The sequence below is a fragment of the Streptomyces sp. NPDC111802 genome (assembly GCF_055634335.1).
The window spans coordinates 96,302-325,520 of sequence record NZ_JBVKCZ010000001.1 but is presented as its reverse complement, the minus strand read 5'-3'; the positions used below and the strand labels follow the sequence as shown (position 1 = coordinate 325,520).

199 protein-coding genes, 7 pseudogenes and 1 riboswitch (2 of these 207 cut by a window edge) are annotated in these 229,219 nt (G+C 69.9%); of the genes and pseudogenes, 81 read left to right on the top strand and 125 right to left on the bottom strand.

The genetic code is table 11. From position 1 onward, the window contains the following. From argG to ACZ7NC_RS01480, 3 genes are all read left to right on the top strand, one after another. On the top strand, positions 1–40 hold the 3' end of the coding sequence (gene argG, locus ACZ7NC_RS01490) for an argininosuccinate synthase (RefSeq protein WP_471483887.1). The gene continues 1,415 nt to the left of window position 1, outside the view; only the last 40 of its 1,455 coding nucleotides appear in the window; its start codon lies off the left edge, out of view; its stop codon occupies positions 38–40. Positions 41–182: 142 nt separating this feature from the next. Continuing rightward, on the top strand, positions 183–380 hold the full coding sequence (locus tag ACZ7NC_RS01485; protein ID WP_471483885.1) for a DUF4236 domain-containing protein: 198 nt from the start codon (positions 183–185) through the stop codon (positions 378–380). A gap of 64 nt (positions 381–444) precedes the next feature. Continuing rightward, positions 445–1,974, top strand: coding sequence for a helix-turn-helix domain-containing protein (locus tag ACZ7NC_RS01480; RefSeq protein WP_471483884.1), 1,530 nt, complete (start codon positions 445–447; stop codon positions 1,972–1,974). Between the two features lie 122 nt (positions 1,975–2,096). Here the strand turns inward: ACZ7NC_RS01480 and ACZ7NC_RS01475 are convergent, their stop codons facing one another. The 4 genes from ACZ7NC_RS01475 to ACZ7NC_RS01460 form a co-directional block, all read right to left on the bottom strand. Then, complete coding sequence (locus ACZ7NC_RS01475) at positions 2,097–2,342, bottom strand: hypothetical protein (protein WP_471483882.1); 246 nt, start codon at positions 2,340–2,342, stop codon at positions 2,097–2,099. Positions 2,343–2,577: 235 nt separating this feature from the next. Next, positions 2,578–3,879: an MFS transporter gene (locus tag ACZ7NC_RS01470; RefSeq protein ID WP_471483881.1), complete on the bottom strand. Its 1,302-nt coding sequence runs from the start codon at positions 3,877–3,879 to the stop codon at positions 2,578–2,580. Next, complete coding sequence (locus ACZ7NC_RS01465) at positions 3,876–5,027, bottom strand: PLP-dependent cysteine synthase family protein (protein WP_471483879.1); 1,152 nt, start codon at positions 5,025–5,027, stop codon at positions 3,876–3,878. Before ACZ7NC_RS01465 ends, ACZ7NC_RS01470 begins: the two co-directional genes overlap by 4 nt. A 1,449-nt stretch (positions 5,028–6,476) precedes the next feature. Beyond that, entirely contained in the window at positions 6,477–6,965 is a 489-nt protein-coding gene (locus ACZ7NC_RS01460; protein ID WP_471483876.1) for a flavin reductase family protein, read from the bottom strand. Positions 6,966–7,099: 134 nt separating this feature from the next. Between ACZ7NC_RS01460 and ACZ7NC_RS01455 the strand changes: the two genes are divergently transcribed. Continuing rightward, positions 7,100–7,435: a YnfA family protein gene (locus ACZ7NC_RS01455; RefSeq protein ID WP_471483875.1), complete on the top strand. Its 336-nt coding sequence runs from the start codon at positions 7,100–7,102 to the stop codon at positions 7,433–7,435. A 23-nt stretch (positions 7,436–7,458) separates the two neighbouring features. On the opposite strand, the gene ACZ7NC_RS01450 is transcribed toward ACZ7NC_RS01455, so the two are convergent. Genes ACZ7NC_RS01450 through kdpF form a run of 4 tightly spaced genes read right to left on the bottom strand, consistent with a single transcriptional unit; the run spans position 7,459 to position 12,030 of the window. Further along, positions 7,459–8,127: a potassium-transporting ATPase subunit C gene (locus ACZ7NC_RS01450; RefSeq protein ID WP_471483874.1), complete on the bottom strand. Its 669-nt coding sequence runs from the start codon at positions 8,125–8,127 to the stop codon at positions 7,459–7,461. Between the two features lie 5 nt (positions 8,128–8,132). Next, positions 8,133–10,256, bottom strand: coding sequence for a potassium-transporting ATPase subunit KdpB (kdpB, locus tag ACZ7NC_RS01445; protein ID WP_471483873.1), 2,124 nt, complete (start codon positions 10,254–10,256; stop codon positions 8,133–8,135). Beyond that, entirely contained in the window at positions 10,256–11,932 is a 1,677-nt protein-coding gene (gene kdpA / locus ACZ7NC_RS01440; RefSeq protein WP_471483871.1) for a potassium-transporting ATPase subunit KdpA, read from the bottom strand. The genes kdpB and kdpA overlap by 1 nt, the downstream gene beginning before the upstream one ends. An 8-nt stretch (positions 11,933–11,940) precedes the next feature. Then, positions 11,941–12,030, bottom strand: coding sequence for a K(+)-transporting ATPase subunit F (kdpF, locus tag ACZ7NC_RS01435; protein WP_334450194.1), 90 nt, complete (start codon positions 12,028–12,030; stop codon positions 11,941–11,943). A gap of 302 nt (positions 12,031–12,332) precedes the next feature. Between kdpF and ACZ7NC_RS01430 the strand changes: the two genes are divergently transcribed. Both ACZ7NC_RS01430 and ACZ7NC_RS01425 read left to right on the top strand, forming a co-directional pair. After that, on the top strand, positions 12,333–13,313 hold the full coding sequence (locus tag ACZ7NC_RS01430; RefSeq protein WP_471483869.1) for an ATP-binding cassette domain-containing protein: 981 nt from the start codon (positions 12,333–12,335) through the stop codon (positions 13,311–13,313). After that, positions 13,310–14,104, top strand: coding sequence for an ABC transporter permease (locus ACZ7NC_RS01425; protein WP_471483868.1), 795 nt, complete (start codon positions 13,310–13,312; stop codon positions 14,102–14,104). The genes ACZ7NC_RS01430 and ACZ7NC_RS01425 overlap by 4 nt, the downstream gene beginning before the upstream one ends. Here ACZ7NC_RS01425 and ACZ7NC_RS01420 read toward each other — a convergent pair. Together ACZ7NC_RS01420 and ACZ7NC_RS01415 are read right to left on the bottom strand one after the other, a co-directional pair. Beyond that, positions 14,082–17,219, bottom strand: coding sequence for an ATP-binding protein (locus tag ACZ7NC_RS01420; protein ID WP_471483866.1), 3,138 nt, complete (start codon positions 17,217–17,219; stop codon positions 14,082–14,084). The genes ACZ7NC_RS01425 and ACZ7NC_RS01420 overlap by 23 nt on opposite strands. A gap of 432 nt (positions 17,220–17,651) precedes the next feature. Then, positions 17,652–19,841: an ATP-binding SpoIIE family protein phosphatase gene (locus ACZ7NC_RS01415; RefSeq protein WP_471483865.1), complete on the bottom strand. Its 2,190-nt coding sequence runs from the start codon at positions 19,839–19,841 to the stop codon at positions 17,652–17,654. Between the two features lie 93 nt (positions 19,842–19,934). On the opposite strand from ACZ7NC_RS01415, the pseudogene ACZ7NC_RS01410 reads away from it, so the two are divergent. After that, positions 19,935–20,159, top strand: a pseudogene (locus ACZ7NC_RS01410) (4-hydroxy-2-oxovalerate aldolase); the annotation flags it as partial. 49 nt (positions 20,160–20,208) lie between these two features. Here ACZ7NC_RS01410 and ACZ7NC_RS01405 read toward each other — a convergent pair. Next, a complete protein-coding gene (locus ACZ7NC_RS01405) occupies positions 20,209–20,661 on the bottom strand; it encodes a DUF6299 family protein (RefSeq protein ID WP_471483864.1) in 453 nt (150 codons plus the stop codon). A gap of 238 nt (positions 20,662–20,899) precedes the next feature. On the opposite strand from ACZ7NC_RS01405, the gene ACZ7NC_RS01400 reads away from it, so the two are divergent. Next, a complete protein-coding gene (locus tag ACZ7NC_RS01400; RefSeq protein WP_471483863.1) occupies positions 20,900–21,094 on the top strand; it encodes a DUF5999 family protein in 195 nt (64 codons plus the stop codon). Between the two features lie 69 nt (positions 21,095–21,163). Here ACZ7NC_RS01400 and ACZ7NC_RS01395 read toward each other — a convergent pair whose 3' ends face one another. Together ACZ7NC_RS01395 and ACZ7NC_RS01390 are read right to left on the bottom strand one after the other, a co-directional pair. Continuing rightward, positions 21,164–21,562, bottom strand: a complete 399-nt coding sequence (locus ACZ7NC_RS01395) for a RidA family protein (RefSeq protein WP_471483861.1) — start codon at positions 21,560–21,562, stop codon at positions 21,164–21,166. Further along, positions 21,559–22,749 carry an acyl-CoA dehydrogenase family protein gene (locus ACZ7NC_RS01390; RefSeq protein ID WP_471483860.1) on the bottom strand — a complete coding sequence of 397 codons (1,191 nt, stop codon included), beginning with the start codon at positions 22,747–22,749 and terminating at the stop codon, positions 21,559–21,561. The genes ACZ7NC_RS01395 and ACZ7NC_RS01390 overlap by 4 nt, the downstream gene beginning before the upstream one ends. 159 nt (positions 22,750–22,908) lie before the next feature. On the opposite strand from ACZ7NC_RS01390, the gene ACZ7NC_RS01385 reads away from it, so the two are divergent. Together ACZ7NC_RS01385 and ACZ7NC_RS01380 are read left to right on the top strand one after the other, a co-directional pair. Next, complete coding sequence (locus ACZ7NC_RS01385) at positions 22,909–24,522, top strand: AMP-binding protein (RefSeq protein ID WP_471483858.1); 1,614 nt, start codon at positions 22,909–22,911, stop codon at positions 24,520–24,522. A gap of 15 nt (positions 24,523–24,537) precedes the next feature. Next, positions 24,538–25,350, top strand: coding sequence for a PaaX family transcriptional regulator (locus tag ACZ7NC_RS01380; protein ID WP_471483856.1), 813 nt, complete (start codon positions 24,538–24,540; stop codon positions 25,348–25,350). 74 nt (positions 25,351–25,424) lie between these two features. Here the strand turns inward: ACZ7NC_RS01380 and ACZ7NC_RS01375 are convergent, their stop codons facing one another. After that, positions 25,425–27,791: a bifunctional salicylyl-CoA 5-hydroxylase/oxidoreductase gene (locus ACZ7NC_RS01375; RefSeq protein ID WP_471483854.1), complete on the bottom strand. Its 2,367-nt coding sequence runs from the start codon at positions 27,789–27,791 to the stop codon at positions 25,425–25,427. Between the two features lie 2 nt (positions 27,792–27,793). Then, positions 27,794–28,621 carry an enoyl-CoA hydratase family protein gene (locus ACZ7NC_RS01370; protein WP_471483852.1) on the bottom strand — a complete coding sequence of 276 codons (828 nt, stop codon included), beginning with the start codon at positions 28,619–28,621 and terminating at the stop codon, positions 27,794–27,796. Positions 28,622–28,925: 304 nt separating this feature from the next. Here ACZ7NC_RS01370 and ACZ7NC_RS01365 point away from each other — a divergent pair, with 304 nt between their 5' ends. Beyond that, on the top strand, positions 28,926–29,378 hold the full coding sequence (locus tag ACZ7NC_RS01365) for an ATP-binding protein (RefSeq protein ID WP_471483850.1): 453 nt from the start codon (positions 28,926–28,928) through the stop codon (positions 29,376–29,378). A 1-nt stretch (position 29,379) separates the two neighbouring features. On the opposite strand, the gene argF is transcribed toward ACZ7NC_RS01365, so the two are convergent. Together argF and ACZ7NC_RS01355 are read right to left on the bottom strand one after the other, a co-directional pair. Beyond that, on the bottom strand, positions 29,380–30,387 hold the full coding sequence (gene argF / locus ACZ7NC_RS01360; RefSeq protein WP_471483847.1) for an ornithine carbamoyltransferase: 1,008 nt from the start codon (positions 30,385–30,387) through the stop codon (positions 29,380–29,382). 57 nt (positions 30,388–30,444) lie between these two features. Then, the gene (locus ACZ7NC_RS01355) at positions 30,445–31,671 is read right to left on the bottom strand and encodes an arginine deiminase (protein WP_471483846.1); all 1,227 of its coding nucleotides are present in this window, start codon (positions 31,669–31,671) and stop codon (positions 30,445–30,447) included. A gap of 140 nt (positions 31,672–31,811) precedes the next feature. Here ACZ7NC_RS01355 and ACZ7NC_RS01350 point away from each other — a divergent pair, with 140 nt between their 5' ends. After that, the gene (locus ACZ7NC_RS01350; protein WP_471483979.1) at positions 31,812–32,843 is read left to right on the top strand and encodes an SPFH domain-containing protein; all 1,032 of its coding nucleotides are present in this window, start codon (positions 31,812–31,814) and stop codon (positions 32,841–32,843) included. Further along, complete coding sequence (locus ACZ7NC_RS01345; RefSeq protein ID WP_471483845.1) at positions 32,840–33,739, top strand: diacylglycerol kinase catalytic domain-containing protein; 900 nt, start codon at positions 32,840–32,842, stop codon at positions 33,737–33,739. The genes ACZ7NC_RS01350 and ACZ7NC_RS01345 overlap by 4 nt, the downstream gene beginning before the upstream one ends. 3 nt (positions 33,740–33,742) lie before the next feature. Here ACZ7NC_RS01345 and ACZ7NC_RS01340 read toward each other — a convergent pair whose 3' ends face one another. Beyond that, positions 33,743–36,292, bottom strand: a complete 2,550-nt coding sequence (locus ACZ7NC_RS01340; protein ID WP_471483844.1) for a polynucleotide kinase-phosphatase — start codon at positions 36,290–36,292, stop codon at positions 33,743–33,745. After that, on the bottom strand, positions 36,289–37,779 hold the full coding sequence (locus ACZ7NC_RS01335; RefSeq protein ID WP_471483842.1) for a 3' terminal RNA ribose 2'-O-methyltransferase Hen1: 1,491 nt from the start codon (positions 37,777–37,779) through the stop codon (positions 36,289–36,291). The genes ACZ7NC_RS01340 and ACZ7NC_RS01335 overlap by 4 nt, the downstream gene beginning before the upstream one ends. A gap of 143 nt (positions 37,780–37,922) precedes the next feature. Between ACZ7NC_RS01335 and ACZ7NC_RS01330 the strand changes: the two genes are divergently transcribed. Then, complete coding sequence (locus ACZ7NC_RS01330) at positions 37,923–38,666, top strand: hypothetical protein (RefSeq protein ID WP_471483841.1); 744 nt, start codon at positions 37,923–37,925, stop codon at positions 38,664–38,666. 7 nt (positions 38,667–38,673) lie between these two features. Continuing rightward, positions 38,674–39,675: a nucleotidyl transferase AbiEii/AbiGii toxin family protein gene (locus ACZ7NC_RS01325; RefSeq protein ID WP_471483840.1), complete on the top strand. Its 1,002-nt coding sequence runs from the start codon at positions 38,674–38,676 to the stop codon at positions 39,673–39,675. A gap of 91 nt (positions 39,676–39,766) precedes the next feature. Here ACZ7NC_RS01325 and ACZ7NC_RS01320 read toward each other — a convergent pair whose 3' ends face one another. Next, positions 39,767–40,690, bottom strand: a complete 924-nt coding sequence (locus ACZ7NC_RS01320) for an LLM class F420-dependent oxidoreductase (RefSeq protein WP_471483839.1) — start codon at positions 40,688–40,690, stop codon at positions 39,767–39,769. Positions 40,691–40,934: 244 nt separating this feature from the next. Between ACZ7NC_RS01320 and ACZ7NC_RS01315 the strand changes: the two genes are divergently transcribed. Then, a complete protein-coding gene (locus ACZ7NC_RS01315; RefSeq protein WP_471483838.1) occupies positions 40,935–41,111 on the top strand; it encodes a hypothetical protein in 177 nt (58 codons plus the stop codon). 149 nt (positions 41,112–41,260) lie between these two features. Here ACZ7NC_RS01315 and ACZ7NC_RS01310 read toward each other — a convergent pair whose 3' ends face one another. The 4 genes from ACZ7NC_RS01310 to ACZ7NC_RS01295 all read right to left on the bottom strand — a co-directional run bounded on the left by ACZ7NC_RS01310 (position 41,261) and on the right by ACZ7NC_RS01295 (position 43,924). Next, on the bottom strand, positions 41,261–41,731 hold the full coding sequence (locus ACZ7NC_RS01310) for a DUF6099 family protein (RefSeq protein WP_471483978.1): 471 nt from the start codon (positions 41,729–41,731) through the stop codon (positions 41,261–41,263). Positions 41,732–41,919: 188 nt separating this feature from the next. Beyond that, on the bottom strand, positions 41,920–42,246 hold the full coding sequence (locus ACZ7NC_RS01305; protein ID WP_471483837.1) for a nucleotide pyrophosphohydrolase: 327 nt from the start codon (positions 42,244–42,246) through the stop codon (positions 41,920–41,922). Next, positions 42,243–43,448 (bottom strand): AAA family ATPase, encoded by a 1,206-nt coding sequence (locus ACZ7NC_RS01300; RefSeq protein ID WP_471483834.1) that lies wholly within the window; start codon positions 43,446–43,448, stop codon positions 42,243–42,245. The genes ACZ7NC_RS01305 and ACZ7NC_RS01300 overlap by 4 nt, the downstream gene beginning before the upstream one ends. A gap of 86 nt (positions 43,449–43,534) precedes the next feature. Then, a complete protein-coding gene (locus ACZ7NC_RS01295; RefSeq protein WP_471483833.1) occupies positions 43,535–43,924 on the bottom strand; it encodes a cell division protein SepF in 390 nt (129 codons plus the stop codon). Positions 43,925–44,161: 237 nt separating this feature from the next. Here ACZ7NC_RS01295 and ACZ7NC_RS01290 point away from each other — a divergent pair, with 237 nt between their 5' ends. Beyond that, the gene (locus tag ACZ7NC_RS01290) at positions 44,162–48,190 is read left to right on the top strand and encodes a molybdopterin-dependent oxidoreductase (protein WP_471483832.1); all 4,029 of its coding nucleotides are present in this window, start codon (positions 44,162–44,164) and stop codon (positions 48,188–48,190) included. Further along, positions 48,171–49,824 (top strand): annotated as a pseudogene (locus ACZ7NC_RS01285) (hypothetical protein). The gene ACZ7NC_RS01290 and the pseudogene ACZ7NC_RS01285 overlap by 20 nt, the downstream one beginning before the upstream one ends. Here the strand turns inward: ACZ7NC_RS01285 and ACZ7NC_RS01280 are convergent. Continuing rightward, the gene (locus ACZ7NC_RS01280; protein WP_471483831.1) at positions 49,802–50,320 is read right to left on the bottom strand and encodes a YceI family protein; all 519 of its coding nucleotides are present in this window, start codon (positions 50,318–50,320) and stop codon (positions 49,802–49,804) included. The pseudogene ACZ7NC_RS01285 and the gene ACZ7NC_RS01280 overlap by 23 nt on opposite strands. A 90-nt stretch (positions 50,321–50,410) precedes the next feature. Here ACZ7NC_RS01280 and ACZ7NC_RS01275 point away from each other — a divergent pair, with 90 nt between their 5' ends. The 3 genes from ACZ7NC_RS01275 (at position 50,411) to ACZ7NC_RS01265 (ending at position 51,859) form a co-directional block, all read left to right on the top strand. Further along, on the top strand, positions 50,411–50,899 hold the full coding sequence (locus tag ACZ7NC_RS01275; RefSeq protein WP_471483829.1) for a MarR family winged helix-turn-helix transcriptional regulator: 489 nt from the start codon (positions 50,411–50,413) through the stop codon (positions 50,897–50,899). 68 nt (positions 50,900–50,967) lie between these two features. Next, positions 50,968–51,420, top strand: coding sequence for a DUF6174 domain-containing protein (locus ACZ7NC_RS01270; RefSeq protein WP_471483828.1), 453 nt, complete (start codon positions 50,968–50,970; stop codon positions 51,418–51,420). A gap of 163 nt (positions 51,421–51,583) precedes the next feature. Continuing rightward, complete coding sequence (locus tag ACZ7NC_RS01265; protein ID WP_471483826.1) at positions 51,584–51,859, top strand: hypothetical protein; 276 nt, start codon at positions 51,584–51,586, stop codon at positions 51,857–51,859. A 71-nt stretch (positions 51,860–51,930) separates the two neighbouring features. Here the strand turns inward: ACZ7NC_RS01265 and ACZ7NC_RS01260 are convergent, their stop codons facing one another. From ACZ7NC_RS01260 to ACZ7NC_RS01240, 5 genes and pseudogenes are all read right to left on the bottom strand, one after another. Then, a complete protein-coding gene (locus ACZ7NC_RS01260) occupies positions 51,931–52,284 on the bottom strand; it encodes a DoxX family protein (protein ID WP_471483825.1) in 354 nt (117 codons plus the stop codon). Next, positions 52,281–54,253 (bottom strand): annotated as a pseudogene (locus tag ACZ7NC_RS01255) (acetoacetate--CoA ligase). The gene ACZ7NC_RS01260 and the pseudogene ACZ7NC_RS01255 overlap by 4 nt, the downstream one beginning before the upstream one ends. Further along, positions 54,250–55,842: a bifunctional 3-(3-hydroxy-phenyl)propionate/3-hydroxycinnamic acid hydroxylase MhpA gene (mhpA, locus tag ACZ7NC_RS01250; protein WP_471483824.1), complete on the bottom strand. Its 1,593-nt coding sequence runs from the start codon at positions 55,840–55,842 to the stop codon at positions 54,250–54,252. The pseudogene ACZ7NC_RS01255 and the gene mhpA overlap by 4 nt, the downstream one beginning before the upstream one ends. A gap of 19 nt (positions 55,843–55,861) precedes the next feature. After that, positions 55,862–56,800, bottom strand: a complete 939-nt coding sequence (locus ACZ7NC_RS01245; RefSeq protein WP_471483823.1) for a fumarylacetoacetate hydrolase family protein — start codon at positions 56,798–56,800, stop codon at positions 55,862–55,864. Continuing rightward, positions 56,797–57,942, bottom strand: coding sequence for a VOC family protein (locus tag ACZ7NC_RS01240; protein ID WP_471483821.1), 1,146 nt, complete (start codon positions 57,940–57,942; stop codon positions 56,797–56,799). Before ACZ7NC_RS01240 ends, ACZ7NC_RS01245 begins: the two co-directional genes overlap by 4 nt. A 137-nt stretch (positions 57,943–58,079) precedes the next feature. Between ACZ7NC_RS01240 and ACZ7NC_RS01235 the strand changes: the two genes are divergently transcribed. Both ACZ7NC_RS01235 and ACZ7NC_RS01230 read left to right on the top strand, forming a co-directional pair. Next, positions 58,080–58,715, top strand: coding sequence for a TetR/AcrR family transcriptional regulator (locus tag ACZ7NC_RS01235; RefSeq protein ID WP_471483820.1), 636 nt, complete (start codon positions 58,080–58,082; stop codon positions 58,713–58,715). Positions 58,716–58,770: 55 nt separating this feature from the next. Beyond that, entirely contained in the window at positions 58,771–59,199 is a 429-nt protein-coding gene (locus tag ACZ7NC_RS01230; RefSeq protein ID WP_471483819.1) for a glutaredoxin domain-containing protein, read from the top strand. 33 nt (positions 59,200–59,232) lie between these two features. Here ACZ7NC_RS01230 and ACZ7NC_RS01225 read toward each other — a convergent pair whose 3' ends face one another. Both ACZ7NC_RS01225 and ACZ7NC_RS01220 read right to left on the bottom strand, forming a co-directional pair. After that, positions 59,233–59,586: an ankyrin repeat domain-containing protein gene (locus tag ACZ7NC_RS01225; protein WP_471483817.1), complete on the bottom strand. Its 354-nt coding sequence runs from the start codon at positions 59,584–59,586 to the stop codon at positions 59,233–59,235. 117 nt (positions 59,587–59,703) lie between these two features. Further along, complete coding sequence (locus ACZ7NC_RS01220) at positions 59,704–61,383, bottom strand: serine/threonine-protein kinase (RefSeq protein ID WP_471483815.1); 1,680 nt, start codon at positions 61,381–61,383, stop codon at positions 59,704–59,706. Positions 61,384–61,669: 286 nt separating this feature from the next. On the opposite strand from ACZ7NC_RS01220, the gene ACZ7NC_RS01215 reads away from it, so the two are divergent. From ACZ7NC_RS01215 to ACZ7NC_RS01205, 3 genes are all read left to right on the top strand, one after another. Continuing rightward, positions 61,670–61,954 carry a polyprenyl synthetase gene (locus ACZ7NC_RS01215; RefSeq protein ID WP_471483813.1) on the top strand — a complete coding sequence of 95 codons (285 nt, stop codon included), beginning with the start codon at positions 61,670–61,672 and terminating at the stop codon, positions 61,952–61,954. Further along, positions 61,944–62,999, top strand: coding sequence for a polyprenyl synthetase family protein (locus ACZ7NC_RS01210; protein WP_471483812.1), 1,056 nt, complete (start codon positions 61,944–61,946; stop codon positions 62,997–62,999). Before ACZ7NC_RS01215 ends, ACZ7NC_RS01210 begins: the two co-directional genes overlap by 11 nt. 94 nt (positions 63,000–63,093) lie before the next feature. Further along, positions 63,094–64,251 carry an oxygenase MpaB family protein gene (locus ACZ7NC_RS01205; protein ID WP_471483811.1) on the top strand — a complete coding sequence of 386 codons (1,158 nt, stop codon included), beginning with the start codon at positions 63,094–63,096 and terminating at the stop codon, positions 64,249–64,251. A 1,195-nt stretch (positions 64,252–65,446) separates the two neighbouring features. On the opposite strand, the gene ACZ7NC_RS01200 is transcribed toward ACZ7NC_RS01205, so the two are convergent. The 4 genes and pseudogenes from ACZ7NC_RS01200 to ACZ7NC_RS01185 form a co-directional block, all read right to left on the bottom strand. Continuing rightward, positions 65,447–65,680: a hypothetical protein gene (locus ACZ7NC_RS01200; RefSeq protein ID WP_471483810.1), complete on the bottom strand. Its 234-nt coding sequence runs from the start codon at positions 65,678–65,680 to the stop codon at positions 65,447–65,449. A gap of 85 nt (positions 65,681–65,765) precedes the next feature. Then, positions 65,766–65,971, bottom strand: a pseudogene (locus ACZ7NC_RS01195) (transposase); the annotation flags it as partial. A 25-nt stretch (positions 65,972–65,996) separates the two neighbouring features. Then, positions 65,997–67,325, bottom strand: coding sequence for a class I SAM-dependent RNA methyltransferase (locus tag ACZ7NC_RS01190; RefSeq protein ID WP_471483809.1), 1,329 nt, complete (start codon positions 67,323–67,325; stop codon positions 65,997–65,999). A 109-nt stretch (positions 67,326–67,434) separates the two neighbouring features. After that, on the bottom strand, positions 67,435–69,483 hold the full coding sequence (locus tag ACZ7NC_RS01185) for an APC family permease (protein WP_471483805.1): 2,049 nt from the start codon (positions 69,481–69,483) through the stop codon (positions 67,435–67,437). A 484-nt stretch (positions 69,484–69,967) separates the two neighbouring features. On the opposite strand from ACZ7NC_RS01185, the gene ACZ7NC_RS01180 reads away from it, so the two are divergent. Both ACZ7NC_RS01180 and ACZ7NC_RS01175 read left to right on the top strand, forming a co-directional pair. Then, positions 69,968–70,639: a potassium channel family protein gene (locus tag ACZ7NC_RS01180; RefSeq protein WP_330356570.1), complete on the top strand. Its 672-nt coding sequence runs from the start codon at positions 69,968–69,970 to the stop codon at positions 70,637–70,639. Further along, positions 70,639–71,316: a potassium channel family protein gene (locus ACZ7NC_RS01175; protein WP_471483803.1), complete on the top strand. Its 678-nt coding sequence runs from the start codon at positions 70,639–70,641 to the stop codon at positions 71,314–71,316. The genes ACZ7NC_RS01180 and ACZ7NC_RS01175 overlap by 1 nt, the downstream gene beginning before the upstream one ends. A gap of 81 nt (positions 71,317–71,397) precedes the next feature. Here ACZ7NC_RS01175 and ACZ7NC_RS01170 read toward each other — a convergent pair whose 3' ends face one another. From ACZ7NC_RS01170 to ACZ7NC_RS01135, 8 genes are all read right to left on the bottom strand, one after another. Then, a complete protein-coding gene (locus ACZ7NC_RS01170) occupies positions 71,398–72,129 on the bottom strand; it encodes a DUF3159 domain-containing protein (RefSeq protein ID WP_471483801.1) in 732 nt (243 codons plus the stop codon). 3 nt (positions 72,130–72,132) lie between these two features. Beyond that, positions 72,133–72,531 carry an OB-fold nucleic acid binding domain-containing protein gene (locus ACZ7NC_RS01165; protein WP_471483799.1) on the bottom strand — a complete coding sequence of 133 codons (399 nt, stop codon included), beginning with the start codon at positions 72,529–72,531 and terminating at the stop codon, positions 72,133–72,135. Positions 72,532–72,608: 77 nt separating this feature from the next. Beyond that, on the bottom strand, positions 72,609–73,325 hold the full coding sequence (locus ACZ7NC_RS01160; RefSeq protein WP_471483797.1) for a response regulator: 717 nt from the start codon (positions 73,323–73,325) through the stop codon (positions 72,609–72,611). Then, on the bottom strand, positions 73,319–75,892 hold the full coding sequence (locus tag ACZ7NC_RS01155; protein WP_471483796.1) for a DUF4118 domain-containing protein: 2,574 nt from the start codon (positions 75,890–75,892) through the stop codon (positions 73,319–73,321). Before ACZ7NC_RS01155 ends, ACZ7NC_RS01160 begins: the two co-directional genes overlap by 7 nt. 136 nt (positions 75,893–76,028) lie before the next feature. After that, on the bottom strand, positions 76,029–77,195 hold the full coding sequence (locus ACZ7NC_RS01150) for an alginate lyase family protein (protein WP_471483793.1): 1,167 nt from the start codon (positions 77,193–77,195) through the stop codon (positions 76,029–76,031). A 188-nt stretch (positions 77,196–77,383) separates the two neighbouring features. After that, positions 77,384–78,142 carry a DUF3710 domain-containing protein gene (locus ACZ7NC_RS01145; RefSeq protein WP_471483791.1) on the bottom strand — a complete coding sequence of 253 codons (759 nt, stop codon included), beginning with the start codon at positions 78,140–78,142 and terminating at the stop codon, positions 77,384–77,386. A 1-nt stretch (position 78,143) separates the two neighbouring features. After that, positions 78,144–78,695 (bottom strand): dUTP diphosphatase, encoded by a 552-nt coding sequence (gene dut / locus ACZ7NC_RS01140; protein ID WP_471483790.1) that lies wholly within the window; start codon positions 78,693–78,695, stop codon positions 78,144–78,146. Next, a complete protein-coding gene (locus ACZ7NC_RS01135; RefSeq protein ID WP_471483788.1) occupies positions 78,692–79,276 on the bottom strand; it encodes a PaaI family thioesterase in 585 nt (194 codons plus the stop codon). The genes dut and ACZ7NC_RS01135 overlap by 4 nt, the downstream gene beginning before the upstream one ends. A gap of 58 nt (positions 79,277–79,334) precedes the next feature. Here ACZ7NC_RS01135 and ACZ7NC_RS01130 point away from each other — a divergent pair, with 58 nt between their 5' ends. Continuing rightward, complete coding sequence (locus tag ACZ7NC_RS01130; RefSeq protein WP_471483786.1) at positions 79,335–79,796, top strand: DUF3093 domain-containing protein; 462 nt, start codon at positions 79,335–79,337, stop codon at positions 79,794–79,796. Between the two features lie 98 nt (positions 79,797–79,894). Here ACZ7NC_RS01130 and ACZ7NC_RS01125 read toward each other — a convergent pair whose 3' ends face one another. From ACZ7NC_RS01125 to ACZ7NC_RS01110, 4 genes are all read right to left on the bottom strand, one after another. After that, positions 79,895–80,821 carry a hypothetical protein gene (locus ACZ7NC_RS01125; protein ID WP_471483785.1) on the bottom strand — a complete coding sequence of 309 codons (927 nt, stop codon included), beginning with the start codon at positions 80,819–80,821 and terminating at the stop codon, positions 79,895–79,897. Positions 80,822–80,834: 13 nt separating this feature from the next. After that, positions 80,835–81,131, bottom strand: coding sequence for a DUF4193 domain-containing protein (locus ACZ7NC_RS01120; protein WP_005481602.1), 297 nt, complete (start codon positions 81,129–81,131; stop codon positions 80,835–80,837). 405 nt (positions 81,132–81,536) lie between these two features. Then, positions 81,537–82,787: a sensor histidine kinase gene (locus tag ACZ7NC_RS01115; RefSeq protein WP_471483784.1), complete on the bottom strand. Its 1,251-nt coding sequence runs from the start codon at positions 82,785–82,787 to the stop codon at positions 81,537–81,539. A 6-nt stretch (positions 82,788–82,793) separates the two neighbouring features. Continuing rightward, positions 82,794–83,447, bottom strand: coding sequence for a response regulator transcription factor (locus tag ACZ7NC_RS01110; RefSeq protein WP_007385219.1), 654 nt, complete (start codon positions 83,445–83,447; stop codon positions 82,794–82,796). A 418-nt stretch (positions 83,448–83,865) separates the two neighbouring features. On the opposite strand from ACZ7NC_RS01110, the gene ACZ7NC_RS01105 reads away from it, so the two are divergent. Continuing rightward, complete coding sequence (locus tag ACZ7NC_RS01105; protein ID WP_471483782.1) at positions 83,866–84,039, top strand: hypothetical protein; 174 nt, start codon at positions 83,866–83,868, stop codon at positions 84,037–84,039. A 112-nt stretch (positions 84,040–84,151) separates the two neighbouring features. On the opposite strand, the gene ACZ7NC_RS01100 is transcribed toward ACZ7NC_RS01105, so the two are convergent. Both ACZ7NC_RS01100 and ACZ7NC_RS01095 read right to left on the bottom strand, forming a co-directional pair. Next, positions 84,152–84,967: an inositol monophosphatase family protein gene (locus tag ACZ7NC_RS01100; protein WP_471483781.1), complete on the bottom strand. Its 816-nt coding sequence runs from the start codon at positions 84,965–84,967 to the stop codon at positions 84,152–84,154. A gap of 8 nt (positions 84,968–84,975) precedes the next feature. Then, positions 84,976–86,103, bottom strand: a complete 1,128-nt coding sequence (locus tag ACZ7NC_RS01095) for a ferrochelatase (RefSeq protein WP_471483780.1) — start codon at positions 86,101–86,103, stop codon at positions 84,976–84,978. Between the two features lie 187 nt (positions 86,104–86,290). Here ACZ7NC_RS01095 and ACZ7NC_RS01090 point away from each other — a divergent pair, with 187 nt between their 5' ends. The 3 genes from ACZ7NC_RS01090 to sepH all read left to right on the top strand — a co-directional run bounded on the left by ACZ7NC_RS01090 (position 86,291) and on the right by sepH (position 90,314). Further along, positions 86,291–87,529 carry an MFS transporter gene (locus tag ACZ7NC_RS01090; RefSeq protein WP_471483778.1) on the top strand — a complete coding sequence of 413 codons (1,239 nt, stop codon included), beginning with the start codon at positions 86,291–86,293 and terminating at the stop codon, positions 87,527–87,529. Continuing rightward, positions 87,489–88,808 (top strand): D-arabinono-1,4-lactone oxidase, encoded by a 1,320-nt coding sequence (locus ACZ7NC_RS01085; RefSeq protein WP_471483777.1) that lies wholly within the window; start codon positions 87,489–87,491, stop codon positions 88,806–88,808. The genes ACZ7NC_RS01090 and ACZ7NC_RS01085 overlap by 41 nt, the downstream gene beginning before the upstream one ends. A gap of 468 nt (positions 88,809–89,276) precedes the next feature. Continuing rightward, entirely contained in the window at positions 89,277–90,314 is a 1,038-nt protein-coding gene (gene sepH, locus ACZ7NC_RS01080; protein WP_471483775.1) for a septation protein SepH, read from the top strand. A 292-nt stretch (positions 90,315–90,606) separates the two neighbouring features. Here the strand turns inward: sepH and ACZ7NC_RS01075 are convergent, their stop codons facing one another. Continuing rightward, on the bottom strand, positions 90,607–91,458 hold the full coding sequence (locus ACZ7NC_RS01075) for a sulfurtransferase (RefSeq protein WP_471483774.1): 852 nt from the start codon (positions 91,456–91,458) through the stop codon (positions 90,607–90,609). Between the two features lie 296 nt (positions 91,459–91,754). Here ACZ7NC_RS01075 and ACZ7NC_RS01070 point away from each other — a divergent pair, with 296 nt between their 5' ends. Beyond that, positions 91,755–92,558 carry a VOC family protein gene (locus ACZ7NC_RS01070; RefSeq protein WP_471483772.1) on the top strand — a complete coding sequence of 268 codons (804 nt, stop codon included), beginning with the start codon at positions 91,755–91,757 and terminating at the stop codon, positions 92,556–92,558. Positions 92,559–92,590: 32 nt separating this feature from the next. Here ACZ7NC_RS01070 and ACZ7NC_RS01065 read toward each other — a convergent pair whose 3' ends face one another. From ACZ7NC_RS01065 to ACZ7NC_RS01050, 4 genes are read right to left on the bottom strand one after another with little or no spacing between them, the layout of a single operon-like run. Next, a complete protein-coding gene (locus tag ACZ7NC_RS01065) occupies positions 92,591–93,238 on the bottom strand; it encodes a thymidine kinase (protein ID WP_471483770.1) in 648 nt (215 codons plus the stop codon). A 46-nt stretch (positions 93,239–93,284) separates the two neighbouring features. Beyond that, positions 93,285–94,529, bottom strand: coding sequence for an alkaline phosphatase family protein (locus ACZ7NC_RS01060; protein WP_471483769.1), 1,245 nt, complete (start codon positions 94,527–94,529; stop codon positions 93,285–93,287). After that, positions 94,529–95,116, bottom strand: coding sequence for a DUF5998 family protein (locus ACZ7NC_RS01055; protein WP_471483767.1), 588 nt, complete (start codon positions 95,114–95,116; stop codon positions 94,529–94,531). The genes ACZ7NC_RS01060 and ACZ7NC_RS01055 overlap by 1 nt, the downstream gene beginning before the upstream one ends. Before the next feature lie 52 nt (positions 95,117–95,168). Further along, on the bottom strand, positions 95,169–98,015 hold the full coding sequence (locus ACZ7NC_RS01050; RefSeq protein ID WP_471483766.1) for a bifunctional acetate--CoA ligase family protein/GNAT family N-acetyltransferase: 2,847 nt from the start codon (positions 98,013–98,015) through the stop codon (positions 95,169–95,171). A 177-nt stretch (positions 98,016–98,192) separates the two neighbouring features. Here ACZ7NC_RS01050 and ACZ7NC_RS01045 point away from each other — a divergent pair, with 177 nt between their 5' ends. After that, complete coding sequence (locus ACZ7NC_RS01045; protein WP_029382363.1) at positions 98,193–98,474, top strand: HPr family phosphocarrier protein; 282 nt, start codon at positions 98,193–98,195, stop codon at positions 98,472–98,474. 189 nt (positions 98,475–98,663) lie between these two features. On the opposite strand, the gene ACZ7NC_RS01040 is transcribed toward ACZ7NC_RS01045, so the two are convergent. The 4 genes from ACZ7NC_RS01040 to ACZ7NC_RS01025 all read right to left on the bottom strand — a co-directional run bounded on the left by ACZ7NC_RS01040 (position 98,664) and on the right by ACZ7NC_RS01025 (position 103,465). Further along, complete coding sequence (locus tag ACZ7NC_RS01040; protein WP_471483764.1) at positions 98,664–99,359, bottom strand: GntR family transcriptional regulator; 696 nt, start codon at positions 99,357–99,359, stop codon at positions 98,664–98,666. A 183-nt stretch (positions 99,360–99,542) separates the two neighbouring features. Beyond that, complete coding sequence (locus ACZ7NC_RS01035; protein WP_471483763.1) at positions 99,543–100,328, bottom strand: M23 family metallopeptidase; 786 nt, start codon at positions 100,326–100,328, stop codon at positions 99,543–99,545. A gap of 13 nt (positions 100,329–100,341) precedes the next feature. Next, a riboswitch (cyclic di-AMP (ydaO/yuaA leader) is annotated at positions 100,342–100,504 on the bottom strand. 223 nt (positions 100,505–100,727) lie between these two features. Next, positions 100,728–102,116, bottom strand: coding sequence for a M16 family metallopeptidase (locus tag ACZ7NC_RS01030; protein ID WP_471483762.1), 1,389 nt, complete (start codon positions 102,114–102,116; stop codon positions 100,728–100,730). Continuing rightward, positions 102,113–103,465, bottom strand: a complete 1,353-nt coding sequence (locus tag ACZ7NC_RS01025; protein ID WP_471483760.1) for a M16 family metallopeptidase — start codon at positions 103,463–103,465, stop codon at positions 102,113–102,115. The genes ACZ7NC_RS01030 and ACZ7NC_RS01025 overlap by 4 nt, the downstream gene beginning before the upstream one ends. Between ACZ7NC_RS01025 and ACZ7NC_RS01020 the strand changes: the two genes are divergently transcribed. Both ACZ7NC_RS01020 and ACZ7NC_RS01015 read left to right on the top strand, forming a co-directional pair. Further along, positions 103,464–103,766: a hypothetical protein gene (locus ACZ7NC_RS01020; RefSeq protein WP_471483758.1), complete on the top strand. Its 303-nt coding sequence runs from the start codon at positions 103,464–103,466 to the stop codon at positions 103,764–103,766. The two genes, ACZ7NC_RS01025 and ACZ7NC_RS01020, sit on opposite strands and share 2 nt — an antisense overlap. A gap of 316 nt (positions 103,767–104,082) precedes the next feature. Continuing rightward, complete coding sequence (locus ACZ7NC_RS01015; protein WP_471483757.1) at positions 104,083–106,539, top strand: DNA gyrase/topoisomerase IV subunit A; 2,457 nt, start codon at positions 104,083–104,085, stop codon at positions 106,537–106,539. On the opposite strand, the gene ACZ7NC_RS01010 is transcribed toward ACZ7NC_RS01015, so the two are convergent. After that, entirely contained in the window at positions 106,536–107,666 is a 1,131-nt protein-coding gene (locus ACZ7NC_RS01010) for a CobW family GTP-binding protein (protein WP_471483755.1), read from the bottom strand. The genes ACZ7NC_RS01015 and ACZ7NC_RS01010 overlap by 4 nt on opposite strands. 377 nt (positions 107,667–108,043) lie before the next feature. On the opposite strand from ACZ7NC_RS01010, the gene ACZ7NC_RS01005 reads away from it, so the two are divergent. From ACZ7NC_RS01005 to ACZ7NC_RS00985, 5 genes are all read left to right on the top strand, one after another. Then, positions 108,044–108,541, top strand: coding sequence for a DUF6082 family protein (locus ACZ7NC_RS01005; protein ID WP_471483754.1), 498 nt, complete (start codon positions 108,044–108,046; stop codon positions 108,539–108,541). 218 nt (positions 108,542–108,759) lie between these two features. Then, positions 108,760–108,996: a hypothetical protein gene (locus ACZ7NC_RS01000; RefSeq protein ID WP_031486357.1), complete on the top strand. Its 237-nt coding sequence runs from the start codon at positions 108,760–108,762 to the stop codon at positions 108,994–108,996. A gap of 288 nt (positions 108,997–109,284) precedes the next feature. Next, positions 109,285–110,229 (top strand): sucrase ferredoxin, encoded by a 945-nt coding sequence (locus ACZ7NC_RS00995; protein ID WP_471483752.1) that lies wholly within the window; start codon positions 109,285–109,287, stop codon positions 110,227–110,229. Positions 110,230–110,392: 163 nt separating this feature from the next. Then, positions 110,393–112,069 carry an ATP-binding protein gene (locus ACZ7NC_RS00990; protein WP_471483751.1) on the top strand — a complete coding sequence of 559 codons (1,677 nt, stop codon included), beginning with the start codon at positions 110,393–110,395 and terminating at the stop codon, positions 112,067–112,069. Further along, positions 112,066–112,746 carry a response regulator gene (locus tag ACZ7NC_RS00985; RefSeq protein WP_471483750.1) on the top strand — a complete coding sequence of 227 codons (681 nt, stop codon included), beginning with the start codon at positions 112,066–112,068 and terminating at the stop codon, positions 112,744–112,746. Before ACZ7NC_RS00990 ends, ACZ7NC_RS00985 begins: the two co-directional genes overlap by 4 nt. Positions 112,747–112,895: 149 nt before the next feature. Here the strand turns inward: ACZ7NC_RS00985 and ACZ7NC_RS00980 are convergent, their stop codons facing one another. The 3 genes from ACZ7NC_RS00980 to ACZ7NC_RS00970 all read right to left on the bottom strand — a co-directional run bounded on the left by ACZ7NC_RS00980 (position 112,896) and on the right by ACZ7NC_RS00970 (position 117,300). Then, positions 112,896–114,488, bottom strand: coding sequence for a solute symporter family protein (locus ACZ7NC_RS00980; RefSeq protein ID WP_471483749.1), 1,593 nt, complete (start codon positions 114,486–114,488; stop codon positions 112,896–112,898). Then, entirely contained in the window at positions 114,485–114,949 is a 465-nt protein-coding gene (locus ACZ7NC_RS00975; RefSeq protein WP_471483748.1) for a DUF485 domain-containing protein, read from the bottom strand. Before ACZ7NC_RS00975 ends, ACZ7NC_RS00980 begins: the two co-directional genes overlap by 4 nt. Positions 114,950–115,176: 227 nt before the next feature. Continuing rightward, positions 115,177–117,300: a DNA gyrase/topoisomerase IV subunit B gene (locus ACZ7NC_RS00970; RefSeq protein WP_471483745.1), complete on the bottom strand. Its 2,124-nt coding sequence runs from the start codon at positions 117,298–117,300 to the stop codon at positions 115,177–115,179. Positions 117,301–117,743: 443 nt separating this feature from the next. Between ACZ7NC_RS00970 and ACZ7NC_RS00965 the strand changes: the two genes are divergently transcribed. Next, the gene (locus tag ACZ7NC_RS00965) at positions 117,744–117,974 is read left to right on the top strand and encodes a DUF7455 domain-containing protein (protein WP_383408983.1); all 231 of its coding nucleotides are present in this window, start codon (positions 117,744–117,746) and stop codon (positions 117,972–117,974) included. 110 nt (positions 117,975–118,084) lie between these two features. Here the strand turns inward: ACZ7NC_RS00965 and ACZ7NC_RS00960 are convergent, their stop codons facing one another. The 7 genes from ACZ7NC_RS00960 to ACZ7NC_RS00930 all read right to left on the bottom strand — a co-directional run bounded on the left by ACZ7NC_RS00960 (position 118,085) and on the right by ACZ7NC_RS00930 (position 130,323). Next, on the bottom strand, positions 118,085–118,942 hold the full coding sequence (locus ACZ7NC_RS00960; RefSeq protein ID WP_471483743.1) for a S1 family peptidase: 858 nt from the start codon (positions 118,940–118,942) through the stop codon (positions 118,085–118,087). Positions 118,943–119,100: 158 nt separating this feature from the next. Further along, positions 119,101–120,639 (bottom strand): RNA polymerase sigma factor, encoded by a 1,539-nt coding sequence (locus ACZ7NC_RS00955; protein WP_471483742.1) that lies wholly within the window; start codon positions 120,637–120,639, stop codon positions 119,101–119,103. A gap of 427 nt (positions 120,640–121,066) precedes the next feature. Continuing rightward, on the bottom strand, positions 121,067–121,954 hold the full coding sequence (locus ACZ7NC_RS00950) for a FadR/GntR family transcriptional regulator (protein WP_471483740.1): 888 nt from the start codon (positions 121,952–121,954) through the stop codon (positions 121,067–121,069). A gap of 163 nt (positions 121,955–122,117) precedes the next feature. Beyond that, complete coding sequence (locus ACZ7NC_RS00945) at positions 122,118–124,088, bottom strand: ABC transporter ATP-binding protein (RefSeq protein WP_471483738.1); 1,971 nt, start codon at positions 124,086–124,088, stop codon at positions 122,118–122,120. A gap of 256 nt (positions 124,089–124,344) precedes the next feature. Continuing rightward, positions 124,345–125,103, bottom strand: coding sequence for an NUDIX hydrolase (locus ACZ7NC_RS00940; RefSeq protein ID WP_471483736.1), 759 nt, complete (start codon positions 125,101–125,103; stop codon positions 124,345–124,347). Between the two features lie 502 nt (positions 125,104–125,605). Next, positions 125,606–127,531 carry a glycogen debranching N-terminal domain-containing protein gene (locus tag ACZ7NC_RS00935; RefSeq protein ID WP_471483977.1) on the bottom strand — a complete coding sequence of 642 codons (1,926 nt, stop codon included), beginning with the start codon at positions 127,529–127,531 and terminating at the stop codon, positions 125,606–125,608. Between the two features lie 1,055 nt (positions 127,532–128,586). Beyond that, entirely contained in the window at positions 128,587–130,323 is a 1,737-nt protein-coding gene (locus tag ACZ7NC_RS00930) for a DUF4192 domain-containing protein (RefSeq protein ID WP_471483734.1), read from the bottom strand. A gap of 143 nt (positions 130,324–130,466) precedes the next feature. Between ACZ7NC_RS00930 and ACZ7NC_RS00925 the strand changes: the two genes are divergently transcribed. Further along, the gene (locus ACZ7NC_RS00925) at positions 130,467–132,632 is read left to right on the top strand and encodes a RecQ family ATP-dependent DNA helicase (protein WP_471483733.1); all 2,166 of its coding nucleotides are present in this window, start codon (positions 130,467–130,469) and stop codon (positions 132,630–132,632) included. Between the two features lie 309 nt (positions 132,633–132,941). Further along, on the top strand, positions 132,942–133,577 hold the full coding sequence (locus ACZ7NC_RS00920) for a hypothetical protein (protein WP_471483731.1): 636 nt from the start codon (positions 132,942–132,944) through the stop codon (positions 133,575–133,577). 353 nt (positions 133,578–133,930) lie between these two features. On the opposite strand, the gene ACZ7NC_RS00915 is transcribed toward ACZ7NC_RS00920, so the two are convergent. The 3 genes from ACZ7NC_RS00915 to ACZ7NC_RS00905 all read right to left on the bottom strand — a co-directional run bounded on the left by ACZ7NC_RS00915 (position 133,931) and on the right by ACZ7NC_RS00905 (position 136,048). Continuing rightward, positions 133,931–134,572: a hypothetical protein gene (locus ACZ7NC_RS00915; protein WP_471483729.1), complete on the bottom strand. Its 642-nt coding sequence runs from the start codon at positions 134,570–134,572 to the stop codon at positions 133,931–133,933. Positions 134,573–134,640: 68 nt separating this feature from the next. Further along, complete coding sequence (locus tag ACZ7NC_RS00910) at positions 134,641–135,342, bottom strand: ribonuclease HII (protein ID WP_471483728.1); 702 nt, start codon at positions 135,340–135,342, stop codon at positions 134,641–134,643. An 82-nt stretch (positions 135,343–135,424) separates the two neighbouring features. Then, the gene (locus ACZ7NC_RS00905; RefSeq protein ID WP_471483726.1) at positions 135,425–136,048 is read right to left on the bottom strand and encodes a TetR/AcrR family transcriptional regulator; all 624 of its coding nucleotides are present in this window, start codon (positions 136,046–136,048) and stop codon (positions 135,425–135,427) included. A gap of 185 nt (positions 136,049–136,233) precedes the next feature. Here ACZ7NC_RS00905 and ACZ7NC_RS00900 point away from each other — a divergent pair, with 185 nt between their 5' ends. Beyond that, positions 136,234–137,781 carry an MFS transporter gene (locus ACZ7NC_RS00900; RefSeq protein WP_471483725.1) on the top strand — a complete coding sequence of 516 codons (1,548 nt, stop codon included), beginning with the start codon at positions 136,234–136,236 and terminating at the stop codon, positions 137,779–137,781. Between the two features lie 422 nt (positions 137,782–138,203). Here ACZ7NC_RS00900 and ACZ7NC_RS00895 read toward each other — a convergent pair whose 3' ends face one another. From ACZ7NC_RS00895 to ACZ7NC_RS00885, 3 genes are all read right to left on the bottom strand, one after another. After that, positions 138,204–139,109, bottom strand: coding sequence for an ADP-ribosylglycohydrolase family protein (locus ACZ7NC_RS00895; protein ID WP_471483724.1), 906 nt, complete (start codon positions 139,107–139,109; stop codon positions 138,204–138,206). A 12-nt stretch (positions 139,110–139,121) separates the two neighbouring features. Continuing rightward, positions 139,122–139,781, bottom strand: a complete 660-nt coding sequence (locus ACZ7NC_RS00890) for a histidine phosphatase family protein (protein WP_471483722.1) — start codon at positions 139,779–139,781, stop codon at positions 139,122–139,124. A 119-nt stretch (positions 139,782–139,900) separates the two neighbouring features. Continuing rightward, positions 139,901–140,506 carry a YdbC family protein gene (locus ACZ7NC_RS00885; RefSeq protein ID WP_471483720.1) on the bottom strand — a complete coding sequence of 202 codons (606 nt, stop codon included), beginning with the start codon at positions 140,504–140,506 and terminating at the stop codon, positions 139,901–139,903. Positions 140,507–140,662: 156 nt separating this feature from the next. Here ACZ7NC_RS00885 and ACZ7NC_RS00880 point away from each other — a divergent pair, with 156 nt between their 5' ends. Further along, the gene (locus tag ACZ7NC_RS00880; protein WP_471483719.1) at positions 140,663–141,196 is read left to right on the top strand and encodes a TerD family protein; all 534 of its coding nucleotides are present in this window, start codon (positions 140,663–140,665) and stop codon (positions 141,194–141,196) included. 149 nt (positions 141,197–141,345) lie between these two features. Here the strand turns inward: ACZ7NC_RS00880 and ACZ7NC_RS00875 are convergent, their stop codons facing one another. Beyond that, positions 141,346–144,240 carry a vitamin B12-dependent ribonucleotide reductase gene (locus ACZ7NC_RS00875; protein WP_471483718.1) on the bottom strand — a complete coding sequence of 965 codons (2,895 nt, stop codon included), beginning with the start codon at positions 144,238–144,240 and terminating at the stop codon, positions 141,346–141,348. Positions 144,241–144,405: 165 nt separating this feature from the next. After that, positions 144,406–144,975, bottom strand: coding sequence for a transcriptional regulator NrdR (gene nrdR / locus ACZ7NC_RS00870; RefSeq protein WP_471483716.1), 570 nt, complete (start codon positions 144,973–144,975; stop codon positions 144,406–144,408). A gap of 565 nt (positions 144,976–145,540) precedes the next feature. On the opposite strand from nrdR, the gene lexA reads away from it, so the two are divergent. Continuing rightward, complete coding sequence (gene lexA, locus ACZ7NC_RS00865) at positions 145,541–146,320, top strand: transcriptional repressor LexA (RefSeq protein ID WP_093911680.1); 780 nt, start codon at positions 145,541–145,543, stop codon at positions 146,318–146,320. 180 nt (positions 146,321–146,500) lie between these two features. Here the strand turns inward: lexA and ACZ7NC_RS00860 are convergent, their stop codons facing one another. From ACZ7NC_RS00860 to ACZ7NC_RS00845, 4 genes are all read right to left on the bottom strand, one after another. Then, on the bottom strand, positions 146,501–148,522 hold the full coding sequence (locus tag ACZ7NC_RS00860; RefSeq protein WP_471483714.1) for an ATP-dependent DNA helicase: 2,022 nt from the start codon (positions 148,520–148,522) through the stop codon (positions 146,501–146,503). Between the two features lie 513 nt (positions 148,523–149,035). Continuing rightward, positions 149,036–149,857: a GNAT family N-acetyltransferase gene (locus tag ACZ7NC_RS00855; protein WP_471483712.1), complete on the bottom strand. Its 822-nt coding sequence runs from the start codon at positions 149,855–149,857 to the stop codon at positions 149,036–149,038. 38 nt (positions 149,858–149,895) lie between these two features. Continuing rightward, positions 149,896–151,998 (bottom strand): IucA/IucC family protein, encoded by a 2,103-nt coding sequence (locus ACZ7NC_RS00850; protein ID WP_471483711.1) that lies wholly within the window; start codon positions 151,996–151,998, stop codon positions 149,896–149,898. A gap of 278 nt (positions 151,999–152,276) precedes the next feature. Further along, positions 152,277–153,956 carry a diaminobutyrate--2-oxoglutarate transaminase family protein gene (locus ACZ7NC_RS00845; RefSeq protein ID WP_471483710.1) on the bottom strand — a complete coding sequence of 560 codons (1,680 nt, stop codon included), beginning with the start codon at positions 153,954–153,956 and terminating at the stop codon, positions 152,277–152,279. Between the two features lie 582 nt (positions 153,957–154,538). Between ACZ7NC_RS00845 and ACZ7NC_RS00840 the strand changes: the two genes are divergently transcribed. Further along, a complete protein-coding gene (locus ACZ7NC_RS00840) occupies positions 154,539–155,759 on the top strand; it encodes a trypsin-like serine peptidase (protein ID WP_471483709.1) in 1,221 nt (406 codons plus the stop codon). Positions 155,760–155,986: 227 nt separating this feature from the next. Further along, on the top strand, positions 155,987–157,192 hold the full coding sequence (locus ACZ7NC_RS00835) for a trypsin-like serine peptidase (protein ID WP_471483707.1): 1,206 nt from the start codon (positions 155,987–155,989) through the stop codon (positions 157,190–157,192). Between the two features lie 107 nt (positions 157,193–157,299). Here the strand turns inward: ACZ7NC_RS00835 and hflX are convergent, their stop codons facing one another. The 6 genes from hflX to miaA form a co-directional block, all read right to left on the bottom strand. Continuing rightward, complete coding sequence (hflX, locus tag ACZ7NC_RS00830) at positions 157,300–158,793, bottom strand: GTPase HflX (protein WP_471483706.1); 1,494 nt, start codon at positions 158,791–158,793, stop codon at positions 157,300–157,302. Positions 158,794–158,979: 186 nt separating this feature from the next. Beyond that, entirely contained in the window at positions 158,980–160,587 is a 1,608-nt protein-coding gene (locus ACZ7NC_RS00825; protein WP_471483705.1) for a M1 family metallopeptidase, read from the bottom strand. A 188-nt stretch (positions 160,588–160,775) separates the two neighbouring features. Next, positions 160,776–162,965, bottom strand: a complete 2,190-nt coding sequence (locus ACZ7NC_RS00820) for a RelA/SpoT family protein (RefSeq protein WP_471483703.1) — start codon at positions 162,963–162,965, stop codon at positions 160,776–160,778. A 299-nt stretch (positions 162,966–163,264) separates the two neighbouring features. Then, a complete protein-coding gene (gene dapF / locus ACZ7NC_RS00815) occupies positions 163,265–164,134 on the bottom strand; it encodes a diaminopimelate epimerase (protein WP_471483702.1) in 870 nt (289 codons plus the stop codon). 45 nt (positions 164,135–164,179) lie between these two features. Next, the gene (locus ACZ7NC_RS00810) at positions 164,180–164,683 is read right to left on the bottom strand and encodes a hypothetical protein (RefSeq protein ID WP_471483975.1); all 504 of its coding nucleotides are present in this window, start codon (positions 164,681–164,683) and stop codon (positions 164,180–164,182) included. Between the two features lie 108 nt (positions 164,684–164,791). Continuing rightward, the gene (gene miaA, locus ACZ7NC_RS00805) at positions 164,792–165,730 is read right to left on the bottom strand and encodes a tRNA (adenosine(37)-N6)-dimethylallyltransferase MiaA (protein ID WP_471483700.1); all 939 of its coding nucleotides are present in this window, start codon (positions 165,728–165,730) and stop codon (positions 164,792–164,794) included. 182 nt (positions 165,731–165,912) lie between these two features. Here miaA and ACZ7NC_RS00800 point away from each other — a divergent pair, with 182 nt between their 5' ends. Further along, entirely contained in the window at positions 165,913–166,188 is a 276-nt protein-coding gene (locus ACZ7NC_RS00800) for a hypothetical protein (RefSeq protein ID WP_471483698.1), read from the top strand. Between the two features lie 23 nt (positions 166,189–166,211). Next, positions 166,212–166,481: an antitoxin gene (locus tag ACZ7NC_RS00795; RefSeq protein ID WP_471483696.1), complete on the top strand. Its 270-nt coding sequence runs from the start codon at positions 166,212–166,214 to the stop codon at positions 166,479–166,481. Between the two features lie 131 nt (positions 166,482–166,612). Here ACZ7NC_RS00795 and ACZ7NC_RS00790 read toward each other — a convergent pair whose 3' ends face one another. The 3 genes from ACZ7NC_RS00790 to ACZ7NC_RS00780 all read right to left on the bottom strand — a co-directional run bounded on the left by ACZ7NC_RS00790 (position 166,613) and on the right by ACZ7NC_RS00780 (position 169,337). Next, positions 166,613–167,335 (bottom strand): class III extradiol dioxygenase subunit B-like domain-containing protein, encoded by a 723-nt coding sequence (locus ACZ7NC_RS00790; protein WP_471483693.1) that lies wholly within the window; start codon positions 167,333–167,335, stop codon positions 166,613–166,615. A gap of 83 nt (positions 167,336–167,418) precedes the next feature. Continuing rightward, positions 167,419–168,948: a tRNA (N6-isopentenyl adenosine(37)-C2)-methylthiotransferase MiaB gene (gene miaB, locus ACZ7NC_RS00785; protein ID WP_471483690.1), complete on the bottom strand. Its 1,530-nt coding sequence runs from the start codon at positions 168,946–168,948 to the stop codon at positions 167,419–167,421. Between the two features lie 89 nt (positions 168,949–169,037). Beyond that, the gene (locus ACZ7NC_RS00780) at positions 169,038–169,337 is read right to left on the bottom strand and encodes a MarR family winged helix-turn-helix transcriptional regulator (protein WP_471483688.1); all 300 of its coding nucleotides are present in this window, start codon (positions 169,335–169,337) and stop codon (positions 169,038–169,040) included. A 157-nt stretch (positions 169,338–169,494) separates the two neighbouring features. Between ACZ7NC_RS00780 and ACZ7NC_RS00775 the strand changes: the two genes are divergently transcribed. Together ACZ7NC_RS00775 and ACZ7NC_RS00770 are read left to right on the top strand one after the other, a co-directional pair. Further along, on the top strand, positions 169,495–169,791 hold the full coding sequence (locus ACZ7NC_RS00775; RefSeq protein ID WP_471483686.1) for a DUF2218 domain-containing protein: 297 nt from the start codon (positions 169,495–169,497) through the stop codon (positions 169,789–169,791). Positions 169,792–170,034: 243 nt separating this feature from the next. After that, on the top strand, positions 170,035–170,802 hold the full coding sequence (locus ACZ7NC_RS00770; protein ID WP_471483974.1) for an NADP-dependent oxidoreductase: 768 nt from the start codon (positions 170,035–170,037) through the stop codon (positions 170,800–170,802). A gap of 10 nt (positions 170,803–170,812) precedes the next feature. Here the strand turns inward: ACZ7NC_RS00770 and ACZ7NC_RS00765 are convergent, their stop codons facing one another. After that, complete coding sequence (locus tag ACZ7NC_RS00765; protein ID WP_471483684.1) at positions 170,813–171,217, bottom strand: pyrophosphohydrolase domain-containing protein; 405 nt, start codon at positions 171,215–171,217, stop codon at positions 170,813–170,815. A gap of 141 nt (positions 171,218–171,358) precedes the next feature. On the opposite strand from ACZ7NC_RS00765, the gene ACZ7NC_RS00760 reads away from it, so the two are divergent. Then, positions 171,359–172,354 (top strand): TAXI family TRAP transporter solute-binding subunit, encoded by a 996-nt coding sequence (locus tag ACZ7NC_RS00760; protein ID WP_471483682.1) that lies wholly within the window; start codon positions 171,359–171,361, stop codon positions 172,352–172,354. Positions 172,355–172,524: 170 nt separating this feature from the next. Here ACZ7NC_RS00760 and ACZ7NC_RS00755 read toward each other — a convergent pair whose 3' ends face one another. Both ACZ7NC_RS00755 and ACZ7NC_RS00750 read right to left on the bottom strand, forming a co-directional pair. After that, positions 172,525–173,916 (bottom strand): sensor histidine kinase, encoded by a 1,392-nt coding sequence (locus ACZ7NC_RS00755; protein ID WP_471483680.1) that lies wholly within the window; start codon positions 173,914–173,916, stop codon positions 172,525–172,527. Positions 173,917–173,925: 9 nt separating this feature from the next. Next, entirely contained in the window at positions 173,926–174,612 is a 687-nt protein-coding gene (locus tag ACZ7NC_RS00750) for a response regulator transcription factor (protein WP_471483678.1), read from the bottom strand. A gap of 288 nt (positions 174,613–174,900) precedes the next feature. Here ACZ7NC_RS00750 and ACZ7NC_RS00745 point away from each other — a divergent pair, with 288 nt between their 5' ends. The 4 genes from ACZ7NC_RS00745 (at position 174,901) to ACZ7NC_RS00730 (ending at position 178,271) form a co-directional block, all read left to right on the top strand. Continuing rightward, positions 174,901–175,677: an amino acid ABC transporter ATP-binding protein gene (locus ACZ7NC_RS00745; protein WP_471483676.1), complete on the top strand. Its 777-nt coding sequence runs from the start codon at positions 174,901–174,903 to the stop codon at positions 175,675–175,677. Positions 175,678–175,782: 105 nt separating this feature from the next. Then, positions 175,783–176,625, top strand: a complete 843-nt coding sequence (locus tag ACZ7NC_RS00740) for a glutamate ABC transporter substrate-binding protein (RefSeq protein ID WP_471483674.1) — start codon at positions 175,783–175,785, stop codon at positions 176,623–176,625. Positions 176,626–176,700: 75 nt separating this feature from the next. Further along, positions 176,701–177,366 carry an amino acid ABC transporter permease gene (locus ACZ7NC_RS00735; RefSeq protein WP_471483973.1) on the top strand — a complete coding sequence of 222 codons (666 nt, stop codon included), beginning with the start codon at positions 176,701–176,703 and terminating at the stop codon, positions 177,364–177,366. Continuing rightward, positions 177,363–178,271 carry an amino acid ABC transporter permease gene (locus ACZ7NC_RS00730; protein WP_471483673.1) on the top strand — a complete coding sequence of 303 codons (909 nt, stop codon included), beginning with the start codon at positions 177,363–177,365 and terminating at the stop codon, positions 178,269–178,271. Before ACZ7NC_RS00735 ends, ACZ7NC_RS00730 begins: the two co-directional genes overlap by 4 nt. 84 nt (positions 178,272–178,355) lie before the next feature. Here the strand turns inward: ACZ7NC_RS00730 and ACZ7NC_RS00725 are convergent, their stop codons facing one another. Together ACZ7NC_RS00725 and ACZ7NC_RS00720 are read right to left on the bottom strand one after the other, a co-directional pair. Then, a complete protein-coding gene (locus ACZ7NC_RS00725; protein ID WP_471483671.1) occupies positions 178,356–178,814 on the bottom strand; it encodes a hypothetical protein in 459 nt (152 codons plus the stop codon). A gap of 44 nt (positions 178,815–178,858) precedes the next feature. Further along, positions 178,859–179,299, bottom strand: a complete 441-nt coding sequence (locus ACZ7NC_RS00720; RefSeq protein WP_471483669.1) for a hypothetical protein — start codon at positions 179,297–179,299, stop codon at positions 178,859–178,861. A gap of 443 nt (positions 179,300–179,742) precedes the next feature. On the opposite strand from ACZ7NC_RS00720, the gene ACZ7NC_RS00715 reads away from it, so the two are divergent. The 5 genes from ACZ7NC_RS00715 (at position 179,743) to ACZ7NC_RS00695 (ending at position 183,940) form a co-directional block, all read left to right on the top strand. Next, entirely contained in the window at positions 179,743–180,390 is a 648-nt protein-coding gene (locus ACZ7NC_RS00715; protein ID WP_471483667.1) for a response regulator transcription factor, read from the top strand. Positions 180,391–180,850: 460 nt separating this feature from the next. Then, positions 180,851–182,482: an FAD-dependent monooxygenase gene (locus ACZ7NC_RS00710; protein ID WP_471483666.1), complete on the top strand. Its 1,632-nt coding sequence runs from the start codon at positions 180,851–180,853 to the stop codon at positions 182,480–182,482. Between the two features lie 157 nt (positions 182,483–182,639). Continuing rightward, positions 182,640–182,726, top strand: a complete 87-nt coding sequence (locus ACZ7NC_RS00705; RefSeq protein WP_313960178.1) for a putative leader peptide — start codon at positions 182,640–182,642, stop codon at positions 182,724–182,726. A gap of 90 nt (positions 182,727–182,816) precedes the next feature. Next, the gene (locus ACZ7NC_RS00700; protein WP_471483665.1) at positions 182,817–183,389 is read left to right on the top strand and encodes a cupin domain-containing protein; all 573 of its coding nucleotides are present in this window, start codon (positions 182,817–182,819) and stop codon (positions 183,387–183,389) included. Positions 183,390–183,502: 113 nt separating this feature from the next. After that, positions 183,503–183,940 carry a rhodanese-like domain-containing protein gene (locus ACZ7NC_RS00695; RefSeq protein WP_471483972.1) on the top strand — a complete coding sequence of 146 codons (438 nt, stop codon included), beginning with the start codon at positions 183,503–183,505 and terminating at the stop codon, positions 183,938–183,940. Between the two features lie 319 nt (positions 183,941–184,259). Here ACZ7NC_RS00695 and recX read toward each other — a convergent pair whose 3' ends face one another. The 6 genes from recX to ACZ7NC_RS00665 form a co-directional block, all read right to left on the bottom strand. Further along, positions 184,260–185,126, bottom strand: a complete 867-nt coding sequence (gene recX, locus ACZ7NC_RS00690; protein WP_471483664.1) for a recombination regulator RecX — start codon at positions 185,124–185,126, stop codon at positions 184,260–184,262. Between the two features lie 8 nt (positions 185,127–185,134). Beyond that, positions 185,135–186,262, bottom strand: a complete 1,128-nt coding sequence (gene recA / locus ACZ7NC_RS00685) for a recombinase RecA (protein ID WP_471483663.1) — start codon at positions 186,260–186,262, stop codon at positions 185,135–185,137. Between the two features lie 236 nt (positions 186,263–186,498). Next, on the bottom strand, positions 186,499–186,627 hold the full coding sequence (locus tag ACZ7NC_RS00680; protein ID WP_471483661.1) for a hypothetical protein: 129 nt from the start codon (positions 186,625–186,627) through the stop codon (positions 186,499–186,501). 30 nt (positions 186,628–186,657) lie between these two features. Further along, a complete protein-coding gene (locus ACZ7NC_RS00675) occupies positions 186,658–187,977 on the bottom strand; it encodes an AI-2E family transporter (protein WP_471483659.1) in 1,320 nt (439 codons plus the stop codon). Between the two features lie 60 nt (positions 187,978–188,037). Further along, complete coding sequence (locus ACZ7NC_RS00670; RefSeq protein WP_471483657.1) at positions 188,038–188,232, bottom strand: DUF3046 domain-containing protein; 195 nt, start codon at positions 188,230–188,232, stop codon at positions 188,038–188,040. Positions 188,233–188,295: 63 nt separating this feature from the next. Continuing rightward, the gene (locus ACZ7NC_RS00665) at positions 188,296–189,549 is read right to left on the bottom strand and encodes a site-specific integrase (RefSeq protein ID WP_471483655.1); all 1,254 of its coding nucleotides are present in this window, start codon (positions 189,547–189,549) and stop codon (positions 188,296–188,298) included. Between the two features lie 271 nt (positions 189,550–189,820). Here ACZ7NC_RS00665 and ACZ7NC_RS00660 point away from each other — a divergent pair, with 271 nt between their 5' ends. Beyond that, positions 189,821–190,105 (top strand): helix-turn-helix transcriptional regulator, encoded by a 285-nt coding sequence (locus ACZ7NC_RS00660; protein WP_390664256.1) that lies wholly within the window; start codon positions 189,821–189,823, stop codon positions 190,103–190,105. A gap of 643 nt (positions 190,106–190,748) precedes the next feature. Here ACZ7NC_RS00660 and ACZ7NC_RS00655 read toward each other — a convergent pair. From ACZ7NC_RS00655 to ACZ7NC_RS00635, 5 genes and pseudogenes are all read right to left on the bottom strand, one after another. After that, positions 190,749–191,750, bottom strand: coding sequence for a DUF4238 domain-containing protein (locus ACZ7NC_RS00655; protein WP_471483653.1), 1,002 nt, complete (start codon positions 191,748–191,750; stop codon positions 190,749–190,751). 302 nt (positions 191,751–192,052) lie between these two features. Further along, a complete protein-coding gene (gene tcmP, locus ACZ7NC_RS00650; protein ID WP_471483651.1) occupies positions 192,053–193,201 on the bottom strand; it encodes a three-Cys-motif partner protein TcmP in 1,149 nt (382 codons plus the stop codon). 95 nt (positions 193,202–193,296) lie between these two features. After that, positions 193,297–194,049 carry a DUF5131 family protein gene (locus tag ACZ7NC_RS00645; protein ID WP_471483650.1) on the bottom strand — a complete coding sequence of 251 codons (753 nt, stop codon included), beginning with the start codon at positions 194,047–194,049 and terminating at the stop codon, positions 193,297–193,299. A gap of 250 nt (positions 194,050–194,299) precedes the next feature. Beyond that, a pseudogene (locus tag ACZ7NC_RS00640) lies at positions 194,300–194,491 on the bottom strand (MFS transporter); the annotation flags it as partial. A 7-nt stretch (positions 194,492–194,498) separates the two neighbouring features. Next, positions 194,499–194,627, bottom strand: a pseudogene (locus tag ACZ7NC_RS00635) (glyoxalase/bleomycin resistance/dioxygenase family protein); the annotation flags it as partial. Positions 194,628–194,878: 251 nt separating this feature from the next. Here ACZ7NC_RS00635 and ACZ7NC_RS00630 point away from each other — a divergent pair. From ACZ7NC_RS00630 to ACZ7NC_RS00615, 4 genes and pseudogenes are all read left to right on the top strand, one after another. Beyond that, complete coding sequence (locus ACZ7NC_RS00630; RefSeq protein WP_471483648.1) at positions 194,879–198,196, top strand: hypothetical protein; 3,318 nt, start codon at positions 194,879–194,881, stop codon at positions 198,194–198,196. A 295-nt stretch (positions 198,197–198,491) separates the two neighbouring features. After that, on the top strand, positions 198,492–199,631 hold the full coding sequence (locus ACZ7NC_RS00625) for an NUDIX hydrolase (protein WP_471483646.1): 1,140 nt from the start codon (positions 198,492–198,494) through the stop codon (positions 199,629–199,631). A gap of 107 nt (positions 199,632–199,738) precedes the next feature. Continuing rightward, positions 199,739–200,263, top strand: a complete 525-nt coding sequence (locus ACZ7NC_RS00620) for a hypothetical protein (protein WP_471483644.1) — start codon at positions 199,739–199,741, stop codon at positions 200,261–200,263. An 80-nt stretch (positions 200,264–200,343) separates the two neighbouring features. Next, a pseudogene (locus ACZ7NC_RS00615) lies at positions 200,344–200,562 on the top strand (MerR family DNA-binding protein); the annotation flags it as partial. Between the two features lie 81 nt (positions 200,563–200,643). Here ACZ7NC_RS00615 and ACZ7NC_RS00610 read toward each other — a convergent pair. From ACZ7NC_RS00610 to ACZ7NC_RS00600, 3 genes are all read right to left on the bottom strand, one after another. After that, positions 200,644–201,711 carry an MFS transporter gene (locus ACZ7NC_RS00610; RefSeq protein ID WP_471483971.1) on the bottom strand — a complete coding sequence of 356 codons (1,068 nt, stop codon included), beginning with the start codon at positions 201,709–201,711 and terminating at the stop codon, positions 200,644–200,646. A 148-nt stretch (positions 201,712–201,859) separates the two neighbouring features. Next, on the bottom strand, positions 201,860–202,318 hold the full coding sequence (locus ACZ7NC_RS00605; RefSeq protein WP_471483643.1) for an ArsI/CadI family heavy metal resistance metalloenzyme: 459 nt from the start codon (positions 202,316–202,318) through the stop codon (positions 201,860–201,862). 35 nt (positions 202,319–202,353) lie between these two features. Then, positions 202,354–203,727 carry an NAD(P)-binding domain-containing protein gene (locus ACZ7NC_RS00600; RefSeq protein WP_471483969.1) on the bottom strand — a complete coding sequence of 458 codons (1,374 nt, stop codon included), beginning with the start codon at positions 203,725–203,727 and terminating at the stop codon, positions 202,354–202,356. A gap of 112 nt (positions 203,728–203,839) precedes the next feature. Between ACZ7NC_RS00600 and ACZ7NC_RS00595 the strand changes: the two genes are divergently transcribed. Then, a complete protein-coding gene (locus ACZ7NC_RS00595) occupies positions 203,840–204,910 on the top strand; it encodes a flavin-containing monooxygenase (RefSeq protein WP_471483641.1) in 1,071 nt (356 codons plus the stop codon). An 83-nt stretch (positions 204,911–204,993) separates the two neighbouring features. Here ACZ7NC_RS00595 and ACZ7NC_RS00590 read toward each other — a convergent pair whose 3' ends face one another. Continuing rightward, the gene (locus tag ACZ7NC_RS00590; RefSeq protein ID WP_471483638.1) at positions 204,994–206,127 is read right to left on the bottom strand and encodes an MFS transporter; all 1,134 of its coding nucleotides are present in this window, start codon (positions 206,125–206,127) and stop codon (positions 204,994–204,996) included. Further along, positions 206,124–206,480, bottom strand: a complete 357-nt coding sequence (locus tag ACZ7NC_RS00585; protein ID WP_471483636.1) for an ArsR/SmtB family transcription factor — start codon at positions 206,478–206,480, stop codon at positions 206,124–206,126. The genes ACZ7NC_RS00590 and ACZ7NC_RS00585 overlap by 4 nt, the downstream gene beginning before the upstream one ends. 104 nt (positions 206,481–206,584) lie before the next feature. Between ACZ7NC_RS00585 and ACZ7NC_RS00580 the strand changes: the two genes are divergently transcribed. Both ACZ7NC_RS00580 and pstS read left to right on the top strand, forming a co-directional pair. After that, positions 206,585–206,953, top strand: coding sequence for an ArsR/SmtB family transcription factor (locus ACZ7NC_RS00580; RefSeq protein WP_471483634.1), 369 nt, complete (start codon positions 206,585–206,587; stop codon positions 206,951–206,953). A 105-nt stretch (positions 206,954–207,058) separates the two neighbouring features. Then, positions 207,059–208,195, top strand: a complete 1,137-nt coding sequence (gene pstS / locus ACZ7NC_RS00575) for a phosphate ABC transporter substrate-binding protein PstS (RefSeq protein WP_471483631.1) — start codon at positions 207,059–207,061, stop codon at positions 208,193–208,195. A 12-nt stretch (positions 208,196–208,207) separates the two neighbouring features. On the opposite strand, the gene ACZ7NC_RS00570 is transcribed toward pstS, so the two are convergent. The 3 genes from ACZ7NC_RS00570 to ACZ7NC_RS00560 are packed head-to-tail and all read right to left on the bottom strand — an operon-like array spanning position 208,208 to position 210,359. Further along, entirely contained in the window at positions 208,208–209,272 is a 1,065-nt protein-coding gene (locus tag ACZ7NC_RS00570) for an ArsO family NAD(P)H-dependent flavin-containing monooxygenase (RefSeq protein WP_471483630.1), read from the bottom strand. Next, positions 209,269–210,054 (bottom strand): aquaporin, encoded by a 786-nt coding sequence (locus ACZ7NC_RS00565; protein WP_471483628.1) that lies wholly within the window; start codon positions 210,052–210,054, stop codon positions 209,269–209,271. The genes ACZ7NC_RS00570 and ACZ7NC_RS00565 overlap by 4 nt, the downstream gene beginning before the upstream one ends. Next, positions 210,051–210,359, bottom strand: a complete 309-nt coding sequence (locus ACZ7NC_RS00560) for an ArsR/SmtB family transcription factor (RefSeq protein WP_426540845.1) — start codon at positions 210,357–210,359, stop codon at positions 210,051–210,053. The genes ACZ7NC_RS00565 and ACZ7NC_RS00560 overlap by 4 nt, the downstream gene beginning before the upstream one ends. A gap of 92 nt (positions 210,360–210,451) precedes the next feature. On the opposite strand from ACZ7NC_RS00560, the gene ACZ7NC_RS00555 reads away from it, so the two are divergent. The 4 genes from ACZ7NC_RS00555 (at position 210,452) to ACZ7NC_RS00540 (ending at position 213,698) form a co-directional block, all read left to right on the top strand. Continuing rightward, complete coding sequence (locus ACZ7NC_RS00555) at positions 210,452–210,865, top strand: arsenate reductase ArsC (RefSeq protein WP_471483626.1); 414 nt, start codon at positions 210,452–210,454, stop codon at positions 210,863–210,865. Next, positions 210,862–211,839 (top strand): thioredoxin-disulfide reductase, encoded by a 978-nt coding sequence (trxB, locus tag ACZ7NC_RS00550; RefSeq protein ID WP_471483624.1) that lies wholly within the window; start codon positions 210,862–210,864, stop codon positions 211,837–211,839. Before ACZ7NC_RS00555 ends, trxB begins: the two co-directional genes overlap by 4 nt. Positions 211,840–211,872: 33 nt before the next feature. Further along, entirely contained in the window at positions 211,873–212,196 is a 324-nt protein-coding gene (gene trxA / locus ACZ7NC_RS00545) for a thioredoxin (RefSeq protein ID WP_471483623.1), read from the top strand. Positions 212,197–212,264: 68 nt separating this feature from the next. Next, entirely contained in the window at positions 212,265–213,698 is a 1,434-nt protein-coding gene (locus tag ACZ7NC_RS00540; protein WP_471483622.1) for an FAD-dependent oxidoreductase, read from the top strand. Positions 213,699–213,709: 11 nt separating this feature from the next. Here ACZ7NC_RS00540 and ACZ7NC_RS00535 read toward each other — a convergent pair whose 3' ends face one another. Beyond that, entirely contained in the window at positions 213,710–214,105 is a 396-nt protein-coding gene (locus tag ACZ7NC_RS00535; RefSeq protein ID WP_471483620.1) for an ArsR/SmtB family transcription factor, read from the bottom strand. A gap of 166 nt (positions 214,106–214,271) precedes the next feature. On the opposite strand from ACZ7NC_RS00535, the gene ACZ7NC_RS00530 reads away from it, so the two are divergent. Continuing rightward, positions 214,272–214,955, top strand: a complete 684-nt coding sequence (locus ACZ7NC_RS00530; RefSeq protein WP_471483618.1) for an arsenate reductase/protein-tyrosine-phosphatase family protein — start codon at positions 214,272–214,274, stop codon at positions 214,953–214,955. Between the two features lie 26 nt (positions 214,956–214,981). On the opposite strand, the gene ACZ7NC_RS00525 is transcribed toward ACZ7NC_RS00530, so the two are convergent. Genes ACZ7NC_RS00525 through ACZ7NC_RS00500 form a run of 6 tightly spaced genes read right to left on the bottom strand, consistent with a single transcriptional unit; the run spans position 214,982 to position 219,883 of the window. Then, entirely contained in the window at positions 214,982–215,272 is a 291-nt protein-coding gene (locus ACZ7NC_RS00525) for a hypothetical protein (protein WP_471483616.1), read from the bottom strand. 15 nt (positions 215,273–215,287) lie between these two features. Further along, complete coding sequence (locus ACZ7NC_RS00520) at positions 215,288–216,082, bottom strand: winged helix-turn-helix transcriptional regulator (RefSeq protein WP_471483614.1); 795 nt, start codon at positions 216,080–216,082, stop codon at positions 215,288–215,290. A gap of 57 nt (positions 216,083–216,139) precedes the next feature. Continuing rightward, positions 216,140–217,045 (bottom strand): phosphate ABC transporter ATP-binding protein PstB, encoded by a 906-nt coding sequence (pstB, locus tag ACZ7NC_RS00515; protein ID WP_471483612.1) that lies wholly within the window; start codon positions 217,043–217,045, stop codon positions 216,140–216,142. Between the two features lie 5 nt (positions 217,046–217,050). After that, entirely contained in the window at positions 217,051–217,956 is a 906-nt protein-coding gene (gene pstA, locus ACZ7NC_RS00510; RefSeq protein WP_471483610.1) for a phosphate ABC transporter permease PstA, read from the bottom strand. Further along, positions 217,953–218,909, bottom strand: a complete 957-nt coding sequence (gene pstC / locus ACZ7NC_RS00505; protein WP_471483608.1) for a phosphate ABC transporter permease subunit PstC — start codon at positions 218,907–218,909, stop codon at positions 217,953–217,955. The genes pstA and pstC overlap by 4 nt, the downstream gene beginning before the upstream one ends. Next, entirely contained in the window at positions 218,906–219,883 is a 978-nt protein-coding gene (locus ACZ7NC_RS00500; protein WP_471483606.1) for a PstS family phosphate ABC transporter substrate-binding protein, read from the bottom strand. Before ACZ7NC_RS00500 ends, pstC begins: the two co-directional genes overlap by 4 nt. Positions 219,884–220,333: 450 nt before the next feature. Here ACZ7NC_RS00500 and ACZ7NC_RS00495 point away from each other — a divergent pair, with 450 nt between their 5' ends. Next, positions 220,334–222,406 carry a PhoX family protein gene (locus ACZ7NC_RS00495; RefSeq protein ID WP_471483604.1) on the top strand — a complete coding sequence of 691 codons (2,073 nt, stop codon included), beginning with the start codon at positions 220,334–220,336 and terminating at the stop codon, positions 222,404–222,406. A gap of 86 nt (positions 222,407–222,492) precedes the next feature. Here the strand turns inward: ACZ7NC_RS00495 and ACZ7NC_RS00490 are convergent, their stop codons facing one another. Both ACZ7NC_RS00490 and ACZ7NC_RS00485 read right to left on the bottom strand, forming a co-directional pair. Next, entirely contained in the window at positions 222,493–224,025 is a 1,533-nt protein-coding gene (locus ACZ7NC_RS00490) for a substrate-binding domain-containing protein (protein ID WP_471483967.1), read from the bottom strand. A gap of 507 nt (positions 224,026–224,532) precedes the next feature. After that, positions 224,533–224,970, bottom strand: a complete 438-nt coding sequence (locus tag ACZ7NC_RS00485) for a pyridoxamine 5'-phosphate oxidase family protein (RefSeq protein WP_471483603.1) — start codon at positions 224,968–224,970, stop codon at positions 224,533–224,535. 701 nt (positions 224,971–225,671) lie between these two features. Between ACZ7NC_RS00485 and ACZ7NC_RS00480 the strand changes: the two genes are divergently transcribed. Genes ACZ7NC_RS00480 through ACZ7NC_RS00470 form a run of 3 tightly spaced genes read left to right on the top strand, consistent with a single transcriptional unit; the run spans position 225,672 to position 228,526 of the window. After that, positions 225,672–226,196: a hypothetical protein gene (locus tag ACZ7NC_RS00480; protein ID WP_471483601.1), complete on the top strand. Its 525-nt coding sequence runs from the start codon at positions 225,672–225,674 to the stop codon at positions 226,194–226,196. A 3-nt stretch (positions 226,197–226,199) separates the two neighbouring features. Then, positions 226,200–227,315, top strand: a complete 1,116-nt coding sequence (locus ACZ7NC_RS00475; protein WP_471483599.1) for an MAB_1171c family putative transporter — start codon at positions 226,200–226,202, stop codon at positions 227,313–227,315. Between the two features lie 23 nt (positions 227,316–227,338). Next, a complete protein-coding gene (locus tag ACZ7NC_RS00470; RefSeq protein ID WP_471483597.1) occupies positions 227,339–228,526 on the top strand; it encodes an amidohydrolase family protein in 1,188 nt (395 codons plus the stop codon). Positions 228,527–228,581: 55 nt separating this feature from the next. On the opposite strand, the gene ACZ7NC_RS00465 is transcribed toward ACZ7NC_RS00470, so the two are convergent. After that, positions 228,582–229,219, bottom strand: partial view of a helix-turn-helix transcriptional regulator gene (locus ACZ7NC_RS00465; protein ID WP_471483594.1) — the 3' portion only. 211 nt of this gene lie beyond the right edge of the window; 638 of the gene's 849 nt are visible here — the last part of the coding sequence; the start codon falls outside the window, past its right edge — the gene reads right to left on this strand; it ends in the stop codon at positions 228,582–228,584.

Genomic DNA, 229,219 nt, shown 5'->3' with positions numbered 1-229,219 from the left:
CGCGCTGGACCGCGCCGCGATGGAGTCCGGCACGGACTGACCGGACACCGGGGACGGACGCCGGAAGGGCCGGCTCAGCGCCATGTGCGCCGAGCCGGCCCTTCCGGCGTCTGCGACATGCCATCAGTTCGCCAAGTCGGGGTAACCGAGAGGGACGTACCACGACCCGACGGGAGGCATCCATGCCCCTGACATTCCGCAAGAGCTTCCGGATCCTGCCCGGAGTGCGGCTGAACATCAACCGGCACTCCTGGTCCATCACCACCGGCGGCAAGAACGGCCCCCGGCGCACACACAGCAGCACCGGACGTCGTACGACATCGATGGATTTGCCCGGACCTTTCGGATGGCGTCGCACCCGTAGCGCCAGGCGGCGTTGACGGCATGTCACCCGAATGGCCCCCCTAGGATGTGCCATCTCATATTTGAGATAACCTCAACCTCATGGCAGACGATTACCTCGTACGCATCGGCAAGCTCATCCGTGACGCCCGGCAACACCGAGGCTGGACACAGACCCAGCTCGCCGAGGCGCTCGGCACCTCTCAGAGCGCCGTCAATCGCATCGAGCGCGGCAACCAGAACATCAGCCTTGAGATGATCGCCCGAATCGGTGAAGCCCTGGACAGCGAGATCGTGTCGCTGGGGTACGCCGGTCCGATGCATCTGAGGGTCGTCGGCGGACGTCGGCTGTCCGGTTCGATCGACGTCAAGACCAGCAAGAACGCCTGCGTGGCACTGCTGTGCGCCTCGCTGCTCAACAAGGGGCGCACCGTGCTGCGCCGGGTCGCCCGCATCGAGGAGGTCTACCGCCTTCTGGAGGTGCTCAACTCCATCGGCGTACGCACCCGTTGGATCAACGGCGGCGTGGACCTGGAGATCGTGCCGCCGGCCGAGCTGGACCTGGGCGCCATCGACGCCGAGGCAGCCGTCCGCACCCGCTCCATCATCATGTTCCTCGGCCCGCTGCTGCACCGTATGGACCGCTTCAAGCTGCCGTACGCCGGCGGTTGCGATCTGGGCACCCGGACCATCGAGCCGCACATGATCGCGCTGCGCCGGTTCGGTCTGGAAGTGGCGGCGACCGAGGGCCAGTACCACGCCACCGTCGACCGGTCCGTGCGCGTCGGGCGACCGATCGTGCTGACCGAACGCGGCGACACCGTGACCGAGAACGCGCTGCTGGCCGCCGCGCGGTACGACGGTGTCACGGTCATCCGCAACGCCTCCTCCAACTACATGGTCCAGGACCTGTGCTTCTTCCTGGAGACGCTGGGCGTGCGGGTCGAGGGCATCGGCACGACGACACTGACCGTGCACGGTGTGCCGAACATCGACGTCGACGTCGACTACTCGCCGTCCGAGGACCCGGTCGAGGCGATGAGCCTGCTGGCCGCGGCGGTGGTGACGGAGTCGGAACTGACGGTGCGCCGCGTGCCCATCGAGTTCCTGGAGATCGAGCTGGCGGTCCTGGAGGAGATGGGCCTCGACCACGACCGCACGCCCGAGTACTTCGCCGACAACGGCCGTACCCGGCTGGTGGACCTCACCGTCCGGCCCTCCAAGCTGGAGGCGCCGATCGACAAGATCCACCCGATGCCGTTCCCGGGCCTGAACATCGACAACGTCCCGTTCTTCGCGGCCATCGCGGCCGTCGCGTCGGGCAAGACCCTGATCCATGACTGGGTCTACGACAACCGCGCGATCTACCTCACCGACCTCAACCGCCTCGGCGGCCGACTCCAGCTCCTGGACCCCCACCGCGTCCTGGTCGAGGGCCCGACCCGCTGGCGCGCCGCGGAGATGATGTGCCCGCCCGCGCTGCGACCGGCCGTGGTCGTGCTGCTGGCGATGATGGCGGCGGAGGGCACATCCGTCTTGCGCAACGTCTATGTCATCAACCGCGGCTACGAGGACCTCGCCGAGCGGCTGAACTCCGTCGGGGCGCAGATCGAGATCTTCCGGGACATCTGAATGGCGGATACCGCCGCACCCCTTCCTGGCCTGGACGAATAACGGTCAGGAAGGGGTGCGGCGCCGCCTCTGGACTTCTCTGGGACTGTGGGCCCGGACCGGACTTCCGCCGACCGTCCTGGCTACGCGAAGACCGCGTCGACGGCGGTGCTGCCGCGTGCGTCCGCGCGGGGCAGGAAGTACGGGTACTTCCGCAGCGTGAACCCGAGGTCAGAGTGGCCGAGCCATTCGGCCAGGGAGACGAACGACTCGCCGGGCTCCAACTGCTCGGAGGCGTAGAAGTGGCGCAGGGCATGGCAGCCGTGTTCCCGGAATGGCTCCCATACGCGAGCCCCGTCCAGAGCACTCTCCTCCAACGTGGCGATCACGCAGACCGCGAGCCTCGCCCGGACGCAGCGCCTGCTCGACCACGGTGAGCATGAAGGGGTACACCGAGCGATCGGCACCCGCGTGCCCACTTATCCGCTGACGCCGCATTCCGGATCAAGCTTCCCTACGGCACGCACATCGACGAGGACCTGACGGACCGTCATATCACCAGCGGCCTCGGGTAAGGGCGGGGCATCGCGCGATGCCCCGCCCCTGGGCCGGAGGGCCGATGGGTCAGACGGTGGCCGGCAGCGGCTCGGAAGTGGGCGGCGGCGCCAGTCGGCCGGTGCGATGGAGGCTGTACAGGGCGGCCGCGCACGCCAGGCCCAGCGCGCACAGCGTGATCCACGGCAGTGCGGGCATTCCAGCCGCGCGGGCGGCGTCGAGTGCGGCACCCGTGCCCAGGTTCCCGACGGTGATGCCGATGCCGCAGATCGTGTTGTACAGCCCGTAGTGGGTGGCGACGAGGCGGTCACCGGAGAGGCGGACGATGGTGTCCATCTCGAAGGGGTAGGCGATCATCGTGCCGACGGCCAGCAGCAGGGCGGCGAGCGTCGGCGGAGCCGCCGCGAGCAGCCACAGCCCGATCCCGGACTCCGGTACGGGCACCGCGGTGGCCCCCAGCAGGGGAACGAAGGCCAGCCCCATCAACGCCAGCCCGCGCACGAGTGCCTGCCCGGGCTCGTACCGCGCCTTGCACCACGCCGTCACCCGGGTCTGGCCGAGGATCGTGCTCAGCCCGGACACGGCGAAGAGCACCGCCACCGCCGCAGTACCGAACTCCCCGTCGCCGCCGAGCCGACGTACCTCCAGCGGCAGCGCCAGATAGACCTGGAACGACAGGACGTACGACCCGATCATGGCGACGGAGAAGAGCAGGAACGGCCGGTTGGCGAGGATGCCGCGCCACTGGGCGAACACGCCCTGACCGCCGGCGCTCTCCTGCCGCTCGGTGTCCTCGGCCCGCCGGGCGGGCAGCGCGCGGATCTGGACGACGCTCAGCAGCGCGAAGATCCCGGCCGCGACCAGGCAAGTGATGCGGAAGTCCACGCCGGTCAGCACCATGCCCACCAGCGGGCCGAGCAGGATGCCGGCCTGGTAGAACACGTTGAACAGGGCGAACGCCTCGACCCTGCGCTCCCCCGCGTCGGCCGCGAGATACGCCCGTACGGCCGGGTTGAACAACGCCCCGGCCAACCCGGTGGCCGCGGACGCGGCCAGCAGCGCGGGCAGTGAATCCACCAGCCCGAGCGTCGCGAAACCGAGGGTCCGCAGCACACACCCGGCAACGATCATCGGCTTGTAGCCGAGTCGGTCGGCGAGGGTGCCGCCGACCAGGAACATGCCCTGCTGGCTGAAGTTCCGTACGCCGAGGACGAGTCCGACGATCCAGCCGGCCAGGCCGAGGGTGCCGGAGAGGTGGGCGGCCAGGTAGGGCATCAGCATGTAGAAGCCGAGGTTGATGGTGAACTGGTTCACCATCAACAGCTGGACGCTGCGTTCGTACGACCTCACCTGCGTGAGCAGCCCCTTCACCGGCCCTCCTCCGGCACGTCCGACACGGCGCCCAGTGTGTCCGCGGCGTCCTCGGCGAGGTCCTGCGCTGTGTCCCGCAGGGTGAGGGGATCGACGACGGTGGTGCACCGGGTCCAGCGAGCGACCTCCTTCTCGTCCAGACGGCCGATCAACTCCGGTTCGGGCGCCGGTGGTGAGTCCAGCAGGCCGTGGGCGGCGCAGTAGTCGTCGTCGTAGACCGTCCCCAGGTAACGCTGCGGGCCATCGGGGAAGATCGCGACGATCCGCGCGTCCGCGGGCATCGTCCGGGCCAGCCAGCCGGCCACCAGTGCAACCGCGCCCACGCTCCAGCCGCCGGTGGCGTAATGGGAGGCGGCCAGCTGGCGGCAAGTCCACACCGCCTCGTGCGGGGCGACCCAATGCACCTCGGAGAACCGCTCGTAGGCGACGTTGCGGGGATGGATGCTGGAACCGAGTCCGCGCATCAGGCGGGGCCGCGCGGGCTGACCGAAGATTGTCGAACCGGTCGTGTCCACGCCGACGACGGTCAACTCCGGATAGAGCTGGCGCAGCACCCGTGAGATGCCGGCCGAGTGGCCGCCGGTGCCGACGCTGCACACCAGCACGTCGATGTGGCCCATTTCGGAGGCGAGTTCAAGAGCCAACGGGGTGTACGCGGCGACGTTGTCGGGGTTGCTGTACTGGTCCGGGCACCAGGAGTCGGGGTGCTGCTCCAGCAGCCGCTGTACGCGTTCGCGGCGGGCCTGCTGCCAGCCGCCCGTGGGATGCGGCTCGGAGACGACGTTGACCTGGGCGCCGTAGGCGGTCAGCAGCCGGGTCATGGACAACTCCAGCCCCGGGTCGGTGACCAGGGTGACCGGGTGGCCGTACACCATTCCGGCCAGGGCCAGCCCAAGACCCAGGGTTCCGCTGGTGGACTCGATGATCCGTCCGCCGGGCCGCAGGTCGCCACGGGCGCGGGCCCGCTCCACCATGTGCAGCCCCGGACGGTCCTTGATGCCGCCCGGGTTGAACCCCTCAAGCTTCGCCCAGAATCCGCGCCCGGCCGGGGTCAGCGGCTCCGATACCCGCAGCAGGGGGGTGTTGCCCACCAGCCGGGACAGGGCCGACTGGCCGAGGGCGGCCGCGGTCTTGGTCAATGAAGGCATGTCTGTGTGTTCACTCTCGCTCGATGAAGGCACGGGTGCGGGTTCATCTCGCGCCCCAGGGCGACAGGGCGGACCACAGGTCCGCGTTCAGGCCCATGGGTGCGCGGCAGCCGGTGAAGTCGGTCGGCTGCGGGCGAGTGGTCTAGATCCGCCACCGCGACGTGCGCACGAGCGCCACGCGGCCGGTACGTGCGCCGCGACGTCTGCGAGATTCATGCCGTACGAGGGGTCTCGCCGGCGCCACGGTCACGGCGACGAGTACGACCACGGTCAGCGCGGCGAGGGAAAGATCCTCCGTTGACTGCTCCGCTGTACGGATGATCAGGTCCGTGGCGCAGTCCTCGACGCTGTGGGGGGCGTGGGGCCCGTGAGGCTCCCCGCCGACAGCCGTTGCCGAAGAAGCGGCATGGAGTGACACCGGCCCGTGCGTCTCGTCCGGCACACCATGCATGACGGCGCACAGCATGAGCGCCATCATCAGGCTGCCGCGGATCGCCGAGACGAGTCGGGACCACCACGATGAGCCGCATCGCGCCCACGGCGCGTGTGCGGGTGTACGGGAGAGTGTCGGCACAGGTCCTCCGCACTGCTGCCACCTTTCCGACGTGGACGGAGGGAGGCGCAGACATGGGTGGGGGGCAGGACGGCATCGACGAACGTGATCGGCCCATCATGGGCATGGAATCCGGAGCTCGTCGCGCGTGATCAGCCGAACCGGTGACAACCGGCAGGCCGGTTGGAGGACTCTGTCTTTCTAGACCTGCTGCACCACGGATGCTGCTCTCAGGGTCGCGCGTGACGCCCCGCCCATTGACTCATCGGCGGCAGGCGCACGCACGGCCGAGGCATCTCCGGCACTGGTCGATTCGCGAACCGACGCTGCAAAGCAGGGCGTTGCCAGGACAGGACCCTGCTGAGGCTGCCCGGAAGCGCACTGCTCAGCAGGATGCGACGACTCGTGGCCACCATGGTGCTCGTCCGCTCCCGCGGCGAACTGCGGGGCAGGCTCGACGGCAGCATGGCGAGTGCCGTCGAACGGCGCTGCGGCAGGGGTCGTTGCGCTGATGGAGAGATGCCCCTGGACGCTCTCGACGTGCACGCCGTGTGTCACGAGAACAGCGAACAGGAGCACGGCCAGGGCCAGCACGCGCGGCAACGGACCCGCACCGGAGCGGGTCCTCGCTATGCGCCAGGGCGACCAAGCCGTAACCATGCCGTGATCCTAGCGGCTTGTCGGCGTTGATCGACCACCAGCCCGGAAACGTCGGGTTAACTCGCCAGTCGAATGGCTGGTTTGCTACGGCGAGTGTGCAGGCGCCTCCCCTGACGCCTGCGCCGGCCTCGTTTGAGCCGCTTTCTCAGCGGGCTCGGCCTTCCCGGACTTCTCGGACTCGTCCACTACGCCGCCCGCATGCACCGCCGAGCTTGCCCACGGTCTGACCACCCGGTTCAGTCCACCGGGTGACCGGGCGAGATCGTTTTGGCGTCCTCCAGGCGCAGCAGTGGACCGTCGTGCGTCTCGTGCTCGCCCCAGTCGACCGGGTCGAGGACGAAGCCGATGTGGTCGCCGCCGCCGACGCGCGTGACCACTCGGCCGACGAACCAGACCGGCGCGTCCTGAAGAATGACGGCCCCGCCGTGGCCCTCCCGCCAGGGGACGTGCTGGAACTTGTCCTCCCGGTCGCCGGTGTGCCCGCCGAACAGTTCCGCCAGGGCATGCTGTTCGCGGGTCACCAAGTGCACGGCCAGGAACTGCGCGGACCGTGCCACCCGGAAGGTGTGGTTGGCCTCCGAGAGCCACACCACGAACCGCACCGGCCGGATGGAGCACTGCGAGGCGAAGCCGACCAGGCAACCGGCCCGTTCGCCGCCCGCCGCGGCGGTGACCAGGCACATGTCGGGGTTCAGCCGTCCGATGAAGTCGTCCATGCCCGCCATGCCCAAGCCGCTCCCGTCACCCGTGACTCCGCCTCTCGGCATCACCTCACCACGGAGCCCAGGTCCATGCCATCCCGAGGTGGCGGCACGATCCGCTCGGGGTCACCCGTAGCCCGCGGGTACGCTCACCGATCATGACCGTCGCGCGTTCCGTTGCCCTGTTCGCCGCCGCCGCTCTGTTCGAGATCGGCGGTGCCTGGCTGGTCTGGCAGGGCATCCGGGAGCACAAGGGCTGGATCTGGGTCGGCGGCGGGGTCATCGCTCTCGGCCTGTACGGGGTGGTGGCCACCTTCCAGTCGGACGACAACTTCGGACGCATCCTCGCCGCGTACGGCGGGATCTTCGTCGCCGGGTCCATCGCCTGGGGCATGGTCGCCGACGGTTACCGCCCTGACCGCTGGGACGTGATCGGCGCGCTGGTCTGCCTCGCCGGGATGGCCGTGATCATGTACGCGCCCCGCGGCAACTGAGCCGCTCGGTTCGCACCACGCCATCAGCTCTCGGCCACCAGTGCCTTGAGCGCGATGTTGAGCTCCAGGACGTTCACCCGGGGCTCGCCGATGAAGCCGAGCGTGCGGCCTTCGGTGTGCTCGTCGACGAGCTTCTGCACCTGCTCGGCGGGGAGCCCGTGCTTCTCGGCGACCCGGTGGACCTGGATCTCCGCGTACTCGGGCGAGATGTTCGGGTCGAGGCCGGAGCCGGAGGACGTCACCGCGTCGGCGGGCACATCGGACGGCTTGACCTTGTAGTCGGCGGTCGAGTTGTCCTTGATTACGGCGGCCTGGGCGTCCTTCACCCGCCGGATGAGCTCCTCGTTGTCGCCGGACCGATTGGTCGCGCCGGACAGGATGAGCTTGTACCGGGTGTTGACGCTGTTGGTGCCGAGGCCGTTCTGCGGGCGTCCCTGGAACCACTTGAGGTCCGGCGCCGGAGTCTCCTCGCCCTCCTTCAGCGGCAGGTTGTACGACTGCCCGATGAGGGACGAGCCGACGACCCTGCCGTCCGCCTTGATCTCGGAGCCGTTCGCCTTGTCACTGAACAGCCCCTGGGCTATGCCGGTGATCATCAGCGGGTAGATGACGCCGGTCACCAAGGTCAGCACGAGAAGGGCGCGCAGGCCCGCCCCGAGCAACCGGGCGGTATTGGTTACCGAGTTGTTCATGGCCTTCAGCCGATCCCGGGGATGAGAGAGATGAGCAGGTCGATGAGCTTGATGCCGATGAACGGGGCGATCAGGCCGCCGAGTCCGTAGATCGTGAGGTTGCGCCGCAGCAGGCGATCCGCGCTCACCGGCCGGTACCGCACGCCCTTCAGCGACAGCGGCACCAGCGCGATGATGATCAGCGCGTTGAAGACGACCGCGGACAGGATCGCGGAGTCCGGCGAGGACAGGCCCATGATGTTGAGCTTGTCCAGGCCCGGGTAGACGGCCGCGAACAGCGCCGGGATGATCGCGAAGTACTTCGCGACGTCGTTGGCGATGGAGAACGTCGTCAACGCGCCCCGGGTGATGAGGAGTTGCTTGCCGATCTCGACGATCTCGATGAGCTTGGTCGGGTTGGAGTCGAGGTCGACCATGTTGCCGGCCTCCTTGGCGGCCGACGTACCGGTGTTCATGGCCACGCCGACGTCCGCCTGCGCGAGCGCGGGCGCGTCGTTCGTGCCGTCGCCGGTCATCGCGACCAGCTTGCCGCCGGCCTGCTCCCGCTTGATGAGCGCCATCTTGTCCTCGGGAGTGGCCTCCGCGAGGAAGTCGTCGACGCCCGCCTCCTCGGCGATCGCCTTGGCGGTCAGCGGGTTGTCACCCGTGATCATGACGGTCTTGATGCCCATGCGGCGCAGTTCCTCGAACCGCTCCCGCATACCGTCCTTGACGACGTCCTTGAGGTGGATGACACCCAGGACGCGAGCGCCGTCCGCGTCCTCGACCGCGACGAGCAGCGGCGTACCGCCCGCCTCGGAGATGCGGACGGCGACGGTGTCCGCGTCGTCGGCGACCGTGCCGCCCTGCTCCTGGACCCAGGCGATGAGCGAACCGGCGGCGCCCTTGCGGATCTTGCGGCCGTCGACGTCCACACCCGACATCCGGGTCTGGGCGGTGAAGGCGATCCACTCGGCGCCGGCCAACTCGCCCTGGTGGCGCTCGCGCAGACCGTACTTCTCCTTCGCCAGTACGACGATGGAGCGGCCCTCCGGGGTCTCGTCGGCCAGCGACGACAGCTGGGCGGCGTCCGCGACCTCGGCCTCGGTCGTCCCGCTCACCGGCACGAACTCGGCGGCCTGACGGTTGCCGAGCGTGATGGTGCCGGTCTTGTCGAGCAGCAGCGTGGCGACGTCGCCGGCGGCCTCGACCGCACGGCCCGACATCGCCAGGACGTTGCGCTGCACGAGCCGGTCCATGCCCGCGATGCCGATCGCGGAGAGCAGGGCGCCGATCGTGGTCGGGATGAGGCAGACCAGCAGGGCGACCAGCACGACCATGGTCAGGTGGGTGCCCGCGTAGTCCGCGAACGGCGGCAGGGTGGCCACGGCCAGTAGGAAGACGATCGTCAGGGACGCCAGCAGGATGTTCAGCGCGATCTCGTTCGGCGTCTTCTGCCTTGCCGCGCCCTCGACCAGATTGATCATCCGGTCGATGAAGGTCTCGCCGGGCTTCGTCGTGATCTTGATGACGATGCGGTCGGAGAGGACCTTGGTGCCGCCGGTGACGGCCGAACGGTCGCCGCCGGACTCCCGGATGACGGGGGCCGACTCACCGGTGATCGCCGACTCGTCGACGGAGGCCACACCCTCGACGACGTCACCGTCACCTGGGATGATGTCGCCCGCCTCGCAGACGACCAGGTCGCCGATCCTGAGCTCGGTGCCCGGAACACGCTCTTCGACAGAACCGTTGAGCCGTCGCGCCACCGTGTCGGTCTTGGCCTTGCGCAGGGTGTCGGCCTGCGCCTTGCCGCGGCCCTCGGCGACGGCCTCCGCCAGGTTGGCGAAGATCACGGTCAGCCAGAGCCAGACGCTGATGGTCCAGCCGAACCAGTCGCCCGGGTCCTTGAAGGAGAAGGCGGTGGTCAGGAGGGAGCCGATCCACACCACGAACATCACGGGGGACTTGATCATCACCCGTGGGTCGAGCTTGCGGAAGGCGTCCGGCAGCGACTTGACCAGCTGCTCGGGCTCGAAGAGGCCGGCGCCGACACGGCCCTCCGGGGCCTTGTGCCCGGTGGGTGCGTCCTGGTGGGGCGCGAGGGTGGGAGTGGACATGGAGTCCTGTTTCTCTACGTCGGTGGTCATCACGCCAGCCCTTCGGCGAGCGGGCCCAGCGCGAGGGCCGGGAAGTACGTCAGACCGGTGATGATGAGTACGGCGCCCACCAGCAGGCCGGTGAACAGCGGCTTCTCGGTGCGCAGGGTGCCCGCGGTGGCCGGGACCGGCTTCTGCTCCGCGAGCGAGCCGGCCAGCGCCAGCACGAACACCATCGGCAGGAAACGGCCCAGCAGCATGCACAGGCCGAGTGTGGTGTTGAACCACTGCGTGTCCGCGTTCAGACCGGCGAAGGCCGAGCCGTTGTTGTTGGAAGCGGACGTGTAGGCGTACAGGATCTCGGAGAATCCGTGCGCCCCGCTGTTGGTCATGGAGTTCGCGGGCGTCGGCAGCGCCATCGCGAAGGCGGTGAAGACGAGCACCAGCGCCGGGGTGACGAGGATGTAGCAGGCCGCCAGCTTGATCTCGCGGGTGCTGATCTTCCTGCCCAGGTACTCGGGGGTACGGCCGACCATAAGACCGGCGATGAACACCGCGATGATCGCCATGATCAGCATGCCGTAGAGGCCGGAGCCCACACCACCGGGCGCGATCTCGCCCAGCATCATGCCGAGCAGGGTGATACCGCCGCCGAGGCCGGTGAAGGAGGAGTGGAAGGAGTCCACCGCGCCGGTCGAGGTGAGCGTGGTCGACGTCGCGAAGATCGACGAGGCGCCGACTCCGAAGCGGACCTCCTTGCCCTCGTACGCCCCGCCCGCGATGTCGAACGCCGGGCCGTGGTGGGCGAACTCGGTCCACATCATCAGGGCCGTGAAGCCGATCCAGATGGTGGCCATCGCCGCGAGGATCGCGTAGCCCTGCTTGACCGAGCCGACCATGAGGCCGAAGGTGCGGGTCAGTGCGAACGGGATGACAAGGATCAGGAAGATCTCGAAGAGGTTCGAGAACGGGGTGGGGTTCTCGAAGGGGTGGGCGCTGTTGGCGTTGAAGTAGCCGCCGCCGTTGGTGCCCAGCTCCTTGATGGCCTCCTGCGAGGCGACCGCACCGCCGTTCCACTGCTGCGAACCGCCCATGCTGTGCCCATTGAGGAATTGCCCGACCTCATGGATGCCGGAGAAGTTCTGGATCGCACCGCAGGCGACCAGCACGACCGCGGCGACGGCCGCCAGCGGCACGAGAATGCGTACGACACCCCGCACCAAGTCGGCCCAGAAGTTACCGAGTTCACCCGTACGCGAGCGCGCGAAGCCCCGTACGAGCGCCACGGCGACCGCGATACCCACAGCCGCAGAGACGAAGTTCTGCACCGCAAGACCGGCGGTCTGCACGACGTGGCCCATGGCCTGCTCGCCGTAGTACGACTGCCAGTTGGTGTTGGTCACGAACGACACGGCCGTGTTGAACGCCTGGTCCGGGTCGATGGAGGAGAAGCCGAGCGAACCGGGCAGGACGCCCTGGAGCCGCTGGAGGGCGTAGAGGAAGAGGACGCCGATCACGGAGAAGGCGAGGACGCCGCGCAGGTACGCGGGCCAGCGCATCTCGGTGTCGGGGTTGGCACCGATGCCCTTGTAGATCCACTTCTCGACCCGCCAGTGCTTGTCGGAGGAGTAGACCTTGGCCATGTGGTTGCCAAGGGGGACGTAGGCGAGCGCCAGGGCTGCGATCAGGGCGAGCAGCTGGAGCACGCCCGCGAGGACGGGACCCATGTCTTGGCTCAGAACCTCTCCGGGAAGATCAGGGCGAGGACGAGATAGCCCAGCAGGGTGACGGCCACGACAAGGCCGACGACGTTCTCGGCGGTCACAGCTTCGTCACCCCCTTGGCGACGAGAGCCACCAACGCGAAAGCCACGATCGTGACGACGACGAAGGCCAGATCGGCCATCGCGAACTCCTGGAGTGAGGTTCGAAGTAGACGGACGCTTCGAGGAAAGCGCCTCTTTGGCCGGATCCGACCGCCCTTGACGGCTCTCTTACGGCGCCGCTCACACCCTTGACGGGACCCTTACGGCACATGATCCGCACCCGCGTGCGCCTGAAACTCTCCCCTCGGGACTGAAACCCCGCTGAAGCCGTTCTGAACCGCCTCGGTCGCAAGCTCTGCGGCATGACGACGACGCATCACGAACCCGCGATCGCAGCCACCGGACTGCGCAAGTCGTACGGGGACAAGACCGTCCTCGACGGCATCGACATCCACGTGCCCGCGGGCACGATCTTCTCCCTGCTCGGGCCGAACGGCGCCGGCAAGACCACGGCGGTCAACATCCTGTCCACCCTGATCTCCGCCGACGGCGGACAGGCGAGGATCGCCGGGCACGACCTGACCGGCGAGGCCCAGGCGGTGCGCGCCGCGATCGGTGTCACCGGTCAGTTCTCCGCCGTGGACGGCCTGATCACCGGCGAGGAGAACATGCTCCTCATGGCCGACCTCAACCACCTCTCGCGGAGCGAGGGGCGGCAGGTCACCGCCGACCTGCTGGAGCGCTTCGACCTCGTCGACGCCGCGAAGAAGCCCGCCTCCACCTACTCCGGCGGAATGAAACGCCGCCTGGACATCGCCATGACTCTCGTCGGCAGCCCCCGGATCATCTTCCTCGACGAGCCGACCACCGGCCTCGACCCCCGCTCCCGGCACAACATGTGGCAGATCATCCGCGAGCTGGTGTCCGGCGGCACGACCGTCTTCCTCACCACCCAGTACCTGGAAGAAGCCGACCAACTCGCCGACCGCATCGCGGTGCTCAACGGCGGCAGGATCGTCGCCGAGGGCAGCGCCGAGGAGCTCAAGCGGCTCGTCCCCGGCGGTCATGTGCGGCTGCGCTTCTCCGACCCCGGGCTCTACGAACGGGCGGCGACCGCGCTGCGCGAGACCACCCGGGACGACGACGCACTCACCCTGCAGATCCCCAGCGACGGCAGCCAGCGCGAACTGCGCGCCATCCTCGACTGGCTGGACGCCGCCGGCATCGAGGCCGACGAGCTGTCCGTGCACACCCCCGACCTGGACGACGTGTTCTTCGCCCTGACCGGCAGTTCCGTACCCGCTCGGCCCACCGGTTCCACCGACAAGGAGACCGTCCGATGAGCACCGCCGGCTACGCGTTCCGCGACAACCTCACCATGCTGCGGCGCAACCTCCTGCACGCCCGGCGCTACCCCTCCCTCACCCTGAACCTCCTGCTCACGCCGGTCATCCTGCTGCTGCTCTTCGTCTACGTCTTCGGCAACGTGATGAGCGCCGGCATCACCGGCGGCCCCGCGGACCGGTCCGAGTACGTCGCCTACCTCGTCCCCGGCATCCTCTTCCTGACCGTGGCCATGACTTCGCTCGGCACCTCGGTGTCCGTGGCCACCGACATGACCGAGGGCATCATGGCCCGGTTCCGCACCATGGCGATCTCGCGCGCCTCCGTGCTGATCGGTCATGTGATCGGGACCGTGATCCAGACGCTGATGGCCCTGGTGCTCGTCCTGGGTATCGGACTGGCCATCGGTTTCCGGCCCGACGCGACGCCGGTGGAGTGGATCGCGGCGGCCGGGCTGATGGCGCTGGTCAGCGTCGCGCTGACCTGGATCGCCGTCGGCCTCGGCCTGGCGAGCCCCAATGCCGAGGGGGCCAGCAACATGGCGCAACCGCTGGTCATGCTGCCGTTCCTGTCCAGCGCGTTCGTGCCGGTGGACGCCATGCCGGGCTGGTTCCGCTGGTTCGCCGAGTACCAGCCGTTCTCGCCCTTCATCGAGACCCTGCGCGGGCTGCTGCTGGGCAACGGGATCGGTACGGCGAACGCGGTACTGGCCGTCGGCTGGTGCCTGGGGCTGACCGTGCTCGGCTACCTGTGGTCCAAGGCGCAGTTCAGCCGCGAGCCACGGCAGTGAGCTCGTGCAGGGCCGCGACCCGCAGTTGATCCCGCCCCAGGGCCGCGTACCTCGACCTCGCGTCGGCGTACGCGGCCCGATCCGCGTTCTCCCCCGCCTGCCGGGACCGGGACGAGGACAGTGTGGGGAACTCCCGTACCACCGGCATCCGTTCCGCGAGCGCGATCAGCCGTACGGCCGTCGGGTCACCGTCGGCCAGCGCGGCGTATCCGAGGGCGAGCAGGACGGTGCCGTACACCGGAAGCTCCAGGGGGGACCCCTCGCCCGATTCGTCGGACAGCATCCCGAGCAGCCGTTCCCGCAGCTTCCGGGTGAGCCGGGCCACCGGCTCCAGCCGCCCGTGCTGCGCGTGCGCCGCCACCGCGGCGGCCTGCACCTGCAGTTCCCACGGATCGACGAACGGATCGTAGTCGTGCAGCAGCCGGTCCTCGCGCAGCTGCTCGACCGCCCGGCGCCACAGCCCGAGCCCGACCTCGGTCAGCCCCCGGGCCAGGGCGATCTCCGCCCGGCAGGACAGAACGGGGGTGAAGATCCGGGCGGACTCCGGCTGCTGGTCCAGGGCGGCGAGCTCCAGCCAGTACTCCGCCTCGTCGATCTCCCCGCGCTGCAAAGAGGCGAGCACCAGTCCCCCGCGGACGCCGATCGAGTCCGACCAGTCGCCGAGCCCGTCGAGCGCGGCGAGCGCGGCGCGCAGATGGTCGTACGCCTCGTCGCCCCGCTCGGACTGCAGGCACAGCTCGCTGATCCGCCCATGGGCGAGCAGCAGCATGGACGGATTGCCGAGCGGGCCCAGCCGGTCGGGCAGCAGTCGGGCGTACTCGAGGGCGCGCTCCGGGTCGTGCTCGGACTCCCACACATAGCTGGCGACGCAGGCCGCCACCCCCGCCAGCAGGGGCTCGTCGGCCTCGCACAGCTCCCCGAGCCGCGCGTACCCGGGCGGGTGCGTGTCCGGGATGGCGCACAGCACGACGGAGACGGCCCGCAGCAGGGTGTCCGGCGGGGCGGCCGGCAGCCGGCGCAGCGTGGCGAGCTGCCGTAGGGCATGCGGGCCGTGGGCCATGAAGAGGCTGGCCACGCAGACGGCGACCGCGCTGCGGGCCGGCTCGACGTCCTCGGGCCCGGGGCGGAAGTGGGACAACGGCGCGCCGGTCTCGGCGGCGAGCGCGGCGAGCCGGGCGAAGTTGGTGTCGGTGGCCCACAAGGAGGCCAGTACGGCGGTCAGCGCGGCGGTGGTCGGCAGGTCGGCGCGGGCCAGGGCGTGCCGCACCGCCAGGACGAGGTTGTCCTGCTCCGCCCGCACGCGCTTCCCCGCGGACAGCGGGTCGGCGCTGAACAGCACATCGTGGTGGGTCCGCCCGAAGTCCCGTGCCCAGGCCAGGAACCGGCCGGTCACCACCTCGTCCTCACCGGCGTCGGCCCGCTTCCCGGCGCTGAACTCCCGCAAGGTCTCCAGCATGTGGAACCGCACCCCGGAAGGACCGTCGGCCACCTTGATCAGCGACTGCCCGGCCAGCTGCTCCAACAGCTCCAGCGGGTCACCGCTCTCGCCGACGACGTACTGCGCCGCCTCCTCGGTGAAGCCCCCGGGGAACACGGACAGCGCGCGCAGCGCGGCCCGTCCCTCCGGCTCCAGCAGATTCCAGCTCCACTCGACCACGGCCCGCAGCGTGCGATGCCGCTCCGGTGCATCGCGGGCGCCGCCGCGCAGCAGCGCGAAACGATCCTTCAGCCGACGCGCGATGTCGGCCACGGAGAGCACCCGCACCCGGGCCGCGGCCAGCTCCACGGCCAGCGGCAGCCCGTCCAGGTGCCGGCAGATCTCGGCCACCCGGTCGGCGGGCAGCTCCACACCGGGCCGGGCCGCCCGCGCCCGCTGCTCGAAGAGCTCGACGGAGGTGGTCAGGGCCAGTTCCGGCAGGGCGTACACGGACTCGGAGGTCAACCCCAGCGGAGCCCTGCTGGTGGCCAGGACGCGCAGTTCCTTCGACCGCGACACCAGTGCCTGTACAAGACCGGACGCGCCGACGATCACGTGCTCGCAGTTGTCCAGCACCAGCAGGACGGGGCCGGGCCCCAGCGCGGCCACGATCGCGCTCACCGCGTCCTGGCCGCCGGCGCGTTGACGGCCCTCCCCGCCACCGACGGCCGAGGCCACCTCACCGACCACGTCGTCGTCGGCGGTGACACCGGCGAGGGTGACGAAGTGCACGACAGGTTGTTCGGCCGCCCGGCTCACGGCGTGTGAGAGCCGGGTCTTGCCCAGCCCACCGGGACCGACGACGGTGACCACCCGGGCCTCGCGCAGGAGCCCGGCCACGGCGACGATGTCGGCGTCCCGCCCCAGCAGGGGGTTCGGATCATGGGGGATGCCGTGGCGAGCGGGCGGCGCGTCCGCGCGGAGCAACTCCTGGTACAGGGAGCGCAGTCCGGGCCCCGGGTCGGTCCCCAGTTCGTCACGCAGCTTGCGGCGGTAGACGTCGTACCGGCTCAGCGCCGCCGCCCGCCCCGCCGTGGCGGCCTCGCAGCGCAGCAGCTCCGCCAGCACCTCCTCGTCGCGCGGCAGCTCCCGGGCCAGCTCGGCCAACGGTGCGGCGGCCTCCTCCCGCCGCCCCACCCGGGCGAGGGCGAGAGCCCGGGAACGGACCAGCGAACGGTGGGCCCGCACCCGGTCGGCCCGGAGCGCCACCACAGGATCGTGCAGGTCCTCCCCCGTACCGGTGCCCGTGCCCCCGTCCCACAGGGCCAGGCCCGCCTCGGCCTGCGCGAGCGCGTCCGCGTGGTCCGCCGCCCGGGTACGCTCTGCGCTCGCCGCCTCGTACAGCAGCAACGCGGTGGCGTCGACCTGCGTCTCGTCCAGCGCCAGCCGGTATCCCGTCGGCGTGCTCACGACCAGATCGGCACCCAGCTGCGCCCTGAGCCGCGACACCAGGACCTGCACCGCCTTGCCCGGCCGCTCCGGCAGCTCGTCCGGCCACAGGCCCTCCACCAGCCGAGCTGTGCTGCAGCCGGTGCGCAGCTCCGCCGCGAGCAACGCCAACAGACCGCGCAGCCGAGGCGCGGTGATCTCCCGTCCGTGCCAGGCGACTCGGGACAGCAGGGCCAACTCGGTCGTCACTCGTGCAGAGTAACCAGCCAAGTCGGGCTACGGCGCTTGGATTTGCCTACGCGCGGGGTCCGGCGGGGGCCCGGTGCCGGGGCGTCACCGCTGGGCCCTGGGCCCGGCGCGTACCCGTCGGGGCCGTATGCGCTAGGATTGATCACGAGCTGGTCGCCGCAACTCGGGGTGACTGGTGTTGCGTTGGTGGTCCAAGGAAAGACGCCCCGCTTCCTGCGGGGAAATGCAGGTGCAAGGCCTGCCCAGCGCTCGATGACGGGCCCGTCCGCGCGATGCGCGGGCGGGCCCGATGCGTTGTCCGCGTCAGTCGTCGGTGAGGTTCACGGCACGTCTGTGCCGGGCCGCACAGCGCGCCGGAGCCCGTCTGGTCTTCAAGCTGGTGCGGCCCGGGACCGACTGATGTGCGGCGCCTGGTTGTCCGGTGACGGCGGCCTACTCGCTGAGTTCGGCCCAGACGGTCTTGCCGTGCCGGGCCTGCCGGGTGCCCCACTGGTCGGCGAGCTGGGCGACCAGGAGCAGACCGCGGCCGCCCTCGTCGAGGCTCCGGGCCCGGCGCAGGTGCGGGGTGGTGCTGCCGGCGTCGGAGACCTCGCACAGGAGGGAGCGGGTGGGGGCACCTCCCGGCCCCCCGGGCGGCTGGGGGAGGATGAGGCGCAGTCGGATCGGGGGACGGCCGTAGCGGATGGCGTTGGTGACCAGTTCGCTGACCACCAGTTCGGCGACGAAGCCGAGTTCCTCCAGTCCCCAGGCGGTCAGCTGCCGGGAGACGTCCGAGCGGGCGCGGGCGACGACCGCCGGGTCGGCCTCCAGCTCCCAGGTGGCGACCCGGTCGTCCCCGAGCGTCCGGGTGCGGGCGAGGAGCAGGGCGATGTCGTCGTCCTGCCGGGACGGCAGCAGTGCCTCCAGCACGCTGTCGCAGGCCGCCTCCAGGGAGGGCGCCGGCCGGGCGAGGATCTGCCGCAGCGTGGCGAGGCCCGCGTCGATGTCGTGGTCGCGGGTCTCGATCAGACCGTCGGTGCACAGGGCGATCAGGCTGCCCTCGGGCAGCTCGACCTCGACCGTTTCGAACGGCAGTCCGCCCAGTCCGAGCGGCGGTCCCAGCGGCAGATCCAGCGGCTCCGCAGTGCCGTCCCGGACCACCACGGCCGGGGGCACATGCCCCGCACGGGCCATGGTGCAGCGACGGGAGACGGGGTCGTAGACGGTGTACAGGCAGGTGGCACCGACGTCTCCGCCGACGTCGCGGTCGGGGTCGGGGCCCGTGTCAGGGTCGGCGTCGGGGTCCGTGCGCGCTTCGGTGGACAGGCGCAGGACGACGTCGTCCAGGTGGGTCAGAAGCTCGTCGGGCGGCAGATCGATGTCCGCCAGGGTGCGTACGGCGGTCCGCAGCCGGCCCATCGTGGCGGCGGCGCGGATGCCGTGACCCACCACGTCACCCACCACGAGGGCCACCCTCGCGCCGGACAGCGGGATGACGTCGTACCAGTCGCCGCCCACCCCGGCCTCGGAGCCGGCCGGCAGATAGCGGTACGCGACGTCCACGGCCGACTGCCGCGGGGCCTGCCGGGGGAGCAGGCTGCGCTGGAGGGTGAGGGCCGTGGCGCGGGCGTGGGTGTAGCGGCGGGCGTTGTCCACGGCGACGGCGGCCCTGGCGACGATCTCCTGGGCGAGGAGCAGGTCCTCGTCGTCGTAGCGGTCGGGGTTGCCGATGCGGTGGAACTCCGCGACGCCCAGTGCGGTGCCCCGCGCACACAGCGGAATCGCCAGCGTCGAGTGGGCTCGCGGATCGCCGGGGGCCCTGTCCTGCCGGTGCCGACAGGGCCGGCCGGTGGCCAGGGCCCGCGCCGAGGGCGATCCGTCGGCCGGGGGGTGGGCCCGCTGCGCGGCCGCAGATTCCGAATCCGATGCCGAATCTGAATCCGGTTCAGGCTCGGTCGCGTCCGCCGGTCCGCGGGCCATCCTGCGCAGCATGAGCGGGCCGTCCTCCGCTTCGTCCTGCCCTCGCAGCACGGCCTCGAGCAGGTCGACGGTGACCAGGTCGGCGAAGTGCTCGGTGGCGAAGTCCGCCAGTTCCTGGGCGGTGCGGGCGATGTCCAGGGTGGTCCCGATGCGCATGCTGGCCTCGTTGACCATCGCCGACCGCCACCGCAGCCGCCTGTCCCGCTCCTCCTGGTACGCCAGGACGCCCTGCTCCGACACCCGGTCCACATATGTGGTCGCTATCGCGATCAGCCGCCGCGCCGCCTCGCTGATCTGCTTGGCGTCGTCGCTGAGCCGGGACAGCTCCACGAACAACCGGTCGATGACGATGCCCTGCGCCAGCCGGAAGGCCCGCAGCATCTCGCTGAGCGGCGTGCCGTGCCGGACCAGTACCCGCGCGCGCTCCAGGTCGGCGGCCGGCAGCTCGATCCGGCCCGGCTCGACGGAGTCCCGAAGCCCGGACAGGGCGGCGCAGAGGTGCTCGACGACGTTCGCGGAGGCCATCCGAGCCACTTCCGGGTTCTCCCACAGCACGGGCAGTTCGCGCCGCAGGCACTCTTCCACGTGGGCGCTGAGCTCGTCCGCTCGCGAGCCGAGCTCGTACGCCGCACGCGACAGAAGACGGTCGGCCGTGGGCTCCACACTGACGACGTTACGCCGCTCGGGCAGGGGGCTCAGCGTGGTGGGGATGTGGGGGTGTGGGGGCGGGACACCTCGGGCGGTGCGGTCGTGTGAGTGGCGGGTGCTTCAGGCCGCCACACCGTCGACCAGGCCCGCGCCATCGCCGCCGCGCTGGACGCCGCCGGGGTTACCGCGATCGAGATCGCCCGCGGCGACGGGCTGGCCGGCTCCAGCATCGACTACGGCGTCGGCGCCCACACCGACTGGGAGTGGATCGAGGCGGTGGTGGACGCCACGGAGCATGCCCGAACGCGTCGCGCCGCGCCCCCTTCGACCGGGAGGGGCGCGGCGCGCTGTGTGCGGTGGGACGCCGGAACGGGGGTCGTCGTCACGCCTTCGACAGCGTGACGTTCTTCTTCTGTACCGCGTGGAAGCGGGGCAGGGGCAGGCCGCCCAGAACGTCCACGGGGTAGAGCTCCACGATGGTCGCCTCGACGTCCGCCTTGCCGTGCTTGAGGGTCGACGGAGAGGGCTGGCTCCTGTTCTCCCAGCGGTGGTCCTTGCCGTCGCACACCGCGAGGGTGCCGCCGATGGCGTACCGGCTGGTGGAGGCCCGCTGGCCGACGGAGGCGCTCACGAAGGTGGGTCCCGTGCTGTCGACGCAGTGGTAGGTGCCGGACACGGTGACGGTGCCGTCGGCGGCCAACCGGGCCGTGGTGTCGACGGTCACGGTCTCCTTGGGTTCCGCGGTGGTGTCGGAGTCGGCAGGGGCCGAGGGCGCGGCGACCAGCAGGAGCAGCGCGGCGCCGAAGGCGGTGGCGAGAGCGGGGCGCAGGGGCATGGGATGACCTCCCGGGTGGGCGGAGTGGGGCGCTCCACTGGTACCCGGCCGGTGCGCCCGGCGACGTGACCGTCACCCCTTCGGTGGCGAGTCCGCCCCGACCATCGTGGATCGGTCAGAGAGTTGTCCGCGTGTTGTCACGGTTCACGGCGGGCCGTTCCGGTGAGTTCGCAACAGGAGCATGGTCTACCCATATGGACGACCCACACGGCTCGTCCGCCCTATGTGGAGGTGCGCCATGTGTTCCCACCAGCCTTCGTGCCCTGCCTCCGAGACCCGCAGCACCCATGTGGTGGCCGCACACCCCGAGCAGGGCTGGAGCCTGCTGTGCGACGGCGCCATCGTGTTCGACGACAGCGGTGAGCTGCTGCCCGACGGCCGTGTGGTCGCACCGCACCGGGTGCCGGCCGAGCGCCTGGCCATGGCGGCGTGAGCGACCCCTACGACTACGGCTACAGCTACGGCTGCGACTGCGACTGCGGCTGCGACTGGTGAACGGGAACTACGGCAGCACGGCGAACCCGTCGAGCTCCACCAGCGCCTCCTCGTCCCACAGGCGCACGACCTCGACGACCGCCATCGCCGGATAGTCACGCCCCGCCAACTGCCGCCAGATACGGCCGAGTTCGGCGGCCTGGGTCCGATACGCCGCGACGTCGGTGGCATAGACGGTGACCCGGGCGAGGTCGGCCGGCGTTCCACCGGCGGCCACCAGCGCGGCCAGCAGATTGGTCAGGGCCCGCTCGAACTGCTCGGGGAGGGTGTCGCCGGTCACCTTCCCATCCGTGTCGAGGGCGGTCTGACCGGCCAGGAAGACGACCCGTGAGCCGGTGGCGACGACCGCGTGGGAGAAGCCGGCGGGCGGGGAGAGCTCGGGCGGGTTGACGCGCTCGCTACTCACTGGCCGGCCTCCATGTCCGCGTACAACTCCTTGGCGATGATGCCGCGTTGGACCTCGCTGGCGCCCTCGTAGATGCGCGGGGCGCGCACCTCACGGTAGAGGTGTTCGAGCAGATGGCCACGGCGCAGGGCTCGCGCACCGTGCAGCTGGACCGCCTTGTCGACGACGTACTGCGCGGTCTCGGTGGCGAGCAGTTTCGCCATCGCCGCACGCTTCGGGACGTCCTCGCCGCCTTCGTCGTACGCCGTGGCCGCCGCGTACACCATGAGGCGGGCCGCCTCTGCGCGCAGGGCCATCTCGGCGACCTGGTGGGCGACCGTCTGCAGGTCCTTCAACTTGCCGCCGAACGCGTCCCGGCCGGCCGTGTGGGCGAGGGTCGCGTCCAGGGCCGCCTGGGCCATGCCGACGGCGAACGCGCCGACGCTGGGCCGGAACAGGTTGAGGGTGCCCATGGCGACCCGGAAGCCGCGGTCGGGCTCGCCGAGCACATCGTCGGCGGTGACGGGGACGGCGTCGAGGTCGAGGGTGCCGATGGGGTGCGGGGACAGCATGTCGAGGCCCGTGCCGGTGAGGCCGGGACGGTCGGCGGGGACCAGGAAGGCGGTGACGCCGCGGGCGCCGGCGCCGGGGGTGGTGCGGGCGAAGACGGTGTAGAAGTCGGCCTCGGGGGCGTTGGAGATCCAGCACTTCTCGCCGGTGAGCCGCCAGCGGGCGGGGCCGTCGGGCTCGGCGGCCAGGGTGGCGACCGGCGTCGTCCCCGGCCCGCCCGGCCGCGAGGTGTCCCGCTCCGCGCACAGCTCCAGCGCCGCCGCGTCCGACCCCGCCCCCGGCTCGCTCAGCGCGAAGGCCGCCACCGCGCTGCCCTCGGCCACCCGCGGCAGCCAGCGCTTCCGCTGGGCCGGGGTGCCGTGGGCGTGCACGGGGTGTGCGCCCAGGCCCTGCAGGGCCAGCGCGGTCTCCGCCTCCGTGCAGGCGTAGGCGAGGGACTCGCGCATCAGGCACAGGTCGACCGCTCCGGAGGTGAACAGCCGCTCCAGCAGGCCGAGTCGACCGAGCTCGGTGACGAGCGCGCGGTTGACGTGCCCCGGTTCGCCCTTCTCCGCGAGCGGGCGCAGCCGTTCGGCGGCCAGGGTGCGCAACTCGGCGCACCATGCGGTTTGTGGTGGATCGAGCGAGAATGCGGGCATTGCCGACCTCCCTGCGGGGCCGTCCGCGACGGGCCCTGTCGACGGACCTCCTCGACGGTATCGCGCACCATTGACTGCCGTCACCAACACGATACGCTCCCTGTGCGAGCCCAACACGACGCCCACGAGGCAGCCCACAAGGCAAGGGGGCGAACCGCCATGGCCGGTCTGCACCGCTCCGCGCACGTCGACAGCTTCGCCCGCGAGCATCTGCCACCGCCCGACGAGTGGCCCGAGCTGCGCTTCGACCTGCCGGGACTGCGTTACCCCGAACGGCTCAACGCCGCCGCCGAGCTGCTCGAAGGCCCCGACAACGAGCGGCCCGTGTTCCACACCCCGTCCGCCGCCACATGGACGTACGGCACACTGCGCGCCCGAGTCGACCGCCTCGCACATGTGCTCACCAACCACCTCGGCATCGTCCCGGGCAACCGGGTGCTGCTGCGCGGCCCGACCACGCCCTGGCTGGCCGCCTGCTGGCTGGCCGTGCTGAAGGCGGGCGGGGTCGCCGTCACCGTGCTGGCCCAGCAGCGGCCGCACGAGCTGCGGACCATGTGCGAGATCGCCCAGGTGCGGCACGCGCTGTGCGACATCCGCGCCGTCGACGACCTCGCCAAGGCCGAGATACCCGGCCTGCGCATCGCGACGTACGGCGGCGACGCCCCCGACGACCTGCTGCGCCTCCCCGCACCCGACACCCCCTACCCGGCCGTCGACACCGCGGCCGACGATGTCGCCCTCATCGCGTTCACCTCCGGGACCACCGGACGGCCCAAGGGCTGTATGCACTTCCACCGGGATGTGCTCGCGATAGCCGACACCTTCTCGGAACATGTGCTGCAACCACATGTGGGCGATGTCTTCGCCGGCAGCCCCCCGCTCGGCTTCACCTTCGGCCTCGGCGGACTCGTCATCTTCCCGATGCGGGCCGGCGCCAGCGCCCTGCTCCTCGAACAGGCCGGCCCCAAGCAGCTGTTGCCCGCCATCGCCGAACACCGGGTCTCCGTGCTGTTCACCGCGCCGACGGCGTACCGCACGATGCTGGACGAGCTCGACTCGTACGACATCTCCTCGCTGCGCCGCTGTGTCTCCGCGGGCGAGAACCTGCCCGCCGCCACCTGGCAGGCCTGGCACGAGCGGACCGGGCTGCGCGTCATCAACGGCATCGGCGCCACCGAACTGCTGCACATCTTCATCTCGGCCGCCGACGAGCACATCAGGCCCGGGACCACGGGTGTGCCGGTACCGGGGTGGCAGGCGCGCGTCGTCGACGGCGAGGGCCGGGACCTGCCCGACGGAGAGCCGGGGCTGCTCGCGGTGCGCGGGCCGGTCGGCTGCCGCTATCTCGCCGACCCACGGCAGCGCGAGTACGTGCGCCACGGCTGGAACATCACCGGCGACACCTACGTCCGGGAGAGTGACGGCTATTTCCGCTACGTCGCTCGCGCGGACGACATGATCATCTCGGCCGGGTACAACATCGCGGGCCCCGAGGTCGAGGAGGCGCTGCTGCGCCACCCGGACGTGCTGGAGACGGCGGTGGTGGGGCGGCCGGACGAGGCGCGCGGACAGGTCGTGGTGGCATACGCGGTGCTCAGGGAGGGCGCGCGACAGGACGCGGAGGCGCTGCGCACATTCGTCAAGGGCGAGCTGGCGCCGTACAAATGCCCGCGCGAGATCGTCTTCCTGGACGCGCTGCCGCGCACCGCGACCGGCAAGCTCCAGCGGTTCCGGCTGCGCGACGGTAATGGCCCGAGGGGTGACCAGCAGTGATCCGTACGACCTAAGATGATCAACGTGTCCGACCAGCATGCACCACGGTCTCTCATCGTCACGCTCTACGGCGCCTACGGCCGCCACATGTCCGGCCCGGTACCGGTCGCCGAGCTGATCAGACTGCTGGCCGCGGTCGGCGTGGACGCCCCTTCGGTACGTTCGTCGGTGTCGCGGCTGAAGCGACGCGGGCTGCTGCTGCCGGCCCGTACGGCACAGGGCGCGGCCGGCTATGAACTCTCCCCGGACGCCTGCCAGTTGCTCGACGACGGCGACCGCCGTATCTACGGCGCCGCGCCGCCCGACGACGAGGGCTGGGTGCTCGCGGTGTTCTCGGTGCCGGAGTCGGAGCGGCAGAAGCGCCATGTGCTGCGCTCCCGGCTGGCCGGGCTGGGCTTCGGGACGGCGGCCCCGGGCGTGTGGATCGCGCCCGCCCGGCTCTACGAGGAGGCCCGGCACACCCTCCAGCGGCTGCGCCTGGAGGAGTACGTCGACTTCTTCCGCGGCGAGCACCTCGGCTTCACGCCGACCGCCGAGGCCGTCGCCCGCTGGTGGGACCTGGCCGCGATCGCCAAGGAGCACGACGCGTTCCTCGACCGTCACGCGCGCGTGCTGCACGACTGGGAGCGCCGAGCCGACACCCCGCCGGAGGAGGCGTACCGCGACTATCTCCTCGCCCTGGACTCCTGGCGCCACCTCCCCTACACCGACCCCGGTCTGCCGGCCCGGCTGCTGCCCGGGGACTGGCCGGGCGCGCGCTCGGCCGCCGTCTTCCGAGGACTGCACAAGCGGCTGCGGGACTCGGGGGCGAAGTACGCCGGTCTGTGACCTCGGAGGTGCTCGCACGCGACGGCGTGCTCTCCGTCGTCCCTGTCCGTCGTACCTGTCCGCGACGTACGCCCTCAAGTCCCCAGTGTCAGCCGCGGCTTGGGCGCGTCCGTGCGGCCGGTCTGCGGGCGGCGGCTGCCCGCGCGGTACGGGGCCGGCCAGGCGACGCCGGGACCGTCGTAGCCCTGCTCGGCCGCCGCGTGCAGGGTCCAGTACGGGTCGTACAGGTGCGGACGGGCGAGTGCGCACAGGTCCGTACGGCCCGCCAGGATCAGGGAGTTGACGTCGTCCCAGGACGAGATCGCGCCGACCGCGATCACCGGCAGACCGGTGGCGTGCCGGATCCGGTCGGCGTACGGCGTCTGGTACGACCGTCCGAACTCCGGCCGCTCATCGGCCACGACCTGTCCGGTCGACACGTCGATCGCGTCGGCGCCGTGCGCGGCGAAGGCGCGGGCGATCTCGACGGCGTCCTCGGCACTCGTGCCGCCCTCGGCCCAGTCGGTGGCGGAGATACGGACGGTCATGGGCCGCTCCTCGGGCCATACGTTCCGTACGGCGTCGAAGACCTCCAGCGGGAAGCGGAGCCGTTTCTCCAGGGTGCCGCCGTAGGCGTCGGTGCGGCGGTTGGTGAGCGGGGAGAGGAAACCGGAGAGCAGATAGCCGTGGGCGCAGTGGAGTTCGAGCAGGTCGAACCCGGCGCGGGTGGCGCGCCAGGCGGCTGCGGTGAACTGTTCGCGGATGTCGGTGAGTTGGGCGCGGGTCAGCTCGCGAGGAGTCTGGCTGTACGGCTTGTAGGGGATCGGGGACGCGGCCACGAGCGGCCAGTTGCCGTCCTCCAGCGGTTCGTCCATGCCCTCCCACATCAGCTTGGTCGAGCCCTTGCGCCCGCTGTGGCCGAGCTGCACGCCGATGGCGGTGCCGGGTGACTGGGCGTGCACGAACTGGACGATCCGCCGCCAGGAGTCGGCCTGTCTGCCGCTGTAGAGACCGGTGCAGCCGGGGGTGATGCGTCCCTCCGGGCTGACGCACACCATCTCGGTCATCACCAGGCCGGCGCCGCCGAGGGCACGGGCGCCGAGGTGGACGAGGTGGAAGTCGCCGGGGACACCGTCCGTGGCGGAGTACATGTCCATCGGGGACACCACGACCCGGTTGCGCAGGGTCAGGCCGCGCAGCCGGAACGGGGTGAACATCGGCGGCGTGCCGGGCGGGCAGCCGTGGTCGCGTTCCACGGCCTCGGTGAAGTGGGCGTCACGCAGGCGCAGGTTGTCGTGGGTGACGCGGCGACTGCGGGTGAGCAGGTTGAAGGCGAACTGGCGGGACGGCTGGTCGAGGTAGAGGCCGAGGTTCTCGAACCACTCCAGGCTGGCGCGGGCGGCGCGCTGGGTGGAGGCGACGACCGGTTTGCGCTCCTCCTCGTAGGCACTGAGCGCGCTTGCGATGTCCGGCTGTTCCTCCAGACAGGCGGCGAGGGCGAGGGCGTCCTCGACGGCCAGCTTGGTGCCCGAGCCGATGGAGAAGTGGGCGGTGTGGGCGGCGTCGCCGAGCAGGACGATGTTGCCGTTCGACCAGCGCTCGTTGACGACCGTCCGGAAGGTGGTCCAGGCCGACTTGTTGGACTTCAGCGGCCGTCCGCCGAGCGCGTCCGCGAAGATCTTGGCGCAGCGCGCTGTCGACTCCTGCTCGTCGAGTTCGTCGAACCCGGCGGCTCGCCACACCTCCTCACGCATCTCCACGATGACGGTGGAGGCGTCTGCCGCGTACGGGTAGCCGTGCAGTTGCATGACGCCGTGCTCGGTCTCGGCGATCTCGAAACGGAAGGCTTCGAAGGCGAAGTCGGCGGCCAGCCATATGTAGCGGCAGTGGTGTGTGGCCACATGGGGGCGGAACACATGGGTGTAGGCCTCGCGGGTGGTGCTGTTCACCCCGTCCGCGGCGATGACCAGGTCGTATGTCTCGGCGAGCCGGGCCGGGTGCGGGGCCTGCGTGCGGAAGCGGAGGTCCACGCCGAGCGCGTGGCAGCGGTCGTGCAGGATCTCCAGGAGGCGCTTTCTGCCGAGGGCCGCGAAGCCGTGTCCTCCGGAGGTCTGGCGGGTGCCTCGGTGGACGATGTCGATGTCGTCCCAGCGGACGAATTCCTCGCGGAGTGCCTCGTAGACCACCGGGTCGGCGTGTTCGATGCCGCCCAGGGTCTCGTCGGAGAGGACCACTCCGAAGCCGAAGGTGTCGTCGGGGGCGTTGCGTTCCCAGACGGTGACCTCGCGATCGGGGGCGAGGCGTTTCAGCAGGGCCGCGGCGTAGAGGCTGCCGGGGCCGCCGCCGATGATCGCGACTCGTAGGGGGTGGCTTGTCCCGTTGCGCGACTGCGGGCCCGTCGGGGCTGGTCGCGCAGTTCCCCGCGCCCCTTCGGCGGGCACGCTTCCCTTGGCTGCGAACATCGCTACCTTCCCCGCCACTTCGGTGGGCGCTTCTCCGTGAAGGCTGCGTGGAACTCCGCGTAGTCCTCGCCGTTCATCAGCAGGGCCTGCGTCGACGCGTCCATCTCCACCGCCGCCGCCAGCGGCATGTCCAGCTCGGCCGTGAGCAGCGCCTTGGTCTGGGCGTACGCCAGTGCCGGTCCGTCGGCCAGGCGGCGGGCCAGGGCCTGGGCGGCCTCGTCGGCGTGGCCCTCGTCCGCCAGTTCGCTGATCAGGCCGATCCGCTCGGCCTCCGGCGCCCGAACAGACTCGCCGAGCATGAGCAGCCGGGTCGCGTGGCCGAGGCCGACGACCCTCGGCAGCAGATAGGCCGCGCCCATGTCACCGCCGGACAGGCCGACCCGGGTGAAGAGGAAGGCGAAGCGGGTGGTGGGGTCGGCGACCCGGAAGTCGGCCGCGAGGGCCAGTACGGCACCTGCGCCCGCCGCCACCCCGTGCACCGCCGCGATCACCGGGAACGGGCACTCCCGTACGGCCCGCACGACCTGCCCGGTCATCCGGTTGAAGTCGAGCAGCTGGGCGGTGTCCATGGACAGCGTCGCGCCGATGATCTCGTCGACGTCACCGCCGGAGCAGAACCCACGGCCCTCGCCGGCCAGCACCAGAGCCCGTACCGCCTTCTCCCGCGACAGCTCGGCGAGCAGATCGCGCAGGTCGGCGTAGGCGCCGAAGGTGAGCGCGTTGAGCTTCTCGGGACGGGCGAGGGTGACGGTGGCGACTCCGTCGGTGTGGTCGACCCGCAGATGCTCCCAGTCGGAGGTGGGGGCGGCGGAGCCGGTGAAGGGACTCATGACGTGCGGCCTCCTCGGGCGGACGGCGGGCACTGCCTCAGAGAGCTCTACCCATCGAAGCTATCACCCAACTTTGACTGTCGTCACGACCGCGCAATACTCCGATCCGGTGTGACCTGCCGCCGTCACATCCGTCACGGCTCGTCGACACCCGCGTAACGGCGGGATCAGCCGTGCGAGGCCGGTCGTTCACCTGGGTAAGCCGCACAGCAGTCGGGGCCGAAGGTCCCGAACGGTGCCCACCGAGCGGTCCCGCCGGGTGGCGCCGTACCATTCATAAGGTTGAAAGCAGGACAGCCTGCTCATGAACGGACCCGCCTTGCACGATCGCTCCCCAGCCTCCGCCTCCTGGCGCATCGCGCTGCCGCACACCACCGCGGCCGTGCCCGTCGCCCGCGCACTGGTGCGTACGGCGCTGGCCGAGCTGGAGCACGGCGCCTGCAGCGACACCGCCGAGCTGCTCACCGCGGAGCTGGTCGCGAACGCCGTGGAGCACACCGCGGGCAACGGCCCGCTGGAGCTGGTCGTGGAGCTGCTGCCGTCCGGCTGCCGGGTGGAGGTCCACGACCCGGACCCGGCCCCACCGGGCAACCTGACCCGCCCCACCGCGGGCATCCCCGACCCCTGGCAGGAACATGGCCGCGGCCTGCTGCTGATCCGCACCCTGAGCTCGTCCTGCGGCCACCGCCCGACGGACTCGGGCAAGGCGGTGTGGTTCAGGCTGCCGGTGATACCGGCTCAGCGCCGGGCGGGGTGACTCACCCCAGCGTCGCCACCAGGACGGCCTTGATCGTGTGCATCCGGTTCTCCGCCTCGTCGAAGACCACCGAGTGCTCCGACTCGAAGACCTCGTCGGTCACCTCCAGGGAGTCCAGGCCGTAGGTCTCGAAGATCTCGCGTCCCACCTTGGTGCCGAGGTCGTGGAAGGCCGGCAGACAGTGCAGGAACTTCACGTCCGGATTGCCGGTCGCGCGCAGGACGTCCATGGTCACCGCATAGGAGCCGAGCGCGGCGATCCGTGTCTCCCACACCTCCTTCGGCTCCCCCATGGACACCCACACATCGGTGGCGACGAAATCGGCCGCAAGAACGCCTTCGTCGACCTTCTCGGTGAGGGTGACCCGGGCCCCGCTGGTCTCGGCGAGCTCCAGGGCACGGCCGACGACCTGCCGGGAGGGCCAGTAGGCCTGGGGCGCGACGATCCGTACGTCCATCCCGAGCAGCGCACCGGTGATCAGATACGAGTTCCCCATGTTGAAGCGGGCGTCGCCGAGGTACGCGAAGGTGATCTCCCTGGGCGGCTTGCCGCTGTGCTCCGTCATGGTCAGCACATCGGCGAGCATCTGCGTGGGGTGCCAGTCGTCGGTCAGGCCGTTGTAGACGGGCACCCCGGCGTACTCCGCCAGCTCCTCCACCTTCGCCTGGCTGTCCCCGCGGTACTCGATCCCGTCGTACATCCGGCCGAGCACGCGCGCGGTGTCCTTCACGGACTCCTTGTGACCGATCTGCGAGCCCGAGGGGTCGAGGTAGGTCGTGGAGGCACCCTGGTCGGCGGCCGCGACCTCGAACGCGCAGCGCGTACGCGTCGAGGTCTTCTCGAAGATCAGCGCGATGTTCCTGCCCCGCAGGTACCGTGTCTCGGCCCCGGCCTTCTTGGCCGCCTTCAGCTCGGCGGCCAGCTCGACCAGCCCGAGGAACTCCTGCTCGGTGAAGTCGAGCTCCTTGAGGAAGTGGCGGCCGGCGAGGGCGGTCGGGACAGTCGCCATGGGGGCGCTCCAGAGGTACGAGTACAAGGACCCTGGAAGTCTATACGACCTTCAGAATTAATATACGGGCGCACGCTCGACCGGACAGCTCATGCACCGCGGCCCGCCCCTCCCCCGCCCCAGCTCGCTCCCCGGGATCTCGATCACCTCGATGCCCTGCTTGCGCAGATGTGTGTTGGTGGTGGAGTTGCGCTCATAGGCGACGACGACACCCGGCTCGACGGCCAGCACGTTGCACCCGTCGTCCCACTGCTCGCGCTGGGCCGAGTGCACGTCCTGGGTCGCGGTGAGGACGCGGATCTCGCTCAGACCGAGCGCGGCGGCGATCGCGCGGTGCATGTGCTCCGGGGGATGGTCGGTGACCTTCAGTTCCTTGTCACCGGCGCCCGGCTCGATGGTGTACGAGCGGAGCATGCCGAGCCCGGCGTACTGGGTGAAGACATCGCCGTCGACCATCGTCATCACGGTGTCGAGATGCATCAGCGCCCGCCGCTTGGGCATGTCGAGGGCCACGATCGTCTCGGCCGACCCGGCGGCGAACAGCTTGTGCGCCAGCATCTCGACGGCCTGGGGGGTCGTCCGCTCGCTCATGCCGATCAGGACAGCTCCGTTGCCGATCACCAGGACGTCCCCGCCCTCGATGGTGGAGGGGTAGTCGGCCTGCCCCTCGGACCAGACATGGAACGTTTCGTCACGGAACAGCGGGTGGTGCCGGTAGATCGCCTCGAAGTGCACGGTCTCGCGCTGCCGGGCGGGCCAGCGCATGGCGTTGACGGAGACGCCGTCGTAGATCCAGGCGGAGGTGTCGCGGGTGAAGAGGTGATTGGGCAGGGGCGCCAGCAGGAAGTCGTCGAGCTCCATGACATGGAAGCGCACGGAGATCGGCTCGGGGTGCGCCTCCAGGAACTCCCGCTTGGTCATGCCGCCGACGAGCGCCTCGGCCAGTTCGGGCGCCGGCAGGCTTTCGAAGGCCGCACGGAGGTGGTCGGTGGCCAGCACCCCGTACTCCTTCTCGTCGAAGACCCGGTCCAGGACGAGCTCGCGGGCCGCCGGGACCTCCAGGGCCTCGGTGAGCAGGTCGCCGAAGAGATGGACGGTGACCCCGCGGTCACGCAGCACGTCGGCGAAACCGTCGTGCTCGGCGCGCGCCCTGCGGACCCACAGCACGTCGTCGAAGAGCAGGGCGTCCTTGTTGCTGGGGGTGAGCCTTTTGAGCTCGAGATCCGGCCGGTGGAGTATGACGCGGCGCAGCCGCCCGGCCTCGGAGTCGACATGGAATCCCATGTCTCCATCCTGACCAACGGGGACCCCGTTCACCCCCTACTTGCTCCCCTCTTCTTTCTCCTTGCCCCCTCTTCTTTTCGTCCTCTTGACGACAAGCGCATCGCGCGATTATCGTCTGCATGACGAAAAGAGGGAGCTTCATGGCCGACATCACCCGGCGCCTGGGCTGGCGCCATCTGCGCGGCGCGCCCACGGCGCACGTCCGCCACCACCGCGGCGGAAAGCTCCTGCACGACGGCCCCGGGCTCAGCTTCTGGTTCCGGGCGCTGACCGCCGCGATCTCCGAAGTGCCGGTCGACGACCGGGAGTTGGCGATGACCTTCCATGCCCGTACGTCCGACTTCCAGGACGTGGCCGTACAGGCGACGGTCACCTACCGGATCAGCGACCCGGCCGTGGCCGCCGCGCGCCTGGACTTCTCGATCGACCCGGACACGGGCGCCTGGCGCGCGGCCCCGCTGGAGCAGCTCGGCACCCTGCTCACCGAGACGGCACAGCAGCACGCGCTGGACGTCCTGTCCCGTACACCGCTGTCGGCGGCGCTCGTGGACGGCGTCACGGCGGTACGGGAGCGGATCGCGCAGGGACTCGCCGGCGAGCCCAGACTCCCCGCGACCGGCATCGAGGTGGTCGCCGTACGCGTTGTGGCACTGCGCCCGGAACCGGAGGTGGAGCGGGCGCTGCGCACTCCGGCCCGCGAGCAGATCCAGCAGGAGGCCGACCGCGCGACGTACGAGCGCCGGGCGGTCGCCGTCGAGCGGGAGCGCGCCATCGCCGAGAACGAACTGGCCAGCCAGATCGAACTCGCCCGCCGCGAGGAGCAGTTGGTGGACCAGCGCGGCACGAACGCACGCCGCGAGGCCGAGGAGCACGCGGCCGCGGACGCCGTCAGGGCCGAGGCGGAGGCGGCACGGACGGTACGGCTCGCGGAGGCGGAGGCCACCCGGTCCGTACGGCTGGCCCGGGCGGAGGCCGAGGGCGCCCGTGAGGTCGGTGCGGCGCGGGCACAGGCGCAGGCGGCCTGGCTGCGGGTGCACGCCGAGGTGGAGGTGGCGACGCTGCACGCCCTGACCGGGACGCGGCTCGCGGAGAACCTGCCGCGGATCGACAGCGTGACGGTGTCGCCGGACGTGCTGACGGGGCTGCTCGCCAAGCTGGGTGCGCGGGAGTGAGTCTCGCCCCGCGGGTCGTCCTCGTCCATCGCACCACGGAGTACGAGGAGTTGGTGGCCCGGCACGGCACGCACGGCCAGGCCGCCTTCTTCCTCTCCTCCCGGGGCCGTGACATCGAGGAGGTCGCCGAACGCCACCGCCGTACGCGACAGGCGCTCACGGAGGTGACCTCGGCGATCCCCCTGACCTGGCGTCAGAGCCGGGTGGAGCGGGCCGACCTGGACCGGTTCCTGTTCGCGCCGGAGGACGTCGTGGTCGTGGTCGGGCAGGACGGCCTGGTCGCGAACGTGGCCAAGTACCTCGACGGACAGCCGGTGCTGGGCATCGACACCGACCCCGGCCGAAACCCGGGCGTCCTGGTGCGTCACCGTCCGGCGGACGCGGCCAAGTTGTTGGCGTCCACGCAATCCGGAAGGGGTGGCTTCGACGAACTCACCATGGTCGAGGCCGTCGCCGACGACACACAACGCCTCGTGGCACTGAACGAGATCTACCTGGGCGCCGCCGGACATCAGACGGCCCGCTACCGCCTGGGCCTGGAGGGCGACGGGGGTGTCGTCGAGGCCCAGGCTTCGTCCGGGGTGATCGTCGGCACGGGCACGGGGGCGACCGGCTGGATCCGGTCGGTGTGGCAGGAGCGGGGCGGGCAGCTGCGGTTGCCCGCCCCCACGGAGGAGCGCCTGCTGTGGTTCGTACGGGAGGCCTGGCCGTCCCCGGCCACCGGTACGTCACTGGTGGCCGGGGAACTCCCCGCGGCGGCCCTGCTCCACCTCACCGTCGAGTCCGAGCGGCTCGTCGCCTTCGGGGACGGGATGGAGACGGACGCGGTGGAGCTGACCTGGGGCCAGACGGTCCGGGTGGGCGTGTGCCGCCGGCGGCTGCGACTGGTCGACTGACCGTCACAGCCGCGGGTCCACCGGCTCCGACTCCAGCGCCAGCACCCCGAACACCGCCTCGTGCACACGCCACAGCGGCTCGCCCTCCGCCAGCCGGTCCAGTGCCTCCAGACCGAGCGCGTACTCGCGGATGGCGAGGGACCGCTTGTGGTTGAGGAACCGCTGCCGCAGCCGGGCGAGGTTGTCGGGACGCGTGTACTCGGGACCGTAGATGATCCGCAGGTACTCGCGGCCCCGGCACTTGATGCCCGGCTGCACCAGACGCCCCTCCCCGCTTCGCACCACGCCGCCGAGCGGCTTGACGACCATGCCCTCACCGCCGCGGCCGGTCATCTCCAGCCACCAGTCGACGCCGGCCCGCACCGACTCCGGGTCCCCGGTGTCGACGTACAGCCGCCGGGTGGTCTGCAGCAGCCCGCTGCCGTCGTGCTCCACCAGCCGGTCGAGCAGCGCGAGCTGCTTGTCGTGCGGGAGGGCGGCGAGGCTGCGGCCCTGGACCGCCAGGATCTGGAACGGGGCCAGGCGTACGCCGTCCAGGCCGTCCGTCGGCCAGCAGTAGCGGCGGTACGCCTCCGTGAACGCGGCCGCGTCCGACGCCCGTTCGCGCTGGCGCGCGAGCAGGTCGGACACATCGACACCGCGCGCCGAGGCGCCCTCCAGCGCGGCCAGCGCACCCGGGAACGCCGCCCCGGAGGCGGCGCCGACCGCCGCGTACTGCGAGCGCAGCAGGCCCGCCGCCTTCAGCGACCACGGCATGAGCTCGGCGTCGAGCAGCAGCCAGTCCGTCTCCAGTTCGTCCCAGAGCCCGGCCTCGCCGGCCGCCGCACGGACCCGGTCCAGGATCGTCTCCGTCACGGACTCGTCGTCGAAGAACGGGCGGCCGGTGCGCGTGTACAGCGACCCGGTCGGACCGTCGACGCCGAACCGCTTGAGCGCGGCCTCCGCGTCGCGGCACACCAGGGCCACGGCCCGCGAACCCATGTGCTTCTCCTCGCACACGACCCGCTCGACACCGTCCGCCGCGTACTGCGCGAAGGCTTCCGCCGGGTGCTCCAGGTAACCCTCGATGTGGCTGGTCGCCGTCGGTGCCATGGTCGGCGGAAGGTACGGCAGCAGGCGCGGGTCGACGGCGAAGCGGCTCATGACCTCCAGGGCCGCGGCCGCGTTCTCCTCACGGATCGACACCCGGCCCGCGTGCCGTGTCTCCACGACCCTGCGGCCCTGTACGTCGTTGAGGTCGAGCGGCCGTCCGTCGTGCCCGCCCGGTGCCTCCGTCCGCAACGGCTTGGCCGGCTCGTACCAGACCTTCTCGGCCGGTACGTCGACCAGCTCCCGCTCCGGCCAGCGCAGCGCGGTCAGCTTGCCGCCGAAGACGGCGCCGGTGTCCAGGCAGATGGTGTTGTTCAGCCAGGTGGCCTCCGGCACCGGAGTGTGGCCGTACACCACAGCCGCCCGGCCCCGGTAGTCCTCGGCCCACGGGTAGCGCACCGGCAGCCCGAACTCGTCGGTCTCCCCGGTGGTGTCGCCGTACAGCGCGTGCGAGCGCACCCGCCCCGACGTACGGCCGTGGTACTTCTCCGGCAGACCGGCGTGGCAGACCACGAGCCGCCCGCCGTCGAGGACGTAGTGGCTGACGAGGCCGTCGATGAACTCCCGTACCTCCGCGCGGAACTCCTCGCTCTCGGTGTCCATCTGCTCGATGGTCTCGGCGAGTCCGTGCGTGTGCTGGACCTTGCGGCCCTTGAGGTAACGCCCGTACTTGTTCTCGTGGTTGCCCGGCACGCACAGCGCGTTGCCCGACTTCACCATCGACATCACGCGGCGCAGCACACCGGGGCTGTCCGGGCCGCGGTCGACGAGGTCGCCGACGAAGACGGCGGTACGGCCGTCCGGGTGCACTCCCTCGACATAGCCCAGCTTGCCCAGCAGCGATTCCAGTTCGGCGGCGCAGCCGTGGATGTCTCCGACGATGTCGAAGGGGCCGGTGAGGTGGGTGAGGTCGTTGAAGCGCTTCTCGGTGACGATCGTGGCGTTCTCGATGTCCTCCACACCGCGCAGGACGTGCACCTTGCGGAAGCCCTCGCGCTCCAGCTGCCTGATCGAGCGCCGCAGTTCGCGGATGTGCCGCTGGATGACCCGGCGGGGCATGTCGGCCCGGTCGGTGCGGGCCGCGTTGCGCTCGGCGCACACCTCCTCGGGCACGTCGAGCACGATGGCTATCGGCAGCACGTCGTACTGCTTGGCCAGCTCGATCAGCTGCCGCCGGGAGTCCTGCTGCACACTGGTGGCGTCGACGACCGTACGGCGGCCGGCGGCCAGTCGCTTGCCCGCGATGTAGTGCAGGACGTCGAAGGCGTCCCGGGTCGCGCTCTGGTCGTTCTCGTCGTCGGAGACCAGGCCGCGGCAGAAGTCGGAGGAGATGACCTCGGTCGGCTTGAAGTGCCTGCGGGCGAAGGTGGACTTGCCGGAGCCGGAGGCGCCGACGAGCACGACGAGGGAGAGGTCGGTGACGGGCAGGACGCGGCCCTTGGTTGCCCGGGTGGTCTCGCTCATGCGGCCTTCGCCTCCTTCTCGTCGTTCACGCTGCTCGTCATGCCGGCTGTGCTGATTTCGAACAGGGCCATCTGCGTGGGCGGCCCCACCTCCGGGTCGTCCGGTCCCACGGGCACGAACTCCACGGCGTACCCGTGCCGTTCGGCCACCGCCCGCGCCCACCCGCGGAACTCCTCGCGGGTCCACTCGAAGCGGTGGTCGCCGTGCCGGACGTGTCCGGCCGGGAGGGACTCCCAGCGGACGTTGTACTCGACGTTGGGCGTGGTCACCAGAACCGTCCGCGGGCGGGCGGAGCCGAACACCGCGTACTCCAGGGCGGGCAGCCGGGGCAGGTCGAGGTGCTCGATGACCTCGCTGAGCACTGCGGCGTCGTAGCCCTTGAGCCGGTTGTCGGTGTAGGCGAGGGAGCCCTGGAAGAGCTTCACGCGCGAGGCCTGCCGCTCCCCCATGCGGTCCAGCTTCAGCCGCCGCCCGGCGATGGTGAGCGCCCGCATCGACACATCCACGCCCACGATCTCGGTGAACGCCGGGTCCTTGAGCAGCGCCTGCACCAACTGGCCCTGTCCGCATCCGAGATCGAGCACGCGCGCGGCGCCGGACGCCCTGAGCGCGGCCAGGATCGCGTCCCGTCGCTGCACGGCGAGCGGGGTCGGCTTCTCCTCGGTCTCGCTCTCCGCCTCGACGGCGTTGTCGATGTCCTCGACCTCGCTGTCGTCGGCCTCCGCGAGCCGCACCAGCTCCAGCCGCTCCATCGCCTCGCGGGTCAGCGACCAGCGGCGCGACAGATACCGGCTGGTGATCAGCTTCTGCTCCGGGTGGTCCGGCAGCCAGCCCTCACCGGCCCGCAGCAGCTTGTCGACCTCGTCGGAGGAGACCCAGTAGTGCTTGGCGTCGTCGAGGACGGGGAGCAGGACGTAGAGGTGACGCAGTGCCTCGGCGAGGGTCAGCGCCTGCGACTCCAGTACGAGCCGCACATAGCGCGAGTCGCCCCACTCGGGGAACTGCACATCCAGCGGCACGGGTTCGGCGGTCACGGCCCAGCCGAGCGGCTCGAACAGCCGCCGTACGAGCTCCTGGCCACCTCGGGCCGGCAGCGCGGGCACCTCGATGCGCAGGGGCAGCGGCTGGGCTGCGCGCTCGGGCCGGGCGTTGCACACGCCCCGCATCGCGCTGGAGAACACAGCGCTGAGCGCGACCGCGAGCAGCGAGGACGCCGCGTACGGCCGGTCGTTCACATACTGCGCGAGCGCCGCGTCGGGTGCCCCGCCCCGGCCCTTGCCCTTCCCCCGCCGGACCAACGCCACCGCGTCGACCTCCAGTAGCAGCGCCGCCGTGCAGCGCTCGGCGTGCGCCTCGGGGTAGAGGACGTGCGCCGTGCCGTAGGAGGTGGAGAACGTCTGCGCCTTCTCGGGATGCTTGTGCAGCAGGAAGCCGAGATCGGTGGCGGGGCGTTCCGCGGTGCCGGTGGTGGTGAGGGTCAGGAACACGTGGTGGGCCTTTGGATAGGGTCTGAGCTGCGCCTGTGCGCCGCCTGTACAAGTTACAGAGCGCAGGTCGGAACCACCTGGGGTTTTTCGCACGCCCCTGTCCGACCGCCCTGATTGTCAGTGCCGTCTGCCAAGATCCGGCCATGGATCTCGCGCAGGCCCCCACCGGGCTCGACGACCGGCCCCGGGCCGGCCTGGGACACGCCCGCGGCAGCGCGGAGGGTAAGGGCGACGCCGAAGTGAGGGAGTTCGCAGGGGAGTTCGAGACCCATGTCACAGTGACGATGGACACCGCTTCCGCCGTGGAGAGCCGACTCCGTCACTGGGCGCGGCGGCACGCGGTGAAGTACACGCGCATCCTGCTGGACCGTGGCGCCACGCCCGACCAGCCGATGCTGACCGTTCCCGGGCGCGGCACGCTGTCCGCCCAGCGGACGGCCGCAGAAGCGTGGACGGAGCGGCTGTCCGCCGCGGGGTTCACCGTCGCGCGCGTCAAGATCGAGGCGACGCCCTGGAACACGGACGTCCCACAGACCACCACGGAAGCGTCCGCGCTCCCCCACGACCACTACTTCGAGCACCACGTCAAACTGCTCCTCGCCGATACCGCGGCGGTGGCGTCGCTACGCGCCCTGGCCGAGCGCCACACGGCCCACGTCTCCCGCAACGCCCGCCGCGACCTGGGCGAGCGCGGCCACGAACGCTTCGTCACCCAGCGCTGCCGGGGCGTGGGACGTCCCGAAGCCCGCCGCAGACTGGACGCCCTGGTGGCCGATCTCTCAGCGGCCGGTTTCCAGGTCGTGGAGGTGGAGGAGGAGTTCGTGGTCCACGACGACGGCCCGTCCCTGGACCGCGGCTGGATCGACGAGACCGTCGGCGGGGGTTGAGGTCACGGTGCCCCTCCCACCCGACACCCCGGCCACCGCCGTACCGGACGACGAGCGATGGCGTACGGCACACCGCGCGGTCCTCGACCATCTGCTGCGCCTGGTCGCCGAGTCCTCGCTGGGGACCGAGCTCGTACTGCGGGGCAGCATGGTGATGCCGGCCTGGGTGGGACACGCGGCACGGCCCCCGGGCGACCTCGACTGCGTCGTCCAGCGTCCACTGATCGTGCCGATCGACCCCCTGCATCCACACCCCCACGTGGACGACCTGAGCGTGGTCCAGCAGTGGCCGGAGGCGGCCGACGGCGCCGGTGCGTACGAGATGTGGACCCACGAGGAGTTCGACACCCGGGGACTGCGAGCCACCGTCCCGCCGGAGGGCCTGCGATGGATCGCGGAACCCGAGCCCGAGCCCGAAGCCGTGCCCCCGCACCAGGAGTTGCTCGACCTCGTACGGCAACGGCCCGTCGCCGGCCCGGGCGTCGTCCTCGAACCGGAGGCGGCCCGTGACGACGACACCTGGACCTACACCGCGTACGACACCCCGGGCGTCCGGCTGATCATCCCCTGGCGTGCCGAGGGCCTGCCGCCGGGCCAGGCACGGATGGACTTCGCCCGCGACGAACGCCTGCCGCAGGCGCCGGTGTGCACGGCCGTGCCGCGCGGCGACGGCGGCGCGCCCGCGGTGGTGCTTACAGCGAGCCGGGAGCTGTCGCTGGCGTGGAAGCTCCTCTGGCTGCACACGGACTCCACGTCCGGCGAGGGGCGGGCCCAGGGCAAGGACCTCTACGACGCCGTACTGCTCGCCGAGACACGGAACATGCGCCTGCCCGCACGGCTCGTGCGCGCGGTGTTTCCGCCAGAGGTGACCCCGCCCACCGGGGACACGGTGCGTTCGTGGTCCGTCGACTGGGAGACGTTTCGCACGGAACACACAGAGGTGCGAGGTTCCGCCGCCGAGTGGCTGGACCGGCTGTGGCGTGCGCTGACCTCGGTGACCACGCCGTGACCGACCACGCCGAACGGGACACAGCACGACCCCCGGGCGGGATGCTCCCGAGGGCCGCGAGCCGAATGCGACAGTCCGGCGACTACGACAGCTACGACAACTGGGACTGGACCTGGGAGGAGATGAGCTCCAGCTGGTCCAGGTCGGCCAGGTCGAGGACCTGAAGGTAGATCCGCTGAGAGCCGATCTCCTGGTACCGGCCGATCTTGTCGACGACCTCGCCCGGAGCGCCCGCGAGCCCGTTGACCTTCAGCTCGTCGACCTCACGCCCGATGGCGGCGGCGCGCCGGGCGACCTCCTGGTCGTCCTTGCCCACGCATACGACAAGGGCGTTGGAGTAGACGAGGTCGTCCCCCTTGCGGCCGGCCTCCTCGGCGGCGGCCCGCACCCGCCCGAACTGCCGCTCGCTGTCCTCGATCGAGGCGAACGGCATGTTGAACTCGTCGGCGTACTTGCCGGCCAGCCGCGGCGTCCGGGTGGCGCCGTGTCCGCCGATCAGGACCGGAAGCTTGGCCTGGGCCGGCTTGGGCAGTGCGGGTGAGTCGGTGAGGTCGTAGTAGGTGCCGTGGAAGTCGAAGGTCGCACCGGTCTCGGTGGCCCACAGCCCCGTGACGATGGCGAGCTGTTCCTCCAGCCGCCCGAACTTCTCCTTCGGGAACGGGATGCCGTACGCCTTGTGCTCCTCCTCGAACCAGCCCGCGCCCAGACCGAGTTCGACACGGCCACCGGACATCTGGTCGACCTGGGCGACCTGGATGGCGAGCACGCCGGGCAGCCGGAAGGTGCCGGCGGTCATCAGTGTGCCGAGGCGAATCCGCTTGGTCTCACGGGCGAGACCGGCGAGCGTGATCCATGCGTCGGTGGGTCCGGGAAGACCGTCCCCGGAACCCATCTTCAAATAGTGGTCGGACCGGAAGAAAGCATCGAACCCAAGATCCTCCGTGGTCTTCGCCACGCGGAGCAAGGTCTCGTAGGTGGCCCCCTGCTGGGGCTCGGTGAAGATGCGAAGATCCATACCCCCATCCTGCACGCCGGGACGGCCGTCAACCGCACCGGTCCCTCTGCCCTCCGCATCCCCGGTCGGGTGAATTCCGTCAACGCGGAAGCCGCCGTCACCCCAGGCCAGTGACCGCCCCCGACGGTGATCGTTGGCTCGGTCGGAGCCGGACCGCCTGGCCCCCGCGTCGGCCTGCCAAGGCTGGCGCGTCACCGTGTCGGCCCACTGCCACTGGGGGGGCCGGAGGCCCGAGGAGACCGTCATGTCCGAGGAATTCGCGCCACAGCAGAGCGGCGGCACCGGCCAGCCGAAAGGGCTGCTCCAGCAGATGGAGGAGCTGATGGCCGCCCTCAACGCGGACCTGTCGGCCCTGGACGCGGACCTGCAGTCGACCGGCGGCCCCGGACAGGGCCGACGCCAGGAGGGCGAGGCGGGCTGACGGGCCGTCGGCCGAGCGGGCCGCCTGCCGTCTTCGGCTGCTGGGCGGTGCTGGGGGCTGCCGCCGCCCCCAGACCCCCGCTTCGGCCCTGGACGGGCCACGGCCGCAAACTCCCCCGCCCACCCACGCATGCCGCCGCGGGCACCCCGCTACCCCGCCTCCCGCTCCGCCAGCACCTCATCCCGATCCGCGAGTCTCCGCAGCATCTCCAGCACCCGATCCCGAGACTCGTCCGCCGCGTCGATCGCCTCCATGCACTGCCAGTACGTCGCCTCGTCGTCCGCCGCGCTGGCCAGACCGACCATGGCAATCCCGACCTCCCCCAGCAGGCTCCCCAGATGCATCAGCGCCTGCCGCGCATCGCCCAGCTCCGTGAGCTGGGCCGCCAGTAAGTCGCCGTCCGCCAGATCCGGCACCTCCAGAACCCCGCACCCACGCCCCGCGAGCTCCGTCAGCCCCAGCGCCTCGCCCCGCAGTTCAGGTGGGCCGAAGACCGCCAGCCGGCTCCCTATCGCCTGAGCCAGGGCCTGCGCCTGCCACACCTCGGTCATGGTCTCCGGCGCGCCCCCACTACCCGCCAGCGCACGCCTGCTAGTCAAGATGAGCCGCACCGCGTCCATACGCAGTCCCCGTCTGTCGCGACGCGCTGCCCACGCGTCCGCCCTAACTCCCTTGTTCACTACCCAGAGTGAGGGCGCTTGAGACGAAAAGCCAGAGGAAGACGGAAATCTATGGACAACTTTTCGGTGGCGGCCAGCTGAACGAACACGGAGAGTACAAGCGGACGCTACCCCTCCCCGGCGCTCACCTACGGCGCGGGAAACCTGCGCTCGTTCCGATCGATCTTCGCGTCCAGCGCAGCCAGCGCATCGATCCCCAGCACCTCACACAGCTGCAGGAGATACGCCAGCACATCCGCGACCTCATCCGTCACCCGCGCCGCGGTCTCCGCGTCGTCCATGACCCGCGCCGACTCCTCCGGCGTCAACCACTGGAAGATCTCCACGAGTTCGGACGCCTCGACGCTCAGCGCCGCCACGAGGTTCTTCGGCGTGTGATACGGCTGCCAGTTCCGCGCGGCGGCGAACTCGGCCAGCCTGCGCTGCAGCCCGGCCACATCAAGAGGTTCGGTCACGCCTCAAGATGTACCACCGTCACGCCGCTCACCCCGGCCGCCCCCGCCCCGTCGCCCACCGCCCCGACCACCCGAATGTGCCCCCGCTCGCACATCCGCGAAGCCAGCCGCAGCAGTTCCCCCCGCTGCCCCGGATCCAGCCCCCGGTCAAGCCCGTCCGCCAGCACGGTCAGCGTCTGCAGGGCCGCGGGCACCTCCCCCACCGGATCGACCTCCAGTACCCCGGGCCCCGTCAGCAGCACCAACGACAGCGCGAGATACCGCAGCTCACCGTCCCCCAACCGCCCGAGCTCCGTCCGCACCCCGTCCCCCCGATCGAGCACCCCCCGCACGGTCCCGTCCCCCAGCACCTCACCGACCACATCGGCGACCGCCCCCGCACACCCCGCCCGAGCCGCCGCCACCAGCTGCGCGTGCCGCTGCCCGCACTCCGCACGCGTCCGCCACAGCACCTCGGCGAGGTTGTCGCACCCGCCGAGCAACCGCCCGGACCCGAGCGGCACCGCGGTCCGCATCCGCTCCGGCCGGGGATCGCAGGCGAACACCGACCGCAGGGCCACCACCATCTGCTCCGCCGCGGCCAGCACCCGCCGCTGCCCGTCCGTCCTGCCGGCCACCCGCAGCGGCAGCAACGCGGTACCGAGCCGATCGTCGGGCAGCGGCGCCCGTGTCACCGGCGACTGCCCGGCCGTATGCCAGGCGGCCTGCACAAAAGGCCGGCTCGGATCGCGCAGGGCGGTCTCCAGCAGAACCAGACCGCCCGCGCTCAACCGCTCCCCCACGATCCGCAGTTCGGGCTCGGCCTGCACGGCGAGGTCGAGCCGTACCGGGCCCTCGGGGCCATCGGCCGTGCAGCCGATACGGAAGCCACGCCGCCGCTGGGCGTCGGGCCGGGCCCGCTCCGGGACGCACGCCACCGGATCCGGGAACACCTCCCCGACCCCGGCACCCCCACCGAGCCGCGCCAGCGCCTCGTACGCCCGTAACGCGCTGCTCTTCCCGCTGCCGCTCGGCCCGGTGAAGAGCGTGAGCGCCCCGAGCGGGAACGCGGTCCGCCGATGCCCGGCGAACGCGGACAGCCGCAGCTCGGTCAGCCGCGGCCGGCCGGGCGGCGCAGCATCGCCCGCCGTACCGGACGGATCGACCCCACGGCATTCCTGAGACGGCGACGACACGGCACCAGACACATACGACACACCCATGTCCGGACCGTAGGCCCCCTACCGCCGGGCGAACCGTTCCACCCGGGCGCCCTTCCTACGATCGAGCGAGCGCCCCGGCGGGCCCGTCACACGCCGGGGACCCCGGCCCCCTCCATCAGCCCACTGACCTCGGTCCCCGGCGGCGTCAGCAGAAACACATTCCGGTCCACCCGATGCATCCCGCTGCCCAGCCCGAAGACAACGCCGGTGCTGAAGTCGAGAACCCGCTTGGCGACGTCGTTCTCCGCGCCCGTCAGATCCAGCAGCACCGGAATCCCCGCCATCAGTGTCTCGGCGACCTCGCGGGCGTCCCCGAACACATTGACCCGCAGGACGACGAAGCGCCGCCGGGGCTCGGTCTCCGCCTCGGGCATCGCACGGTGGTTCACCGCGGACGGCCACGCGTCGCGGCCGCGCAGCGGCACCACCTGGGCGAGCCCTTCCCACTGTTCATCGGTGACGTCGTGGCTGTTCACCGGCTCCCCCCGCCCTGACTCGCCTTCAATGCCTGCACCAGCCAATTCTTACGTCAAGTCACCCGTTCGGCCCAACAGCGACACGGACCGCGACGGTATCGCACAGCGCCACATCCCTCACATCGCGCCATCCGGGACTGTGTGGCCGACGTAACTCCTCACGATCAAGGGATGTGACCTCGACGTAACGGGCAATTCGTACGCTCCAGACATCACCCCGACCCGGAAAGGCCCCGCGTGACGTCGACCACCCCCACGACCCAGGTCCGGACGGTCTGCACCTACTGCGGTGTCGGCTGCGGGATCCTGCTGGACGTCGGGACGGGGCCCGACGGGCGGCGTACGGTCCTGAAGGCCTCCGGCGACAGGACGCATCCGGCGAACGCGGGCCGGCTGTGCACGAAGGGCGCGACCACGGCCGACCTGCTCGCCGCGCCCGGCCGGCTGACCAGCGCACTGGTCAGGGACGACCGGGGCGAGGAGCCGGTGCCCTCCCCGGTCGGCGACGCCATCGCCGAGACCGCCCGCCGGCTCCGCGCGGTCATCGACGAGCACGGGCCGGACGGCGTCGCCTTCTATGTCTCGGGGCAGATGAGCCTGGAGGCCCAGTACCTTGCGAACAAGCTGGCCAAGGGGTTCATCAGGACCAACCAGATCGAGTCGAACTCACGGCTGTGCATGGCCAGTGCGGGCATGGGATACAAGCTCTCCCTCGGGGCCGACGGACCTCCCGGCTCCTACGACGACTTCGACCACGCGGACGTCTTCCTGGTCATCGGCTCGAACACGGCCGACTGCCACCCCATCCTCTTCCTGCGGATGATGGAGCGGGTCAAGGCGGGCGCGAAGCTGATCGTCGTGGACCCGCGCCGCACCGCCACCGCCGCCAAGGCCGATCTCTTCCTCCAGATCAAGCCGGGCACCGACCTCGCCCTTCTCAACGGCCTCCTCCACCTGCTCGTCGAGAACGGCCACACCGACCCCGACTTCATCGCCGCCCACACCGAGGGCTGGGAGGCCATGCCGGCGTTCCTCGCCGACTACACGCCGGCCGCCGTCGCGGAGATCACCGGACTCGCCGAGGCCGACCTCCGCACCGCCGCCCGGCTGATCGGCGAGGCGGGCGAGTGGATGAGCTGCTGGACGATGGGGCTCAACCAGTCCACGCACGGCACCTGGAACACCAACGCCCTGGTCAACCTGCATCTGGCCACCGGCGCCCTCTGCCGCCCGGGCTCTGGGCCCTTCTCCCTGACCGGGCAGCCGAACGCCATGGGCGGGCGCGAGATGGGGTACATGGGGCCGGGGCTGCCGGGGCAGCGGTCCGTCCTCGTCGACACCGAGCGGGCCTTCGTCGAGGAGCTGTGGGAGCTGCCGCCGGGCACCCTGCGCGCCGACGGGGTGGGCAAAGGCACCGTCGAGATGTTCCAGAAGATGGCCGACGGCGAGATCAAGGCCTGCTGGATCATCTGCACCAACCCCGTCGCCTCGGTCGCCAATCGCCGTACGGTCATCGAGGGGCTGGAGGCCGCCGAGTTCGTCGTCACGCAGGACGTCTTCGGCGACACCGAGACCAACGCGTACGCCGATGTCGTACTGCCGGGCGCGCTGTGGACCGAGGGCGAGGGCGTCTTCGTCAACAGTGAGCGCAGCCTCACACTGACCCGGCCGGTGGCCGACCCGCCGGGCGAGGCGATGGCCGACTGGCGGATCATCGCGGCCGTCGCGTGTGCGATGGGGTACGAGAAGGGGTTCTCGTACGACAGTGCCGAGGACGTCTTCGAGGAGATACGGCGGGCCTGGAACCCGGTGACCGGCTGGGATCTGCGCGGGGTGACGTACGAGCGGCTGCGGGCGACTCCCGTGCAGTGGCCGGCGGCGGACGTGGAGGGCCCCGCCCGCAATCCGATCCGGTACGTCGACGCGGACGCGGACGGCGGGCTGCGGTTCCCGACCGCGAGCGGGCGGGGCGTCTTCCACGCGCGCCCGCATCTCCCGGCCGCCGAGATGCCGGACGGCGACTATCCCTTCGTACTGAACACCGGGCGGGTGCAGCACCAGTGGCACACGCTGACGAAGACGGGAAGGGTCGCCAAGCTCAACAAGCTGAACCCGGGGCCGTTCGTGGAGGTGCATCCGCAGGACGCGCGGGAGTTGGGGATCGCCGACGGGGACCGGGTGGAGGTCGCCTCGCGGCGGGGGCGGGCGGTGCTGCCGGCCGTCGTGACCGACCGGGTGCGGCCGGGTGACTGTTTCGCGCCGTTCCACTGGAACGACCTGTTCGGGGAGTACCTGAGCGTCAACGCGGTGACCAGTGACGCGGTGGATCCGATCTCCTTCCAGCCGGAGTTCAAGGTGTGCGCCGTGTCCCTGACGAGGGTGGCGGCTCCCGCGGCTCCTGTCGCGGAGGGGCCGGTGGCAGCGCTGACGCCGACGGCCGTCACCCCCGGCCCGGCCGACCCCTTCGGTCTGGAACCCGCCGCGCCGCCCGTCCTCTCCGCACAGGAACGCCTCTACCTGACCGGCTTCCTCGCCGGCATCGGGACCGGCGCGCCCGGCATCCCCGTCCTGCCGCCGGACGCGCCCTTCAGCCCCGAGCACGCGCTGTGGGTGAACGGCGTCCTGGCCGGCATGTACTCCCGTACGGCGGCGGAACCGACCGATCAGCAGGGCCGCGAGGTCGTCGTGCTGTGGGCCTCGCAGACCGGCAACGCCGAGGAGTTCGCCACCGCCACCGCCGAGCGGCTGGGCGCGGCCGGGCACCGGACCAGCCTGGTCGGCATGGACGAGGCCGATGTCCGCGCCCTCGCCCGCACGGCCGACCTGCTCTTCATCACCAGCACGTTCGGCGACGGCGACGCACCCGACAACGGCTCCGGCCTCTGGGACGCGCTGTCCGACCAGCAGGCGCCGCGGCTGGACGGGGTGCGGTACGCCGTGCTCGCCTTCGGCGACTCCTCGTACGACGACTTCTGCGGACACGGCCGCCGTCTCGACGCACGGCTGGACGAACTGGGCGGGGTGCGCCTGGCTCCCCGTACGGACTGCGAGCCGGACTACGAGCCGTCCGCGGGGGCGTGGCTGGAGCAGGTCCTCTCGGCGCTGGGCGGCACTCAGGCCCCCGCCGTCGAGCAGCCGGAGTCGGGGCCCGAACCGGCCCCCAGCACCGCCCGTCTCGTCGGCAACCGGCTGCTCAGCGGGCCCGGCGCCGGCAAGGAGGTGCGGCGCTTCACGTTCGACACCAGCGGGACCTCGCTGACGTACGAGGCGGGCGACGCGCTCGGCATACGGCCGGTCAACTCGCCCGCGCTGGTGGAGGAGTGGCTGGCGGTCACCGGGGTCGACGGCTCGACCGCCGTCCAGGTGCGGGGTGTCGGCGAGATGTCCTTCGCCGACGCCCTGCACCGGCACCTCGACATCACGAAGATCACCCCGGACCTGCTGCGCTTCGTCGCCGAACGGGTCCGGGACGACCGGGAGTTGCGCAGGCTGCTGCGTCCCGACAACAAGGACGGGCTGGCGCAGTGGAGTTGGGGGCGGCAGGCGGTGGACGTCGTCGCCGAGCATCCCGTGCGGGCGGGCGCCGAGGAGTGGGCGGGGATGCTGAAGAAGCTCCAGCCGCGGCTGTACTCCATATCGTCCAGCCCGCTCGTCGACCCGCACAGCGTCTCGCTGACGGTCTCCGTCGTGCGGTACGAGAACCTGCACGGCCGCACGCGCGGCGGGGTCTGCTCGCCCTTCCTCGCCGACGCCGAACCCGACACCGACGTACCGGTCTTCGTGCAGCGCTCCCCGCACTTCCGGCCGCCCGCCGACGCCTCGACGCCGATGGTGATGGTGGGCCCGGGTACCGGTGTCGCGCCGTTCGTCGGCTTCCTCCAGGAGCGGCGCGCGCTCGGGCACAAGGCACCCAACTGGCTGTTCTTCGGCGAGCAGCACCGGGCCACCGACTTCTACTACGAGGACGAGCTGACCTCGCTGCTCGACGGGGGCGTGCTCGCCCGCCTCGACACCGCGTTCTCCCGCGACCAGCGCAACAAGGTGTACGTCCAGGACCGGATGCGCGAGCACGGCCCCGAGCTGTGGCGCTGGTTGCAGGACGGCGCCCACTTCTACGTCTGCGGCGACGCCTCGCGCATGGCCAAGGACGTGGACCGGGCCCTCAGGGACATCGCGGTCACGCACGGCGGTCTGGACGAGGCCGAGGCGTCGGCGTATGTGAAGCAGCTGGCGGCGGCGAAACGGTATGTCCGGGACGTGTACTGACGTAGCCCCTCGGCCGCTCTCTCACCGCCCTCACACCGGACTCTTCATCGGCACCCGCGCGATCTGGACGTCGGCGGCGAGCCATCGACTCGTCGTGGCCGCCGCCGTCTCGGCGTGCTACGCCTCGGTCCTGGTCTGCGGGGTGCTGGCGCTCACCGTGCGCGGGGCGCGGTCGCCGGCCCGGCTGGATGTGTGCGTCCTGGTGACCGCGGTGACGCTGACGCTGTGCGCGTGGGCGATGCACCACGGCGGCAGCGACGAGGCGCTCCTCACCGCCCAGGCCGCCCGCGAGCTGGTCGCCGGGCATCCCGTCTACGGCCGGCCCTGGCCATGGCTCTTCGGCCACGGAGTCGCCCTCACCCCGACGGTCACGGGCGGCTACGACTGCACATACGGCTATCCGCCCCTGGCCCCGCTGCTGACCGCGCCGCTGCTGTGGCTGGGGCACGGGGCGCTGCCCGCGACCGTCGTGAGCACGGCGGCCCTGATCGCCGGCACCGTCGCGCTGTGGCGGATGCTGCCCACACCGTGGCGGTCGGCGGCGACCATGGTCTGCCTCGGCTTCGGGTTCCTGCCGTCGTACGCCCGCCTCGGCTATCCGGCGATCGTGGCGCTGGCCCTGCTGGTGCCGGTGGTGGTGCGGTGGCCTCGGATCGGGCGGGGCGGGCTGCTCGGGAGCGGCGGGCTGGCGCGCGCGGCGTGTCTGGGGGCGGCCTGCGCGGCGCAGCAACTGGCGTGGTTCCTCGCGCCGTTCCTGCTGGCCGGGATCTACGCCGTGCGGCGCGGGGAGCTGGGCGCGCGGGCGGCGGCGCTGGTGGTGGCGCGGGTCGGCGGGGCCGCCGGGGTCGTATGGCTGCTGGTCAACACGTACTTCGTGGTGAGCGAGCCGGGGACCTGGATCCGGGGCATAGCGCTGCCGCTGACCCAGGGTGCCGTGATCCATGGGCAGGGCGTGGTCGGCGTCTCGCTGTACTTCACCGACGGCAGTGACCGGCTCGACTGGTACTCCCACGCGGAGCATGCTGCTGGCGGCGGGACTGCTCGCACTGTTCGTGCTGTTCGTAGGGCGGCTGGGGCCGGCGGCGACCGTGCTGCCGTGGTGCGCGTTCTTCCTGGCGACGCGTTCCCAGGACGGCTACTACCTGATGATGACGCCGCTGTGGCTGGCGGCGGCGGTCACCGCGCCGGCGTCGGAGTTCGCCGCGGCCTGGCAGCCGCGGATGCCGTCGCGGCGTCCGGCGCGGATCGCGGCGGCCGCGCTGCTGCTCACCCCGGCCCTGGCGAGCGCGGCGTGGGCGGCGACCGGGACGCCGCCGCTGGGCATGCGTCCGGCCTCGGTGCGCTGGGCGAGGCCGACTGCCGTGGCGCGTCTGGGAGTCGAGGTCACGAACACGGGCGCCGTCGCCCTCGCGCCCCACTTCACGCTCACCACGGGCCAGGGCATGGGCCGGTACTGGACGGTCGTACGGGGCCCGGCCACGCTGCCCGCCCGTGCGACGGCGCGTTATGAACTACGGCCGCCGACGGGGACGTTCGCGCTGCCCCGGCCGGGCGTACGGATCCGGCTGCGGGCCCTGACGGCCGTACCGCAGACGCTGTCGAGCGTCGATGTCAGGCTGTGGCCGTCCGTGTGAAGCGGAGCGTGGTGGCGACGGTGGTGAGTCCGCGGATCATGCCGAGCTGGTTCCAGCCCATGGCGAACTGCTCGCGGTCGACGCTGAACTCGGCGTCCAGGGTGAGCGAGCGGTCGTCCGCGCCGACGAGGCGGGCGGTGACGGACTTGGGCCGGCTGATGCCCCGGACGGTGAGCTGACCGACGACGTGCACCTCGTCACCGTCGCGCAGTTCGGCGCTGCGGACCGAGAAGGTGATCTCGGGGTGGTTGGCGGCGTCGAAGAAGTCGGCGGAGCGCAGGTGCTCGTCGCGCTTGGCGTTGCGGGTGTCGAGGGAGGCCACGTCGAGGGTGATCGTGCCCACGGCGGAGCCGTCGGGCCGCACCTCGCTGTTGCCGGTGACGGCGGCGAAGGCGCCCTTCACGGTGACCAGGCCCCAGAACGTCTTGTGCCGGACGGCGACGGTGGAGGCGGCGGGGTCGAGCTGCCAGGTTCCGGTTTCGACGGCGACGGTCATGATCTTTCACTCCCGAGATTCTGTAATCCAAATTTGGACGACTCACGCTAGCTGATACTCCAAATTTGAACAACAGCTACACTCGAATTCATGGCCGATCTCTCCGACTGCCCCTCCGTCTCCGGCGACGGACTCCTGCCCGTCGAGCTGCACGCCTGGATGCTGATGCTGGCCGCGACGGGAGCCGTGGAGCAGGAACTGCGCTCCGTCGTCAAGGAGCGGCTGGACGTCTCGCACGACGAGTTCCTGGTCCTGTGCCTGCTGGCCGCGGACCCGGGCCAGGCGGTGCGCATGACGCGGATCGCCGAGCTGCTGGGCCGCCCGAAGACCCGCCTCACCTACCAGATCGCCTGCCTCCAGCACGCCGGTCTGGTCACCCGCAAGTCGGTCTGCGGCGACAAGCGCGGCGTCGAGGTCGCCCTCACCGAGAAGGCACGCGGCCTGCTCAAGGAGGCGTCCGAGGTCCTCGCCCACACGGTCAAGGAGGCGCTGGAGCGGTTCATGGGTCCCGCCCAGCGCCAGGCGATGTGCGCACTGATGCCCGATTTCGCCACGGAGGCGACACCGGACGGGAGTTGACGCGTCCCGCGAACGTTGCGCGCACGACCGGCGTCATAGCGGTACCCGTCCTCGAAGGGAGCGCCGCCATGACCGCCGTACCCGTGACTGCCCGCGCCGCACTGGTGGGGGGCTTGATCTGCGCGGTCGCCGCCTGCGGCACCGGCACCGAGAGCGCCCCCGCGCAGGAGCTCGCCGCATGGCGGGAACCCGCCTCGTACACCTACACGCTCCGTTCGAGCGAAGGAGAACGGAGCCTGATCGGCGCCTTCCGGATCACCGTCCGCGACGGCGCCGTGGTCAGGGCGGCAGGCCTCGACGACAGCGGCCGACGGGTCGTCGAGGACCGCCCCGACGCGGTGCCCACCATCGGGGAACTCCTGGCGGAGTTGGCGCAGGCGCGGCGGGACGACGCGGACAAGGCCGAGGCCGAGTACGCGGACGACGGGCACCCGGTGCGGATCTCGCTGGACTGGATGGAGAACGCGATCGACGACGAAGCCCTGTACGCCATCAGCGACTTCGAACCGGCCGAAGGCTAGCGGGGAGCTGCGCTGCCGTGCGGGTACGGATGGACAGTTCCGGTACAAGATCCCAAATACCGGCGCGTCAAAGGATGATTTGGGGCATTTCTCATTAATCTCCCGTGGCTGTAAGGAGTCGATCCTTCACGAAACGCATCCGCCTCGCTCCACCGGAGATGACATGCACAAGCTTCGCAAGGCAGCCGTCCTGGTCGCCGCCCTCAGCACCGTCGGAGTCCTGACCGCCGGCACCGCCCACGCCGACGGCCCGGGGGGCAACCAGTACGGCGTCACGCAGAGCACCAACTGCAAGTCCCACGACCTGAACATCGACATCCTCGGTGTGGTCGGCCTGCTCAACGGCGTTCTGGGCAACGGCCTCAACGGAGAGGGCAACTCGGGCAGCCAGAGCACCCACCTCGGTTCGACGATGGGCTGCAACAACAGCGCCTTCTAGGCGAGCCGCAGCACCACCGCAGGTCACAGGCGGTCAGCGCACAGCTGACCGCCTGTGAGGGTTCGTTGCCGTCAGCCGGCGGCCATCGCCACCCCCGCGTACGCCACCACCGTCAGGGCCAGTACGGCGGCGGGCACGGCCCGTGCGGGCGGGTCGCCGTGGCGCAGGTGGACCACGGCGGCCCCGGTCATCAGCAGCGCCAGCCCGCCGGCGGCGGCCACCCCGAGCGGGACCGAAGCCGTCCCGAGCAGCAGCCCGACCGCTCCGGCCACCTCCAGGGCGCCGATGACCCGGTAGCGCCCCGCCGACATGCCGAGGTGGGCTGCCGCCCGGCGCATGAACGGCACCGCGGCGATCTTCGCGAGGCCCAGCGGGACGAAGACCACGGAGAGCGCGACGGCGAGGGCGATCTGTGCCGTCGTCATGCCGACCCCTCCCGGCGCCCGGCGCCGAGGCGGGCGAAGTGGTCGATGAGGTCGGGAGCGTCCACGGCGGCCGGGTTGACGACCCACTCGGCCGGGACGCCCTGGAGGAGGCGTTTGATCGGGACCTCCAGCTTCTTGCCGGTACGGGTGTGCGGGATCCCCGGCACTTCGAGGATCTCGTCGGGCACATGGCGGGGTGAGGCGCCCGTGCGGATGGCGTCGCAGATCTTCTCGCGGAGTACGTCGTCCAGGCTCACCCCGGCCGCGGGGACCACGAAGAGCGGCATCCAGTACCGCCGTCGGGCTCCTCCGCGCCGATGACCAGTGCCTCGGTGATCTCGGGCAGCCGTTCGACGACATCGTGGATGTCGGCGCTGCCCAGGCGAACGCCGTTGCGGTTGAGGGTGCTGTCGGAGCGGCCGTGGACGATCACCGAGCCATGACCGGTGACCGTGATCCAGTCGCCGTGCCGCCATACGCCCGGGTAGGACGAGAAGTAGGCGTCGCGATAGCGGGTGCCGTCGGGGTCGTTCCAGAAGTGCAGCGGCATCGACGGCATGGGACGGGTGAGGACCAGCTCTCCGACCTGGTCGGTGACCGGGAAGCCCTCGGCGTCGTACGCGGCCAGCGCCACGCCCAGGTGGGGCGCGGACAACTCCCCCGCCCAGACGGGGGTGTTGGGCGCGCTGCCCGCGAAGCCGGAGACGACGTCGGTGCCGCCGCTGGTCGAGGCCAGCAGCACGCCCTCGCCCACATGGTCGCGGACCCAGGGGTAGGCGGAGGCGGGCAGGGCGGAGCCGGTGCAGCCGACCACGCGGATCGATGACAGGTCGTGCACGGACGGGTCGATGCCGAACTTGGCCATGCCCAGCAGGTACTGGGGGCTGGTGCCGAAGACGGTGACGCGGTGGCGGGCGGCCAGTTCCCAGAGGATGTCGGGCTGGGCGAAGGGCGCGGGGCTGCCGTCGTAGGTACACGTGGTGGCCCCGGTGAGCAGCGTGGAGGCGACCAGGTTCCACATCATCCAGTGGGTGGTGGTGTACCACAGCAGGCGGTCTTCGGGGCCGAGATCGCAGTGCAGGCCGAGGGTCTTCAGGTGCTCCAGGACGACACCGCCGTGTCCGTGGACGATGCCTTTGGGCAGGCCGGTGGTGCCGGAGGAGAAGACGACCCACAGGGGATGGTGGAACGGCACCGGTGTGCAAGCGAGTTCCTCGGTGCGGGTGGCCGCGTCCTCCCACGGGACCACCAGCGACGGGTACGCCGTGGTCGGCCACGGCAGGCCCACGTGGTCCACCAGCAGCGTGGCCTTCAGCGTCGGCAGCGCTCCGGCGAGTTCGAGGGCGGCGTCGCGGCGGTCGTGGGTGGTGCCGTTGAAGAGGTACCCGTCGGCGGCGATCAGCACAGTGGGCCGGAGCTGCGCGAACCGGTCGGCGGCCGCCCGGGGCGCGTAGTCCTGCCCGCACACCGACCACACGGCACCGAGGCTCGCGGCGGCCAGGAACGCGACGATGGCGTGCGGGGTGTTGGGCAGGTAGCCGACGACCCGGTCGCCCTTGCCGACGCCCAGCTCGCGCAGGGTGGCGGCGACGGAGGCGACCAGGGAGCGCAGCCGTGCTCCCGTCACCTGGTACCCGGCGCCGGTCTCGTCCAGCGCGATGATCGCGGGCCGGTCGGCGGCGAGGTCGCGCAGGGCGTGGTGGGCGTAGTTGAGGGTGGCGCCGGTGAACCAGCGGGCGCCGGGCATGGTTTCCTCGGCCAGCACCTGCTCGTACGGGGTGTCCGCGTCGATACCGAAGTACTCCCACACCGCTGCCCAGAAGCCCTCCAGGTCGGTGACCGACCAGTGGTGCAGTGCGGCGTAGTCGGTGCCGTCCAGCCCGACATGGCGGGCGAAGTCCATGATGCGGCTGTCCTCGACGTCCCGTGGATCGGGCGTCGTGAAGGGGTCCGGGTACGGCCTGGTCATCGTGTGGCGCTCCTCAGCAGGCTTTTCTCGACGGTCCGTGGGGATGGCTGGGGGCTGCGCGCGGAGTGCAGGAGGGCCGCCCAGGCGGCGGTGTCCGTGAAGTCACGGGCCCCCGCCGGGACGACGTCCATGACGACGCGGTCGGGGCGCAGCAGTACGGCGTCGGCCCCGCCGGCGCGCAGCCAGGCGGCGAGCGTGCCGTCGTCGCGGAGTCCGGTCACGGGCATCGCGCGGGCGCCGAGGCCGTGGGCGAGGGCGTTCAGCGAGGGCGAGGGGTCGGCGGCGGTCAGGACGGTGAAGGTGTCGCCGAGGACCTCGTCGAGACGGGTACGCCGTCCGTCGGCGTCGACCCACGGTTGCGGGCAGTGGGTGCCCACGAGGCGGCTGCCGCGGCGGCCACGGCGCCGCACGAGGGGCCCGGTGGTCAGGGCCGGGCTGATATCGCGGCCGGCCGCCTCGGTCAGGGCGGGTATGCGGCAGGCCACGGCCAGGAGCCTGCGGCGCAGCGCGGCGGCGCCGTCCTGGCCGCCGGTCATCGCCCAGCCCATGGCGACCGCGAGCCGGATCACATGCCGGGCGTGGGGCGCCCGCTCGCTCTCGTAGGTGGCGAGCAGCCGCTCGTCGCCGCCCTGCCGGAGGACCCGGGCGAGCTTCCAGGTGAGGTTGTAGGCGTCCCGCAGCCCCGCGCACAGTCCCTGTCCGATGAACGGCGGGGTGAGGTGGGCGGCGTCGCCGAGGAGGAAGACCCGTCCGCTGCGCCAGCGGTCGGCGATCCGTGCCCGGAAGGTGTACGCCGTCTCGCGGACGATCTCGAAGTCGCCCTCGTACGAGGTCGGCAGCCACGGGGCGACCAGCTCGCGGACCGGCTGCTCCTCGCCGTCGCGCAGCCGGAACTCCCAGCGGTAGCTGTCCTCGGCGACGCGCATGAAGGTCGCCGGCCGGTCCGGGTCGCAGACCTGGTCGACGCCCTCCCAGCAGCGGACGTCGGCCGTGGTGCGCACGTCGATGACGGTCCAGCGCTCCTCGAAGCGCAGGTCCTCCCATTGGGCACCGATGGCCTCGCGGGTGAGGCTGTTCGCGCCGTCGCAGCCGAGGACCGCCTCGGCCCACAGGTGATGCTCACCGGCCTTGTCGCGGTAGGTCACACGCACCGGGCCCTCGGCGTCCGACGCGATGCCGGTGACCTCCGCCCCGCTGAGCAGTTCGCACTCCGGGCGCCGGGCCAGGGCGTCGCGCAGCAGTCGTTCCAGTGCGGGCTGCTCGAACATGTTGGTCTGCGGGTAGCCGTGCGGTCCGTGCTCGACGCGGCGGAACTCGGCCATCACCCGGTGCCGCGCGTCCAGCAGCCGCAGCCCGTTGCCGGTGCGGGACATCGCGGCGAACTCCTCGCCGACGCCCACGGCCTGGAGGATCCTGCGCACCTCGTCGTCGACGACGAGGGCACGCGGGAGCGGGTAGACGTCCTGGTGGCGTTCCAGGACGACGCTGCGCACTCCGCGCCGGGCGAGCAGGAGGGCGGCGGTCACGCCCACCGGGCCGGCGCCGATGATCACGACGGGTGTGTCTGACGAGTGTCTCTCGACGTTCATATGCGGCTCGCCTCGGGTCCTACTGCGCGTCCGCGACGGGCGTGCGCTGCTCGCCGAGGTCGATACGGCCGTCGGGGGTCGTGATCGTCGCCGTGATCACGTCGCCTGTGCGCAGGTAGTGCGGGTTCTTGGCCTGGCTCTTGAAGAACGCCTTCCACTTCACGGCGGGCGGCAGCAGCGCGCCGATCTTCTCGACCGGCTTGGGCGGGGCCTTCAGGGCGGTACCGCCGGGGGTGCCGGTCAGCAGCAGGTCACCGGGGTCGAGGGTCTGGAAGCGGGCCAGCAGCGTCAGCGCCCGCGCCGGGCGGACGATCATGTCGGCGAGGGTGCGGTCCTGGCGCAGCTCGCCGTTGACGCTCAACCTCAGCCGCAGGTCGAGGAGATGGGTGAAGTCGTCCGGCTCAAGCAGCGTGAGGTGGGGCCCGGTGGGCGTGAAGGTCGGGTACGACTTGCTCTCGTAGAACTGCGTCTTGGTCAGCTGGACGTCGCGGGCGCTGATGTCGTTGGTGACGACGAGCCCGGCGACGTACGACGGCAGGTCGTGCTCCTCGACGACGGTGCCGACGGGCAGGGGCGCTCCCATGACGAGGCCGAGTTCGATCTCGTAGTCGAGGATCCTCACATGCGAGGGCCGGACGACCGCCTCGCCGGGGCCGCTGACCGAGCCGGACGCCTTGCGGAAGAAGGCGGGCGGGATATCGCCGGTGAAGCCCGAATCGCGGGCGTGGCTGCGGTAGTTGACCATCTGGGCGACCACCCGGCAGGGGGTGGTGACCGGGGACAGCGCCACCAGGTCGGCGACGGGCGTGCCCGCCTCACCGGAGAGCGCGGCCTCCTGTACGGCGGCCCGGTCGGCGATCAGCTCGGCGGTGGTGACGGCCTTGGTGCCGACGGGGACGGCGCGCTCACCGCGCACCACCCACCACCCGTCGGCGGTGCGCAGGACATTGGTGCTCATGAGTTCACAGCTTTCAGCAGGCCCAGCAGACGGGCGGGGTCGAGTTCGTTGTCACCGCGCAGGGCGTTCAGCACCTCGCGGAGCTTTGCGGGGGTGGGCGTGGCGCCGAGGAAGTCACGGGTGGCCGGCGGGCCCCACTGGGCCAGGCCGCTCGTGGACATGGGCGCCCAGCCGGGCTCGACGTCGTGGGAGAACAGGTCGCCGTCGGCGAAGTGCTCCAGCATGAAGCGGTCGGGGTCGCGCCAGTAGTCGAAGAGCTGGCTGCCCTGGATGTGCCGTCCGATGCCCCAACTGCGCTTGTAGCCACGCTCGTTCAGGTACTCGCCGCCGGCCGCGATCGAGTCCAGGTCGGTGACCTGGTAGGCGGAGTGGACATAGCCGCTGCCGGGCCCGAGATGCATGGCGAGCGTGTGGTGGTCGGCCGGCACGCCGCCCAGATCGCAGCGTATGAACGCCATCGTGGGACCCCGGTCGCGCTGCCCGTCCAGGAAGAGGAAGTCGGACACGATCATCCCGAGGGTGTCCAAATACCAGTCCAGGGCGCGGGCGAACACCCTGGTCTCCAGGACCACATGCCCCAGGCGCTGGATGCGGGACGGCGCGCGGGGCGGGCGCTGGGGGGCGTTCGTACGGCGGTGGTCGGTGCCGAAGTTGAGCAGCAGCGGTCGCTGCTCGGGGAGCGCAGGCAGCCGCTCCGCGCAGTGCACCACGCGCACCGGGAAGCCCGACGGGTCGAGCAGGTCCACGGCCTTGCCGCCGCCGGGGACATCCGCGTCGCGGACGTCCGTCCCCGTCGCCCGCGCCAGCCGGTCCAGGTCGGCGCGCTCTGCGGCGCGGAACGCCGGCCCGATGAAACGGGACGTACGACCGCGCCGGATCACCATGCACGGCGAGCCGGCGAGGGTGCCGCGCAGCCACAGCTCCTGATCCGTGCGTGCGGCGATCTGGAAGCCGAAGTCCCGGGCGAACACCTCGGCACGGTCCAGGTCCGGCTTCTCGAACTCCAGCCAGGCCAGGTCGGCCACCTTGATCACAGGGTTCCGGGACCTGCCCGGGTGCTCGCCGCGCAGGGCGCCCTGCTCGCCGTGAAGGTCCTGGTGGGCCGTCTTGGCCTCAGCCCCATGGACGCGGGTTTCAGACATGGTGCCCTCCTCCGGCAACACTGCCGTAATGAGGAAATCATCAATCTTGACAGTCTCGTCGTCAAGACGTTCGCGGCAGGAAATGATGAATTCATCAGGACTGCGATCTCCATCGCCGCCACCGTTAGACTCGACGCATGTCTACGTCAGCCGCGCCCGCCAACCGGTTCGAGCGCCGTCGCGCCGAGACCCGCGCGGCGCTCGTCCGCGCGGCCCGGCAGATACTCGCCGAGACCGGGGACACCAGTGCCAGCATCCAGGCGATCGCCGAGCGCGCCGACGTCGGCTTCGGCTCCTTCTACAACCACTTCGAATCGAAGACGGAGCTGTTCGAGGCGGCGGTGGATGACGCGCTCGAGGAGTTCGGCCAGACCTTCGACGACCGGCTGCGCGGGATCGACGACCCCGCGGAACTGGTCGCCGCGGGCTTCCGCCTCAGTGCCCGGATGGCGGACTCCCACCCGGAGCTGATGCAGGTCCTGCGCCGCCGCGGCCTCGGACACCTCCACTCGGACAACGGCCTGGCCACCCGGGCCCTGCGGGACCTACAGGCCGGCATCGCGTCCGGCCGCTTCACCGCGTCGGACCCCGTGGTGGCGCTGTCCGCACTGGGCGGAACCCTGCTCTCCCTGGTGGAGCTGAGGTTCTCCCGCCCCGACCTGAACGGCGACGAGGCCGCCACGAACCTTGCCGAGCTGGTCCTGCGCATGCTGGGCGTACCACCGGACGAGGCCCACGAGGTCGCCCGGCGCCCGCTCCCCGACCTCGCCTGACGTCACGGCCCGCCTGTTCGAGGAACCTTTCGGCTCATCGGTAGCCTTCACCCTCATGACGCGCGCTTGGATCCTGCCGGTGCTGCTGGTGCTCTGCGGCTCAGTCATGGCGACCGTGTTGATGTGGCGCGGGTCTCTCGGCGAAGCCACAGCGCTCCTGCTCGTGTTCCTGCCGCTCGCAGGCGTGAACTCGCCACTTGTCTTCCCGAGGTCGATCGGCGCGCTGGAGGCGCAGCGCCGCAGTGCGGTCGACGGGCGGCCGGTCGTCTTCTGGCGGTCCGGCTGCCAGTACTGCCTCCGGCTGCGCATCCGGTTGGGCCGCGGCGCCCGCCAGGTGCACTGGGTCGACATCTGGCGTGACCCGGCCGGCGCGGCGGCGGTGAGAGCGGCCAACGGGGGCGATGAGACGGTGCCGACCGTCGTCGTGGCGGGGCGTCCGTACGTCAACCCCGATCCGGCCTGGGTGCGCGAACAGCTCCCGTGAGGTGGCTGGTTCAGGCGCGTACGGGGTCGGCCCTCAATAGGGTGCGGGGGCATGACGGGCTCTACGGGGGAAGCAGTCGGCCTCCGGCAGCCGTAGCCGGGGCTCCTTGCCCAGCACCGCCGAGAAGACCGCCGGGGAACCGCCGTCGACCGCGCGCCACAGCGGCGTGGTCCCGTCCGGCAGCACCCGGTCGGGATCCGCGCCGCCCTCCACCAACGCCTCGGCGACCACCTCGTCGTACGCCGCGACCGCCCGGCACAGCACCGGCAGCCCGTCCGCGTCCACCGCGTCCGGATCCGCGCCCTTGCCCAGCAGATCCCGCACCGCCTCGGCGTCCCCCGCCCGAACCGCCGACCTGAGCCGACCGTCGAGCCCGCCCTCGCCCATACCCCTGTCCCCCATTCCGAATGACGTCGCTGCCCCGTGCCGAACCCCACCCGGAGCTGATCCTCGGTGGCCGACGTCGCGAGCGGTCCGTGCCGCCGCCGAGCAGTCAGCGCGCCGTCAGCGCACCGACGGCTCGGAGGCGGTGAAGCGCTCGAACCCCGCGTGGAAGGCCGTACCCTGCGGATCGGTCGCGCTGTAGTGGAACGCGGCCACACCGCATCCCCGCTCATCGAAGGCGGCTCCGGTGTACGAGGCGACACGGCTGCCGTCGACGGCGAGTTCCACCTTGATCCGGCCCTCGCCGGCCGAGGAACAGGTCATCGACATGTCGACCTGCTGCTGACTGGCCACCTTCAGGCCGACGTCAGCGAGGTCGACCTCGACGACCCGGTCATGCTGGAAGGCTCCCTCGAACCGGAACTCACGCACGATCAGGGCCTCCTGACCGGTGGTCAGATAAGTCGCCCAGCGGGAACCCGTCCCGTAGTCCCCCGAGCCGTTGCACCACAGCCCGACCCCGCCCTCGCCCCCGTACCAGGCCGCCTGGGTGCTCAGCCGTACCGCGAACGAGGACGGCTCGAAGGGCGCCTGCGGCCACACCTCCAGCTGGGTCCTGGGACTCACCAGCATGGTGCCGCCCTCGTGGGTGATCTTCCCCAGGGTCGGATCCCGGTGCGACCAGTCACCCGAGTCGGTCAAGTCATCGGTGTACGAGAGGAGTTGGGAGCTCGTGGATCTCCCGGACGACGCGGACGATACGGATGACGCGGATGACGCGGACGAGGGCCCCGAGCCATGGGCCTGCGGGCCGCCGCCCTCCGCCGGCGAGCCCCCCGAGGTGGTACTGAGCACGATGGCGAGCAGCACGGCCGCAGCGGCACTACCGCCCGCGAACCCCCACAGCCGCAGCTGCTTGGCGTTGGTGCCGGGGCCGGCGCCGTCACCCCCGCGTCCGGGCGATGGCGGCAGCGATGGCGACGGCGACGGCGACCGGGTATCCGGCTCCGCCTCAGCAGCCCCGGCGAGCCTGGCGACGAGCTGGGCAGCGGTGGGACGTTCCGCCGGGTCCTTGCGCAGACAGTCGGCGATGACCGAACGGACCGGCTCCGGCACCGCCGCGAGATCCGCGTCGCGCTCGCACACGGCGACGAGCACTTCGTAGTCGCTCTCCCCTTCGAAGGGATGCCGCCCCGTGGCGGCGTAGTACAGCGTGCCACCGAGGGAGAACACATCGGAGGCGTCTGTGACCCGGAGCGACTTGACCTGCTCGGGCGACATGTACGCGGGCGAGCCGAGCACACTGCCCGGTGTGGTGAGCGCCGACTCCAGCAACCGGTCGTCGCGGGCGATACCGAAGTCGATGATCCGCGGTCCGTCCGGGGAGAGCAGGATGTTGGACGGCTTGATGTCCCGGTGCACGACACTCACCCGGTGCACCTGCGCCAACGCGTGCGCGACGGCCAGCGCCAGGGGCTGCAGCCGCCCGGCGGGCAGCGGGCCGTTGGCGGCCACATGCTGGTGGATCGTGGGGCCCGGGACGAACTCGCTGACGATGTAAGGGTGTCGACCGGTCAGGTCGGCGTCGAGCACACGGGCCGTGGCCAGTTCACCGACCCGGCTCGCCGCGCCGAACTCCCGGCGTACGCGGGCGAGCGCGACCTCGTCGTACTCCTTGCCCGGCAGCAGGAACTTCACCACGACCTGCCGCCCCGCCCGGTCCCGGGCGAGCCACACCACCCCTTGCCCGCCCCGGCCCAACTCGCGCTCACAGATGTACCCGCCCACCGACAACTGCATCCGCGGATCCATGCCCCCGCCCCCAGCCCGCCCCCGGTCCATGGCTGCCCATCAGCGTATCGGCTCCCCGGTCCGCGACAGGCTTGTTGACGGAACGTCCCCGCCTCGGTGACGTGTGGGGCAACTCGGAGGGTGAGTGCGGGAGGACAGCAGCTGTGATCCGTACGGTCGAGCGGTGAGATCACTCGATGGTGAGTTCATACGCTGTCGCACCCGGTGGGACGCGATGCTCGGAAGGACGGTGGGCCCAGGGCCGCCTGGACGAACGACGGTTGAGGGGGATGGCGTGACGCAAGAAGCGGAAGCGGGACAGTGCGGGGGCTTAGACCGGCAGGCGCTGCTGCTGGCCGCCGGGCTGGCCGATCTGGCGGTGAGCACGGTGGGTTCGACTCTGGGGACCTTGCGGGGGCTGCTGCGCCGGTCGGACGCCTCGGAGTTGGCGGCGGAGGCCGAGCACGAGCTCGTGGCGCGTGGGCGTCTGGTGCTGGACCGGTACGCGGCTGTGCCCCCGGCCCACTTGGAGATCCTCGCCCGGCGCGCTCTGGCTCGGAAGGCCGCCGGTGCCGGCTGAGGGGTGGGAGCAGGACGCGTTCAAGGCCCGCGTCGACGAGGTGGTCCGTCGGTTCGTCGCCCGGGAGGCCGACGAGTTCGCGGCGGTCGATCCGATGCTCGGTGCGGTGGCCGAGAGGCTGGAGGCGGCGGTCGCGGACGGCAAGCGGCTGCGGGCGGCGTTCTGCTACTGGGGGTGGCGGGCGGTGGGGCAGCCGGACAGCGACGCGCTGGTGCGGGCGGCGGCCTCGATGGAGCTGGTGCACGCCGCGGCGGTCGTGCACGACGACCTCATCGACGACAGTGCGCTGCGGCACGGGCGACCCACGACCCACGTCGCCCTACGCGAGGCCGTAGGGGCTCGTCCGGACGCCGATGCCGCCGCGCGGTCGTTGGCGATGCTGGTAGGGGACCTGCTGATGGCATTGGCCGGGCAGTTGTTCGCCACCAGTGGTCTGCCCGCCGCGTATCTCGTCCGGGCCCGCCCGTTGTGGGCGGTGATGGCCCGTGAGCTGATCGCAGGCGAGTGTCTGGAAATCCTGTGCACCGGACTCGGTCCGGACACCGAGGCATCGCTGAAGGTGACGCGGTACAAGACCGCCAAGTACACCGTGGAACAACCCCTGTTGATCGGTGGTGCGCTGGCCGGCGCGGGCGCGCGGCTGCGCGAGGGCTACTCCGCGTACGGGCTTCCGCTGGGCGAGGCGTTCCAGCTCCGGGACGACCTGCTCGGGCTGTTCGGAGATCCCGGACTCACCGGCAAGGCCAATGCCGACGACGTACGCGGCCGACGGCCCACGGCGCTGCTGGCAGAGACGTGGCGTCTCGCCGACGATGCGGAGCGCGAACTGCTGAACTCCCTGCTGAGCCGGGGTGACATGGCCGCGGAGGGACTGGACTCGGTGCGCCGGGTGATGCGCCGGCTGAGAGCGCCCGACCGTATCGAGGCCATGATCCAGGCACGGGTCGAGGAAGCCCTCGGTGCCCTCCACGAACTGGATCTACCGGCGCACGCCGCCACCGGACTGACCGCGCTGGCCCATTCCGCAGCAGTACGCCTGTCCTGACCCTCGCATCGGGGTGGCGCGAGCCCGTGTCGTCCCGGGCAGCCGACCCTTCCGCCTGTCGTGGACGCTCCCGAGGAAGATGAGGAACCCTGCCATGACCTACACCGACCCATCGCTGGACGCCCTGCGGCAGGCCGGGGACGAACTCGCCGACGCCACCGTCGCCGAGCTCTTCGAACGCGGGGAGGTGGGCAAGTTCAACACCCTGATGCGCTACGTCTCCACCGTCGGCGCTCCCCTGCCGGACGGGCTGCCCGACGTCGCGCGCGAGTACCTGGAAGCCACCTGCACCCCGCCGGCCTGGGTGGACTGGGCGGAGATGGAGAAAGCCCGGTTGTTCTTCATCGACAACAACGTGCACATCTCCACGGCGCTGTCCTTCGCATCCATGCCCGCCTGCTACCTCGTCCCGCACGTGGCGAAGCTGCTGTCGGCCACCCACGGGCTGAAGTACCCCTCCAAACGGATGGCGGAGACCGGCCAGTTCACCGTCCTTCTGATGCAGCCCGACGCCTTCGAGGCCGGGAGCCGCTTCATCCCCGCCGCCCAGAAGGTCCGCCTGCTGCACGCCTCCATCCGCCACCACCTCGCCCGCGAGAACCACTGGGACACCGCGGCCCACGGGACGCCGATCTGCCAGGAGGACATGATCGGCGGGCAGATGTTCTTCTCCCTGCTCGTCCTGGACAGCCTGCACCGCCTGGGCATCCACATGTCGACCGAGGGCGCGGAAGCGTACTACTACGCGTGGCGCGTCGTCGGTGCCATGCTCGGCGTCGACCAGGACGCCGTCCCCCAAACCCTCGACGAGGCGCGCCAGTTTCTCGACCTGTACATGGTCCGGCACATGGGTCCCTCCGAGGAGGGCACGCATCTGACCCGGCAGCGGATCGACCTCTACGAGGAGGTGGTGCCCGGCACCCTCCTCGACCCCGTCGTCTCCGCCCTCATCCGCCACCTCATCGGCGGCACCTGTGCCGACTGGCTCGACGTACCGCGCACGACGTGGGACACCGTCGTGAAGGCCGTGCCCCACCTCCTCGGCATCCTGGAAACCATCGAGGACCGCTCCCCCCTCGGCGCCTGGGCCCTGGACCGCCTCGGCCACCTCACCACGGTCCTCGAACTGTCCTCCCTCACCCGTGGACGCGTCATGCACTACGCGATCCCCGAAACCCTCAAGAAGGACTACGGCATCACCAGCGGGGTCCCCCGCACCCACCGATGGACCCCACCGACCGCCACCGTCTGACGCCCCACACGGTCCACGACGACACGCAGCTCGACAGGCTCCCCCTGCACAAGCCCGCCTACGCCCACTCCGGACACCGGCTCGCACATAGACGAGTACAAGCTGAGACTCGGCGCCTGGGAGCAGCCCACACTGAACGGGGAACGCACCCAGGAACGCCTCGCAGATCTCACCGACTCACTGACAGCCAGGTAGGCGGTAGTTGATCGTCATCAGCTGCTCCGGCCGCTGGCCAGCAACAGTCCCCCCTATGCTCCCGGCGAGTGCATGGACCGGCCGGGGCAGGGAAGCAGGAGTAACGCCTGACGTGACGCGGGCAGAAGCTGACGCCCACCTAGGGGATGGCCTATGCGCATTCGCCGCTTTACTGTGTTGGCCACCTTGCTCGCGCTCATTGGGTGCAGTGGGGCGGATGACGACCCCCACACTGCTTACCGCACCGGCTTCAACGCTGGGCTGGACTACTCCGAGCAATGGCCGGACCCTGCGTCTGTCCCGTCGCGTCAGAACATGCAGGAGTACTGCGAGAGCGTCAAGCCGAATGCAGACGATCCTGACGCCCATGGCCACGTGGACCTATGGATGCGTGGCTGCCTCGATGGCTGGTCGCGCAGTGGCGCCGACCCTGAGTACTGGGGCTGACCGGTATCCGGCGGACACGAGCAGCGTGCATCGTCCGGCACGTTCCTCGTGCTCCTCATACAGCAGCGGTTCACGCCTCCGCATGCGGTTGCGTTGGTCTTTACGTCGCCGCCGTTCGCTGGTGCCATCGCGCTCGATCACTGCCCTGGCCGAACTCCACGACGAATGACAGGAATTCGACCGCCGCTACCTCTCACCACCCAGCGGGACATGACCCTCTTCACCCGAAGAGTGCTCCCTTCATGCGACGACTTGAACCCTGAAAAAGTCCCATCGTTGCAGGTCAGGAGCACTCTTCGCGTTTATGATCACCTACCGGACGCCCCGCCTCACGAAAACGCGAGGCCAGCCATCGCGGCAATTGAGTACTTCGTTTGCTCAGCTTTTTCGCTCCCCGGCGGCGCAGTGGGCCCAGGCCTTCCGTTGAGGCCGGCAGGGATGGTCAGGAGGAGATCCTGCCCCTGCTTCCTGCGCCGCCGAGGGGTGGGTCGCCTCCTCCCGCGCGGTCATACGGTTGTGCGCTCTGCGGGCAGGAACTGCCCTCGGTTGTCCGTCAGTTGCAGAAGTTGAGGATGGGCAGGAGGCCGTTCCCGCACTGGAAGTGCTCCCCGCCGTCGCCGCCGTAGGCTGGGGCAGCCTTGGAGGCGACGTGCGTCACGGGCGTCGCCGCCACGGCGGATGTGGCAGTTGCCACCCCCGTCGCACAGACAATGCCCACAGCGGCACTCACCGCGAATACTCGCGGCATCCGGGAAACGACCTTCTTGGGGTGTGTTTTGATGTTCATGCACTCACGATGCACACCCCCGCAACCTGTTGCCCGCCAAGCGCATCCGAGCGGGTGAGCCACCCCCCACAGGGCCCGGTCCGCCTCTTGGAAGCTTCAGGTCCAGATCACCGGCCTGGCTGGTCAGTAGCCGGTCACGATGACTGTTGCGCCAGGTCGCGCGCTTGTCGCAGTGCTCGCCCGGAGCGGCACCGATGGCCTCGGCCGCCTCCGCCTCGGTGAGCTCCCGCAGAATGCGCGCGCCCGTACCCTGATCGTCTCATCAGCGCCCACCACGCGCATGACGCGCATGACGCGCACCAATCAAAACAGCAGGTCAGGAGCCCTTTGCCGCAGGCTCCAGAATCGCCACGCACTCCACATGATGAGTCATCGGAAACAGATCGAACACCCGAAGCATCCGCACCCGATACCCGCCCTCCCCGAAGTACCCCAGATCCCGAGCCAACGCCGCCGGATCGCAAGCCACATACGCGATCCGTCGCGCCCCCAGCGACGCCAGATGCGCCACCGTCTGCCGGCCCGCCCCCGCCCGCGGCGGGTCCAGCACGATCAGGTCCACGTCGGTGATCCCCGTACGCGGCAGCACCGTCTCGACCTTGCCCTGCTCGATCCGTACGCGGTCGAAGTCGGCCAGGTTGTGCCGGGCGTCCTCCACCGCGCGCTTGCCGGACTCGATGCCGAGGACCGCGCCCTGGTCGCCGAGGCGGTCGGCCAGGGCGCCCGCGAAGAGGCCCACGCCGCAGTACAGGTCGAGCGCCATCTCGCCCTTGCGCGGCAGCAGACCCTGCATGACCGCCGTCACCAGGGTGTCCGCGGCCTTCGGGTGGACCTGCCAGAAGCCGCCGCTGCCGACCCGGTAGGTGCGGTCGTCGGCGCGCTCGCGGACGAAGGGGCGGCCGTGGACGCGGTGGACGCCGCCGTCCTTCTCGCCGATCCGCATCACCGACACCGGCCTGTCCAGTTCCACGATCGGCAGGCGCGCGCCCGGCCGGGGCTTCAGGATCACCTGTCGGTCCTGCGAACCCGTCGCCGCGATCGCCTCCACCGACGCCATGCCCGTCCAGTCCCGCTTCTCGATGCCCAGCTCGCTGACACCCTCCGCGGCGATCATGCAGTGGTCGATCGGCTCCACATCGTGCGAGCGGTGCCGGCGCAGTCCGGCGTGACCGTCGGCGTCGACCGCGTACTGCACCCGCGTCCGCCACTGCGGCACCTGTCCCGCGGGCAGCTTGTCGCCCTCGGCCGGCATCACCGTGCCGTCCCAGCCGACATCCTCCGGCGTCAGTCCCGCGAGCCGCTGCAACTGCTCGGCGACGACCTCGCCCTTCATCCGGCGCTGCGCCCCCGGCTTGGCGTGCTGCCAGTCGCAGCCCCCGCAGCGGCCGGGGCCGGCGAAGGGGCAGGGCGCCTCGATGCGGTCCTTGGAGGCCGACAGGACCTCGACCGCGTCCGCGCGCAGGAAGCGGTCACCCTCCTCGCCCTCGGTCACCCGGGCCACGACCCGCTCACCGGGCAGCGTGTGCCGGACGAACAGCACCTGGCCGGCCTCGGTGCGGGCGATGCAGTGCCCACCGTGGGCGACGGGACCGATCTCGACCTCGTACTCCTCCCCCACCAGCGACTTCTTCGGTTCTGCCTGCATGGTGGGGTAACTCCAGATCGAGAGGGGGCACGGCCCTCTCCAGAGGGCTGCGGGGGGCCTGACAACAGCCCACCAGTCTACGTGCTCCGCGCCCCCGTCAATTCCCCCGTCACTTCCGGGCTTCGGTCTCCTTGGCCCGCTCCTGAGCCGGCCCGCGCCGCACCGCACCCGGCGCGTTCCACTCCTGCCGCTTGCGGGCCCGGACCTTCGCCGCCTCCGAGGACTGGAGCTGGTACGGCACCGAGGTGACCATGATGCCCGGCGTGAACAGCAGCCGGCCCTTCAGCCTCAGGGCGCTCTGGTTGTGCAGCAGGTGCTCGTACCAGTGGCCGACCACGTACTCGGGGATGATCACCGACACCGCGTCGCGCGGAGACTCCTTGCGCAGGCTCTTCACGTACTCGATGATCGGCCGGGTGATCTCGCGGTAGGGCGAGTCGAGCACCTTCAGCGGTACGTCGATCCCGCGCCGCTCCCACTCCTCGCGCAGCGCCTTGGTCTCCGCCGGGTCGACGTTGACGCTGAGCGCCTCCAGGGTGTCCGAGCGCAGCAGCTTGGCGTAGGCCAGGGCGCGCAGCGCGGGGCGGTGGATCTTGGAGACCAGGACGACGGAGTGCACGCGGGACGGCCGTACGCTGTCGTCGCTCGGGCCCTCGGGGGCGGCGAGTTCCTCGGAGACGTGGTCGTAATGGCGGCGGATGGCCGTCATCGTCACGTAGAAGATCACCATGCCGAGCAGCGCGACCCAGGCGCCGTGCGTGAACTTGGTGACGAGGACGACGACCAGGACCAGGCCGGTGAAGAAGGCGCCGAAGGTGTTGATCGCGCGGGAGCGGATCATGTGGCTGCGCGTGGCCTGGTCCTTCTCCGTCGCCAGGAGGCGGTTCCAGTGGCGGACCATGCCGGTCTGGCTGAGCGTGAAGGACACGAACACGCCGACGATGTACAGCTGGATCAGCCGGGTGGAGTCGGCGCCGTAGATCCACACCAGCAGTACGGCCGCGCCCGCGAGGAGCACGATGCCGTTGGAGAAGGCGAGCCGGTCGCCGCGGGTGTGCAGCTGGCGCGGCAGATAGCGGTCCTGGGCGAGGATCGAGCCGAGCACCGGGAAGCCGTTGTAGGCGGTGTTGGCCGCGAGGAACAGCACCAGCGCGGTGGCCGCGGCCAGCACGATGAAGAAGAAGCTGCCCTTGCCGAAGACGGCCTCGGCGACCTGTGTGATCACCGGGTTCTGGACGTAGCCGGAGCCGACCGCGACACCGTCCTTGATCAGGTCGACGGCCGGGTTCTCGGCCATGCGGACCTTGGTCACCATGGCGAGCCCGATGATGCCGCAGAACATGGTGACGGCCAGCAGGCCCATCGCGGCGAGCGTGGTCGCCGCGTTCTTGGACTTGGGCTTGCGGAAGGCCGGGACACCGTTGGAGATCGCCTCGACGCCGGTGAGCGCGGCACAGCCGGAGGAGAAGGCGCGCAGCAGCAGGAAGACCATCGCGAAGCCCGCGAGGCCCTCGTGCTCCGCTTTGATCTCGTACGACGCCGTGGGTGCCCGCATGGTGTCGTCGAGGACCAGCCCGCGGAACGCGCCCCACGCGATCATGATGAAGACGCCCGCGACGAAGACGTACGTCGGGATGGCGAAGAGGCTTCCGGACTCCCGGACGCCGCGCAGGTTCATCACTGTCAGCAGCAGGATCACCGCGGCCGCGCACTCGACCTTGTGCTCGACGACGAACGGGACCGCGGAGCCGAGGTTCTCGATGCCGGAGGAGATGGACACGGCGACCGTCAGGACGTAGTCGACGAGCAGGGCGCTCGCCACGGTCAGGCCCGCCTTGGGACCGAGGTTGGTGGTGGCCACCTCGTAGTCGCCGCCGCCGCTCGGGTAGGCGTGCACGTTCTGGCGGTAGGAGGCGACCACCGTGAACATCAGCACGACGACCGCGACCGCGATCCAGGGGCTGAAGTGGTACGCCGACACGCCCGCGATCGAGAGGACCAGCAGCACTTCTCCGGGCGCGTACGCCACGGAGGACAGCGGGTCGGAGGCGAAGACGGGCAGCGCGATGCGCTTCGGCAGGAGCGTTTCCGCCAGCCGATCACTGCGCAGTGCGCGCCCGATCAGAATCCGCTTGGGCACGTCGGTCAGTTTGGACACAACAGAGAATCGTAGGCCCCCGGCCTGGGGCGGAGCACATCCGGGTGAAATCGCGCACGGCGCGGGGGTGAATTCCGTGCCGCGCTCGCGTCCGGCGCCGAGCCGGACGGCGTCCGCATGCCTGAAATGACCTGCGTCGGTACGCTCATCACATCCGGGAGACCCCATGTCGCAGACGACCGCTCAGCTCGTCGGGGCCCTCGTCTCGCTCGCCGGACTGTGCGTCCTGGCCCTCGCCAGCGTCCGCAGCTTCAACCGCCGTTGAGGGCCCGTACGGGGCGCGGCGGGCCGAAGGTTACGGTGGACCGAGGCACACGCGCGGCCACCATCCGTACCGCGAGGGATCATTCAGGCCATTCCCCGGCATGATGTTGCCCAGCGGTCCGCGACCGGCCCGCGACCGTTGCCCGGCGAACCGAGAGAAGGTTATGAGCACCACGTTCACGCAAGTCAGACGCCTCACGAGGAGTGCGGGGTAAGCGCCGTGCACATCGTCATCATGGGTTGCGGAAGGGTGGGCTCCGCTCTGGCCCAGACCCTGGAGCAACAAGGGCACACGGTCGCTGTGATCGACCAGGACCCCACCGCGTTCCGCCGGCTGGGCCCCGGTTTCGGTGGCCGCCGCGTCACCGGCGTCGGCTTCGACCAGGACACCCTGCGCGAGGCGGGCATCGAGGAGGCCGGCGCCTTCGCCGCCGTCTCCAGCGGCGACAACTCGAACATCATCTCCGCGCGCGTGGCCCGCGAGATGTTCGGCGTGGAGAACGTCGCGGCCCGTATCTACGACCCCCGCCGCGCCGAGGTCTACCAGCGCCTGGGCATCCCCACCGTGGCCACGGTCCGCTGGACGGCCGACCAGATGCTGCGCCGTCTGCTTCCCTCGGGTGCCGAGCCGTTGTGGCGTGATCCCACCGGCGGCGTCCAGCTCGCCGAGGTGCACGCGTCCGCCGACTGGGTGGGCCACAAGATCAGCCGGCTCCAGGAGGAGACGGGCGTCCGTGTGGCGTTCCTGACCCGGCTCGGCGAGGCGATCCTGCCCACTTCGCAGACGGTGCTGCAGGAGGGCGACCTGGTGCACGTGATGATGCGCACCGATGAGGTCGACAAGGTCGAGGCGGCGTTCGCCAAGGGTCCCGAAGAGGAGGGCGGTCACTGATGAGGGTCGCCATTGCCGGTGCCGGTGCGGTGGGCCGCTCGATCGCGGCCGAGCTGCTGGAGAACGGCCACGAGGTCCTGCTCGTAGACAAGGCGCCGACCGCCATCTCGGTCGAGCGGGTCCCGCAGGCGGAGTGGCTGCTGGCCGACGCGTGCGAGATCACTTCGCTGGACGAGGCGGCGCTGCAGCGCTGCAACGTGGTCATCGCGGCCACGGGTGACGACAAGGTGAACCTGGTCGTGTCCCTGCTGGCGAAGACGGAGTACGGCGTCCCGCGCGTCGTCGCCCGGGTGAACAACCCCAAGAACGAGTGGCTCTTCAACGAGTCCTGGGGCGTGGACGTGGCCGTCTCCACCCCGCGTCTGATGTCGGCCCTGGTCGAGGAGGCGGTGAGCGTCGGCGACCTGGTCCGCCTCCTGCGCTTCAGCCACGGCGACGCCAACCTCGTCGAGCTGACCCTCCCCGAGGAGTCGGCCCTGGCCGGCACCCAGGTCGGCGACGTGGAGTGGCCGCAGGACACGTCCCTGGTGACGATCATCCGCGGCACCCGCGTCCTCACCCCGTCCCGCGAGGACTCCCTGGAGGCGGGCGACGAGCTCCTCTTCGTGGCCGCGCAGGCCCGCGAGGAGCAGCTGGAGGACCTGCTGTCGGTCCGGCGCGAGGAGACGGCGGGCTAGCCGCTCGCCTGATACGAAGGGAAGGGCGCCCCGAGATTTCGGGGCGCCCTTCCCGACCAGCCTGTCCGGCGTTTGAGGTACCTACTCGGCCTGCCCGGCGGCAGCCTTCCGCTCCTCCTCGGCCTTCTCGGCCGCCTCCATCTCCGCGAACACGTCGATGGGCGCCGGCGCCTTCGCGAGGAAGACCCAGGTCAGCCACACGGCCAGCAGGAACGGCGGGATCTTCAGGGCGACGAGGACCCACCCGAGCTGCGCGGTGTCCGCCCACCAGTACAGCGGGAAGAGGATCGCGCACTTGGCCAGGAGGATCAGGCCCCACGCGTAACTGGCCTTGGCGTATGCCTTCTTGCGGCCGGGGTTGCGCGTGCGCCAGGAGAGGTTCTCCTTGAACACCGGGCCGAGGATCAGTCCGATCAGCGGTACACCGCACAGGGTCGTGATGATGTACGCGAGCGCCAGTCCCAGCGTGTAGAGCATGCCGGGCAGATAGAAGTCCTTGGCGTTGCCGGTCATCATCGCGAACACGACACCGAAGGCGACACCGAAGACACCGCTGAAGGCGTGCTTGATGGTGTCGCGCATCACCAGCCGCACGACCACGAGCAACAGGGACACCGCGAGCGCGGCGATGGCCGACAGGTGCAGGTCCTTGTTGATCGTGTAGATGGTGACGAAGAGCAGACCCGGCAGCACCGTCTCGATCATGCCGCGCAGGCCGCCGAAGGCCTCGAACAGCGCGGCCTCGGTCACCGCCCGGGAGTCGTGCTCGGTTTCTGCGGTGGTGTCTTCGGTCGGCTTGTCGAGCGACGTCACCGGCTACTCCCGTCCGAGGGGTCTCAGTTCGTATTTCGGGTTGAACAGCACTCGGCGGCCCCGGCTCATGGAGACCCGACCCGATGCGATCAGCTTGCGCCCGGGCTCTATGCCCACTATGGAGCGCCTGCCGAGCCACACCACGTCCAGGGCGGCGGAGCCGTCGAACAGCTCGGCCTCCAGGGCCGGGACTCCCGCACGCGGCCGCAGGGTGACCGTGCGCAACGTACCAGTAACCGTCACGATCTGCCGGTCATGGCAGTCGCCGATCCTGGTGCATCCGGTGGTCTCGGCGTCCTCTCGCAGCTCCTCGGACTCCAGGTCCTCCTGCGACGAGGAGAGCCGGTCGAGCATGCGCCTGAACCGGCCCACCGACTTTTCGGAACGAGGAACAGCACTCATGACTTGAAGCCTACCGGGGTGCACCGACACTCACGTACCCCTGGTGCCGAGGCCCGAACCGGCCCCGGTCCGGGAGCTCATTTCTCGAACCGGTACCCCATCCCCGGCTCCGTGATGAAGTGCTTGGGATGCGACGGGTCCGCCTCCAGTTTCCTGCGCAGCTGGGCCATGTACACGCGCAGATAGTTCGTCTCCGTCCCGTACGACGGCCCCCACACCTCCTGCAGCAGCTGCTTCTGGCTGACCAGTCGTCCCGTGTTGCGGACCAGCACCTCCAGCAGATGCCACTCCGTGGGAGTCAGCCGTACGTCCCTGCCGCCCCGGTTCACCTTCTTCGCGGCGAGGTCGACGGTGAACCCCCCGGTCTCCACCAGCGCGTCGTCCTCATCGCCCCCGGTGGGGTCGGCCCGGCGGACGGCGGCCCGCAGCCGGGCGAGGAGCTCGTCCATGCCGAACGGTTTCGTGACGTAGTCGTCGGCGCCCGCGTCCAGCGCCTCGACCTTCTCGTCGGAGGAGTGCCGGGCGGACAGCACCAGGATCGGCACCCGGGTCCAGCCGCGCAGCCCGCGGATCACCTCGACGCCGTCCATGTCGGGCAGGCCGAGGTCGAGGACGACCACGTCGGGGTGGCGGGCGGCGGCGAGTTCGAGGGCGGTGGCCCCGTCGTGGGCCGCGTCGACCTCGTACTTTCGGGCCTTGAGGTTGATCACGAGGGCGCGCACGATCTGCGGCTCGTCGTCGATCACCAGAACCCTCGTCGGGGTCTGGGGGGTCCCCCCAGCCGCGCTCACCATGTGGCCTGCCTTTCGAGTTCCACGGGGCGCTCGGCCGCGCCCTCCGCTTGGAGAAGCTCCGCGCGCGATCCCGCCGCCCGGAGGGTGAGCACCATGGTGAGGCCGCCGCCGGGCGTGTCCTCGGCGTTGAGGGTGCCGCCCATCGCCTCGGCGAAGCCGCGCGCCACCGCGAGGCCCAGGCCCACCCCGGCGCCGCGCGGGGCGTCGCCGTAGCGCTGGAAGGGCGCGAAGATGCGCTCCTTGGCCTCGTCCGGCACTCCCGGCCCGCGGTCGACCACACGCACCTCGACGCGGTCCGCGATCGCGCTGGCGGCCACCAGGACCCTGCTGTCGTCCGGGCTGTACTTGACGGCGTTCTCGACCAGATTGGCCACCGCCCGCTCCAGCAGCCCCGGGTCCACGGCGACCATCGGCAGCGTCTCCGGGATGTCCAGCTCCACGCTCGCCTCGGGCACCCCGCCCAGCGCCATCGGCACCACCTCGTCGAGGTCGATCTCCCGGATCAGCGGTGTGACCGTGCCGGTCTGCAGGCGCGACATGTCGAGCAGGTTGCCGACGAGATGGTCCAGCCGGTCCGCGCCCTCCTCGATGCCCTGAAGCAGTTCGGCCTCGTCCTCCTGCGACCACGCCACGTCGTCGGAACGCAGTGAGGACACCGCCGCCTTGATGCCCGCGAGAGGCGTACGCAGGTCATGGCTGACGGCGGCGAGCAGCGCGGTGCGGATCCGATTGCCCTCGGCCAGTTCCTTGGCCTGGTCGGCCTCGCGCTGCAGGCGCTGGCGGTCCAGGACGACGGCGGCCTGAGCGGCGAAGGCGGCGAGTACGCGGCGGTCCTCGGCGGGCAGCACCCGGCCGGTCAGCGCGAGGGCCATGTGGTCACCGACGGGGACGTCGACGTCCGCGTCCTCCGGCCGGGCCGGAGCCGCGCCGGCGCCCACCTGCCCCGCGCAGGTCCACGGGTCGATGTCGCTCTCCCGCTCCAGCAGGGCCGCCGACTCCATGCCGAAGGTCTCGCGGACCCGCTCCAACAGTTCCTCCAGGCCGGTCTCGCCGCGCAGCACGTTCCCGGCGAGGAAGGACAGGATCTCCGACTCGGCGCGCAGCCGGGCCGCCTGGTGGGTGCGGCGGGCCGCGAGGTCCACCACGGAGGCGACCGCGACCGCCACGCAGACGAAGATCACGAGCGCGAGCAGGTTCTTGGGGTCGGCGATGGTGACGCGGTGCAGCGGTGGGGTGAAGAACCAGTTCAGCAGGGCCGAGCCGACCGCCGCCGAGGCCAGTGCCGGGTAGAGACCGCCGAGCAGGGCCGCCGCCACCGTCAGGGTCAGGAACAGCAGCATGTCGTTCGCGAGCCCGAGGTCGGCGTCGACATGGGTCAGCAGCAGGGTGAGCAGGGCCGGACCGCCGACGCCGATGAGCCAGCCCGCGAGGATCCGGGACCGGCCGAGGCGCGCTCCCCTGGTCACGGGCAGTCCGCGGCCCTTGGCGACCTCCTCGTGCGTGACGATGTGCACATCGAGGTCGGGGCCGGACTCCCGGGCCACTGTGGCGCCGACGCCGGGCCCGAAGACGTACTGCCAGCTCTTGCGGCGAGAGGAGCCGAGCACTATCTGGGTGGCGTTCACCCCGCGCGCGAAGGCCAGCAGCGCCGCCGGGATGTCGTCGCCGACGACGTGGTGGAAGGTGCCGCCGAGGTCCTCGACGAGGGTGCGCTGGACGGCCAGTTCCTTCGGCGAGGCGGACGTCAGCCCGTCACTGCGGGAGATGTACACGGCGAGCACCTCACCGCCGGCGCCCTTCTCCGCGAGCCGCGCGGCCCGCCGGATCAGCGTCCGCCCCTCCGGACCGCCGGTCAGGCCGACGACGATCCGCTCCCGCGAACCCCAGATCCGCGACACCCGGTGATCGCTGCGGTACTGCTTGAGGTACTCGTCGACCCGGTCGGCGACCCACAGCAGCGCCAGCTCCCTGAGCGCCGTGAGGTTGCCGGGGCGGAAGTAGTTCGACAGGGCCGCGTCGACCTTGTCCGGCTGGTAGATGTTGCCGTGCGCCATCCGCCGCCGTAGCGCCTGTGGCGACATGTCGACCAGTTCGATCTGGTCCGCCCGGCGCACCACCTCGTCGGGGACCGTCTCCTGCTGCCGTACGCCGGTGATGGACTCGACGACGTCCCCGAGGGACTCCAGGTGCTGGATGTTGACGGTCGATATGACGTCGATGCCGGCCGCCAGCAGCTCCGCCACGTCCTGCCAGCGCTTGGCGTTGCGCGAGCCAGGGATGTTGGTGTGGGCGAGCTCGTCGACGAGGGCGACCTGGGGACGCCGGGCCAGAACGGCGTCGATGTCCATCTCGGTGAACCGGCTCTTGCGGTACTCCAGCTCCTTGCGCCGCACTTGTTCGAGCCCGTGGAGCATCACCTCGGTGCGCGGCCGGTCGTGGCGCTCCACGAAGGCGACGACGCAGTCGGTGCCCCGCTCCACACGCCGGTGCGCCTCGGACAGCATCGCGTACGTCTTGCCGACGCCCGGTGCCGCACCGAGGTAGATCCGAAGCTTGCCGCGTCCCATGGTCCCCATTGTGTTCCGGTCCCTGTTGCCTACGCAGCGTCGACCTTACGGCCAATAATCGCGACAAATGGGGCCGGGTCCCGCGGCGGGGGCGTCTTTGACGCAACTCTGACGCTCCCGCCGCGTGTCCTGCGTCTCAGCCGGGGTTGTCGCCGTGGGTGAGGGTCTCCCAGGCCACGAAGAGGTTGTTGGAGCCGGCCGGGCGGCCCTGCTCGGTGAGCATCTGGGTGTTGGTCATCGCGATGCCGAGCCGGTTGTGCAGGGCGTTGTAGCCGACCTCGGTCACGGGGCCGAGGCCCAGCTTCAGCGAGCCGCCGCACAGCCAGCTCGGGGCCGCCGTGCCCAGCTGGTACTTCGCCTGGAACCCGAGCGCCTGCCGCAGCCGCTCGCCGACGTCCGTGCCGTACAGGTCCTGGCCCTGGATACGGCTGGTCTCGGCGACGTGCGAGATCGCGGAGACGCCGTACCCGGTGTGGGTGAAGTCGCGGCAGGTCTCCTGGGTGAGGCCGGTGACGAAGGTGCCCTGTCCCTGCCAGTAGTTGACGATCTTCTCGCGGGTGTCGAGGTTCTGGCTCGGCACGGTCTTCGGCAGATCGCCGTCGGAGGAGAGATAGACATAGGCGGCCGTGCGGGTGCGGAACTTCGCCATGGCCTTGTCGTACGACGCCTTGTCCTCCAGGAAGACGGAGATGCCGACGGCGGCCTCCATCATCGACAGCTCCCAGTTCCCGTTGGAGTTCGAGCCGTTGATGATCTCGGGCAGATAGACATCGCGGAGCATGGTGGCGAACCGGCCGGAGTTCGCCCAGCTCCCGGTGTACGTGTACTTGATGATCTCGGCGGCCCTGGGCCAGGAGGAACCGGCCCAGCCCGTCTGGAGGGGCGCGTTGCTGTTGGTGTGGTCCCTGATCACCGCGGACCAGGCGTCCATCAGCTCGATGGCCTTCTTCGCGTGCCGCTCGTCGCGGGTGATGTACCAGGCGAGGGCCTGGGTGTAGGCGGCTATCGCGTCCTCGCGCTCGTCGGTGCAGCCGTAGTTCGGGTTCGAGTACGAGCCGCACTCGACGACCGCGCGGGGCTTGGGCGTGCGGTTCAGATCGGCGTACTTGCTCGCCATCATCTGGTCGAACGCGCCCTTCCAGGGCTGGGCGCCGGCGTTGACCTTGGAACGGGCGAAGTCCAGCTGGGACTTGGAGACGGTGACTCCGGGATGGGCGAAGGTGCTGGGGGCGGCACCGGCGGGCCAGGCGAGGACACCGGCGACGAGGGCGGCCGCGGCCGCGAGGAGTGCGGTTCTGCGCATGCGTGGGGGGCCTTCCGTTCTCGTATATGAACGTGAAGCGCCTTTATGAACAGACGCGTTGGCCGGAGACGGTAGGTACAGACCAATGCGCCGTCAAGAGTTCACGCACGAGGTTCACGGCACGGGATTCACGCACGAGAAAGGGCCGCATCCCGTACGGGGATGCGGCCCTGGTGTCTCTACGTTGCTCAGCGAACCTCTGTGATCTCCGGTCCGCGCTGGAGCTGGCCCATGCCGCCGGAGAAGCGGGAACCGGCCTCTTCCTGCTGAACGCCCTCGGGCACCATCTGGGCGTCGTTAGGCAGCTGCAGGACGATCGGGTCGCGGGGCGCCATCGGGCCCTCACCGCGGACCACGACCGTGTCCCGGAAGATCTGCTCCAGCAGACCGGCCGCCTGCGGCTGCACCGCACCCTGGCCCGAGATCACACCGCGCAGGAACCAGCGGGGACCGTCCACGCCGACGAACCGCACGACCTGGAAACCGCTCGTGCCGTCCGGCAGTTGCACCGGCACCTGGGCCCGCAGCTCCCACCCGAGCGGCCCCTCGACCTCGTCGATGATGCCACCCTGCTGGGTGATGCCGGAGCCGATCTCCTCGCGCACCTCGCTCCAGATGCCCTCACGCTTGGGCGCGGCGAAGGCCTGGAGCTGGATGGCGCTGTCGCGCAGCACCACGGTCGCCGCGACGATCGCGTCGCCCGCGACCTCCACACGCAGTTCCATGCCGTCGACGCCCGGCACGAACATGCCGCCCAGGTCCACCCGACCCTCGCCGGGCTCACGGACCTCGGAGCTGTCCCACGGCCCGTCGGGACGCGGTTCCGGTTCCAGCCGTACGCGCTCACGCGTGCCGTCGTCGTCCGCCTCAGAGTCGATGTCGACGACCTGCTCGGGCTCGCCGGCCGCGTCCTCGGCGGCACCCTTCTTGTTGCGACGTCCGAACACGTCACTGTCCTTCCCGGTCGGATACGACCGAAGCGTATCGATTCCCACCCGTAGTACCGCCTTCGGCGGCCTGACCGCTTGTATCGCTTGTAACGCCCACCGCGGCATGGCCGCCGGTGGACCCGAAGCCCCCCTTGGCCCGTGCCGAATCGGGAAGCTCCGCGACCTCCTGGAAGCGGACCCTCTCGACCTGCTGGACAACCAGTTGGGCAATCCGGTCGAAGCGCTCGAACCGCACGGACTCGTGCGGGTCGAGATTCACCACGATCACCTTGATCTCCCCACGGTACCCGGCATCAACCGTCCCCGGGGCATTCACCAGGGCGACACCGAGACGGGCGGCGAGGCCGGAACGCGGGTGCACGAAAGCCGCGTACCCCTCCGGGAGGGCGATCGACACCCCGGTGGGCAGTACGGCCCGCTCCCCGGGCTTCAGTTCGCGGCTCTCGGTGGTGCGCAGATCGGCTCCCGCGTCGCCAGGTTGCGCGTACGTCGGAAGCGGTACGTCCGGGTCGACGCGCCGGATCAGCACGTCCAGGGGGGCACGGCTCACGGGTTCACCTCGAAGGCGCGGGCGCGACGGAACTGGTCCGGGTCGTCCATGGCGGCCCGGATCTCCTCCGGGCGACCGTTGTCGATGAAGTGGTCGACCTTCACCTCGATGAACAGGGCGTCGGCACGGACGGCGACCGGTCCGTCGGGACCGCCGATCCGCCCGGTGGCGGTGGAGAAGATCTTGCGGCCCGCCACGGCCGTCACCTCGGCCTCCAGATACAGGACGGTGCCCACCGGAACCGGCCGCACGAAGTCGGTCTCCAGCCGCCCGGTCACGGCGATGGTCCGCAGCAGCCAGTTGAGCGAGCCGAGGGTCTCGTCGAGGGCGGACGCGAGGACACCGCCATGGGCGAGCCCGGGTGCCCCCTGGTGGGCGCGCTGCACGGTGAACTCGGCGGTGATGCTCACGCCGTCCCCGGCCCGCGCCTCCAGATGCAGTCCGTGGGGCTGCTCGCCGCCACAGCCGAAACACTCGCCGTAGTGCGCGCCGAGGAGCTCACCGGGCGCGGGAGCATCCGGGTGCCGCACGGGTTTCACGGCGTCTGCCGGGGGCTCAAGAGCTGCGGAAGTACCTCTCACAGCCGCAGACCTTACCCGCGCGTCGGCAGCAATCGGACACCGTGCCAAGCTTGCCTCCATGCAGCTCTCCGCCGCCCCGTACGAAGAACGCCTCACGGCCCCCCGCTCCTGGTGGCTGATCTCGTTCCTGGTCGGGCTCTCCCTGGCCCTGATCCTTCTGCCGTTCGGCACGCTGCCCATGCTCGCCGGCCTGGCCGGCGGCACCGCCGCGGCGGCCGTCATGGCCAGTTCGTACGGCTCGATCCGCATCCGTGTGGTGGGGGACTCGCTGATCGCGGGCGAGGCGAAGGTCCCGCTGCGGGCATTGGGCGAGGCACACGTCCTGGACGCGGAGGAGGCCCGCGCCTGGCGCACCCACAAGGCCGACACCCGGGCCTTCCTGCTCCTGCGCGCCTACATCCCCACGGCGCTGCGCGTGGAGGTCACGGACCCCGAGGACCCGACGCCGTACCTGTATCTGTCGACCCGTGAGCCGGAGCGCCTGGCGGAGGCGATCAGGGCGGCCAAGGCCGCGGCCTAGCACACCAGATCGGGCCGTCACCGGCCCGGTCAAGACTTGTTCTCGGCCTCGCAAAACTTCGCCGCGCCGCTCCGGACGGCCTCTCGAAGGGCGGGCGCTCAGCCGCCGCCCCCGAGTTCCTCGCGCCTGTGATCGCTCGCCGTGTCACCCATCGGCAGCGGCTGTGCCGGGCGCTCCAGCGGCGGCAGTTCGGGCAGTTCCTCCCATGGCACCTGCATCCTCCGCAGGTCCGTGCGGATCCGCGCCGCGACCTTCTTGGTGTCCCGGCGGTTCATGACCGCGCCCACGGCGGCTCCCACCATGAAGGGCATCAGGTTCGGCAGGTTCCGCACCATCCGCTTCATGATCTGCTGACGCAGCTCCCGCTTCATCTGCCCGCCGAGCGCGGCGTTGACCGTCGCCGGTTTCATGGGGTCGATGCCGCGCTCCTCGGTCCACGAGGAGAGATACGCGGCGCTGCGCTCGCGCAGATTGCCGGGCGGGCGTACGCCGTACACCTCGTGCAGTTCGGCGATCAGCTTCATCTCGATCGCCGCCACAGCGGTGATCTCGGCGGCCAGCTCGGCCGGCATCGCCGGTGGCACCGGCAGCATCGCCGCCGCGCCGACTCCGGCGCCGACCGTCGAGCTCGCGTTCGCCGCGCCCCCGACGAGTTTGTCCGCGAGTTGTTCGGGTCCGAGGCCCGGGAACTGCCGTTGAAGCGTCGCGAGGTCCCGTACGGGGATCCTCGGGGCATTCTCGATGATCCGGTCGGCGAGGTACCCGAGCCCCGCTCTGGCGGCGCTGCCGCCCTTACGGACGCCTTCCCTGGCCCTTTCCCGGATCACCGCCCCCCTGCGTCTTGCGACGGGCGCGGGAGCCTCCACCGACGCCGGGAGGTCAGCCCCGGACATCGGTTCGAGCGAGGCTCCCTTGTCAGATGAGCCCCGCTCGTCGTCACGCGCGCCGTACGAGCCGTCGGACGGCCCTTGGTCCGCTTCCCGCTTCAGAAAGCGGCGCTTCCGAGGAGGGGTCGAGCCAGTCATGCCCGACCCGTCCTCAGTCGCAGTCGCGGCAGATCGGCTGACCGTTCTTCTCCCTGGCCAGCTGGCTGCGGTGGTGCACCAGGAAGCAGCTCATGCAGGTGAACTCGTCCTGCTGCTTGGGCAGCACCCGGACGGCCAGCTCCTCATTCGAGAGGTCCGCTCCGGGCAGCTCCAGGCCTTCGGCGGCCTCGAACTCGTCGACGTCCACAGCGGACGTCGACTTGTCGTTCCGCCTGGCCTTCAGCTCTTCAAGGCTGTCCGAGTCGACGTCGTCGTCGGTCTTGCGTGGGGTGTCGTAATCCGTTGCCATGTCGCTCTCCCCCTCTGGGTGTCTGCGGTGTCTCCAGCGCACGTAACGCGTGAGAGGCCGGACTTGTGCCCGACCTGAGGCGGAGATTTTGCCTCACATCAAGGTCTGTTACTCAATCGACACCCAACCGGACTCCTCAAGAGTGATCGGCTTGGATGGCGAACGGGACCGTACACGGTCCTAATGCCGCAGTTCAAAGGCGTCTCACCGTGTACTTCCCGTGATCAGGACCCCCGAAAACCCGGATTTTCCCGGCTTTCCGACAGGTCGGATGATCACCGAGAGTAGATGGCCGGAAAACCGCTCTTGTGATCGATCACACACGTGAGCGCTAGCTCGGCCTTCAGAAAATTCCGCGCAAAGCGAACATCCCCCCAACTGCGGTAGCTGTCGGCGCATATGTTCTCAGACGGGAAGGGTGACTCGCATCACGAGCCCTCCGCCTTCGCGAGGCTGCGCCGCGATGTGCCCGCCATGAGCCCGCACCACGGACCGCACGATGGACAGCCCCAGGCCCACACCCTTGTCGCTGCCCGTGCGCTCCGTACGCAGGCGTCTGAACGGCTCGAAGAGGTTGTCGATCTCGTACGCCGGCACCACCGGCCCGGTGTTCGAGACGACCAGGACCGCCTGCCCGTGCTGGACGTCGGTGGTGACCTCGACCCAGCCGCCCTCCGGGACGTTGTACCGGACGGCGTTCTGCACCAGGTTCAGGGCGATGCGCTCCAGCAGGACGCCGTTGCCCTGGACCACCGCGGGCTTCTGCTCGCCACGGATCACCACGCCCTTCGTCTCCGCCTCGCCGTGCACCTGGTCGACCGCCTGCTCGGCGACCTCGGCGAGGTCGACCGGCTTGCGCTCGACGATCTGGTTGTCGCTGCGGGCGAGCAGCAGCAGGCCCTCCACGAGCTGCTCACTGCGCTCGTTGGTGGCCAGCAGCGTCTTGCCGAGCTGCTGTAGCTCCACCGGGGCGTTCGGGTCGGACAGGTGCACCTCCAGCAGCGTGCGGTTGATCGCCAGCGGTGTCCGCAGCTCGTGCGAGGCGTTGCCGACGAAGCGCTGCTGGGCGGTGAAGGCCCGCTGCAGCCGCTCCAGCATCTCGTCGAAGGTGTCGGCCAGTTCCTTCAGCTCGTCGTCCGGGCCGTCCAGCTCGATACGGCGGGACAGGTCCGAACCCGCCACCGCGCGGGCCGTGCGGGTGATCCGGCCCAGCGGCGAGAGCACCCGGCCGGCCATGGCGTAGCCGAAGGCGAAGGCGATGATCGCGAGGCCGAGCAGGGCGAGCAGCGACCGGCTGAGCAGATCGTCCAGGGCGACCCGGCGTTGATCGTCGATGCAGGCGCTGACCGCTTCGTTGAACTGCGGGTAGGTGAGGTTGGTGGCGTTGTTGATCGCGGAGCAGTTGTCGCTGGTGACCCTGAGCTGGTCGCCGTCCACGATCTTGAACAGCGGCTCGTTGCCGGTGTTGATCGCCTGCGCGGCCAGCAGGTAGATGATCGACAGCAGCAGGATGCCGGCGATCAGGAACATTCCGCCGTACAGCAGCGTGAGCCTTATCCGGATGGTCGGGCGCAGCCACGGGAACTGCGGCTCCGACCTGCGGGGGTCCCAGGTGGGCTTCGGGGGCGCCTGGGGCGGCGCGGGGGTGGCGGCCATGGCGGATCAGATCCGGTAGCCGGAACCGGGCACGGTGACGATGACCGGCGGTTCGCCCAGCTTGCGGCGCAGCGTCATCACGGTCACCCGCACGACGTTCGTGAACGGGTCGGTGTTCTCGTCCCAGGCCTTCTCCAGGAGCTGCTCGGCCGAGACGACCGCGCCCTCGCTGCGCATCAGCACCTCCAGGACGGCGAACTCCTTCGGCGCGAGCTGCACCTCCTTGCCGTCGCGGAAGACCTCGCGGCGGTTCGGGTCGAGCTTGATGCCGGCGCGCTCCAGGACGGGCGGCAGCGGCACGCTCGTACGGCGGCCGAGGGCACGCACGCGTGCCGTCAGCTCGCTGAAGGCGAAGGGCTTGGGGAGGTAGTCGTCGGCCCCGATCTCCAGTCCCTCGACCCGGTCGCTGACGTCGCCGGAAGCCGTGAGCATCAGCACGCGGGTGGGCATGCCCAGTTCGACGATCTTGCGGCAGACGTCGTCGCCGTGCACCAGCGGGAGGTCGCGGTCCAGGACGACCACGTCGTAGTCGTTGACGCCGATGCGCTCCAGGGCGGCCGCACCGTCGTACACGACGTCGACGGCCATGGCCTCCCGGCGCAGTCCGGTGGCCACCGCATCGGCGAGCAGCTGCTCGTCCTCGACGACGAGTACGCGCACGTCGCTTGTCCTTCCTGTGTCCACCCGCGTAGCGCTTGTGCCGCACGCGGGCAGGGGTCCTGGTCTGGTGTGTAGGCCTCCATCCTGCCCTTTTCGGCCATAAGTCGGCGGTAAGACGGGTGAGCGGCCCTTGAAGGACGGGTGTGAGACCCGGGAATGCGAGATTTTCTCGTCCGGTTGAGGTTTCCGTGGAAGAGAGCGCGGGGAGGACGGCATGTACACCCCGCGATCACGCTCTGCATGTACCGCAGCACCATGCGGTACGGCGCAATCCGCTTTCCGCAGAGCGGGTGTGGGTGTCCGGCACCGTCGCCGCCCAGCACGGGCAGCGCTGGGCACCTACCGGAGACGTGATCGTCCCTTCCTAACGGCACACCCCCGTGCCACCGACCCACGACCCAGGACGAGGGGGCGCAGCATGGACGCATTCACCGCAGGACTTCTGCAGCGCATAAGGACGACCGAGTCCGACCTGACGCGGGCTCGTGACGAGGGCGACGAGTTCCTCGTCGAGGTGGAGCAGGGCGAGCTCGACGACCTGCGCCGCCTCGCCGCCGAGCATGGTGTGGAAGTCGGCATGTCCGGCGTCTGACCGGCTGGTAAGCACCACAGCGGGCCCCCGGCGAATCCAGCGCCGGGGGCCCGCTGCTGTCCGCGGCCGACGCCCTGGTGACGCCCGCTGCGGTCCCGTCAGTCGTGCCCCGTCAGTCGTGCCAGGCGCCGAAGCCCTCCAGAAGCTGCTGGAGCGGCTCGAAGACCCCCGGCGTCGCGGCGACCGCCAGCTCGCGGGAGGGCCGCTCCCCCGGCCGTCCACCGGTCAGCGCGCCGGCCTCGCGGGCGATCAGGTCCCCCGCGGCCAGGTCCCAGGCGTTGAGACCCCGCTCGTAGTAGCCGTCCAGGCGGCCCGCCGCCAGGTCGCACAGGTCGATCGCGGCCGAGCCGCCGCGACGGATGTCGCGCAGGAGGGGGATCAGCCGCTGGGCCACGTCGGCCTGGTGGGTGCGGACCTCGGTGACGTAGTTGAAGCCCGTGGAGACCAGGGCCTGGTCCAGGGGTGCCATAGGGCGGCAGCGCAGCCTGCGTTCGCCGTCCCAGGAGCCGGTGGCCCAGGCGCCGGTGCCACGGACCGCGTGGTACGTCTCGCCGCGCATCGGGACCGCGACCACTCCGGCCACCGTCTCGCCGTCCTGCTCGGCGGCGATGGAGACGGACCAGGTCGGCAGGCCGTAGAGGTAGTTGACCGTGCCGTCCAGGGGGTCGATCACCCAGCGGATGCCGCTCGTGCCCTCGGTGGCGGCGCCCTCCTCGCCGAGGAAGCCGTCGTCGGGGCGGTGCTCGGAGATCAGGTTCGTGATCAGCTTCTCCGCCGCGATGTCCATCTCGGTGACCACGTCGATCGGGCTCGACTTGGTCGCCGCGACGGCCAGGTCGGCCGGGCGGCCGTCACGCAGGAGTTCACCGGCGCGGCGGGCGGCCTCCTGGGCCAGGGTGAGCAGTTCCGTGTGCAGGGCGTCGGTCACGGGGCTCCTCATGCGTAGGGGCTGTCGGCGCCCGCCGCGGCGGGCCTGGGGGCGCGGGACGGGCAGCAGCCGACCGGGCAGAGGTTGTGGCTCGCGCCGAGCGCGCCGAGGGCGCACGGCGTGACCTCCTCCGCGCGCTCCACGGCGGCGCGCTCCAGAACGAGGTCACGGATCGCGGCGGCGAACCGCGGGTCGTCCCCGACGGTGGCTGAGCGACGCATCGGCAGGCCCAGCTCCTCCGACTTGGCCTTGGCCTCCGTGTCGAGGTCGTAGAGGACCTCCATGTGGTCGGAGACGAAACCGATGGGGGCGATGACGACCGCGGGGACGCCGGCCGCGTGCCGCTCCTCCAGGTGGTCGCAGATGTCGGGCTCCAGCCAGGGGATGTGCGGGGCGCCGGAGCGGGACTGGTAGACGAGCTGCCAGGGGTGGTCGACACCGGTGCGCTCGCGGACCCCGTCGGCGATCAGCTGGGCCACGTCCAGGTGCTGCTCGACGTACGCACCGCCCTCCCCGTGGTCCTCGACCGGGCCGGAGGTGTCGGCGGCGGCGGTGGGGATGGAGTGGGTCGAGAAGGCGAGGTGCGCGCCCGCGCGGACGTCCTCGGGGAGGTCGGCGAGGGACTGGACCACACCGTCGATCATCGGCTCCAGGAATCCCGGGTGGTTGAAGTAGTGCCGGAGCTTGTCGATCTTGGGCAGCTCCAGCCCCTCGGCCTCCAGGGCGGCGAGCGAGTCGGCGAGGTTCTCGCGGTACTGCCGGCAGCCCGAGTAGGAGGCGTACGCGCTGGTGGCGAGCACGAGGATGCGGCGGTGTCCGTCGGTGACCATCTCGCGCAGCGTGTCCGTCAGGTACGGCGCCCAGTTGCGGTTGCCCCAGTGGATCGGCAGATCCAGGCCGTGCTCGGCGAAGTCCTTGCGCAGGGCGTCGAGCAGGGCGCGGTTCTGGTCGTTGATGGGGCTGACGCCGCCGAACTGGAAGTAGTGCTCGCCGACCTCCTTGAGGCGTTCCTTCGGGATGCCCCGCCCGCGCGTGACGTTCTCCAGGAACGGGATCACGTCGTCCGGGCCCTCGGGGCCGCCGAAGGAGAGCAGGAGCAGGGCGTCGTAGGGGCTGGCATCGCGCGCTTCTGGCATGGGTCGATCCTGTCATCCGGTGCTGACAGCCGGGAAACGGCGGGGTGACCGCCCCGGGTTCCCGGTTCGTCCGAACGGGTGCGTTAGGGTCACCTAACTCATAAGCTGTCCCGGCCATCCACACGCCTTACGGCAGCGCCCCGCGCCCTTCCCGGCCCGCGCTGCTCCCGCCTGACCGGAGACCCCCGTGCCCAGCCCCTACCGCGCCCTGTTCGCCGCCCCAGGCAGCAAGGCCTTCTCCGCCGCGGGTTTCCTCGGCCGGATGCCGCTGTCGATGATGGGCATCGGCGTGGTGACCATGGTTTCGCAGCTGACCGGGAGGTACGGCCTCGCCGGTGCCCTCTCGGCCACCATCGCGCTCGCCGCGGCGGTGGCGGGACCCCAGGTCTCGCGGCTGGTCGATCGGTACGGGCAGCGGCGGGTGCTGCGGCCGGCGACGCTGATCTCGCTCGGGGCGGGGGCCCTGCTGCTGTTCGCCGCGCACTACGAGTGGCCGGACTGGGTGCTGTTCGTGGCCTGCGTCGGCATCGGCTGCGTGCCGAGCGTGGGGGCGATGATCCGCGCCCGCTGGGCCGCGCTGTACCGGGGGACGCCTCAGCTGCACACCGCGTACTCCTTCGAGTCCGTGATCGACGAGGTGTGCTTCATCTTCGGGCCGATCATCTCCATCGGCCTGTCCACGGCATGGCTCCCCGAGGCCGGGCCACTGCTCGCCGGCTGCTTCCTGGGAGTCGGGGTCTTCTGGCTGACCGCGCAGCGGGGCACCGAGCCCGCACCGCATCCGCGCGAGCAGCACGAAGGCGGCTCCGCGCTCCGCTCTGCCGGACTTCAGGTCCTGGTGGCCACGTTCGTGGCGACCGGAGCGATCTTCGGCGCCGTCGACGTGGTCACCGTGGCCTTCGCCGACGAGCAGGGTCACAAGGGCGCCGCGAGCGTGGTCCTCGCCCTCTACGCGGCGCGCTCCTGCGCGGCCGGGGCCGTGTTCGGGCTGTTGCGCTTCAAGGGGGCGCCCGAACGTCGTTGGCTGCTGGGCATATGCGCGATGGCCGTGAGTATGATCCCCCTCCTACTGGTCGGAAACTTGCCGTTTCTGGCCGTGGCGCTGTTCGTCTCGGGCATGGCCGTCGCTCCCACGATGATCACCACCATGTCCCTGATCGAAGAGCACGTACCACGCGCGCAACTGACCGAGGGCATGACCTGGGTGAGCACCGGGCTCGCGGTCGGGGTCGCGCTCGGCTCCTCCATGGCCGGCTGGGTGATCGACGCGGCCGGTGCGGAGGCCGGGTACGGGGTGCCGGCGGTGTCCGGGGCCGTCGCGGTCGTGGTCGGTTTCCTGGGGTATCGCCGGCTCAGCAGGCCGGCTCCGCGTCGGGGAGGCACCGTTGAGCAGCACAGCGAGCGGCAGGAACGGCACGTGGCGTAACTGGAGCGGCAATGTCGCCGCCCGCCCCGCGCGCGAGGTCACTCCGGCCTCCGTGGAGGAGTTGGCGGGGGCGATACGCCGGGCCGCCGAGGACGGCCTGAAGGTGAAGGCGGTCGGCAGCGGGCACTCCTTCACCTCGATCGCCGCCACCGACGGCGTGCTGGTCCGCCCTCACCTGCTGACCGGCATCCGCTCCATCGACCGGGAGGCCATGACGGTCACGGTCGAGGCCGGCACCCCGCTCAAGCGGCTCAACATGGCCCTGGCGCGTGAGGGCCTGTCGCTCACCAACATGGGCGACATCATGGAGCAGACGGTCTCCGGCGCCACCAGCACCGGCACCCACGGCACGGGTCGTGACTCGGGCTCGATCGCCGCCCAGATCAAGGCGCTTGAGCTGGTCACCGCCGACGGTTCGGTGCTCATCTGCTCCGAGAAGGAGAACCCGGAGGTCTTCGCCGCCGCCCGGATCGGCCTCGGCGCGCTCGGCATCGTCACCGCGATCACCTTCGCCGTGGAGCCGGTCTTCCTGCTCAGCGCGCGCGAGGAGCCGATGCCTTTCGCGAGGGTCCTGGCGGAGTTCGACGAACTGTGGACCGAGAACGAGCACTTCGAGTTCTACTGGTTCCCGCACACCGGCAGCACCAACACCAAGCGCAACAACCGCAGTGCCGGCCCGGAGCAGCCGGTGGGGCGGCTCGCGGGTTGGTTCGAGGACGAGTTCCTCTCCAACGGCGTCTTCCAGGCGGCCCAGTGGGTCGGCCGCGCGGTGCCCGCCGCGATCCCCGCCATCGCCCGGATCTCCAGCAAGGCCCTGTCCGCGCGGACTTACACGGACATCCCCTACAAGGTCTTCACATCGCCGCGCCGGGTGCGCTTCGTGGAGATGGAGTACGCCGTCCCGCGCGAGGCCGTCGTCGAGACCCTGCGCGAACTCAAGGCCATGGTCGACCGCTCCGAGCTCCGGGTGAGCTTCCCCGTGGAGGTGCGCACCGCCCCCGCCGACGACATCACGCTGTCCACCGCCTCGGGCCGCGACAGCGCGTACATCGCCGTCCACATGGCCAAGGGCACCCCGTACCAGCGGTACTTCACCGCCGCAGAGCGCATCCTGACGGCGCACGAGGGGCGGCCGCACTGGGGCAAGGTGCACACGCGGGACGCCGAGTACTTCGCCCAGGCCTACCCGCGCTTCGGCGAGTTCACCGCGCTGCGCGACCGGCTCGACCCCGAGCGTCTGTTCCAGAACGACTATCTGCGCCGGGTGTTGGGGGCGTAGCCGCTCGACCGGATCGGCTCGGCCCGTGGGTTCGACCGCCTGTGCGACAGGGGGACGCATGGCCGAAACCATTGGCTCCGTTTCTGACATTTGCGTGAAGTACGCCACGTTCAAGGTCGAAAACGGCCCAACCCACGGCCGAGTCACGCTTCTTGCCAGAAGTTGGGCGGCGTGCCAATCCACGCACGTGGCCCAAATGGAGTACTGTGGCGAGCCCTGGGTCCGGTCTCCCGCCTGGGCATCCGTGGCCTTCAAGGACCGCCGGGAGGGGGATAGTTGCACAGGGTGACGGAGTTGGTCACTTAGCGTTGCGAATAGGTAACCGTGCCATAACGGCGATCCAGGGCCCGCGCCCGACACGCCGGGCAACTCGGCAAGGTTGTGGCAGGCTGCACCCGGGCAGGCCACACTCGACTAGCGGAAGCAGCGACGCACGTGACGTCGGCAGGCACCACCCGGGAGGTCCCCATGCCCGAACTGCGTGTCGTGGCCGTCTCAAATGACGGCACACGGCTGGTGCTGAAGGCTGCCGACGCAACGGAGTACACCCTTCCGATCGACGAACGCCTGCGCGCCGCCGTGCGCGGCGACCGTCCGCGCCTCGGCCAGATCGAGATCGAGGTGGAGAGCCATCTCCGCCCCCGTGACATCCAGGCGCGTATACGCGCTGGTGCGACCGCGGAAGAGGTCGCCCAACTCGCCGGCATCCCCGTCGACCGCGTACGGCGCTTCGAGGGCCCCGTGCTCGCCGAGCGCGCCTTCATGGCCGAACGGGCCCGCAAGACCCCCGTCCGCCGCCCCGGCGAGAACGCCGCCGGTCCGCAGCTCGGCGAGGCCGTCCAGGAGCGGCTGCTGCTGCGCGGCGCCGACAAGGACACCGCGCAGTGGGACTCGTGGCGCCGCGACGACGGCACCTGGGAAGTGCTGCTGGTCTACATGGTGGCGGGCGAACCCCACTCGGCGAGCTGGACGTACGACCCGCCCCGGCGGCTCGTGCAGGCCGTCGACGAGGAGGCGCGCTCGCTGATCGGCGAGTCCGAGGACCTCGCCGCACCGGAGCCGAGCTTCCCGTTCGTGCCGCGTATCGCCCGGCTGCCGCGCGAGCGTTCGATGGACCGTGCCCTCGACACCGCGCGGCCGAGCCTGCCGGCCCAGGCCTCCGAACCTGCCGAGGAGACCGCTGAGGAACGGGACTCGCTGACCAGCCTGTTGGAGGCGGTGCCCAGCTTCCGCGGCGACCTGGTGGTGCCGGAGCGTCCGTCGGAGCCCGACCCGGAGGAGCCGATCGCCGAACCGGCCGAGGAGGAGCCCCCGGCGCCCGCCGCCTCCGCCGGTTCCGCCTACGCGGACGTCCTCATGCCCCGCTCCGTCGGCAGCCACCGTGACCGCCTCACCGGCGCCACGGACCGCCAGGCCGAAGCGGACGGCGTCCGCCCCGGACGCCGAGCCGCCGTCCCGAGCTGGGACGAGATCGTGTTCGGCACACGGAGGAAGAAGCAGGAGTAGTCGGCCGTACGGCTGCGGAAGTGTCGTACGGGATGAGGGCCGCGCTGGTTCGCCTGCGCGGCCCTCATGCTGTGCGGCGCCCGTTGCGGCCAGGCGCTGCTGCCGGGCGCGTCGTTGCGCAGAGTCGTGCGGGGGCGGCCGGGCGCGCGCCGGGCTGGTTCACAGCGGCCCACACGCGCCGGCCCACATGCCGGGAACCGAGCACGCGCCTCGGGCACTTCGTGCCGGACGGGACCGCCCGCTCCGGCTGCCTCCGGTCGGCGTCCCGACCCCTACAGCAACCTCACCGCCCCTACTGCGGATCCGGCCCCACGGCCACCGGCCGTGACGCGTCCGAGGACCACTCCGACCACGAACCGACGTACAGGGCGGCCGGAATGCCCGCGATCGCCAGCGCCAGGGCCTCGTGGGCGGCGGAGACTCCCGAGCCGCAGTAGACGCCGACCTCCGCGCCCTCGGTCGCGCCCAGTGTCTTGAAGCGGGCCTGGAGTTCCTCGGCGGGCAGGAAGCGGCCGTCCGCGCCGACGTTGTCGTTGGTGGGCGCGGAGACGGCGCCCGGGATGTGGCCGCCGACCGGATCGATCGGCTCGACCTCGCCGCGGTACCGCTCCCCCGCTCGTGCGTCCAGCAGTACGCCCGACCGGGCGAGCGCCGCCGCGCCATCGGCGTCGAGGAGACCCGTCGCCCCCGGTACCGGCTCGAAGTCGCCCTCCGCCGGAGTCGGCACCGAAGTCTCCAGCGGGCCCTGCCAGGTCGGCAGGCCGCCGTCCAGGACCCGTACGTCGGAGTGACCCGTCCAGCGCAGCAGCCACCACGCGCGGGCCGCCGCCCAGCCCTGTCCGCCGTCGTACACGACCACCGGCGTCCCGGACGACACCCCCGCCCGTCGCATCGCCGCACCGAATTCGGCCAAGTCCGGCAAGGGATGGCGGCCGCGCGAACCGGGCGCCGAGGCCAGTTCCCGGTCCAGGTCGACGTAGACCGCGCCGGGGATGTGCCCGGCCTCGTACGTGGCCCGGCCGTCGAACGGCGGCTCGCCGGACGCCTTCGACATGGTCAGCTGCCAGCGGACGTCGAGCAGCACCGGCGGGTTCTCGCCCGTCAGCGCGCTCGCGAGTTCAGGTGCGGAGATGATGGCGTTCATGACCACCATCCTTGCGCACGGGGTGGCCGCATCGCCCGGCTCCGGATACTCTGCCCGCCGGACAGGCCCGATCACCGGGCGTACGGGATCGGGCACATGCTGTACAGCCGATCGACATCCTTCGGCAATCGCACGGAAACGGGCGGTAAATTGCACACCGGGCATCCTCCGGTCAACGGCCGTCGTGCGGCGGCGCGCCCGCAGCGCGCCCGGCCACGGGTGGTGCGAGCATCGGCACGGGGGTCGGGACAGCGGAAGCGACGCGGCCGCCGCGAGGGGCCGAGGAGAGAGTGACGATGACCGAGGCACGGGGGTCGGCCGGCCCGAACGGCCCGACACACGCCCGGCACACGCCCGGCACGCCCAGCTGGGTGAGTCTGATGGTGCACGGGCTGACCGCGACCCAGGAGTTCTACGGGGCGCTGTTCGGCTGGGAGTTCCGGCCCGGCCCCCAGCAGCTCGGCCCCTACGTCCGCGCCCTGCTCGACGGCCGTGAGGTGGCCGGCATCGGCCAGCTGCCGCCCGACCGCCACCTCCCCATCGCCTGGACGCCCTATTTCGCCTCGAACGACGTGGATCTGACCGCCGAGACGGTACGGCTGTGCGGAGGCACCGTCGGCGTCGGCCCGCTGGACGCCGGCGAGGCCGGCCGGATGGCGATCTGCTCCGACCCCTCCGGCGCCGTCTTCGGCCTGTGGCAGGTGACGGCCCGCCTCGGCACGGCCATCACGGGCGTGCCCGGCACCCCGGCCTGGAACGAGCTGGTGACCTTCGAGTCCGTGAACGTCGCCAAGTTCTACGAGTCGGTGTTCGCCTACGAGGAGGAGCCGGTCGTCTCCGCCGACCTCGACTACGTGACCCTGAACGTCGCCGGCCGTCCGGTCGCCGGTATCCACGGCATCGGCAACGCCCTGCCACGCGACCGGGGCCCGCACTGGATGACGTACTTCGAAGTCGCCGACACCGACGCGGCGCTGACCCAGGTCGTCGACCTCGGCGGCCATGTACTGCGCCCGGCCCATGACAGCGCGCACGGCCGGGTGGCGACGGTGGCGGACCCGGAGGGGGCCCGGTTCTCCCTCATCGAGAACCCGCGCTGACGGCGACCGCGGGCCGAGCCACGGTCGGGGACTCAGGCCGGCTGCACCGGCAGGACGTCCGGGGACAGCGCCGCGGCCCGTGCGCCGGCCGCCGTCATCCGGCGGCGGTGGTGGCGGCGGCACAGCACCTCGTAGCCGACGGCGTCCGCCTGGTTGACGTCGCCGACGACCACCTGGGCGCCCTCGACGACCATCTGACCGCCTATCGTGCGGGCGTTGTGGGTGGCGCGGGCACCGCACCAGCACAGGGCCTCGACCTGGAGCACCTCGACCCGGTCGGCGAGTTCCACCAGGCGCTGGGAGCCGGGGAACAGCTTGGTGCGGAAGTCGGTCGTGATGCCGAAGGCGTAGACGTCGAGGCCCAGGTCGTCGACCACGCGCGCGAGTTGGTCGATCTGCTGCGGCGCGAGGAACTGGGCCTCGTCGGCGATGGCGTAGTCCGCGCGACCGCCCCGCGAGAGGTGGTCGACGAGATACGCGTAGAGGTCCATGCCGTCCTCGACCTCCACCGCGTCGGTGACCAGGCCGAGCCGTGAGGACAGCTTGCCCTCGCCCGCGCGGTCGTCGCGCGTGAAGATGATGCCCGCGAGACCACGCGCCGAACGGTTGTGCTCGATCTGGAGAGCCAGCGTCGACTTCCCGCAGTCCATGGTTCCGGAGAAGAACACCAGCTCGGGCATGTCGAGTTGAGCACCTTTCGGGCAGCGAAGGGGACTGAGGGAGGTTTCAGGAGCGTACTTCGAGCAGGGGAACCAGCTGCTCGGCGGGGGTCATCGAGCCGTGGTTTCCGACCATCGCCGACTCCTTCGGCTCCCGCTCGGACGCGATGATCAGGACGTCGTCCCGCGCGGCCGCGACGACGTCGCCGATGCGGTCGTACACCCGCTCGTCGATCCGCGGCCCGAACCAGCCCGCCGCGATCGCCTCGTCCCGCGAGGCCACCCAGAACTGCTCGCCGAGCACCTCGCGCCAGCAGGTCAGGACGTCGTTCGCGGCGCCCGGCACCGCGTAGACGTGCCGCGCCCGGCCCTCGCCGCCCAGCAGGGCGACCCCGGCGCGCAGCTCCCAGTCCTCGTCGAAGTCGATGCGGTGCTCTTCGTCGAAGGGCACGTCGATCATGCCGTGGTCGGCGGTGACGTAGAGCGCGCTGCGCGACGGGAGCTGCTCGGCGAGGCGCTGGACGAGCCGGTCGACGTACATGAGCTGGCCGCGCCAGGTGTCCGAGTCGATGCCGTAGCGATGGCCGGCGCCGTCGAGCTCGGCGTAGTACGTGTAGACCAAGGAGCGGTCGCCCGCGGCCAGTTGCTCGGCCGCGAGGTCCATGCGCTCCTCGCCGGTCAGCCGTCCCAGGAACGTCCCCCCGCTGAGGGCGACCTTGGTCAGCGGGGTGTTCTCGAAGGTGGGCGACGACACCTGCGCCGCGTGCACGCCCGCCCGGTGCGCCAGCTCGAAGACCGTGGGGTACGGCTGCCAGACGCGCGGCGATGTCCACGGGTTCCAGCGCAGCTGGTTCATCAGCTCGCCGGTCTCCGGGTTGCGCGCGGTGTACCCGGGCAGGCCGTGGGCGCCGGGCGGCAGGCCGGTGCCGACGGAGGCCAGGGAGGTCGCGGTGGTCGCCGGGAAGCCGGTGGTGATCGGGCGGCCCGTGCCCCCGCGTGAGCTGCTGAGCAGCGAGTTCATGAAGGGGGCTTCGTCGTGGTGCGCCCTCAGCTGCTCCCAGCCGAGCCCGTCGATCAGGAACACGCAGTTGCGGTCGGCGGGGGTCAGCTCCTGGATGGCGGCGGTCATGTCCGGTACGTCCATGCCGGCGGCCAGGGTGGGGAGCAGATCGGCGAGGGAGCCGACGCCGTACTCGGGGACGGGTGCGGAGCCGACGGCGAGAGGTTCTGGATGATCCCAGGCGGTGGAATGGGGAGGGGTGGGCGCGGAGCGCCCTCGATCATGGGCGGCGGGGGGAGACGGGTGGGACATCAGTGCGCGAGGTCCGCGGTCGCCTCGGAGAGTGCCTGGGCGAAGGCGAGCGCCTGGCGCACCGTCTCCGGACCGTCACCGGCCTCGCTGACGCGCAGGCTGAGGTCGTCCGCCGTGGAGCTGCCCGTGTAGCCGTGGTCGGCCTCGCAGTTGGGGTCGCCGCAGGCGGCGGGCTCCAGGTCGATGCGGGAGACGGCACCCCAGCCGATGGTGAGAACCACCTCGCGGGGCAGCGTGCCCACCGTGTACTGCTCCGGGTTGGCGACCACGCGGCTGACCACGACCGAGGAGATCCGGCCGAGCTTGACCGACTCCGTCGAGGTAGTGGCGTACGGCGTCGGGGAGGTGGTGTCCGCGGCCTGCTCGTCGGTGTGGCTGACGATGAAGCGGTTGCCGGTGAGGACGAGCACGGTCACATGCCGTCGCACCTCGTTCTGGTCGAACGTCGTCTCCTGATGGACCAGGTACGACCGGATGGGCTCACCACCCACGGCGGCCTCCACCGCCTCGGCCACGAGGGCCGGGTAGTAGCCGCTGCGTTCGATCGCCGCACGCAGCCCCTGGGTCGTCGTACTGGTCTTGGCCATGGGGCCCATCCTACGGGGGACCACTGACTGCGAGGCACCGCTCACGGCGGTCTCAGTACGTGGGGAGGGTCCTCGGTCCGAGGTCGTCGCGCGCGGGCGGCGGTGCGAGGCGCACGGACGCGCCGAGCACGCTCAGACCGTGCGTGGCGACGACGACCGGCTCCAGGGTGACCGCGACGACCTCGGGGTGGTCGTCGACCAGCCGCGACACCCGCAGCAGCAGCTCCTCCAGGGCCGGGGTGTCGACGGGCGCGGAGCCGCGCCAGCCGAAGAGGAGCGGTGCCGTCCGGATCGAGCGGACGATCGAGGTCGCGTCGCGGTCGGTGACCGGGATCAGCCGGTGCGCCATGTCGCCGAGCAGCTGGGAGGCGGCTCCGGCGAGCCCGAAGGACAGCACGGCACCGGCCGCCGGGTCGATCACGGCCCGTACGACGGTGTCGACGCCGCGCGGCGCCATGCTCTGCACGACCGGCCGCAGCTCCTCGGGCCTGCCGAACAGCTCGGTCAACTCGGCGTACGCCCGCCGCAGTTGCTCCTCGTCCGCGAGGTCGAGCCGTACGCCGCCGAGGTCGGCGCGGTGCCGCAGGTGCGGGGCGGTGGCCTTGAGGGCGACGGGGTAGCCCAGGGTGCGGGCGGCGTCGGCGGCCGTGTCGGGGGTGGGGGCGTGCAGGGCGCGGTGCACCTGGATGCCGTACTTGCCGAGCAGGTCGCAGGTCTCGTCCGTGCCGAGCGTGAGGCCCTGCCCGCGCGCGAGCAGCCCGTCGATCAGCCGGGCGGCGCCCTTCTCGTCGATGTCCTCGTACTCGGGCACCTTGCCGGGCTCGGCCGCCTCGCGCCGCCACTGCGCGTACTTGACGGCCTCGCCCAGGGCACGGACGGCCCGTTCGGCGGCGGGGTAGGCGGTGATGAGGCGGGGGGCGTTCTCGGAGGTGTCCGACGGCTCGGGCGGGATCTCGGCCGGGAAGTCGAGGGGGCGGATCGGGTGGGCGCGGACCACGGCGCGGGGCGCCTTCGAGTCCGCCCGTGGTGCGGTGCTCGCCGCGGCGGACAGGGCTTCCGCGAGCCCGCCCAGTTCCACGTGCACCACCAGCACCGGCTTGCCCGGCACCCGCTCGGCCGCCGTCCTCAGCGCCTCCGCCAGCTCGGCGTCCCCGGTCGACAAGTCGCCGATCGCCGGTATGGCGGTGACGACGACCGCGTCGCACGTCTCGTCGGCGAGCGCGCGCGACAGCGCCTGGTGGAAGTCCGCCGCCGACGCCGCCGTCGTCAGATCCAGCGGCGGCAACGGCCGCAGGCCCTCCGACAGACACGCGTCGTAGGTCAGCAGGCCCAGCGACTCGGAGTTGCCCAGGATCGCCACGCGGGGCCCGGCGGGCAGCGGCTGCCGCGCGAGCAGCAGCCCCGCGTCCACCAGCTCGGTGATGGTGTCGACCCGGATCACGCCGGCCTGCCGCAGCAGCGCGGAGACCGTGGCGTGCGGCAGCCGGGTGGCCCGGACGGCGTGCCCCTGGGGTGCCGCGCCGCCGTGCCGCGCGCCCTGGACCACGACCAGCGGCTTCGCCGCGGCCGTGCGCCGGGCGAGGCGGGTGAACTTGCGGGGGTTGCCGATGGACTCCAGGTACATCAGCGCGACGTCCGTGTCCGGGTCGTCGTACCAGTACTGCAGGACGTCGTTGCCGGACACGTCGGCCCGGTTGCCGGACGACACGAAGGTCGACACGCCCGTGACCCCGGTGACCCCGCCGCCGCGCCGGTGCAGCCGGGACAGCAGCGCGATCCCGATCGCGCCGGACTGCGCGAACAGCCCGATCCGGCCAGGACGGGGCATCTCGGGCGCGAGTGAGGCGTTCAGCCGAACGTCGGCGGAGGTGTTGATGATCCCGAAGGCGTTCGGGCCGATGATGCGCATGCCGTACGCGCGTGCCTGCCGTACGAGCTGGCGCTGGCGCTCGCGCCCGTCGGGCCCGCTCTCGGCGTAGCCGGCGGAGAGCACGACCAGGCCCTGTACGCCGTGCTCGCCGCACTCGGCGACGACCTCGGGGACGAGAGCGGCCGGCACGGCGACCACGGCGAGGTCGACCTGCTCCTCGATCTCGCGCACGGAGCGCTGCGCGGGCACCGAGTCGAGCTCCTTGAGGTCCTCCGGGAACGCCCTGTTCACGGCGTACAGCCGCCCCGTGAACCCGGCGTCCCTGATGTTGCCGAGGACGCTGCGGCCCACCCCGCCGGGCGTGCGGCCCACGCCGATGACGGCGACGGAGCCAGGCACCAGCAGCCGCTGCACGGACCGGGCCTCTGCGCGCTGCTCGCGCGCGTACTGCACGGCCAGCGAGCGGTCGGTCGGCTCCAGGTCGAACTCCAGGCGTACGACGCCGTCCTCGAAGCTGCGCTTCTGGGTGTACCCGGCGTCGGTGAACACCTTGATCATCTTGCTGTTGGCGGGCAGCACCTCGGCGGCGAACCGACGGATGCCCCGCTCGCGCGCGACCGCGCCGATGTGTTCGAGGAGGGCGGAGGCGACCCCGCGCCCCTGGTGGGCGTCCTGGACGAGGAAGGCGACCTCGGCCTCGTCCGCGGGTGCCGACGCGGGCATTCCGTCGGCGCCGATCCGGTCGTAGCGTACGGTGGCGATGAACTCGCCGCCCACCGTGGCCGCGAGTCCCACCCGGTCCACAAAGTCGTGGTGCGTGAAGCGGTGGACGTCCTTCGCGGACAGTCGCGGGTAGGGCGCGAAGAAGCGGTAGTACTTCGACTCGTCCGAGACCTGCTCATAGAAGCTGACCAAGCGCTCGGCGTCATCAACGGTGATGGGGCGGATGCGCGCGGTGCCGCCGTCGCGCAGCACCACGTCGGCTTCCCAGTGGGCGGGGTACTCGTGCCGGTCCGAGGCGCTCTGCATGGGGCCCAGAGTACGGCTCGCGTACGACAACGGCGCGAGGCAGTCTGTGGAGGACGAACGTCGGGTCGAGGCCGCGACCCGACGGTCACCGAGGACGGGACGTTCGTCCCGTCCGGCTTGCTTCACGGGTGTGGGAAACTGGTCTAGACAACCCTGAAAACCGAAGGGCAGCATCACATGGCTGAGCGCCGCGTCAACGTCGGCTGGGCCGAGGGCCTTCACGCCCGCCCCGCCTCCATCTTCGTCCGAGCCGCCACGGCCACAGGCGTCCCGGTGACGATCGCCAAGGCTGACGGCAACCCCGTCAACGCGGCCTCCATGCTGGCCGTTCTGGGCCTGGGCGCCCAGGGCGGCGAGGAGATCGTCCTCGCCTCCGACGCCGAGGGCGCGGACGCCGCCCTCGACCGACTGGCAAAGCTGGTCGCCGAGGGCCTCGAGGAGCTGCCCGAGACGGTCTGAACGACCTGAGCGGGTATCCGTAGCGAACGGTGAAGCCGCGCCCGCCTTTCCGGCGGGCGCGGCTTCGCTGTTTTCGATCGGCGGCCATGATTTTGCCGCAGGCCGTCACGAGAATTAACGGCACACCCGAAAAAGGGCAGCGGAAATTCACCGCCGCCAAATATCTCCTCTTTGTATACGGCGCGCTTGTTAATGCCGCAGGCTCGGCATGTTTACGGGATGTTGCGAATTCCTCACACGCTCCGTGCGCTCTCCGCCGGAGCCGAACCGCAGCCGGTGCCCGGGGAGCCCGCGCTCGGTGTGCAGCGCTGTGATCGCGCGGGCGCGTTCGCCGTCGCCGCGCGCCACCGCGTCCACGATCGCGCCGTGCTCGGTCCAGGACTCCACGGGGTTGGCCGGTGCCTCCACCGCGTACATCCAGGCGATCTTGTGGCGCAGCTGGGTCAGCACCGAGGTCAGGCCGGGGCTGCCGCAGGCCTGGGCCAGCGTCTCGTGGAACCAGTTGCCCAGGGAGCGCAGATCCTCGCTGTTTCCGCGCCTGGCCCGCTCCTGGCCCAGCCTGACCAGGCCGCGCAGGACCTTCAGATGGGCCTCGGTGCGCCGCTGGGCGGCCCGGGAGGCACCGAGCGGCTCCAGGAGGGTGCGCATCTCCAGCAGGTCGGCGGCCTCCTGCTCGGTCGGTTCGGCGACGCACGCGCCCGCGTGCCGACGGGTCACGACGAAGCCCTCCGCCTCCAGGGTCCGCAGAGCCTCCCGGACGGGGACGCGGGAGACGCCGTAGCGGCGGGCGAGGACTTCCTCGGTGAGTCGGCCGCCACGCTCGTAGACACCGGCGACGATGTCGTCCCGGATCGCCGTGCACACCGAATGCGCCGGAATACGCATGACCGACCTCCGCTTTAATCCCCGTGAAACGTCGACGAATGACGTGTTCGCAGTGACTCTATGGCAACCGGCCGGAATTTCCGACGGGGGGCCGGAATCCATGGATATTTTTTGGTCAGCGGATCGGTTCGGAAACCGAAAGCCCCGGCTCGGGAGCCGGGGCTTCGGGGAGGTGCGACGCCGTCAGACGTTCACGCCGTGCGAGCGCAGGTAGGCGACGGGGTCGATGTCGGAGCCGTACTCCGGCGTGGTGCGGGCCTCGAAGTGCAGGTGCGGCCCTGTGACGTTGCCGGTGGCGCCGGACAGGCCGATCTGCTGTCCGGGGGTGACGGTCTGACCGACCGAGACGCCGATGGACGACAGATGGCCGTACTGGGTGTACGTGCCGTCGTTCATCTTGATCACGATGTTGTTGCCGTACGACCCGCCCCAGCCGGCCTCGACGACGGTGCCGGAGGCGACCGCGTGGACGGAGGTGCCGCTGGCGGCGTGGAAGTCGATGCCGGTGTGGCTGCCGGAGGACCAGATGGCTCCGCCGGACTTGTAGCCCGTGGAGACATACGAGTTGGCGATCGGGGCGACGTAGGACAGCAGGCGCTTGCGCTCGGCCTCACGGGCGGCGCGCTCCTTGGCCGCGCGCTCCTGCTTGGCCTTCTCGGCCGCCTTCAGACGCGCGGCCTCCACGGCGGCCTTCTTCGCGGCGGCGGCCTGCTCGGCGGCCCGCTCCTGGGCTGCGGCCTGGGCGTCGAGCTGGTCGGCGATCGAGTTCTCGACGGTGATGACCGGTATGAGGCCGGTCTGCTCCGCGGCGGGTTCGGCGGCGAGCGCCGGAGCGGCCAGGGTGCCTATGACACCGGTGGCGGTGAGCGCGGCGACGCCGGCCGCGCGGGCGGTGGTGCGTTCGAACCGGCTGGGACGACGATGCTTCCCGGTGGGGCGGTTCTTCCCGGTGGCGCAGGTGAACGCCATGGAGTGGCTGATCCTTTCCTTCCTTCTCGCCTACCGGGTTAGCTGACGGGTTCGGAGCAGGAAGGTCTCCTACGGACCCCCTCGCGCTTGCGCGGGCGTCCGATTCACCCCAGGGACTTCGATGGGTCCCCGGCTCCCCTGGCTCGCGCCGTACGGGGACTCGGCGATGGCTGTCCGGTGCCGCGGGTGCGGCGCACTGCCTGACGGACAGCCCGGAAGACGCTAAACGGGGCATCTTTCAATCCCCAAACGGATCAGGGCTTTTGTAGCGCATCCCACAGGCCAGACAGGCAACCTCTCCTCAATTCGGGCATACCTCTCGGCAATTCGGGCACAAAGGGGCCCTGGTGACTCTTTCGTCACCAGGGCCCCTCCGCACGCGTGGCGTCGTAAGTCCGGCTACTCGGCTGCCACGACGGTGACTTCGCCGATGCCGAGGGCCTCGACGGGCCCCCGGATCTCGGCCGCGTCGCCGACGAGGATCGTCACCAGACGGTCAACCGGGAAAGCGCTCACGGCCGCGGCGGTGGCCTCGACGGTGCCGGTGGCGGCGAGCTGCTGGTACAGCGTGGCCTGGTAGTCGTCGGGCAGGTGCTGCTCGACCTGGTCCGCCAGCGTGTTCGCCACGGAGGCGGCGGTCTCGTACTTCAGCGGTGCCACCCCGACGAGGTTCTGCACGGCGAAGTCCCGCTCGGCGTCGGTCAGCCCCTCGGCGGCGACACCGCGCAGGACCTTCCAGAGGTCGTCCAGAGCCGGGCCGGTGTTCGGGGTGTCGACGGAGCCGCTGATGGCGAGCATCGCCGCGCCCGTGCCGTCCGGGGCGGAGCGCAGGACCTGCCCGAACGCGCGCACGCCGTAGGTGTAGCCCTTCTCCTCGCGCAGGACCTTGTCCAGGCGGGAGGTGAGGGTGCCGCCGAGGCAGTACGTGCCGAGCACCTGCGCGGGCCACACACGGTCGTGCCGGTCGGGGCCGACACGGCCGATGAGCAGCTGCGTCTGGACCGCGCCGGGACGGTCCACGATGACGACGCGCCCGGTGTCGTCCGCGGTCACCGGCGGAACGGGCCGCGGCTCGGCCGGGGAGCCGGTCCAGGCGCCCAGGGTGTCACCGAGCAGCGCGTCGAGGTCGACTCCGGTGAGGTCGCCGACGACCACCACGGTGGAGGTGGCGGGGCGTACATGCCGCTCGTAGAAGGCGCGTACGCCCGCGGAGTCGATGCCGGCGACGGTGTCCTCGGTGCCCTGGCGCGGGCGGGACATGCGCGAGGTGGCCGGGAACAGCTCCTTGGAGAGCTCCTTGGCGGCACGGCGCGAGGGGTTGGCCAGCTCGTGCGGGATCTCGTCGAGCCGGTTGCGCACCAGGCGCTCGACCTCGTTGTCGTCGAACGCGGGCGCCCTGAGGGCGTCGGCGAGCAGGCCGAGCGCCTTGCTCAGGCGGGAGACCGGCACTTCGAGGCTGACGCGGACGCCGGGGTGGTCGGCGTAGGCGTCGAGCGTGGCCCCGCACCGCTCCAGCTCGGCGGCGAACTCCTCGGCGGTGTGCTTGTCGGTGCCCTCGGACAGGGCGCGCGCCATGATCGTGGCGATCCCGTCGAGGCCCTTGGGCTCGGCGTCGAGAGGCGTGTCCAGGAGCACCTCGACGGCGATGACCTGCTGGCCGGGGCGGTGGCAGCGCAGGACCGTCAGGCCGTTGTCCAGCTTGCCGCGCTCGGGCGCCGGGAACGCCCAGGGCCGGGCCTGGCCGGCCTGGGGCCGCGGGTGGAACTCCATGCTGGCGAGCTCGGTCACTGGGCCGACTCCTCGTTCTCGTCGGTGGTGGCGGCTTCCAGTTCCTCGTCCTCGGCGACCGGCTCGTACACGAGCACCGCGCGGTTGTCGGGACGCAGCCGCGCCTTGGCGACCGCCTGGACCTCCTCGGCGGTGACGTCGAGGACGCGCTTGACCGCGGTGAACGCGAGCTGCGGGTCGCCGAACAGGACGGCGTACCGGCACAGTTCGTCGGCGCGGCCCGCGACCGTGCCGAGCCGGTCCAGCCACTCGCGCTCCAGCTGGGCCTGGGCGCGCTCCATCTCCTCGGCGGTGGGGCCCTCCTGCGCGAAGCGCGCGAGCTCCTCGTCGACTGCCGACTCGATGACGGGGACCTCGACATCGCCGGAGGTCTTCACGTCCAGCCAGCCCAGGGAGGGCGCACCGGCCAGGCGCAGCAGGCCGAAGCCGGCCGCCACGGCCGTACGGTCGCGGCGCACGAGCCGGTTGTAGAGGCGGGAGGACTCGCCGCCGCCGAGCACGGTCAGCGCCAGGTCGGCCGCGTCGCACTCGCGCGTGCCGTCCGTCGGGAGGCGGTAGGCGGCCATCATCGCGCGCGCGGGGACGTTCTCCTCGACGACCTCGCGCAGCTGCTCGCCGATGACCTCGGGCAGCGAGCCGTCGCGCGGGGCGGGCTTGCCGTCGTGCGACGGGATGGTGCCGAAGTACTTCTCGACCCAGGCGAGCGTCTGCTCGGGGTCGATGTCGCCGACGATGGACAGCACGGCGTTGTTGGGCGCGTAGTAGGTGCGGAAGAACGCGCGGGCGTCCTCCAGGCTGGCCGCGTCCAGGTCGGCCATCGAGCCGATCGGCGTGTGGTGGTACGGGTGTCCGTCCGGGTACGACAGCGCGGTCAGCTTCTCGAAGGCGGTGCCGTACGGGACGTTGTCGTAGCGCTGGCGGCGCTCGTTCTTGACGACGTCCCGCTGGTTCTCCAGGCCCTCCTCGTCGAGCGCCACCAGGAGGCTGCCCATGCGGTCGGCTTCCAGCCACAGCGCGAGCTCCAGCTGGTGGGCGGGCATGGTCTCGAAGTAGTTGGTGCGCTCGAAGCTGGTGGTGCCGTTCGGCGAGCCACCGGCGCCCTGGACGAGCTCGAAGTGCCCCGTGCCCTTCACGCTGCTCGAGCCCTGGAACATCAGGTGCTCGAAGAGGTGGGCGAGTCCGGTACGGCCCTTGACCTCGTGGCGGGAGCCTACGTCGTACCAGAGGCAGACCGCGGCGACCGGCGTGAGGTGATCCTCGGAGAGCACCACGCGCAGGCCGTTGGCCAGTCGGTGCTCCGTCGCGGTGAGGCCGCCGGATTGTGCCTCCGGTGTGGCCGTGTGACCCATGGGCAAGGTGTCCTTCCGGTCGCGTGCACTGCGTTGTGCCGAGCAGTTCGGCTTAAAGTTCCTGCCACTGTATGCAGCGTCCGAAGGCTCGGCGAAGTTCCCGTTCAGAACGCCTCGGGTGCGGGGCGTGGGGGCGGGCTTCATTCCCGCGCTGCTGCTGGGCCCGGGCCCACCGCGCGATCTTCGGCGCGAGTACCCGGTGCCGGGTGGCGGTGGCACGCGGGTGACCGGCGTGCCGTGCTCCGTCCAGGCCCTCACCGAGGGCCTCGCACGGCTCCCTGTCGATCACTCCGGCGAGTGAACGCTCTCGCGGCGTGAGCTTGCCGCCGTGATCGGCGCACCGTTGCGGCCGGCCTCGAAGACCTGAGTACGACATCCGCGGACCGCCCGCCGGCAGGGCACCGGACACGTTGCCCACCCGGGGGCAAGCACCCTGTCGACCTGGACGGTTGATGCCCGATCGCCACCCTCGGTCGCCGTCGGGCCCATGTGTCGGCGACACTTCTCACGCGCCGTGCGGGAGGCCAACATCGGGTCCTGGTCGGTGGTTGTCAGTGCCGCGGTCCACAATGGTCCGCGTCATATCCGTCAAACGCTTCAGCAAGGAGCCGGCAGCGATGGCCCGCCGCAGCACGAAGACCCCGCCGCCCGACGACTCGTACGAGGAGAAGATCCTCGACATCGACGTCGTCGACGAGATGCAGGGCTCCTTCCTCGAGTACGCGTACTCGGTCATCTACTCCCGAGCCCTGCCGGATGCTCGTGACGGCCTCAAGCCGGTGCACCGCCGCATCGTCTACCAGATGAACGAGATGGGCCTGCGCCCCGACCGCGGCTATGTGAAGTGCGCCCGCGTCGTCGGCGAGGTCATGGGTAAGTTGCACCCGCACGGCGACGCATCGATCTACGACGCCCTGGTGCGCATGGCCCAGCCCTTCTCGATGCGCGTCCCGCTGGTCGACGGCCATGGCAACTTCGGCTCGCTGGGCAACGACGACCCGCCGGCCGCCATGCGGTACACCGAGTGCCGGCAGGCCCAGGCGACGAGCCTGATGACCGAGTCGATCGAAGAGGACACGGTCGACTTCGCGCCCAACTACGACGGCCAGGAGCGGGAGCCGGTGGCGCTGCCCGCCGCCTTCCCGAACCTCCTGGTCAACGGGGCGTCGGGCATCGCCGTCGGTATGGCCACGAACATGCCGCCGCACAACCTCGGCGAGGTCATCGCCGCCGCCCGCCATCTGATCCGCCACCCGAACGCGGATCTGGACGCCCTGATGAAGTACGTCCCGGGCCCCGACCTGCCCACCGGTGGCCGTATCGTCGGCCTCGCCGGCATCAGGGACGCCTATGAGACGGGCCGCGGCACCTTCAAGATCCGCGCCACCGTCGAGATCGAGACCGTGACCGCGCGCCGCAAGGGCCTGGTCGTCACCGAGCTGCCGTTCACGGTCGGTCCCGAGAAGGTCATCGCCAAGATCAAGGACCTGGTCGGCTCGAAGAAGATCCAGGGCATCGCCGACGTCAAGGACCTCACCGACCGCGCGCACGGCCTGCGCCTGGTCATCGAGATCAAGAACGGCTTCGTGCCGGAAGCGGTCCTGGAGCAGCTGTACAAGCTGACGCCGATGGAGGAGTCCTTCGGCATCAACAACGTCGCACTGGTCGACGGCCAGCCCCTCACCCTGGGCCTCAAGGAGCTCCTGGAGGTCTACCTCGACCACCGCTTCGAGGTCGTACGGCGCCGCAGCGAGTTCCGCCGCGGCAAGCGACGCGACCGTCTGCACCTGGTCGAGGGCCTGCTCACGGCGCTCGTCGACATCGACGAGGTCATCCGTCTGATCCGCTCCAGCGACAACAGCGCACAGGCGAAGGAGCGCCTGATGGAGCGCTTCGCCCTGTCCGAGATCCAGACCCAGTACATCCTCGACACCCCGCTGCGCCGTCTCACCAAGTACGACCGCATCGAGCTGGAGGCCGAGAAGGAGCGGCTCAACCAGGAGATCGCCGAGCTGACCCGGATCCTCGACTCGGACGCCGAGCTGCGCAAGCTGGTCTCCGCCGAACTGGCCGCGGTGGCCAAGAAGTTCGGCACCGAGCGGCGTACGGTGCTGCTGGAGTCGGCGGGCACCCCGGTCACCGCCGTATCGCTGCAGGTGGCGGACGACCCGTGCCGGGTGCTGCTGTCCTCGACGGATCTGCTGGCCCGTACGGCGAACGGCGACCCGTTCGCGGAGGACGGCGACGCGAAGCGCTCCAAGCACGACGTGATCATCTCGGCGGTGCCGGCCACGGCCCGCGGCGAGGTGGGCGCGGTGACGTCCACGGGCCGGCTGCTGCGGATCAACGTCATCGATCTGCCGCAGCTGCCGGAGACGGCGTCGAGACCGAACCTCGCGGGCGGCGCGCCGCTGTCGGAGTTCGTGTCCCTGGAGGACGGCGAGACGGTGGTCTGCCTGACCACGCTCGACGAATCGTCCCCCGGCCTGGCGATCGGCACGGCGCAGGGCGTCGTCAAGCGTGTGGTGCCCGACTACCCGTCCAACAAGGACGAGTTGGAGGTCATCACGCTGAAGGAGGGCGACCGGATCGTCGGCGCGGTGGAACTGCGCACCGGTGAGGAGGACCTGGTCTTCATCACGGACGACGCCCAGCTGCTGCGCTACCAGGCCGCACAGGTCCGCCCCCAGGGCCGCGCCGCCGGCGGCATGACAGGCATCAAGCTCACCGAGGGCGCGGAGGTCATCTCCTTCACCGCGGTGGACCCGGCGGCCGACGCGGTGGTCTTCACGGTCGCGGGCTCACGCGGCACGCTGGACGACTCCGTCCAGACCACGGCAAAGCTGACCCCGTTCGACCAGTTCCCGCGCAAGGGCCGCGCCACGGGCGGTGTCCGCTGCCAGCGGTTCCTGAAGGGCGAGGACTGTCTGTCCCTGGCCTGGGCGGGCGCAACCCCGGCGCGAGCCGCACAGAAGAACGGCACCCCGGTGGAGCTCCCTGAGATGGATCCGCGCCGCGACGGCTCCGGGGTGTCGCTGGCCAAGACGGTGTCGGTGGTGGCGGGGCCGATCTAGGCCGACGGGTCGTCGAGGCCCTGCGTGTCAGGGCCTGGTCCGTCCGGGCCTGGTCCGTCCGGGCCTCGTCCGTCCGGGCCTTGTACGTAGCGCAGGACGCCCCACATGCCATGCTCGTCGGCGTGCGGGGCGTCGCTTTTGCATGCCTCCAGCTCCTTGGCCAGGGCGGCGGAATCGATGCCGGAGCCGATGAGGACGAGCTGGGTGAGACGTGCGTCAGCGTCGGCGTCGGCCCAAGGTTCCGGGTAGAAGCGCAGGAACGGACCGACGGCGTGCACGGCGTAGCGGTTCGCGGTGTCGTGGGGGCCGAAGTCGACATATCCCTTGATCCGGTACAGCCCCTCCGGCCTGCTGTCCAGGAATCCCATCAACCGGCGCGGATCGAGGGCATCTTCGGAGACGAAGGACAGGCTGTCGTAGGCGGTGTGCAGGTGAGCGTGGTGACCGTCGTGCTCATCGCCGTCGTCGGTGTGCTCGTGCAGGTCGTCGAAGGACAGCTGCCCGATGCGTTCCTCGCTGGGCCGGCAGTCGAAAAGGAACCCGGGGTCGATACGGCCGTAGGTGGCGGGGACGACGGCGGCGCGTTCGGCGAGGTCGCGCACCAGCCCGAGGACCCGCTCACTGTCCGGCGCCCGGTCGAGCTTGTTGACCACGACGAGGTCGGCGAGGGCGAGATGCCGGTCGACCTCGGGATGCTTGGCTCGTGTGCCGTCGAACTCGGCCGCGTCGACGACCTCGACGAGCCCGCCGTACACGATCCCCGGATGCTCACTGGCGAGCACCATGCGCACGAGTTCCTGGGGCTCGGCGAGCCCGCTGGCCTCGATGACGATGACGTCGACGCCGGTGCCGGGCCGGGCGAGCCGCTCCAGATAGACATCCAGCTCACTGGCGTCGACCGCGCAGCACAGGCAGCCGTTGCCGAGGGAGACGGTGGAGTCGCCGAGCGCGCCGGCGACGGCCATGGCGTCGATCTCGATGGCGCCGAAGTCGTTGACGATGGCCCCGATGCGGGTGCCTCCGCTGCGGTGGAGGAGGTGGTTGAGCAGAGTCGTCTTGCCGGAGCCGAGGAATCCGGCGAGTACGACGACCGGAATCTGCTGCGGGCCGGGGCTCTGCTGGCTCAACGTGCGACCTTTCTCACGCCGACGGGTGCACCGGCTCGCGGCTCGGCGCAGAGACGAAGTTTTGAATGCCGACCCAGGATACGAGCCGGAAGAATCACCGCGAAGTGAACGATTGTTAGCAGCACTTGCCGGGCAGACGTTGGGCATGACGCCGGAGCGTGCGACCCTCGCTTCCCTCCGTGCGCCTCCTCTCCGCCTCCCCGCCGATCAGAGCCGCTCGGCACTCTGGGAGACGGCAAGCGCCGCCCACCGCTCGCCGGTCCCCTCCAGTCGACCCGCACCCCGACGACCGGCGGACGGCCGCCTGATCGGGGGTAATTGACATGGCCACACGGAAACGGTCCGCACGGAGGCTGGGTTCCGCCGCGCTCACTCTTTTGGCAGCCACCGCCACCGTGACGCTGGCAGCGCGTCAACGGCGGTCCGAGAAGACACGCCTGCACGAGCGACAGCTCGAACTCGAGGAACTCGCGATCCGGCGAACGGCTCTGGCTCATCAGCAGCGCATGCACTGGGAGTTGCTGGCGAGGGCGATCGACGATCCCTCGCTCGCCGCCGTGATCGACACCTACGACCAGAGCATCCCGGCGGAGAGGCGCCGTCAGTTCCTGTACGCCAACGCCTGGTACGTCCACCTCTACCACCTCTATCAGGCAGAACTCCTGGATCGCGAGGAGCTGTACACACGCCTGCGGGAGTTCTTCCAGAGCCCGGTCTTCCGCGAGTACTGGGAAGCATCGCGGCATATGCGCGCAAGCCTGGACGAATCATCTGTGGAGGCCCAGTTGGGGCACATGGTCGACGGTCTGGCCCGCGACCTGGACGAATCCGACACGGACGATTGGTGGGTGGTCGGTAACCCGCCCACCGACTGACCTGAGACTGCGACGTTCCTGGTGGCCAACGGACACGGAGGCGGCCCCGGCTCCGATCCGCTCTGCGTTCCCGGCTCGCACAACCCAGGCGGTCAACAACGGAGCAGACTGGGCGCGACTGGGTGACTTTTCGACATCCAGATACAGGACGCTCAGCAACACCAGTAACGTGCTCCCCACCACTATGCCCAGCCCTTTGTTCCTAAGGACCGGTACCTTTGAAGATCGTGCGCCGCATCGGTGTGCCTCCCAGCGCCCGAGGCAGTAGTTCAGGAGCCACCTGCCCGGACGTGTTCGAGCTCAGCGACGGAAACTTCGCTGTCATCGGCACCGAGGCCACCGAGGCGCTTGAGCCGGAACTGCCCGCCGATGCCGCCCGCGCCGACTACGAGCGCATCGTCATCGTCAGCCGGGAGACTCTCATCCGCGCCAAGGCAGACATTCCCGACGCCTGAGACCACCGCACGAGCACGCGTCCCCACCCCAGACCCGTACCGTCACTCCCCGGCCGCGAGCAACCGTTGCGCGAGCCGGGCCGTCGTTTCAGCGAGCAGCCGGCACCCCGTCACTGCTCGATCTCCACCGATGAGGCCTGGCGCCAGAACGGCACCAGGCCACACGCGTTTCCCGGCCCGCTTCCCGGCTCGTTCCCGAGCCCCGAAGGCGCCTCCCACCACGACCGCAGCGGCACAGCAGCCCCCTCAAGCAGTCACGTCGACTCAAGTCAGGTTAGGCTCACCTCTGTGAGTACGTGCTCAACCGTCTCGCAGGACCTCGACGAGCCCATCGCGGGGACCGCGGCGACCGCGACGACCTGGCTGCTGCTGGAGCAGTCCGGTCCGTGGGGTGCCAAGGCGCTCACCCAGAGCCACCTGGACCCCGCGCTGGGCCGTGCCCTGGAGGCGGCCACGCAGGGCACCGGCGTACGCGTCGCGCTGATCCGCCGTCCCGGCCGGCACGCCGACTGCGGCGGCGTCGCCGAGCGCCAGGTCTACGTGGCCCACACCGTGCCCGGAAAGGTGTGGCTGCGCGCCGCCACGATCAGCGACCCCCAGCAGCTGCTCGACCTGGACTTCGCCGCCCTCGGCATGGGTGACCACCACACCTTCGACTCGGTTCTCCAGGGACGTCCCCACACAGGCCACCCGCTCGCGCTCGTCTGCACCAACGGCAAGCGGGACCGCTGCTGCGCCCTCCTGGGCCGCCCGCTGGCGGCCGAGCTCGCCGCCTCCGGCGTGGACGGCGTCTGGGAGGTGACCCATCTGGGCGGACACCGCTTCTCCCCGACCCTGCTCGTGCTGCCGTACGGCTATGCGTACGGCCGGGCGCAGGCCCACGCCGTCAAGGACGTCCTGCACGGCGTCCGGGACGGGCGGATCGTCGTCGAGGGCTGCCGCGGGAACTCGGCCTGGGATCGACCGGGCCAGGCGGCCGAGCTGGCCGTGCGCAGGGCCACGGGCGAGGACGCCGCGGAGGCGCTGACCGTCGTACGGACGGACGGCGCGGCCCCGCGGTGGGAGGTGACCGTCGCCCACGCGGACGGACGCACCTGGCGGGTCAGCGTGGCCCAGGGCGCCTCCCTGCCGCCCCGCCCGGAGAGCTGCGGGACGTCGGTGCTCGGCTCGCCCGGCCGGATGGACGTGGTGGCGGTGCGCGAGCTCAGGGTGGCGACGGCACTCGCGAGCTGACCAGGGGACGGGCGGTTCGCCCCGGGCCAGGCCGACCACGTGGCCCGCACACCCCGCCTGTCCCGCACCGACCCGCACCGACCCGCACCGACCCGCACCGATCAGGAGATCCCCGCCACATCCCTCTACGGCCGCTCCCCCACCCCCACGTACCGTCATGGGTATGAGCCCCACTCCCCCCGCCCGTCGCCTGCGCCTCGGTCTGCCCCGGCGGATGTTCGCGCAGGTGCTGCTGATGCAGGTGGCGATCGCCGCGGGAGTCGCGGTGCTCGCGACCGGTCTGTTTCTCGCCCCGCTCAGCGACCAGCTGGACGACCAGGCGATGCGCCGCGCGCTGTCGATCGCGCAGACCACCGCCGTGCAGCCGCAGATCGCCGAGGACCTGGAGAGCACGCCCGCGACGGCCGGCGGCCCGGTCCAGCGGGAGGCGGAGCGGATCCGTGAGGCGACCAAGGCCGAGTACATCGTCGTGATGGACCGGCGCGGGGTGCGCTGGTCGCATCCCACGCCGAGCGAGATCGGCCGGCTCGTCTCGACCGACCCCGGCCAGGCCCTCGCCGGGCACGAGGTCATGCAGATCGACAGCGGCACGCTCGGCCGCACCGCGCGCGGCAAGGTTCCGTTGCGCGACGGCGACGGGAAGATCGTCGGGGCCGTCTCGGTCGGTATCGCGTACGACAGTGTGCGGGCCCGGCTGCTGCACGCGATCCCGGGGCTGTTCGCGTATGCGGGCGGCGCTCTCGCGGTGGGCGCGCTGGCCGCCTGGCTCATCTCCCGCCGGGTCCAGCGGCAGACCCGTGACCTGGCCTTCTCCGACATCTCGGCGCTGCTCGCGGAGCGCGAGGCGATGCTGCACGGCATCCGGGAGGGCGTCGTAGCCCTGGGCCGAGGCGGCCGTATCCGCCTCCTCAACGACGAGGCACGGCGCCTGCTCGGCATCGGCGACGAGGCCGTCGGCCGGTCCCTGGACGAGGCGCTCGGCGAGGGCCGTACGACCGACGTACTGGCCGGCCGGGTGACCGGCACCGATCTGCTCACCGTCCGCGGTCAGCGCGTCCTGGTCGCCAACCGCATGCCCACCGACGACGGCGGCGCCGTCGCCACCCTGCGCGACCGCACCGAGCTGGAGCAGCTCGGCCGGGAACTCGACTCCACCCGCGGCCTGATCGACGCCCTGCGCGCCCAGGACCACGAGCACGCCAACCGCATGCACACGCTCCTCGGACTGCTCGAACTGGAGATGTACGACGACGCCGTGGAGTTCGTCGGCGAGGTCGTCGGTGATCACCGCGCCACCGCCGAGCAGGTCGCCGAGAAGATCCAGGACCCGCTGCTCGCCGCCCTGCTGGTCGGCAAGGCGACCGTTGCGGCCGAGCGCGGTGTCGCGCTGCGGCTCTCGGATCGCACGGGGCTTCCGGACCGGCTGATCGACCCGAGGGGGCTCGTCACGATCGTCGGCAACCTGGTGGACAACGCCCTCGACGCCGTCGCGGGCACGCCGCACGCGCGCGTGGAGGTCGAACTGCGGGCCGAGGGGCGTACCGCGATCCTCAGGGTGCGCGACACGGGGCCGGGAATCCCCGAGGAGCAGCGCGAGTTGATCTTCACCGATGGGTGGTCCACCAAGGAGCGCCCGGCCCACCGCGAGCGCGGTATCGGCCTCTCCCTGGTGCGCAGGCTCGCCGAACGGCAGGGCGGGAGCGCGACGGTGGACGAGGCGGCCGGCGGGGGCGCGGAGTTCGCCGTCGTACTGCCCGAGGCACTGGCCGAGCCGGACCTGGAGCCCTCTCTCACCGTGCCGTCGGATCCGCCCACCGTCGCCGAGGAGGAGTCGCGATGATCGAGGTCCTGGTCGTGGACGACGACACGCGTGTCGCGCGGGTCAACGCCGCCTACGTCGAGAAGGTGGCGGGCTTCCGTGTCGCGGGCGAGGCGCACAGCGCGGCCGAGGCGCTGCGCCGGGTGGAGGAGCTGCCTCGGGTGGACCTGGTCCTCATGGATCACTATCTGCCCGACGACACGGGCCTGGCGGTCGTCCAGGAGATGCGCCGGCGCGGCCACCAGGCCGACGTGATCATGGTGACGGCGGCGCGGGACATCACGACCGTGCAGGCGGCGATGCGGCACGGGGCGCTCCAGTACCTGGTCAAACCCTTCGCCTTCGCCGGGCTGCGCGCCAAGCTGGAGGCCTACGCGGAGCTGCGCCGCACCCTCGACGGCGGCGGCGAGGCGGAACAGGCCGAGGTGGACCGCATCTTCGGCGCCCTGTCCGCCCCCTCGGAACCGGATCTGCCCAAGGGCCACTCCCCCACCACCGCGGAACTCGTCCGCCGCTCCCTGATGAACGCCGAAGGCCCCCTGTCGGCCCAGGAGATCGCCGAGCGGACCGGCGTGAGCCGCCAGACCGCCCAGCGCTATCTCAAGCTCCTGGAACGCACGGGACGCGCCCGTCTGACCCTCAAGTACGGGGACGCGGGCCGCCCGGAACACCGTTACGTGTGGGCGACCCGCGCCTGAGGCACGGCCCGTGGGGGCGGGGGAAGGAACCGTGCCCGCCCTTTCATACGGACGCCGACCGCCGAAACGTCAGCCGACCGCTCGACAGCGCACGGGTGACCTCGGCCATACGACGGCGGGGAGAGCCGTACGACAGCCAAGGCGCCGCTCTAGACCGCCCCCGCCCCCGTCAACGACCGCACCTCGGTCTCGGCGTGCTTGGCCTCGTCGGGGACCTCGGCCGAGGTGACGGTGCCCAGCCAGCCCGCGATGAAGCCCAGCGGGATCGAGACGAGGCCGGGGTTCTGGAGGGGGAAGTACTGGAAGTCGACGTCGGGGAACAGTGATTCGGGGCTGCCCGACACCACCGGCGACAGCAGCACCAGGACCACGGCCGGGATCAGGCCGCCGTACACGGCCCATACGGCCCCGCGTGTGGTGAAGTCCCGCCAGAACAGTGAGTAGAGCAGCACCGGCAGATTGGCGGACGCGGCGACGGCGAAGGCGAGGCCCACGAGGAACGCGACATTCAGGTCGCGGGCCAGCAGTCCGAGGCCGATCGCGACGACCCCGATGCCGACCGCGGCAACGCGTGCCACGGCCACCTCGCTGCGGGGCTTGGCGTGTCGGCGCCGTAGTGAGGCGTACAGGTCGTGGGCCACGGAGGCCGAGGAGGAGAGGGTGATTCCGGCGACCACGGCGAGGATCGTGGCGAAGGCGATGGCGGCGACGACGGCGAAGAGAACCGTTCCTCCGGTGGAGTCCGCGCCGCCGCCCAGATCGAGCGCGAGCAGCGGAACCGCCGTGTTCCCGGCCGCGTTCGACCCTCGTACGGCCTCGGGTCCGACGATCGCGGCCGCGCCGAAGCCCAGGACGATGGTCATCAGATAGAAGCCGCCGATGAGCCCGATCGCCCAGACCACGGAGCGCCGTGCCGCGCGGGCGGTGGGCACGGTGTAGAAGCGGGACAGGATGTGCGGCAGTCCCGCGGTGCCCAGCACCAGGGCGAGGCCCAGGCTGATGAAGTCGAAGCGGGCCGTCCAGTCACCGCCGTACTTCAGGCCGGGGGCCAGGAACGCGTCTCCGTGACCACTGCGCTCGGCCGCCGTGAGCAGCAGCTGATCGAAGTCGCCGTGGAAGCGCAGCAGGACGAGCACGGTCAACGCGACGGTGCCGCCGAGCAGCAGGACCGACTTGACGATCTGGATCCAGGTGGTGGCCCGCATCCCTCCCAACGACACATAGATCACCATGAGCGCACCGACGCCGATGACGGTCCAGGCCTGCGCCCCCTCGCCCTTGCCCCCGAGCAGCAGGGCGACCAGGGTGCCCGCGCCCACCATCTGCGCCACCAGATACAGAACGGACACGGTGACCGAGGAAGTTCCCGCCGCGATCCGCACGGGGCGCTCACGCATCCGTGCGGCGACCACGTCGGCGAGCGTGAACCGCCCGCAGTTGCGGACCAGTTCGGCCACCAGGAACAGCACCACCAGCCACGCCACGAGGAAACCCACCGAGTACAGCAGCCCGTCGTAGCCGAAGAGGGCGATGAGACCGGAGATACCGAGGAAGGACGCCGCCGACATGTAGTCACCGGCGATGGCAAAACCATTCTCCATGGGCGTGAAGAGCCGGCCGCCCGCGTAGAACTCCTCCGCGGAACCACGCCGGTTGCGGCTCACCCATGTCGTGATCGCCAGTGTGATCGCGACGAACACGCTGAACAGCAGCAGCGACAGCGTCTGATGGTCGACCGTCACGCTGCACCACCCTTCGCGACGCGCGTCAACTCCTGGGTGTCCCAGCGCAGTTCGAGCGCCGCCCGGTCCCGGCACAGTCGCGCGTGACGGGCGTAGGCCCAGGTGAGCACGAAGGTGGTGAGGAACTGACCGAGTCCCGCGAGCATCGCGACGTTCACGGCGCCCACGACGGGCCGTGCCATCAGCCCCGGCGCGGTTGTGGCGGCCACGACGTACGCCACGTACCAGGACAGGAACATGACGACCGCCGGCACCACGAACCGCCGGTAGCGGCTGCGCACTTCGCGGAAGGCGGGGCTGCGCTGCACCTCCAGGTACACATCACCCGCGACGGGCGGGGCGGCGACCTCGGGAGCGTCCGTACCGTCCATTTCCCCCCACCCGGAGGCGAGGGCGTCGTACCAGGGATCGTCGTACCGCGCACCTGTGGTTTCGCGGGGATGACCATCGCTTGAGTGCATGCCCAAGCATGGACAGAACGGAAAGATCGCCGACTCGGCTTCTCCGCCCGCTTCACCCCATCAGGTGATTCAGCCCACGAGGACCTGCGGTCGCCGAGGGCTTAGGACCCCCCATAGGAGCCACCCGCACCACCCGACGACGAAAGTCGCACGGGCGGTGTGGGTGGGAACCCGAAACAGGCGAAGGCGAAGCAGAGGCCGACTCCCGGCCCCAGCGAGCGCGGCGACTACGCGTCGATACGCGACCGATCCAGCGTCGCCGCCGAGCTCGAGATGAACTCCTTGCGCGGCGCCACGTCGTTGCCCATCAGCAGATCGAAGACTCGCTCGGCCGCCTCGAGATCGGTGAGGCTGATCCGCCGCAGCGTGCGATGGCGCGGATCCATGGTCGTCTCGGCCAGCTGATCGGCGTCCATCTCACCGAGACCCTTGTACCGCTGGATGGTGTCCTTGTACCGCACACCCTTGCTCTGGAACTCCATGAGCTTGTCGCGCAGCTCACGGTCCGAGTACGTGTACACGTACTTGTCCTGCCCCTTCTTGGGCTGGACGAGCTCGATCCGGTGCAGCGGAGGAACCGCGGCGAACACCCGGCCCGCCTCGATCATCGGCCGCATGTAGCGCTGGAACAGCGTCAGCAGCAGGGTGCGGATGTGAGAGCCGTCGACGTCGGCGTCGGTCATCATGATGATCTTGCCGTAGCGGGCGGCGTCGATGTCGAAGGTCCGGCCCGACCCCGCTCCTATGACCTGGATGATCGCGCCGCACTCGGCGTTCTTGAGCATGTCGGTCACGGACGACTTCTGGACGTTGAGGATCTTGCCGCGGATCGGCAGCAGCGCCTGGAACTCGGAGTTCCGGGCGAGCTTGGCGGTGCCGAGCGCGGAGTCCCCCTCGACGATGAACAGCTCGCTGCGGTCGACGTCGTCGCTGCGGCAGTCGGCGAGCTTGGCCGGCAGCGAGGAGGACTCCAGAGCCGTCTTACGGCGCTGCGCGTCCTTGTGCTGGCGGGCCGCGATGCGCGTACGGGCGGCGGCGACGGCCTTTTCGAGCACCACGCGCGCCTGTGCCGCGGCATCCCGCTTGGTGGACGTCAGGAACGCCTTGAGCTCCTTGGCGATCACGGTGTTCACGATGCGCCGGGCCGCCGAGGTGCCGAGGACCTCCTTGGTCTGGCCCTCGAACTGCGGCTCGGCGAGCCGGACGGTGACGACCGCGGTCAGGCCCTCCAGGGCGTCGTCCTTGACGATGTCGTCCTCTGCGACGCGCAGCATCTTCTTGGTGCGCAGCACCTCGTTCATGGTGCCGGTCACGGCCGTCTCGAAGCCCGCGACGTGGGTGCCGCCCTTGGGGGTGGCGATGATGTTCACGAACGACTTCAGGGTCGTGTCGTACCCCGTGCCCCACCGCAGCGCGACGTCGACCTCGAGCTCACGGGTGACCTGCGTCGGGGTCATCTGACCGTGCTCGTCCAGGACCGGGACGGTCTCCTTGAAGGTGCCCTGCCCGGCGAGGCGGAGGACGTCGCAGACCGGCTTGTCGGTGGCCAGGTACTCGCAGAACTCGCTGATGCCGCCGTCGAAGCGGAAGGACTCCTCGCCCTTGCTGCCGCCCTCGCCGAGGCCGAACTCGTCGCGGACGACGATGGTCAGGCCGGGCACCAGGAACGCGGTCTGGCGGGCGCGCTGGTGCAGGTTCTCCAGGGAGAGCTTGGCGTCCTTGAGGAAGATCTGGCGGTCGGCCCAGTAACGCACGCGCGTGCCATTGCGGGTCTTGGGGATCTTCTTGGTCTTGCGCAGGCCGCTCTTGGCCTCGAACTTGGCCGTCGGGCCGTCGGCGGCGAAGGCGCCGGGGACGCCGCGCCGGAAGCTGATGGCGTGGGTGTGGCCGCTGCGGTCCACCTCGACGTCGAGCCGCGCGGACAGGGCGTTCACCACGGAGGCGCCCACACCGTGCAGACCGCCGGAGGCGGCGTACGAGCCACCGCCGAACTTGCCGCCGGCGTGCAGCTTGGTCATGACGACCTCGACGCCGGACATGCCGGTCTTGGGCTCGACGTCGACCGGGATGCCCCGGCCGTTGTCCCGGACCTCCACGGAACCGTCGTCGTGGAGGATCACCTCGATGTGGTCGCAGTAGCCGCCGAGGGCCTCGTCGACGGAGTTGTCGATGATCTCCCACAGACAGTGCATCAGACCGCGACTGTCGGTCGATCCGATGTACATGCCCGGGCGCTTGCGCACGGCCTCGAGCCCCTCAAGGACGAGCAGGTGCCGCGCGGTGTAGTTGGAACCGTCCCGGTCTGCTCCTGCCAGCAGCGCTGTGGACGGCACGGACGTCTCGGCGGTCACGCGGTTCGCTCCTCGCTGAATTTCAGGTTGCGCCCTGATGGGTAAGGGCGCGGCTTCGGTCGCCGTCAAGAGGGTACCGAGGCCTGGTAGAGCCGATGTAACGCCACCCTCGTGCGAAACACAGACTAGTCCAGGGTCGTATGCTTGTTCGATCCCTCGATGGGGTGAAGTACATATCACGTTCCCTTCCGGGCATGAACCATTTAGGCTCCGGGCACGTCCTCATGAACAAACCGGCAAGCCAGCCGGGAGGACCGACCTTGACCGACAGCGCGAAACCGTAAGCACGCCTGGACACGCAATACGGCACATTCGCCGCCAAGCCGGCAGCAGCCGGCCGCCCCGAAAATTTCTCTCTGGGAGAAGCCGCGAGCGGGAACGATTTGGGGCTGGTTGGATGTTGACCCTGGTACGACAGCTCGTCGAGCTAGAGAAGAGGCGACGTGACTACTGTTCTGACCCCCGCGAGCCCGCTGACGGCCGCTGACCGCTGCGACCGCTGTGGCGCACAGGCGTACGTACGCGTCGTCCTGCTCAGCGGCGGAGAGCTGCTCTTCTGCGCCCACCACGGCCGCAAGTTCGAGCCGGAACTCAAGAAGATCGCCGCTGAGATACAGGACGAGACGGAGCGGCTGACGACCGTTCCCAGCACCGCTTCCGAAGAAGAGCGCTGATACCTCGCATCCACGACGAGCCAGCTCCGGCACAGGCCGGCTGACGGGCGGTCGTCCCTGACAGCAGGGGCGACCGCCCTCGCTCATACTCCGAGAGCCCTGGGCCCCGGTCAGCGACCCGCCCGGCCCCCCGGCACAGCGGCCCGCCATCCCATGGCCCGTACGACCTCGGACACCCGCGTGTACACGCCGGGACTGCCGGCGCGACCACATCCGTTGCCCCAGGACACGAGCCCGATCAGCCTCCCCTGAGCGACCAGCGGCCCCCCGCTGTCCCCCTGACAGGCATCCCGGCCTCCCACCCGCTCCCCCGCACAGAGCATGCTGTCCGCCAGATACCTGCCGTCACCTTCACCCGGATACGCGTGCCGGCACAGCGCGTCCGGCAGTACGTGCACCCGGGCCGCCCGCAGGCCGCGCGGATAGTGGCCCGCGCCCGTGACGTCCCCCCACCCGTAGACCAGCGCCTGCGTCCCCGGCACATAGGCGGGATCGCCCGGGCCCGCCATCCCGATGACGGCGCTCGCGGGAAGGGGCTGGGCGAGAGTAACGACGGCGAAGTCGCCGGCGTTGCTGTCACTGTCGTAGTCCGGATTCACCCGGGCGGCACGGACGCGGATCTCCTGTCCCCGGCCCGACAGCAGATCCGTACGGCCCGAGATGACCGTGAAGTCGCGCACCTCTTCCGGCGGCGATCCCAGGACTTCCTCGCTCAGACAGTGGGCCGCGGTGAGCACGGTGGACCGGCCCACCGCCACCCCGACGCAGAACTGACCCGCCCGCGTACCCCCGAACCGGTCACGGCTGGACAGCGCCACGGTCCAGGGGCTGGCGGACACATTCACCGGGAACCCGCCGACGACGACGCTGTCGGCGGCCACAGGGGCGGCGGACACCAGCGGTACGGCGGACGCCACGGCCGCCATAACCAAGGGCCGGGCCAGCGCCCGGGCAAAGGGACGACGCATGACGCTCCTCACTCTCGGGTGGTCATGGGAAACCCAGAGTGAGTCAGCCCGCCGGACCCCGCACCTGCGGAGCAGCACGAAGGCCCGGTCCCCACTCGGGGGACCGGGCCTTGTGTGTCGTACGACTACGACCTGGTCGAGCTTTGGGCCGCTACGACCTAGTCGAGGTAGTCGCGCAGCACCTGGGACCGCGACGGGTGGCGCAGCTTCGACATGGTCTTGGACTCGATCTGACGGATGCGCTCGCGCGTGACGCCGTACACCTTGCCGATCTCGTCGAGGGTCTTCGGCTGACCGTCGGTGAGACCGAAGCGCATGGAGACGACGCCGGCCTCGCGCTCGGAGAGCGTGTCGAGGACGGAGTGCAGCTGCTCCTGGAGGAGCGTGAAGCTGACCGCGTCGGCCGGGACGACGGCCTCGGAGTCCTCGATGAGGTCACCGAACTCGCTGTCGCCGTCCTCGCCCAGCGGGGTGTGCAGGGAGATGGGCTCGCGGCCGTACTTCTGGACCTCGATGACCTTCTCCGGGGTCATGTCGAGTTCCTTGGCCAGCTCCTCCGGGGTGGGCTCGCGGCCCAGGTCCTGGAGCATCTGGCGCTGCACACGCGCGAGCTTGTTGATGACCTCGACCATGTGCACCGGGATACGGATGGTGCGGGCCTGGTCGGCCATGGCGCGGGTGATCGCCTGACGGATCCACCAGGTGGCGTACGTGGAGAACTTGTAGCCCTTGGTGTAGTCGAACTTCTCGACCGCGCGGATCAGACCGAGGTTGCCCTCCTGGATGAGGTCCAGGAAGAGCATGCCGCGGCCGGTGTAGCGCTTGGCCAGGGAGACCACCAGACGGAGGTTGGCCTCCAGGAGGTGGTTCTTGGCGCGGCGGCCGTCCTCGGCGATGATCTCCAGCTCGCGCTTGAGCTTCGGGGCGAGCTTGTCGGCGTTGGCCAGCTTGTCCTCGGCGAAGAGGCCCGCCTCGATGCGCTTGGCGAGCTCGACCTCCTGCTCGGCGTTGAGCAGGGGGACCTTGCCGATCTGCTTGAGGTAGTCCTTGACCGGGTCGGCGGTGGCACCGGCGGCCGCGACCTGCTGCGCGGGCGCGTCGTCCTCGTCCTCGTCGGAGAGCACGAAGCCTGCGCTTTCGGTGCCCTCGGGCTCCTCACCGGGCTTGGTCTCCTCGAGGGTCTCTTCCTCGATCAGCTCGGCGTCGTCCTTCTTGGCCGCCGTCGTCTTCTTCGCGGCCGTCTTCTTGGCCGCCGCCGTCGTCTTCTTCGCCGCAGTCTTCTTGGCGGTCGTCTTCTTCGCGGCGGCCTTCTTGGCGGTGCCCTCGTCCTCGACGGCGGGTTCGGCGGCGGGGACCGCGGGCGTGGCGGTGGCGGTCGCCTTCTTGGCGGTCACCGTCTTCGCCGCGACCGTCTTGGTGGCGGTGCGCTTGGCCGGACTCTTCGCTGCGACGCTCTTTCGGGTGCGCTTGGGCTCCGCGGCACTGACCATCAGCGTCACACCCTCTTCCTCGAGGATCTGGTTGAGGCTGCGCAGTACGTTCTTCCACTGAGTGGCCGGAATCTGGTCGGCTTCGAAGGCCCGACGCACATCGTCGCCGGCGATCTGCCCCTCAGCCTTTCCCCGCTCGATAAGAGCCATGACAGAGACGGACTCGGCGATCTCCGGCGGGAGCGTACGGGATGTGCTGGCCGACACGAACAACCTCTCGGAACGTTGGAAAACGGCTTCCGGCCCCGTCCATGGCGGACAGGAGCCGACCACCGGCCTTGGGGATTGGGCCGACGGTGCGGGCGGGGGCCGGGAAGATGCACAGCGCCGTGAGCGGCGTCCGTATTCCCTCCTCGGCTGTCACCTCTTAGGTCATCGCGCTGTTTCCCCAAGTGTTACGCCCAATCCGCGTGGCCCGAGTCACATCCCGTAACCGATCAAAAGCAGGCAGACATGGACAGAACTGGTCGTCGGCGGCTTGCGTCACGCATCGTACGGCGATTCCACCACCTCGTCACACCGTCGGACCCGCGAGATCCGTGACGGATCTCGCGGGTCCGACGGGAGGGGGTGCGCAGGCCGGGAGCGCCACAGGAGGGGGTGGCGTTCCGGGCCGCGCCACCCGGGTGCGCGGTCAGTGCTCGCGGGGCGCGGGCACTACGCGCTCCACCTCCGGATGGACGGTGAGCAGCTGGCGCATGGCCGTCTCGGCCGCCGAGCCGTCGCCGGCGGCGAGGGCGTCGACGATCCTGCTGTGCTGCGCCAGCGACGTCTCGTTCGGCCGGTCACAGCCGGTCACGGGGCCACCGGAGACCTGGAGGGCGGCCGAGACGATCCCCGAAAGGTGCTCCAGCATGCGGTTGCCCGCGACCTGGATGAGCAGCGAGTGGAACTCGGCGTCGGCGCGGGAGAACGTGAGGACGTCGCCCTGCCCCATCGCATGGTTCATGATCTCGACCATGTCGCCGAGCCGCTGCTGGACGTCGTCGCGCCCGTGCCCGGCGGCGAGGCGGGCGGCGAGCGGCTCGATCGTCCAGCGGAGCTCGCTCAGCTCGCGGCGCTGGTCGTCGCGCTGCGGCCCGAAGGCCCGCCATTCGATGATGTCCGGGTCCAGGAGGTTCCAGTCACTGACGGGGCGCACGCGCGTGCCGACGTTCGGGCGGGCGCTGACCAGGCCCTTGGCCTCCAGAACGCGGAGCGACTCACGGACGACGGTGCGGGAGACCTCGAAACGCTGGCCGATCTCCTCGGGAACGAGCGGGCGGTCGGCGCCCAGGTCGCCGGAGACGATCATCTGGCCCAGCTGTTGGACGAGTTGGCCGTGCAGCCCGCGTCCGCGGCTGCCCGCGGTTCGCCGGCCGACCCGGCCCAGTTCCGGATCCGCGCCTTCCCAGGCGGAGGGTCCGACGCGGTCGGCGACGGGGGCCTCGGCGTAGGGGTAGCGGTCGAGATCGCCCGGGCCGGCAAGACCGGAGTCGGCGGCGCGGGCGGCGGTCATCATGGTGTGCGCAAGGGTACTCACGCATCCTTTGTCGGCGCCGTCTCCAACTCCCTTGAGGTCTTTGGTGAAAAGCACACGAAAGGGTGATCGCTCACCCCGTCGCAATTGACGCCTTATCGGAAAGAAATGGGCTTTCCCGGGGGAGTTGTGAGCACGACAGAACCGAGAGCGTCACGGACGGTCGTCATCGGACCCTGCTCCGCAGGGTCGTGTAGAGATAGGCGCAGAGCAGTGCGGTGAGCGACAACGTCAGTGCGCCGCCCACGGGTTGACCGATCAGCCGGGCCGCGGCCGCCAGATACCGCTCTCCCCCGAACGGCCACTGCGACAGGAGCACCTCCCGCAGCCGCAGCGGAAACCCGGCCGCCGTCCGCACGGACGGCCCTTCCAGGACCTTCTGCACGAGGGGTACGACGACGATGGGCACCGTGACCACCGCGGCGAGCCCGGCCGTGGTGGACCGGAACAGGCCCGCGGCGAGCACGCCGGCCCACGCGCAGCCGACCACGAGCCCGATCCAACTCGTGCTCAGCGAAAGCCAGTCGGCGGGAACTTCCGCGAGCTCCCGTCCGTAGACGAGATAGAGCACCTCGATGTCGCAGCCCAGGGTGAGCACGGCCAGCGCCAGGGCGGTGGCGGAGGCGACGAGGAGTTTGGCGGCCAGCAGCCCCAGCCGACGGGGGACGGTGCCGCGATCCGCCGCCAGGGCGGGGTGGCGGAACTCGTCGCCGAACGCGATCGCACCGAGCAGCCCGGCCCCGAGCGCCGCGGGCGGCAGCGGAAGCTCCCGCGGCCACGCGACCAGCAGGCGTGCGCGTGGCGTGTGCCCGATGCGGGCCAGCATCACGGCAGTGAGGGCGGACACCACGAGCACGACGGCCGCGGTGACGAACCCCGTGCCGACACCGGCCGCGCGCCGCAGCTCGTACCGGAGGGGGCGGAGGGGGCTGGGGGCGGGGCGGACGGAGATGGGGGGCGGGAGATCCGGCAGGGCATCGAGGCGAGAGGCGGACGGGCGGGCACCGGCGGCCTCCGACGAAGAGTCATCCGTGCCGGCCCCTGGACTCTCCGCGGACTCGTCGTGTGAAGCGGCTCCGGCCTGCCCTCCGGCCGCCGTCCGCGACAGCTCGGACGTCGCCACGAGCTCGCTCGCCCCGGTCTGCTCCTCGCCCTTCATCGGCACGGTGTCGACCTGGCGCCTACGGTCGCCGACGGCGGCCACGTCCCGGTACGCCGCCTCCGGCGCATCGTCGGCCCGTGACTCGGTCGAGCCCGTGTCCGGCCCCATGTCCCCGATTTCATCGGCGAGTTGATGCACGAGGATGCCGTTGCGGAACGCGATCTCGCCGACGGCGGCGCAGGTACTGCCGTACACCGAGATCCGGTTGCCGTTCTCGCGGATGACCTCGACGGAGCGGTGCGCGGCACGCGCGTCCTTGGTGAGCAGAGCGGCGAGGCGGGAGGCGTGCGGGGTGCGGACGGCGACGCGGGGGCGCAGCCGGGTGCGTGCGAAGTCGGAGGCGTCCTGGTCGGCGACGAGCGTGCCCCGATCCAGCGTGACGACCCGGTCGGCGGTGCGCGCGGCTTCCTTGGGGTCGGCCGTGGTCAGCAGGACCGTGCCGCCCTGGGCCGCGTGTGCGCGCAGCGCGCCGTGCAGCCAACGGCGCTCGCGGGTCGTGAGCCCGTCCGCGGGATCGTCGAGGACGAGGGTGTGCGGGTCGCCCAGCAGCGTGCAGGCCAGCCCGAGGCGGCGGTCCATGCCGCGCGAGAGGGTGCCCAGGCGCTCGTCACGCAGGCTGACGAGGCCGACCACCTCCAGGACCTCGTCGGCGCGCCGGGCCGGAACTCCCGCTGCGGCACACAGCATGCGCAGATGACCGCGCACGGTGCGTGCCGGATGCCCGGGCACGTCGCCCAGCAGCACGCCGACCTCGCGCGACGGATGCGCGATGCGGTGCAGGGGACGGCCTCTGAAGAAGGTGATCCCACGGCCCTGTTGGAGTTCGAGCATGAGTCTGAGCGCCGTCGTCTTGCCCGCGCCCGACGCTCCGAGCAGCGCGGTGACGTGGCCCGCGCGAGCCTCGAAGGAAACGTCGTCGACGGCGGGGGGAAGCTCCTTGCGAGGGTTGCTGGTCAGTCCGATCGCCTCGATCACCCGCAGCAAGATAGCGCGCTATGTCCGTTTTTTCGGGGAGGAGCAAGGCGTGCTGCACTGGCGACAATCGGCCCGGTCGGGCAACTGTTCGTTCCGCGGCACGGGGCCGGACGCGTCGGAGCGCCTGCGGAGCGGCGATGCGCACCTTGGCTCGCCTGATTCTCCTGGCTCTCGTGACTCTTCTGGTTCTCGTGACTCTTCTGGCTCTCCTGGCTTTCCTGCTTCTCCTGGTTTTCCTGCGCCCTTGGCTTTCTGGTCAGACTTCGGGTCGCAGCATCGGGGGGTTGAGCAGCGTTGCTCCGCCGGCCCGGAAGAGTTGGGCTGGGCGACCGCCCTGACGGGTGGTGGTTCCGCCGGTGGGGACGAGGAAGCCCGGTGTGCCCGTCACCTTGCGGTGGAAGTTGCGGGGGTCCAGCGCCACACCCCACACCGCCTCGTAGACCCGGCGCAGCTCCCCGACTGTGAACTCGGTGGGGCAGAACGCCGTGGCCAACGACGAGTACTCGATCTTGGAGCGGGCCCGCTCCACGCCGTCGGCCAGGATCTGCGCGTGGTCGAAGGCGAGCGGCGCGAACGGTTCGCCGTCGCGGCCGTAACCTGCCTGCTGCAACAGCTCGTCGACCGGCGCCCAGCGAGCGTTGCTGGCGTCCCCGCCCGCGCGGGGCGCCGGCAGGTCCGGGGCCAGCGCCAGGTGGGCAACGCTGACCACCCGCATCCGCGGATCCCGCTTGGGGTCGCCGTATGTCGCCAGCTGCTCCAGGTGGGCGCCGTTGTCCTGCGCCGGGACGGAAGGGTCGTGGGCGCGCAGCCCTGTCTCCTCGGCCAGTTCGCGCGCGGCGGCCTGCGCCAGGTCCTCGTCGGCCCGTACGAACCCACCGGGCAGGGCCCAGCGCCCCTGGAACGGCGGTTCACCCCTGCGCACCGCCAACGCACACAACGCATGGCGACGCACGGTCAGCACGACCAGGTCCACGGTGACGGCAAAGGGCGGAAAGGCTGACGGGTCGTAGGGCATGCGGCGATCATAGTCGTCTGCCTGACGATAAACACTCCCTTCGTCGAGCCCGTCGATGGTTGATCCAATTCGGTCGGGTACGGTCCGGGGTCTTCTCGGGCGTGGTGTTGGTCTGGTGGGTCGTGCGCCGCCATTGTCGGGGTTGTGCCAGGTCAGGCCCGCTGTTGTAGGGGTCATGCTCGCGGACGTTGCGGGCGGGGCCGCGGTCGTTGCGGTCGCGGCTGGCGTCGTGAGGGGTCATGCCCTCCGTCATTGGTCGGGGCCGCGGGCATTACGGTGACGGCTGGCGTCGCGTCGTGAGGGGTCATGCCCTCCGTCATTGCTCGGGGCTGCGGTCGTAACGGTCACTGCTGGCGTCGCGTGGGTCATGCCTCCGTCGTTGATGGGCGCGGCGTGAGGTCACGCCCCTGTCGTGGGAGTGCATGCTCACCGTCGTTGCGGTCGCGCCCGACGTCGCATTGCGTCACGCCCGCCCTGAGGTCACACCCACTGTGGTGTGGCGTCACGTTCGCAGTTGCAGCCCGTCGGCGGCCTCCTCGACCATGGCGAGACCGAGCCGGCTGACTCGTACGGAGAAGGGGGCGCCGGCGACCCGGAGGCCCGTCAGGACGATCTCGCCGAGCGGCGCACCACGCATGGGCCGCAGCGTGACCGTGCCCGCCGGGGCGTCCGGGCGTATGCCGGCGAGGGTGGTCAACAGCAGCACCCCGGCTGCCGCCGCCGTGGCCGCGGGGCGGCAGGCCGACGGATGCGGGAGGGGAGCGCTCCCTTCGGTGCGCTGCTCCCCCGCGTACATGTCGGGCAGGCGGTGTCCGAACGCCTCCGCGGCCGCCAGCAGGCCCCGCAGCAATGCGCTTGCCTCCTTCTCGTAGTCGGCCGCGGCGAGGCCGGCGACGGCGACCGCGGTCTCGTGGACTCTCACCGCACCACTGCGGTGACCGAACGGGTTGTGTCCCGCCTCCTTCGCGCTCAGTCCGCGCAGGCCCCAGCCCGAGTCCATGGCCGGACCTCCGAGCAACCGGGCGAGCTGCTCGGTCTGCACCTTGTCGAGCAGGCCGGGGGCCTGTTCTCCTCCGCCCAGCAGGCCGGTGTCGAGAAGATGGGCGGCTGCAGCCCCCAGATACGGCACGGGGCGTCCGTCCGGGGCGCGGGCAGCCGCGGGCCTGCCGCCGCGCAGGTCGTCGATCCAGAAGTCGGCCCGGAACTCCGTCCGCAGCGCCCCCGCCCAGTGCCGCAGCTCGGCACCGCCCGGTCTGCCGCAGGAGTCGAGCAGATCGGCGCCGAGCAGTGCCGCCCGATGGGCGTGGGCCTGGGTCTCGCAACGGGCGGGGCCGCCGGGTTGCGGGTCGGGCAGATAGGTGGAGCCTCCGCTGCCTCCTACCTTGGTCCGCAGCCAGGTCAGGCACCGCTCGGCCACCGGGAGGAGTTCCTCGGTCTCGGGCTCGGGCAGCCCCCAGCGCCGGGCCTCCGCGAGCAGCGCGGGGAAAAGCAGCGTGGCTTCCGTGCCCGTGCAGCCCGGCGGCAGACGCGTGCCGGCGTCGCGTCTCGGCCCGGGGATCATGCCGAACTGGGGCCCCTGACCCCGGAGTTGCGTGCGAGCGAGGGTGCGCAGCGTGCCTAGGGCGAGCCGGGTGCCCAGGGGCAGGGTCATCCGGGCTGCGGCGAGGGCCTCGGCTGGGGCCAGGCCGCAGCGCCAGGGAACCCCGGCTGCCAGGTAGGTGTCGGAGGGGTGGGCGGGGTCTCGCAACAGGAGTGCCTGGAGATCGTCGATGCTCGTGCGCAGCAACGCTTCCGCCCTGGGATCGTCGCCTGCCGCCCGTGCGGGCGCGAGTGGGCTGGTCGCGGCTCGGCCCACGGCGCGTACGGGTCCGGCTCCGTCCGGTCGCACCCGCAGCTCGATGCTCGCGCTGCCTCCCGGGGGCAGTTCGAACTCCCAGCGCAGCAGACCTGCCGACGCCAGCGCGTCGGAGGGCTGCGGGTCGGCCGTGACGACCGAGTTCCCTTTGGCGGACGACCAGCGCAGGCCGGAGTCGTGGACGCTGGCGGGGAGTTCGGGTCCCGAGTCGCCGCACGCAATGGCACCGAGGTCGGCGAGGTCCGTGGCCAGGGCGATCTCGATCGGCAACCGTAGGGCGCGGGCGGCCGCACTGCGCAGCGTGATCCGCTCGGTGCCGTCGGCACGGCGGATGCGCTCGACGACGACGTCCGGATCGGGGCCGGACTGCGGGGAGGTGCGCAGTGTGCCCACGAAGCGGACGCAGTCGGCGGCAGTCATCCGAGCGTGGACCGCGAGCGGCTCGCGTCCGGCCACGCGGATCTGACAGCGCGAGAGTACGCGTCGGCCCGCGCGGTAGATCCCGTCGAGACCCCGGCCGGTCAACTGGCCCTGGGCCGTGGAGATTGCGAGGCCTGGCAGAGCCACACAGATCAAAGCGTCGTGGGTGGAGGGCAGGGCGGCGAAGCGGCCTGCGGTTGGTGGCTGGGCGGGCGGGGGCTGGGCGGGCGGGGGCTGGCCTTGGGGCTGGGAGGCCGGCGGGCGTTGGGCCGTGTATGAGGGCGGGCGTTGGGGCGGAGACGAGGGTGCGACGGTCGGGCTCGTCGGCCTTGTGGGCTGATGAAGGAGCTTGACCTCTCGTCCCTGTACGTCCGGGCCACTGTGTTGGCCTGTCATAGGCCACCAGGAAGGCCGTGGGATCCGGTTGGTGCTCCGGGCAGCGTCGCTCGGAATCCCGGGAACTCGCTGCCCCGCATGCCCCTCGGCCGAGCGCGGCCCCGTGTCCTGCCTCTGGGACGGCACCGCCCCACCAGCTGTCGAGCGGTCGTCGGCGGCCGGGGAGATCGGAGTCGGCTGTGACATGGGGCGGCTTCCTCTGCGCTCATCGCGCCGCGGGCGGGTGCGGCGCCGGCTGGGGGATCCGGAGTGACAGGGCCGGTGCGGCGACGTTGCCGGTCCCGGCGTACCGCCACTCAGGTGAACGGGGAGAGCTCCCTCCAGGTCACGCCCTCTTGGCGATAGCCCCGCCGACGCCCCACCTCGTTCGTCGGAATCGGCAGGTGGGACGAGGCGCTGCGGGGCGCTGCGGCGCAGGTCGGCGGCCCATACGCGCCGCCTGTGGCGGCTCGGGCGGCGCTGCTGATGGTGGCGCGAGCACTGCTGCTCGTGCGGGCACGGGCCCCACTGCTCATGCGGGCGCGGGCCCCGCTGCTGGTGGCGGCGCGGGCCCCGCTGCTCGTGCGGGCACGGGCTCTGCTGCTGGTGCTGCCTCGGGCTCGGCTCGTGGAGCTGATCCTCGCGGCGTGGATCACGGGCGCCACGGCCGCCTGTGTGGCAGGCGCACCTCACCGAGCGACTGCCGTCACTTCCCCGGCCTCGAGCGACGGACGAAGCACGATCGTCGTCACCAAGGCTGTCATCGACAAGGCGGTGATCACCAAGGCGACGTCCCTCAATGCGGCTCTGCTCAACGCTCTGCCCGCGAGGCCTCACTCCTCCCCCTCCGCGCACGCACCTCCGGTACGCCCCCCATCGGGAATGGGCCTACTCCGACGCACGGCCCCCTTCTTCGAGGTGCGCGGAGCCGTGCTCTTCGCACCGCGCGAATCCGCACCCCTCAGCACGCGCGGCGCCGTGCCGCCCGGCCGGTCGGACCCCGGACGCACACCCGAAGGTGTACGCGGACGGCTCGGCCCCCTCCCTCGCCCGGCGGCCCTCGCGGACCGGGGAAGGCTGCCGACCGAACCCGCTTGGCGCCGAGAACCGCGAGGCTCATCCGCACCTGGCGTCGACGCGTTCGGCGCGGGTTCCAGCGCATCCCCCCGCTCCAGCTCCCCGGCCTTCCCCGACTCCGGCTTGTCCGCCGGCCCCCCATCCGTCCGCTCGCGCCCCGCTCGTTCGGTCCGCAGGCAGCGGCGGATCGACTCCGGGTCCAGGCCCTCATTGCAGGCTTGATGCAGCAGACGGGCGAAGAGGTAGTCGGAGTCGGCGCCGAGCGCCATCGCGAGGGCTTCCCGAGCCTCCAACTCATCGCCGCTGGACCAGGCGACCCAACCGGCCAGGGTGAGCGGCGCCGCAGCGTGCTCGCTGTACGGTCCGACGCAGCGGCGGGCCAGTGCTCGCCAGAGCCGTAGGGCGGGACCGGCGTCGTCGCCCTCCATCCACTCGGCCACTCGGTCGCGCATCGCACGGTCCTGCAGGCCCAGAATGAGCCTCGCCGCCTCGTCGTGGCCGAGCAGTTCGTCGTCACGGAGATCCGCGGTGAGCGTGCCTGCCATGGGCGGGGCCGCGGCGAACCGGCTCTTGAGCCGCTCGGCGATCTCCAGCGTCTCCTCCGCCACGCCCGTGCGTGTCGCATCGTCGAGGATCCTGGAGACCAGCTCGGCCCCGGCGGTGTCCAGAGCGGTCTGCTGTTCCAGGGCGGCGCTGCTCTCCCAAGGCAGCAGCCTGGCCCGCAACTCGCGCAGTGTGCCGCGTACCTGAACTCCGGCATACGCGGCCGCGGCCGCCAGCACCGACGTACCGGGCAGGCCCATCGGCCGGCCCTCGGACGGACAGCACTCGGTCCTGTCGCAGCAGTACGACCAGAAGCGGCCGTCCGAGATGCACAAGGCCTCGATCACCGGCACGTCCAAGCTCCCGCACGCGACACGCATCTTCTGGGCCAGCGGTCGCAGCCGTTCCATGACCTGTCGGCCAGTCTCACCCTTGGCCGGTTCCTGGCAGAGGAACGCGACCATCTGCTCCGGCCGCGCTCCCCTGCGCTCGCTGCCCGTCACGAGCCCGTGGGCCAGCTGCCCGGCCGCGGCATCCCAGTCGTCGGCGCTCGCGGGAATGCCAAGCCGGGCCCGGCCACCGAAGCGGCCACGGCCGTCCTTGTCGTACACCGCGACCAGCACGATGCTCTCCTCGGGGCGGTATCCGAGGAGATACGGCAGGGCGTCGGCCAGTTCGGCCGGGGAGCGCAAGGTGACCTGCTGCTCGGGAAGGTGCGCCTCGTACGCCGTGCAGTCGAGGGGGTCCACGGGTCGCGAGCGTCCTCGGACCTCGTCATGCCCCCCATGCCTGCCATGCCCGCTGTGCCCGCCATACCCACCCTGCCCGCGCCGCACATCCTGGACGTCACGGGCGGCGTTCGGGTCAGTGGCTCCGGTGGCGCGGTTCTGCTCCTCGCCCGAGGTGCCGTCGTTGTCAGGAGATCCAGTCGTTCCGCTGTGGTTCGTCATGCGCCGACGATCTCGCGGATTGCCAGACTCCGCTTTGCCCTGTGGATAACTCCGACCAGGGACACGACAACCCGGGTGTGCGAGGGGACCGCAGCTTCTCCTCCATCCCCCGTCTGTCAGTCCCGTCCTGTTGTATGGAACCCATGGAGCACACGAGCAACGCGGATCTACGGACGGCGGCCGACGCGGTCCTCGCCCGCCTCGTCGGGGACACCACGGGCACTGCCCGGCTGCGCGAGGACCAGTGGCGGGCGATCGAGGCACTGGTCGCCGACAGACGCCGTGCCCTCGTCGTGCAGCGCACGGGATGGGGCAAGTCCGCGGTCTACTTCGTGGCCACGTCCCTGCTGCGGTCCCGTGGCAGTGGCCCCACCGTGATCGTCTCCCCTCTGCTCGCGCTCATGCGCAACCAGGTCGAGGCCGCGGCCCGGGCCGGCATCCATGCGCGGACCATCAACTCCTCCAACACCGAGGAGTGGGACACGATTCAGAGCGAGATCGTCTCGGGCGACGTCGACGTGCTGCTCGTCTCACCAGAGCGCCTGAACAACCCCGACTTCCGCGACCAGGTGCTGCCCAAGCTGGCCGCGGCGACCGGACTTCTCGTGGTGGACGAGGCGCATTGCATCTCGGACTGGGGTCACGACTTCCGGCCGGACTACCGCAGGCTGCGCACGATGCTCTCCGATCTCCCACCCGGAGTGCCCGTGCTGGCGACCACGGCCACCGCCAACGCCCGTGTGACCGCCGACGTCGCCGAACAGCTCGGCACGGGTGGCAGCTCCGACGCCCTGGTGCTGCGCGGTCCACTGGACCGGGACAGCCTGAGCCTGAGCGTTCTGCGTCTGCCGGACGCCGCACACCGGATGGCCTGGCTCGCCGACCATCTCGACGACCTGCCGGGCTCGGGGATCATCTACACGCTCACGGTGGCCGCCGCCGAGGAGGTCACGGCCTTCCTGCGGCAGCGCGGACACACGGTCGCTTCCTATACCGGCAAGACGGAGAACGCCGACCGCCAGCAGGCCGAGGACGACCTGCTCGGCAACAGGGTCAAGGCGCTGATCGCCACCTCCGCGCTCGGCATGGGCTTCGACAAGCCCGACCTCGGCTTTGTGGTGCATCTCGGTTCGCCCTCCTCCCCCATCGCCTACTACCAGCAGGTCGGTCGCGCCGGACGCGGCGTCGAGCACGCCGAGGTGCTGCTCCTTCCCGGACAGGAGGACGAGGCGATCTGGCAGTACTTCGCCTCACTCGCCTTCCCCTCGGAGGACCTGGTGCGCCGCACCCTCGACGTCCTCGCGCGGTCGGACAAAGCCCTGTCGCTGCCCGCCCTTGAGCCCCTGGTCGAGCTGCGCCGGTCTCGGCTGGAGACCATGCTCAAGGTCCTGGACGTGGACGGGGCCGTGCGGCGGGTCAAGGGCGGCTGGATCGCCACCGGGCAGCCATGGGTGTACGAGGCCGAGCGGTACGACTGGGTCGCCCGGCAGCGCAGGACCGAGCAGCAGGCGATGCGCGATTACGCCTCGACGACGGGCTGCCGGATGGAGTTCCTCCAGCGTCAGCTCGACGACGAGGGGGCCAAGCCCTGCGGTCGCTGCGACAACTGCGCGGGCGCCCGCTTCACCGCCGACACGTCCACGACCGCCCTGGACGCCGCGCGCGACGACCTCGGCCGGGCGGGGGTCGAGGTGGAGCCGCGCCGCGTGTGGCCGACCGGTCTTCCGGCGATCGGCGTCGACCTCAAGGGACGTATCCCCGTCGGCGAACAGGCTGCGCCGGGCAGGGCGTTGGGGCGCCTGTCCGACATCGGCTGGGGCAACCGGCTGCGACCGATGCTCGCGCCACACGCCCCGGACGGACCCGTGCCCGACGACGTGGCGAACGCGGTCGTAGGTGTCCTGGTCGACTGGGCCAAGGGCCCCGGCGGCTGGGCCTCCGGTGCGCAGGACGCCTCACCGCGCCCGGTCGGCGTGGTCACGATTGCCTCACGCACCCGGCCGCAACTGATCAACTCGCTGAGCGCGCGCATCGCGGATATCGGCAGACTCCCTCTGCTGGGTTCCCTGGAATACACCGAGGACGCGACCCCGGTCTCCCGTAGCAACAGTGCGCAGCGACTCAAGGCCCTCGACGGCGCGCTGATCGTGCCCCCCACCCTCGCCTCAGCGCTCGCCGAGGCCCAGGGGCCCGTACTGCTGGTGGACGACTTCACCGAGACCGGCTGGACTCTCGCCGTCGCGGCGCGCATGCTCCGCCGAGCAGGGGCACAGGGGGTGATGCCTTTGGTTCTGGCCATGCAGGGTTGATCGCGACCGGCACGGATTCGGCACGGATTCCTCCGCGGCCCTGGACGTACGTCCGCATCAAGACCCAGAACCTGGTTGTGGACGTCGCCGCACGCATCCCAAAGTCATGCGCCGGGTAGGGATATAACCCGCGCACCAGCAGATATCGGTCGGTGGCCCCAATTGCTCGTTGCCGCATCCAGGTTCGACAGGAAGAATTGGAGTCCGCTCCCCGCGCGGCTCGTCCGTGATCCGGAAGGGCTCTGCTGCGGTGCGCGCCCCCGAATCCGACCTCGCCCGCAGTATGGGCGCGTAGCCGAAGGGAGGACCGTGACCTTCGGATTCGCTCCGTCCTCCGCGGCATCCATGTCGACGTCAGCCGACCTGTCCGCCGCATCCGCCAACCCCCTGGCCCGCATGCTCGAACCCGCGGAGTGGGCAGCGGCCGGCATCCCGCTGCTGCGCAATCCCCGCGAGGTCGTCAGCGGACTGCACTCACGGCACCATCCCAAGCCGGCGACCGCGATCGTCGCGGTGCTCGACTCGGACGAACGGCTGTGCGCGAGTGCCTCGTTCACCCGCCGACCGGCCCCGGCCGACGGTTGGATGTTCCGCAATGCGCTGCTCGCCCAGTTGCGCCGAGTCATCCCGCACGACCTGCGGCGCCGCACCCCGGTGCGCACCGCCGTGCTGCTCTACTGCCGTGACGGCGACGCCCGTTGGACGGAGGAGGACGGCGCCTGGATGTGGGGCCTGCGTGACGCCTGCACCCTGCACGGCCTGCGCTGCGGCGCCTACATCACGCTGACCAGTGACGGCTGGCAGGTCCTCGGCGAGGGACGCGGCGGCCGCCGGCCCAACGCCGACTCGACGCCGGAGCCCTTCGCCACGTCCGAGTCACCCCTGCCCCTGCCCCGCACCGGCGGCGCGGCCTCAGAGGTCCTCCGGCGCGCGGCTGCTCGCTGAGAGCACGGCCATCCGCTCAGGGCACGGACACGCACCGACGGCACAGCCGCAGAACCCCGACCGACACCACACTCGCGCCGCACGGCGCCTGCGATACGACGGCCGAGTTACGACGACCAGGACTGGCCGGTGCCGCAGCAGTCCCGACGATCATCCGCCGCACAGGAACCGCGGCCCGACCCGACGAGGCCGCCGAACGACGTTCCCCGCTCGTGCGCTCACACTCGTGCGCTCAAACTCGTCCGCGCACGCCGAAGGCCTCGCCGTGCGGAGCCGCCGCCTCAGCGGCGTCTCATCCCCCGCTGTCCCCCGGCATGCCCCGCGGAACGTCCCCCGGACGAACCGGAACCGGATCAGACGCTCGCGCCCAGCACCGAGTTGATCCGCTGCGGGTCACCGCAGACGATCAGCAGGGCACCGGCCAGGCCGAGAGCCAGAGGCAGGGCGCCGGCAGCAGCGGTGTCGGGACCGCCGTTGACGGCCACCACGACCACGGGTCGCGCGGCGGCGCGGCTCGCGACGGAGGCGTCGGCGTAGAACACGTCGTCGCCCGAGTCGTGCTGCGCCCAGTAGGAGGTTTCACCGAAGGACAGCTCGTGGGTGGCCCACGGATGCTGCTCGCCGGTGGTGATCACCAGCACCTCGCCGGGGGCACGACCCGAGTCCAGAAGCAGGTCGACGGCTTCCTCGGCAGCGTCGAGCGCGCCTTCGGGCGAGGCCGGGATCAACTGGATCTGCGGAGTCGCCGACGCCGGAGCGGGGGCGGCGGAAGCAGGGGGGCCCGACGGTCCGGGCTTGGCCACGGCCGCATCACGCGGCGTACGTTGCACCGGCGGCGCGGGCCGCACGGGCCCGGGTCGGCCGGGACGCGACGGAGCCGCGGGGCGCGGGCCGGGTACGGGGCGAGGGGTCGGCGCGGTGCGGCCGGTGGCCGGAGTGGCGCGGGGACCCTGGGCACTCTCGTGAATCTGAGGCTCCTCGGGAATGAGAGGCATGAGCTGATGTTTATCAAACGCTGGTACGGCTCGCGTCGGCGGGTGGCACACGAGTGCGAACGGAATGGTCAGAAGTCGAAGCCGAGCTGTCCCTCGATCTCCGGAACCCTTCCGTCCACCCACGTGCGGACCTTCTTGAGGTGCCGCCACTGGGGCAGCGCATCAAGATACGCCCACGACAACCGGTGGTACGGGGTGGGTCCCCGCTCCGCCAGTGCGGCCTTGTGCACGGGCGACGGATACCCGGCGTTGTCCGCAAAACCGAAGTCTGCATGGTCGATACCCAGTTCGGCCATCATTTTGTCGCGCTGAACCTTGGCGATCACCGAGGCCGCCGCGACCGCCACGCATGACTGGTCGCCCTTGATCACCGTACGGACCCTCCAGGGAGTCCCGAGATAGTCGTGCTTCCCGTCGAGGATCACGGCGTCGGGGCGGACCGGCAGGGCTTCCAACGCGCGCCCCGCGGCAAGCCGCAGCGCGGCGGTCATCCCCCGCTCGTCGATCTCCTCCGGTGAAGCGTGCCCGAGGGCGTACGACGTCACCCACTTCCGCAGCACCTCGGCGAGTTCGTTGCGCCGTTTGATGGTGAGCAGCTTGGAGTCCGTGAGGCCTTCGGGAGGCCGGCGTAGTCCGGTCACCGCCGCGCAGACGGTGACGGGGCCGGCCCACGCACCGCGCCCCACCTCGTCGACACCGGCAATGATCTTCGCTCCGGTCGTGGCTCGCAGGGAGCGCTCGACGGTGTGAGTAGGGGGTTCGTACGGCATGGCTTCCTTAGCCTACGCCGCCCGAAACGCGCTCCGACACCCTGGTTCGCCGAAGCGGCCTCCGGGGCGATGCGGTGATGCGTCAGCCACCGGTCGGCCGGAGCAGCGGAAGCATCAACTGGTCGATCATCTCCTCAAGATCCCGATCGTTCCATTCGCTTGCGCACATCTTTGATCGGTACATCATCATCGCCGGAATGGCGTCGAAGACATAGCCGTTCGCCGCGTCACCCCGCACCTCTCCCCGTCCAATTCCACGGGTGATGACCTCTCGGAGCAGCCTGATCGTCGGCTCTACGACACCGTCGAAGATCACAGCATGGAAGCGCTCAGCCTGAATACTGTCGCATTCGTGAATCACCGACCGTAGGGCGAATCCAGGGCGGGAGTACATCGCCTCACGCGCCTGCCGACACAGTTCGAGCAGGTCCTCGCGCACACTTCCGAGGTCGGGGGCCGACTCGAAGCGCGGCAATCCCGCGCGCAGCGCATCGGCGACGAGATCCTCCTTGGACGGCCAGCGGCGATAGACGGCGGCTTTACCGGTCTGCGCACCGGCGGCGACGCCTTCCATGGTGAGGCCGTTCCAGCCGACGGTGCTGAGTTGTTCCAGGGCGGCATCGAGGATCGCGTGTTCCAGCACGGCGCCGCGCCGACGGAGGGAGGCCGCCTGAGCGGGGGCGGCCGTCCAGCGCGAGGTAACCATCTGAGCGTCTCCAACGAACAAGGGAAGGGGAATTCCGGGGACTTGGGACCACCGCACGGCAACTACAGGGGACAGGCCGCGCGACAATAATGCAAGTGAACGCTTGCGTTCACTAATGGGGACTCACTACGGTTGACGCGACAGTGAACGCGAGCGTTCACTACGGCACTTGTGGGGGACCCATAGTGACAACCTCTCAGTTGATCAAGGATCAAAAGCCAGGTGCGGCCCGCCGGGAGGGGCATCCCGGCATCGCGCTCGCAGTCATCGCGGCCTGCCAACTCATGGTGGTACTCGACGCGACGATTGTGAACATCGCGCTCCCGCACATTCAAGACGCGCTCAAGTTCAGCACGACCGACCTCACCTGGGTCGTCAGCTCCTACACACTCACCTTCGGCGGTCTGCTGCTCCTGGGCGGCCGCGCCGGTGACATCCTGGGACGCCGCCGGGTCTTCATGACCGGCATCCTGCTGTTCACGCTCGCCTCGCTGCTCGGCGGACTCGCCCAGGAACCCTGGCAGTTGCTGACCGCGCGCGTGCTCCAGGGCATGGGTGGCGCCATCGCCTCGCCCACCTCGCTGGCACTCATCACCACCACATTTCCCGAAGGCCCCGAACGCAACCGCGCGTTCGGCGTCTTCGCAGCGGTCTCCGCGGGCGGTGGCGCCATCGGCCTGCTCGCGGGCGGCATGCTCACCGAGTGGCTCGACTGGCGATGGGTGCTCTTCGTCAACGTGCCCATAGGCATCGTCATAGCCCTTCTCACGCCGCTGTACATCAGCGAGTCCCAACGGCACAGCGGCCGTTTCGACATAGCAGGCGCACTGACCTCGACGGCCGGCATGGCGTCCCTGGTCTACGGCTTCATCCGCGCGGCGGACGAGGGCTGGCGGGACAACCTCACCATCGGGTCCTTCGGCGCCGCGGTGGTCCTTCTGCTGGCCTTCGCGTTCATCGAGTCGCGGGCCAAGGAGCCGATCACCCCGCTCAGGATGTTCGCCGACCGCAACCGCTCTGGCACGTATGTGATCATGCTCAGTCTCGCCGCGGCGATGTTCGGCATGTTCTTCTACATCGTTCTCTTCGTGCAGAACGTGCTGCAGTACAGCCCGATCGAGGCCGGTCTCGCCTTCCTGCCCGTGACGGTCGTGATCGCGCTCGGCGCGGGCCTGTCGCAGCGCTTCCTGCCGGTGCTCGGGCCCAAGCCGTTCATGCTCGTGGGCTCGGCCCTGGCGGCGATCGGGCTGGCCTGGCAGACCCTCATCAGCGCCGACAGCTCGTACGTCGGCGGAGTCCTCGGCCCGATGCTGGTGTTCGGCTTCGGCATGGGTCTGAACTTCGTGACGCTGACAATCACCGCGGTCTCCGGGGTCGCCCAGCACGAGGCCGGTGCCGCGTCCGGGCTTCTCAACGCCACGCAGCAGGTGGGCGGCTCGCTCGGCCTGTCCATCCTGACGACGGTGTTCGGCTCGGCCAGCAAGGACGAGGCGGAGAAGCAGCTGCCGAAGTTCATGACGGAGGGGTCGGCCGAGCAGAAGGTGGAGTTCGCCCAGACGCACCAGCTTCCCGGCCGATGGGGACACGAAGTGCTCACCCAGGGCATCTCGACGGGGTTCGTGGCGGCAGCCGCGATGGCCGCACTCGCGCTGGTCACCGCATGGTTGGTGATCCGGGTCCGCAAGAGCGACTTGGATGCTCTCGCCGGGACGGCCGGTCCGATGGCCGGCTGACCTGGCCGGGCCCGCGAAGGGCCGCGGATGGCCGGACCGAGCCCGGGGGACCGACGGCGAGGACGACGAGCCGGCCATCCGCACCACCCTCACGGCGACCGCTGGCGGGCCAACCCCGATGGCGCGGGCGAGCAGAAGTCCACCCCACGCGGCGGTCGCCACGATCAGCAGCACGCCCTGCATCGACACATACCCCATGGCTCCACCACCCCCCTCTCCTACGCCCCTCGTGTGTCACCTGTGCATGCGGCCCGGCGATCGCACACCAACTGCCACGACAACGCACCGGTGGTCACGCAGAGTTCCCGGGATGCACGGAAAGTTATCGAGGATCCTGGCCCGGCAGAGGAAACCGGGCAAGGCTGCCGGCCCCGGCAGAGGCAACTGGTGAGAAGTGACCCCGACAGGGCAGCGGAACCCCGCTACGCCGACGTCGGCACCCACCCCGGCAGCGCCTCGGTCCGCTCCACCCACTCGGTCGGCACCGCCCCGGCCTTCCCCGAGCCGATCACGCCGCCCACGATGGCGCACGTGGTGTCGACGTCGCCGCCGACCTGTGCGGTCGTCCAGAAGGCCTGCTCGTAGTCGCCCAGCGCCCGTGCGGCCGACCAGAGCGCGAAGGGCACCGTGTCATGGGCCGTCGTGCGCCGTCCGCAGCCCAGCACGGCCGCGACGGTGGCCGCGTCGCCGTAGTCCAGCATGTCCCGGGCGCGGCGCAGGCCCGCTCCGACCGCGCTCTTCGGGATCAGCGCGACGACGTCGTCGAGAAGGGCCTCGGGGCTGGGCGGGCCTCCGGGGGCGGCGGCCAGCGCGGCAGCCGCGGCGACAGCCATGGCGCCGACCACGGCCTCGCGGTGCTGATGCGTGGGGTAGGCCGAGATCTCGGCCTGGTGGGTCGCCTGCTCTGGATCGTCCGCGTACCAGGCGCCGAGGGGTGCGATCCGCATCGCGGCGCCGTTGCCCCAGGACCCTTGTCCCTTGAAGAGCGCGGCCGACAGCTCGCGCCAGTCCCCGCCCTCCCGGATCAGGCGCAGTAGCCGGTTGACCGCGGGGCCGTAGCCGCGGTCAAAGTCGTGGTGCTCAGCGAAGGAGCGGGCCAGAGCGTCCTGGTCGATGCGGTGGTGGGCGGCCAGGACCGCGACCACGGAGCCGGCCATCTCGGTGTCGTCCGTCCACTGCCACGGGCCGGACGGCAGTTCACGGCGCTTGAGCAGCGGGTAGTTCACCGGCACGAAGAACTGAGAGCCGAGCGCATCCCCCACGGCGAGTCCGCGCAGGCTGGCCAGGGCGCGGTCCAAGCGCCCTTCGGGTGAGGAGTCAGCGGTCATCGCTCTGCCACTCTATCCGGTGATCCCGTACGGTTCCGGCTCTCGCCAGCGCTCGAACGGCCGGTCAAGCGCGTACTTGCCGTCGTCTCCGAGAACGAGCATCCGCATCTCGGCGTTCCCCGGGTTCGACAGCGACTCGAATTCGGCGACGGTCCAGTGGAACCAGCGCATACAGAACAGCCGCATCGCCAGACCGTGGGTCACCAGCAGTACGTTCGGCGGGTGGTCGGGCGCCTCGAAACTACGGAACAGGCTCTCCAGGAAGCCCCCGACCCGGTCGTACACGTCGGCGCCGGATTCGCCCTGGGCGAAGCGGTAGAAGAAGTGGCCGTAGGCGTCCCGGTAAGACTTCTGCAGGCGTACGTCGCCGCGGTCCTGCCAGTTCCCCCAGTCCTGCTCCCGCAGACGGGGCTCCTCACGCACCCGTATGAGCTCGGGGTCCAGGTGGAAGGCACGCAGTGTCTCGTGCGTACGGCGGTAGGGCGAGACGTACACGCTGACGCGCTCGCGGCCGAACACTTCCCGTAGCCCTTTGCCGGTCTCCTCTGCCTGCCGCCAGCCCCGCTCGGTCAGGGCGAGGGCGTGGTCGGGCTCACGCTCGTAAACGGTGTCATCAACATTGCCCGTTGACTCCCCGTGCCGGACAAGGACGATGCGCCGTGGTCGTGCCATGCCAAAACCCTAGATCGGCCGACGGCCTATCGAGCACTCAGACGGGCTCCATACGGCGTAGGTCACACATTTCCTGCACCGTCAGCCACATTGAGCCGCACGCGTAACGGGTCCGGAAATCAAACCGTCCAGGTGGCTTCGAGCTCTACGATGGCACCCGTAAGGGCCGCGACGTCCGCCTCCGTCTGGGCTCGCAGCGCCAGCCGCTCCACCCGCTCGGTGCGGTACTTGCCGTGTTCCGCGGCCGACTGCCACATCGACAGCACCAGGAACTCATGACCCGGTGCCTCGCCGAACAGTCCGCGGACCATACCGGGAGAACCGGCCATCGCGGGGTTCCAGACCTTCTCCTGCATGAGCGTGAAGTGCTCGGCCCGTTCCTCATGGACACGACAGTGGGCCACCCGGACGAGGTCCGCTTCGGTGAAGCGAGGCTCGAAGCCGGTCTTCACGTCGAAGCGGTAGTCGAAGAGCTTGACCTGCATGTCCTTGTAGGTGCCCGACTGGGCGGCCGCCAGTCTGTCGTGGGAGCGCGCCATGAAGGAGTCGTAGAAGGAACGGCTCTCCCAGAACGAGAAGATGTGGGCCACCCCCTGCCGCCCCCGGCTCCAGCCACCCCCCTGCCCCCGAAATCCCGGCTCCCCCAGAAGCCCCGCCCATTTTCGCTGCCCCCGCTCGAAGCCGCGGCGGTCCACCACGGTGCAGCGAATCCACTTGACCAGCACCGCGCCATGGTAAGGCCACGGAGCGTGGCGTCGGTCACGCTCGACCGGAGTGCTCCCCGGCGCACGATCCCGCGCGCGTGGCAGGATGGACAATCGGCCTTGTCCGCTGGGCAGTTCGGCCTGAGGGCAGACTTGTTACGGGGAAGGGGAAGCCTGATGAACGCCATCAACAAGGGAATCCGCAAAGTCGAGATCTCAGTCAAGTGGGATCCGAGTCCGGCCGGACAGCCGCCCACCGATTTGGACATAGTCGCCGCGACCTACCTGGCCAGCGATCCCTACGGGGATCCCGCCTACGTGGTGCACTTCGACAGCCGCTCTCCCGACGGCACCATCTACCTCAACCGGGACAGCAAGGACGGCAAGGGCTTCGGCTGGGACGAGGTGCTGACCGTGGAGCTCGACCGGCTCGACGACCGGTACGCGCGCGTGCTTGTCGGAGTCGTGATCCAGCAGCGCCCCGCGCAGCGCACATTCGTCAGCGTGATCAAGCCGGCCCTGCGCATCCGCGAGGGCTACACCGTCCTGGCCGAGGACGACTTCGGCGGTGTCCTCGGGTCGACGGCGGCCACGGTCGCGGAGTTCGTACATGAGGGTTCGAGCACGTGGGAGTTCCGTTCCGGAATCCACGGTTTCGAGGACGATCCGGCGACATTCACGGCGGCCATGGGCCGGGCACGCCGGCCCTGAGAGTCGCACGCGCGCGTGGGGACGTCCCACGCGCGTGCGGGGGCGTACAGCGATGAGGGGCGCCGACATGTGGTCGGCGCCCCTCATCTTTGTGGAGCCTGCCGTCAGAGCCCTCCAGGGGCTACCCAACGGTCAGGTCCTGCGCAGCGTCAGCTGCAACCGCTGGTCGAACCGCAGCCCTCGCAGATGTAGCAGGAGCCTGCCCGCTGCATCTTCGTGCCGCAGGAGAAGCACAGCGGGGCGTCGGCCTGGATGCCCAGCTGCATCTCCACCAGTTCGGCGCTGGTGTGGGCCTGCTGCGGAGCGGGCTTGGCCGACACGGCTTCGGCCTTCGGAGTGGCGACGGCCTTCAGCTCCTGGGCACGCGGCGCCGACTGGGCCAGGCCCTCGACGTCGACGTCGTCCTCGTTGGGCTCGTAGGAGCCCGTCTCCAGGTGGCGCTGACGCTCCTCGGCGGAGTGGATGCCGAGCGCGGAGCGCGTCTCGAAGGGCAGGAAGTCCAGCGCCAGGCGGCGGAAGATGTAGTCGACGATCGACTGCGCCATCCGCACGTCCGGGTCGTCCGTCATACCGGCCGGCTCGAAGCGCATGTTCGTGAACTTCGAGACGTACGTCTCCAGCGGCACGCCGTACTGGAGGCCGACGGAGACCGCGATCGAGAACGCGTCCATCATGCCCGCGAGCGTCGAGCCCTGCTTGGACATCTTCAGGAAGACCTCGCCGAGACCGTCGTCCGGGTAGGAGTTGGCGGTCATGTAGCCCTCGGCCCCGCCGACGGTGAAGGACGTCGTGATGCCGGGACGGCCCTTCGGGAGGCGCTTGCGGACCGGGCGGTACTCGACGACCTTCTCGACCGTGTCACGGATGGTGGCCTCGGCCTTCTCCGTGATCTCGGTCTTCTCCTTCTCCTTGGTCTTGGCGGAGAGGGGCTGGCCGACCTTGCAGTTGTCGCGGTAGATGGCGAGCGCCTTGACGCCCAGCTTCCAGGCCTCGAAGTAGATCTCCTCGACCTCCTCGACGGTCGCCGACTCCGGCATGTTGACCGTCTTGGACAGCGCGCCGGAGATCCACGGCTGGATCGCCGCCATCATGCGGACGTGGCCCATCGCGGAGATGGAGCGCTCGCCCATGGCGCAGTCGAACACCTCGTAGTGCTCGTGCTTGAGGCCGGGAGCGTCGACGACATTGCCGTGGTCGGCGATGTGGGCGACGATCGCCTCGATCTGCTCCTCCTGGTAGCCCAGGCGGCGCAGGGCCTGCGGAACGGTGCCGTTGACGATCTGCATCGAGCCACCGCCGACCAGCTTCTTGAACTTCACCAGTGCGAGGTCGGGCTCAAGGCCGGTGGTGTCGCAGGACATCGCGAGACCGATGGTGCCGGTCGGGGCGATGACGGACGCCTGGGAGTTACGGAAACCGTTCTTCTCACCGAGACGCAGTACGTCCTGCCAGGCCTCCGTGGCGGCGGCCCAGATCGGCGTGTCCAGGTCGTCCATGCGGACGGCAACGCCGTTGGCGTCGGCGTGCTGCTTCATGACGCGCAGGTGCGGCTGGGCGTTGCGGGCGTAGCCGTCGTACGCGCCGACGACCGCGGCGAGTTCGGCGGAACGCTTGTACGACGTGCCGGTCATCAGGGAGGTGATGGCGCCGGCGAGGGCGCGACCGCCGTCCGAGTCGTACGCGTGGCCCGTCGCCATCAGCAGGGCGCCGAGGTTGGCGTAGCCGATGCCGAGCTGGCGGAACGCGCGCGTGTTCTCACCGATCTTCTGCGTCGGGAAGTCCGCGAAGCAGATGGAGATGTCCATCGCGGTGATGACGAGCTCGACGACCTTCGCGAAGCGCTCGACGTCGAAGGACTGCTTGCCCTTGCCGTCGTCCTTCAGGAACTTCATCAGGTTCAGCGAGGCGAGGTTGCAGGACGTGTTGTCCAGGTGCATGTACTCGCTGCAGGGGTTCGAGCCGTTGATACGGCCGGACTCCGGGCAGGTGTGCCAGTGGTTGATGGTGTCGTCGTACTGGATGCCCGGGTCGGCGCAGGCCCAGGCGGCCTCGGCCATCTTGCGGAACAGGGCCTTGGCGTCGACCTCTTCGATGACCTCGCCGGTCATCCGCGCGCGGAGGCCGAACTTGCCGCCCTCCTCGACCGCCTTCATGAACTCGTCGTTCACGCGGACGGAGTTGTTGGCGTTCTGGTACTGGACGGACGTGATGTCGTCGCCGCCCAGGTCCATGTCGAAGCCCGCGTCACGCAGGGCGCGGATCTTCTCCTCTTCCTTGACCTTGGTCTCGATGAAGTCCTCGATGTCGGGGTGGTCGACGTCGAGGATGACCATCTTGGCGGCGCGGCGGGTGGCGCCGCCCGACTTGATCGTTCCTGCGGAGGCGTCGGCGCCGCGCATGAAGGAGACCGGACCGGAGGCGTTACCGCCGGAGGACAGCAGCTCCTTGGAGGAGCGGATCCGGGAGAGGTTCAGGCCGGCGCCGGAGCCGCCCTTGAAGATCATGCCCTCTTCCTTGTACCAGTCGAGGATCGACTCCATGGAGTCGTCGACGGCCAGGATGAAGCAGGCGGAGACCTGCTGGGGCTGCTTGGTGCCGACGTTGAACCAGACGGGGCTGTTGAAGCTGAAGATCTGGTGCAGGAGGGCGTACGCCAGCTCGTGCTCGAAGATCTCGGCGTCGGCGGGCGATGCGAAGTACTTGTAGTCCTCGCCGGCCTTCCGATACGTCTTCACGATGCGGTCGATGAGCTGCTTCAGGCTCACCTCGCGCTGCGGGGTGCCGACTGCGCCCCGGAAGTACTTGCTGGTGACGATGTTGACCGCGTTCACCGACCAGAAGTCGGGGAACTCGACGCCGCGCTGCTCGAAGTTGACCGAGCCGTCGCGCCAGTTGGTCATGACGACGTCACGGCGCTCCCAGGCCACCTCGTCGTACGGGTGCACGCCGGGGGTGGTGTGGATGCGCTCGACACGCAGGCCCTTGGTCGCCTTGGTGCCCTTGGCGCGGGAACTCCGTGCCGGACCGCTCGCCGTCTCTGTCATGCCGCCTCCCTGTACGGGCTAAAACGCCCTGAAGTGCCCCGATGTTCCCCGTGGCACGTGTTCTGTCTGGTGCTGCGGGCACCCTCTGATCGCCGCCCGCAGCAGGTCTTCTGTCGCCGCCCTCTCGACCGGATCCCGGGTCTGACAACCGGGTCCGGCCCGCCCTCAGTCGGCGGCGTTGGCGGGCACGGGGACCTGTGCAGTCCCTCCGGACCCGCGGTCGTCTTCCTGGCCCCCCGTGACTGCGTCCACGTCGTCTTCGCGGTCGTCCTCGTCCGCGGCGAGGTGCCCCGTCGCCTCCCTCAGTTCCGCTATCGCGGCCTCGAAGTCCTCGAGCGAGTCGAAAGCCCGGTAGACGGAGGCGAATCGCAGATAGGCGACGAGGTCGAGCTCCTGCAACGGGCCGAGTATGGCCAGCCCCACGTCGTGGGTGGTCAGCTCGGCGCTTCCGGTGGCCCGCAACGCCTCCTCGACCCGTTGACCGAGCTGGGCGAGCGCGTCCTCGGTGACAGGTCGTCCCTGGCATGCCTTGCGCACGCCGTTGATGACCTTGGTACGGCTGAATGGCTCGGTGACTCCGGACCGCTTGATCACCATCAGCGAGCACGTCTCCACTGTCGTGAAACGACGGGAGCAGTCAGGACACTGGCGGCGCCTGCGGATCGACGTGCCGTCGTCGGTCGTACGGCTGTCGACGACACGGCTGTCGGGGTGCCTGCAGAAGGGACAGTGCATAACTCCCAACCCTCCTCACAGCAGACTCAATAGCCTCACTGGGCCTCATGGGCCCCGCGAAGCAGCCCCAAGCATAGGCGATCTCCGAGGGTCCGAAGACCGGGGGGACCACAACTTCTGGGCTGCTGCTGCAATCCAACCACTAGATGTGGGGATTGGCTCATACATCCAAGCCGTACGCGCGTGTCGCAGGAACGGCGGCATGTGCCGTACGGCCACACCCGCGCGCGGGGCAACTCCGCTGCACACCCATATCGCTGGGACACATACGGAGATACCGTGAGCGCCGCACGAAGGGGACGTGGGACTCCCGCACAGATGGGGGTCGGTTCCCGGTTGAAGTGATCCCGGATGGCAGACTGGGGCAACAACCCACGAGGTCGTCACCCCGGCGGTGAAGAGTACAACAATGGGCCCTTTTGCCCGCCGGGCAGGTCGTCAGCCATACACCCCGACACGCGATCACGTAAGTGGATTCGCGATTTTTCACTCGAACGTGTGTTTGGCGCAACCTTTCGAAAGCAACTACCGTTGTGCAGCAGGGAGACCATCGAGAGGGGCCGACGTGACCACCACCGCAGACAGTGCCACCATCACTGCCCAGGACCGCTCCCAGGGCCGACTCGAGCCGGTGCATGCGATGAACGAAGCCATGAATCCCGAGGGACACAAGCGTTCCCTGCCGGGTCGACCTCCTGGCATCCGGGCGGACAGCTCGGGACTCACCGACAGGCAGCGCCGCGTGATCGAGGTCATCAGGGACTCCGTGCAGCGGCGCGGCTACCCGCCGTCGATGCGGGAGATCGGTCAGGCGGTCGGCCTGTCGAGCACGTCCTCGGTCGCGCATCAGCTGATGGCGCTGGAGCGCAAGGGCTTCCTGCGCCGTGACCCGCACCGCCCGCGCGCGTACGAGGTGCGCGGCTCCGACCAGGCCGCCTCCGTGCAGCCCACGGACACCGCCGGCAAGCCCGCCGCGTCGTATGTCCCGCTGGTCGGCCGTATCGCCGCCGGTGGCCCGATCCTCGCCGAGGAGTCGGTCGAGGACGTCTTCCCTCTCCCCCGGCAGCTGGTCGGTGACGGCGAGCTGTTCGTCCTGAAGGTCGTCGGTGACTCGATGATCGAGGCCGCGATCTGCGACGGCGACTGGGTCACGGTCCGGCGTCAGCCGGTCGCCGAGAACGGCGACATCGTGGCCGCGATGCTCGACGGCGAGGCCACCGTGAAGCGCTTCAAGCGCGAGGACGGCCACGTCTGGCTCCTCCCGCACAACTCCGCGTACGAGCCGATCCCCGGCGACGACGCAACCATCCTGGGCAAGGTGGTGGCAGTGCTGCGGCGCGTGTGACGGCTGCGGCGGGCGAACCGAAAGGCGTCGCCCCCTGACCGGGCCCCGGGACCCCTGCGCCGGTTCCGGGGCCCTGTGCTGTCTCCTGTCTCTGGACCCCCACTGGGATGGGACCCCGACGTCACCGCGTTTTGGATCAGTGGTTAGCCTGTCGCGGGCGCCGCGACAGGCTAACCACGATCACTGGGGCTGTGCCGCCTCCGCCTGCTCCGCCGCCTCCATCTGCTTTGCCGCCTCCATCTGCTTCGCTACCGCGTCGATTGCGGCCAGCGACTTTCGGACTTGGTTACGGTCCGTCGTGTACCAGAAGTCGGGCAGTGACGCCTTCAGATAACTCCCGTACCGGGCCGTGGCCAGCCGCTGATCCAGCACGGCGACCACGCCGCGGTCCCCCGATGCCCGTACGAGGCGGCCGGCGCCCTGAGCCATGAGCAGTGCGGCGTGGGTGGCGGCGACCGCCATGAAGCCGTTGCCGCCGGCGTCCTCCACCGCCTTCTGGCGAGCGCTCATCAGCGGATCGTCCGGCCGCGGGAACGGGATCTTGTCCATGACGACCAGCTGACAGCTGGGGCCGGGCACATCGACGCCCTGCCAGAGGGACAGCGTGCCGAACAGGCAGGTCTTGGGGTCGGCCGCGAAGTTCTTGATCAGCTCGCCGAGCGTCTCCTCGCCCTGGAGGAGGATCGGGAACTCGGGGATGCGGGAGCGGAGCTCCTCGGCGGCCAGCTGGGCGGCCCGCATCGAGGAGAACAGGCCGAGCGTGCGGCCTCCTGCCGCCTGGATCAGTTCGGTCAGCTCGTCGAGCATGTCCACGCGATCGCCGTCCCGCGCGGGGCGCGACAGGTGCTTGGCGACGTACAGGATGCCCTGCTTGCGGTACTCGAAAGGCGAGCCGACATCCACGCCCTTCCACTGCGGGAAGTCGTCGCCCTCCGTGCCCTCCGGAGCGAGCCCCAGAGAGGCACCGACGCCATTGAAGTCCCCGCCGAGCTTCAAGGTCGCGGAGGTCAGGGTGACGGAGCGGTCCGCGAAGAGCTTCTCCCTGAGCAGACCCGACACCGACATGGGAGCCACCCGCAGGGACGCGCCGAAGCGATCGTGACGCTCGTACCAGACGACGTCCCACTCCGATCCATTGGTGATCCGCTCCGCCACGTCGTGCACCGACTCGACCGACGCCATTGCCTGCTTGCGGACCGCGTCCTCGTCCTGCACGGACTTGTCGCGGGTCGCGCCGATCGCGGAGATGACGGTGCGGCACGCGTCGCGCAGTGCCATGAGCGCGTAGGCGAGGTCTTCCGGGATCTCCTCCAGGCGGCCCGGCAGGGCCAGCTCCATCAGCCTTTCGAAGCCCTCCGCGGCTGTCTGGAGCTGGTCGGCCGCCTTCTCGTTGACGAGCTTCGCGGCACGGCGCACCGCGCGGTTGACCTGGCCGGGCGTGAGTTCGCCGGTGGCGACTCCGGTGACGCGGGAGACCAGTTCGTGCGCCTCGTCGACGATCAGGACCTCGTGCTGCGGGAGGACCGGGGCGCCCTCGATGGCGTCGATCGCGAGCAGCGCGTGGTTGGTGACGACGACCTCGGAGAGCTTGGCCCGCTCACGGGCCATCTCGGCGAAGCATTCGGCGCCGTACGCGCACTTGGTGGCGCCGAGGCATTCCCGCGACGACACCGACACCTGGGCCCAGGCCCGGTCGGACACGCCGGGGGTCAGATCGTCGCGGTCACCCGTCTCCGTCTCGTCCGACCAGTCACGCAACCTCAGCAGGTCCTGACCCAGCTTGCTGGTGGGTGCCGCGGCCTCGAACTGGTCGAAAAGGCCCTCCTCCTCGTCCTGCGGGACGCCCTCGTGCAGACGGTGCAGACACAGGTAGTTCGACCTGCCCTTGAGCATTGCGAACTCAGGGCGACGGCGCAGCAACGGATGCAGCGCATCTACCGTGCGCGGCAGGTCCCGCTCCACGAGCTGGCGCTGAAGAGCCAGCGTGGCCGTCGCAACGACGACGCGCTCCCCGTGTGCGAGCGCGGGCACGAGGTAGCCCAACGACTTTCCGGTGCCGGTGCCGGCCTGGACCAACAGATGAGAACCGCCGTCGATCGCCTCCGCGACGGATTCGGCCATCGTCACCTGGCCGGGGCGCTCCGTGCCGCCAACGGCAGTGACGGCAGCATGCAGGAGTTCGGGGAGTGAGGGCTTCGTCATAGCCCGACCACCCTACGGCCCGGCACTGACAAACGGGCGCTCGCGGTGGGGGCGGGGGCTGGATCAGGACCGGCGATTCCTTGGGTGGGGATCGGATCTGTCCAGGTGGGTGCGGGATTGAGGTCGGGTGAGGTCAGGAGCGGTTTGAGGGTGGTCGGGGTCGGATCGAGTGTGATCAAAGTCGGGTCGGGCAGCGACAAGTGATCAAGGTCGGTCGGTTTGTGGCCGGATCGATTCGGCGGTGGTCGAGACCGGCTCGGCCGACGCAGCCGATCCCACGAAGACGCGAGTAGGCAACCGACTGGATCCCAACGGAGTTCAACTCGGCCCGACAGATTGAGCCGGTCCTGGCCCGGGCCGACTTGGCCCGGTCCCGGCAGGGGCCGACTCGACCCGATCCCGAGATCGACTCGACCCGTCGGAGATCGGCTCGCACTGAATTCACTGCGTTGGATGTGGGAACCGGATCGACGCGAGCGACATTACTAAATGTGACGACGCGGCGACGTGGCGTCACAGCAGATGGCGCAGGCCTCGGTCTCTGATCATGAGGGCGGCCCGTTTGGCGGGCAATTCGATCTCGGCGGAGAAGCGGAAGCCGGCGCTCAGGAATGCGGCGACAGAAGGGGTGTTGCGAATGTCCGGTTCCGCGACGATCCGAGCGCAGGCGGGCCGCTTGTCGAGCGCGAGGTCGGCGATCGCTCGGAGAAGAGTCCCGCCGAGCCCTCGCCCACGGTCACCGGCGGCCCCGATGAGGAGATGGACTCCGATGTCATGGGGCCGAGCCGGGTAGTGGCGGGCCAGTGGGTCGAGGTCGGCCCGGTAGACCTCCCAGTAGCTCATCGGCGTGCCGTCCAACATGCCCACGCACGGAACACTGCGTCCGTCACCGAACAGCTGGGAACGCAGATGCTCCTCGGTCGCGTTCTCGGGTCCGGCGAGACCCCAGAAGGCCGAGACGGTGGGGTCGTTCATCCACCGGGTGATGATCGGAAGGTCTCGTTCGATCCGCGCGGGGACAAGGTGCAGCACCCCGGCCGATGTACTGACCGGCCCCCAGTCGACGACGCTGCCCAGCAGATCGGGGGCGTTCAGGTCAGCGTAGGCAGGCGTGCTCGTGCCCCCTCCCGGCCTCCGCAACCCGCCGGCCACGGTGTCCTCCGCGAAGAGCGCGACAAAGTCATCCGGCAGTCGCAGGTCCAGCGTGTCCTCAGCATCTGCGCCCGATTCAGCTGCCGAGCCGAGACGACTCTCGCGAGCACCGGGGCCAGTGGTGATGCCGAAATGGGTGACCGGTGCGATACCTGCGTTGGCACTCGCGTCGGTGTGAGACACGGGGCGCTCCTCTCAGGAGGCGGGGTGGGTCATGTTCCTCAGGAATGAAGGGGGTTGGCGATGGTGACGTAGACGGACTGGGTCTCCACCGGACCTACGAGTTCGTCGAGGCCGTGCAGCCGGGTCAGCAGGTTGGCCTTGCAGCGCAGTACCGGTGAGTCGAGCAGGTGCGCGGGCAGTGACGTGCGCAGTCGGTCGGGGCCGGAGGCCACTTCGCCGAGGAAGCGGCGGAAGGCGGCAAGCAGAAGCTGTTCGTCGGCGAGGCGCTGGGAGCCGAACGCGCCGATGAGACCGAGCACGTTGTTGATCGCTAGGTAGTACGCGAAGCGCTCGTCGGTGACCTCGTCCGGGACGAAGGAGTCGCTGTGCTCGCCGATGCCTGGCAGTCGGGCATCCAGCCCTGCGCGACGGGACTCACGGAAGTAGTAGCCCTGGTTGTCGCGGTACCGGCCGCCCGAAGGCCAACCGTCACCGTCCAGCAGGAGCAGGGTGTTCTGCTGGTGTGCCTCCAGGGCGACCCCTGCCTCAGCGTCCAGCCACAACACGGGGCGAACGACATGCTTGAGGTAGCGCAGGAACCACTCGACAGCAACTGCCCCCAGTGAGCGACCAGTACGGGCGGCGAGACGAGTGACCAGCTCGGCCAGGCGGGACCGTAGAGGCTCCCTGTCCGATCGAGGCCGGGCGGTAGTGACTCCGGAGGGAGTTCGAGGGACAGGTGAGAGGAGTCCGGCCACGCAGGACACGTCGTCGGTAGGCCGGAAGGGGTTGTGCCGGATCATCACGTCGAGGCCCGGCAGAGGGACGCCGTCCCGCCCGTCGACAGCGAGCCAGGCCGGGTCGCGAACGATGTCGAAGGTGGGGTGTGCAGCCCGCCATTGCGTTGCGAGACCCGTGCGCAGGAGTCGGTGGACTTCCACACCGCGGTGGAGTTCCTTGCGGAGATTCTCACGGCAGGAGTTGGTGATACGCAGGCTCAGCGACAGCTTGAGCATGACCGGGGCGTGGGACCTGTGGACGGTTCGTACGGAGGAGGTGGGATGCCACGGGGCACCGTGGGCGCCGAGGTCGACAAGCAGTCCGGCGTCGAGCAGGGCCGCGGTCTCGGGGCGGTACCGGATCTCGCGCAGCTGCCAGGGATGTAGCGGAAGGGGCGCGTAGCCGTCGGGCAGCGGCAGGTCAGGGCCGGCAAGTCGGGCCGTGAGCTGGGGTGCGGGGACGACACGGCCGCGTTCAGTCCAGGCCGAGTCGGCAGCGAGCACGGACGGAGCGACAGCCAGCCAGTGCAGGGGGAAGGAGCCACGCAACTCGGGCGAGTACAACCGTGCTTCGGTCTCGGAGAGGCCCTCGCGACTCTTCGGCGTCGGATGGTGCGGGTGGCCGAGTAGAAGTGCCTGCTCGGCCGCGAGAAAGAGGTCAGGGCCGCTGGCCTGGCGGTCTCGACGCTCCCTGATGAACGTGACGGTTCGTCGGGTGGAGTCGGCGACGCGGGCGACGAGATCGGTGGCGGCGGACATCGCGGGGGCCGTGAGGGCTGTGGATCTCGCTGCGGTGGTCGTCTCGGATACCGCGGAGATCCGGGGTACGGCGTCAGGCACCGCGGCGGATGGAGCGGGAGCCTCGATGGTGCCGGAGGAAGGGGAGGAGTCGCGGAAGGAGGGTGCGGGATGAGAGAGCGTCTCCCGGGTGAGTAGCGCGGCGAGGGTGACGGCATCGACCGGTGGGGACTGGGCAGGCGCATCGGCCAGCTGCGGGAGGCCGAAGCGGTGCCACCCTGTCGGGGACCAGTAGTGCACCGGGACCAGCAGAGCTGTGCCGGTGACGGGCAAGGGAATGCGCAGGATTCCGTTGCGCGGTGACGGGACGTTGGTCTCGCGTACCCAGCAGCGGAGCAGGTTCTCCACGGCGGCGGCCTGTGCCGCGGTGTGCGGGTCGGGGTGCTCCAGTAGGTCAGAGATGACCCCGTGCAGGCACTCGACCTCCTGTACCTGCGCGCGGACGGCTTCCGGCGCGGACGCGGGCTCCTGGGGCGTGCTCACCTCGGCCGGCAGTGGGCCTCCCATGCCCGAAGCGCATCCGTCGAAGGCGGCGAGTGCCTGAATGGCAGCCGAAGGGCCGTCGGTTGTGGGGGTGCTGTTCAAGGCTGGTCCTCTGCGGTGGTTCTGGCTCGTGCGGCGACGGCGGCCCTATCGCGACGAGGGGGGACGTGGTTGGAGAAGGCCCCGTTCAGAAGGTGCGGGTGAAGGAGGTGTGTCAGTTGGAGGCAAGGCTGCGAGGGAGCGTGATGTTTCGCTTGAGGGTGGGCCGCCGCTCGGTAACGGCTCGGTCGACGAACGAGGAGGCGAGGGAACACGTCGAGGTAGGCGCCCGCGCGCTCCCATCGGCTGCTGGGCTCCCCCGCCCGGTCGCCGGGGCGCCGCTACCCTGTGTGCGGCCGGTGCGGCCGGTCGTGAGCGGCGTGGCCGCGGGACACGGCGTCCACCGCGTCGGCCAGTCGGTCGAGGACCGCTGCCGCCTGCTCGTCGCTGATGGTCAGGGGTGGCAGGAGCCGGACGACGCTGGAGTGACGGCCGCCGAGCTCGACAATGAGGCCACGTCGCAGGCACTCGCGCTGGATGGCGGCAGCGAGTTCAGGAGCGGCGGGACGCGGTTCCGAACCCTGCGCGACCGCAGTCGCCGGCGTCCCAACCGCAGCCGCCGTCATCCCAGCCGGCGCACCCACGGGGACAGCTCCAGTCGACCAGGTTCCACCCGCAATCCGAGCCGAACAAAGACCCGCAAGCCGCCCGGCCTCACCCCCAGCCCCACCTACATGGCCACCGAGACCAGCCGAAGCTCCCGGCACCGCCTGGCCGGCCGCTCCCCCAGCCCAGTCCAGGGCGCCGAGCCCCTCGCTCCCCCTCTCAGCCGCCAGGGCCACCGACCGCCCCTCGGCACGCTCGGATTCGGCGCCCGCCTCCACGACCTCGACCCCGATCATCAACCCCCTCCCCCGCACATCACCGATGCACGCGAACTCTCCTGCGAGCCCCTGGAGTTGGTGCTGCATCCGCGCGCCCAGTTCGGCCGCGCGCTCGGCGAGGCGGTTCTCGCGGACGTAGGCGAGCGTCGCCGTTCCGGCGGCCATGGCGAGTTGGTTGCCGCGGAAGGTGCCGGCGTGGGCGCCCGGTTGCCAGGCGTCGAGATCGTCCCGGTAGACGATGACAGCCAGGGGCAGGCTGCCCCCGATGGCCTTGGAGAGGACCATCACGTCGGGCGTTACCCCGCTGTGCTCGACGGCCCAGAAGGCCCCGGTGCGCCCGACTCCCGTCTGGACCTCGTCGGCGATCAGGGGGATGGAGCGGTCGGCGGTGATCTGCCGCATGCGTCGCAGCCAGACATCGGGGGCGGGGATCACTCCGCCCTCTCCCTGGACGGGTTCGAGGATCATTCCGGCGGGCTGCCGTACGCCCGACTTGGGGTCGTCGAGGACGGACTCCGTCCAGCGGGCGGCGAGTTCGGCACCCTGTTCGCCGCCGACGCCGAAGGGGCAGCGGTAGTCCTGCGGGTAGGGCAGGCGCGCGACCCGTACGTCGAAAGCGCCCCCGGACGCTTCGAGCGCGCCGGCGGTCATGCCGTGGTAGGCGCCGCTGAAGGCGAGGATTCCGGTGCGTCCGGTGGCAGCCCGGACGAGCTTGAAGGCCGCCTCCACCGCGTCCGTGCCGGCGGGTCCGCAGAACTGCACGCGCGCGTTGTCGGCGAGGCCGGGCGGCAGGGTGCGGAAGAGCTCGGTGATGAAGGCGTCCTTGACCGGGGTCGCCAGGTCGAGGACGTGCAAGGGGGCGCCCGAGTCGAGGACCTTGCGGATGGCCTCCAGGACCACGGGGTGGTTGTGTCCGAGGGCCAACGTCCCGGCGCCGGAGAGACAGTCCAGGTAGCGGCGGCCGTCCGCCCCTTCGATGGTCAGCCCGCGCGCGCGTACCGGCACGATCGGCAGGGCACGCGCGTAGGTGCGTGCCGCCGACTCGCGCGCCGACTGCCGTCGCAGGATTCCCTCGTGAACGGCACCCGCTCCCGCCGACTCGGACGTACCCCCGCGCACAGATTCGGTCACGGCCATGGCTCCCTGTCCTCCCGCTGTCCAGGGGCGAGCAGGTTTCTCGCGTCCTCGCCCGACCCGACATACGAAGCCCCGCGAGCGTCCACTCGAAACTCCGGGGAACTGGGCACAGGGGACCGCACGTGGGCGGCAGGTCCCCACGGCTACCAACACCGGACTGTTCTGCGGGTTACGGGTTGCTTCAAGATCCTTGCCGAGACAAAACCGTCGGCGGAGCGACCGTGCTCCCGGTCGCGGAGAGGTACCGCCCGCCCCCGAGCCGAGCCGAGCAACGAATCCGTACGTCCGTAGGCGTCCGTGTGCCTCCGTGTACATCCGTGCGCATCCGTGCGCATCCGTGCGCATCCGTGCGCATCCGCGAAAACCATGATCGCGAGCCTCAAACCGGCGCCGTCCCGGACAAGTTGCCAGATCAGACAGCCCGTAGCGAAACCGTTGCCGTTCCGTCGGTGCTCTCCCGCAGCGAGCGCATAGTGTGTGGTGCCGTCCCACCGCGCCGTGGCCGCACGCCGGACCAGCGAGTTCTCAGCGCATGTTCACGGCCGCGGCGCCAAGTACCGTCACTCCAGGGGAAGTCAGATCATGCGATCGATACGGCCGTCGTTCACCGCCCGCCGAGGGAGGAGCGCGCGCCGCAGAACCTCCCCGCTGCCCCTGGTCGCGCTCGCCGCGGCGCTGGCCCTCACCGTCACCGCCTGTGACTCGGGCGCCGCCGAGGCGGGTGGCGAGGCCACCGCGTCCGCCGCGGCCGGCGGCGAAGGCAAGATCCAGATCCCGGACGACATCAAGGACAAGCTCAAAGAGCACGGGATCGACATCGACAAGTGGAAGGACGGCGCCTGGAAGAACTGGGACCGGGACGACTGGCTGCGTGAGGCCAAGGACTACATCAACCCGATCATCGAGGGGCTGTGGGACCCGGACCGCATGCGCGACGCCGAGGACCCGGACCGGGGTGTCGACGACAGCGACCTCTCCGGTGACCAGGGGGTGACCGACCCGACTCCGGCGCCGGTGGACGCGCAGGCCGTTTCGCCCCCGTACCACGCCGGCGTGCCCGAGGCGGGCAAGGTGTTCTTCGACTCCCCCGAAGGCACGATGGTCTGCTCGGCGACGGTCGTACAGGACCCGGCCAACCCCGGCAAGTCCAACATGGTGTGGACGGCGGGCCACTGTGTGCACGCGGGCAAGAGCGGCGGCTGGTACCGCAACATCGCGTTCGTGCCGTCGTACAACGACAAGGCCATGGAGGCGGCCGCACTGGAGAACGCGACCAAGGAGCAGGTGGCCCCGTACGGCGTCTGGTGGGCCGACTGGGTGCAGACCTCGGAGCAGTGGATCGCGCAGGGCGGTCCGACGGGCGGCGACGGTGCGCCGTACGACTTCGCTGTGCTGCATGTGAAGCCGGAGGCCGGCGGTAGCGGCAAGTCTCTGGAGGAGACCGTCGGTTCGGCGCTTCCGGTGGACTTCAACGCACCGGCCGTCCCCGACGTGGACAGCATGAAGGCGATCGGTTACCCGGCGGCGGCGCCGTTCGACGGCCAGAAGCTGTACCAGTGCCAGGACAAGCCGGGCCGGCTGTCGATCAACGCGTCGGCCCCGACCATGTACCGCATCGGCTGCACCATGACCGGCGGTTCGTCCGGTGGCGGCTGGATCGCGACGGGCTCGGACGGAAAGCCCGCGCTCGTGTCCAACACCTCCATCGGGCCGGTGGAGTCGGGCTGGCTGGCGGGTCCGCGGCTGGGCAAGGAGGCCAAGGCGGTCTTCGACGGTATGGGCGAGAAGTTCGCCGGTCAGTGACGACCGCCGAAGCCCAAGGGTGACGGCGGCCGACGGCGGTGGGGCGGTGGGGAGAAACCTTCACCGTCTCACCGCCGTTGGCTCTCAACTCCCCGGGCATAGTGGGGTGTCGCGTCCGAGGGACCGCACCTGAATCCGCACCGATCCGCACCGCGGCCCCCTCCGCGACGAGCACCTGCCATCAAGGCGCTACAGCAGCAACACGCTTCAACGGGGGTTACCGCACCATGCGTTCCACACCTATGCCCGCAGGTCCACGCCGCGGGCGGCGCCCCGTCCTCGCCGCCACAGGACTCGTCGCCGCGCTGGCGCTGACCGCGACCGCCTGCAACGGCTCGAACGGGGACTCGGTGAGTGATCGGGCCGACGCCGCCGCCTCGCAGGCCGCCGACGCCGATGACAGCAAGATCCAGATCCCGGCCGAGATCGCGGACAAGCTCAAGGAGCACGGGATCGACATCGACAAGTGGAAGGACGGCGCCTGGAAGGACTGGGACAAGGACAAGTGGCTGCGTGAGGCCAAGGACTTCGTCAACCCAGTCATCGAGGGGCTCTGGAAGCCCGACCGGATGCAGTCCGCGAAGGAGGCCAACAAGACGGTCACCACCCAGGACGCCTCGGCCGACCAGGGCGTGAGCGACCCGGAGCCCGCACCTGTGGAGGCGACGGCCGAGAAGACGCCGTACCACGAGAACGCGGCCCCCGTCGGCAAGGTCTTCTTCGACACCCCCGACGGCCCAGCCGTCTGTTCCGGCACGGTCGTCAAGGACGTCAACCACCCCGGCAGGTCCAACCTCGTCTGGACGGCCGGCCACTGTGTGCACGCCGGACAGAGTGGCGGCTGGTACCGCAACATCGTCTTCGTCCCGGCCTACAACGACCTCGGCAAGTCCGAGTCGCAGCTCGGCAGCGCCACATCCGCGGAGATCTCTCCTTACGGCAACTGGTGGGCCGACTGGGTCTCGACCTCGAACGAGTGGATCCAGGGCGGCTCGGACACGGGCGGCGCCGGCGCCGCGTACGACTACTCGGTGTTGCATGTGAAGCCGGAGTCCGGCTCGAAGTCCCTGGAGGAGACCACCGGCGCCCTGGACGTCGACTTCTCCGCCCCGTCCGCGAACGAGGTCGCCTCGATGGGCGCCTGGGGCTACCCGGCGGCACCTCCGTTCAACGGCCTGCGGATGTTCAGGTGCGTCGACCGTCCAGGCCGCCTCTCGCTCGGCCCGGCCCTGCCGACGATGTACCGCGTCGGCTGCACCATGACCGGCGGTTCGTCGGGCGGCGGCTGGTTCCGGGTGGTGAACGGCGACACCAAGCTGGTCTCCAACACGTCGATCGGCCCCGAGGACAACACCTGGCTGGCGGGCCCGCAGCTCGGCGCTGGTGCCGAATCGCTGTACCAGAACATGAGCAGGACATACGGGGGCCGGTGACACGCGCGCACTGACGCATACGAAAGGCCCGCTCCCCTGCGACAGGGGAGCGGGCCTTCAGCGTTCTACGACACCTGGGGCCGCTCGGGCCACCGTGTCACGACGGCTCAGGCGGTCGGCGCCGGAACGTACGGCGCGAGATCCGCCGCCAGCTCCTCGTGCACCCGCACCTTGAGCAGCGTGCCCTCCGGCGTGTGCTCCTCGGAGATCACCTCGCCCTCGGTGTGAGCGCGGGCGACCAGCTTGCCGTGGGTGTACGGCACCAGCGCCTCGATCTCGACCGACGGCCGCGGCAGCTCGTTGTCGATCAGTGCGAGCAGCTTGTCGATGCCCCGGCCGGTGCGGGCCGAGACCGCGATGGACCGCTTCTCGATCCGCAGCAGCCGCTGAAGGGTCAGCGGGTCGGCCGCGTCGGCCTTGTTGATCACGACGATCTCGGGCACGTCGGTGGCGCCGACGTCCCTGATCACCTCGCGCACGGCGGCCAGCTGCTCCTCCGGGTCCGGGTGCGAGCCGTCCACCACGTGCAGGATCAGATCGGAGTCGCCGACCTCCTCCATGGTGGAGCGGAACGCCTCGACCAGGTGGTGCGGCAGGTGCCGTACGAAACCGACGGTGTCGGCCAGCGTGTACAGCCGTCCGCCCGGGGTCTCGGCCCGACGCACGGTCGGGTCCAGGGTCGCGAACAGGGCGTTCTCGACCAGCACGCCCGCGCCGGTGAGGCGGTTTAGCAGGGAGGACTTGCCGGCGTTGGTGTAGCCGGCGATGGCGACCGACGGCACCTTGTTGCGGCGGCGGACCTGGCGCTGGATGTCGCGGCCGGTCTTCATCTCCGCGATCTCCCGGCGCATCTTCGCCATCTTCTCGCGGATCCGTCGCCGGTCAGTCTCGATCTTGGTCTCACCAGGACCACGGGTGGCGAGGCCGCCGCCCTTGCCGCCGCCCATCTGACGGGACAGCGACTGACCCCAGCCGCGCAGCCTCGGCAGCATGTACTGCATCTGCGCGAGCGCGACCTGCGCCTTGCCCTCTCGGGACTTGGCGTGCTGGGCGAAGATGTCGAGGATCAGGGCCGTACGGTCGATGACCTTGACCTTGACGACGTCTTCGAGGTGGATGAGCTGGCCCGGGCTGAGCTCACCGTCGCAGATGACGGTGTCCGCGCCCGTGTCGAGCACGATGTCCCGCAGCTCGTGAGCCTTGCCGGAACCGATGTAGGTGGCCGCGTCGGGCTTGTCGCGGCGCTGGATCACGCCGTCGAGCACGAGCGCGCCCGCGGTCTCCGCGAGGGCGGCGAGCTCCGCCAGCGAGTTCTCCGCGTCCCGCACGGTTCCCGAGGTCCAGACACCGACGAGCACGACCCGCTCCAGTCGGAGCTGGCGGTACTCGACCTCGGTGACGTCCTCGAGCTCGGTGGAGAGGCCCACCACACGGCGCAGGGCCGCGCGGTCGGAGCGGTCGAACTGGTCGCCGTCCCGGTCTCCGTCGATCTCGTGGCTCCAGGCGACGTCCTCTTCCATCAGGGCATCGGCCCGAAGACCTTCGGCATAGGTGTGCGCGAAACGCTGCGAGTCCTGGGAAAAGGAAGAAGAGGAGGTCATTGGGTCCTTACGTCTCTGGGGAATCCGCTGTGACGACGGTGGCAGTAGTCCTCAGGCGTAATCCCGTAGCACCCGGAACCGCACCTCGTCACTGGTCACAACGCACGAGCACCCCGGGAGATTCCCGCGGGCCGTGCCGCGCCGACCCGAAAATGGTCGCACGGCACGGCCCGTCTCGTCACCGCCTTATTTCCGGCCCGCCTTCCCGCCCACCTGCTTCCCCGCCTTCTTCGCCGCCTTCTTCCCCACCGGCTTCGCCGCCTTCTTACCGACCGGCTTCCCCGCCGTCTTGCCGACCTTCTTGGCCGTGGCCGCCTTCTCGGGGTCCACGGACTTCCACTCCGGCTGACCGGGCATCGGCGGGGTCTTCTCGCCGTACAGCCAGGGCTGCAGGAATCCGTCGAGGTCACGTCCGGAGACCTCCTCCGCCAGCGCGACGAAGTCAGCGGTCGAAGCCGCCTCGTCCCGATGACGGCTCACCCAGAGCTGCTCCAGACGCTCGAAGGCCGGTCGCCCGATCTCCTGACGCAGGGCGAACAGAACCAGGGCCGCACCGTCGTAGACGTTGGGCCGGAAGATCCCGGTCTTCTTGCCCGGCGTGGGCGCCTTGGGCGCCGCAGGCGGTCCACCGGCCGCACGCCAACGATCGGACGCGGCATACGCGGCCTTCATCCGCGTCTCCAGGGGCCGCCCCGCCTTCTCCGCCGCGTACAGGGCCTCGTACCAGGTGGCGTGCCCCTCGCTGAGCCACAGATCGGACCAGGTGCGCGGGCTGACGCTGTCGCCGAACCACTGGTGGGCCAGCTCATGCACCATGATCGCCTCGACGTACCACTTCGGGAACGCGGCCTGAGTGAACAGCTCCCTCTCGAACAGCGAGAGTGTCTGGGTCTCGAGCTCGAACCCTGTGGAGGCGTGGGCCATGAGCAGGCCATAGGTCTCGAACGGATACCGTCCGACCTTCCCCTCCATCCAGGCGATCTGGCCGGGCGTCTTCTTCAGCCACGGTTCAAGCCGCTCACGGTCCTCGGCGGGGACGACGTCCCGCACGGGCAGTCCGTGCGGTCCGCTGCGGTGCACCACCTTGGAGCGCCCGATGGACACCTGGGCGAGCTCGGTGGCCATGGGGTGCCGTGTCCGGTACGTCCAGGTCGTCGAGCCTCCCGCGCGGTCCACATCCGTGGGAAGCCCGTTGGCGACGGCTGTGTAGCCGTTGGGCGCGGTGACCCGGATGGTGAACAGCGCCTTGTCGGACGGGTGGTCGTTGCAGGGGAACACCACATGCGCGGCATCGGCCTGATTGGCCATCGCAAGCCCGTCCGCGGTCCGCACCCAGCCCCCTTCCCGCTTCTCCCCGTAGACGGGATCACTGGTGTGCCGCACGGTGATCCGCATCCAACTGCCGTCGGACACCGGCTCCGAGGGCGTCACCACGAGGTCCTCACCCGCACTGCGGAACGACGCGGCCTCCCCGTCGACCTTGACGGACTCGACCTTGCCGTGCGCGAAGTCGAGATTGATCCGCTCCAGATCCTCGGTGGTCCAGGCGTCGATGGTGGTTTCGGCCTGCAGGGGCTTGCTGTTGTTACCGGGATAGGTGAAGGACAGATCGTACGAGGCCACGTCGTACCCGGGGTTGCCCAGGTGCGGGTAGAGATGGTCACCGATGCCAAGGGGCGTGGCGGGAGCACTGGCGGCGAGGAGACAGACGGAGACGGCGGTGGCGAGCACCGCGGGCACCTTGAGGTGCCGACGACGAGCGCGCGGAGCCTCGTTGCGGGGGGTGAGCAGCATGAACCAGGGCTATCAGCGCACAAGCGGAAGACGTCGACGACGCGCGCCCGGCCCACCCGAACGGGTATGTCAGGCGGGTGCAGGCCATGGCGCCGCGGTCGCGTACGGCGAGCAGGCATACGACATACAGGGGCCGTTGGAGCCGCGCGCACCCCGCCCGACCTCGAGCCACCGCATGCTTCCCGCCCTCACATCCCCGGCGTCTGAGTCTGAGCCCGACTCACGTCGTACACCCCCGCGACATTCCGCATCGCCCGCATCAGCCCCGGCAGCAACGCCGCATCCGGAAGCTGAACCGTGTACGTGTGACGCACCCGCTGCTGCGTCGGAGGCTCCACGGTCGCCGACACGATCTCCGCCCCCTCCAGTGCCATGGCCTCCGTGAGGTCGGCCAAGAGATGCGGGCGAACGAACGATTCGGCGACCAACGTGACCCGGCATTCCGCGGTGTCCCCCCAGCGCACGCCGACCTCCGCACGCCCCACACTCTTCATACGCGCCACCGCAGCGCACCCGACACGATGAACCGTCACCACTCCCCCGCGCACGGAGAACCCGGTGACCTCGTCGGGCGGCACAGGCGTACAGCACCCGGCGAGCCGCACCGCCGCACCCGACCGGTCGACCAGCACATTGCCGGCGCCGAGCCGCCCGACCGTCCCCTCCCCGGCCACCCGCTCGCCCGCCGACTCCGCGGCAGCCAGCTGCGCCACGGTCCCGTCCGCCGCGCCCCGGAACGCCACCCCGGTCTCCTTGCCCTCCGAGCCCCCCTGCGAGGGATGCGCGGTCAGCCACCGCTGGATGGCGATCCGAGCGGCGGGCGTATGGGCGTGCTCCAGCCACTCCCTGGAGGGCTCGGAGGCCGGATCCTGCCCCATCAGCAGTTGCACGGTGTCGCCGTCCCGCAGCACCGTGCTGAGCGTCGCCAGACGCCCGTTGACCCGCGCTCCCATGCACGCGTGCGCGTCCTCGCCGTACTGCGCGTACGCGGCGTCCACACAGGTCGCGCCCTCGGGCAGCCCCAGCGTGCCACCGTCGGGCCGGAACACGGTGATCTCACGGTCCTGCGCGAGGTCCTCACGCAGCGTGGACCAGAAGGTATCCGGGTCAGGTGCCGCCTCCTGCCAGTCCAGGAGCCGGGAAAGCCACCCGGGCCGCGTGGGATCGACGCGCTCACCGTCACTCGCAGCGGCCTGGTCCTCGGCAGGGGGCGCGTACGGATTGCCGAGCGCGACGACGCCGGCCTCGGCGACCTTGTGCATCTGGTGCGTACGGATGAGTACTTCGACGACCTGCCCGTCCTCCCGCGAGACGGCGGTGTGCAGCGACTGGTACAGGTTGAACTTGGGAACCGCGATGAAGTCCTTGAACTCCGAGACCACGGGCGTCATACAGGTGTGCAGCTCACCCAGGACGCCGTAACAGTCGGCATCCTCGTTCACCAGCACCAGCAACCGCCCGAAGTCGGTGCCCCGCAACCGCCCGCGCTTGCGGGACACCCGGTGCACGGACACGAAGTGCCGTGGCCGGATGAGGACTTCGGCCGGAATGTCGGCCTCGCGCAGAACGCCGCGCATCTTCTCGGCCATCTCCGCGAGCGGATCTTCCGCGCGGGAGGCGTTCTCGACGATCAACTCCCGTGTGTGCTCGTACTCCTCGGGGTGCAGGATCGCGAAGACCAGGTCCTCCAGCTCGGTCTTGAGCGCCTGGACCCCGAGCCGTTCGGCGAGCGGGATGAGAACGTCACGGGTCACCTTGGCGATGCGGGCCTGTTTCTCGGGGCGCATCACGCCGAGGGTGCGCATGTTGTGCAGCCGGTCGGCGAGTTTGATCGACATCACACGGACGTCGTTGCCGGTGGCGACGAGCATCTTGCGGAAGGTCTCGGGCTCGGCGGCGGCGCCGTAGTCGACCTTCTCCAGCTTGGTCACACCGTCGACCAGGAAGCGGACCTCCGCGCCGAACTCCTCACCGACCTGGTCGAGCGTCACATCGGTGTCCTCGACGGTGTCGTGGAGCAGGGAGGACGTCAAGGTCGTGGTCTCGGCGCCGAGTTCGGCGAGGATCAGGGTCACCGCGAGCGGATGCGTGATGTACGGCTCGCCGCTCTTGCGCATCTGGCCGCGGTGCGAGGACTCGGCCAGAACGTAGGCGCGGCGCAGGGGTTCGAGGTCCGCGTCGGGGTGGTGGGCCCGGTGGGCGTCGACGACATGGCTGATCGCGTCGGGCAACCGGTCGCGCGAGGCCGAGCCGAGCAGCGCCGCCCGACCGAGGCGGCGCAGGTCGATGCGTGCGCGGGCCTTCCTGCGCGGCACGACAGGCGGCACAGCGCCTGCTACCGGGCCTGGCGTCGCGGAATTCGTGGCCTCCGCACTCATGGGCACCTCCGGCTGCGTGGACCGGCGGACGGGGTACCCCATGGCGGACACGGCTCAGGGGATGGCGACTTGTCCCCCGTCCGGGCCGGTGCTTGATGCTACCGAGCCCATCACGTGCTATTGACCGCCTCCAGCCGAGCGTGAAACGGATCACCCATTCGAGCGAGGGTTTGCAGGTTTACGGTTTTGCGCCATACGATCAGCCGCAGTTCGCTTTTTCGAACGCGCCCGCGGCGTACGAGCCCCTGGTCCCAACCCTCAAGCGAACGCAACGCTCCGCTTCTCAAGCCACGGAACGCTCAGCGAGCGAACGTTTCCAGCCACTCCGCATCGATCTCACCCTCAGCCAAAATCACGGCGGGACCGGTCATCTCGATCTCGCCATCGGGCCGCTCGGTGATCACGAGCGTGCCGCCGGGCACATCGACGGTGTACGTCGCGGGGGCACCGGTCACCGCCGGGTCGGCGCCGTCCCGGCGCGCGGCGGCCACGGCGACGGCGCACGCGCCCGTGCCGCACGACCGGGTCTCGCCGGCACCGCGCTCGTGCACGCGCAGCGCGACATGGCGGGGCCCGCGGTCGACCACGAACTCGACATTGACCCCGTCCGGGTAGGCCGAGGCCGGGCTGAACGGCGGCGGGGAGTGCAGGTCGCCGGCGTGCGCGAGGTCGGCCACGAAGGCGACCGCGTGCGGGTTGCCCATGTTCACGTTCCGTGCGGGCCAGGTGCGCTCACCGACGCTCACCGTGACATCGCCCTCGGGGAGGCGGGCCCTGCCCATGCCGACGGTGACATCACCGTCCTTGTCGATGTGCACGGTCTTCACACCCCCACGCGTGGCCACGGTGAGGTCGCCCTCATCGACATGCCCGGCGCGCTGGAGGTAGCGCGCGAAGACCCGTACGCCGTTGCCGCACATCTCCGCGATCGAGCCGTCGCCGTTGCGGTAGTCCATGAACCACTCGGCCTCGGCCGCCATGTCCTTGGCCTCGGGGTGTGCCGCGGATCGCACGACATGCAGCAGGCCGTCACCGCCGATGCCCGCGCGGCGGTCGCACAGGGCGGCGACGGCGGCCGGGGGCAGGTCGATGACGTTCTCCGGGTCCGGGACGATCACGAAGTCGTTCTCGGTGCCGTGACCCTTGAGGAAGGCGATCCGCGTGCTCATTCCTCGATCGTACGGTGCCGCTACGACAGAGCTGAAAAACAGCCCTTACCGCAGGCGAGCCACTCTCCACACGGCCAGAACGACGATCGCGGCGACGACCAGGACGTAGGCCAGCACGACCCGCCAGTCCGGGCTGCGCCCCGAGCCCCGCTGGGGCAGTCCGGGCCATGTGTAACCGACGCGGCGGGCGGCCATCATGCCCCAGCCGGCCGCACAGGAGCAGATGAGAAGCCCCAGCATGGCGATCACGGCCCCGCTGTCGCCGAAGTCGAAGGCCAGCGGGAAGGCGAACATCAGGGAGCCGACGGCCGCCAGACCCACGATGGGCGCGAGCTGCCAGATGCGCAGCCGCCGCTGCGGGCGCAGCTCGACCTCGACCTCCGGGCCGCTCGCGTACATCTCCTCGGGCTCGGGACCGTCGTCGGTGACACCGACCTCGGTCTCGTCGAGCCCGTCGGGAATCGGACGGTTGCCGTCCGGCTCCCGCTCACCCGTGTCAGCGGTGAGGTTCTCGGTGCCTTGTGCGGTGTCGCGAGGGCCGGCCTCCATCGCCACGCGCCCTCCCAACTCGGACTCCACTTGGTCGATCGAAGCTCGATGATGGCATGGCACCGGAGGCCGGGACGGCGGCCGGAGCGTCCCGATGCCATCACGTGATCAGGCTGTAACCGGTCGTTCGACCAACGCCAGGGCGAGATGCGGAAGTTCTGTGAGATCTGCCGCAGCCCCACTGAGCCAGTGCACCCGTGGGTCGCGCCTGAACCATGAATCCTGGCGGCGCGCGAAGCGTTTGGTGGCACGTACGGTCTCGGCCCGCGCCTCGTCGAGGGTGCACTCCCCGGCGAGCGCCGCGAGCACCTGCTGGTAGCCGAGCGCACGCGAGGCCGTACGCCCCTCGCGCAACCCCAGCGCCTCCAGCGCGCGCACCTCGTCCACGAGCCCGGCGTCCCACATCCGGTCCACCCGGTGTGCGATGCGCTCGTCCAGCTCGGGGCGGGCCACGTCGACGCCGATCTGGACGGTGTCGTAGACCGAGTCGTGGCCGGGGAGGTTGGCGGTGAAGGGCTGGCCGGTGATCTCGATCACTTCGAGGGCCCGGACGATACGGCGGCCATTGCTGGGCAGGATCGCCCGCGCGGCCTCCGGGTCGGCGGCGGCCAGACGGGCGTGCAGCGCCCCGGGCCCGCGCAGCGCCAGTTCCTCCTCCAGCCGGGCCCTGACCTCGGGGTCGGTGCCGGGGAACTCCAGGTTGTCGACGGCTCCACGGACGTACAGCCCCGAGCCACCGACCAGGATCGGCCAGCGCCCCTCGGCGAGCAGCGCGTCGATCCGCTCGCGCGCGAGCCGCTGGTAGTCGGCGACGGACGCGGTGACCGTCACGTCCCAGATGTCCAGGAGGTGGTGCGGAACGCCCGCGCGCTCCTCGGGCGTCAGCTTGGCGGTGCCGATGTCCATCCCACGGTAGAGCTGCATGGAGTCGGCATTGACGACCTCACCGCCCAGTTGCCGGGCCAGGAAGACGCCCAGATCGGACTTTCCGGCCGCGGTGGGTCCGACAACGGCGATGACACGGGGGGCGGGGGGTGCGCTGCTCACCGCCCCAGTCTCGCAAACCTCTCGGGGCGGACTCGAACGAGTTACGTGACGGCACACCCGCGAGGTCGTTGCCTGTTGCGAGGTTTGCGCCGCCGGTTTCACGGAGGCGGCGACCCGGGGGCGCAAACGGACGCACCGGACGACGCGGGATTTCGCCCGCACGAGTAACGTATGGAGTGGATATGGGCGTTTTCGCACGGATTTTCCGGAGGTCGAAGGCCACGGAGGCGGCGTCAACCGCCGAGGCCCAGGCCGACACACCAACGGCCGAGCCCACGGCGGCGGAGTCGGCAGAGGCGAAGGGGGCGGCCGAGACCAAGACCGAGGACGCGGCTGCGGCCCAGCCGGCCGCGGCGGAGTCGGTCGAGGCCGACGGCGACGACGGTGTCGAGATCCCCAAGCAGCAGTCCGCCGACGAGGCGGCCGACAGCGAGGCCGGTGAGGGCGCCCGGACATAACTGCCCGCGCGGGAAGGTGAACGATGGGTCTGAAGGACAATTTGAAAGCCAAACTCGCCCCAGCCAAGGACAAGGTCTCCGGCTTCGCGCAGCGGCACGAGGACAAGGTGCACCATGGTCTCGACAAGGCCGCGAAGGCCGTCGACGAGAGGACCAAGGGCAAGTACAGCGAGAAGATCCATTCGGGCACCGGCAAGGCCAAGGGTGCCATGGGCCGACTCGCGCACAAGGGCGACGACCCGGCGACCGGCGGCAGCGCGACGCCGTCGGACTCACCCCCGCCGACCACCTGAAACGGCACATCGACGGACGGCCGCGGAGCTTGCGGGCTCCCGGCCGTCCGCCGTTCTCGTGCCGGCTCTTTCAGCCTCTTTCCAGCGCTATCCGCCTCGTTCCAGCGCTGCCCGGCTCCTTCCGGCGTGCCCTACGACCAGGTCGCGACCAGGTAGCCCACTCCGTACGGCGCGTCCTCGTAGAGCAGGGCGCCCGACAGGTCCGCCTCCTCGGCGGCGCCGGCGAGGACCTGCCACGGAGCCCGCCCGGACGCCATCAGCTCGTGTGCGAGCTCGGTGTCCAGGGTCTTGAGGGTGGCCACGTCCGCCTTGCCCAGCGCACGGGCGACGGACGCGTCGAACGGCGCCGCGCGCTCGTCGAGGTAGCCGGGTGCCTTGAGCGTGCGGCAGGCGCTGGCGTCGCCCATCACCAGCAGCGCCACCCGCTCGGCCCAGGTGGCGACATCCCTTCCGATTTCCATACACCGCTCGGGCGTCAGAGGTTCCCCCACCACGAGTGCTTCGATCGGGGCATCCGCCCAGCCGGTCCGCTCCAGCAGCCACGCGGCGACGGCGAGCGAGGTCGGGAGCAGGCGTTGCGACGGCACGGAGGCGCCGGTCCCGGCCCGTCCCAGCCGTACGTCGAGGTCCACACCGAAGCCGCGGAAGGAACCCCGCGCGCCCTCGGCGTACGCCCCATGCTCGCTCTCCTCGCCGGGCCCGACGACCACCAGCCGGTCCGGCCGGGAAGCCGCGAGCAGGCCCAGCGCGTCCGTGCAGGCGGCACGCGCGGGGGCCAGCTCGGGTGCGGCACCGGCGGCGACGTCGGGCACGAGGAGCGGGGGGCAGGGGCAGACTGCGGCGGCGACGAGCATGATCGGCAGGGTAACGCCGTACAGCTGCGGAGTGTCAGTCCTCGATCAGCACGTCGGTGAGGCCGATCACCACTGGCAGGCGGTCAGTCGCAGCCGCAGCCGCTGCCCGTGGCCACCGGCAACGGCTCCGGAGCCCCGATCTTCGGCAACCCCAGCATCACGCCCGCCGGCTTCGCGGCCTCGGCGGTGTTCCGCTTCTCCCAGGCGTCGCCCGCGCGCGTGCGGCGCACGTCGAGGACGGGACCCTCGGCGAGGAGGTGGTGCGGGGCGGCGTAGGTGACCTCGACGGTGACCACGTCGCCGGGACGGACCTCCTGATCCGGCTTGGTGAAGTGGACCAGCCGGTTGTCGGGGGCGCGGCCGGACAGGCGGTGGGTGGTCTCGTCCTTGCGGCCCTCGCCCTCGGCGACCATCAGCTCGAACGTGCGGCCGACCTGCTTCTTGTTCTCCTCCCAGGAGATCTCCTCCTGGAGGGCGACGAGACGCTCGTAGCGCGCCTGGACGACCTTCTTGGGGATCTGGTCCTCCATGGTCGCGGCCGGGGTTCCGGGCCGCTTGGAGTACTGGAAGGTGAAGGCCTGCGCGAACCGCGCCTCCCGCACGACGTGCAGCGTCTGCTCGAAGTCCTCCTCGGTCTCGCCGGGGAAGCCCACGATGATGTCGGTCGTGATGGCCGCGTGCGGGATGGCCGCGCGGACCTTCTCGATGATCCCGAGGTAGCGCTCCTGGCGGTAGGAGCGGCGCATCGCCTTCAGGACCGTGTCCGAGCCGGACTGCAGGGGCATGTGGAGCTGCGGCATGACGTTCGGCGTCTCGGCCATCGCCGCGATCACGTCGTCGGTGAAGTCGCGCGGGTGCGGCGAGGTGAAGCGGACGCGCTCCAGGCCGTCGATCTTTCCGCACGCCCGCAGCAGCTTGCTGAACGCCTCGCGGTCGCCGATGTCGGAGCCGTAGGCGTTGACGTTCTGACCGAGCAGCGTGATCTCGCTGACGCCCTCGGCGACCAAGGCCTCGATCTCGGCGAGGATGTCGCCGGTACGGCGGTCCTTCTCCTTGCCTCGCAGGGCCGGGACGATGCAGAAGGTGCAGGTGTTGTTGCAGCCGACGGAGATCGACACCCAGGCCGCGTACGCGCTCTCGCGCCGTGTCGGCAGCGTCGAGGGGAACGCCTCCAGCGACTCGGCGATCTCGACCTGCGCCTCCTCCTGCACGCGTGCGCGCTCCAGCAGGACCGGCAGCTGGCCGATGTTGTGCGTGCCGAAGACGACGTCCACCCAGGGCGCCCGCTTCACGATGGTGTCGCGGTCCTTCTGCGCGAGACAGCCGCCGACCGCGATCTGCATCCCGGGGCGGCCGGCCTTCTTGGGGGCGAGGTGGCCGAGGTTGCCGTACAGCTTGTTGTCGGCGTTCTCGCGGACCGCGCAGGTGTTGAAGACGACGACGTCCGCGTCGCCGGCCGAACCCTCGGGTGCGCGTACGTAACCGGCCTCCTCGAGCAGCCCGGACAATCGCTCGGAATCGTGGACGTTCATCTGGCACCCGTAGGTGCGGATTTCGTAACTCTTGGATCCGTGAACGTCCACTGCCGGGCTCCGGTCGCTGCTGCTGGTCATGGCTCAAGGGTAGGTGCTCGTGGCGGAGCCCTGTCCCGGCCGGTCCCTGTCAGCGGAGTCCGGGCGGGAGTTCCGGCGGCCGGGAGTTTTTACCGCTCAACCCCGGCGTCACCCTCCTGCATCCGCCGGGCAACCTCCCCCAGCCCGTCGGCGAGATGCGCGAGCTGCTGTGGCGTGAGGACGTCGATGAGGAGCTTGCGGACGAGCGCGACATGGCCCGGTGCCGCCCGCTCCAGCATGGTCCGGCCGGCGTCAGTGAGGACGGCGTAGACCGCGCGCACATCGCTCGGGCAGGAGCGCCGGGCCACCAGGCCGGCCTTCTCCAGCTGGGTGATCTGGCACGTCAGGCCGCTCTTGGAGTTGAGGAGGGCGTCGGCGAGCCCGCTCATGCGGCGCGAAATCCTGGGCCGCGCCCCGCCGTTCGATGTGACCGGTGCAACAGCTGCGACTTGTTCCAAATTTGAAACCTCGCGCTATCGTTCGAGGCCTCGCGATTCAAATTTGAACTGGCCCGTTCGTCCAGCCCGCGAAGGAGCAACTCCTCCCATGCCTTCCTCCCTCGCCCGTGTCACCACCGACGCCGCCCCGCGCTACGCCAAGCAGCTCGCCTCGCACTTCGGCCGGAAGATCCCCGTCGAGGAGACGCCCGACGGCGGCCGGCGGCTCACCTTCCAGCACACCGATGTCGTCCTCGAACCCCTCGACGACCATCTGCTGATCCGGGTCACGGCCCCCGACACCACCACGCTCACCACCATCCAGGGCGTTGTGGGCAGCCATCTCGAACGCTTCGGCCGGCGAGGCGAACTGAGCGTCACCTGGGGCGAGCCCGCCGAGGACTGACGCGCACCGCTGTGGCACGCACCGGAGGCGCCCCGACCGGCGCCCGCGAGAAAGGCACCGTCATGAAGGCCGTCACCATCACCGGCTTCGGGTCCGAGCCGCTCCTCACCGACCTGCCCGTGCCGGAACCGGGCCCGGGCGAGGTGCTGGTCCGGCTGCACGCCGCCGCGCTCAACCCCTTCGACTGGAAAGGTCGCCGACGGCGCCCTCAAGGGCCTGGTCGAGCACGAATTCCCGCTCGTGATGGGCTCCGACGGCGCCGGCGTGGTCGAGCGCATCGGCCGCGATGTGATCCACTTCCGGCCCGGTGACACTGTCTACGGCCAGTTCATGAACCTCGCGGCAGGCCGAGGCTCCTACGCCGAGTACGTGGTGGCCGCCGAGAACGGCACCCTCGCCCGTATGCCCGACGACCTGCCGTTCACGGTCGCGGCGGCGCTGCCCACCGCCAGCGTCGCCGCCTACCAGGCCATCGAGTCCGCCCGGCTCGACACCGGTCAGGTCATCCTCGTCAACGGCGCGTCCGGCGGTGTGGGTCAGTCGGCGATCCAGTTCGCCGCGCTCCAGGGCGCCAGGGTGCTGGCCACCGCCACCGGCGACATAGCCGCCCACCTCCGCGATCTCGGCGCCGACGAGACCATCGACTTCACCGCCGCGCCGACCGCCCAGCAGGTCCTGGCCGCCCACCCCGACGGCATCGACGCCGTCCTCGACCTGGTCACCCCGGCCGGCGGGGACATCGACGCCCTGGCCGGTCTGCTCAAGCCCGGCGGCAGGCTCGTGAGCACCAACCGGGCCGCCGACCCCGACGCCCTGGCCGCCCGCGAGATCCATGGCGTCAACCTCGTCAACGACCCCAGCCGGAAGGAGCTGGAGTCCCTCGCCGCTCTCGCCGACGCGGGCAAGCTCCGCATCACGATCGACGCCGAGGTCCCGCTGGCCGACGCTCCGGCCGCCGTGGCCCGCGCCCGCACCGGGGGCTCCCGCGGGAAGACCGTCATCCTGCTCTGAGGGCGACCGCTCAGGCCCCCTCGGCCACCCACCCCTGGCGGCGCAGCACGGCCGACACGTCCGGTGCCTCGTAGTGCTCGCCCTTGAGGACCTTGCCGTCGGCGCGGCGAGCTATCTGGCCGTCGGGACCCAGCTTGGTCATGTTGGAGCGGTGGATCTCGGCCAGCACGGCGTCGAGGTCGATGCCATGCACCAGGGCCGTGCCGTACGCGACGTAGACGACATCCGCCAGCTCGTGCGCCAGCTTGTCGAGCGGGCCGGTGACGGAGACCTCGGCGACCTCCGCGGCCTCCTCCGCGAGCAACTCCCCACGGTGGGCGGCGAGTTCCGGGGAGACCGCCGTCGGCGTACTTCTGGTGTCGAGCCCGAAGGCGCGGTGGAACTCACGGACCAGGTCGGCGGGAGAGGAACTCATACGGCGACTGTAACGGCCAGGTCTGACAGTCCCGCCCACCCTCCCGATCATGGACTCGCCCGGCGCCGCCGACCGCCCGCTCACCCGCGCTGTGACCTCGGCCCTGGTCAGCACCGCGTACCGGCTGGCAGGATCGCCGCCATGTCCAAGGCACTCACCCGCATCAGCAGACGCCGGGCTCTGCAGGGCACGGCCGCCGGGGTCGTGGCCCTCGGGCTGCTGCTGTGGTGGCTGCTGCCCCTGGGCGAGGAGCCGCCGAGCGGGACGATCACGTTCAGCACCGGCACGCGCGCGGGGGTCTACCAGGAGTACGGCGAACTCCTGCGCAACGAACTCGCCAAGGACATGCCGCAGCTGAAGGTACGGCTGCTGACCAGCGCCGGATCACAGGAGAACGTCGAGCGCGTGGCGACCGGCAAGGCCGACTTCACGATCGCCGCCGCCGACGCGGTGGACACGTACAAGATGGGCGGCAGGCCGGCCACCGACCGGCTGCGCGGGGTCGCCCGCCTGTACGACGACTACGTCCAGCTCGTCGTCCCGCCGGACTCGGACATCCGTTCCGTCGCGGACCTGAAGGGCAAGCGGGTGGCCATAGGGCTGCCCAACTCCGGCGTACGGCTGATCGCCACCCGCGTACTGCAGGCCGCCGGCATCGACCCCGAGAAGGACATCACGCCCAGGGCGGACGGCATCGACACCGGGCCCAAGCGGCTGGGGCACGAGCTGGACGCGTTCTTCTGGTCGGGCGGCGTGCCCACGGACGGGCTGGAGAAGATCGCCGAGACCTCCGCGTTCCGGTTCGTGCCGATCGACGCCGACCTCGTCGCCAAGGTGCACGCCCAGGGCGACACGGCCCACTTCTACCGTGCGACCAACATGCCGGAGTCGGCGTACCCCACCGTCCAGAACGGCGACACGGTGCCGACGATCGCCGTCTCCAACCTGCTGATCACCCGCAAGGACATGGATCCCCGCCTCACCGAGTGGCTCACCCGCACGGTGATCAAGAGCCGTGACGGCATCGGCGCCCATGTCCACTCCGCCCAGCTCGTGGACCTGCGCACGGCGATCTACACCGACCCGCTGGCCCTGCACGACGGCGCCCGGCGCTACTACCGCTCGGTCAAGCCGTAGGCCCGCCGCCCACGCGCGCTACGCCGACCGTGGCACCGTCACCGTCACCCGCAACCTCCGCCCCACTCACAGACCCGCGCACGGCGACCTACACCGACCCGCCGGCCCTGCACGACGGCGCCCGGCGCTACTACCGCTCGGTCAAGCCGTAGGCCCGCCGCCCACCGGCGCTACGCCGTGGGCGCCGACCGCGGCACCGTCACCGTCACCCGCAGCCCGTGCGGCTCATGATGGCCGTACGAGATCGAGCCGCCGCCCGCCGCGAGCAGGGCCCGGGAGATCGACAGCCCCAGGCCCGAGCCCTTGATGTTCTGGTGCCGGCCGCTGCGCCAGAAGCGGTCGCCGATGCGGGCGAGCTCCTCGGCGGAGAGGCCGGGGCCGTTGTCGGCGACCTCGATCGTCGACACGGCGCCGTTGGAGGTGACGGTCACCTCGACGCACTCATCCGTCGGCGTGAACTTGACCGCGTTGTCGATCACGGCGTCCAGCGCGCTGGACAGCGCGACCGGGTCGGCCCAGGCGGTGGTGGCCGGGCAGTTCCCCACCAGCCGGACGCCCTTGGCCTCGGCCGTCGGCGCCCAGGCGGCGACGCGCTCGGCGGCCAGCGCGCCGACGTCGGTCAGCCGGAGGTCGGCCGCGGTGTGCTCGGCCAGGGCGAGGTCGAGCAGGTCGTCCAGGACCTGCGCCAGGCGCTTGCCCTCGGTCTGCACCGAGGCGATCTCCTCATTGCCCTCGGGAAGCTCGAAGGCGAGCAGCTCGATGCGCAGCAGCAGCGCCGCGAGCGGGTTGCGCAGCTGGTGCGAGGCGTCGGCGACGAAGGCGCGCTGCTGCTCCAGCACGTCCTCGACGTTGTCCGCCATCTCGTTGAACGACCGGGCCAGGCGCCGGAGTTCCGGCGGACCGCTGGCCACCGCGACCCGTGACTTCAGGCGGCCGCTCGCGATCTCGTGCGTGGTGACGTCCAGCACCCGCACCGGCCTGAGCACCCAGCCGGTGAGCCGGAGGGCGGCCCCGACGGCCACCAGCATCGCCAACGTCAGCCCCGCGCCGATGATCAGCCAGCCGTGCACGATCCGCGAGCGCATCTGCCCGGTGGGCGAGTCGGTGACGACGACCGCGACGACGTCGCCGTCCCGGATGACCGGCGAGGCGACGACGAGGCGCCCGCGCTGCCAGGGCCACACCTGCTGGGGGTCGTGACTGCGCCGGCTGAGCAGCGACTCCTCGAAGGCGTCGCGCACCTCGCCGGACTCGGGCAGGAACCAGGTCGTCGGCCCGTTGGCCAGCGGCGTGTCATTGGGCAGGAAGACGCCGGCCCGAATGCCGTAGACGTCGTAGTAGTTCTCCAGTTCCCGGCTGAGAATGCGCAGGTCGTCGCGGGAACCGGAGGTGACGTCGGCGGCGGGGCGGGCGATGGCCGCGAAGTACGCCGTGTCGTCGATCCGGTCGACGACCACGTCCTGTTGCTGGGCCGAGGCCAGGCTGATGGCGAGCGGTACGCCGAGCGCGAGCAGCACGGCCGCCATCAGGACGATGAGCAGCGGAAGGAGTCGAGTGCGCACCCGTGCCCGCTACGAGGCCGGGGCGACGAGCCGGTAGCCGACGCCGCGTACGGTCTCGATCAGCGCCGGCATGCGCAGCTTGGCGCGCAGGGACGCCACATGCACCTCAAGAGTGCGCCCCGTCCCCTCCCAGCTCGTGCGCCACACCTCGCTGATGATCTGCTCCCTGCGGAAGACGACCCCGGGACGCTGCGCGAGCAGGGCCAGGAGGTCGAACTCCTTGCGGGTCAGCTGGACCACCGAACCGTCGACGCTGACCTGTCGCGTGGGCAGCTCGATATGAACGGCGCCCAGGCGCAGCACACCTTCGCCGCCCGCTGCGGTGTCCTCCGGGGCGGTGCGCCGGCTCACCGCGTGGATCCGCGCGAGCAGCTCTCCGGTGTCGTACGGCTTCACCACGTAGTCGTCGGCTCCCAGGTTGAGGCCGTGGATGCGGGAGCGGACGTCGGAGCGCGCGGTGACCATGATCACGGGGGTGCTGGTGCGCTTGCGGATCTTGCCGCAGACCTCGTATCCGTCCTGGTCGGGCAGGCCGAGGTCGAGGAGGACGACACCGAAGCCGTTGCCCTCGGGGACGAGCGCCTGGAGGGCCTCCTCGCCGCTGCGCGCGTGCGTGACGTCGAAACCATGTCGCGCCAAAACCGCAGACAGCGCGGCGGCGACGTGGTTGTCGTCCTCGACGAGGAGGAGTCTCATCCCGGCCTCCTTCAGTTCACCGGCCGTACGATTCGGGCAGTTACACAGTGTGGGCGCACGCGCGCGTGCACCATGGAAGTCACGCTGATGGACGAGTACGCCGTCAAGAGGGTTCCGGTTTCGGGCGACTTCCGTTATCCAGCCGGTACGCGCCCAGCTCGCAAGTGCTACGACATGTGTCCGATTGCTATCGGATCGTGATGCTCAGATTCCCCTCAGAACTAATGACGCAGGTCGGATACGGTTATTACTGTCCTCCGAAACCGAGGAGGACGGAGCCTGAGAGCGATGACCGAAGTATCGGTGGCCAAGGACAATGTGGCCGCGAGCGGCGACCTGGTCGTCCTGAAGAACGTCAACAAGCACTTCGGCGCGTTGCACGTGCTGCAGGACATCGACCTGACGATCGCGCGCGGTGAGGTCGTCGTGGTCATCGGGCCCTCCGGGTCCGGGAAGTCCACCCTGTGCCGCGCCATCAACCGCCTCGAGACGATCGACTCCGGCGCGATCGCCATCGACGGCAAGCCGCTGCCCCAGGAAGGCAAGGAGCTGGCCCGGCTGCGCGCAGACGTCGGGATGGTCTTCCAGTCCTTCAACCTCTTCGCGCACAAGACCGTGCTCGAGAACGTGATGCTGGGCCAGACCAAGGTCCGTAAGACGGACAAGAAGAAGGCCGAGGAGAAGGCGCGCGCTCTGCTCGACCGCGTGGGTGTGGCCACCCAGGCGGACAAGTACCCGGCGCAGCTCTCCGGCGGCCAGCAGCAGCGTGTGGCCATCGCCCGGGCGTTGGCCATGGACCCCAAGATCATGCTCTTCGACGAGCCCACGTCGGCGCTCGACCCCGAGATGATCAACGAGGTTCTGGAGGTCATGCAGCAGCTCGCCCGCGATGGCATGACCATGATCGTCGTCACCCATGAGATGGGCTTCGCCCGTTCGGCCGCCAACCGGGTGGTCTTCATGGCTGACGGGAAGATCGTCGAGGAAGCCGTACCGGACCAGTTCTTCAGCAACCCGCGGAGCGACCGCGCGAAGGACTTCCTGTCCAAGATCCTGCACCACTGACGGATCCCGCCCCACTGACGGACTGCGCCTCGCAGCCAACGACCTGCGTCAACCGCCGCCCCTCCTGACGGCACGCATCTCTTCTTCACGCAAAGGATGTTCACCATGAAGCTCCGCAAGGTCTCCGCCGCGGCCGCCGCCGCGCTCGTCCTCTCGATCACCGCCACCGCTTGTGGTGGGGACGGTGACAGCGACAGCGGGTCGGGTTCCGGTGGCGGCAACAAGAAGATCACCGTCGGCATCAAGTTCGACCAGCCGGGCGTCGGGCAGAAGACGCCCCAGGGCTACGCAGGCTTCGATGTCGACGTCGCCACGTACATCGCCAAGAAGCTCGGCTACTCCGAGGACCAGATCGAGTGGAAGGAAGCGAAGAGCGCCGACCGCGAGACCATGCTGCAGCGCGGTGACGTCGACTTCATCGCCGCTTCCTACTCGATCACCCCCGAGCGCCAGGAGAAGGTCGACTTCGCCGGCCCGTACCTGCTGGCTCACCAGGACGTCCTTGTCCGCGCCGACGACACCTCAATCAAGTCACCGTCGGACCTCAACAACAAGAAGCTCTGTTCGGTGGCAGGCTCGACCTCGGCGCAGAACGTCAAGGACAAGCTGGCACCCGACGCCGACCTGCAGACGTACCCGACGTACTCAGCCTGCCTGAGTGGTCTGCAGAACAAGGCCATCGACGCGCTGACCACGGATGACTCCATCCTGGCCGGCTACGCCTCCCAGGAGAACTTCAAGGGCAAGTTCAAGCTTGGCGGCTTCAAGATGACCAACGAGAACTACGGCATCGGCGTCAAGAAGGGCAGCGACCTTCAAGACAAGATCAACAAGGCCCTGGAGGACATGGTCGCCGATAAGTCCTGGGATGCGGCTGTGAAGGCGAACTTCGGTCCCGCGAACTACAAGAACGAGCCCGCGCCGAAGATCGGCGACATCAAGAGCTGAAGCAGCGCCTGACGGGTGCGCCGCCCGCCGGGGCGGCGCACCGGGCCCAATCCACACGCGGAAGCGCGGGAGATCGTGTTCGACTTTCTTGAAGGTTATGACCTGCTGGGAGCCTTCTGGGTGACGGTGCAGCTCACCCTGCTCTCCGCCGTGGGCTCCCTGGTGTGGGGAACCCTGCTGGCCGCGATGCGCGTCGGCCCGGTACCTCTGATGCGGGGCTTCGGCACCGCCTACGTCAACGTGGTGCGGAACATCCCATTGACGGTGATCATCCTGTTCACCTCGCTGGGCCTCAACCAGACTCTCAGCATCAGCCTGGGAGCGAATAACTTCGAGTCCATCAACTTCCGGCTCGCCGTACTCGGTCTGATCGCCTACACCTCGGCGTTCGTCTGCGAGGCGATCCGCTCCGGCATCAACACCGTTCCAGTCGGCCAGGCGGAGGCGGCCCGCGCCATCGGGCTGAGCTTCACCCAGGTCCTCACGCTGATCGTGCTGCCGCAAGCGTTCCGTTCGGTTGTCGGTCCGCTCACCAACGTACTGATCGCACTCACGAAGAACACCACGGTCGCTGCCGCAATCGGCGTGGCCGAAGCTGCCTTCTTGATGAAGGACATGATTGAGAACGAGGCACAACTCCTGCTGATCTCCGCGATCTTCGCGTTCGGCTTCGTGTGCCTGACGCTGCCGACTGGCTTGATCCTGGGCTGGGTGGGCAAGAAGGTGGCGGTGAAGCGATGAGTTCGGTCCTGTACGACGCTCAGGGCCCGCGGGCCAGGCAGCGCAACCTCATCTTCACGGCTCTGTTTCTGGTCGCCCTGGCCGCGATCGTGTGGTGGGTGTACAAGAGCCTCGACGACAAGGGCCAGTTGGACTGGGAGAAGTGGAAGCCGCTCTTCTCCGGCAGCGAGGCATGGACGACGTACCTCCTGCCCGGCCTGAAGAACACCGTGATCGCGGCGGCTCTCTCGATGGTCTTCGCCCTACCGCTCGGTGCCGTCCTTGGCATTGCGCGTCTCTCGGACCATGCCTGGATCCGGGTTCCGGTCGGCATGATCGTGGAGTTCTTTCGTGCCATCCCGGTGCTGATCCTGATGATCTTCGGTGTGGCCCTCTACTCCGAGTACACGAACGTCAGCTCCGACGACCGCCCGCTGTACGCAGTTGTCACGGGCCTGGTGCTCTACAACGCCGCGGTGCTCGCGGAAATCGTCCGCGCCGGCATCCTCGCCCTTCCCAAGGGCCAGACGGAGGCCGCGCATGCGATCGGTCTGCGCAAGACCCAGACCATGACGTCGGTCCTGCTCCCTCAGGCCGTCACCGCGATGCTGCCGGCGATCGTCAGTCAGCTTGTCGTGATCGTGAAGGACACCGCCCTCGGCGGCGCCGTCCTCACGTTCCCCGACCTGATCGCCGCCGTGAGCCCGATGAGCTCGTACTACGGCGCCAACATCATCGCCAGCTTCACTGTCGTGGCCGTGATCTTCATCGTGATCAACTTCGCTCTGACGAGCTTTGCGAGCTGGCTGGAGCGCAGGCTCAGGCGCAGCAAGAAGAGCACGGGCGCGGTACTGAGTGCCGAGGACATGGAGGAGCTCAACCCAGCTGCGGTGGGCGGCTCCTTCGGAGCCGGTGCCGATAAATAGCCAAACGGTAGGAGACAGGGTGGAGGGCAGTGGCACGATCGCCACTGCCCTCCGCTCTTGCCGCCGGGGTTCCGCGTCACCCGGTCAATTGATGGGCTTGACCGAGACACTCTGAGTGTCTCCGCTCACGGAAAGAGTGATGGCGAGGGTGACGTTGGCGTTCAGCTTGCCGATGTTGCTCACCACAGCGGTCTTGTTGCACCCCGACACGGTGTCCTCATCCTCGGTGTATCCACCATTGGGATGAGCCACGGCGATACGCACCCGCCATTCCTGGCACCCCTTGTAGGTCACACGGAAGTAGTGGTTCCGTGTGTTCCTCATCATCAGGCTGCGGTACTGCTTGTCCGAGTATTCCCACTTCGTCGGTAGGCCGAGGTTGACCGTCCCCTTGCGCGTGCCGAGGTAAATGGCATCTGCATCGTCGGCCGCAGCGGGCGCCACCGCGAAAGCGCTGGTCATGACGGCCAGGGAAGTGCCGAGGACAGCCAGTCTCGTACGCGACTTGCCGTGCACTCGGGGCATCTGAAGCTCCTTGGTCATGGTGGGGACTGCGTCACACGAAGCAGCGACCGAACGTCGTCTGGTCATGCCGGGTAGTCACCCCACTTCCATGTCCACATGTCGTCGAAGTCTTCACCGACGTAATAATTGACCACACCCTTGGCGACGAACTTCTTGCACTTGTCCTTGCCTGGCAGAGTTTTCATTTCCGTTTCAATGGGCGCTCGCCCCTTGGCGTTTTTGTCGTAGACCTTCTTGACGGGATCCCCGCAAAAGACCTGACCTCGCAGATTAAGCACTCTCGCCGTGCAGCCCGAGTTGGTCTCAAACCACACCTTCAGGTACGTCCCAAACTGATCCGAGTCGTACCAAACCTTGAGCTTCGGCGAGGTGCAACCAGCAGCAGCCGCAGGGGGTGCGGAAGTCAGCAAGGCCGACGAAGCAAGCACGGCGCCGGCCATTACGATTGAAGTGCGCCGCCCCAAGGAGCGCAGCGGTCGGCTTTCCGAGGCTAGCAAATTCATCCCCCATCACTCTCCTGAGTCCCTTTTCCACGGTCAGACACACAGGCGATTCATCGTCGATGCCGAACCGGGCAGCCATTACAGCAGAGCAGTCCATTCCCTCATATCCCCCACTAGGGGGAATGCGCACCACCCCATCCCTGGACGGCTCACAGCCCGGGCGCACAACCTCCGCCAGAGGTCGGAAATCCCCGACAGTCACCCAAAAATGATCACCCCTACCATTCGCGACATACTGGACTCCGTTTCGACCAGATGTCTCCAAAACACCCCGCAAATACTCCATATCAAAGAGCCGTTGATCTTGACACCATGGCCCCCTGGAAGGAAAAATGGATAATTGATCGCCCGACCAGCGATCGCGCGACAAATTTCGCAAATTGCAAAATTCAACGGGGTGCGATGTGCGAATCGAATTGCGATGTGATGATCCTTCGCTTCTGATGGACCTCAATGCAGTTCTCAAATCTCAGCCATTTCCGATTTCCGTCACAAAAATAAAGCCTCAGATCGTCATCATCAGCCAGGCTCACCAGCTTGACTCCGTCAATACCCTGCGCTGCGCAAGAAAATCAGCTCCGGAAATCCCAGTACTGATCATCACCGACGGGATGCAGGATTTCGAAATCCGCCGAATGCTCGCGATGGGCGCAGCCGGGATTCTCCTGCGGGAAACATTTGCTCAGCACATTTCATGGACGATTCCGGCGATCTCGAACGGCTGCCGGGCCTTAGCGCCCGAAATTTCCGAATCAATGATCGAAGAATACTTGGCAGCCGCGCCGTCGCCATCACAACAAGCCGCCATGGAGAGAGTTCACAGTTTGAGCAGCAGGGAGCACGAAGTTCTACAACTTCTCAGCCGCGGGATATCCAACCGTGAAATCGCTTCGCATCTCTTCATCAGCCCCGAGACAGTCAAGGATCACGTAAGGGCAATACGCTCCAAGTTGGGCGTCGCCAACCGAGTTCGCGCTGCTCAGGTTGCGTGGCTGGCGCGGGGGAACTCAGTTCAGGAGCAACGGCTTCACCCTGCAACCGCAGTAAGACCTACGCGGCCGGCTCGTCCACAGCACCGGTCACCCGCTTAGCATGTCCAGCTCACTGATGGCTACATCCGCGTTCGCGGGCCCAATACGCTCACGGCCGGACACCAATAACCACGGTCACTCGTAGCCGTAACCAGCGGTGACCCACGACCATGCAGTTGTATCCGAGAGCTGACCCTGCCCCGGCATAGACCTGCGGACGCCATTCGGACCATTTTCCGGCAACAGGGGGAAGGGACTCGGCGGTGCAGAATTGCGCTCTCCCGAAGGCCAGTGGTCACCAGGGGTAGTCGCTCCATCACCGAAAAGTGCCAACGGAAGGCATCCGCGCTATACGGCCTCCGTCAGGAAGGCAGGGTGAACAGCTTGATCGTCGCCCCCTCCGTCACTTGACGCAAGCACCGGCAATGGGTTGCATACGTTCTGTGATCGTGCACCCTGCTCCAACTTTCTGTTCACTTGCGTTCCTGGGGACACCGCTGCGGGCAGGGGGCGCTGCGCCATGGACCCGGTGATCATCGTCGGAGCGGGGCCCGTCGGGCTCACGCTCGCCCTGGCGCTGGCCCGTCAGGAAGTGCCGTGCGTCGTCCTCGACGAGGGCCCCGGCAAAGACGAACCCCGTCTGGCACGCACCGTCGTCCTGCGCGAGGACACGACCGCTCTCATCGAGCGCCTGACCGGTGTGCCGCTCGGCGAGGTCGGGGCCCACTGGGCCGGATGGCGGTCGATGCGGCGCAAGCAGGTGATGCGCGAGGTCACATTCGACGGCGCCGCGGAAGAGCCCGAAAGCCTCACGAACCCCGCCCCCCTGCACATCGCCCAGCACGTCCTGACCGGCGCCCTGCGCGCGGCCCTCGCCGACGAACCGCTCGTCAAGGTCGCAGTGGACAGCCGCCTGGACGCCGTCGAGCAGGAGCCCTCGGGCGTCACCGTCCACACGCGCGGCCCCAAGGGCACCTGGTGGCGCGGCAGTTACGTGGTCGGCTGCGACGGCCCCCGCTCGACCGTGCGCAAACTCATGGACATCCGCTTCCCGGGCCGTACGGCGGTGGAGCGACACGCCGTGGCCGCGCTGCGCGTGGAACTTCCGTGGAAGGGCCAGGCGTTGCTTCATCGGATGCCGCCGTGGCGGACGTCAGGACCCTCGGGCGGGGAGGTGACCGGACGGCCGCTCCCGGAGGGGGTGTGGCGCCTGGACTGGCTGCTGCCGCCGGGCAAGGACCTGGTCACACCCGAGTTGCTGGTGACACACATCCGCGAGACGCTCGCCGGCTGGTCCGACGGGCAGACACCGCCGTACGAACTTCTCGACACCGGAGTTCACACGGTCCACCACCGCCTGGCGCGCCGGTGGCGCGTGGGCCGCGTCTTCATCGCCGGGGACGCGGCGCACTGCCTCGGCACGCTCGGCACACACGGGCTGGACGAGGGACTGCGGGACGCCGACAACCTCGCCTGGAAGCTGGCGTCGGCCTGGCATCACGGGCCGCACGAGGCGCTGCTCGACAGCTACCAGGCCGAGCGACGCGCGGTCGTCGCCGCCCGGCTGCGCGCCGCCGACCAGGCGCTGCCGCTGCTGCGCGGCGGCGGAGGGCTGCGCGCCGTCGTTTCCGGCTCCGCCCGGGGCCATGACGCGCTGCTGATGGACGGCCATCTGGGCCAGGGTGCCGTCGGTGCGCCGGGGTCGTACGCCGACTCGCCGCTCGCGCCCCGGCAGCTGGAAGGCGAGGTCCCCGTGGACACGCCGCCCGGCACGCCGGTCGTGGACGTGCGGGTCACGGCGGAGGACGGCTCGTTCGTGCGGTTGCGGGACCGCCTCGGGCGCGGCGCGCTCCTGGTCCTGCTGATCGCGCCGGGCACGGGCGTGTGGGAGCGCAAGCACTGGGCGACGGCCGGGATCATGCCCCGGCTCGCGGCCGCGGTGACGGCACTGCCGTATCCGGCCGAGTTGCTGGTCGCGGAGAGCTACCCGGGGGCGGCCGCGCACTCCGTCCTGCTGGTGCGGCCCGACGGTCACCTGGTGACAGCGCTGAGCGGCGTACGGCCCGCCGATCTGTACGCGGCGGCCGAGGCGGCGCTGGGCGGACCGGTCAAGGCGGCGGAGGAGGCGGGCGCGGCGGCCGGGTCGCGCTGAGGCCGTCGTGACGAACCCGTGTGTACCGGTCCGCATCCGCCGCACGGTGCTCATCTCTGGACCGGAACTCACCTGAAAGCAGCACTCACTGTCACTGTGCGGTCCGCATAGTGACAGTGAGTTGACCCGTCCGCACCGGCGTGGTGTACTCCGGATCGTGACCGACACCTGTGTGCGCCTGTGGCGGAGGGTCCATATGGACCTCGTCCGCTATGCGGGCTGCGTGTGTCGCCCGTCCTGCTGAACTCGCATCCATCCTTCTTCTTCCCGCGCGCGCCGCGCCTTCACCGGTGCCGTCGCGGGCTCTTCGCGAACTCTCTTCAGGACGGTGCCCGTGTCTGTCTCTCCTGCCGCCGTTGCCGCGTCCGAGTCGGTAGCCACGCCGAATCCGGCTGCCAACCCGGTTCCGAACTCCGCTCCGACGCAGGCGGACCTTCTCGACTTCGTACGGCGTACGGCGGCCGACGCCGAGTTGATCGCCTCACTTCCTCTCGATCCCGAGGGCCGTACCTGGGTACGGCTCGAAGGCCCCGGCGGCAGTGAGGCCTGGCTGATCGGCTGGCCGCCCGGGACCGGCACCGGCTGGCACGACCACGCCGAATCGGTCGGGGCCTTCGTGACGGCGGCCGGCGAGCTCAAGGAGAACTCGCTCGCCGTACGGCTCCCCGCGGACGGCTGGAAGACGCTGGAACTGACGGAGGACGTGGACCGGTCCCGCCGTCTGCCGGCCGGCAAGGGCCGCTCCTTCGGTCGACACCATGTGCACGAGGTCCTCAACGCAGCCGCCGACCAACACGCGATCTCCGTTCACGCCTACTACCCGCCTCTGCCGCAGATCCGCCGCTTCAGCCGGAGCGGGCCGATCCTGCGCCTGGAGCAGGTGGAGCGTCCGGAGGACTGGCAGTGAGCGGGGCGGGCAGCGAATCCGTGGTGCGCGGAGCGGGCGAACGGCCGCTCGGTGGGCGGGAGTTGAAGGTCAACGGCGTGAACCATCAGTCTGTTGACGGGGGCGTGGTGAGCATGAGCATCAGCGGTGCGGAGAAACGACCGGTCGGCATCGACGAGTTGCTGGACCGGGTGCGCGCCGGCTACGAGCGGATAGCGCCGCGGGAGGCGTACGAGGCCGCGCAGGGCGGCGAGGCTCTGTTGGTCGACATCCGGTACGCGGCCCTGCGCGATCGGGACGGACTGATCCCCGGTGCCCTTGTCGTCGAGCGCAACGAACTGGAGTGGCGACTCGACCCGCAGGGCAGCCATCGCGCCCCCGAGGCGACGAGTCACGACCAGCGGGTCGTGGTGATCTGCAACGAGGGGTATGCGTCGAGCCTGGCGGTCGAGTCACTGCGGAGGCTGGGACTGCACCGGGCTACGGATCTGGTCGGCGGGTTCCAGGCTTGGCGGGCGGAGGGGTTGCCGGTTACGTCCGAGGGCGGGACGGGGGCGGGGGCGGAGGTCTAGCGGCTGGCCGGGGCACCGGCCCGGGGGTGTCGTCCCAGAGGGTGTCGTCCCAGGGATGGGGCGCAGTTCCCGGGCAGGCTGTGCCGGGGGCCAACTGCTCGATCCCGGCCCCGGACGCGATGGGCGCCCCCGCGCGTCAACCGTGTCCGGGGCCGGACCCCTGCGATCCCTTGGGTCGGCGGCGCACCTGTGCCCAGGGGATGTCCGGCACCGCGGGCCCCCAGAGGCCGGCGCCAGGGCACCAGGGCACCAGGGCACCAGGGCACCAGGGCACCAACGAGCTAGGCCCCACCGGCTCCAGGCCCCAGCCCCGCCGGCATCAGAACCCCTCGTCCCCGAGGAACTCCGCGTCCTCGCCCTCTTCCTCCAACGCCCGTCGGACCACCCTCAGGGCCATGCCCTCCGAGTAGCCCTTGCGGGCGAGCATGCCCGCGAGGCGGCGCAGGCGTTTGTCGCGGTCGAGGCCGCGGGTGGAGCGCAGTTTGCGGGCGACGAGTTCGCGTGCGGTCGCCTCCTCCTGCTCCGAGTCCAGCTGGCCGACGGCCGCATCGATCAGTGTGGAGTCGACGCCCTTGGTGCGTAGCTCCTGGGCGAGCGCGCGCCGGGCCAGCCCTCGGCCGTGGTGCCGGGATTCCACCCAGGCGTCGGCGAAGGCGCTGTCGTTGATGAGGCCGACCTCCTCGAACCTCGACAGGACCTCCTCGGCGGCGTCGTCCGGGATCTCCCGCTTGCGCAGGGCGTCCGCGAGTTGCTTCCGCGTGCGCGGGGTCCCGGTGAGCAGGCGCAGGCAGATCGCCCGTGCCTGCTCCACCGGGTCCGCTGGGGGCGTCCTCTCCTCGGCCCTCGACGAGGAAGAGGCGCCTCCGTCCTCATCGGACGGCTCCGTACGGCCGCGCCGACGACGCCCGCGTGAGCCACCGGAGCCGTCCAGGCTCCGAGCCCCGCCGGCCCTGCCGCGACCGCGCCGCGAGCCACCACGGGAGTCACCGTTGCCGTACGCCGAGCCGCTCTCCGGCCATGCCTCGCTGTCGATCCCCCCGTCCGCGTCATGGGGCGCGTCCCCCTCGTGGGCATAGCTGCCCACGCCGGGGGAGCCCCCGTCGCCGCCGCTCCCTCGCTCCGGCGGAGCGTCAGGATAGGCGGCGTACTCGGCCCAGTCCGTTCGCCGCGTTTTTGAATCGGACACAGTACGGATCAGCTCTTGGCGGTCGCGGCCTTGGTCTTGGTGGCCTTGGCCGCCGCAGGTGCGGGCACGGACTTCGCGGCGTCGTCCGGGGTGGCGGAGGCCGCGGCGTCCGCGCCCGGTTCGGCGGCGGGCTTCTCCGGCCGTACGCCGACGCCCAGCTTCTCCTTGATCTTCTTCTCGATCTCGTTGGCCAGGTCGGGGTTGTCCTTGAGGAAGTTGCGCGCGTTCTCCTTGCCCTGGCCGAGCTGGTCGCCCTCGTACGTGTACCAGGCGCCGGCCTTGCGCACGAAGCCGTGCTCCACGCCCATGTCGATCAGGCCGCCCTCGCGGCTGATGCCCTGGCCGTAGAGGATGTCGAACTCGGCCTGCTTGAAGGGCGGCGCGACCTTGTTCTTGACGACCTTGCAGCGGGTGCGGTTGCCGACCGCGTCCGTGCCGTCCTTCAGGGTCTCGATGCGGCGGATGTCGATACGCACCGAGGCGTAGAACTTCAGCGCCCGGCCACCGGTCGTGGTCTCCGGGGAGCCGAACATCACGCCGATCTTCTCGCGGAGCTGGTTGATGAAGATCGCGGTGGTCTTCGACTGGTTGAGGGCGCTGGTGATCTTCCGCAGGGCCTGGCTCATCAGTCGGGCCTGTAGACCGACGTGGCTGTCGCCCATCTCGCCCTCGATCTCCGCGCGCGGGACGAGCGCGGCGACGGAGTCAATGACGATGAGGTCGAGGGCGCCGGAGCGGACCAGCATGTCCACGATTTCCAGGGCCTGCTCGCCGTTGTCGGGCTGAGAGAGGATCAGGTTGTCGATGTCGACACCGAGCTTCTTCGCGTACTCGGGGTCGAGGGCGTGCTCCGCGTCCACGAAGGCAACCTGACCCCCGGCCTTCTGCGCGTTGGCCACTGCGTGCAGGGTCAGCGTGGTCTTACCGGAGGACTCCGGTCCGTACACCTCCACCACCCGGCCTCGCGGCAGGCCACCGACGCCGAGGGCGACGTCGAGCGCGGTCGACCCGGTGGGGATGACCTCGATGGGCTCGTTCGGCCGCTCGCCCAGGCGCATGACCGCACCCTTGCCGAACTGCCGTTCAATCTGTGCGAGCGCGGCATCCAGGGCCTTCTCGCGGTCGGTACCTGCCATGGGTTCCACCCGATTTGCTTGAGTCGATCGCTTCACGTCAAAGACGCTAACGCCTGCCACTGACAATGCGCCCCGACGCCCGTCCGGCCTGTGGATAACTCGGGCACTTCTCCCTCCAAACCGTGGCGAAATGCCCGCCGAGCGCTTGACCGGCACCCTCATAAGAATGGATGTTCGATTTTCGTGTCAAGCGCACCACACGGCACCTCGGCACATGCGATGCCCGAGCACGCCGGTCAGCGATGAGCTGCCGTGGCATCGACGGCGAAGGCCTCCCACGGGCGGACATCGACCAGCTTCTCGCCGCAGTCGACACCCGGGATCGCCACGATCCCGGGACCTGACATCAGCACGACCTCTGTCATGCGCCGATCATGGCGCAAGCGCAGGCCCGCTCAGCCGGAACCCTGCCCGGAACCCCCGTTCGCACCGGAGCCCTGCCCGTCACCGGGACCGTCCCCGGAACCCCCCGGCTCCGCCGGAGGCTTCTGCCCCGGCCGCCGTATCCACACCGCACGCGCGCGTGCGAACAAGCGGCGCCCCGTTCCCCGCGCTCGGTGCCCATGGACACGGGGGTCGTCCGTGACGGCGTAGCGCTTCACATACGCCCCCAGGAACGCCTGCAGCGTGGCGACCGCCGGGATGGCGACCAGTGCGCCGACCGCGCCCAGGAGGGCCGTGCCCGCGATGACCGAACCGAAGGCGACCGCCGGGTGGATGTCGACGGTCTTGGCGGTCAGCTTGGGCTGCAACACATAGTTCTCGAACTGCTGGTAGATCACGACGAAGATCAGCACCCACAGCGCGTACCAGGGATCGACCGTGAACGCGATCAGCATCGGCAGGGCGCCCGCGAGATACGTGCCGATGGTGGGGATGAACTGCGACACCAGGCCGACCCACACGGCGAGCACGGGCGCGTAGGGCACGTCCAGGCTCGCCAGCAGGATGTAGTGGGCTATGCCGGAGATCAGTGCCATCAGGCCGCGCGAGTACAGATAGCCACCGGTCTTGTTGACGGCGATCTCCCAGGCACGCAGCACCTCGGCCTGCCTGGCGGGCGGCAGTACGGAGCACAGCGCGCGGCGCAGTCGGGGGCCGTCCGCGGCGAAGTAGAACGAGAACAGCGTTATCGTCAGCAGCTGGAAGAGACCGCCGAGGACCTGGGCGGACACGTCCAGGACACCGCTGGCGCTGTTCTGCACGTAGTTGCGCAGCCAGTCCGACCTGAGCAGGCCCTCCTGGACGTCGACGCGGCGCAGATCGGTTTGGAAGTGCGCGTTGATCCAGTTGATGACGGAGTCGAGGTAGTTCGGGAAATCCTCGACGATCTTGACGATCTGGCCCGCGAGCATCGACCCCAGCAGGGTCACGAACCCGGCGGAGACGACGATCACAGCGAGGAAGACGATGGCGGTGGCCAGTCCCCGGCGCATCCCGCGCGAGGCCATCCAGCTCACTGCGGGCTCGATGGCGAGCGCCAGGAAGAACGCGATGAGGATATTGATCAGCAGCCCGGTGAGCTGGTGAAAGGCCCAGCTGCCCAGCTGGAACACGCCGACGAGCGCCAGCGCGAGCACCATGGCGCGCGGCAGCCAGCGCGGCATGCGGGCGTTCGACCCGGCGTCGCCCTCGCCCGGAGGCGGATCGGGCGGCGTCGTGCCGAACGGGGACCCGTGCCGGGGCAGCTGCCCGGTCTCGTCAGTGCGTGCCACAGAGCAAGTCTCGCCCACGCCACCGACAATCGGCCCCCGTCCTGCGATCTTCGTTGCCGGTCAGCGCTTCTCCCCCGGAACGTTCATGACGGAACAGACCACACGCCACACGTCCTTCGCCGCCCAGCCGGCTTCCAGGGCCTCGTGCACCGTACGCCCGCCGAGCTCCGCCATCACATGGTCGCGCGCGAAGGTGTCGGCGTATCCCGGACCGAAGTGATCCGCCATCCGCTGCCAGAAGACCGTCAACCGCATGCGTTCCGCTCCATACCCACCATGACCTGCATGTCTCCCGCCCTTCACACCCCCGCATGACCGTTAGGGGGTTTCCAGGGAGTTCGCCTCCCCGCTGAACCAAGCATCCATGGCGGCGCGACCTCGCGTGCCGGCGTCGGGCATGAAGTGCGTGTATGTACGCAGAGTAAAGCCAGGGTCGGCGTGCCCAAGCCAGCGGGCGAGGGAGACGATCGACTCGCCGGCTTCGAGCTGGACGCTTGCATAGGTGTGGCGCAGGGCATGGAAGCCGAGCTCGCGCGACGGCTCCCACTTGGCCCCGCCGGAATCGGAGTCCATTCTGCCGATCAGTCCCGCGGAGGCGAGCGCGGGCTTCCAGAGACGTCTGTTCCATGTGTCGCGGTTGCATGCGCGCCCCTGCCGAGTAGCCAGGAAAAGTGGGTAGGCACGCGGAGCCCAGTCGACGCGCTGCCGTTCGCTCTGAGGTTCATGGGGGCTCTCCCACGGGAGTTTCACCGCGACCGGCTGCCAGCGCTTCCCGTGCTGTTTGATGCTGGCCAGGACGCCAGGTGCGGCATCAACTTCTCGCGTCTTGCCACCCTTGGGGAGCGCAAAGAAGAGGTGGCCGTCAATCATGCAGACCTGCCGCCGGACATGTACGACCCCGCGCTCCGCGTCGAGGTCCTCCGGGGACAGTCCGAATACCTCGCCCTGGCGCAGGCCGAGCCCCACCCCCAGGTCGACTGCGAGGCGGTATTGCTCCGGGAGTCCAGCGCGTACCAGCATCGCCTGCTCGCGCGACCACGCTCGCGCCTTCTGAGCAGGCTTGGCCGGTGGCCGGGCAGTGCGGCTCCCCTTCATCGGATGCTTCACCAACCTGCCGTCTTCGACGGCGGCCTGGAGGATCGTGGAGAGATGCCCCCAGGTGGTGCGGATCGTCCCCGGCGACAGAGTCTCTTCCATCTGAGCAACCCATTCCCGGAGGGCTGGCGCAGTGATGGCGTTCAGGGGCAGCGGCCCGAGGGTCGGGAGAACGTGTCCCCATATGCGTCGGCGCGCCGCATCTCGGGTGGTGGCGGCGTACCGCTGGTGCGGCCACCACTGTTCCTCCACATACGAGCGCAGCAGGATCGTTCCTTCACGTGGGTCGACGAACTCCTGCCGCGTCACGTCGGTTTGAGCATGGGCGAGCCACTGCTTGGCGTCGGTGAGCTTGGTGAAGCTGCGGGCACGGACACCGGGGATGCCAGCGACCTTGTAACGCTTCCCCTTGCCGTAGAGCTTGGTCTTCTCCTTGGTTCGTTTGCTGATCCAGCGGTCTTCTATATGTCCTGGCACGTACTCGACACTCCCTAGCGGGCTAGACCGACATTAGTTTCGTGTGACGTCAGCCACATCAACTACCGGCAAGTAGGGATGCAGCAGGACGTATCTGGGATCGAGAGGGACGGAAAGCGGCTACACCTCTACCGTCCTGGGGTTATCAGGCTTCCCCACCCGAAGATTCTGCCACGCGTACACCGACACAACCCACTATGTTGTTTTCGAAGGAAGTCACTCAAACGATCTCTTTCAAATGGATATAAAGACACCTCTGGAGGCTCTTGGAATGGGCGACTCCACGCCTGTGACCGAACACGCGACAATTTGGCAGTTGCTGGCACCTCCGCAGCTAGCCGAGCTGCTCGCAGTGTCGGACAAGACGCTGCGCAACTGGCGGAATGACGGCAAGGGCCCGGCTTACATCAAGCTCGACGGCGGCGCCGTCCGCTATCCGATGCGAGACGTGTACGCCTGGCTCGATGAGCAGCGCAATGCCTCCGTCCGCTTGCATGCACACCGCGCTCACGAAATGCGCCCGGTGGAGCCAAAGAGGTTTCTTGACGTCGCCTGATCCACCCACCCCCATTCCTCACACGGAGGGGATTATGGTGAACGCTGCCGCCATACGGCCATCACTCTCTCCCATTTCCTTGAACTGAACCAAAGAAAGCGGAGCGGGAAAAACCGAAAAGCCACATAAGCCGACTCGTGAAAGCGCGGGTGGCGGGGGTGCGGCCCCCGCCACCCGACCACCCAATGAACCTAGGGGAGTCGAACCCGAAATTGTTACCTTTCCGACCTGCGGTTTCGCCGGAGAACCCGCACAAACACACCTGTTTGCTTGATCCCGCTCGGTCCGCCTCGGTCCGGGTCTCGTGCTGACGTGTCAGCACGAGACCACAGGTCAATGCATTCGCGAATCAAGCGCTACCGAGGGATGCGGTATCCCTTGCATCCTGGGGTACCACGACCTCTGTCCATCCATGCTGAAGCAAACCCGCCTACGTGGCGCGCAGAGATCCCAGAGTCCGCGTCAGCCCAGGGCTGAGGCTACCCAACGGGTCGGTTGCGCAGCGGGTGTGGTCTCTGCTCCCCCGCACTGTGATGGCAGACGGGCGGTGGCGCGCCGTCGGTCTCACCCGGGTGCTGGGGCGCGACGGGGACGCGGTCCTTGGTGATGATGTGGCCGCAGCACTCGGCGCTCTTGGGCACGGTCAGGACGCGGCAGTCCTGGGTGGCGGATGCTCGATGGTCCAGCGGCGTGCGATGTTGCGGTCTGTCGGGAACACCGGGTACTCGATCGCGTACTGTGGAGCCGAGTGCTCTTCTCCGGCCCAGCGTCTTGGCTGGCGGGGGCTGTTCGGCTTCCAGTGCAGCCACGGGTCGTGGCGGGGATGGTGGACGACGAACTGGTCCGCCACGTCGTAGGCGACTTCGACTAGGGCCAGGCCGACGGCGCCCTCGATGTGCAGGAAGTGGTCTGTGCGCTTGCGCGGGTCGGTCAGTTGCTGGGCCGGGCTGGGCAGGAACAGCAGCCGGTGCGGGTCCAGGGGCAACATGATGTCGCTCTGGGCCACAGCGAGGATCTGGTCGTCCGCGTCTGGGCGGTTCCATACGACTACCGGAACGTCGCTGGTGAGCAGGCACATGTCGCTGAAGCCCAGGCCCCACGGGCGGTTCTGGAGCACGAGCGCCAGGGCGGCGATGTTCTCGACGATGTAGCGCAGGTGCGGGTTGTTCGTGGCGATCCGGGCGATGTCGTCGGGAAGTTCGGGGGACTCCTTGGGCGGCGGCTGCGTGTGGGAGAGGCGCTTGCGCTGGCGCGTGGTGCGCAGGATCTGCGCGGCCATCCACCAGGCAAGGGCACCGCGTTGCTCCGGGGCGAGCGGCCAATGCGGGGTCAGCGCCCAGTCTTTGTCGTCGAGGATCACCTTGAGGACCGTCTCGGCGTTGCCCTCCAGGGAGGTGAAGAGTTCCTCGCAGGCATGGTGGGGGACGCCCTCGATGGTTGTGCCCCAGTAGAAGCCGCGCTCGGCGCCGATCGCGGTCGGCGCGGCCGGGAAGGCCCTGTCCGGCTCGTCGAGGCGCCGCACTCGCAGTTCGTACCGTCGCCGTGCTTGATGTTCGGCGAAGTGCCGCAAGTACATCTGGGGAACGGTGTGGTCTCGCGTCCCACCCGTTCTGGCCGCCTTCTTTCCTGCGGACGCTTTGCCCACCTGCCGCTCCCCTACCAGCGATCCGAAGCCTCCCGACAGTAAACAGCGCGTTGTGCGATGCCTGTTAGCGACTTCTGCCGATGACCGGGGCACGTCCGGCGCCTCGGTCGCGAGGGCGTCGCCCCGTCCTGTCGGTGGGAACCATGCGCACCGAGCGGGCACTGTCCGGCCCTTGTGGTGCAGCCGAGTTGGCGGCACCCCTTCCAGGCAAGGGCTGTCTCAGTCTTCTCGTCTGTGCCGCGCCTCTGATCAGGACATGCGGGCCATCCGCGGGCCTGCGCTCAAGGGCCTTGCCAGCAGCGTCATTGATGCCCTCGACCTATGACGGTATCGCGAATCTTGTTGCCCTGTTCGATGATCGAAACGGCCCCGTCCTTGGCCGCCAGACTAAGTGCGGCACGGACCGTGGTGTCGTTCGCCAAGCCGTATACGCCTTCGAAGACGGACCAGACCTCATCCACGAGTTTGACCCGGTTCCGGCGGGCTACCACGTTCCGGAGGTTCTTCCTGACGCGGTCTCGCGCCTTCTCTTGCTCCTGCGCGAGCACGTCTGCCATCACACCGTCGTAGCTGAAGAGAGCGTCATCCTCCTCGGGGCCCAGAGCTTCCAACCACTCACGGCGAGCGCGCGCTATCGCGTCAGCGAAGACCCATATGCCGAACGGGCTCCGGGTCAGGAAGACCAGGTGGTACACAGGCTGGTGGCCAACACGTCGCTTCACAGGCACAGTGACGCCGCGCATTCCGGTTCTGCGTGCCAAGCGGTCTGTGTAGGCGCGCGCGACGGCCTCGGCGGATGCCTCGAAGGTGGTGTTGGGCCCGCGAGCCTGCAGGGCCACTTCCCGCCACCAGTCGCCCCCGCATACGCGGTCCAGCGCAGGGAGGCTCTCGTGCGAGTCGTGCCCGGCGGCCAGCGCGCCCGCCGCGCGGCGGGTGAAGTCTGCACTGAAGTTGAGTAGCACTTCCGTACTTGGCCGCTTCGGGCGCCTCTCCCCGACAAGAACACGCGCCAGGTCTGAGAACGGAAGGCCGGCGCCACATGGGTCCAGAAAGAGGAAGAGCGGGATTCCGGTAGCCGCCTCAACGATGCTGTCCAAGTGGCTGTGAACCAGACCTTGGTGGGCCTGTGCCCGAACGTCCTGGGCCTGATACTCGCCCACGACTTGAGCCAGCTTGTCGTAGTCGGCTCGGGTTTTCTCTACCAGAGTGACTTCGACGATCGCTCGGCTCGCCTTTGCGGCAGCTTGGAGGATCAGCTCACCTGACGCTGGCGTCCCGTCCGGGTAGCGCCCACGGCCGGCGAAGCCGTCCACAATAGCGACGCGGTGGCCAGCAGAACTCGAACCGACCATCGCCGCATACGCGGTGATGTACCGACGCAGGATCGCGTGTTTGAAGATCGACTGGCTGTGATTTCGATCGAGTAATCCACCTGATGTGCTGACCGCCATGACCGTCCCCCTCCGCACCGCCCTGACGCCGGTATATGCGCAAGATGGTCACACGAGGTCAGTGGGTCGCGACAGAGCGCTGATTGGTCAATCCTTCAAGAGACCGTGGTCAGCCCTGAGGGCACGCTGTCCCATAGACGCCCCTGCAACTCCCGTCCGCCGGCCTTAGGTGTGCGACCACCCCACTGTTTAAAGAAGAACGGCACGCGTGAGGATTCACAGTTGTCACGGATCTCGACCACCCACGACTCATCCAGCGGTCGGTGACGGGGGCCCGACTCACCGCCCACGATTACCCAACCGATGCCGTCTAGATCAAGGTTCGGAAGAGGACCGAGCAGCGGCTCGCAGGACAAGAACCGGACTCCGGCTGGAACTTGGCGCAGGTCATCCACACGCGAGAGCTGATCTTCGCTCTCTACTGACACCCCCATCCACACGTTGTCGGGCCAGTCCAAGCTGCTCGCGAGTCGACGAAGTCGGCGACCGCGCTTGGTGAGGACTTGGTAGGTGTGCTGCGGAGTGTCGGCCATAACGTCGAAAACGCGCTGTACGAACTCCAGGGGTACGCGGGCATGGAACAGGTCACTCATGGAGTTCACAAAGACGGTGCGAGGGGTCTTCCATCGGTATGGGAGCGACAGCGAGTCAGGATGTAAGGCAAGTCCGAAGCCCAGACCTGAAGTTACCGGGTTCCCGTCTGTCTGGTACTTGTCGGCGCCCATCGCCTTGAGGCGCTTGGAGAGTGCCAAGGCGTAACAGTTGTCGCATCCGGGCGACACGCGATCACACCCGGTAGTTGGGTTCCAGGTCGCCTCTGTCCATTCGATGGAGCTTCCGTCGCCCATGGCCAACCTCCCAGATATCGAAATTGTGTTCTAATTATAGATTTTGGCATGCCCTATGTCTGCACGCATGCGCAGGCAGCTTACGCGGGAGGCAAGTCCGCGTGGCTGGATGCGGGCGACCCGGGCAGGCCACGCCTAGTTCCCTTCACGCAAAGCGGTGTCGATTAGCTCATTCGCTCGACTTTGGACTCCGCGCAACAACTTCGCGTAGAAGAGGTAGAGGACGGCGAGACTGTGGCTGGCGCGCCCCGGAGGAGGCTGCCGTGGTGGCGGTCGCCGACCAGCCGGTGTCGGCGGTAATCTGCGGGTTGAGGACGGGGAAGGCGTAGTAGACGATTCCCCAGCTGGTGATCTGGGTGGCGCACAGGGCGGGCAGGGCGGCGCGGGGCCGTGACCGGTCCCCCGTGCCGGTCGCGGCCCCGCTGGTGCGGAGGTTGGTCATCGGCGGATCAGCAGCAGCCTGCGGGTGCGGGTTCCTTATTTTCGTCGGCGGATGTGTCGGTGCAGCAGGTACTTCCCGACTGCTTGGCGAGGGTGTCGGCGTCGGCCTTGACGACGTACACCTCCCAGGGCTCCTGGGAGGTGGGCTGAGAGACACCTACGTCGGACATGTCACACACACGCCTCGCCGCGACCCAAGACTGAGGGCGCCAGGCTGCGGCGACACATCCACTCCGCGCCGCATGGTGGGCCAGGCCTGCGGCCGCGCCGAAGGCTGCACCGGCGGCGCCGAAACACCGTCGAGAGCTAGTCTGAGCTGGTGGTCCCGGTAGATGACATGGCCGCTGCTGCGGGAGCTTCGCCGTACTCGACAGGCGGCGGAGGAACGGTGCTGGAGCACCGCTACGCCGCCGTTCTTCTCGCCTCGTTGCTGACCGGTGATCCTCTGGAAGAGCTCGGCGATCCAGTGCTCGTGCCGGTAGAGATCAAGCTTCAGGCGAGTCGGTTCAGCAAGGTCGACGACATTCTGATCACTGCCCGGCCGCGGCAGGGCGGCGAAGAGTTTCGGGTGGCCATCGGGGTCCGGCGCGATCCCGACGTGGTGCCGTCCAGTGATGCGACCGTGGCGTTGGTCGGCTCTTACCTACGGGAGGTGACCGAACATTGGGAAGAGATCCAGGCGGGCCGCTATCGGCTTGCCCTCGCGGTCACCGACCGAAATACCCATGGCCACGAGGTAGCCAGGCTCGCCGGCATCGCTTCGGGACGGGGGCCGGAGGAGTTCCGCGCTGAGGCTTCTCGCTCGGGTCCCACGAACAGCAAGATGCGGGCCAGGCTGGATCAGTTGGATCTCGTGGTGGCTGAGGCCGTGTCCCGCGGTATCGAAACGCACGGAGTTCCGACGCGGGAGCTGACCTGGCGTTTGCTGTCGTCCCTGAGGGTTCATCACCTTCGTCTGGAAGACGGCGACGAGCGGGACTACACACAGGCAGTCAGCAGCCTGCGCCATGAGGCTGTGGAGAACACTGCCTTGGCAGCGGAACAGGTACTGAGCCGCATCGAGCACCTTGTCGGTGGATGGGCCCCGACCGCCGCTCAGGTCTCCGAAGCCATGCTGCGCCGGGATCTGGCGGCTCGGCTCAAGCCCCGTTTCTATTCAGTCAGCGGAGTAGTCCAGCCGGTTGAAGTCGAACCTGATGCCCTGATCCGGGGCCCGGTCGCGCACCTTGGGCTGGCCCCGGACTTTCAGGAAGCCCACAGGCTGGAGGCCGCCGATCCCGCATCTGCGGCTCGTCTCTATGCGCGCATCGCGGACGCGCTGGAGACCTCCGTGTGGGCGCCGCTCGCCCTCTCCCTTCGTCAACGGCAGGCCAAGGCCCACCACGATGCCGGTGACCACGCGGAGGGCGTGGCCGCCGACGTGACCGTCCTGGCCACCGCGCTGCCAATGGGCGAGGTCTGGCGTGCAATGTCGGTTGTTCGTCGACTCGTCAGCGACCAGATCGAGGCGCCTGACGAGCTCATCCGCGCGGCCAATGCCCTCGGTGACCTCGCCGCCTTCGAGTATCACCACGAAGTCTCCCTGGATGACATCACCGCCAGCATCGATACCCTTCATATCGGTGACCCGCACTGTCTGATGGCCGTCACCTGGTTCGCCGAGCATGCTGTCGCTTCGGACCGACCGGACCTGCTGCGGTCTCGGGTTGCGGACTTGACCGATCTCTCCGCCTCGGCAGAGCCAGGTGATCAGATATGGCGGGCTCGGCTGCTGGCTTGCCTGGCTGATACCGACCGGTCCGGCGCCATGTGGACAGCTCTCGCCGGATCCGCTCGATCCGAGTATCCCCCGTCGGTCACGGCGCTGCTTCTCGCGCGCCACGCCCGGTACCTGGCCGACGCCGGGCAGGCCCAAGACGCTCTCGACCGATATGACGATGCCATCGAGCGTGCTGTTCAGCAGCGTAATCATGAAGACGCTGCGGCATGGACCGAGGCCCACAACCTCGTGCGGATCCGTTACGGCCTGCAAACCGCACGAATCAGTGACGCCTACCCCACCGCCACCGCACTCCGGGCCGCCAGCGGCGGCAGGTTCCTGCCCGAGCCCTTCTCAGCCCGCGAACGCGCTCTGGGACGAGTTGCCAACCACGCTCGGCCGGCCGAGACCCTGCAAGCCCTCACCCAGTACCTCCGGCAGGCCGTGGTGACGGCAAGCTGGCTGGAGGAACACGAGGCCCACGAACTACTTGGACGCTTCCACCTGGATCACGGCGAGATTCCTGCCACCATCGGCCACCTCGTCGCCGCCGGCTCCCACGAACTCCTCAACACTCTCGACGCCCAGCTGCCCGAAAAGCCGTTCGATCTTCCGATCCCGGACGGCTGGGCTGACCACCCTCGATGGAGACGGCACAGCGCGCTTACCGCAGTGCGGGCGGCGGCGGATCTGCTCCCCGACGAGCAGGCGCGGGCCTGGGTTGACGTCACCCTTGCCGAGATCGCCGATGACCAGGACGTTCCTTTTGGTACGCGCAATGTGCGTCGAGCCGCATTCAGCGCGTTCGCCAGCCTCGCTGACGCTGCCGACACACGGCAGGCCCAGCGCTTCCTCGACCTCACAGGTCTGGTGCTTACCGGCCCCGGACGTCGCCACCGCGGTGCAGAGCAGGACTACGCCCAGGCGCTCACCCGTATCGCCATCCGCCACCTCGGTCTGCAACGCGTCGAAGCCGTCGACCGGATGTGCCAGGTTCTCCTGACGGATGCGTTCGCTGCCAACGTGATCCTCGGCCGTGGCGAAGACGCGCTCCGTCTCCAGCCCTCGGTGGTGAGCGAACGCTGCACCGCAGCGGCGGCCGGCGGCAACACTGACGCTGCCCTGGCGCTCCTTCTGGCCAACGCTCCCGCCGACTGCGCCCGGCCGCTGGCTCAGAAGCTGCTCGACCGCAGCCTCGGCCGACAGACCGAAACCGATCCGAACCTCGATGCCTCGCCCTCTCAGGCGGCCTTCCTGATCGGCCGCCTCCTGCCCACGGTCGATCGCGAGTCCTTCGCCGACGCTCTCACTCAAAGGATCCGGAGTCACCATCACACGGCTCAACAGCGGCAGGAGGCTCTCGACGCCCTCAACATCCTCACTGCCTACCTTGGGCCCGAACAGCGTGCCCGCCATCTCGACATCGCGTTGGACGCGGCCCGGGGACGCCTCGACGGCAGCGCCCGAGACGATCTCAACGCCACGCACGCCTACGACCGTTTCCAGCTGGACATGGGGACGACAACCCTCCGCTACCACGGCCTGAGCGCGGCGGCTCACATGGTCCAGACCCCCAGCGACGCAGAGGAGATCATCGGAATCGCCCTTCCGCTCCTTGCCCAGCCAGAGGGCCCGGCGGAGAGTCTCATCGTGGAAGCCCTCGCTCAACTGCCGTGCAGCCGACGGCTCCTGCCGCTCCCCGTAGTAGCCGGGCACTCCTCACCCTGGATCCGTGCGCTGGCCGCCCACCTCTGGTGCACCACCGACCAGACAGCAACAACAGCCCACCTCGGCGACCACCTTGCGGCCGACGCCAGCCACCGCGTCCGCTGCACTCTGGCCCGCGAGCTCCCCGACGATGACAAACACGCCGCCCTGCGCGAAGTGCTCCGCCGCGACTCCCGCCGGTCCGTACGAACCGCTGCGGGCCAACCAGCGCATCGATGAGCCCGTGACACCAGGAGCATCCGCACACTCGTACCGGATGCGTCAGGTCACGTCTCCTGAAGTAGCCGTCAGTACATCCCGGGCCAGGTAAGGCGCAGCGCCCGGCAGTGCAAATCCCTGTATGAGACGGCGGCTTAGTTGTGCCACTTGAGCCGGGCCAGTAACTGACCCTGGTTCTTTTCATTCTGACACGTTGTCGGGAAGCCTGCTCTCACCTCGGAATACACCCGGGTTCTTGTCAGAGAGGCGCTATCGGGAGTTCGGATCGGCGACGTTCGACTGTCACAGTCCCGTTATGCGTATCTCCGCCAAGGGCTCCGTCGCTCTCATCGGGAGCTTCCGTCAGCACTACCCCGAAGTCCTGGCAGCTGCCCGGATCTTCGCGAATGCCGGACTGACCGTGAAGAGCCCGCCGATATGCCGGATCGTCGACCGCGGGCGTGAGTTCGTGCGCTTCGAGTCCGACCCTCCGGAGTCGTCGGACCACGACCTCCAAGCGGCGACCTTGAAGAAGATCTTCACCTCGGACCTGGTGTACGTCGTGAATCCTGGCGGATACATCGGCCGCACCACCGCGTATGAACTGGGGTGCGTCCATGAGCGCGGCATGGCCGTCTACTACGCGGAGCCGCCCAAGGACCTGCCCATCGCCGTCCCGGAGGGAACCGTCGTCGATGCGTGCCGCTTGGCGGAGGCCATCGCCGGAGGCGATCCGGGACCCGCTCCGTTTAGGCGGCCACGGGTGGCGGCGCTGCCGACGGCAGACATCGTGATCTTTACGATCCGCTCGGAACATCTGTGCGTCCTGCTCGTGCGGCGTGGCAAGAAGCCGCATCTCGGAATGCTCGCCCTGCCAGGCGGGTTCGTCCGGCCGGGAGAGTCCCTGAAGGACACGGCGAAGCGGGAACTCCTGGAGGAGACCGGGCTGGACGGATCCGGGATCCGGCTGGAACAACTGCACACGTACTCGCGCCCGGAGCGTGACCCCCGGGGCCGGATCATCTCGACTGCCTTTGTGGCGGTCATGCCGGATCCGCCAGAGGTGACCGGCGCGAGCGACGCCCGCGCGGCCGACTGGGTCGAGGTCGAGGAATGGCTGTGGGGTCCCAACAGCAGCCTCGCCTTCGACCACGGCGAAATCATCCGGCACGGGCTCGAACACACCCGGGTCCGGCTGGAACACACCACCATCGCGACCGCCTTCTGCGACGACCTCTTCACCATCACCGACCTGCGCAAGGTCTACGAGGCCGTGTGGGGCTACACGCTCAACCCGGGGAACTTCCACCGCAAGGTCGTGGAGGAGACCGCGGGGTTCGTGGTCAAGACCGGCAAGGTGCGCAGGTCAGGGCCCGGGAAACCGCCAGTCCTGTTCCGCCGGGGCACGGCGAACCTGCTGGACCCGCCGTATCTGCGCAGCCGCCGCACCCCCTAGAGGCACCGCGGCCCCGGGCTGTGCGAGAGCCCGAGGCTGCGGCCGGATCACACCGTGCATTGGTGTGGAGAACACCGACGCTCACCAGACCCGTGAAAGAAGCGATCTTGCGAGCGTCCATCCTCAGGAAGGACAACACCATGCTGCCCCTTTCTTCTTCCGCCGCAGGCGATTTTTCCTCCTCCTGGACCTGGGGGGCGGTGATCGCCCTCGTCGCCCTGGTCGTCAGCACCTGGCTCGTCGTCAACCACCGCCTCCGCGACCAGACCGTTCAGTGGCTCCAGCCCGACTACGACACAGCGAGCGATGCGCTCCTCGTGCTGAACCGGCTGTCGCTCACGACCGCCGTCGAGGGCGTCACGGCCGAGCTACGCGAGCTGGTCGACGTGGTCAGCAGGCTCAGGATCGCCGAACAGCGCTCCCCGGACCTGCCGTTCGGCGTGGTCGTCGCGGCGCTGGAGGGCTACCGGGCGAAGGTGCTGCCGCAGAACCACGCCGACAAGCTCGCCGCGGACCAGAACCTGCTGGACGAGCACCTCGCTCTCGCCCGCGCGCAGGGCATCAGGCTCGAAGCCGCGCGCGCCGCGATCGTCGACGTACAGCGGAAGATCGAGAAGCGGACACGTAATTAGGGTCGCTCTAGTGGCTCCGCTGGAGAAGGAGCGGTGTTCGGTGCGGCAAGAGGGCATGCCAGGCATCGCGACGGGGCCTTCACCTGGATGACATCCGCGACGTGTTCGCCATTCGCGACGGCGGAATCCCGCCCTGCTCCACCGTGCGCGACCTGCTTGATGAGCGGATCACGGAGATCGACTCGGCCGTCGCCGAGTTGCTGGCCCTGCGCCGGACGCTGACCGACACCCGGCGGCGGGCCGACGACTGCGTGGACGATCAGCCTGTGATCGTCTGCTGGATCATCGAGTACGCCTAGCGTCAGGCCATGCGGCAGAAGGCGGTCGTCGACAGGCCCGCCGACGACAGAAAGATGCATGTGGCCAGATTGACCAGCGGCTCAGTCCGGCCTGCTCCCCAGCGCGAAGGCGGCGGCGACGGCGGATGCGGCAGCGAGTGCGGCGCAGAGGCCGGGATAGCCGCCGAGCCGGCCCGCGAGCACGGCTCCGGCGAACGGGGCCGTCGCACTGGCGATGGTGACCGGAGCGGCCAGGAGACCGGAAAGACGGCCGTAGTGGATGGTTCCCCAACGATCGGTGACGGCCGTGGCCTGGAGGAGGGTGAGGTTGCCGCGGACCATGCCGGCGAGAACGGCGAGGACCACGAGGAGCGGGATTGGGCCGGGGATCGTGGCCAGCAGCACGGTGGTTCCCCCGCCGGCGGCGATCAGTACCACGGTGCGGGTGGTTACGCCGGTCTGGCGGGCGAGCACCGCGTACAGGGTGCGGCCCAGGGTCTGGCCCGCACCGCCGAGTCCCAGGGCCCAGGCAGCAGTGGTGGGGCTGGCGCCGCGTTCGGTGAGCAGGGGGACGAGGGCGATGACGACGGCGTACATCGCGAAACCGTTGAGGGTCAGTGCGGCGGCGAGCATGAGGAAGGGGCGGCTGCGAGCCACTGACGCGCCGCCGCTGGTCTGTTGGGGAGGCGCCGGTGGCGCAGGTGGCCAGGGGGAGCGCAGCGCGATTGCGTGGGCCGGGATGGTGACCGCGGCGAGGATGACCGCGAGGACGGCGTAGGTGGAGCGCCAGTTGAGGTGTTCGGCGAGTACGGCGGTCAGGGGTGCGAAGGCGGTGGAGGCGAGTCCGCCGGCGAGGGTGACGATGGTCAGGGCGCGAACTCGGTCCGGGCCCCACCAGCGGGTGAGGGCGGCGAAGGCGGGCTGGTAGAAGGTGGCGGCCATGGCCACTCCAGCGAGCAGCCACGCGGCGGTGAAGACCGCCGGGTTGGGGGCGTAGGCGACGGCGAGGACTGCGATGACGCCGAGGATGGAGCCGGTGGTCATCACGGCGCGCGGGCCACGGCGGTCGAGGATGCGGCCGACCGGGATGCCGACCAGGGCGGAAACGAGCAGGGCACCGGAGAACGCAGCGGTGGTGGCGGTGGCGGACCAGCCGGTGTCGGCGGTGATCTGCGGGTTGAGAACGGGGAATGCGTAGTAGACGATCCCCCAACTGGTGATCTGGGTGGCGCAGAGGGCGGGAAGGGCGGCACGGGGCCGCAACCGGTCCCCCGTCCCGGTCGCGGCCTCGCTGGTGTGGAGGTTGGTCATCGACAGATCAGCAGCAGCCACCGGCGGTGGCCGGTTCCTTTGCGCCGTCCTTCGCGGGGTCGATGCAACAGGAGCTGCCTTGCTGCTTGGTGAGGGTGTCGGCGTCGGCCTTGACGACGTAGACCTCCCAGGGTTCCTGGCCGGGGCCGTGGACCCAGACCTTGTCCTGGAGGGCGTAGCAGCAGGTGGTGTCGTTCTCCTCGGTGGTGGCCAGGCCCGCTTCGCTCAGGCGGCTGGTGGCGGCATGGACGGCCTCGGTTGTCTCGACCTCGACGCCGAGGTGGTCCATGCGGGTTGCCTCGCCCGCGGTGCCTTCGATCAGGACGAGCTTGAGCGGGGGCTCGGCGATGGCGAAGTTGGCGTAGCCGTCACGGAGTTTGGCGGGCTCGGTGCCGAACAGCTTGCTGTAGAAGGCAACGGACGCGTCGAGGTCCGGGACGCGGAGGGCGAGCTGTACGCGAGACATTGCATACCTCCTGCTGGATGGGGTGAGTTGGCCGGTTAGCAGCCGCCGGACGTGGTCGGTGCGCCGATGCCGATCTGGAGGGTGGCCGGGGCGCCGCAGCAGCCCCCGCTGTCGCTGCTCTGGGCGGCGTCGGGGTCGTCGAACAGGCCGGCGCCACCGCAGACACCGGTCTCCGGCAGGGTCAACTCCACGCGTTCCGCCGCCTCCTGGTCGCCGGCGATCGCGGCGGTGATGGAGCGGACCTGCTCGTAGCCGGTCATTGCCAGGAAGGTCGGGGCGCGGCCGTAGGACTTCATGCCGACCAGGTAGACGTCCTGCTCCGGGTGGGAGAGCTCGCCTACGCCGTGCGGGTAGACCGTGCCGCAGGAATGGACGTTCGGGTCGATGAGCGGGGCCAGGTCGGTCGGGGCCTGGAGGCGCTCGTCGAGGCCGAGGCGGACCTCGGAGAGGAATGACAGGTCGGGGCGGAAGCCGGTGAGCACGATGACCTCGTCGACCGGGTCCAGGCGGCGGCCGTCCTCGGCGACCAGGACAAGCCGGTCTCCGTCGCGCTCCACAGCCTGGGTACGGAAGCCGGTCACGGCGGAGGCGTGGCCGGCCTCGACGGCCGCCTTGGCACGCAGGCCCAGCGCGCCACGGGCAGGGAGCTGGTCGGCCTCGCCACCGCCGAAGGTGTTCGCCCCGATCCCGCGGCGCAGGACCCATGCCGCGTGCGTACCCTCCTCGTCCTTGGCCAGGTCGGCGAGGTAGGCGAGCGCGGTGAAGGCGGAGGCGCCCGAGCCGATGACCGCCGTGCGCTTGCCCGCGTACCGGGCGCGGACGGCCGGGTCCTTCAGGTCCGGGACGCGGTAAGAGATGCGCTCGGCCGCCGCCTTCTCACCGAGGGCGGGCAGGCCGTCGGCGCCCATCGGGCTGGGAATGGACCAGGTGCCGGAGGCGTCGATGACGGCGCGGGCGCTGATCCGCTCCTCGCTGCCGTCAGCCAGTTGGATGTGCACGGTGAAGGGCTGCTCGTGGCGGTCGGCATCGACGATGCGGTCCCGTCCGGCGCGGGCGACGCCGGTGACCGTGGTGCCGTAGCGGACCTTGTCGCCGAGGACGTCGGCGAGCGGCTGGAGGTACTGCTCGGCCCAGTCGCCGCCCGTCGGATAGGCGGTCCCGTCGGGGTGGACCCAGCCGGTAGGGGCGAGGAGCTTCTCGGCGGCGGGGTCGGTGACCTCGGCCCATGGGGAGAACAGCCGGACGTGCGACCAGTCGCGCACGGCGGTGCCAGCGGTGGGGCCGGCCTCCAGGACCAGCGGGTCGAGGCCGCGGTCGATGAGGTGGGCGGCGGCGGCCAGGCCGATAGGTCCGGCGCCGATGACCACGACGGGCAGCTGAGCGGTGGTGGGCACGCTGTTGATGGACACAGCCACGAGATTCCCCTTTGATTCGACGCCTGTCGATGTCTTGCGCGACCCAGCATGGCACCTGTATCGATAGTCGTCAACATAGACATTCGCCGAATCAGGGGATCGGGGCATGGAACGGATTGACGTTGCGGTGATCGGTGGCGGGCAGTCGGGGCTGGCGGCGGCGTACGCGCTGCTCGGGCGGGGGCTGCGGCCGGTGGTACTGGAGGCGTCCGGACAGGCGGCCGGGTCGTGGCCGCGCTACTACGACAGCCTCACCTTGTTCTCGCCGGCCCGGTACAGCTCGCTGCCGGGGATGCCGTTTCCGGGCGGGGATCCGGACCGCTACCCGCACCGGGACGAGGTGGTCGCCTACCTGAGCGCCTACGCCACGCGCCTGGACGCCGACATCCGCACCGGCCACCGGGTCACCCGTGCTCGGCAGGCCGACGGAGGCTTCGCACTGGACCTGGAGAACGGTGGTCGGCTGACGGCACGCACCGTGGTCGCCGCGTCCGGGACCTTCGGGCGCCCGTTCCGGCCGGCGCTGCCGGGGCTGGAAAGCTTCACCGGCTCGGTCCTGCACGCGGCCGACTACCGCAGTCCCGGAGCCTTCGCCGGGCAGCGGATCGTCGTGGTCGGGGCGGGAAACTCCGCGGTGCAGATTGCCGCCGAGCTCGCCCGGGTGGCGCGGGTGACACTGGCCAGCCGGAAACCGGTGAAGTTCGCCCGGCAGCGCATCCTCGGCCGTGACCTGCACTTCTGGCTCAACCGCACCGGCCTGGACACCGCCCCGCTCGGCCGCCTGGTACGCACTCCTCCGACGCAGATGGTCATTGACGACGGCCGCTACCGGGCCGCGCTCGCCCACGGGGCGCCGGACCGGCGGGGACTGTTCACCGGCATCGACGGCGCCAAGGTGATCTGGCCGGACGGGGTCCGGGAGGAGGTGGACACGATCCTGCTGGCCACCGGCTACCGGCCGGACCTGCCCTACCTCACCGGCTTGGACGGGGCGCTGGATGGCGCCGGTCATCCCCGGCAGCGCGGCGGCGTCTCTCCGGCTCACCCGCGTCTGGCGTTCGTCGGTCTGGAGTGGCAGCGAAGCCTGTCGTCGAACTCCCTGCGCGGAGTGGGCCGCGACGCCGTCCGGACAGCACAGCACGTCGCAGCCCACCTCGCCCGCTTCGGCGAAGCATGACCGGGACCGGGACGAGCTGACTGATTCCGGGACGGTGCCCGGCGCCGCCCGCAAGGCAGAAGCCGGGATGCGGAGCCGGAGGCTCATGACCGGCTGCGCCGGGCGAGCACCGCGACGACGCCCACGGCCATCAGCGCGACGACGGCGGCGACAACTCCGTAGCCGTAAGCATCGGCTACGGGGCCGCCGATCAGCGGAGCGGCCAGGTAGCCCAGGATGCCGATCTGGGACCACAGCACCATGGCCGTCACGATGCGCTGCGCGGGAACCGCGTCGAGCAGGACGCCGGTCGCTCCGGTGTTGGCCAGGCCGATGCCGGTCCCCGCGACGGCGAGCGCCACCATCCACACGGGCACGGCCGTGCCGGCTCCGGCGAGCGCGAAGCCGGTGACCACCAGGACGGTGGACACCAGCAGCACCCTGCGCGGCTGCCACCGGGCCGCCGTTGCCCCCGCGACCGCCACCACGACCGATGTCACCGCATACAGCACCCCGATCTGGGCCTGGCCCAGTTCGGTGCCGAAGTGGAGCGGCAGTACCCCTTCGAGCGTGCCGAGTGACATCACAGCGAAGGCGATGGCTACGGCGGACGCCCGGAATCCCGGCGAGCGCAGGGCGCGCCGGTCGGGGGCGAATGCGCCCGCCGTCGCAGGAAGGCGCAGCGTCAGCGCCGGCACGAGCGCGAGAAGGACGAGGATGAGGTAGGCCGTGAAGGGGCCGCGCACGCCGTCGATCGTCCCGAGCAGCGGACCCAGGAGACCGCCTGCGGAGTAGGCGGCGTAGATGCGGCTCATGCACAGGTATTCCTGGCCGGGCCAGGCGGTCAGGGTGGCGAAGGTGATCCCCAGCCACAAGAACCCGGATCCCAGGCCCATCACCAGACGGGACACGGCGAAGACGGCCAGGTCCCCGCCGAAGACGAACCCGAGGCTCCCCGCCGCGATCAGCAGCAATCCCATCAGAACCAGCCGGGCAGGGCTGCTGCGCTGGATGACGGCACCGCCCAGCGCGAAGCCTGCGACCATTCCCAGCGGGAATGTCGCGACCAGCATCCCCACTGCCGTGGCGCTGGCCCCGGTCTGCGCAGCCAGGCCGGGAAGCACCGGTGCGATCAGGCTGTACCCGGCCGCGTCCAGCGCGCCCAGCCCCAGCAGCAGCGCATAGACGGCCCCGGAACGCATCGGCGCCCGCTCCGCCTGCCCGAGGCCGGTGCTCATGGGCCGCTGCGCCGGCGTCCGCGCGCCGCGCCGCTTCCGCTTCGGACAGGCGCGGGGCGCCCCATGACGACGTCGGCAGCCGAGGGGAAGGCATCGACGCACTCCTCGTTCAGCCGGTACCAGCTCGACGCCCCCTGCCGCTCAACCAGCACGAAGCCCACCTCCGCCAGCCCCTTCAGGTGATACGAGACCGTCGACTGGCCCACCTGCACGGACTCGACGATCTGCCCCACCGTCAGAGGCTCACCGCTGCGCGCAAGCAGCGTCACGATCTGAATGCGGGTGGCATCGGCCAGCGCCTTGAACCAGCTCGCGTACTGCTCAGCCTCAAAACGCTCCAGAAAATCTCTCATCGATAATCGACGATAATAGATGAGATGAACGCGCGACAACCCCCTGCCTCCGCCCCCGAATCTCGACCTCCCGCTCATGGTTCGACATGTGTCAACATAGACGTATGTCGAATACGCAGGTGCTGCCGATACTCGAACCCGAGCCCACCGAGGCCGTGGTGCCGTGCTGCCCGCCGCTGACGAAGCGGCCACTGACCGCCGAGGAAGCCGAACGCACGGCGCGGATGTTCAAGGCGCTCGCGGACCCGGTACGCCTTCGGCTCTTCTCGGCGGTCGCCTCCCACGAGGGCGGCGAGGCGTGCGTGTGCGACATCTCCGACGTCGGCGTCTCCCAGCCGACCGTCTCCCACCACCTGAAGAAGCTCAAGGAGGCGGGCCTGCTCACCTCCGAGCGGCGCGGGACCTGGGTGTACTACCGGGTGGAACCGTCAGTGGTGGCCGCCATGGGGCAGATGCTCGGCACCCTTGGCTGACCGCCCGTACGGCAGTACGTCAGCTGAAGTTCTCCCAGCGGTAGCCCACCCCCTCGATACATCGGCCAGCATCTATATCTGGTTCGCTGTTGACGCGAGGGGGCAATGGTGCAGCGCCGACGTGAGGTACATACGAGCCGGCTGAGCATTCCGGCCGCCGCAGCCGCGGTGGCGAGCATGCTGCTCCTGGCGGGCTGCGGGCTCGTCGAGTCGGGGGACGACGGTGAGCGTCCGTCCGCCAGCCCTCCGGCCGCCGACATCGACTGTGCCAGGGAGGGGAAGGTCCCCGGTTCAGGGTCGAGCGCCCAGGACAACGCCATGAAGTACTGGATCAAGCAGTACGAGCGGGCGTGCCATCCGGTGCGGATCGCCTACAACCCGTTGGGCTCCGGTGCCGGCGTCGTCCAGTTCATGCAGGGAAGCACGGTGTTCGGCGGCACCGACAGCCCGGTCGACGCGGAGGAGAACACACCGGATGCCAGGGTGTGTGCAGGCGGCCGGGTCATCAATCTGCCGATGGTGGGCGGCGCCGTCGCGCTCGGCTACAACGTGACGGGAGTCGACGACCTGGTGTTGGATGCCGCGACGATCGCCAAGATCTTCGACCGGCAGATCACCGAGTGGGACGATCCGGTCATCCGGAAGCTGAACCCCGACGCCGAACTACCCTCCCTGCCCATCCGTGCGATGCACCGGCAGGACGGCTCGGGCACCACGCAGAACTTCCAGGCGTACCTCGCGGGCGCCGCCCCGGAGGTGTGGCAGCACCCGGCGGAGAAGGCATGGCAGGGCCGGGGCGGCGAAGCCGCCAACGGCTCCGACGCGGTGGCATCGGCGGTTGCTGAAACGCCGGGGTCCATAGGCTATTTCGAGCTCTCGTTCGCTGCCGCTCAGCGCCTGAAGACGGTCCGCGTCGACACCGGTGGTTCAGAGCCCGTGGCGGCGACCGCGGAGACGGCGTCCGCAGGTATCGCCGCTGCCCAAGTGGTCGGCAAGGGCAAGGACTTGACCCTGGAGTTCGACTACCGGGCCTCCGCCGACGGCACGTATCCGATCGTCCTGGTCAGCTACGAGATCGTGTGCGACGCGGGCAACGTGGCCGAGACCCTGCCCGCCCTGAAGTCGTTCCTGAGCTACACCGCCAGCGACGAGGGGCAGAAGCCGCTGGCCAGGATTCACTACGTACCGCTGCCGGAAGCCGTCGCCGCCGAAGTGCTTCGCGTTGTCAGCACGTTGAGCTGACAACGCGCGGCATCATTCTCCGGCTTTGAGGAGTTCGGCGATCTCGCGCGCCGCGTCGCGGGCCGGTCGGCCGACACCGATGAGGGTGGCCGAGGCAGGACCGGTCCAGTCGCCGTAGCCGAGCAGGTGCAGGCGCGGTTCGTCCACAGACCGCGTACCAACGGTGACGAGACGGCCGCGCGGACCGCGCAGCCCCAGCGGCGCGAGGTGCGGCAGGGCCGGACGGAAGCCGGTGCACCAGATGACCGCGTCGGCCGGCGCACGCGTGCCGTCCGCCCAGACGACGCCGTCGCGGTCGAGGCGTACGAACATGGGCGACGCCTTGAGCAGTCCGGCGTCGCGGGCCTCCCGCACGGGCGGTACGGCGACGATGTCCCCCAGCGACGCCACGCCCCCGGTGTCGGTGCGCCCGGCGTCGAGGGCGCGGCGGCGGGCGGTGGCCACGTCGAACAGGGCGCGGCCGTCGATGTCGTCGGGCAGGAAGCGGGGTGGGCGCTGGGCGACCCAGGTCAGCTCGGTGTCGTACGCCAGGTCGGCCGCGATCTGCGCGCCGGAGTTTCCGCCGCCGACCACGACGACGCGCTGTCCGGCAAAGTCGCGCGGGCTGCGGTACTCGACGGTGTGCAGCTGGCGTCCGCGGAACTCCGGCCGGCCGGGCACGGCAGGCAGGAAGGGACGCCACCACGTACCGGTGGCACTGACGACCGCCTCGGCGCGCCAGCTGCCCGCGTCGGCTTCGATGCGCAGATGGCGGCCGTCGCGGTGAACGCCGGAGACGCGTACCGGCCGGTGCACGGGAAGGTCGTAGCGCCGCTCGTACTCGGTGAGGTAGCCGGCCACATGGCGCGCGTCCGGGTACGTCTCCCCCACCTGTACGGGCATCGGGCGCCCCGGCAGTGACGAGTACGCGGCCGGGGAGAACAAGTGCAGGGAATCCCAGGCATGTTGCCAGGCGCCGCCGGACTCTTCCTGGGCGTCCAGGACCACGAAGTCCAGGCCGATGCGGCGCAGGTGGTAACCGGCGGCGAGCCCGGCCTGGCCGCCGCCGATCACCACCACCTGCGTGGTCTGCGTCACCCGGCGGAACGCTCGGAGGCGGTCTGGCCGGGCAGGAAGATCAGTGCCACGAGCGCCAACCCCACCACCGCACCGACGATCTGCATGCCGATGAACCCGGCAACCGAGCCGGGTGCGATGCCCGCGAAGGTGTCCGTGAAGGCACGGCCGATCGTCACCGCCGGGTTGGCGAAGGACGTGGACGAGGTGAACCAGTAGGCGGCGCCGATGTAGGAGGCGACGGCCACGGGGGCGAAGCGCAGGCTGTCGGTGCGGGCCAGGCCGAAGATCAGCAGGATCAGCCCGGCGGTGGCCACCACCTCGCCCAGCAGCAGGTGCCCGGCCGACCGGTCGTGCGTGGACCACTCGACCAGCGGCTCGCCGAACATCGCGTCCGCCAGGATCGCGCCCGCGATCGCGCCGACGATCTGGGCCGGGATGTACACGGCTGCATCGCGGAGGGTGACTCCACTGCCTACGCGTCGGCTGGTCCACCACTCGGCGAGCGTGACGACCGGGTTGAAGTGCGCGCCGGAGACGGGGCCGAGCAGGAGGATCAGGACACCGAGGCCGAAGACGGTGGCGAGGGAGTTCGCCAGTAGCTGCACACCCACGTCCCGGCTCAGGTCGGTGGCCTGGATGCCGGAGCCGACCACGACCGCCACCAGGGCGGCGGTGCCGACGAGTTCGGCGGCGGCTCGTGAGAGGAGGGGTCTGCGTGGCGGTGCGGCATCCGCCGGCGCCTCGGAGTCGACGACAGGTATGGCGGACGCCACGGCTGCGGATGCTTCGGTGCGGGTCACGGACAGGCCCTCTTGTTGTCGGCGGCGGTACGGGCAGACTCGGCCAGGTCGGCGAACTGACCGGCGAGCAGGGCGATGACGTCGGGCTTGAGCCGGTAGTAGGTGAACCGGCCGCACGGCTCCGTCTCCACGACCCCGGCCTCGCGCAGCACTCTCAGGTGGTTCGAGAGGTTGGTCTGCCGGGCACCGGTCTCCTCCACGAGGTGAGTGGTGCACAGCATCTCTTTGGCGAGCAAGGTCACGATCCGGAGCCTGAGCGGGTCGGCCAGCACCCGGATCAGGTCAGTGTCGACTGACGTCATCATGTGCTGATACTCTCACATCAGTGGTGGCTGACACCACCAGGTGCTGATGTCATGCGCGCCTGATGCCGTCGCGAGACAAGAGAGACCTCCTGATGTCCGACAAGCCCTCCGTGCTGTTCGTCTGTGTCCACAACGCGGGCCGTTCCCAGATGGCCGCCGCGTGGCTGACCCACCTGGCCGGGGACCGCGTCGAGGTCCGCTCCGCCGGTTCCAATCCGGGCGCGGGCGTCAACCCGGCCGCCGTCGAGGCCATGGCCGAGGTCGGCATCGACATCTCCGCCGAGGTCCCGAAGATGCTCACCGTGGACGCGGTCAAGGAGTCGGACGTCTGCATCACCATGGGCTGCGGCGACACCTGCCCGGTCTTTCCCGGCAAGCGGTACCTGGACTGGCAGCTGGAGGACCCGGCGGGCCAGGGCGTCGACGCCGTCCGCCCGATCCGAGACGAGATCAAGGTCCTCGTCGAGGGCCTGATCAAGGAGATCGCGCCGGAGAAGACGGCGTGAGCGGCAGCGAGGTACGCAACGTCATCGTCATAGGCTCCGGCCCCGCCGGATACACCGCCGCCCTCTACACCGCCCGCGCCTCGCTGAAGCCGCTGGTCTTCGAGGGCGCGGTCACAGCCGGCGGCGCGCTGGTGCAGACGACCGAGGTGGAGAACTTCCCCGGCTTCCGCGACGGCATCATGGGCCCTGAGCTGATGGAGAACATGCGGGCCCAGGCCGAACGCTTCGGCGCCGAGCTCGTGCCCGACGATATCGTCGCCGTCGACCTGTCCGGCGAGGTCAAGACCGTGACGGACAGCGCGGGGACGGTCCACCGGGCGAAGGCCGTCATCGTGGCGACCGGCTCGCAGCACCGCAAGCTGAACCTGCCGGGCGAGGACGCGCTCTCCGGCCGGGGCGTGTCGTACTGCGCGACCTGCGACGGCTTCTTCTTCCGCGAGCACGACATCGTGGTGGTCGGCGGCGGCGACACGGCCATGGAGGAAGCCACCTTCCTCTCCCGCTTCGCCAAGTCCGTGACCATCGTCCACCGCCGCGACACCCTGCGCGCCTCCAAGACCATGCAGGACCGTGCCTTCGCCGACCCGAAGATCTCCTTCGCCTGGAACAGCGAGGTCGCCGCAATCCACGAGGACGGCGCCAAACTCGCCGGGCTCACCCTGCGCGACACCGTCACCGGCGAGACCTCCCACCTCGCGGCCACCGGGCTCTTCGTCGCCATCGGCCACGACCCGCGCACCGATCTGGTCACCGGCCAGCTGGAGTTGGACGAGGAGGGTTACCTCAAGGTCGCCTCCCCCTCCACCCGCACGAACATCCCGGGTGTCTTCGGTGCGGGTGACGTGGTCGACCACACCTACCGGCAGGCGATCACTGCAGCCGGTTCCGGCTGCGCTGCGGCCCTGGACGCCGAGCGGTACCTCGCCTCCCTCGCCGACGCACAGCCCGTACCGGCCGAGGCCGTCACCGTCTGACGGCGACGGTCCCACTCGTAAGAGGAAATCAGCATGGCCCTCAAGAACGTCACCGACGACTCCTTCGACCAGGACGTCCTCAAGAGCGACAAGCCTGTGCTCGTCGACTTCTGGGCTGCCTGGTGCGGCCCGTGCCGCCAGCTCGCCCCCTCGCTGGAGGCGATCGCTGCCGAGCACGGCGACAAGATCGAGATCGTCAAGCTCAACATCGACGAGAACCCGGGCACCGCCGCCCAGTACGGCGTGATGTCCATCCCGACGATGAACGTCTACAAGGGCGGTGAGGTCGTGCAGACCATCGTGGGCGCCAAGCCCAAGGCCGCTCTGGAACGCGACCTCGCCGATCACCTGGCCTGAAACGCAACGCCGGTGGGGGCGCCCCCAGCGCCCTCACCGAGCACCCTTCTCCGACGGAGGTAGTACCGGTGGCCAGCAAGCGCATCGTCGCCATCGGCGGCAGCGACGCCGGCATCAGCGCCGCCCTGCGCGCCCGCGAGCTGGACCCCGACAGCGACGTCACCGTGGTCGTGGCCGACGCCTACCCGAACTTCTCCATCTGCGGCATCCCGTACTACGTCTCCGGCGAGGTCGGCCACTGGAGCGACCTCGCCCACCGCACCCTGGCCGACCTCAAGGCCACCGGCATGCAGGTGCGCACCGACACCCTCGCGACCGGCATCGACGTGGTGGGCAAGCGGCTCGCCGTGCGCGACACCGACGGCCGCACCGAGGAACTGCCGTACGACGCACTGATCGTCGGAACCGGCGCGGTCAGCGCCCGCCCGCCCATCGAGGGCCTGACCGGCCCCGATGCCCTTGGCCCGCAGGACGGCGTTCACCTGCTGCACAGCATGGGCGACACCTTCGAGATCATGCAGACCATCGCCGAGCGCCGCCCGAAGTCGGCGGTCGTCATCGGCGCCGGCTACATCGGCCTGGAGATGACCGAGGCCCTGGTCACGCGCGGTCTGACCGTCACCCAGATCGAGGCGCTGCCCGAGGTCCTGCCCACCGTCGACCCGGAACTCGGCGCGCTGGTCCACGGCGAACTCACCTCCCACGGCGTCGAGGTGGTCACCGGCACCCAGGTCACCGCCATCACCCGCGACCTGTCCGGAGACCTGCTCCGCGTCCAAGCCACCGGACCTGACGGCCGGACATTCGCCCGCGGCACCGACCTCGTCCTGGTCGTCGTCGGCGTACGCCCCGACACCGCACTTGCCGCCGACGCCGGGGCACGGCTCGGCGCGAAGGGCGCCATCGACGTCGACGAACACATGCGCACTTCGCTTGCGGACGTGTACGCGGCCGGGGACTGCGCCGTCACCCACCACCGCCTCCTCGGCAAGACGTGGCTGCCGCTGGGTACGACGGCACACAAGCAGGGGCGGATCGCCGGGGAGAACGCCCTGGGCGGCTACCGCTGGTTCGCGGGCAGCCTGGGCACCCAGGTCGTGAAGGTCTTCGATCTCGTCGCCGCCCGCACCGGTCTGCGTGACCACGAGGCACGCGCCGCCGGAAGGGACTGGACCCCGGCCACGACGGCCAGCCGTCCCGACGACCACAAGGCGTACTACCCGGGCGCCACCCCGATCTCCATCCGCGTCACCGGCGACACCGAAAGCGGCCTCCTGCTGGGTGCCCAGCTCGTCGGACGGCGCGGCGCGGAGATCTCCAAGCGCGTGGACACGTACGCGACCGCGCTCTTCCACGGCATGCCGGTCGACGGCCTCACCGAACTCGACCTCTCCTACACCCCGCCCCTGGGCTCCCCCTGGGACGCGGTCCAAATCGCGGCGCAGGCGTGGATGAGCGAGCACCAGCTCGACGTACAGCGCCGGATGCTGCGTACTCCCTGACCGGGAGAGGGTCAGGCAGCCGCGGCAGGCTCGCGCTCCGGCACGGGTTCCAGAATCGCCCGTATGCGGCGCAGCCCGTCGAGGTTCACGGAGTACCAGACCCAGGTGCCGCGCCGCTCGCGGTCGAGCAGGCCGGCCTCGGTCATGACCTTCAGGTGATGACTGACGGTCGGCTGCCGCAACCCGAGGCACTCGGTCAGGTCGCACACACACGCCTCGCCCGTCGGCGCACGCTCGATAAGGCGGAACAACTGCAGCCGGGTCGGGTCGGCAATGGCTTTGAGCATGGCGGCGAGCCGTCCGGCTTCGTCACGGTCGATGAGGTGGCACGCCAGGGATGGGGTGCACGTCTCCGCTTCCTCCGCCACCGCCCCCGACAACCCTTCGCCATACGTAGAGATAGCCATCTATTCACCATAAGCGTCGCTCACGCGTTCCCCTGGCGCTCCAAGACCCTTCTCGCCACCTGTTCACTTAGCGTTCACCTTGGCTACGACCTGTTCAATACATAGACAGGCGCCTATAGTCCGAGGCGGGGAGAGTTTTCCCGGCGCGACCGGAAGAGGTGCCTCCATGGATGAGCAAAGCCGGTTCGGTCCCGACACTCCTCCGCTGCGGGACAGCGGGGCGGTCCTGGAGCGCATCGCCCGGCGACTCGCGGCGCGTCACGGCCGGGCGTTCTCCCGGGAGACCATCGCGGCGTACGTCGAGGAATGCGCGGAGTTGCTCGGTGCGCGAGCTCGCACCACCCGGTACCTGCCCGTCCTGGTGGAGCGGTTCGCGGACCAGCGGCTGCGGGCGCTGGCCAAGGCGTCGGGGCTGTGCTCCGGACCGGTCCCGCATGTGCTGTTCGTGTGCACGGAGAACTCCGGGCGCTCGCAGCTGGCCGCCGCGCTGATGCGCCATCGGGCGGCCGGTGCGGTCGAGGTGCTGACCGCGGGCTCCGACCCCGCAGGAGCGATCGCGCCGATCGTGCGGCAACTGCTGGCCGAGGAGGACCTCGATCCGGGCGAGGAGTTTCCCAAGCCCTTGACGTGCGAGGTGGTGGACGCGGCCGATGTGGTCGTGACGCTGGGCTGCGGGGACGCGTGCCCGGTGCGGCCCGGCCGCCGCTACCTCAGCTGGGATCTGCCGGAGCTGTCGGGCCTGGACATCGAGAGCGCCCGCTCCGTACGCGATGCGCTGCGGGCCCGTATCGGAGTGCTGGTGCGGGAGCTGGTCGACGCACGGCCGTCGGCGTCGGCCACGACGGGCTGAGACGGCGCAAGCAGACGATCAGACGATCAAGGGGCCGCGTCCGTGAGGCACCAGGAGATCAGCGTCCGTGCCTCCGCCGCCGTGCGAGCGGTGATGATCTCCATCATGGTGATCCGGTCGGTGTCGAACCTCTGCCACCTCGTCTGGCCGGCCGCCAGAAACCGTACGCGGACCTTCGTCGAGTACCAGCGTTTGTGGTGAACGAGCGTGCCGATCGTCGGAATGTGGTGACGCCCGTAGACGGTGCCCCACCGGGGGTAGCGCGTGGCCCAGATCGGCAGATCGATGAAGGACTCCTCCTCCGGTATGTCCGGCATGGAAGGTCCCCACCGCTACGTCGGCGTCTGCGCCGGACGCGTGGATGCGGTCTGTGCCGGGACACCGTCCTCGCGTCCGCACTCCAGGCGGTAGCCCATGCCGCGGATGGCGTCGATGGTGCAGCGACTGCCCGCCTCGTCACGCAGCTTGTTGCGCACCCTCCGGACGTGCACGGTGAGGGTGTTGCTGTCCAGCGTGTCGGTCCCCCACAGGGCCTGGGTCAGCTCGCTTCGGCTGATGACCTTGTTGGGGCGCTCCATGAGGTAGCGCAGCAGCAGGAATTCACGGACCGGCAGCTGGATGGAGCGTCCCCGTACGTAGACGTGGAAGCCGGCGATGTCGAGCTCAATGTCGCCGACCACCAGCGTTTGCTCCGCATCGTCCGTGGGACGGGTGCCCCTGAGCAGCGGAACGATCTCCTCGGCGCGGTAGGGGCGGGCCACGAAGGCCACGGCTCCGGCCTCCAGGGCCGCGGTGGCCTCCGCCGCACCTTCCGGTCCCGCCCCGACGATCACCGGGACCGGATGGAGCTTGGCGATCAACTCGGTGACCTGCACGACCCCCACCACCGGCAGCGGGGCGCCCAGCAGCACCGCCTTGGGGCCGCGGGCGCCGACCTGGAGCAGCGCCTCGGCGCCGTCGTGGCAGACCAGGGTCCGCACCCCCGACGCCGTGAAGCGGGCCAAGGCCCGCCTGGCGATGTCGGGGTCGGGTTCGGCCAGCAGCAGATCGGGGGCGTTGCCGTCGTCTGGGCCGCCGGGACCGCTGTCGGGCGCGGTCTCCGGTGGCCGGTGTGCCTCGGGTGTCACCCGTAGTACTCCTTTACGTGTAGCGCGCAAAGGGGCGCACATCGAATACGGCACCGGTCAGCCGAAGCGGCCGGTGATGTAGTCCTCGGTGCGCTGGTCGGACGGGTTCTCGAAGATCTTCTCGGTGGTGTCGTACTCGACGAGCCGCCCGTGCCGTACGCCCTTGTCATCGACGTCGGCGGTGAAGAAGGCTGTGTAGTCGGAGATACGGGCGGCCTGCTGCATGTTGTGGGTGACGATGACGATCGTGTAGTCGGCCGCCAGCTGCGCCATCAGGTCCTCGATGCGGGCGGTGGCGATCGGGTCGAGCGCCGAGCAGGGCTCGTCCATCAGGATCACGTCGGGCCTGACCGCGATGGCCCGGGCAATGCACAACCGCTGCTGCTGGCCGCCGGACAGCGCCAGCGCGCTCGCCTTGAGCTTGTCCTTGACCTCGTCCCACAGCGCGGCCCCGGTCAGGGCCTCCTCGACGAGGTCGTCCAGGTTGCCCTTCATGCCGTTGACCCGGGGCCCGTAGGCGATGTTGTCGTAGATCGACTTGGGGAACGGGTTCGGCTTCTGGAACACCATGCCGATCCGGCGGCGCACCTCGATCGGGTCGACCTCGGGGTCGTAGAGGTTCTCGCCGTGGTAGGCGACCTTGCCGGTGACGCGGGCGCCGGGGATCAGGTCGTTCATGCGGTTGAAGCAGCGGATCACGGTGGACTTGCCGCAGCCGGAAGGCCCGATCATCGCGGTGATCTGGCGGCGTCCGATCGTCATCGTCACATCGCGCACGGCCTGGTGGTCGCCGTACCAGACATCCAGGTCGGAGACGTGGAACACCGGGTCGTCGAGGGAGGGTTCGGGCCGGTTGCGGCGGCGGTCGCCGATCGCCAGGAACAGCGCCTGCCCCTCCGGTTCCTTGTCCGAGACGAGGTCGGGGGCCTTGGCGGGCTGCTCGGGAGTGTGGTTGTCAGTCATTGCGGTCACCAACGCTTGCTGAAGCGGTTGCGCAGCCAGATCGCGGCCGCGTTCATGAGGAGGAGGATGGCGAGGAGGATGACGATCCCGGCGGCGGCCAGGTGGTGGAACTCCTCGCGGGACTGGCTGATCCAGCCGAAGATCTGGATGGGCAGCACGGTGTACGCGCTCTCCAGACCCTCCGGGTTGAACGCCACGTACGTCACCGCGCCGAGCAGCAGCAGCGGTGCGGCCTCGCCGATCGCCCGGGACAGGGCGAGGATCGCGCCGGTGGCGATACCGGGGATGGCGGCCGGGAGAACCTGGCGCCAGATCGTCTGCCACTGGGTCGCGCCGAGTGCGAGCGATGCCTGCCGGATCGACTGCGGTACGGCCCTGATCGCCTCGCGCGAGGCGATGATGACGACCGGCAGCACGAGCAGCGACAGGGTGAGTGAGGCGGTCAGCACCGTGGTGCCCAGGGCCAGTTGGCGCGCCAGGAGGCCGAGGCCGAGGATGCCGTAGATGATCGAGGGAACGGCGGCCAGGTTCTGGATGTTCAGCTCGATCAGCCGGTTGTACCAGCGGTTGGGGTCGGCGTACTCCTCCAGGTAGATCGCCGCCATGATGCCGGTGGGCAGGCAGAACAGGGCGGTGAAGGAGATGACCCAGATCGTGCCGAAGATCGCGGACTGGGCGCCGGCGCGCTCGGGGCGGCGGATGGAGGGGAAGTTCTGCCACAGCCGCGAGTCAAGGCGGGGCCACGCCTCGACCAGGACATAGGTGATGAGCACACCGAGGAAGATGATCCCCACGCCCAGGCAGCACAGCAGTAGCACACGGAAGGCGGTCTCGCCCGGCCGGAAGCGTGGTCCGGCCAGCTTGCGGGGCGCGGCCGGGGCGGGTGGTTCGGTGACCCGGATGTGGGTCATTCGTAGACCTCCCGGTATTTGCGCACCAGGCGGATGCTGATGATGTTCATCACGAAGGTGATGACGAACAGCAGGGCGCCGACGGCGAAGATGGTCTTGTACTCGAAGGACTGCACCGGCACGTCACCGGAACCGGCCTGGGCGATGAATCCGGTCATGGTCTGCATCGCGTCCAGTGGGTTCCAGCTGAGCACGGCCTGGTTGCCGGACGCGATCGCCACGATCATCGTCTCGCCGATGGCGCGGGAGATGCCGAGGACGCAGGCGGCGACTATGCCGGAGAGCGCGGCGGGGACGACGACGCGCACGGACACCACGCGCTTGCCCGAGCCGAGCGCGTATGCACCGTCACGCAGCGACATCGGTACGGCGGACATGGCGTCCTCGGACAGCGACGCGATCGTCGGGATGATCATGACGCCCATGACCAGGCCCGCCGCCAGCGCGTTCTGGAAGTCCGGCCCCGTCCCGCCCGGCCACCACTCCCGCAGACGCGGGGTGACGAAGCTCAGCGCGAAGAAGCCGTAGACGACCGTCGGCACGCCGGCCAGTACCTCCAGCATGGGCTTCAGCGCCTTGCGTACACGGCGGTTGGCGTACTCGCTCAGGTAGATCGCGGATCCCAGCCCCACCGGAACGGCGACGAGCAGCGCGATCACGGTGATCAGCATGGTGGCGCCCAGCAGCGGCAGTACCCCGTACTTGGGGCTGCTGAACAGCGCGGTCCACTCCGTGCCGCCGAGGAAGTCGGTGAGGCTGACCCGCTCGAAGAACTCGGCGGTGGGCGGGATCAGCGAGATCACGATGCCGGCGGTGGTGGCGACGGACACCAAGGCGGCCACCAGCAGCAGCGCCTGGATGACCCGTTCCCCATAACGAGGGCGGGCCCGCCGCAGGGACCGGGGGCCGCTCGGCCCGGTCCCCGCGGGGGCCTTGAGGGTCGGCGAGGTCACTTCGCCGATTCCTTGAGCTTGTCGAGGTCGGCCTTGAGCTCAGTCTCCTGCTCGGAGTTGAGGGGGATGAACTGGGCGTCCTCGGCGATCGACTTGTGGTTCGCGACGTAGTACTCGACGAACGCCAGCGCCTCTTCGCGCTGCAGCGCCTTCGCCGACGGGTAGATGAACAGCGGGCGGGCCAGGGGGGTGTAGCTGCCGTCCTGGGCGGCCTCCACGCTGGGTGCGACACAGCCCTCGCCGCCGTCGATCTTGAGGGCCTTGAGCTTGTCGGTGTTCTCCTCGTAGTAGGAGAAGCCGAAGTAGCCCAGGCCGCCCTTGGATCCAGCGACGCCCTGGACGATGACGTTGTCGTCCTCGCTGGGGCTGTAGTCGGTGCGGGAGGCACCCTCCTCGCCGTTGATCTCATCGGTGAAGTAGTCGAAGGTGCCCGAGTCGGTGCCGGGACCGAAGAGTTTCAGAGGCTCGTTCGGGAACTTCGGGTCGACCTGGTTCCAGTTGTTCACCTTGGAGTCCGGCTCCCAGATCTTCTTCAACTGCTCGACGGTCAGGCAGTCGACGAAGTCGTTCTCCTTGGGCACCACGACGGTCAGCGCGTCGTTGGCGACCGTGAACTCCTCGTAGGTGATGCCCTTCTTCTCGCAGGCCGCCTTCTCCTCGTCCTTGATCGGACGGGATGCATCCGAGATGTCGGTCTCACCGTTGCAGAACTTCTCGAAGCCGCCGCCGGTGCCCGAGGTACCCACGGTCACCTTCACCTTGGACTGCTCCTCGGCGAAGAGCTCGGCCGCGGCCGTGGTCAGCGGGGCCACCGTGCTGGAGCCGTCCACCTTGACCGAACCCGACAGCTGCTCGCCGTCGCCACTGCCGCCCGAGCCCGCGTCGGAACCGCCGCACGCACTCACAGCCAGCATCACAGCCGCCGTCAGAGCCAAGGGGGCCTTGGCCCGGCGCAACGTAGTGGGAATGTTCACGTGACTCTCGATCCTCGTGTCCGCCGGGGCGTCCCCGGCCGTGTGGATGAGGTGCGCAGCGCGCGCCGTAGGGACACTTGGATCGAATCCAGTCTATGTGAACTCTCGATGTACAAACCTCCGACGAAGGATGAACTATAGCCAGGCATCTATATAGATCGATCTTGGTCTTACGAGATGAAAGGGGGTCGTGACCCAATCGAGTCCAGAACGAGCTCATCCACATGACGGAACGAAATGTGAAGGGACGCGCACGAGTGGGGCACGTGCGGCCAGCTGGTGCCGGCGAGGTGGCCGGATCACACGGGACACTCCGCGATGGGAGAGTTCGACCGGAGTTCACCACTCGGCCACCCCCGTCGCGATGCACTCGACCTAGCGTCACGCATCGACGGCCGCCTATATCCGGGCGGCCGGGATCTCGATCCCCTTGATCGCGTGGAGGCAGCCGTGCCCGAACAGACCGGCGAGAACACCACCCGCCCCGCCGACCTGCCCCTCCTCCCCAGCCCTCACCCCAACACCGCACGCTCGGCCCTGACGTGCCGTTATCGCTGCGGCGACGCGTGCTTCCACGACGCGCCCAACCGCACCCTCAACCCGTACATCGGCGACGTCATACAAAGCGCCCTCTCCCGCAGAGACGCCCTCAAAGGCGCCGCCGTGATAGCCCTGGCCACCGGCACGGTCGGCGCGGGCGCGTCGGCGGCAGCCGCCCAGGTCCAGGCATCGAGTGAGGCCGCACTCCCACCGCGGGGCCTGGACTTCACCCCCGTGCCGCCGAACACGGCCGACGCGCTCACCGTGCCCGAGGGCTACAGCCAGCAGGTCGTCATCCGCTGGGGCGACCCCGTCCTGCCCGGCGCCCCGCGCTTCGACGCCCGCAACCAGACCGCCAAGGCGCAGGCCAAGCAGTTCGGCTACAACTGCGACTACATGGCGCTGCTGGACCTGCCGTACCGGCACGGGCACAAGGTCCTCGTGGTCAACCACGAGTACACCAGCGAACAGATCATGTTCTACGGCTACGACCCGGCCGACCCCACCCGCGAACAGGCGGAGATCGCCTGGGCCGCGCACGGCCTGACCGTGCTCGTCGTACGCGAGGACCACCGCTCCGGCCGCCTGTGGCCAGTGGCAGGCGACGTCCTCAACCGCCGCATCACCGCCACCACCCCCCTCGCCTTCTCCGGCCCGGCAGCGGGCAGCGACCTGCTCAAGAGCAGCACCGACCCGACCGGCGGCCGCGTGCTGGGCACCCTCAACAACTGCGGCGGCGGCACCACCCCGTGGGGCACCGTGCTGACCGGCGAGGAGAACTTCAACCAGTACTTCGCGAACGCCGCCGCTGTCACCGACCCGACGGCGAAGGCCCGCCTGGCCCGCTACGGCCTGCCGACGGGCGCGAGTGAGCGCAAGTGGGAGCGGTTCGACGACCGCTTCGACATCGCCAAGGAGCCCAACGAGCCCAACCGGCACGGCTGGGTGGTCGAGATCGACCCGTACGACCCCACCTCCACGCCCCGCAAGCGCACCGCGCTGGGCCGCTTCAAGCACGAGGCCGCCGAGCCCCGCCTGACCGACGACGGCCGCGTCGCCCTCTACATGGGTGACGACGAACGCTTCGACTACCTCTACAAGTACGTCTCCAAGCACGCCTACAAGAAGGGCACCGGCCGCGCCGCTCGCGAGCACAACATGCGCCTGCTCGACGAAGGCACCCTGTACGTCGCCAAGTTCACCGGCGACAGCCCGGCCACCGAAATCGACGGCACCGGAAAGCTCCCGGCGGACGGGGAATTCGACGGCGGCGGTGAGTGGATCCCGCTCGCGTCAGGCTCGGTGTCGCACGTGCCGGGGATGACCGCGGAGGAGGTGTACGTCTTCACGCGTCTGGCTGCCGACAAGGTGGGCGCCACGAAGATGGACCGCCCCGAAGACGTCGAGCCGCACCCTTACACCGGCCGGGTCTACGTCGCCCTCACCAACAACTCCCGCCGCGGCACGGCCGGCAACCCGGGCGTCGACGAGGCCAACCCCCGCATCGGCAACAAGCACGGCCACATCCTGGAACTGGAAGAGCACCGCTCCAACGCCGCGTCCAAGACCTTCCGCTGGAAGCTGCTGCTGGTCTGCGGCGACCCCGACGACCCGTCGACGTACTTCTCCGGCTTCGACAAGAACAAGGTCAGCCCGATCTCCTGCCCCGACAACGTCGCCTTCGACGCCCACGGCAACCTGTGGATCGCCACCGACGGCAACGCGCTCGGCTCCAACGACGGCCTGTTCGCGGTACCGGTCAAGGGCTCCGAGCGCGGCCATGTGAAGCAGTTCCTGACCGTACCGAAAGGCGCGGAGTGCTGCGGCCCGATCATCACCGAGGACCGCATCCTGGTCGCCCCCCAGCACCCGGGCGAGACCGACGGCGCCACCGCTGAGAACCCGGGATCCGTATGGCCGGACGGACCGGGCAGCATCCCACGGCCGTCCGTCGTGACGGTGTGGAAGGACAAGCGCCGGTAAGCCACGCTCTCACGCCCATCCGCCTGCTCGGGCAGCCACAGACTGCCCGAGCAGCGTCGTCTCTCCACACCGACGGGGCCCGCCGATCACAGCCCGCCGCAGAGCCGCAGGCCCTCCGGACTGAGACACGGGAAGTGCCCCTGGTCGCGTACGACGTCCTGCCCAGCGCCGCGGGTCACGAAGTTGACGAAGCTTGCGGCGAGGGAGTCAGCGGGCGGGCGGCCGTACGTATAGGCGTACTCAATCTCCCGGTACGGGTAACCGGTGGTGCCGATGGTCTCGATGGATGCCATCTGCCCGTCGATACGCAGCGAGTGCAGGCCCTTCGTGGCGGAGGCGGAGCGCGGTTCGCTATAACCAATCGCGCCGGGCAGCCGGGCCACCGTGCTCAGCACCTGTGCCGTGCTGTCGAGTTCGCAGCGGATGACCGTGGCATCGGGGTCATCCTTGGTACGGCAGTCCCGGGAGGAGTTGGCGGGCTCATTGCGCTTCAGGGCCTGCCGCTGGAAGACCTCGCGGGTGCCGGAATTGGCGTCGCGGCTGACCAGGAGGATCGGCAGATCCGGACCGCCCACGTCCTTCCAGTTGCGGATCTCGCCCTGGTAGATCTTCCGCACCTCGGCCAGGCTCAGATCCTGCACGGTGACCCGGTCGTTCACCACCAGGGCGAAGACGGAGACCGCGACGGGGTTCTCGCGCAGCTCCGGATAGCCGTTCGGCTTGGGGCCGTCGGAGAAGGCGATCACGGACGGGGAGCCTCCGGATGAGGCCGCCTTGGCGCCGGCCGCGTCCAGCGCCCGGATTCCGGCGGTGCTGCCGTGCGCGTCCACCGTGATGTCCGAGCCTGGGCAGGCGTTCTCGTAGCCCTGCGCCAGTTTCTCCGCCGCCGGGGCGAAGGCAGTGGATCCGGTGACGGTCAGGGTTCCCGTGGCGCAGCCGATGGGCGACGGTACGTCGTTGCGTACGACGATGATGGAGGCGAGCGTGATGATGCACACGGTGGACAGAACCGTGATCAGGCGTGCAGGCCGGCTGAAGAGGGGCGGCTTGTCGTCGACGGTCGTGCTCTGGTTGCGCTTCACCTCGCCGTCGCGGATACCGCCACTCACCTCGACGTCGTCGCCGACCGCCCCACCGGTCAGCAGGGCCAGTACCTTGAAGTGCTGGCCGTTGTTGAGCGGGACCTTCGGCAGGTACAGGGTGTCGCCGTCGTAGCGCAGGCCCGCGGCCGGGGTGAAGTGCCCCATCAGGTGGGCGGCGTCGGAGGGTTGGGTGACCGCGATGCCGCGGATCGCACGGTTGGTGAAGACCGCGGTGAGGCCGTGACCGCGGCTGGTGTAGTCGTCGCTGGCGATGCTCTGGCCGCCGTCGTTCTCGATGCGCAGCAGGACGAGGGTGGCGTCGGACAGGTCGGAGAGCTCGTTGAACAGGCCGAGCCGTACGTTGGCCCGTCTGCCGTTACGGGCGTGACTGCCGACCGGAGTGTCCATCTGGACGCGGAAGCCGATCCGTTTGCGGCGTGGGACCCGGCGCTCGTACCAGACGACGGCGACGGCGGTCACCAGGCCGAGTACCGCCGTGCCCACCGCGATCACGTTCTCGGCGTTCAGCCACTCCACGAGTCCGCCCCCGCACCCTCGTTCGCCATACACGCGTCCGCACACGGTAGGAGGCGGGGACACGCACGCCGAGCGCCTTCGCCGGGCCGTCGGCCGCAGGTGGGCAGATGTTCTCCCGGCGTTCGCGAAGTCCACGGAGTCAGCCCGCGACATGGCGCCCGCGGCCCCGGCCCAGACATCGAGGCACACGCAGTCCGCCGCCTTCGTCTCCTGCCTCCCTGGGGTCTTGTGGCCACGGGGACTTGGGGGCGGACGGCCCTATGGCAGGCCCCTTGGAGGCAGCCCCTGAACCTGCTGCTCAACGGCATCACGGCAGTTGTTCGCCGCACTCGGCTTCGTCCGTAGCAAGCTGGTCGACAGGCGCCGAGCCCTCGGTCTGGCCGCGGTCACCCCCGCCATCGCCCGCTCGGGGCCCTGCTGGCGCACGTTATCGAGCCCGGGGCGATCTGGGCGGCGTATGTGCTCAGCGTCCGCTGCCTCGCCTACACGCCCTGGCACAGCTCGGCGCTACGCCGCAGCCTGTGCTGTCTGAGGTCGCGCGGGGAGCGTCTGGCCCATCGCCCGTTCGATCGAGATCAGGAGGACGACGCGCTCAGGGTCCGGGGCCGGCGTACGGCCGTACCGCTGCCCATACCGGTCAACCGCATCTTCGACCACTGACGTGTCCGTACAGACCTCCGCCACGCCTTCGAGCGTGGCCCACCGGCCTCCGTCGACCTGGCACACCGCAACTCGGGCTGCACCGCCACCCGCAAGGACGTTGGCGACTTTCCTACTGGATTTGCGGGTGATAACTCGGGCCACTCCGGCGGCGGCATCGATCGTCACGCCAACGGGCACAACATGCGGTCGACCATCAGGACGCAGCGTGGTCAACGTGCACAGATGGTACTCATTCCAGAACTCCAGGTAGCCGTCAGATTGGCTCAGCAATGCGTTCGACATGACCAAAAGCGTAACGGCGAGCACTGCCCGATCTGTCCGGAAGTGACCATGACCACATCCGCCCTGAGCAGGCATTTAGTGCGATTCAATCCCTTATGTCGCGAGCGCCAAGGTCTCGGATTCATAACGGACCCGCCACCGATTCCCCAGCCTTGAAGCGTTCACGCCAGGACATAAACCCGCAGCTCAAGAGCATGATCGTGATCTTGTTTGGCCGATTTGGGGCATTTTGGGCGATCGAGACAACCGGCGGGTGATGCAGATTGATCATGCTTTTTAGGCCATCTCCGCCACGTACTGTCCAAAGAGGTTCCCGGCAGCTCCAATGAGGCAGCTCGCCGGGTGTTTCATTGCCCGTTCGCATCAGCGACATCTGCGTGACGAAGTGGCCTGAAGGCTCGGCAGCCGGGCCCCTTGAAGGGGCCTGGTGGGGCATACGGACATGCCCGTCTGCGGTCATTTCCGACGCTGGGAACCGGACGTCATCGACAGGGGCGCGGTGTCGCCCGGCTCCGGGGAGCCATCGGTTGGAGGGATCCTCAATGCGGTTGGGGAAGAGCGGTCGCGACGCGACTGCGGCAAAACTGCCCGCTCAGGGCGTAGCACGCCGTCGACGCTTCGGGCGCTGGCGCACAGCCGCGAACCGGACGGTGGAGAGGGATCTGCACCGCCTGATTCGGCGTGAGCTGCAAGACCTCGGCGTGACTCCCCCACTCGATGTCGAAGCACTCTGCCAGGCCCTCAGCCGACGCCGCGGGCGCCCCCTGTACCTGCGCGAAGCTCCGCTGCCGAAGCCCGGCCCCTCGGGGATGTGGGTCGAGTACGACGACTACGACGTGATCCTGTACCAGCAGGAAACAACTCGACTGCATCAAGAGCACATCATTCTCCACGAGATAGGCCACATCCTCATAGCGGAGAACGAGGAAGCCGCAAAGAAGACCGCGGGCAAGACGACGGAAGAAGCCCCTGCGGTCGACCCCGACGAGGAGACGGCCGTCTTCGTGGAGGGCTGGGCCACCATGCTGCCGGTCTTCCAGCCCGAGACAATCAAGCGCGTCGCGCGCCGCTGCTCGTACGACGACGGCGAGGAGTGCTCTGTCGAGTTGGTCGCCACCATCATCCTGGAGTGGTCGTCCCTGCTGGACGGTTCCACTCCGCTGTCGGACGACCCGTCCCTCCGTCGTGTGGAGTCGGCTCTCGGTGACCGGCGAGGATGGCTGTAACCCGTGGAACTGCTACTCCTGGGGCTCGTGGCCGCTCTCGTCTGGAAGCTCTACCAGCTGAAGCGATCCCCTCATGACGCACCTCTGCGTTCCGTCACGCTCTGCCTGTTCTGCGCTGCGCTGTCGTACCCCGTGGCCATGCCCGGCGGGGCGTCCGGCGTCGACACGGTCGCCGGCCACGGGACGGCGAAACTGATCCAGAACCTGCTGTTGCTCCTCGCGGTGTACTTCTTGATGTGCTTCTACCTTTACTCCGCCGCCGACGAGGAAGCGGGCCGTCGCCGTGCCCGCAAGGAAGCCGTCGTTGTCGGAGTCGTCGCGGTGGCCATCACCGTGGCGGCGGAGTCGGTGCCGCACGAGGTCTTCGCCGGCAGCTTCAGCACGGCCGACATGACGATTCCGCAGATCGCCTTCTTCTACGGTGGCGCTGGTCTCTATCTCATGTATGCCCTCGGCATGGCGGGCCGGTGGACTCGCCGCTATGCCCGCATGTCCCGGCGCCCACACTCCACCGGGCTTTGGATGGCGGCCGTTGGCCTGGGAGCGATGGCGGTGGCCTGCGCGATCCGCGCCGTTATCGTCGCTGTTCGCTGGGCTGGCGTAGAGGTGTCCGAGCCGCTTATGGCCGCCATCGCCTTCCTTCTGGTGGCGTCTGTCCTGCTGTTCGCGGCGGGTGTCACGTACTCCGGAGCGCGCGCCCGGATCGCCTCCGTTCGGCTCTGGCTCCAGCACCGCCGTGATCACCGTCGCCTCGCCCCTTTGTGGGAGCTGTTGGCTGAGGCGTACCCCGACAACGTGTTGAGGCCGGCGTCCCCGGCTGCACTGGACCGGTGGCGGGCCCGCGGCGTGCACCGGCGCTACCACCGCCGCATTGTGGAGTGCCGCGACGGTCTGGTGGACATCAGCCCGTACCTGCTTGATCCGGGTGACGACAGCGCGGTCCTCGACATCGGCTCCGCAGAGCTTGCTGCCCGGCTCCGTCGGGCTTCCGCGCGGATCGAGAAGGGCGTCCCCGCACCCCGCCGAGCGGTCCCCCTCGCCATGTCTCTGGGAAGCGACCGTGAGTCGGATGTGAAACAACTGATTGCGGTGTCCGACGCACTGCGCAAAGCCGCATGACCTCCCATGATCAAGGAGTCAAGATGCTGATCACCGGTGGACGAGTGCTTGTCGACTCGGGGACCTACCTGGATGACGGCGCCGTCCTCATCGAGGGCGACTCGATCGCTGCTGTCGGGCCGCGCAAGGAGATCGAGGAACAGATCGGCGCCGACGTGCCTCGGTTCGCGTTCGACGGAACCGTTCTGCCGGGGCTGATCGACGCGCATGTCCACCTGGCTTTCGACGGTGGGCCTGATCCGGTGTCCACCCTCCAGGACTCGACGGATGAAGTCTTGTTCGAGGACATGCGCCGTCGTGCGGAGCAGCTCCTGCACAGTGGGGTCACCACGGCCCGTGACCTCGGTGACCGTGGTGGGCTGGCACTTCGTCTGGCGGCGGAGATCAACGATCGCCGTACGCCGGGACCGAGGATCGTGGCTGCGGGCACGCCCGCGACCACCATGGGCGGGCACTGCCACTTCCTCGGCGGCGAGGTTTCCGGTGAGGCCGAGATCCGCGACCTCGTACGACGCAACCTCGCAGCGGGAGCCGGGGTCATCAAGGCCATGGTCACCGGCGGCGGCCTGACGAAGGACGGTCCCAAGAGCCACCAGTCCCAGTTCACGGCAGAGGAACTGACCGCCCTGGTGGACGAGGCCCACAAGGCAGGTGTTCCCGTCGCGGCCCATGCGCACGGTGCCGACGGCATCACCACGGCCGTGGAGGCGGGTGTGGACACCATCGAGCACTGCACGTGGATGACGAACGGCGGCCTCGACTTCCGGCCGGACGTGATGCAGCAGATCATCGCTCAGCGAATCACCGTCTGCCCGGCGGTAAGCCCTCACTGGGAGATGCTCCCGCGCTTCTTCGGTGAGGAGCGCGCTGCCGCGATGTTCGACCTGGTGCGGCGGATGGCCGACGCTGGTGTACGCCTGGTAGCCGGGACCGACGCGGGCGTGCAGCGCGCGGGCTTCGACGGCTTGGCCCCGGCCCTGACGTTTTACTCCCACCTGGGCATGCCGAACGCTTCGATCATCGACATGGCCACGTCCGAAGCGGCTGCGGCCCTGGGTCTGGGGACCATTACGGGACGGGTCGCTCCCGGCTACCGCGCGGATCTCCTCCTGGTCGACGGTGACCCGCTCGCTGATCTCGCCGCGCTAAAGGACGTTCGGGCCGTATTCGCCTCCGGCCTGCGCTACGAGCCGAGCGCCACAGCAGAGTAGAAGCAACGGGTCAGCGCCCTGTCCCCCAGTCCTCCTAGGTCCTGGGAACAGGGCACTAGCCGTTGGCGTCGGGACCGGTCTTCTTGTCCAGCTCGGTCGCGAGGTCGTTCAGGATCGAGAGGACGTCGGCCGGCAGGCCCTCGGAACCGATCCCGCGGGCTCGAACTCGGCCCAGCTTCCCCTGCTTGGCCGCCGACATCAGGCGAAGTCCTTCGTAGACCTGACGGGCGACAGCGTCGTCCGGCTCGAAGTACATACGAGCGACGCCGAAGAACTGGGCGAGACCTTCCAGGACACCGGGCGCGGGGGCTTCGTCGGTTCCCGTTCGAAGGGCCTCGACGTTCGCGGCCGTAGTGACCTGCGAGCCCGCGTAGGCGTTCACCGCCTCCGCGATCTCTTCGTCCCCCGGTGCGGTCCCCGCCGGGTATGAGCGCCCAAGGAGGAGGGTGATCTTCTCGGCGAGTGTCCGCGGAGGCTGCTCAGCCTCAGCGACCGCAGCAGATTCGTCCTCTCCGCCTTCTCCGAATGACCGCTCCTGCGCGCGCCTCAGCTCGTCCTCGGTCACGCCGTAAGCCTCCGCCAGGGCAGGGATGTACCTGTCCTTGAGGCGTCGGACCCCTTGTTCCGCTCCGGCCACCGGACCGTCGCTCTTGGTGCCGATGATCGTTTTCGTCTCGTACCGGTAGAGGCCGG

Coding starts and splice junctions, on each gene's coding strand:
- ACZ7NC_RS00670 (WP_471483657.1), bottom strand. CDS start 188,232: ATGCGGTTGACGGTCTTCTGGCAGCGGATGGCGGATCACTTCGGTCCG.
- ACZ7NC_RS01120 (WP_005481602.1), bottom strand. CDS start 81,131: ATGGCAACGGATTACGACACCCCACGCAAGACCGACGACGACGTCGAC.
- ACZ7NC_RS01370 (WP_471483852.1), bottom strand. CDS start 28,621: ATGAGTCCCTTCACCGGCTCCGCCGCCCCCACCTCCGACTGGGAGCAT.
- ACZ7NC_RS01460 (WP_471483876.1), bottom strand. CDS start 6,965: ATGGCGGGCATGGACGACTTCATCGGACGGCTGAACCCCGACATGTGC.
- ACZ7NC_RS01310 (WP_471483978.1), bottom strand. CDS start 41,731: ATGGACGCGGTGCGGCTCATCTTGACTAGCAGGCGTGCGCTGGCGGGT.
- ACZ7NC_RS00595 (WP_471483641.1), top strand. CDS start 203,840: ATGGAACGGATTGACGTTGCGGTGATCGGTGGCGGGCAGTCGGGGCTG.
- ACZ7NC_RS01375 (WP_471483854.1), bottom strand. CDS start 27,791: ATGTTCGCAGCCAAGGGAAGCGTGCCCGCCGAAGGGGCGCGGGGAACT.
- ACZ7NC_RS01430 (WP_471483869.1), top strand. CDS start 12,333: ATGACGACGACGCATCACGAACCCGCGATCGCAGCCACCGGACTGCGC.
- miaB (WP_471483690.1), bottom strand. CDS start 168,948: ATGACCAGCAGCAGCGACCGGAGCCCGGCAGTGGACGTTCACGGATCC.
- ACZ7NC_RS01465 (WP_471483879.1), bottom strand. CDS start 5,027: ATGCCTTCATTGACCAAGACCGCGGCCGCCCTCGGCCAGTCGGCCCTG.
- ACZ7NC_RS01125 (WP_471483785.1), bottom strand. CDS start 80,821: ATGACTGGCTCGACCCCTCCTCGGAAGCGCCGCTTTCTGAAGCGGGAA.
- ACZ7NC_RS01240 (WP_471483821.1), bottom strand. CDS start 57,942: ATGTCTGAAACCCGCGTCCATGGGGCTGAGGCCAAGACGGCCCACCAG.
- hflX (WP_471483706.1), bottom strand. CDS start 158,793: ATGACCTCCTCTTCTTCCTTTTCCCAGGACTCGCAGCGTTTCGCGCAC.
- ACZ7NC_RS01025 (WP_471483760.1), bottom strand. CDS start 103,465: ATGGGTCACACGGCCACACCGGAGGCACAATCCGGCGGCCTCACCGCG.
- ACZ7NC_RS01130 (WP_471483786.1), top strand. CDS start 79,335: ATGCAGCTCTCCGCCGCCCCGTACGAAGAACGCCTCACGGCCCCCCGC.
- ACZ7NC_RS00740 (WP_471483674.1), top strand. CDS start 175,783: ATGAAGCTCCGCAAGGTCTCCGCCGCGGCCGCCGCCGCGCTCGTCCTC.
- ACZ7NC_RS01200 (WP_471483810.1), bottom strand. CDS start 65,680: ATGAACATCAAAACACACCCCAAGAAGGTCGTTTCCCGGATGCCGCGA.
- pstB (WP_471483612.1), bottom strand. CDS start 217,045: ATGACTGACAACCACACTCCCGAGCAGCCCGCCAAGGCCCCCGACCTC.
- ACZ7NC_RS01275 (WP_471483829.1), top strand. CDS start 50,411: ATGGCCGATCTCTCCGACTGCCCCTCCGTCTCCGGCGACGGACTCCTG.
- mhpA (WP_471483824.1), bottom strand. CDS start 55,842: ATGAACGTCGAGAGACACTCGTCAGACACACCCGTCGTGATCATCGGC.
- ACZ7NC_RS01390 (WP_471483860.1), bottom strand. CDS start 22,749: ATGCCCGCATTCTCGCTCGATCCACCACAAACCGCATGGTGCGCCGAG.
- pstA (WP_471483610.1), bottom strand. CDS start 217,956: ATGACCCACATCCGGGTCACCGAACCACCCGCCCCGGCCGCGCCCCGC.
- ACZ7NC_RS01060 (WP_471483769.1), bottom strand. CDS start 94,529: ATGTCCCACCCGTCTCCCCCCGCCGCCCATGATCGAGGGCGCTCCGCG.
- ACZ7NC_RS00835 (WP_471483707.1), top strand. CDS start 155,987: ATGCGTTCCACACCTATGCCCGCAGGTCCACGCCGCGGGCGGCGCCCC.
- dapF (WP_471483702.1), bottom strand. CDS start 164,134: ATGAGCACGCGGATCGCCTTCCTCAAGGGTCACGGCACCGAGAACGAC.
- ACZ7NC_RS00925 (WP_471483733.1), top strand. CDS start 130,467: ATGGAGCACACGAGCAACGCGGATCTACGGACGGCGGCCGACGCGGTC.
- ACZ7NC_RS00695 (WP_471483972.1), top strand. CDS start 183,503: ATGAGCATCAGCGGTGCGGAGAAACGACCGGTCGGCATCGACGAGTTG.
- ACZ7NC_RS00770 (WP_471483974.1), top strand. CDS start 170,035: ATGGGCTCCGACGGCGCCGGCGTGGTCGAGCGCATCGGCCGCGATGTG.
- ACZ7NC_RS01425 (WP_471483868.1), top strand. CDS start 13,310: ATGAGCACCGCCGGCTACGCGTTCCGCGACAACCTCACCATGCTGCGG.
- ACZ7NC_RS00990 (WP_471483751.1), top strand. CDS start 110,393: ATGAGCCCCACTCCCCCCGCCCGTCGCCTGCGCCTCGGTCTGCCCCGG.
- ACZ7NC_RS01075 (WP_471483774.1), bottom strand. CDS start 91,458: ATGAACGCCATCATCTCCGCACCTGAACTCGCGAGCGCGCTGACGGGC.
- ACZ7NC_RS01365 (WP_471483850.1), top strand. CDS start 28,926: ATGAACGGACCCGCCTTGCACGATCGCTCCCCAGCCTCCGCCTCCTGG.
- ACZ7NC_RS01160 (WP_471483797.1), bottom strand. CDS start 73,325: ATGGTGAGCGCGGCTGGGGGGACCCCCCAGACCCCGACGAGGGTTCTG.
- ACZ7NC_RS01320 (WP_471483839.1), bottom strand. CDS start 40,690: ATGGATCTTCGCATCTTCACCGAGCCCCAGCAGGGGGCCACCTACGAG.
- ACZ7NC_RS00525 (WP_471483616.1), bottom strand. CDS start 215,272: ATGCCGGACATACCGGAGGAGGAGTCCTTCATCGATCTGCCGATCTGG.
- ACZ7NC_RS01455 (WP_471483875.1), top strand. CDS start 7,100: ATGACCGTCGCGCGTTCCGTTGCCCTGTTCGCCGCCGCCGCTCTGTTC.
- ACZ7NC_RS00590 (WP_471483638.1), bottom strand. CDS start 206,127: ATGAGCACCGGCCTCGGGCAGGCGGAGCGGGCGCCGATGCGTTCCGGG.
- ACZ7NC_RS01350 (WP_471483979.1), top strand. CDS start 31,812: ATGGCCGACATCACCCGGCGCCTGGGCTGGCGCCATCTGCGCGGCGCG.
- ACZ7NC_RS00985 (WP_471483750.1), top strand. CDS start 112,066: ATGATCGAGGTCCTGGTCGTGGACGACGACACGCGTGTCGCGCGGGTC.
- ACZ7NC_RS01315 (WP_471483838.1), top strand. CDS start 40,935: ATGTCCGAGGAATTCGCGCCACAGCAGAGCGGCGGCACCGGCCAGCCG.
- ACZ7NC_RS01300 (WP_471483834.1), bottom strand. CDS start 43,448: ATGGGTGTGTCGTATGTGTCTGGTGCCGTGTCGTCGCCGTCTCAGGAA.
- ACZ7NC_RS01045 (WP_029382363.1), top strand. CDS start 98,193: ATGGCTGAGCGCCGCGTCAACGTCGGCTGGGCCGAGGGCCTTCACGCC.
- ACZ7NC_RS00710 (WP_471483666.1), top strand. CDS start 180,851: ATGGACCCGGTGATCATCGTCGGAGCGGGGCCCGTCGGGCTCACGCTC.
- ACZ7NC_RS00930 (WP_471483734.1), bottom strand. CDS start 130,323: ATGACGAACCACAGCGGAACGACTGGATCTCCTGACAACGACGGCACC.
- ACZ7NC_RS01280 (WP_471483831.1), bottom strand. CDS start 50,320: ATGACCGTCGCCGTCGAAACCGGAACCTGGCAGCTCGACCCCGCCGCC.
- ACZ7NC_RS00910 (WP_471483728.1), bottom strand. CDS start 135,342: ATGCCGTACGAACCCCCTACTCACACCGTCGAGCGCTCCCTGCGAGCC.
- ACZ7NC_RS00765 (WP_471483684.1), bottom strand. CDS start 171,217: ATGAGTTCCTCTCCCGCCGACCTGGTCCGTGAGTTCCACCGCGCCTTC.
- ACZ7NC_RS00625 (WP_471483646.1), top strand. CDS start 198,492: ATGCGTATCTCCGCCAAGGGCTCCGTCGCTCTCATCGGGAGCTTCCGT.
- ACZ7NC_RS00555 (WP_471483626.1), top strand. CDS start 210,452: ATGTCCGACAAGCCCTCCGTGCTGTTCGTCTGTGTCCACAACGCGGGC.
- ACZ7NC_RS00750 (WP_471483678.1), bottom strand. CDS start 174,612: ATGAGACTCCTCCTCGTCGAGGACGACAACCACGTCGCCGCCGCGCTG.
- ACZ7NC_RS00890 (WP_471483722.1), bottom strand. CDS start 139,781: ATGGCACGACCACGGCGCATCGTCCTTGTCCGGCACGGGGAGTCAACG.
- ACZ7NC_RS00530 (WP_471483618.1), top strand. CDS start 214,272: ATGGATGAGCAAAGCCGGTTCGGTCCCGACACTCCTCCGCTGCGGGAC.
- ACZ7NC_RS00795 (WP_471483696.1), top strand. CDS start 166,212: ATGGGTCTGAAGGACAATTTGAAAGCCAAACTCGCCCCAGCCAAGGAC.
- ACZ7NC_RS00605 (WP_471483643.1), bottom strand. CDS start 202,318: ATGTCTCGCGTACAGCTCGCCCTCCGCGTCCCGGACCTCGACGCGTCC.
- ACZ7NC_RS01050 (WP_471483766.1), bottom strand. CDS start 98,015: ATGCAGAGCGCCTCGGACCGGCACGAGTACCCCGCCCACTGGGAAGCC.
- ACZ7NC_RS00725 (WP_471483671.1), bottom strand. CDS start 178,814: ATGACCAAGGAGCTTCAGATGCCCCGAGTGCACGGCAAGTCGCGTACG.
- ACZ7NC_RS00790 (WP_471483693.1), bottom strand. CDS start 167,335: ATGCTCGTCGCCGCCGCAGTCTGCCCCTGCCCCCCGCTCCTCGTGCCC.
- argF (WP_471483847.1), bottom strand. CDS start 30,387: ATGGCGACTGTCCCGACCGCCCTCGCCGGCCGCCACTTCCTCAAGGAG.
- tcmP (WP_471483651.1), bottom strand. CDS start 193,201: ATGGCGGTCAGCACATCAGGTGGATTACTCGATCGAAATCACAGCCAG.
- nrdR (WP_471483716.1), bottom strand. CDS start 144,975: ATGCACTGTCCCTTCTGCAGGCACCCCGACAGCCGTGTCGTCGACAGC.
- ACZ7NC_RS01380 (WP_471483856.1), top strand. CDS start 24,538: ATGATCAACGTGTCCGACCAGCATGCACCACGGTCTCTCATCGTCACG.
- ACZ7NC_RS01175 (WP_471483803.1), top strand. CDS start 70,639: ATGAGGGTCGCCATTGCCGGTGCCGGTGCGGTGGGCCGCTCGATCGCG.
- kdpB (WP_471483873.1), bottom strand. CDS start 10,256: ATGACCACCGACGTAGAGAAACAGGACTCCATGTCCACTCCCACCCTC.
- ACZ7NC_RS01480 (WP_471483884.1), top strand. CDS start 445: ATGGCAGACGATTACCTCGTACGCATCGGCAAGCTCATCCGTGACGCC.
- ACZ7NC_RS00845 (WP_471483710.1), bottom strand. CDS start 153,956: ATGGCCGTGACCGAATCTGTGCGCGGGGGTACGTCCGAGTCGGCGGGA.
- ACZ7NC_RS00535 (WP_471483620.1), bottom strand. CDS start 214,105: ATGGCTATCTCTACGTATGGCGAAGGGTTGTCGGGGGCGGTGGCGGAG.
- ACZ7NC_RS01270 (WP_471483828.1), top strand. CDS start 50,968: ATGACCGCCGTACCCGTGACTGCCCGCGCCGCACTGGTGGGGGGCTTG.
- ACZ7NC_RS00720 (WP_471483669.1), bottom strand. CDS start 179,299: ATGAATTTGCTAGCCTCGGAAAGCCGACCGCTGCGCTCCTTGGGGCGG.
- ACZ7NC_RS00560 (WP_426540845.1), bottom strand. CDS start 210,359: ATGATGACGTCAGTCGACACTGACCTGATCCGGGTGCTGGCCGACCCG.
- pstS (WP_471483631.1), top strand. CDS start 207,059: ATGGTGCAGCGCCGACGTGAGGTACATACGAGCCGGCTGAGCATTCCG.
- ACZ7NC_RS01070 (WP_471483772.1), top strand. CDS start 91,755: ATGACCGAGGCACGGGGGTCGGCCGGCCCGAACGGCCCGACACACGCC.
- ACZ7NC_RS00660 (WP_390664256.1), top strand. CDS start 189,821: ATGGGCGACTCCACGCCTGTGACCGAACACGCGACAATTTGGCAGTTG.
- ACZ7NC_RS01150 (WP_471483793.1), bottom strand. CDS start 77,195: ATGCGCAGAACCGCACTCCTCGCGGCCGCGGCCGCCCTCGTCGCCGGT.
- ACZ7NC_RS00875 (WP_471483718.1), bottom strand. CDS start 144,240: ATGACAGAGACGGCGAGCGGTCCGGCACGGAGTTCCCGCGCCAAGGGC.
- ACZ7NC_RS01105 (WP_471483782.1), top strand. CDS start 83,866: ATGGACGCATTCACCGCAGGACTTCTGCAGCGCATAAGGACGACCGAG.
- ACZ7NC_RS01115 (WP_471483784.1), bottom strand. CDS start 82,787: ATGGCCGCCACCCCCGCGCCGCCCCAGGCGCCCCCGAAGCCCACCTGG.
- ACZ7NC_RS00780 (WP_471483688.1), bottom strand. CDS start 169,337: ATGAGCGGGCTCGCCGACGCCCTCCTCAACTCCAAGAGCGGCCTGACG.
- ACZ7NC_RS00645 (WP_471483650.1), bottom strand. CDS start 194,049: ATGGGCGACGGAAGCTCCATCGAATGGACAGAGGCGACCTGGAACCCA.
- sepH (WP_471483775.1), top strand. CDS start 89,277: ATGCCCGAACTGCGTGTCGTGGCCGTCTCAAATGACGGCACACGGCTG.
- ACZ7NC_RS01400 (WP_471483863.1), top strand. CDS start 20,900: ATGTGTTCCCACCAGCCTTCGTGCCCTGCCTCCGAGACCCGCAGCACC.
- ACZ7NC_RS01355 (WP_471483846.1), bottom strand. CDS start 31,671: ATGGGATTCCATGTCGACTCCGAGGCCGGGCGGCTGCGCCGCGTCATA.
- ACZ7NC_RS01015 (WP_471483757.1), top strand. CDS start 104,083: ATGGCCCGCCGCAGCACGAAGACCCCGCCGCCCGACGACTCGTACGAG.
- ACZ7NC_RS01155 (WP_471483796.1), bottom strand. CDS start 75,892: ATGGGACGCGGCAAGCTTCGGATCTACCTCGGTGCGGCACCGGGCGTC.
- ACZ7NC_RS01220 (WP_471483815.1), bottom strand. CDS start 61,383: ATGCAGTTGTCGGTGGGCGGGTACATCTGTGAGCGCGAGTTGGGCCGG.
- ACZ7NC_RS00585 (WP_471483636.1), bottom strand. CDS start 206,480: ATGAGAGATTTTCTGGAGCGTTTTGAGGCTGAGCAGTACGCGAGCTGG.
- ACZ7NC_RS00940 (WP_471483736.1), bottom strand. CDS start 125,103: ATGCCCTACGACCCGTCAGCCTTTCCGCCCTTTGCCGTCACCGTGGAC.
- ACZ7NC_RS00760 (WP_471483682.1), top strand. CDS start 171,359: ATGTCCAAGGCACTCACCCGCATCAGCAGACGCCGGGCTCTGCAGGGC.
- ACZ7NC_RS01230 (WP_471483819.1), top strand. CDS start 58,771: ATGACGCGCGCTTGGATCCTGCCGGTGCTGCTGGTGCTCTGCGGCTCA.
- ACZ7NC_RS01055 (WP_471483767.1), bottom strand. CDS start 95,116: ATGGCCAAGACCAGTACGACGACCCAGGGGCTGCGTGCGGCGATCGAA.
- ACZ7NC_RS00860 (WP_471483714.1), bottom strand. CDS start 148,522: ATGACGAAGCCCTCACTCCCCGAACTCCTGCATGCTGCCGTCACTGCC.
- ACZ7NC_RS00840 (WP_471483709.1), top strand. CDS start 154,539: ATGCGATCGATACGGCCGTCGTTCACCGCCCGCCGAGGGAGGAGCGCG.
- ACZ7NC_RS01190 (WP_471483809.1), bottom strand. CDS start 67,325: ATGCAGGCAGAACCGAAGAAGTCGCTGGTGGGGGAGGAGTACGAGGTC.
- ACZ7NC_RS01035 (WP_471483763.1), bottom strand. CDS start 100,328: ATGGCGTTCACCTGCGCCACCGGGAAGAACCGCCCCACCGGGAAGCAT.
- ACZ7NC_RS00825 (WP_471483705.1), bottom strand. CDS start 160,587: ATGCTGCTCACCCCCCGCAACGAGGCTCCGCGCGCTCGTCGTCGGCAC.
- ACZ7NC_RS01020 (WP_471483758.1), top strand. CDS start 103,464: ATGGGCAAGGTGTCCTTCCGGTCGCGTGCACTGCGTTGTGCCGAGCAG.
- ACZ7NC_RS01225 (WP_471483817.1), bottom strand. CDS start 59,586: ATGGGCGAGGGCGGGCTCGACGGTCGGCTCAGGTCGGCGGTTCGGGCG.
- ACZ7NC_RS01485 (WP_471483885.1), top strand. CDS start 183: ATGCCCCTGACATTCCGCAAGAGCTTCCGGATCCTGCCCGGAGTGCGG.
- ACZ7NC_RS00470 (WP_471483597.1), top strand. CDS start 227,339: ATGCTGATCACCGGTGGACGAGTGCTTGTCGACTCGGGGACCTACCTG.
- trxA (WP_471483623.1), top strand. CDS start 211,873: ATGGCCCTCAAGAACGTCACCGACGACTCCTTCGACCAGGACGTCCTC.
- ACZ7NC_RS01265 (WP_471483826.1), top strand. CDS start 51,584: ATGCACAAGCTTCGCAAGGCAGCCGTCCTGGTCGCCGCCCTCAGCACC.
- ACZ7NC_RS00680 (WP_471483661.1), bottom strand. CDS start 186,627: ATGACAGAGGTCGTGCTGATGTCAGGTCCCGGGATCGTGGCGATCCCG.
- ACZ7NC_RS00880 (WP_471483719.1), top strand. CDS start 140,663: ATGAACGCCATCAACAAGGGAATCCGCAAAGTCGAGATCTCAGTCAAG.
- ACZ7NC_RS01405 (WP_471483864.1), bottom strand. CDS start 20,661: ATGCCCCTGCGCCCCGCTCTCGCCACCGCCTTCGGCGCCGCGCTGCTC.
- ACZ7NC_RS01450 (WP_471483874.1), bottom strand. CDS start 8,127: ATGAACAACTCGGTAACCAATACCGCCCGGTTGCTCGGGGCGGGCCTG.
- ACZ7NC_RS01095 (WP_471483780.1), bottom strand. CDS start 86,103: ATGCCAGAAGCGCGCGATGCCAGCCCCTACGACGCCCTGCTCCTGCTC.
- ACZ7NC_RS00895 (WP_471483724.1), bottom strand. CDS start 139,109: ATGACCGCTGACTCCTCACCCGAAGGGCGCTTGGACCGCGCCCTGGCC.
- kdpA (WP_471483871.1), bottom strand. CDS start 11,932: ATGGGTCCCGTCCTCGCGGGCGTGCTCCAGCTGCTCGCCCTGATCGCA.
- ACZ7NC_RS01235 (WP_471483820.1), top strand. CDS start 58,080: ATGTCTACGTCAGCCGCGCCCGCCAACCGGTTCGAGCGCCGTCGCGCC.
- ACZ7NC_RS00800 (WP_471483698.1), top strand. CDS start 165,913: ATGGGCGTTTTCGCACGGATTTTCCGGAGGTCGAAGGCCACGGAGGCG.
- ACZ7NC_RS00905 (WP_471483726.1), bottom strand. CDS start 136,048: ATGGTTACCTCGCGCTGGACGGCCGCCCCCGCTCAGGCGGCCTCCCTC.
- ACZ7NC_RS01205 (WP_471483811.1), top strand. CDS start 63,094: ATGACCTACACCGACCCATCGCTGGACGCCCTGCGGCAGGCCGGGGAC.
- ACZ7NC_RS00975 (WP_471483748.1), bottom strand. CDS start 114,949: ATGCACTCAAGCGATGGTCATCCCCGCGAAACCACAGGTGCGCGGTAC.
- ACZ7NC_RS00715 (WP_471483667.1), top strand. CDS start 179,743: ATGGACCTCAATGCAGTTCTCAAATCTCAGCCATTTCCGATTTCCGTC.
- ACZ7NC_RS01260 (WP_471483825.1), bottom strand. CDS start 52,284: ATGACGACGGCACAGATCGCCCTCGCCGTCGCGCTCTCCGTGGTCTTC.
- ACZ7NC_RS00915 (WP_471483729.1), bottom strand. CDS start 134,572: ATGCCTCTCATTCCCGAGGAGCCTCAGATTCACGAGAGTGCCCAGGGT.
- ACZ7NC_RS00485 (WP_471483603.1), bottom strand. CDS start 224,970: ATGTCGAACGCATTGCTGAGCCAATCTGACGGCTACCTGGAGTTCTGG.
- ACZ7NC_RS01245 (WP_471483823.1), bottom strand. CDS start 56,800: ATGAGCACCAATGTCCTGCGCACCGCCGACGGGTGGTGGGTGGTGCGC.
- ACZ7NC_RS01385 (WP_471483858.1), top strand. CDS start 22,909: ATGGCCGGTCTGCACCGCTCCGCGCACGTCGACAGCTTCGCCCGCGAG.
- ACZ7NC_RS01165 (WP_471483799.1), bottom strand. CDS start 72,531: ATGAGTGCTGTTCCTCGTTCCGAAAAGTCGGTGGGCCGGTTCAGGCGC.
- ACZ7NC_RS00580 (WP_471483634.1), top strand. CDS start 206,585: ATGTCGAATACGCAGGTGCTGCCGATACTCGAACCCGAGCCCACCGAG.
- ACZ7NC_RS00730 (WP_471483673.1), top strand. CDS start 177,363: ATGAGTTCGGTCCTGTACGACGCTCAGGGCCCGCGGGCCAGGCAGCGC.
- ACZ7NC_RS00820 (WP_471483703.1), bottom strand. CDS start 162,965: ATGAGTGCGGAGGCCACGAATTCCGCGACGCCAGGCCCGGTAGCAGGC.
- ACZ7NC_RS01340 (WP_471483844.1), bottom strand. CDS start 36,292: ATGAGCGAGACCACCCGGGCAACCAAGGGCCGCGTCCTGCCCGTCACC.
- ACZ7NC_RS01330 (WP_471483841.1), top strand. CDS start 37,923: ATGGATCTCGCGCAGGCCCCCACCGGGCTCGACGACCGGCCCCGGGCC.
- ACZ7NC_RS01040 (WP_471483764.1), bottom strand. CDS start 99,359: ATGCGTATTCCGGCGCATTCGGTGTGCACGGCGATCCGGGACGACATC.
- ACZ7NC_RS00960 (WP_471483743.1), bottom strand. CDS start 118,942: ATGCGTCGTCCCTTTGCCCGGGCGCTGGCCCGGCCCTTGGTTATGGCG.
- ACZ7NC_RS00810 (WP_471483975.1), bottom strand. CDS start 164,683: ATGGAGGCCGGCCCTCGCGACACCGCACAAGGCACCGAGAACCTCACC.
- recA (WP_471483663.1), bottom strand. CDS start 186,262: ATGGCAGGTACCGACCGCGAGAAGGCCCTGGATGCCGCGCTCGCACAG.
- ACZ7NC_RS00775 (WP_471483686.1), top strand. CDS start 169,495: ATGCCTTCCTCCCTCGCCCGTGTCACCACCGACGCCGCCCCGCGCTAC.
- ACZ7NC_RS00745 (WP_471483676.1), top strand. CDS start 174,901: ATGACCGAAGTATCGGTGGCCAAGGACAATGTGGCCGCGAGCGGCGAC.
- ACZ7NC_RS01065 (WP_471483770.1), bottom strand. CDS start 93,238: ATGCCCGAGCTGGTGTTCTTCTCCGGAACCATGGACTGCGGGAAGTCG.